This window comes from Uliginosibacterium aquaticum, assembly GCF_012972705.2.
Taxonomy (GTDB): Bacteria; Pseudomonadota; Gammaproteobacteria; order Burkholderiales; family Rhodocyclaceae; genus Uliginosibacterium; species Uliginosibacterium aquaticum.
Genome location: NZ_JABCSC020000004.1, coordinates 1 through 227,574, shown reverse-complemented (window position 1 = coordinate 227,574; position 227,574 = coordinate 1). Strand labels below are relative to the sequence as shown.

Genomic DNA, 227,574 nt, shown 5'->3' with positions numbered 1-227,574 from the left:
GGGTTTTGACCGCGGTGCCGAACTGCGCGGCGACACGCTTGAGCACGGCAGGGCTGCGATCCACTACGGTCACGTCCGCGCCCATGCCGGCGGCCACCAGCGCGGCATTGCTGCCGACCACGCCGCCACCCAGAATCACCACCTTGCCCGGCAACACGCCCGGCACGCCCGGCAACAGCACGCCGCGCCCGCCCTGAGCCTTTTCGAGGCAGTGCGCGCCGGCCTGCACACTCATGCGCCCGGCCACTTCAGACATTGGCGCCAGCAGCGGCAGGCTGCCATCCGCAGCGGTCACAGTTTCGTAAGCCACACAGATTGCGCCGCTGGCCAGCAGCGCCTTGGCTTGCTCGGGATCCGGCGCGAGGTGCAGGTAAGTGAACAGGATCTGGCCCGGTCGCAACATGGCGCACTCGGCCGGCTGAGGCTCCTTCACCTTGACGATCATGTCCGCCGTGGCAAACAGCTCGGCAGCGGTGGAAACAATTCGTGCGCCGGCCGCCTGATAGTCCGCATCGGCGGCTCCGATACCGAGGCCAGCAGATTGCTCCACCAGCAGTTCATGTCCTTGCGCGACCAACTCGCGCACCGAGGCCGGCGTGAGGCCGACCCGGTATTCATGGTTTTTGATTTCCCTCGCTACGCCTACCCGCATGATTTCTCTCCCAGTTGCTCACGATGACTGCCTATCAGATCAGTCTCTTTCGGCCGCGCAGAATTGCTTCAGTCGATAGGTGAATCTTAGGAACACCATTCAAGTGAATATCGCTTTAATATTGGTGATTCGCAGTGAATACAGAGCACAATTTGCCCTGACAACCAGGTAAGCAGTGAATGATCGAACTCGACAAGGCTGACCGCAAAATTCTCGCCGTCCTGCAACGCGAAGGGCGCCTGCCGATCACTGAGCTGGCCCAGCGCGTGGGCCTCTCGGCCACTCCGGTGAGCGAGCGGGTGAAGCGTATGGAACGCAGCCGGGTCATCACCGGCTACCACGCCCGGATCGACCCCGAGGCGCTCGGGCTGCGTGTGCTGGTTTTCGTGGAATTGCGTCTGGCGCAAAAATCCGCCGAGATCTTCGACTCAGTCAAGCAAGCCCTGAGTTTCGTGCCAGAAGTGCTTGAATGCCATCTTGTCGCTGGGGAGTTCGATTACCTGATCAAGGCTCGCATTCCGGACATGCGCGACTATCGCGACCTGCTCGGGCGCATCCTCCTCAAATTGCCGAAGGCTGTGGAATCCCGCAGCTATGTGGTGATGGAAGAAATCAAGGAATCAGCCGAACTGCCGGTTTGAAGCAGCACACATAAAAAAGGCGCTCCCGCAGGAGCGCCTTTTCAGCTAGCTTGCCGGCTCACTCTTCGAGCAGGGTGCGCAGCATCCAGGCCGTCTTTTCGTGCAGATCCAGGCGCTGGGTCAAGAGATCCATGGTCGGCTGGTCATTGGCCTTGTCAGCCAGATCCAGCAAACCACGCGCGGTACGGGCGGTAGCTTCCTGCGCAGCGACCAGCAGGGCCACCATTTCCATGGCCTTGGGCTCGCCCTTCACAGCGGGAATGGTGGTCAGCTTCTCGTAATCGGCATAGCTGCCCGGGGCTTTCACGCCCAGGGCCCGGATACGCTCGGCGATGATATCCAGCGCATTCCACTGCTCGGTGTACTGGCCCATGAACATCACATGCAGGCTGTTGAACATCGGCCCAGTCACGTTCCAGTGGAAGTTGTGGGTCATCAGATAGAGAGTGAAGCTGTCGGCAAGCAGCTTGGAGAGGCCGCCTGCAATCGCAACGCGGTCCTTCTCGGAAATGCCGATATCGATCTTGCTCACGGGCGTGCTTTTCTTGGCTTTCATGACGTGACTCCTGAGTGATGAATTGAAACAGGGGATGTGCGACCAGTAGAACTGTCAGCACCCATACGATGACACTATCGCAAAAAAGGTTTTTGATCTAATTACAAAATCACAGCATCAGCATAGCTGCCCGCAATCCGCCAATGTAGCCGGATGTCGCCCTTCCCTGGCGAGCCTCCTGACCGTACACTTGCGGCATGACCGACACCGCCTTGCCCACCCCTTTGCGCGGCGATCTGCTGCTGCGCAAGTCCCGCCGCTGGGGCCTTTTCGCCCTGCTGGCTCTGCTGCTGACCCTGCCCTGCGTACTCTTCATGAAGCCCTTGTGGTCTTTTCTGATCACCCTCGGCTCCGGAAGTTTCATGCTGATGGCCGGCCTCTGGGGGCTGATCCTCGCTGCCGGCCCGCTGGCCTTTCTGGCCTGTGGCCTGGCCGCCCTGTTCCTGCGCGTCGAAGCGCGCTTCGCCCCGCGCAGCCGCCAACAGCCCTTCAGCGATACGCTGGCGATCAGCTTCGCCCTGTTGTTGAGCTTCCTTCCAACGCTGGCCGCACTTTACCCACCCGTCAAAGCCATCCTTACCGGCTACATCGGCTTTCGCGGTCTGGGCCAGCAATACCCACTGGCCTCTGACCCCTATGGTTTCTGGCAGGCGGTCGCCTTCTGGTTCATGGGTGCCGCGACCCTCGCCTTTCTGGCGGGCCTCTACTGGCGCGGCAAGTGGCGCGCCCACCGCACAGCAACAACAACGGCTGCGGCATGAGCCGCAGTAACTCGTTGTATCGGGCGATCCTCGCCCATGCCGGACCGATCCTGATCGCCCAGCTCGCCTCGATGAGCACCACGCTGGTCGACACCCTGATCAGTGCCCGCGTGAACACGGTGGATCTGGCCGCCGTGGGCATCGGCTCAGGTCTCTACATCTCGGTGATGCTGGCCGCCGCCGGCGTGGTGCAAGGGCTCACCCCGATCGCCGCGCATCAGGTCGGCGCAAAAGAGTTTCAGCGCCTGCCCGCCACCTTCCAGCACGGCCTGATGCTGTGCGCACTGCTGGCGCTGGGCTGCTTCGCGATTCTCGCCACGCCCAACTGGTTGCTGCGCATGAACGCGGTGAGCCCGGAAGTGGCCGAGCGCACCCGCGCCTATCTCTTCATCCTCGCCCTGAGCCTACCCGGCACCCTGATCTACCGCGCCTGCGGCGGCATGCTCAATGCACTCGGGCGGCCGCGCGCGCTGATGTTCCTGGGTCTGGCGAACGCCATCAGTCACGCCCTGCTGGCCCCGGCCCTGGCCTTCGGCTGGCTCGGACTCCCAGCTTTAGGAGCCGTCGGCTGCGCCGCCTCGGTTGCGATCAACACCAGCCTGCTGGCCATCGCCGGGCTGCTCTATCTGGCCCGCTCGAAGGTAAGTCGCGACTTGCATCTCTTGCGTGGCTGGCAGCGTCCGCAATTCAAACAGCTCGCCGAGCACCTGAAGCTGGGCCTACCGATCGGCATGTCGATGTTCGTGGAGATGAGCAGCTTCGCGCTGATCGGCCTGCTGGTTGCCTCGCTCGGTGCCGAAGCCATCGGCGCCAACCGCCTGCTCGGCAACTTTGCCGGCACCTGCTACATGCTGCCGCTCTCGATCTCGATTGCCACCCTGGCGCTGGTGGGTCAGGCCGCGGGCGCGCAGGACTGGCCGCGCGTGCGCCGCACCGCGCTGACCGGGCTTTTCCTGGGCTGCAGCATCTCCAGCGTGATTGGCCTGCTGCTGTGGCTCTTCGCCGGACCGCTGGTACGCGGCTTCGTGCCGGACCCGGCCGTGCAGGCCATGGCGCTGGGCCTGGTGGTGCTGATCGCGCTGTATCAATTCTGCGACGCCGCCCAAACCATCGCCGCCCAGGCCCTGCGCGGTCTGAAGATCACCACCCTGCCGATGCTCGGCCACATCCTGAGCTTCTGGGGCGTAGGCCTCGCCGGCGGCTGGTGGCTTTGCTATCAAGGCTGGAGTGAGCCGCTGGGCCTGGCCGGGTTCTGGATCGCCGCCGTCGCCTCGTCGGGGCTGGCCAGCGTATTGTTCGGAGCCATGCTCGCCCTTGCCCTGAAAAGGAAGACAGGATGAATCCGCTTCACGACAGCCTCGATCTGCCGGATCTGAATACGGTGGTCACCCGTCTGCTGGCCGCCAAACGCGTGCTGGTGATCACCGGCGCCGGCATCTCGGCAGACTCGGGCCTGCCGACCTACCGCGGCATCGGCGGGCTCTACAACGACCAGCACACCGACGACGGCCTGCCGATCGAAGTCGCGCTCTCCGGTGAAGTCATGGAAGCCGAGCCTTCAATTACCTGGAAGCATCTGGCCGCCATCGAGGCCAACTGCCGCGGCGCGCAACCCAATGCTGCGCACAAGGTGATCGCGGCGATGCAGGAACTGGTACCGACCACGGTGCTGACGCAGAACATCGACGGTTTTCACCGCCAGGCCGGCAGCCGCGACCTGATCGAGATTCACGGCGATCTGTTCGAGCTCGAATGCGTGCATTGCAGCCACCACGAAACGGTGGCTGACTACAGCCGTTTCAAGCAGTTGCCGCCGCCCTGTCCGCATTGCCTGGGGCACCTGCGCCCGGCCGTGGTGCTGTTCGGCGAAGCCCTGCCGCGCCCGGCCATCCAGCGGCTCGAAAAGGTCCTGCAGGACGGCTTCGATCTGGTCTTCTCGATCGGCACCACCAGCGTCTTCCCCTATATCGCCCAGCCCTTCACGGCGGCCCGCCACTTCGGCGCGCTGGCGGTGGAAATCAATCCAGGCGATACGGAAGTGAGCCGCCACGCCAATGTGCGCTGGCGCTGTGGCGCGGCCGCCGCGCTGGAGCGGCTGTGGCAGGCGGTGTCGGTCGCGCGCCATGCGGCGCACGCCTCGGGTGCAGCACCATTGTCCTGAGCGGAACGCGGCTCAGAGCGGGTCCTGGCGCAGGTTGCGGCGCGCAAACTCAGCGCAGCGCTCGGCGAATTCCTCGGTGCTCTTGGGCATCGACACGCGGGCGCGGGTAATGTCCGAAATCAGGTCGCGAGCCTGGCGAATCAGGCGCACGCCATGCTCGGCCTCCAGCACCACGCGCTCATTGGCATACTCGGGCAGGACCGGGCTGAAATCCCACAAGCGCTCGCCGGCAACCGCGAAACGCGCCCACACATCGAAAATGTCGGCATCGGTGCGTAACACCTCGCTCTTGATGCGAGCCGTTTCCGCGTATGCGGCCGCCAGCTTGTCCACCCCGGCAAACATCGGGCGATCGACAAAACTGGCCGACAGGGCATTGGCGATCGCATCGATATCCCGCATTGCCGCCGCAATCTTGTTGTAGCGACTCTCGTAGAAGGCCTCGACCGGAATCGAGAAAGCCTTGAACGGCTCGCCCCACAGCTCGTCGATGCCTTCGTCACCACTGCGGTGCTGCACCGTGCGGCCCAGTTGCAGCGCATCCTGCAGGCAGCGCCCGCATTCGCGCATCAGGGCGTTATCGGTAGCGATCTCCACGCCCACCGCCTGCAGATCGACCAGCTTGGTAAAGATGTCGGTGGCGCGGTTGAACAGCGCGCCCGCCAGCATGGCGCCCTTCACACGCTTGAGTTCCGGATCGGTCTCGGCCTCGAAAGCCGCACGCGCCTCACCCAGGCGCCGGCCCGGGATGTTGATGCCGTGCTCGACGTGGTTGAACAGTCGCCGCGTGAGGGCCTCGATCAGGCGCTTCTTGGCGTCCAGCGTACTCGCCGGGGCCTCGTAGGTCTTGATCCAGTAACCGTAGTAATAGACCCGCTCGACGCCGTCGATGATCCGCTTCGTGCCGCAGGGAGTGTCTTCGTTCATGGTGCCGCTTCTACCGCCAGATTCATGCGGGCGTAACTCTACTGTGTTTCGCAAGGTGGGCAGCAGGCAGCGTTGTATTGCTGCCAACTTTGCCACACTGAGTCACACGGAGGCGCTGCAGCTATACTCGGCCGATGCTCGCATCCTCCCTGTTCCAGGGCCTCCTCTGTGCGCTGGGTGCCGGCGTTCTATGGGGCCTGGTGTTCATCACTCCGGCGATCCTCGCCGATTATCCGCCCGCCCTGCTCGCCTTCGGCCGCTATCTCGCCTTCGGTCTGGTCTGCCTGCCGCTCGCCTGGCGCGACCGCCGCCGGCTCGCGACCCTCAGCCGGGCGGACTGGCTGGCCGCCTTCGAGCTGGCCCTGATCGGCAACATCCTCTACTACCTGTGTCTGGCTGCCGCCATCCAGCGCAGTGGCGTGCCTCTGCCGACGCTGATCATCGGCACCCTGCCGCTGGTGATTGCGATCGTTGCCAACCTGCGCGAGCGCCTACCCTGGCTGCGTCTGCTGCCTTCCCTGGTGCTGATCGGCAGCGGCCTGTTGCTGGCCCGCCTGCATGAGCTCCCCACCGGCGATAGCGGCCCGCACGGCAGCGGTCTGGTCCTGGCCGTGGCGGCGCTGGCCTGCTGGACCTGGTATCCGCTACGCAACGCGCGCTGGCTCAAGCGTCACCCGGCGCTCGCCTCCAGCACCTGGGCCACGGCCCAGGGCCTTGCCACCCTGCCGCTGGCCTTGCTGGGCATGGCTGGCAGCCTGGGGTGGCAAATTGGTGGAGCCAGCTTTAGCCAGCCTCTGGGCCCGCGCCCGGCACTCTATGTGGGCCTGATGCTGGCCATCGGCCTGCTCGCCTCGTGGCTCGGCACCTTGCTGTGGAATCGCGCCAGCCGCCTCTTGCCGACCACCCTGAGCGGCCAGCTGATCGTTTTCGAAACCCTCGCCGCCCTGCTCTATGCCTATCTGTGGCGCGGCGAAGCGCCGGGCCTGCTGACCGCTACGGGAATCCTGCTGCTGATCAGCGGTGTGCTGGCCGGCGTGCATGCCTGCCAGAATTCCGGACGCACTGGAGACAAGACATGATTGAAAGCCTTATCGCTCTGCTGGCGTTGTGTGCGCTCGGCTGGTACTGGCAGGATTCGGCGCATGCGCGCGAGTTCGGCGTAGCCGCAGCACGGGCTGCCTGCGCCCGCGAGAACCTGCAATTTCTGGACGACAGCGTGGCCCAGCGCGGCCTGCGCTGGGTGCGCAATGCTGCCGGCCGGCTGACCTTGCAGCGCAGCTACGCCTTCGAGTACAGCGTCACCGGCGATGATCGCCAGCCGGGCCTGGTCGTGCTGCAGGATCGTGAAGTGGTGCTCCTGCAGCTCAGCCCGGCGACAAGATCACCGGGACCGATGCTGCACTGATTCAGAGCGGCAACAACAGCTTGTGCAAGACCAGCGCAGCGGCGCCGGCCGGCACCGCCTGGGCACCGAAACGCGCGGGCTGCAGCACCGGCATTTCGAGGCCGGCGGCCTGCGCCAGAGCATCGAAGCTACGCCGCGCCGAGTTCAGGAAGGCCTGCCCCAGTTCGGTGGCCGAGCCGCCCAGCACGATCATGGCTGGGTCCAGAGTGGTCCACAGATTGTGGATCAGCAGGCCCAGGCGCTGGCCTGCGGTCTGCAGCGCCTTGACGGTTTCCGGATCCGCATTGCGGGCTCGCTCGAACAGCTCGGGCACGCTGCAGTGCTGCGCATTGGCCAGCGACTGCAGACCGAAATAGGATTCGGCGCAGCCATGCCGGCCACAGGAACAGAGCGGGCCATCGGCCTGCAGCTGGATGTGCCCGACTTCGCCGGCAAAGCCGCGGCGGCCCAGCAGCAGGCGCTCGCCCACCACCACCCCGGCGCCCACACCGATGCCGAGGCCGATGAAGAGCAGCGGATCGCCCATCTCACCGGCGGCAAACTCCACTTCGCCCAGAGCGGCCACATCACAATCGTTCTGCACCCACAACGGTAGGTCAGCGAGGCCACGGCTGCCCAGCACGCGCAGCAACTCGTCGCGCACCGGCACATTGCGCCAACCGAGGTTCGGCGCCACCACCAGCAGGCCATCCGCTTCCTGCACGGCGCCTGGCAGGGCCACGCCAATACCGAGCAGGCCACGCCCTTCACCACGCAGGCAGCCCACCATGTCGGCCAGCATACCGGCCAGCGTGCCGAGAATTTCGCCCGGCCGCTCGCTGCTGCTGAAGCTCTCCTCCAGGCGGTGCAGGATCTCGCCATCGAGCGACATGCCCAGCACGCACAGCTTGCCCACCGCCAGCTCGGCACCGATCAGGGCCAGACGGCGCCCGTCGATCCGCAGCGGGGTCGGGCGGCGGCCGATGGCGCCGGTGACCAGCACCTCCTCCTCGCGCAGCCAGCCTTCGTCCACCAGTTCCTGCACCAGCAGACTCACGGTGGACTTGGTCAGCCCGGTCTCCACCGCCAGTTCTGCACGCGAGAGCCCGGGGCGCGCGCGCACCAACCGGACCAAGGCCATGCGGTTGATCCTTTTAAGGAGCCGCTGGTCACCTGTTATTGCCATCTTTGATCTGCCTCCAAGCCATGTAATTTTTTTGTTTTCCGGCCGATTGTTTCACACTACCTTGCCCGAAAGGGCGGCAACTTATCATCCGCCACGAAACATGTCACACCCGTTTGCATTCGCTCAGAACTTGTCTTCACGCTGAACTGAAGATACTGATTTTTTTGGCAAAATCGCAAACAATTCGCAGCCTTTCGCACTATTTCCCTCCACTCGCGGTTGCAGCCGCGTTTTTTTACAGGAGCAAGCCCAGCATGCAAGACACCCCCTCCCACAACGGACCGGTCTGGCGCCAAGCCATTTCCGGGGCCCAGATCCTCTTCGTCGCCTTCGGCGCACTGGTCCTGGTGCCCCTGCTGACCGGCCTGAATCCGAGCATGGCCTTGCTCGGCGCCGGGGTGGGCACCCTGCTGTTCCAGCTTGTCACCCGCCGCCAGGTGCCGATTTTCCTCGGCTCTTCCTTTGCCTTCATCGCCCCAATCATCTATGCCACCCAGCACTGGGGCTTGCCCGCCACGATGGGCGCGCTGGCCTGTGTGAGCGTGATGTACTTCCTCTTCGCCGGCCTGATCGCCCGCCACGGTGCCGGCATCGTGCACAAATTTATGCCGCCGGTGGTGATCGGCCCGATCATCATGGTCATCGGCCTCGCCCTGGCCGGTGTAGCGGTGAACATGGCCATGGGCAAGGACAATCCGATCGGCTACGGCCCCTCGCTGCTGCTCGCCGCCGTATCGCTGGGCACCACCATCATCGTATCGATTTTCGCCCATCGCTTCCTCAAACTGATCCCGATCCTGATCGGCGTGGGAGTCGGCTACGCTCTGGCGGCCGTCCTGGGCTATGTGGATTTCGGCAAGATCGCGGCCGCGCCCTGGTTCGCCCTGCCGAATTTCGTGGCCCCTGAATTCAACCTCTCGGCCGTGCTCTTCATGCTGCCGGTCGCGCTGGCGCCGGCCATCGAACACGTTGGCAACGTGATTGCCGTGGGCGGCATCACCGGCAAGGATTACACCGAACAGCCGGGTCTGCATCGCACCCTCGCCGGTGACGGCCTCGGCGTGCTGTTTGCCGGCCTGGTCGGCGGCCCGCCGATTACCACCTATGCCGAAGTGACCGGCGCCCTGACCCTGACCCGCAATTTCAACCCGGTGATCATGACCTGGGCGGCCGGCCTCGCCGTCGCGATGGCCTTCGTCGGCAAGTTCAACGCCATCCTGCAATCCATCCCGGCACCGGTGATGGGCGGCATCATGATCCTGCTCTTCGGCTCGATCGCCGCCATTGGCCTGAAGACCCTGATCAGCGATCGCACCGATCTGGAACAGCCGCGCAATCTGGTGATCGTGTCCACCGTGCTGGTGCTGGGCATCGGCGCCTTCAGTGTGGAAATCGGCAGTTTCGTGCTGCAGGGAGTGAGCCTGTGTGGTGTGGTCGCCATCGCGCTGAACCTCTTGCTGCCCAAGCCGCGCAGTTAAGCCCGGCACAGCCTGTCCCTCAAGCCCCGCCGCGTGCGGGGCTTTTTCTTGTCCTTCGGGCAGCCCCTCGGTGCGCTTCAGGGCAAGGCCGCCAGGGCCGTTAGCAGACCAGACGCCTGCGCATGGCGACGCCCCGCTCCTGTTTCCGCCCCCGGCTGCCGATCATGAATCTGCTCACCCAGACCCTCGCTCTCGCCCGCATCGAGCTGTGCTTCTTCACCCGCTACCCGCGCATGCTGCTGGCCGCAGCCGTGGTGATGGTGATCCCGGCACTGTATCTGGTGATCTACCTTGCCAGCGTCTGGGATCCGGGTGCCCACACCGGCGAGTTGCGCGTAGCGCTGGTCAATCTCGATCGCGGCGCGCGCCAGCAGGGGCACAGCATCAATCTCGGTCAGGAAGTCGTGGCTGCGCTGCGTGCGGAGCGGCGCTTCGGCTATCTCGAAATACCGGATGCCGAGACCGCCCTCGCCCGCGTGCGCAGCGGTCAGCTGGCCTTTGCGCTGATCCTGCCAGCCGATTTCAGTGCCGTCAGCCTGCCAGGCAGCCAGCCCGGCGCCGGGCAACCGCTGATCCACGCCTCTGAAGGCAACAACTATCAGGGCGCGCTGCTCGCCCGCCACTTCGCCGAAACCCTCGGCCACAAGATCAATGAAGAACTCAATGCCCAGCGCTGGCAGCGCGTGATTGCGACAGCGCAGGAGGCGCATCTGCGCTTCGGCGAATTCCGCCAGCACATGGAGAGCCTGCGCGAAGGCGCCCGGCAACTCAGCCAGGGGGCCGGCCAAACAGCCAGCGGAGCACGGGATCTGGCCTTTGGCGGTAGCCGCCTGAACGCTGGCGTGGCGCAGCTCACCTCGGGCGTGAAGCAGCTCGGCAGCGGCCTCAAGACCATGGACGCAGCCCTGCCACCGAGCACCGAGCTGCAGCGCCTTGCCAGTGGCGCCGAACGGCTCGCCAGCAGTCACGAGGAGTTCGGCAACGGACTCTTCGCCCTGCAGCGCGGCGCCAGCCAGCTCAACTCCGGCCTGCTGGCCTTCAAGGATGAATTCGAAGAGAGTCTGTTCATCCCGGCCAGCGTCAGCCAGGGCGTGGCGCAGCTGGCCGGCGGCCTGTCGCGCGTTGATCACGGCCTGACCGCCGCCACCGAAGCAGAGCAGCGCCTGGCCGACGGAGCCCTGCAGCTCAGAAGCGGCGTGGACGCCCTTACCCAGGGCATGCAGCAAGTGGGCAGCGGCATCCAGACCATGGTGCGGGTACTGCCCCAGGATCAGCAGCTCGACGAACTCTCCAGTGGCGCCGGCCAGCTGAGCCACGGCGTGCAGCGGGTTTCCGGTGCCAGTCGCCAGGTAGCCGGTGGTGCGCAGCGCCTGGCCGTCGGCATCGAGCAGCTGGCCAGCGCGCTGCCCGCCAGCCTGCCCTGGCCCGCCGGCAATCCACTCGGGCTAGCGCGCTCGGTAGAGCCGCGGGTGGAGCGCGTAGCCCCCGTCGCCAACAGCGGCAGCAGCTTCGCCCCCAATGTGCTCGCCGCCGCGCTGTGGCTGGGTGCCGGGATCGCCGCCTTCCTGCTCCACGCCCGGGTGCTGCCGCAGGAAGCGCAGGCCTTCAGCCGGCCGGCCCGCCTTGCCGGCAAGCTGGCCCTGCCGGCAGGCGTGGTGCTGGCCCAGGCGCTCGTCGCAGGCATGGCCCTGCACAGCCTGCTGCGGGTCGACATCCAGCAGCCAGCCGCCTTCGCCCTGACCCTGGCACTGGCGGCAATGTGTTTCCTGCTGATCGTGTTCGCCCTGACCCTGGCCTTCGGGGACGCCGGCAAGGCCATCGCCATGCTCTTGCTGGCGGTGCAGCTTTCCTGCTCCGGCGGCGTGTTGCCGGTGGAGCTCAACGGAGGACTGTTTGCGAGCATCAGCCCGTGGCTGCCGGTAACCTGGACCGTACGGGCCCTCAAGGCCAGCCTGTTCGGCGCCTATGCCGGAGCCTGGCAGGCGCCGGTGCTGCAACTGGCGCTCTGCAGCCTGCTGTGCGCCGTGCTGGCCAGCCGCTTTGCGCGCTGGCGCTTCACCTGCCCGAGCGCTGTGCGGCCGGCAGTCGATATTTGACAAGGGACATCGGGCAGACCTTCGGACCCATCATCTCAACTTGCCCCAAACCCAACCGTAAGCCCTCCATGAAGCCGGCGAGCCGGTACGCATCGACGAGGGCATCACCATGAACCAAGCAGCCAGAACCGCCGTATTCGTGCTTGAGCAGGACAGCGCCATGCGCCAGGAAGTGTGCGCCGAACTGGCCCGGATCTGCCCCGACGTGCGCGGCTTCGGTCTCCAGGAGGAGCTCATGCCTGCGCTCGAAATTGCCCCGGCGGTGTGCCTGCTCGACATGGATTCACCGGAAGCCGGCGGCCTCGAGATCTGCCGCCATCTGCGCGCCCAGGGTGACGATCAGGCCCACGTGATCCTCAGTTCGCGCCACGACAATATCCAGCTGCGCCTGAACGCCTACGATGCCGGCTGCAATGACTACATCCAGCGCCCGCTGATTCCGGAAGAGATCGTGCGCAAGGTCGACGGTGTGCTTAAGGCCCACGCCCAGGTTGCCGCCCTCTCCTCACAACTCGACTACGCCATGAGCACCGCCTTCAGCGCCATGAGCACGATGGCCGAGATGGGTACGGTGATGAAGTTCATGCGTGAAGTGTTCGCCTGCGACACTCCCCAGCAGATCATCGACCAGACCATCGCCGCGTGCCGCGACTACGAGCTGAACACCCTGGTCGCCTGCCGCCTCGGCGACAGCTCACTGGCCCACAGCGAGCACGGCCCGGCCAGCCCGCTCGAATGCTCACTGCTCGAACACGCCCGCAACAACGACCGCATCACCCAGTTCTCCGGGCGTCTGTCGATCAGCTATCCGCACCTGACCCTGCTGGTCACCAACTGGCCGAAAACCGACGAGGACCGCGCCGGCCGCTTGCGTGACCATCTGGCCTTCGTGGCCGAGGCGGCGGACATCCGCTGCAAGGTGCTGGAACACGACACGCGGCGCCTGCAGCGCACCGAAACCATCCTCGAAGCGGTCAACGGCCTCATGCGCATGGTCGATTACCTGCGCGAGCGCCAGCAGAGCCAGCGCGAAAGCGTGATGCGCATGGTCGCCGACCAGGGCGACGAGATCGCCCGCTCCTTCTACCGCATGGGCCTCACCGACGCGCAGGAAGGCGTCATCCTGAACCTGGTCAGCAGTCGCGGCGCCGAGATCTGCGAACAGATGGCCGGCTTCGGCCTCGAACAGGAACGCATGCTCGAAGGCATCATCGAGACCATGAAGAGTCTCGCGGAGGACTAGGGTCTGTTGACATTCATCCACCGGTCGCGCTCGTGGCGCTTTGGTCGGGGGGCAAGGCGCTGCGCCGAAGTCAGGGCGGCCCCCTGCCGAGAAGCTGCAACGCAGCTCCACGTCCAAAGCGTCCGAGCCCGGAGGGGTGAAGCGTATGGCTCGCGCTACTGCGTTGCACTCCTTGTGCGGGGGAACCACCCCGCACTGCGTCGCGCGCCTTGTCCCGCAAGCCATACGCTTCACCGCGATCCGGCGAGTGAATGTCAACAGACCCTAGGCCCGCTAAGGCCTCGCCTCCCCTTCACGGACGGCCTGGCGGCGCAGACCGCGCAGTCAAAACGCTTCGCCCGGCGCCACGCCGCTCAGGCCAGTGAATGACCGGAACAGCGCTCACGCGCTCAGTCCCAGCGCCAGGCATCCATGGCCAGGGTGCCACGCTCGAACGCCTCGTGGAAGCACTTACCCTGCGCGCCCTCACCGGCCGCTCCCAGCGCCACGAAGAGCGGCAGAAAGTGCTCCGGCGTGGGATGGGCGCGCTGCGCATGCGGCGCCTTATAGGCCCACTCCAGCAGGCTGCGGCTGTCACCACTGGCCAGACGCGTAGCCACCCAGTCGCGGAATTCGTGTGCATAAGCCCCCGCACCGCCACTGGCGCCATGAAACCAGTCGCGCAGATTGTGCGTCATGTGGCCCGAGCCGACGATCAGCACGCCCTGCTCACGCAGCGGTGCCAGTGCTGCGCCAAGCGCCAGATGGTGAGCCGCATCCAGGCCAGGCTGCACCGAGAGCTGAAGAACCGGCACATCGGCTTGCGGATACATTTTCATCATCGGCACCCAGGCTCCGTGGTCGAGCCCCCGGCAACCTTCGATCCCGGCCGGGAAACCGGCCTCGCGCAGCAAGGCCAGCGCCTGCCGGGCGATTTCCGGGGCCCCCGCGGCGGGGTAGCGCAAACGGTACAGCTCGGCCGGAAAACCGCCGAAATCATGGATCGTTTCGGGCGCTGCGGCGCCGCCCAGCAAGGGCAGATTGCTTTCCCAGTGTGCGGACACCATCAGCACCGCTGCCGGCACCGGCAATTGCGCCGCCTCCACCGCCCAGGCCGTGGCGGCCGCACTAGGCTCCACGGCGTGCATGGGCGAGCCATGGGAAAGGAAAAAAACGGGCAGACGGCTGGCCATGATCAACTCCTGTGCGCGACTGCCGGCCGCGCCTGAAATACGCAGAAACAAACCCTGCAAGAGAAAAACGGCCTCCCCGGCAAGGAAGCTGCAAGCATTGTCTGCCCGAGCAGATCAGGGATAAAGCAGCTAAACTGCGATGAATTCTTGCCTGATTCGCAACAATCACTCCGGAGAGCCCGCATGGATCGCTTCGCCGCCATGAACGTTTTCTGCAAGGTCGTCGAGCTTGGCAGTTTTGCTGCAGCCGCCGAGCATCTTGAAATGTCCACCTCGGCCGTCTCGCGCCAGCTGGCCCAGCTCGAAGCCCTGCTCGACGCCCGCCTGCTCAACCGCAGCACCCGTCGCCTGAGCCTCACCGAGAACGGCCGTGCCTACTATGAGCGCTGCCTGCAGCTGTTGGCCGAGCTTGAAGAAGTCGAGGAGATGGTCGGCAACGCCGATGCCAGCCCACGCGGCACGCTGCGACTGACTGCCCCGATCAGTTTCGGCGCCACCCACCTCGCCCCGGCACTGGGCGAGTTTGCACGCCTGCACCCGGCCATGAAGTTCGACGTTCAGCTCTCCGACCGCCCGGTGGACCTGATCGAGGAAGGGCTTGATCTCGCCATCCGCATCGGCCGCCCGGCCCATCAGAACCTGGTGGCCCGACGCATCGGCAGCACCCGCTTGCTCACCTGCGCCAGCCCGGACTACCTCGCCCGCCATGGCACGCCGCAAAGCCCGCAGGAGCTGGCGCAACATGCCTGCTTCGCCTACGCCTACGCCGAGGACGCCAATGCCTGGCGCTTCCAGCGCGGCGCGGAAACCGAACTGCAGGTGCGCTTCGAGGCCAGCATCGGCGCCAACAACGGCACCGTACTCGCCGAACTCGCGGCCGCCGGCCACGGCATCACCCGTGCCCCGGAATTCATCCTCGGCCCCTACATCGCCAACGGGCGCCTCGAGGCCATCCTCACCGACTGGCCCGGCCCGGCACTACCGATCTCGGCCATGTACCCGAGCCGCAAACACCTTGCCGCACGCGTGCGCAGCTTCGTCAGTTTCATGGAGGCCTGGCTGGCGCGGCAGCCCGCCCAGGCCTGAGCCGGCAGGGCCCGCGGTGACACAGCCGTGCAACACGGCGTCTGCTTTAATGAGTCTGCATACTCCCCGCTCAGGCCTCAGACCATGCCCTTGCTCCGACTCCTCGCCGCCTACGCTGCCCTGCTGCTTGCCGGCTGCGGCAACTTTCTCAACCTGAAGCAGAACCTGGAGGAATACCAGAGCCACTACACGACGGTGCCGATCAGCGTTCGCGCCGAGGACTGTGCGAACTGCCTCCTGTTTGCCGTCATCATGGCGCGCGACGAACCGGGCAAGGTACTCAGCTTTCGTCTGCTCACACAGGATGAGAGCTGGCGTGCACTGCTGCCGAAAAATGCCGGAAGCGTGTTCGCCTTCCGCGATCTCGATCAGGACTTCACTTACAGCGCGGCCGAGCCATACGCGGAATTCCCCTTGCCCGTCAGCGTAAGCGTAAGCGAGGGACAGGCACCGGACGCCATTGTCCTGCACATCCCAGCACGCCCATCCGCCCCGGCCGGCACGCCGCCGGGCAGCAGCCTGCTCGGCGCGCTGGGTGCCATTGCCGACGGCTTTCACCTGCAGAGCGGCAGCCTCACCACCCTCGATGATCCGCGCTTCAGCGCCGAGTTCGCCCGCCAGGGCATGTGGGAAGCACTGGATTTCATCCGTCAGGAGCGGGCCGGCATCTACTTCCTGGAGCCCTATGACGCTACGCGCACGCCGGTGCTCTTCGTGCACGGTATCAACGGCCACCCGGGCGAGTTCAAGGCCTTGCTGGCAAGCCTGGATCGCCGCCGCTTTCAGCCCTGGTTCCTCTACTACCCCTCCGGCCTCGAAATCCCCACCGTCAGCAGCGGCCTGCACAGCCTGCTCAGCAAGCTCCATTACCAGCACCGCTTTACCGATCTGCACATCGTCGCCCACAGCATGGGCGGGGTAGCCGTACGAGCCTTGCTGGCCGATTGCGAACAGGCGCGCAGCTGTCCTTACCTGCGCAGCTTCATCTCCCTGTCCTCTCCTTTCGACGGCGATTGGGCGGCGCAGAGCGGCGTCGATCATTCACCGGTGGTGATGCCGGTCTGGCGCAGCATGGCCCGGCAAGGTCCGTTCATGCGCACGCTGTTCGCGCGCCCGCTGCCCCGGCAGCTTAGCCATCACGCAGGTTTTGGCTTCCTGAACGAAGGCCTGTTCAGCAAAAAGAGCGGAGACGGCGTGATCCCGCTGGAGAGCCAGCTGCGCGCCGAAATGCAGCAGCAGGCCACGAGTATTCGTGGCTTCAATACGACCCACACCGGCATCCTCGAAGACCCTGCTGCAATTGCCTGGGTAATGGCACTGCTGGAGCAGGCCGCGCACTGACGACGCGCCCCCGATCAGCTCAGAAGCCCTTCAGGCTCTGCAGCGGCTGGCGCAAGCGGATCAGCCACAGGGAGGTCGGCTCATGATTCGGCTCGACGCTGAGCTGGCCGCCTGCGGTGAGCTTGCCGTTCTCGACCCGGTAAGCCCCTCCATTGTCACCCTGTGCGCCGCTCAGCCGGGTCTGCAGGCCGAAATCGTTGTCATTGATCACCGCAATACCGTCTTCCAGCAGTGCCAGGCCCTCGGCCTTCTCGGCCTGCCAGCCCAGCTCGCGCAGATCCAGCAAGGGCTTCACCTGCACCATGCGCACGCCCTTCAGCTCGGCCTCGCTGGCAAACTCAAGGGCCTGCCCGCTCTGCGTGCGGCGCTCGCTGATGTCCTCGGCATCACGGATATCGATCAGCTGAATCAGGTTGCGCATGCCGTTCTTGCCAGCGCCCTGATCGATCAGGGCGAAGCGCCCATCGTCAATGGCCACCAGATCGCCAATCTTGGCGTCGCCAGCGCGCCGGTAGTGCTTCAGATCAAGCGGGTAGGCAAACTGGCGGGTCTTGCCGCTGACCGGATCGAGTTCGACGATGCGCGTGAAGCGGGCCTGGTGCTTGCTCTTGCCATCGATATCGAGCGTGGACTGCACGGCCGCATAGACCTTGCCGGAAGGGCTCAGCGCCACGCCCTCGAAACCGCGATTGGGCTGACGCGCAGCGAGGATCTCCGGCAGGCCCTTGCCCGGCGCATAGTGGCGCAGCACCTGGCCGCGCGCATCGAGCTGGGTCAGGAAGGGGCCGTATTCGTCGACGATCCAGAAATTGCCCGCGCGATCGCGCACGATGCCTTCCGGGTCCAGCCCGCGCAGGCTGAAGGGCAAGGGCTGCAGATGATCATCAAGCGCCTGCTCGCCGCTGGCGCCTGTCTGGCCGACCGGAATCGGCAAGCCAGAGGCTGGCTCGGCGCCGAAATGAATCGGCAGCGTGCGCAGCACGCGCGCGCCCTCGCCCGGCCTTACCCGGATCTCGGCCAGGCGCGGCACGAAGGCCGGCACCAGGAAAATCTTGCTGGCCTGCTCGCGGCCCGCCTTGCGAACCGAGGGCGAATCCGCGTTGGGGCCGCGATCACCGATGCCCCAGAACACCAGCTCGCCCTCCGCGGAGCGGCCTGCATAGCTCAGGCCGGAGCCCGGCGCATAGGGCAGGCTGCCATCGAAGGCCGCCGCAAAAGCGCCGGCGTAAGGCAGGCGCTCGCGCTGCGGCAGGCGCACTTCGTAGCGCTCAACGCTGCGCACCGCCGGATGATTCGCCGCTACCTGTTCGAAGGCTTTGCCCTGCAAGGGCGACAGCGCATCGGGGCTATGCGCACAGGCGGCCAGCAGCAACACGAGCAGAAGGGCAAGGCTTGAACGCATGGTGTTCTCCGGACAAAAGGCGAGAGTCTCTGCCTGACAGCTTACAGGCGGATGACAGGCCCTTACCCGTGCGGCCGGCCCCTGCCCACACCAAACTGCCGCATGAGACGGGTAACAATTCCACAGATAGCAACTTTCGATGCTCAGGCATGCAGTCTATGCTGAGGACTCACCCTGTTCGCGAGCCTTCTCCATGCTCCGCTGCCGACCTTGCTGCCTTCTGCTGCTCCTGCTCAGTCCATTCCTGCACGCGGCCGAGCCAGCTGCGGAAGTGACCTGGTACTACCCGGACTTCCCGCCGACCTACATCGTGACCGGCCCGCACAAGGGTGAAGGCCTGGCAGACAAACGCGAGGCCTTCATTCTCCGGTCCCTGGGTGAATTTCGTCACAGTCGTGTGATGGCCAACACGGCACGCGTGATGCAGGACATGAGGCAACGCGAGATCTGTCAGAGTGCCATGCTCAAGACACCCGAGCGCGAGACTTTCATGGTGTTTTCCGAGCCCGTCGCCGAACTGCTGCCCACCGGGTTGATCGTCAGCGCCGAACGCAAGGCCGAGATTGCGCCACACCTGAATCCGCGCGGTGAAGTCCGCCTGCCCGAGCTGCTGAAAGCCGGCAAACTGAAAGTACTGATGGCGGCAGAACGCAGCTATGGCGAGCATGTCGATGCCGCCCTGAAACTTGGCCGCAGCAAGCGCAGCGTGGAAGCCTTCTATGCGCCGGATCTGTTTGTGAGCGGCCTGCTCAAGATCGTGCGGCAGAAGAAGGCTGACGCCGTGGTTGGCTATCCGATCGAACTCATCTGGGCCCAGCAGCAGTTCGAGCTCCCGCCGGACGCCCTGCTATTCCTGCCCATAGAAGGTGAAACCCAGCTCCTGCAATCACGCGTGGGTTGCTCACGTGGCCCCACTGGTGAAGCCGTGGTGGCCCGCGTCAACGAGTTGCTGCGCAACGGCCAGCTCGCCGAGGTGGCCGAGCGGGCCTACCTGGAGTGGGTGCCGGAAGCCAATCACGCCTACTATCGTCAGTTGCGCCAGGCCAGCAAGCGTGAGAGCGCCCCCACCCGCTAGACGCGAAAAGGGCGCAGCACGCTGCGCCCTGCTGGGTGGCCCGAAGCCGGATCAGCCCAGATGCCGCTTGAGGAAATCCAGCGTGCGCTGCCAGGCCAGCTTGGCCGCAGCTTCGTTGTAGCGCGCGGCGCCGGTGTCATTGTTGAAGGCGTGATTCACCCCCTCATACAGGAACAGTTCATACGGCTTGCCAGCGGCCTTGAGCGCCGCCTCGTAGCCCGGAATGCCCGCATTGATGCCCTGATCGAGGCCGGCATAGTGCAGTTGCAGCGGCGCCTTGATCTTCGGCACATCCTCGGCCTTGGCCTGGCGGCCATAAAAGGCCACGCCGGCGTCCAGATCCGGCGCCAGTACCGCCAACTGGTTGACCGCTGCGCCACCCCAGCAGAAACCGACCACGCCGACCTTGCCAGTGGACTGGGCGTGGCCCTTGAGGTACTTCAGCGCGGCCAGCGAAATTGCGCCAATGGTGGCGGCATCGAGCTTGCCGATCAGGTCGCGGGCATTGTCTTCATCGGCCGGGGTGCCGCCTACTGCGCTGAGGTAATCCACACCAAGCGCCAGATAACCCGCCAGCGCGAGGCGACGGGTGATGTCCTGGATATGAGGGTTGAGGCCACGATTCTCGTGGATCACGATCACCGCTGGCAGTTTGCCGCTCACGCCTTTAGGTGCCGCCAGGTAGGCATTGAAGTTGCCGCCGGGGCCGGCAAAGCTGACAGTCTGGGCGCTGATACGTGCATCGTCCGGCGGCAGGATGGCGGCCTGGGCGTAATTGTTTTCAAGAATGGGCAACAGCGCACTGGCGGCCACCGTGCTGCCGGTGATCGCGCTGAGGCGCTTCATGAACACCCGGCGTGGCAAGGGCGCATGGGTGTATTCGTCGTAGAGCGCGATGATTTCCTGATTGATGGCCGGTTCCTGGCCCTGCGGCTTGCTCATGCGGCTTCCTCTCGTATCGTGGGTTGGCGGGTGGGCTGGCAGCTGAAGCTGCTCTGCTGGCCGGGCGTAGGCCAGCCTCCGCTATGGATACAGGGGAGAGGAATAAGTTTCAAGCACCAAGGGGCATAGCGCAAAGCTATTACCCGACTGCAGCAGACCGCTCAGTTCTCGTACCCCGCGTCCAGCGCCGCCCAGTCCACGTCCCCGCAGAGCACGAAGCGCTGCGCGCCCTGCTCGATGCAGATCGACACCGTGGCACACAAACGACCGCTGGCCACCGACAGATAGGGGCGGGTGGCCTGAGCTTCGCCCGGTGCCCGCATGGCCTTGACGAAATACTCGCGCCGCGACCAGCGTGCGCCCGGCTGATGGCCGAGACGGAAGCTCAGTTGTGAATCCAGCGCGCGGCCGGCTTCGATGCTCACACCCAGCTGGCAGCCTTCCTGATCCAGCAGATAGAGGCTGTTCGCGTAAGGCAGATGCTGCCAACAGGCCGCCGCAGATTCGAGCGCCTCGCCCCGCGCCAGACGCCAGGCCGCGTCACGGATACAGCGCAGGTAATCACTCAAGGGATCGAGTCGTGCCTCCGGTTGCGGTAACAGCTCGCTGCTCTGGTGCTGCCAGATCGCACCGATGCGTGCATCGAGCAAGGCATCCTTGCTCACCGGCTGGCTGATCGGGTGGGCGAAATACCAGCCCTGGCCGAAATCGATATTGGCATCCATGGCGATCCAGGCCTGATCCAGGGTCTCGATCCCCTCGAGCAGCACCAGGGTGCCGGCCTCGTGCAACAAGCTCACGATCTGCGGCAGCAGACGACGCACCGAGCGATCCTCCGCCGCGCGTGCGGCGAAGGATCGATCGAGTTTGACGACCTCGGGGCGGATCTTCCACACCCGGTCGAAATTCGAATGCCCAGCGCCGAAATCATCCAGCGCTATTCCCAGCCCCACATCCCGCAAGGCCGCCACGCCCTCCTCGAAATGGGCCTGGTCGGTGATTTCCTCTTCCACGATCTCGATCACGAAGCGCGACTCGGACCCCTCAACGAATTCGCCGATGGCGCGTGCGGCCTCCAGCGAATCGCCGTGGCGCAGGCTGTCGAAAAGCTGCGGATGCAGGTTCAGAAAGAAGCGGCCGGGCAGGCGGCGCGAATTGATGATATGCATCAGGCGCGTGGCGCGGTCCAAATGCAGCAGATCGTCCTGACCGAACAGCGGACTGAACAGGGCGGAGGGAGACATGCTGCGCCCGCCGGGGCCGACGACCCGCAACAAGGCCTCGTGCGCCACGATGCTGGCGTGGCTGAAACTGACGATGGGCTGGAACACGCTGGCGAGGCGATAACCGCCCCAGTTCAGCTTGAGCTGACCATGCTGCCACTCGCTGCCCGCCAGATAGGGATGCAAACGCTCGGGAACGCCGGCCAGCTCCGGGCGGCGCGGCGGGACGGGTGCTGCCGGCCCGAGGCTGCTGATTCCTTCGCTGTTGATGAACATGTGACGGCGGCCCTTCCGTGAAGCTGGCGGGCCGGGGCGCACACAGGCGCACCGGCAGATTTTTATGGTCAGCGCAGATGATCCGGACAGGGCCCCGGGTCGTCTAGCACTTTAGTTATAAATTCGTGAAAAGTTACAAAGCGCCCGCACCAACTCCCGACAGACGGCGGATCCACCCGCCTGACCGGAGCCCACCTCACTCGGGCAGCCCCAGCGCGGCCCGCGCATTGGCACTGGTAACACGCACCACACTGGCCACATCAAGGCCGCGCAGGGCTGCCAGCTCGGTCGCAAACCGCGCCACGGCAGCCGGCTCGTTGCGCGCCTGCGCGGCCCAGGCTGGCGGGATGTCTGGCGCGTCAGACTCCAGCACCAGCGCTTCGAGCGGCAGGCTGGCCGCCAGCTGGCGGATGCGTGTCGAGCCGGCGTAGGTCATCGCCCCCCCGAAACCGAGCCGGAAGCCCAGCTCGATGAAGGTCTGCGCCTGCTGCAGGCTGCCGTTGAAGGCATGGGCAATGCCGCCACGCACGCGATGGCGGCGCAGGTACTTGAGCACCCGGTCCTGGGCGCGGCGGATGTGCAGGATCACCGGCAGATCGAACTCCCGCGCGAGCTTCAGCTGCTCGGCGAAAAACCATTCGCGACGCGCCGGGTCCGGCTCTGCCTCAAAGCCATCCAGGCCGATCTCGCCAACGGCCACGGCGCCGCCTTCAGCCAGCTGGGCCCCCAGGCGGGCGATATCGCTCTCAAGCGCGCGATCCACGTAGAGTGGATGAATCCCGCAGGCAAAGGCACTGCCTGGCAAGCTGGCAGCCAGGGCACGCACCGTGGGGCCATTAGCGATTTCGACTGCCGGCAGCACGAAGCGCGTCACACCCGCAGCACAAGCCCGCGCCACGACCGCAGCACGATCGGGATCGAACTCGGGAGCATCCAGATGCAGGTGGGTGTCGATCAACATCCGGCGCTCACCCGTTGAAGGGCCTCAGGGCTGCAAGCAGAACTGCTCGATATCGCCGCTGATCCAGGCACTGGTGATCTCCGCGAGCTGGATCACTGCCTGGCGCTCACCGATGGCCAGCGCGGAGGGCTCCACCTTCTCCAGCGGCACCCGCACATCGACGATGCGCCGATACACCGAAGTGCGTCCATCGAGCGAGATACGCAGCGTGCCGGCGAGCAAGGCCGTGGCTTTGTCGGCCTCATCGATTTCGAGGATAAAGTCGGACAGCAACAGGTTCAGCCGGCAGCGCCCGGCCGGATCCATCGGCAGCAGGCGCGACAAGGCCTGATCCACCAGGGTGGCAGGCGGTGCAGCCCAGCGGTTGAAGGCATACGCACCACGCGTGGTGGAGCGTTCGGCATCGCGGTAATGCATGTTGAGCCCCGCCACCACCGGCGTCGCGCTCACGGTCAGCGAGCGCAAGGGCAGCTGCTTGCGGGCCTGGGTGCGGAAGCCGCCCCCCAGATCATGCTGGATCAGCGCCGGGGTGGCCTTGGGCGCAATGCCGCAACCGGCCAGCAACGTCGTTAGCACGACAAGGAGAGAAAAAATCTTCATGGTCACGGTGCGTGCTCGCCTGGGCCGGCCTCCTGCTGGCGCTTGCCGAGCAGGAGTAATTGCGGGTTGCGCTCGATATCGTCCAGCACCCGGGAGAGCTGCTGGGTGTTGGTCTGCAGTTCGAGCATCAGCTGGTTCATACGCGGCAGGGTCTCGGCGGTCAGGCTGGCCTGCACATCGCCGCCGAGCTTGTCGATACGCGTGCCGGCAGCGGCAACCTTGCCGGCCGCATTCCGGAAATCTTCCACCGCCGGGCCCAGCTTGGTGGACAGACCCCGCAGCTGGTCCAGCGTGTCGGCCAGTCGCTCGGCGTTTTCGGGGGCCGAAAAGCGGCGCAGGTCGGCGGCGAGGCCAGCCGTCTGGCTCAGCGCCTTTTCCAGATTGGCCGAGCTGGCGGCAAGGTTCTGCAAGGTCTGGTCGATGCGCGCCACATTCTCTTCCGAGAGCAGCTTCTCGACGCGCTCGCTGCTCCTCCTGAGGCGGGCCATGACTTCCTGGGCGCCCTCAGTGGCGTTCTCCATCAGGGAGCCACCCGTGCTCATGGCAATCAGCGGCAGGCCGCTGCCGGGCATGGCCTTGGGCGGAACCGGGTCCGAGCCATCATCATCGAGCTGGATGAAGCCCTGTCCGGTCAGACCCTGGGTGCCGATGCGGGCGCGGGTGCCACGGGTGATCGGAATATCCGAATCCACGCGCACAAGGATGTTCACCTCGCGGGTATCGGTGAGGTCGACATCGATCACCTTGCCCACCCGCACGCCGCGATAGCGCACGGCGGCTTGGGGATTGAGGCCAGTGACGCTCTTCGGCGACACGATCAGGTAGCGTGTCGTATCCTGCGCACCGCCCGAAAACCACCAGAACCCGGCCAGCGCGGCAGCACCCAGCACCAGGGTAAAGAGGCCGACCATCAGGGCGTAAGCGCGGTTTTCCATCTTCAGTCGGAATCCGGTTCGGGCGGAGCTTCGTCCACCGTCGCGTGGTAGCGGAAAAATTTCTGGATGAAGGGATGCTCGACAGCATGAATCTCGTCGAGCGTGCCTGCGGCGAGTATACGGTGTTCGGCCAGCACCGCAACGCGGTTGGCCAGCGCCGAGAGCGTGTCCAGGTCATGCGTCACGAAAACCACGGTGAGCCCCAGTTCGCCGTGCAGCTGACGGATCAGGCGCACGAAGCCGGCACTGCGCTCCGGATCCAGCCCGGCAGTGGGCTCATCGAGCAGCAGCAGCTCGGGCTCCAGCGCCAGGGAACGGGCCAGTGCTGCACGCTTGACCATGCCACCGGAAAGCTCGGCCGGCATCAGGCCGGCATGGCGCGGCTCCAGCTCCACCAGCGCCATCTTCGAGAGCACCAGCGGACGGATCTCGTCTTCATGCAGACCGCCGAATTCACGCAGCGGAAAAGCGATATTGTCGAACACCGAAAAAGCCGAAAACAGCGCGCCATGCTGGAACAGCACCCCCATCCGGCGCAGGCGCGCAAAGCGCTCGGCGCGGTGGCCGGCCTGGTGCCGCTCGCCGAACAGCAGGACCTCGCCCAGGGTCGGCCGGCTCAGGCCGATCATCTGACGCAATAAGGTCGTCTTGCCGGCGCCCGAGCCGCCCACCAGGGCCAGCAGATCGCCCCGCTCGACCTTCAAGTCCAGATTGCGATGGATCCAGTGCCCGCCCAGGCGGGTACACACATCGCGCAGCTCGATCACCGGCACGCTCGTCGTGCCCGTCGTACTCATCGCAGCGGCACTCCGATGCCCCGCGTGAGCATGGCAAACACGGCATCGATCAGGATCACGGCGGTGATCGCGGTCACCACGGACGCCGTGGTGTTGCGCGACAGGCTTTCGGTATTGGGGCGGATACGCAGGCCGAAATGACAGGCGATCAGCGCGATGGCTACGCCGAACACGGCCCCTTTGGAGAGGCCGATGTAGAGGTTCTGCACCGGCACCACATGCGGCAGCGACATCAGGAAGAAGCGCCAGTCGATCTCAAGCTGCAGGTCCGCCGCCAGCATGCCGCCGCCCAGCGCAGCTGCCGAGGTCCACAGCACCAGCAAGGGCATCGCAATCGCCATCGCCAGCACCTTGGGCCAGATCAGGCGCTGATAGGGCGAAACGCCGATCGCCGACAGCGCATCGAGTTCCTCGGTGACGCGCATCACGCCGAGCTGGGCCGTGATCGCCGAACCGGAGCGCCCTGCTACCAGGATCGACACCAGCACCGGCCCGAGCTCGCGGATGATGCCGATTCCGAGGATGTTGATGATCAGCGCGTCAGCCCCGAAGTTGCGCAGCTGCAAGGCCGACAGGTAGCTCAGCACGATGCCGATCAGGAAACCCACCAGGGCCGAGATCGGCATGGCCTGCACGCCGGCCTTATAGAGCGCTGCCGAAAACTCCTTGAACGGGATGCTGCGCGGCTCGATCAGCAGACGCACCACTTCGCTTACCACCATGCCCAGCATGTGGGTGAAGTCGCGCAACTGGTCGAACAAATCCAGCACCGTGCGCCCCACCCGCAACACAGGGAGCCACGGGTCGCGATGCGGCGACGGCGGGCGCAGGCCTGCCAGCGGCTTGATACGATCAAAGGCACTGTGCAGCCCCGGCGGCATGACCAGGGTTTCCGGCTCACGCATGCCCCAGGCACGCCACAGCAGCAGCGCACCGAAGCTGTCGATGCGACTGATCTGCGACAGATCCCACACCGGCACCGCGCGCACCACCAGCAGACGCGCACGCAGCCACACCAGACGCGGGCGCAGCGCGGCGAGGGTCCAGTCTCCCGAGAGGCGGCAGTGCGCGCCTTCGTGTTCCAGATGCGGTTGCGGACGCGCCTGCATCGTCAGACGCCTAGCGCATCCGCAGGACGCCGGGCACGCACCCGCAGGCTGCGGCCAAGACGCGCCCACTGCGCTTCTTCATCGTGCAGGGCTGCGGCACTCAGCGGAGAGGCCTGCAGCCAGTCCTGGGCAGCGTGCACGATGAAGCCGCCGCGCTTGTCGAGCTCGACCTGAACCGGCACCGCTTCGCGCGGCTGACGTGAGCGATGCAGCATCGTAGCCAGACGCAGGCACAGGATCAGTCTCCAGTCCGGGCTCTGCGGGCCGAGCGCCTGAACCCGTTCAAGCTTGCCGCGATGGGCCAGCGCCAGCCTTGCCAGGCGCCCCTGCTCCATGCGCGAAAAGCCCGGCATGTCGGCGTTGGCCACAATGTAGGCGCTGTGTTTGTGGTAGCTCGAGTGCGCCACCGACAGGCCGATTTCGTGCAGCTGGGCGGCCCACTCGAGGAAGCGCCGCTCATCCCGTGCCAGCTCTTCGTTCTCTCCCGCCAGCAGCGGCGCCAGCAATTGCAGCGCGGTATCGGCCACCCGGCGGGCCTGGGCGGCATCCACCTGATAACGGCGCACAAAGTTTTCCACCGTCGCATCGCGCAAGTCATGGCGGTGATAGCGCCCGAGCAGGTCGTAGAGCACGCCGAGGCGCAGGGCGCCATCGGAGAACTCCATGCGCTCGAGGCCAAACGCCGTAAAGATCGCCGACATGATTGCGAAGCCACCGGCAAACACCGGCAGACGGTCGTTCTTAAGGCCTTCGAGCTGCAGCTTGTCGATATGGCCGGCGCGCAGCATCAGCTCGCGCAGCTTGTCGATGCCATCGCGGGTGATGCCGCCGCTAGACAGCCCATTGAGTTCCAGCACGTCGCACAAGGCCTTGGCGCTGCCGGAAGAGCCCACCGCCAGCTCCCAGCCGGTGCTGCGGTAAGTCTGGGCGATCGACTCCAGCTCGGTTGCTGCCGCCAGTTCCGCTTCGCGCAGCGCTGCCCGCGTGAGGCGCCCCTCCGGGAAGAAGCGCAGGGTATAGCTGACGCAGCCCATGTACAGCGACTCGAGATGCAGGGGCTCGAAATCACGGCCGATGATGAATTCGGTGGAGCCGCCGCCAATATCGACCACCAGTTGCTGACGCTGCGGATCCGGCAGGGTATGCGCCACGCCGACGTAGATCAGGCGTGCTTCCTCGCGCCCGGCGATCACTTCGATCGGGAAGCCCAGCGCCTCTTCGGCGCGCAGCAGGAACTCCGGGGCATTCTTGGCCACCCGCAAGGTATTGGTTGCTACCGCACGCACTGCATCCGGGCGAAACCCGCGCAGGCGCTCGTTGAAGCGGCGCAGGGCCTCGAGTCCGCGCTGCTGGGCTGCCTCGTCGAGCAGCTTGTCCGGCCCCAGACCGGCGGCTAGGCGCACCGCCTCCTTGAGGCCATCGAGCGGATAGATCTGATCCCCCTGCACCCGCCCGACCATCAGGCGAAAGCTGTTGGAACCCAGATCAACGGCACAGACGAGACTTTGCGGCATGAGCAGAATGTGCGCTTGGCAATCGAAGCCCCGATTCTAGCCCGGAAAACCGGGCTCCACGGCAGCAGTCAGCGCTGCCCGCATGGCGCCTGACGCTGTCATCATGCTGTAACTAGAATGTCACACACTCACGCGCCGATCCTGTTGCGCGCCGATCCCACTCCCATGCCCGCCATGCCACATTCGCTGACCTACCCCACGCCCGCACCGGAGAACCTGCTCAATCGCGAGCTTTCCATCCTGGCCTTCCAGCGCCGGGTGCTGGCCCAGGCCGCCGACGACAACGTGCCCCTGCTTGAGCGCCTGAAATACCTGTGCATTGTGTCGAGCAACATGGACGAGTTCTTCGAGATCCGCGTCGCCGGCATCAAGGAGCAGATCAAGCAGGGCAGTGCCAACTACGCTGGCCTCTCGCCCAAGAACCACTATCGCCAGATCAGCCAGGAAGTGCACGAGATCATCGCCGAGCAGTACGCCCTGCTCAACGACGCGATCCTGCCCGGCCTCGCCAAAGAAAGCATCGTGTTCCTGCGCCGCTCGCTGTGGACTGCCGAGCAGAGCGCCTGGGTACGCGAATACTTTGAAAATCAGGTCATGCCCATCCTCACGCCGGTGGGGCTGGACCCGGCCCATCCCTTCCCACGCCTCCTGAACAAGAGCCTTAATTTCGTGGTGGAACTCGAAGGCCGCGACGCCTTCGGGCGCAGCTCGAACATCGCCATCGTGCAGGCTCCACGTGCCCTGCCGCGGGTGATCCGCCTGCCGCGCGAGCTCACCGGCCTCGAGCACGGATTCGTGTTCCTCTCCTCGGTGCTGCACGCCTTTGTCGGCGAGCTGTTCCCGGGCATGAACGTACTGGGCTGCTACCAGTTCCGCGTCACCCGCAACAGCGACCTGTTTGTAGACGAAGAAGAGGTCAAGGATCTGCGCAAGACCCTGCAGGGAGAATTGCAGCAACGCAATTACGGCGATGCAGTGCGCATGGAAGTAGCCGACAACGCCTCGCCGCAGATGGTCGAGTTCCTCCAGCAGCAGTTCGGCCTGTCCCGTGACGAGGTCTACCGCGTACCGGGCATCGTCAATCTGGTGCGCCTGATGCAGGTGCCGGACTGGGTCGATCGCCCTGATCTCAAGTTCAAGCCATTCGTGCCCTCGCTGCCGAAGAGCCTGGACAAGCGCGCCGATCTCTTCGCCGAGATCCAGGCCCGTGATGTGCTATTGCACCACCCCTTCCAGAGCTTCGAACCGGTCATTGAACTGCTCCGCGATGCGGCCGACGACCCCAACGTCGTCGCCATCCGCATGACGGTTTACCGTACCGGCACCGACTCCGTGCTCATGGAGCAATTGCTGCGTGCAGCGCGCAAGGGCAAGGAAGTGAACGTGGTGGTCGAACTGATGGCGCGCTTCGATGAAGAGGCCAACATCAACTGGGCGGCCAAGCTTGAAGACGCAGGCGCCCACGTGGTGTATGGCGTGTTCGGCTACAAGACCCACGCCAAGATGCTGCTGATCGTACGCCGCGAGGAAGACCGCAACGGCCATCAGTTCCTGCGCCGCTACGTGCACCTGGGCACCGGCAACTACCACCCGCGCACCGCCCGCTTCTATACCGACTTCGGCCTGCTGACGGCCAACGAAGAAATCTGTGCCGATGTGCATGAGATCTTCAAGCAGCTCACCGGTCTCGGCCACGCCGAAGAGCTGCGTCACCTGTGGCAATCGCCATTCTCGATGCAGCGCAACGTGATCGCCGCCATCGACGCCGAAGCCGAAGCCGCACGCCAGGGGCGCAAGGGCCGCATCATTGCCAAGATGAACGCCCTGATGGAGCCGCAGACCATTCAGGCCCTGTACATGGCCTCCCAGTCCGGTGTCGAGATCGATCTGATCGTGCGCGGCGCCTGCGCCCTGCGCCCCGGCGTGCCCGGCCTGTCGGAAAACATCAAGGTGCGCTCGGTTGTCGGTCGCTTCCTCGAACACACCCGGGTCTTCTACTTCCATGCCGACGGCGAAGAGCAGGTCTATCTGTCGAGCGCCGACTGGATGGATCGCAACTTCTTCCGTCGCATCGAATCCTGCTTCCCCATTCTGGATGCCAAGCTCAAGCGCCGCGTGATCCGCGAAGGCCTCAAGCCCTATCTGGCCGACAACAGCCAGGCCTGGGAGATGGATGGCAACGGCCACTACCGCCGCCGTAGCCCGCGCGCCAATGCCGCCACCCACAATGCGCAGACTCTGCTGATGCTCGAGTTCGGCGGCTGAACGTTCCGGGGCGCTGCGCAAGCTATCCTGGATCAAGGCGACGGTACTCGCCTGCCGCCGAGAATCATGGCCTTCATCACCCCACGGAGGCCAGCATGGATTGCTGCAGCGAAAACCATCTCGACACCCACATCTTTGACGCGCGCGGCATCAGCAAGCGCTTCCGTCATTCAGCCATCTTCGGCGCTATCGAATCCCTCGAAGACGGCGAAGTCATGCGCTTCATCAACGATCACGACCCACTGCCGCTGCTCGCCCAGATGGGCCAACGCTACGGCGGCCAGATCCGCGTCGAGTACGTGGACCGCAGCGGCCCGGTGGTGATCGACTTCCACATCCAGGCCCACCAGCACGCCAGTGAAGGCGAAGGCGCCGGCTCCTGCGGCGGCTCGGGCGGTTGCGGCTGCAGCGGCGGGCGCTGATTCCGCCACGCGGGCTGTTATGATCCGGGCATCCCGCTGCCCGGTTTTCTTGTCGCATGCTGCGTCTGCCAGCCTTCTGTCTTGCGCTCTTCCTGCTTCTGCTCACCGGCCTGACTGCCCAGGCCCAGCCCAGCGCCACGGCCTCGGCACCGAACTGCGAACTCTGTCGCGAACGCCTGCTCACCCTGAACATCCTGCGTCAGCGCGTACCTGCTGACTGGCAACTCTACCGCGAGCGCGAACCGGTCTGGAACAGCCAGACTCTGGTCATCGAAGCCGGCCTGGAACACAGCCAGACCATCCTGCTGGTGCATGGCCTGGGCCAGAACGGCTTCACCGACTGGGCCAGCGTCATTCCGGAACTGGCCCGCCAGTATCATGTGCTGGCGCTGGATCTGCCCGGCTTCGGCTACTCCGACGCCCCCGCCGGGAAATACTCGCCGACCCACTACGCCCGCGTGCTGAGCGCACTGCTGACACGCCACGCCAAGGGCCGCGCCATCGTCATCGGTCACTCCATGGGTGGCGCAGTGGCGCTGCGCCTGGCCGCCAGCCGACCCGAGCTGCTCTCCCGGCTGATTCTTGTCGACGCCGCTGGCATCCTGCACCGCACCGCCTTCACCAAACACTCGATCACCGGCCGCCTCGGCTCCGGGCAAACCAGCGGCACTCTGCGCGGCCTGCTCGAACGCGTACGTGATTTCTCCGACAGCACCATTGAGCGCATCTTCGGCCTGCCGGATCCGGGCAGGCTACTAGGCATCTCCGAAGAACTGTGGGCCGGCGCCTTCAGTGGCCAGGCCAACGCCAACGCCGCAGCGGCCTTGGTGGAAGAGGATTTCAGCAATGCCGCCACTGGCATGCCGCTACCCACCTGGCTAATCTGGGGCGAGGCGGACCCGGTCGCCCCGCTGCGCACCGGCCAGATGCTCGCCCGACGCCTGCCCCAGGCCCAGTTGCTGAGCCTGCCCGGCGTCGGCCACACGCCAATGGAGGCGGCCAGCTTCAATGCGTTCATGAACCGTCTGGACCGCGCCCTGAGCGAAGCACCGCAAGGCTTCAACCCGTCCGCCACGCCACCGGTCAGCCACCGTGACTACCTGTGCCAGGGCGAGAACGGCGGACGCCTCAGCGGCCAGTTCCGCGAAGTGCGCATCGAAAACTGTGCCGGCCTGCTGCTGCAGGATCTCGTCGCCGAACGCCTTATCATCCGCGATTCGATCGTCCAGATGCTCAACACCCGCATTCATGGCGACGAAACCGGCATCACCCTCATCAACTCTGAACTCGTCGCCACCGCCAGCGAAATCAATGCTCCCACCTCGATCCACGCCGAACGCGCCCGCCTCGATCTGGCCGGCGTAATTCTGGAGGGCAGCGACACCGCCATCAGCACAGGCAGCACCTCGCGCTTCATCGCCTCCGCCTGCCCGGTGCGCAGCCCGGACTTCATGGGCTTGTGGCACACCAGTGAAACGCGTTCCAATACCCGTCAGTGGCCCTGAGGAGAATCCCAAATGCGCATGGATGGTGACGAGAGCAGCAACATCGAAGATCGCCGTGGCAGCCGGATGATTCCGGGTGGGCGTGGCGGCCTGGGGCTGGGCGGCATCGTGATCGCACTGGCTGCCTCCTACTTCCTCGGCATCGACCCGAGCGTGGTGCTCAACGGTCTCAGCATGCTCGAAGGCCGCCAGCCGGCGCGCACCGAGGCCGGCCCGGTGCAGGCCAGCCCGGCCGAAGAAGCCCAGAAACGCTTCGTGGCCCAGGTCCTGCGCGACACCGAAGTGACCTGGCAGGCCGTCTTCCGCCAGGCCGGGCGCGAATACGCCGAGCCGCGCCTGGTGTTGTTCCGCGATGCCACCCAGACCGCCTGCGGCCAGGGTCAGGCCGCCATGGGCCCCTTCTACTGCCCGGCCGACCAGCGCGTCTACCTCGATTTGGACTTCTTCGATGAACTCGAGCGCCGCTTCAAGGCACCGGGCAATGCCGCCCAGGCCTATGTGATCGCCCACGAAGTCGGTCATCACGTACAGAACCTGCTGGGCATCTCGGAAAAAGTGCAGCGTGCGCGTCAGAGCGCCGGCGAGAAAGAAGGCAATGCCCTCTCGGTGCGCCTCGAACTGCAGGCTGACTGCCTCGCCGGCGTGTGGGTGCATCACGCCAACCAGCAGCGCAAGGTGCTGGAAGCGGGCGATATCGAACGCGTGCTGGGCGCAGCCAGTGCCATCGGCGACGACACCTTGCAGAAAAACGCGCGCGGTTATGCCACGCCGGACAGCTTCACCCACGGCAGTTCGGCCCAGCGCCAGAAATGGTTCCGCACCGGTTTCGACGCCGGCGACATTCGCCAGTGCGACAGCTTCAAGCGTGGTGTTTAATCAGAAGAGATTCACGGAGACCCTCATGCTGCCCATCCGCCACCTGCTTGCCTGCCTTGCCTTGCTGAGCCTGCTCGGCGGCTGTGCCACCACCCAGTTCTATCCGCACGAAGCGCGTGAAAACGTTCATGAAGGCAAGGGCGGCAGCCGCTTCACGGTAGAAGGTATCGATGTCTGGTTCAATGGCGAGCCACCACGCAAGTACGCCATCCTCGGCTACATCGACGATCCGCGCGGCCTCCTGGCTGACGACAACCACCGCAGCATCGACTCTGCCGTGCTAGCCAAGGCCCGCGAGATCGGCGCCAATGCGCTGATCGAAGTGCCGATCCCGACGCGTGCCGCCCCCTCCTCCAGCATCATGGTCGGCGGCGGCTCGGGCTACTATGGCGGCGGCTTCTACGGCATGGGGATGGGAGTCGGCGTTCCGCTCAGCGACAGGCAAAGCGTCAAATACACCGCTCTGAAGTATCTTGACTGAATCCCGCGGCGCAGCAATTTCCACTTCAGGAAGCCGCAAGGCTGCCGTAGAAACTTCCGGACCCGCCATTTCTCCCCCAACCGGAGGCCCGGATGTTTTCCCCCGTTTCCCTGCTTGCCCGCAGCAGCTTGCTGTTCGCCTCCCTTATTGCCCTGAGCCTGCCACCGGCACGGGCCAGCGGAGGGGGGGGCGAAGGCGCCAGCGGCCCCGCTCCGATGAATTTCATCGTGAATGTGGGCAAGACCGGACGCGGTGGCGTGATCCTCCAGCTCCAGCTGGTCATGGTGCCCGCCAAACCTGAAAGCGCCAAGCTGATCGACGACTTCAAGCCGATGCTGCAACACCGGGTGCTGATCGTGGTGGCCGGCATGTCACCGGAAGCGCTGCGCACCCAGGAAGGGCGTCAGGAACTGGCAGAAGCCCTGGTCGAGGAACTCAATACCGATCTCGAAACGGACGAGAAGAGCGGGATCAAGGAAGTGTTCTTTACCTCCTTCATCTTCCAGCAGATGTAAGGAGCCCTGGCCGCGTCCCGTCATTCAGCCAGGGCTGCCTAGGCCTGTTCCCTCAGAAGCTGTTCCCGATCTGTAGCGAGAGGCCGTCAGCAGGGGCGAGGCAGGGTTTGGCAGAGCATGCTCTGCGCTGCCGCAGCCGGTTTGCTGTGCAAAGCAAACCGTGGGGAAGCGCAGCACAGGAACCGGAGTTTATGCTGATCAATGAGGATTCCGAGCAGCCCATGAGCCCGCACAGTGATCAATGAGCGGCCTCACAGTCAGATCGGGAACAGCTTCTCAGGCCCACAGCACAGCGCCACCGGACTCGCGCCAGCACAGCCATGCCCGCACATCGAACTCGAGCTGGTGATAGTCCCGTTCCATGTGGCAGCACAGCTGATAGAAGGCCTTGTCATGGTCGCGTTCCTTGAGGTGCGCCAGCTCGTGCACCACGATCATGCGCAGAAAAGCCTCAGGCACCTCACGGAACACGCTGGCCACGCGGATCTCACGCTTGGCCTTGAGCTTCCCTCCCTGCACACGCGAAATCGTGGTGTGCGTGCCGAGCGCATTGCGCAAGGTCTGCAAGCGTGCATCGAAGGCCACCTTGCTGAGCGGCGCGGCATTGCGCAGGCTGCCCGCCTTGAGGCTCTGTACATAGTCGTACAAGGCCGCATCGGAACGAATCTCATGCGCCTGCGGGTAGCGCTGCCGCAAGGCATCGCCCAGCCGCCCCTGCTCGATGGCGAGCGCCACCTGGCCGCGCAGCGACTCGGGATATCCACTCAGATAGCTCAGCACGACTCCGTCCACGGGAACACTCGCAACACAGGGAGCCGCATTGTGCCCGCAGCCCTGCGCAGCGAAAAGCGCGGCGGGCGGATCAGGGCTGCGCCGGCAGGTCGACGATCAGCTCGGCACCGCCGAGGGCCGCATTGCGCGCCTGGATGCGTCCGCCATGGGCTAGCACGATATGCCGGCAGATCGCCAGGCCCAGGCCAGTACCCCCCGCGCCGGTACGCGTCTGGCTACTCTGCACGAATTCATCGAAGACACTTTCCAGCTCATCCTCGGGAATGCCCGGGCCGTGATCCACGATCGCCAAGCGCAACCAGGGCAGCTCTTGGCGTGTGGCCGCAACCAGACCGAGATGCACATTGATGCGCCCACCCGGCGGCGAGAACTTGATCGCATTGGAAAGCAGATTGCGCAGCACCTGACCGATGCGCAAGGCATCCAGCGCCGCAACAGGCAGGCAGGGTTCTTCCTGCACCTCCACCTCCAGCGAAGCCGCCTGCAGCAGAGGCGCCAGCTCCACCAGGGTGGCATCCACCAAGGGACGCAGGCTCTGGGGCTGGAAGCTCATGTCCATGTGCCCTGCTTCCAGCTTGGAAAGATCCAGCAGCCCATTGATCAGCCCCAACAGACGACTGCCGCTCTGGTGCACCCGCTCAAAGTAATCGATGATCTTGCGCTCCCCCGCCCGCTCCATGCCGAGCTGGGAAAAGCTCAGGATCGCGTGCATCGGCGTGCGCAACTCGTGCGACATGTTGGCGAGGAACATGCTTTTCGCCTGACTCGCCTGCTCAGCTCGCGCGCAGGCCGCTTCGGCGGACTCCACGGCCGCCGCCAGCTCTAGTCGCAGGGCATCGGCCCGGCTGAGACTGCCCGCCGCATGGCGACCATTGACGAAAGAAGTCAGAGTGAACACCAGCATGATGAAGCCGGTCCAGCGCTCGGCCCCGCTCTCCTGCAGGAGCAGAAAGATGCTGCCCGGCCCGAGCATGCCCAGGAAAAAAGCGTAAAAGGCCGGCATGTTGGTTGACAAGGACATCACCGCCCCCGCCGCAACGCCCATCAGGCAGAGTGGGGCGACTGCACGCAAACCACTCTCGGCCTCGGGATAAAGCAAGTGACACAGCGCCCCCCAGATCAGGCCGGAGGCCCCCGCCATCAGCGCAAAACGGCGCTCCCACAGCGGCCCGCGCTGAAGTCGCTGCGGGTCGTTACGCCAGCGGTGGGCAAGATAGAGTCGCACGCCACTCACCGCATTGAGTAACAAGGCCCAGGCATACAGCGCCCAGGCCGGAAGCATGGCGCCATGAAACACCACCAGAACCAGCAGGCTGGCCAGTCCGGAAACAGCCAGGGCCCGGCGACTGTAGTCCAGATGCAGGCGCAACAAGGACTCGCGTGCGCGCGCCTGCATCACGGGATCGGGGCTATCAGAGGAACAGGCGCTATCAGCCACGGAAGACTCCTTGTCTTCCTGCTTTCACGACCGGCGAAGACGTCAACTTGAATCAGTCCTGCTTCAGATAACGGATTTCGAGCACATCCAGCTCACGCAGCCCACCCGGACTGGCAAAGCGCACCGTGTCGCCCTCGCGTGCTTTCATCAGCGCCTTGGCCAGGGGCGAGATCCAGCTCACCAGCCCCTCGCTGGCGTTGGCCTCATCCACGCCCACGATCTGATAGACGAACTCCTCGCCCTCCTGATCGCAAACCGTCACCGTCGCCCCGAAAAAGACCTGCTCCAGATTCTCCTGGGCATCCGGGTCGACCACCGTTGCCGACTCCAGCCGCTTGATCAGGAAACGGATGCGTCGGTCGATCTCGCGCAGGCGCCGCTTGCCATAGATGTAGTCACCGTTCTCGGAACGATCCCCATTGGACGCCGCCCACGACACGATGGACACCACTTCCGGCCGCTCCACGCGCACCAGCTGGTCGAGTTCGGCCTTCAGCCGGTTGAAGCCGCGCCGAGTGATGTAGTACTTGCTGCCCGCAGGCAAAGAGGGCTCAGCAGCGAGTTCGTCATCGTCGTCCTCGCTGCCTTCCTTGACGAAAGCCTTGTTCATGCGGCCAAGGATGCCACAGCCGTGCCGATGCGGAAAACTTCCGTCGCGCAGGCGCTACTGGTAGATCGCCGGCTGGGTCAGCAAGGCGTCGAAGCCATCAAGATAGGGATCGAAATCAAGCTCCTCTCCCTCCTCGTTCTGCTCCATCGCATCCTTCAGCTCGCGCTTGAAACGCTGGGCTGCATCACCCTCGAGCAAAACCCCGCGGGCCTTGCGTTTGTCGATCACTTCAATCGCCCCGACCGAGGGGTAGTCCACCACGTACAACACCGGATTGTTCAATACGATATTCATGATGAACCTCCTGTTACGTCGGGTTGGCGGCAAGGCAGGAGAACGCTTTCACCGGGGCCTGATTTTGATATCGGTCCGCGAAGGGATTTCTCAAGTCCCCGATGGTTACGAGTTGTGTCGATGGATTTAGGTTCCCCTGTGCAAACGCTATCGTGCACAGGAAAGCATCACAATAAGAAAAATTTCAGGAGCACACCGATGAGCGACATGTTCCAGGCCGCGATGAGCCTCAGTCATCGTCTCGACACCCTGCGCGCCGAACACCGCGAGCTGGATGAAGCAATCTCCCGCCTGTGCAACGGCGAATCGGAAGACGAGGTCATGGTGCGGCGCCTCAAAAAACGTAAATTGCTGGTCAAAGACCGCATCAACATCATCGAACACACCCTCGGCCCCGAAACTCAGGCCTGACAACCCCATCCCTTGCGGGGATAATGCGCCGATTCATCCGCAGGGGAGTGCCATGCATCTAGCTCAGGAACTCGTTGCCAGCCAGGACCACCTGGCCAGCCTGCCTGACCTGTACTACAAGATCCGCCAGGCGCTGGCGCGCCCCGAGCTGAGCATTGGCGAACTGGCCGAGCTGATTGCCAACGATCCCGCCCTCTCCGGCACCCTGCTGCACATCGCCAACAGCGCCTTCTACGGCTTCCCGCGACGCATCGAAACGCTCTCTCGCGCCATCAGCCTGATCGGCATGGAACAAGTGGGCGATATCGTGCTGGCCGGCACCCTGGCCGCCGCCTTTCACGGCATCCGCCCGCAGCGCATGGACATGCAACGCTTCTGGCGCGGCAGCATCCGCCGTGCATTGCTCTGCCGTCAGTTCGCGCGCAGCCTCGAGAACCGAGACTCCGAACGCAGTTTCATCATCGGCCTGCTCTCGGACATGGGCCACCTCGTGATGTACCACGCGGTAGCGGACCTGATGGGCATCGTGCTCGAAATGTCCGGCCCGGATCTGCGCGAGCTGGCCCAAAAGGAGCGCGAAATCATCGGCTGTGACTTCAGTGAGGTCGGCGCAGCCCTCTGCGCATCCTGGATGCTGCCAGCCAGCATCGGCACCGTCATCGGCTCACAGCTCCAGCCCGCACTGGCCGGCGAATTTTCCGCCGAGGCCGCACGCCTGAACCTGGCCATCTCGATGGCCGAAGCCAGCGAACGCGGCGAGACCATCAGCGCCGCCTGCCCGCTGCTGGACCCGGACACTCCAGAGCTTTCTGGCGTCGACCTCGCTCTGCTGCCCGTTTTTGCCGAAAACTGCGATGCCCAGCTCGAATCGGTGATGCAGTCCCTCGGTCTGGCCTGAAAACCCACGCTTCAGAAAAGGTTTTTCACCCACGGCGGAGTCCGCTACGGGTTTTCCCGCCATCAGCTTTTTTCATGCGCTGAAAAGCCTTGCCAAAAGGCCGTTTCCGACGCACCTGCCCTTCAAGGCACAACCCTACATCTAGTGCAAGACTGCAAATCCAAAACTAGATGTAGTACCGTTCGCCTGTTCCAACGCTGCCGCCAGCCCCTCGTACCAAACGAGGCTTCTCAGGCGCCGCACGCCACAAAAATCACTTATGGGAGTCACCACGATGGATGCACAGATCCGCGACGAAGCCGTTTCCACCCTCGCAGAGCAAGAAATCTCCGGTGAGATCCTGCTCGAGAAATATGCGAAGGGTGACGAAGCCTCGGTCACCGATGTGCGCCGTCGTGTTGCCCGCGCCCTCGCGGCCGTCGAAACCGAAGACAAGCGCGCCAAGTGGGAAGAGCGCTTCTTCGAAGCCCAGGTCGCCGGCTTCATCCCGGGCGGCCGTATCAACTCAGCCGCCGGCACTTCGCTGGCCGCCACCCTGATCAATTGCTTCGTGCAACCGGTGGGCGACTCCATCACTGAAGAAGTCGACGGCCGCCCCGGCATCTACACCGCCCTCTCGCACGCCGCTGAAACCATGCGTCGCGGTGGCGGCGTGGGTTACGACTTCTCCTCGATCCGCCCGGTCGGCGCTGCGGTGCGTGGCACTCAAAGCCGTGCTTCCGGCCCGGTCAGCTACATGCGCGTGTTCGACCGCTCCTGCGAAACGGTGGAATCCGCCGGTGCCCGCCGTGGTGCACAGATGGGCGTATTGAGATGCGACCACCCGGATATCGAAGCCTTCATCCATGCCAAGGATTCCGGCGACCTCTCCAACTTCAACATCTCCATCGGTGTGAGCGACGCGTTCATGAGCGCCGTTGAAACCAATGGCGACATTGAGCTAGTGCACAAGGCCGAACCGGCCAGTGACATCAAGGCCGCCGGCGCCTACCAGCGCGAAGACGGCCTGTGGGTGTACCGCAAGGTGCCGGCCCGCGATCTGTGGGAGCAAGTCATGCGCTCCACCTACGATCACGCCGAGCCGGGCATCCTGTTCCTGGATCGCATGAACAAGGACAACAACCTTAACTACTGCGAAACCATCGAAGCCACCAACCCCTGCGCCGAGCAGCCCCTGCCGCCGTATGGCTGCTGCTGCCTGGGCTCGATCAACCTGACCCGCTTCATCAAGAGCGCCTTCACCAAGAAGGCAAAGTTCGATGAAGTCGCCTTCGGCAAGTGCGTTGCCACCTCGATCCGCATGCTGGATAACGTGCTCGACGTCACCCACTGGCCGCTCGACCTGCAAGCGCAGGAAGCCGCCAACAAGCGCCGCGTCGGCCTCGGCTTCACCGGTCTGGGCGACGCCCTGATCATGCTCGGCCTGCGCTACGACACCCAGGCCGCCCGCGACATGGCGACCCAGATCAGCAAGGTGATGCGCGATTCCGCCTACCTTGCCTCGGTAGAGCTGGCCAAAGAACGCGGCGCCTTCCCGCTGTTCAACGCCGACATGTATCTGTCTGGCGGCAACTTCGCGTCGCGTCTGCCGAACGAAGTCAAAGAGCAAGTTCGCAAGCACGGCATCCGCAACTCCCATCTACTCTCGATCGCGCCCACCGGCACGATCTCACTGGCCTTTGCAGACAACGCCTCGAACGGCATCGAGCCGCCCTTCTCCTGGACCTACACCCGCAAAAAACGCATGGTGGATGGCACTCACAAGGAATACGCGGTCGAAGACTACGCATGGCGTCTGTACAAGCACCTGGGCGGCAACACCGCCAAGCTGCCCGAATACTTCGTCACCGCGCTGGAACTCTCCGCCGCCGCGCACAAGGACATGGTTGCCGCCGTCGCCCCGTATGTCGACACCGCCATTTCCAAGACTGTGAACGTGCCGGAAGACTATCCCTACGCCGATTTCGAAGACCTCTACATGAGCGCCTGGAAGTCCGGCCTCAAGGGTCTGGCCACCTACCGCCCGAACAGCGTACTCGGCTCTGTCCTCTCCGTGGGCCCGAGCACCCCGGCCGCTGGCGACGACAAGAAGGCCCCGCACGATGTGCAGATGAGTGATGCCAACCGCCGCCTCACCATCCCCAACCTGCCCGCTCCGGTGCTCTCCAGCCTGCGCTGGCCGGGCCGCCCGGAGATGCCCGACGGCAACCTCTCCTGGACCTACATGCTGAGCAGCCCGCAAGGCAGCTTCGCGATCTTCGTCGGCCAGGCCGAAAACGGCCGCCCCGGCCACAGCAAGCCCTTCGAAGTGTGGGTGAATGGTGCCGACCAGCCGCGCGGCCTCGGCGCCGTCGCCAAGACCCTGTCGATGGACATGCGCGCCAACGACCGCGCCTGGCTCAAGCTCAAGCTCGACACCCTGGCCCATACCGTCGGTGAAGCCTCCTTCGAGCTGCCCTTCCCGCCGCATGGCGAGCACAAGCGCGTGCCCGGCGTCGTCTCGGCCTTCGCCCAGATCATCCGCCACCGCTGCGAAGCCCTCGGCGCCTTTGAAGGCGAAGGCGAAACCCCGGTGCGCGACGCCGTGTTCTCGGTGGCCGAACCCAAGACCGGCGCCGACGGCACCCTCTCCTGGACGGTAGACATCCAGAACCCGGCGACCAATGAAGACTTCGTACTGGGCCTGAAAGAAATCACCCTGCCGGACGGCCCCGGAGGTCAGCCCCAGACCCGCCCCTACTCCATGTGGCTCTCGGGCAACTACCCGCGCGCCCTGGATGGCCTCGCCCGCCTGCTCTCGCTCGACATGCGCGTGGTCGACCCGGCCTGGATCGGCATGAAGCTCCGCAAGCTGCTGAACTACCCGGAACCCCTGGGTGACTTCATGGCCTTCGTACCCGGCACCCGCCGCCAGCAAAACTGGCCCAGCACCGTCGCCTACCTGGCCCGCCTGGTCATCCACCGCTACGCCATGCTGGGCGTGCTGGACGAAAACGGCTACCCGATGCGCGAAATGGGCATCCTCGAAACCCCGCGCGAGAAAGACGAACCCAAAGTCATGCAAGGCGCCGCCTGCCCCGAATGCGGCAACCACACCATGATCCGCAAGGATGGGTGTGATTTCTGCACCGCGTGTGGGGCGGTGGGGACTTGCGGGTAACTTGAAGTTAATTGAATGAAACGAGGCTCCGGAAGGGGCCTTGTTTTATTGGTCACAACAATATTCAAGAAACATTAGCCATCCGAAAACCATGCTTCGCAGCCGCTACTTCTACTTTGGCACTATTGCCATCTTCTTAGCCTCTGCAATCGCATATGCGTTGTTGCCTCACGGCGACTTCATACAACGGCTAGTCAGCATCCCGCTCGTCGGGTCACTAGTCGCGGCACTCACACAAGTTCTCCGCGATCAAGCAGCTCACGAGAGAGAAATTGTTCGACAAGAGCAACAGAATCGATTTGCACTCGGAGCCAGTTCACACATGGCGAATGTTGCCTTTGATAAGCGCGTTCAATTCTCAGAGGAGTACGTAGCTGAAGTTCACCAAGTGCTGCGAACTCTCGTCCGAGAAGGCCCCACTGAAGAGGCTTTAAAACACACATCGAAGCTCTATGAAATCCAGCAAAAATACTCAGTCTGGCTCACTCCTCGAATCGAAGATGAGCTCGAACTCTTCGAGCGCGCCTTGCGAGAAGTTGGTGCTACAGCCAACTTACTAAAGAGCGCGAGGCATCTTGAGAATCACGAACAGCACATTGCCAAGCTTTACAAAACGTTCGCGGATGTGATGGGTACAACGTGGTTTCCGAGTGGCTGGCACGGAGAAAAGTTGAATGAAGAAGTGGCAATCACTATGGTGATCCAGCGTCTTCGCTCTGTACTCGGCATCCAAGAACTCACAGACATGCGCACTAGCTTGCTCTCCCGGGCAAATAAGCTGGGCGCATTGAATGACTAATCTTTCCATCGAGACCACGTACGGCGCAGCCTAGTAGGGTGCGCACCACGCACGCGGAACCAAGCCCGAGCGATAGATACATTCCCACCGCGTACGGCGCAGTCGTTGTAGGGTGGAGTGAAACTCCACCGCATGCCGTGATCAAGCTGGCGCAGTTTCACTGCGCCCTACGCCTCCCCACCGCAATCGCAGAAAGAAGCGCACATGAACACCTTCACCAATCAGCGCGTGTTGCCCGCCGAAGCGGCCGCCATCTTCGCGGCGATCCGTAATCCGGAGCGCCTCGCGCGCTGGTGGGGGCCGGCGGGGTTCTCGAACCGTTTCGAAATTTTCGAGTTCGTGCCGGGCGGGCGCTGGGTTTTCGACATGATCGGGCCGGACGGCACGGTGTATCCGAACGAGTCCACGTTCGAGCGCATCGTGGCAGACGGGGAAGTAGTGATCCGCCACAGCTGCGCGCCCCTCTTCACCCTGAGCATCACGCTCACCCCAGCCCCGGGCGGCACCCTGCTGCGCTGGGAACAACGCTTTGATGACCCGGCATTGGCCGAAGCCCTGCGCCCCATTATCGAGCCCGCCAACGAAGAGAATCTCGACCGCCTGACGCACGAACTGGCGAGCACGCTCCACTCCTGACGTTCACCACCGGCGTCCCCGGAAAATGAAGGTTCACTGCTTTGATTACCTGCCTTGAGAGCCTTGTAGGGTGCGCACCGCGCACGCGGAACCAAGCCCGAGCGATAGATACATTCCCAGGACGGTGCGCAATGCGCACCCTACATTCAATGATTACGTCCACGCGCGGCGACGTAAAAGCTGGGGCCAAGTCCTGAATTTAAGCATTTGTTGTTTTGGAATCCCCGCCCGGTGGGCCATGAGCAAGTAGCCCGGATGACGGTTTCGCCGGAATCCAGCGCCTCAGCCCTGTACACTGCCCCGCCCCCTCCGCACGAAAGCCCCCGATGAAGAAGAAAGGCCCGTCGAAAGACGACACCGCTTTGCTACCGCCCTTCCCGGCGCTGACGCTGGCGCAGATCCAGGTGCCAAACACGCCCGATGCGTTCTCTGCCGCCGCCGCCGAAATCATGGCGGCAGGCAGCGCGGGGTTCGATACGGAAGCTCGCCCCACCTTTCATGTCGGCCAGGTTAGTGACGGCCCGCATATCGTGCAATTTGCGCTCGCCGACAAGGCCTTCATCTTCCAGACGCATTACGCCGCAGGCTGCGCTGCACTGGTCGATCTGCTGCAATCGGTACATCTGCTCAAGGCGGGGTTCGGCCTCAAGTCGGACTGCAGCCAGATCCGCCACAAGCTGGGGGCCCAGCTCGCTGGAGTACTCGATCTCGATCATCTGTTCCGCAAGGATGGCTACAGCGGCGACATGGGCGTACGCGCCGCTGTCGGGCTGATGCTCGGCCAGCGCTTTCACAAATCGAAGAAACTCACGACTTCAAACTGGTCACTCCCCGAACTCTCGGCCCCGCAATTGCTCTACGCGGCTAACGATGCCTATGCAGCCTTCAAGGTGCTGGAAGCCATGCGCCTGCAGCGGCCGGAGTTGCTGACCGTCTGAGCCGGCATTGGCGGGGCTCTGACCCACAATAGCCCCCGCAAGCCCGCGCTTTCCTGCGCACAGCTTTCGCCCACCCTGCGGCAGAATGGCGCCATGCCTGTTCGTCCACCGGAGCTTCGCAATGGATACGCTACTCGTGTCATGGGATCGATTCTGGATCGCCGCCGGTGCGCGGCAGCCCGCCCCGGGCTTGCTGGCTGAACTGCTGCTGGCCTGGACTGAGCCGCATCGCCACTACCACACCCTGCAACATCTGGCTGAATGCCTCAGCCTGCTCGAGGCCCATGCCCACCTGGCAAAGAACCCGGCTGCGATCGGCCTGGCCCTGTTCTTCCACGACGCCATCTACGATCCACGCGCCCAGGACAACGAGGCCCGCAGCGCCGACTGGGCGCGTCAGGCCCTCGGCGCTGCGGGCTTCGAGGAGCGCTTCATCGAGCAGGTGGCCGACATGATCCTCGCCACCCGCCACGCCACTCAGGAGGCAGAAGGAGACACAGCGCTGCTGCTGGACATCGATCTGGCCATCCTCGGCGCCAACCCGCATCGTTTTGCCGAGTACGAAGCACAGGTGCGGGCCGAGTACGCCTGGGTCGCCGAGCCGGCCTTCCGCACGGCTCGAGCGCAACTGCTGCGTAGCTTTCTCGCGCGCCCACACCTCTACCGCACAGCGGCCTTTGCTGAGCTGGAGAGCCGCGCCCGCGGCAATCTGGATACGGCCTTGCGGACCCTCGAGAACACGAGCGACACCGCAGAACACGAAGCAGCCTGAGCATTGGAGACAGACGCTGGCGCATTCCAATGCTGCATCGCATCAACACCTCCTATCACTCGATAGAACAATCAAATCCTTGATTTTGATAACTTTTCTGGATGCAAAGATTTAAAACTTGAGTTGGATACTCGGGTTTACCCGGTGGATACTTCAGCCATCAAGCACCGCATCCGGTGCCCTAACAGCGAGAGGTAGTCATCATGTCCAAGCAAGTTCAAAGCGCCATCGAATCTTCCGGCAAATATCTGGGCGCCATCGCCTTCGCCTCGGTGGCTCTGCTGCCGACGGTCTATCAGGTTGTGCTGCTGAGTCACTGATCTGGCATGTTCCGCGACACGCCCGAGGGGCCGGCAAACGCCGGCCCCTCGGCATTTGTGCCGCCACAGGCGCACGCAAGAAAGCATTCCGGCTTCGCCTTGCAACGCGGAATCAGCTACGCTCGGCCCGTCTCCCGCCAACCGGCCGCCGCCATGCACTGTCGCCCATATCTGTCTTGCCTCGCTGCTCTGCTGGCGCTCTTTCTCGGCGCGTGCGCTGGGCCGGCCGGTATGAACCGCGAAGAGCCGCGTGACATCATCGTGCGCAATCTCAGTGAGCGGGATTTCGCCAGCGTTACGCTGCAGAACGTGCGCACCAGCAATGCGCCAGGGGCCTCTTTCGGCCAGATCGCACCACTGCCGCGAGGTGTGTCTCAGATCTATGGCCGCCCATCCAATCCAGCCCCCTTGCCGGATCAGCTGATGCTGGTGCTGACCGAGCCCTCCGGCTATCAGCACACGCGCGATTGCGAGCTCTCGACGGTACTGGGCCAGCGCGACAACCCGGCGCTGGAGATGGCGCTGGTATTCGAGATCAGTCGCACACTGGCCGTGCGCATCTTTCTCGAACCCGTCCAGCGCTGAGCCCATGCCTGGACTTCCTGATGCCGGCTTTCTCGACGAGCGCGGCCTGAATCGCCAGCACGTCTTCAACCTCGCGGCACTCCCGGCAGACCTGCTCGCGCCGCTGGCTCCCACCGCACACGAACGCCAGCTGATCCTTTTCGGCCACGCCGGACGGCGTCTGTGGGAATGCGTGCAGGCTGAGGGGCTGACCAGCGCTCATCCGATCGACGAGTACAGCCTGCGCACGGTGGAACATTGGCTGCGACGGAACCTGCCGGAGACGCAGGCGCGTTTCGTGTTCCCGAATACACCCGGCCATCAGCGCATAGGCCTGCAACGCCTCGGTCAGCTCGCTGGCTGGCATCACCCCGCGCCCTTCATGCTTGGTGTAGATGCCAAGTGGGGCAGCTGGTTCGCCTATCGCGCGGCCATCCTCACCGACACAAACCTGCCCGCATCCGCCATCGAAGACCTTGGTCATCCCTGCCCAGCCTGTACAGACAAGCCCTGTATCAGCGCTTGCCCAGGCAAGGCGCTGGAGGGCGGGCGCTTCGACATGGCTGCCTGCCATCAACACCGCCTGGCTGATCAATCCCCTTGCGCGCTGGGCTGCCTTGCCCGCCAGGCTTGCCCGGTAGGTGCGAAACATCGCTATGAGGACAGCCAGATCCAGCACAGCGCCGCTGGTTCGCTGGCCTGGATCCGGGCTCACGCCAGAACCTGAAGTCTTGCTCACCGCCGCCTCGCCCACTAAGCTCGCGCCATCTCGCATCTGAAAGTCCCTCGCCCCATGCTATCCCTCTGCGTTTTCTGCGGTGCCTCCAGTGGTCACGACCACGCCTATGCCGATGCTGCCCGCGCTTTTGGCCAGAGCCTCGCGGAGCACCGCATCGAACTGGTGTGGGGCGGCGGCCATGTCGGCCTGATGGGGGTGGTGGCGGATGCCGTGCACGCCCATCGTGGCAAGAGCTACGGTGTGATCCCGGAATTCATGGCCGAACGTGAGCTGGCTCACCCCTTCGCCACCGAGATGGTGGTGGTCGATTCGATGCACACCCGCAAGGCCGCGATGGCTGAACGCGCACAGGGTTTCGTGGCGCTGCCCGGCGGCTACGGCACCATGGATGAACTCTTCGAGATCCTCACCTGGGCACAGCTGCACATCCACCACAAACCGGTGGGTCTGCTCAATGTGAAGGGCTTTTTCGATCCGCTGCTGGCCTTCATGCGTCACATGGTCAGCGCCGGCTTCGTCAAGCAGACGCAGCTCGATCAACTGCATGTGGCCGAGTCGCCTGAAGCCCTGATTGCAGCCATGCGCCTGCACCGCGCTCCGGAGGGCGACTGGCTCGCCAAGGTCTCCAGCGCGCGCGGCTGAACTATCGACACCATAGGGCTGTCAATCTTCCCAGCCCAGGGCAATCTGGATAAGATTCAGCACTTGTAAGGCCGACAGAGAACTGCGGCCGTTTTTCTTTGCGAGGAATCATGAGCGACCAAATCGTCTACATCTCCGACAGCAGCTTCGAGAAGGATGTGCTGCAATCCCAACTGCCCGTGCTGGTCGACTACTGGGCCGAATGGTGCGGCCCCTGCAAGATGATCGCCCCGATCCTCGAAGAAGTGGCCAAGGACTACGCCGGCAAGATCGTGGTCGCCAAGATGAACGTGGATGAAAACTCCGCCGTGCCGGCCCAGTTCGGCATCCGTGGCATCCCGACCCTGATGCTGTTCAAGGGCGGTAATGTGGAAGCCACCAAGGTAGGCGCCCTGTCCAAATCGCAACTGACCGCCTTCCTCGACGCCAATCTCTGAGCGTTCGTGTTTGACAGGCCGGAACCTAGCGTCTAAAGTTCCGGCCAGTTACAGCCGCCGTGCGCTGTTCATTCCGGGTTACCGCCCGCAGCGCGCCGTAAAGCGGCCAGCCACCCCGACCGGGGTTGGCAAGATAAAACTCCCCTTCTTTGCTGTTCCAGCCGGGTTGCCACAAGGCCCCAATCCATCTCTGCATCTATCGTTCAGGGTCAGTCCATGCATCTGTCCGAGCTCAAGGCTCTTCACGTCAGCCAGCTCCTCGAAATGGCACACGCCAACAACATCGAGGCTGCCAACCGTCTGCGCAAGCAGGAACTCGTCTTTGCCCTGCTGAAGAACCACGCCAAGAAGGGCGAAACCATCTTCGGTGATGGTGCTCTGGAAATCCTGCCTGACGGCTTCGGCTTCCTGCGCTCGCCGGACATCTCCTATCTTGCCGGCACTGACGACATCTACGTGTCGCCCTCGCAGATCCGCCGCTTCAACCTGCACACCGGCGACACCATCGAAGGCGAGATCCGCACCCCCAAGGATGGCGAGCGCTACTTCGCGCTGGTGAAGCTCGACAAGATCAACGGCGAGCCGCCTGAAAACGCCAAGCACAAAATCCTGTTCGAAAACCTCACGCCGCTACACCCGAACAAGGTGTTCAAGCTCGAACGCGAGATGCGTGGCGAAGAAAACATCACTTCGCGTGTGATCGACATGGTTGCCCCGATCGGGCGTGGCCAGCGCGGCCTGCTCGTCGCGCCGCCGAAGTCCGGCAAAACCGTGATGCTGCAGAACATCGCTCATGCCATCACCGCCAACCATCCTGAAGCCACGCTGATCGTGCTGCTGATCGATGAGCGCCCGGAAGAGGTGACCGAAATGCAACGCTCGGTGAAGGGCGAAGTCATCGCCTCCACCTTTGACGAGCCTGCCACCCGCCACGTACAAGTCGCCGAAATGGTGATCGAGAAGGCCAAGCGCCTCGTTGAACACAAGCGCGACGTGATCATCCTGCTCGACTCCCTTACTCGCCTTGCCCGCGCCTACAACACCGTGGTGCCGGCCTCCGGCAAGGTGCTGACCGGTGGTGTGGATGCCAACGCCCTGCAAAAGCCCAAGCGCTTCTTTGGCGCCGCACGTAACGTCGAAGAAGGTGGCTCGCTGACCATCATTGCGACGGCACTGATCGACACCGGCAGCCGCATGGACGAAGTGATCTACGAAGAATTCAAGGGCACCGGCAACATGGAAGTGCACCTCGACCGCCGCATGGCCGAGAAGCGCATCTACCCGGCGATCAACGTCAATCGCTCCGGCACCCGCCGCGAAGAGCTGCTCATCGAGCCAGCCCAGCTGCAAAAAATCTGGGTCCTGCGCAAGCTGCTCTACGGCATGGACGATCTGGATGCGATGGACTTCCTGCTCGACAAGATCCGCCAGACCAAGGGCAATGCGGAGTTTTTTGACGCAATGCGGCGCTGAGGAAAGCGCTTCGCTTGCAGCGAAGCGAGTCTCCTGCCATAATCCCGAGTCTTATTTTCTGGGTGGTCACATTCGCCATCCGCGCAACAAGGAACCCGATATGAAGACCGAAGGCCATCCGAATTACGCCGACGTGCAGGTTACCTGCTCCTGCGGCAGCAAGTTCACCACCCGCTCCACCATGGGCAAGCCGACCTACCACGTTGAAGTGTGTGCTGAGTGCCACCCGTTCTGGACCGGCAAGCAGAAGATCATCGACACCGCAGGTCGTGTCGAGCGCTTCAAGCAAAAGTACAAGCGCTGATCCTGCGGGATCCAGCAAGGAAAGGCAGCCTACGGGCTGCCTTTTGTTTTTCCTGTCCTTACGCTGACAGGGCAGGATTTGAAGAGCGGACGTCTTACAATCCTGTGCAATTCCCCCGCATTAATTCATGGCGCACATGCAGAACTCCTCGTTCACCGAGTTTCCGAGCCGCAAACCCGCGATCCACGTGCCCAACTGGGCCCTGATCCTAGTCTTCATCGCCTACGCCCTGCCCGGCAACATTGGTCACGTTCCCTGGCGCGGCGACGACGCCCTGCACATCGGGGTGGTGTTCAGCATGCTCAGCGAAGGCCACTGGCTCACTCCGCAGATCGCCGGCCACCCTTTTTACGATTGGCCGCCGCTCACCTACTGGCTTGGCGCCTTGACCGGCAAGCTGCTCGGCTGGCTACTGCCACTGCATGACGCCATCCGACTGGGTAATGTCGCCGCCCTAACCGTGCTGATTTACTGCCTGCGCTACGCCGCCCGCGAACTCTACGGACGGGAGGCCGCCTCAGCTGCCGCCATGCTGATGCTGGGCTCACTGGGGCTGCTGATCCACGCTCATGAAATGCAGCCACAGATCGTGCTCACCGCCACTCTGGCGGCCTGCCTGCAAGGCCTGACGCTGATGCGCAGCGCCCCCACACGAGGCGCCCTGCTCACAGGCGCGGCAAGTGGCGCAGCCTTCCTTGCCGGTGGCCTGCCGGGACTTTTCCTGTGCCTGCCCTTGTGGCTGCTGACCCCGGCCTGTTCGAGCGAGTACCGCACCCGCAGCTTCCTGCTGGCCTACCGCCATGCGCTGTGGCCACTAGTTCTCTTGGTCTCGCTGTGGCCACTGGCCCTGGCCGTCTGGCAACCCGACTTCCTGCACGCCTGGTGGGCGCATGAGCTGGCGGCGATCCTGCCGCACGCGGGACACCTGCAGCGCGGCAAGGATTTCGCCAATCTGATCGGCTGGTTCACCTGGCCGTTGTGGCCGGTGGTGCTGTGGTCACTCTGGCATCGGCGCGGCAAGCTGCGCGACTTCGGCCACTCCCTGCCGCTGGCATCCGCCCTGCTGGCCCTTGCGCTGGTTGCCAGCACCGGTGGCATGCGTCCAGCCAACCTGCTGCCCTTGATGCCCGCCCTGATCCTGATGGCGTCGGGCGAGCTGTGCCGCCTGCGGCGCGGAGCGGCAAACGCCTTTGACTGGTTTGGTGTAATGACTTTCACCCTGCTCGGCCTGAGCCTGTGGCTGGCCTGGTCGGCAATGAACTTTGGCTGGCCAGCACCGCTAGCCCGCAACCTCCTGCGCCTGGTACCCGGCTTCGAGCCGCAATGGAACGGCCTGCAGCTCTTGGTGGCGATCACACTATCGGTCGCCTGGCTGATTGCAAACCTGCGCCTGCCCTTCTTCCAGTTGCGCGGCGCGGTGCACTGGGCTCTCGGGGTAACCCTTGCCTGGGGGCTCGCCGCCACTCTGCTGATGTCCTGGATTGATCACGACAAAAGCTATCGCAGCACTGCGGCCGAGATTGCCGCCGTGATTGCCAGCCAGCCCGAAGCTGCTTGTGTGGCGGGCATCGACCTTGGCGACTCGCAACGGGCTGCCCTGCACTACTTTGCCCACATCAAGATCGCCGCTCGCGGCGCCAACTGCCCGCTACGCCTCGCTTACGCCACGGGGCGCAACGCCCTGCCGGAACCCGGCAAGGGCTGGGAATCGGTATGGGATCTGCGCCGCGGACGCGGCCGCCTGGCCGAGCAGTTCGCGCTTTACCGGCGCGTGGACTGACCCCAGGTCATCGCAAAGCTTTGCAGGTGTAGCGCAGGCTGCACCTGCAGCCACTCGCGCAGCCTAGCCTCATCAGCCTCGCGCTCAGCCTGGCTGATCAGGCCGCTCAGGCTCTGCTGACGACGCTGCAGCAGCCAGGCCACCAGCGCACGCAATTCAATCTGTCCCTGCAATGCCAGCCAGTCGCCCGCCAGCACACGCTGCCACTGCCATTCCTCATCTGCCGCACGCATCAGCGGCAAGCCTGCCAGACGGGCCACTTCAGCCAGAGCAGGCGGCGCTTCCGCATGACACAACTCGACTGCCAATGGCATACAAGCATTCAGTCGCGGCCATGCACCATCACGCCCAACCCCAGCCTGCAGCGCGCGCAGACGTAGCGCGTCCAGCCTCGCCTCGACTTCACTCCAGCACGCCAGAGCCGGCGCCGCCGCACAGGCATCCAGGAATGCACCGAGCAAGCCCGCCTCATCCATGGAAGCCTTTGAAGACAACCGGAACTGCCCATCCTGCACACCGAACAAGGCAAACCCGCTCAGGCGTAGCAAATGCGGCGGCAGGCTGTCGCTGCCACGGGCCGCACGGCGACGCTGGAAGGCGTACTCGGCCACTTCCACATCCGAAAGCTCGGCCGGCAGGCGATTGAGTAGACGCAACCCGGCCACGTCTGGCAGGAAATCAAGGGCAATGGCCAACATGTCGGTCGGAGCCATCAGGCCGGGAAGACGCCGGTGGAGAGGTAGCGATCACCGCGGTCGCACACGATCGAAACGATCACTGCATTGCTGAGCTCCTGCGCCAGATTGCGCGCCACACTCATTGCTCCACCCGAGGAGATGCCTGCAAAAATACCTTCTTCGCAAGCCAGGCGGCGGGTCATGTCTTCAGCAGCGGCTTGGGCCACGTATTCGATACGATCGACACGGCTGGATTCGTAGATTTTCGGCAGATAAGCCTCGGGCCATTTGCGGATTCCAGGAATCTGCGAACCTTCCTCAGGCTGGCAACCAATGATCTGAATAGCCGGGTTCTTTTCCTTCAGAAAGCGCGCCACGCCCATAATGGTGCCGGTCGTACCCATGCTGCTGACGAAGTGGGTGATGCGTCCCGCTGTCTGCTCCCAGATTTCGGGGCCGGTGCCTTCATAGTGGGCAAGCGGATTGTCCGAATTGGCGAATTGGTCGAGCACCACGCCACGCCCTTCGTCGCGCATGCGATTGGCCATGTCACGCGCCAGTTCCATCCCGCCTTCGCGGGGCGTGAGCACCAGTTCGGCGCCGAAGGCCTTCATGGTCTGACGACGTTCCACGCTCTGGTTCTCGGGCATCACCAGAATCATGCGATAGCCACGCATCGCAGCCGCCATGGCCAGCGCAATGCCGGTGTTGCCACTGGTCGCCTCAATCAGGGTGTCACCGGGACGAATGTCGCCGCGCTGCTCGGCATGCAGGATCATCGACAGGGCAGGCCTGTCCTTCACCGACCCAGCTGGGTTATTCCCCTCCAGCTTGGCCAGCACGATATTTCCGAGGCGTTCGGCCTCGGCACCGGGCAGGCGCTTGAGGCGCACCAGCGGGGTGCGTCCGACGTAATCTTCGAGACTGGGATAATTCATGGCGCGATAGGAGCGAACGGAAGCGATCAAGCCCGAATGATACCGGACTCGCGCCCGGCACCTTGCAACAGGCCTAGTCGCGCTCGGGGATAAGGGCCGCAAGCTGGTCTGATTGATCGCGCAGTTGTCGCATATGTCCGGCCAATGCCCCTAAATGATCGCCCAGCATCCCCATCAGACGCCCCACTGCGATATCCGGCGTACCCGCCTCGGCTCGCGACAGGTCCACCATCTCCTGCAGACTGCGCAAATCCGCATCCATACGGCTCGGAGCGGACTGGATGAAGCGCTCCAGCAAGGCCTTGCGTGCAGCAAAGAATGCAGCCGGATCCTTTTCAGCAAGCTCCCGCCAATGGTCAAAATCGAAATCAAAAACGAAGCCTGCCACGTACCACCCCACTCCGGAAAACAACACCTTGTCTCCCGATGCTATGCAAGAAGCAGACCCGCCGCAAGACAGCGACACCATGCATGGCGGTATTACTTTAGGATTAGAGAACGACTCTACAAAAAGACACAAGTCATCCCATATCCCGCCCTCTTGCTCCCACCAGGAAAGGAGGGGAACTTGCTGACTGCTTGCGCAGTCAACCTACTGACGCCACAATCCGCGTCACCCCGACCATCCTGGAGAGCGTAAATAATGGATCGCACCCTCAACACCGGCTCGCTGGATCTGGCCCAAAGCCGTAACAAGGTCCTGCGCAACACCTATAACCTGCTCGCCCTGAGCATGCTGCCCACGGCAGCCGGCGCCTGGCTGGGCATGCAATTCCACTTCTCGTCCCTGTTCGCCGGCAGCCCGATCATGGGCCCATTGCTGATGCTGGGCGTGATGATCGGTCTGATGTTCGCCATCCAGCGCACGCGCAACAGCAGCGCTGGCGTCGGCCTGCTGCTGGCCTTCACCTTCGTGATGGGCCTGATGCTGTCAGTCACCCTCGAACGCACCCTGCGCTTCTCGAACGGCGGCACCCTGATCGCCCTCGCCGCAGGCGGCACCTCGGTAATTTTCTTCGGCATGTCGGCGCTGGCCTCTTCGATCAAACGCGATCTCTCAGGCATGGGCCAGTTCCTGTTCATTGGCACCCTGCTCCTGCTAGTAGCGGGCATCGCCAACCTGTTCTTCCAACTGCCGGCTCTGCATCTGGCACTGACGGTGATCACCTGCGGTCTGTTCTCGGCCTGGCTGCTCTTCGATCTGAACCGCATCATCCGCGGCGGCGAGACCAACTACATCAGCGCCACCTTGTCGGTGTATCTGGACCTCTACAATATTTTCGTCAGCCTGCTGCAGATTCTCGGCATCTTCGGTGGCGATCGCGACTGATCACCACCCCGAGTACATGAAAAAGGCCCGCGTTGCGGGCCTTTTTCATGTCTGCTTGCGAACATCAACTCCGCTCGAAAAGCGCAATCGATTCGACGTGCGAGGTCTGCGGAAACATGTTGGCCACACCCGCCGAAATGAGGCGATAACCTTTCTCGCCCACCAACAAGGCGGCGTCGCGCGCAAGGGTTGCCGGATTACAGGACACATAGACGATGCGGCGCGGCGCCTGCTCGCCCAACGCTTGGCAGACGGCAATGGCGCCTTCACGCGGCGGATCGATCAGCAACTTATCCAGCTTGCCAAGCGCCGCAATGCTCTTGGGCGTGGCCTCGAAGAGATTGGCGGCGCGAAAATCACAACGCTCTGCCAAGCCATTCAGCTCGGCATTTTCAGTCGCCCTGCGCACCATCGCTACGCTGCCTTCGACCCCGACCACAGAAGCGCCGCGCGCTGCGATCGGCAAGCTGAAGTTGCCCAGGCCACAGAACAAATCCGCGATCCGCTCGCCCGGCTGCGGATCCAGCAAAGCCATCGCCTTGCGCATCAAGATGCGGTTGATGTCCACATTCACCTGGGTAAAGTCGTTCGGCTGAAAGCGCAGGCTTACGCCGAACTCCGGCAGCGAGTAGCTCAGCCAGGACTGAGCCCCCGCCTGCAACGGCCTGGCCGTATCCGGGCCACCCGGCTGCTGCCACATGGCCACGCCATGCTGCGCTCCGAAAGCCACAATGCGGGCTTCGTCTGCAGCCGTGAACGGCAGCAGATTGCGCAGTAGCAGCACAGTCTGCTCCTCACCTACCGCTACTTCGATCTGCGGAATACGATCAGCCACCGACAAAGCACCAATCAGCTCCCGCAGCGGCATCAACAAGGCCGAGAGCGCAGGCGGCAACACCTCGCAACTGTGCATGTCGGCAATGAAGCTGCTTTTCTTCTCATGGAAGCCAACCAGCACGCGCCCATCACTGGGGCGCTTGAAAACACTCAGGCGCGCACGATACCGGTAGCCCCAGGCCGGGCCCTGAATAGCGGGCAGAAGCAAATCCGGACGAATTCGGCCCAAGTGCCAGAAAGCATTCTCAAGCACCCGCTGTTTCACTGCGACCTGGGCAGAAGCCTCCAGGTGCTGCATGCTGCAACCACCGCAGGTGCCATAAAACTCGCACTTGGGTGTCACGCGCAAAGCGCTGGCCTTGTGCAAGACGAGCATGGTGGCCTGCTCGAACTTTGGCTTGACGCGATAGCTTGAGAACTCGACGCGCTCTCCGGGCAAAGCGCCCTCAATAAAGATTGCCTTGCCGTCACAGCGCGCGATACCCCGTCCTTCGTGGTCGAGTGATTCGATGATGGCTGACGGCATGGGCGACCCCGGCTGCGGAAAAGGGGGCGATTGTACCCAGCCCGCTCCGGCTTGTGCCACAAACGCAGCGCAAAGCATTGCGGAACAAAGCCTTACGCTTCCAGGCCTAAACACCAAAGGTCTAGGGGCAAAGCCTGACTTGCGCCGGATCAAGCTGCATGGGATAAACCGGGATTGGTGTAAAGCTATTCCCCTTTTGTTCGGCCCGTTGCTATAATTCGCGCGTCGGCCGCCAGGTCGATCCTAGATTTGGCTTGTCGCCCACCTCATTTCGCAAGGGAACCGAATAATGAAACAGTCTCTCCTCGTCGCTGCTCTGCTCGCTCTGGCCCTGTCCGCCTGTGGCAAGAAGGAAGAAGCCGCTCCCGTCGTTGAAGCCTCCGCTCCGGCTGTTGAAGCTTCCGCTCCGGTTGTTGAAGCTTCCGCTCCGGCAGCTGACGCTTCCGCTCCGGCTGCTGACGCTTCCGCTCCGGCTGCTGCCGCTTCGGCCGCTCAGTAATTCCGGTGCAGGAACAAAAAAGCCGACCATATGGTCGGCTTTTTTGTTGGCGGTTTTGCGGTGTGCTGCCAGTCCCTTCTGATCACCTGGTTTCACGCATCAATCCCGGATCAACCGGCGGCAACATGAGCGTGAACACCGTCCCCACCCCAAGCGTTGAGTCCAGGCTGATAAAGCCTCCCATCTGCTCAGCCAGCTCCCGCGAGATCGCCAAACCAAGGCCGGTGCCCTCAGCATTGCGATTGCCCTCGCCGCTACCGGCCTGACAGAAACGCTCGAACACCCGCTCGCGAGCTTCCGGCTGAATGCCCGGCCCGGTATCGACCACAGCAAAGGCGATCAGACCGTCGCTGGGCATCACATGCATCTCGACCTTGCCACGCTGGGTGAATTTCAGCGCATTGGCCAACAAGTTGTTGATCACCTGCCGAAGGCGCACCGGGTCCACCACTATCCGGACCGGCAGCTTCTGATCCAGAAACAAACCACTAAGCAAGCCCTTGCGCTGCGCCGCAATCGAGTGCGGCGTCCACACTTCAGCGCACAGCTGCGCCAGATCGACATCTTCCGGATGCAGCACCAACCGGCGCGCATCGAGTTTGGCCAGATCCAGCAGGTCGTTGAACATGGCATGCAGGTGACGGCCAGCGGCATGAATGCTGGCTGCGTAGTCGGCCGTTTCACCGTCACGCAGCTCAAGCTGCAGCAGTTCGGAAAAACCAAGGATACTGTTGAGGGGAGTGCGCATTTCGTGGCTGATCGCGGCAAGGAATTCGCTCTTGCTGCGCCAGGCCGATTCGGCCCGCTCACGGGCGGCGTCGAGCTCACGGTTCTGCAAGCGAGTCAGTTCCAGCAAGGCACGGCTGCGCCGGTGGTCCATGCATGCCTGGCAAGCCAACGCGAGGCGCGGCATCAGGGTTTCGAGCACCGCCAGGGCGGCCGGGTTGAGCTCGATCTCGCTCTGCTCCAGATACAGCGCTGCCGCGGCCCCAATCCGCAAGGCCTGGATCTGACCCGGACCGGCAAGGCCCAGCACCGCGCGATGGCGATCCACATCCCGCAGGAAGCCTTCCAGCTGCGCAGTACGTAGCGCATCCTGCGCCCACTGAACGACGCTGCAAGCCGGGTAGGCATGCTGTTCCAGCTCCCCCTGCTCCGCACGCCACCATATCTGAGCGGTGCGCAATTGCAGGCGCTGGGTTGTGGCCACCAGAAAGCTGCGCAGCATCTCGCCCATGTCGAGCGAGGTTCCGATGTGCATCGACAGCTCGCCTTGCAGGGAGAGCAGCCAGACTGTCGATTGCGGCGCTTCAGGCACAGGCATCGGGGAGCAGCCCCAGAATGAAGGTCTTGTTGTGAAACTCCAGGCAGCCACCGCCAGGGTTGGCGATCTCGCCGAGAGACAGCACCCCGAACACCGGAATGCCGGCACTTCCGCCCTCCTCGAGTACCTTTTCGAGCAAGCGCAGCTGCGCGGCGTGGGCATGGTCAAGATAAAGTGCGCGACTGATGCAGTCCACCAGCAACACCCCCGCCGGCGTTTTTCCCGACCGGCGCATGGCCTCACGGCAGGCCTGGCCCGAAGCCTGCACCAGCGCCTCCTCGACGCCATGCAGGATATGCAGGGTCGAGCGCTCCGGTACGTCACCGATACAGATCAGGCGCTCGCCTTCCAGACGCACCGGCTCACGAACCAGAAAGGAGCCATCCATGCGTTCGACTCCCAGCGGAAAACTGCGCGCAACAGCCGGGAAGTTGTCACGGTCGAGCTGTAGGCCACTGAGACGGGCGATCTCGTCACGATAGACATGCAGCGCTGGGCGGAAATCCAGATTGCGGATTTCATTGCCACGCACGGTGGAGACCAAAAAGGGGCCGGCGACCGACTCCCAGCCATGCTTCACGCCTACCGCAATCCGCGCATCCAGTCCGACGATCAGCGCGGCGCCCTGCAACAGGCCACGATTGGAGAACAGACAAGGCTGCGGGCGCAGGCTCAGAGAGCCAGCACCGCCACCGATGAAGGCCGGTCCGGCCCCCACCATGTCGTAAGCGGCCTCGATCAACACATCGATGTGACGCGCCAGAGCATCCACCCACAGCATCACGCTACCGGCTTCGCGCAAACCTGCGCAATGCGCGTGGTAACGGGCAAAGCCTGGATGCTCGTCATTCAAGCCTTCCACGATGCACACCTCAGCTGCACAACGCAGACCCACGATCAGCACACCACGCGCATGATCGCGCCCGCCAAACACGATGCGCGGGAAGATGCCCCCGAATACCGGCACCACCTGTCGTTGCAGCAGTTCATCCCAGGCAGCTTGCTCAAGCCCACTGGCCTCACCGGCAAGAATCAACAGCGAGCGGGCGCCAGCGGCCAGCAGATCGCTGATTTGCGCCTGTACCAGGGCCACATCTGCGTCTTCGAGCAACTCCAGTGGTTCAACGAACATCCTGTCAAAACTCCACATTGACTCCGTTCAAGCATACACAGCCGCCTGCCGCCCGATTCCTGGCGCGCCCCCAAGGGGCAGGGTAGCCCGGCCGCCCTTTGGCAGCGCAAAAATCCAGGCGACAAGGACTCCGTCCCTCCCCCGCTCGCCAGCGGCCCCGGCGCCGGCGCCGGGCAAGCCCGCATTGTGGCCAGCACCTGTCGCACCCAGGAAAACCCTGCCTACAAAATACGCACGGCCGCCGGACGCGTTATCCTTGCGCCCTTCCGTTTCACCTGCCGTACCGAAGCCATGCTCCAGCCCAGTCACGACCCCGCCGCTTACGAAGCCCAGCTTGCGCCCAAGCTCGCGCAATTCAAGAGCGATTTCGCGCCTTTCGCGCTCCCTGAGCCGGCCGTGTTCCGCTCCGCACCGCTGCACTACCGCCAGCGCGCCGAGTTCCGCATGTGGCATGAAGGCGAGGATCTGCACTACGCGATGTTCGACCCGGCGGCACCGAAGACTCCGGTACTAATGGAAACCTTCCCGGTCGCGGCCGAATCGATCTGCACGCTGATGCCGCGCCTGAAGACTGCCTTGCTGGCACGCCCCGAATTGCGCCGGAAAATCTTCCAGGTGAACTTCCTGGCCACGCTCTCGGGTGAAATGCTGGTCACCCTGCTCTACCACCGCGCACTGGATGCAGCCTGGGAAGAGGCCGCACGCGCGCTGGCCAGCGAACTGGGCATTCTCGTGATCGGCCGTAGCCTCAAGCAGAAGATCGTGCTGGAGCGCGACTGGCTGCTCGAAGAACTCCAGGTACAAGGCCGCCACCTGCGCTACCAGCAGGTCGAAGGCTCCTTCTCTCAACCGAATGCCGGTATCAACCAGCAGATGCTGGGCTGGGCCTGCGAGCAGGCCGCCACACTCGGCGGCGATCTGCTGGAGCTCTACTGTGGCAACGGTAATTTCACCGTAGCCCTGGCGCCGCACTTCGGCCGCGTGCTGGCCACCGAGATGAGCAAATCCTCGGTACGCGCCGCGCACTACAACCTCGAAGCCAACGGCATCGACACGGTGAGCATGGTGCGTATGGCCAGCGAAGAAATCAGTGACGCGCTGGCCCGGGTACGCCCCTTCACGCGCCTGAAGGACGTTGATCTGGACAGCTACCGCTTCTCGACCCTGTTTCTCGACCCGCCGCGTGCCGGCCTCGACCCGGCCACCGTGGCACTGGCTCGCGGTTTCGAACACATCCTCTATATCAGCTGCAATCCGCAGACCTTACGCGACAACGTGGCCGAACTCGCGGCCACGCATCGCATCGCAGCGGCCGCCGTGTTCGACCAGTTCCCGTGGACCCACCATCTGGAGTGTGGCCTGCTACTGACGCGACGCTGAGCGTCAAGCGGCTCTGGTGCAGGGTTAGCCGCGCCGCCTGTTGCCCAGAGCAAGCCTCCCCAGCGTAAGCCGGCCCGAAGGCAAACACACTTGGACAGCCTTCGCGCTGCCGCTTACGGCGTCAGCGCAAACTGACGCGGCTGCACCATGCTGCACTCGTTCTGGATCGCGTATTGCGCCTCAAGAGCATGGCGCTCGATGATTTCAACCTTGCCGATTTCCAGTGTCACCGCATTGTTGATCTGGATGTAGTAATTGCGCCCGCCCTGCAGATTCAGCTCAAGCTTTGCTACGGAAGTACCCGTTACCTCCAGCAGGTGAAACCCAGGCGGCAATTCCATCGGCATGAATGAAGAGCCACCCATGGTGCCAAGATCCAGGCTGTCCATGCGCATGCTCATCAGCGCATCAGCGCCGTAGCGTGTGTTGCGATAGAGATAGACGCGCGCGCCGCCCGGCTTGCTGCGAAACAGCTTGGCCGCCTGATCGGCCTCTGGCGTTGCCCGCAATGGCGGCGGCAGCGGTGGTGCCGAAGCACATCCCAGCAACATCGCCAGCAGCAGGCCGGCAATCACTCCACGCATGATCTTCTCCCTCGAATCCGTTCTATGACGGAGCGCGAACATCTTCGGCCAAGTCGACACGCAGGGCAAGCACCGACAGTCTGACCCTGCAATGCAAAAGGCCTTCCGCCAGATGGCGGAAGGCCTTGCTGGAGCGCGCAGGCTCAGTAGCCCAGATTGAGCTGGTAGATCGCAGTCGTGCCACTCACTTCATTGCCCACAACCAGCAGCGGCTTGGCATTGGGCGAGTCAGACGCCTTGATGAAGGCCAGGCCTTCCGGACCGTTATCGCCGCCGGTGCCACTGCGCGTATTCAGATAGGTCACGAACACCGGCGCAGCCGGGCTGCTGATGTCATACACCATCACGCCACCGATACGCTCCAGGCCGATGAAGGCAAAGGTCTTGCTGCCGATGGCGGCCAGCACCACGCCTTCCGGTTCCGGACCCTTGGCGGGGCTGCGCGAATCCTGGGTGTTGTTGTCGTGACTGGCGTTGAAGTTGGCTTCGCTCAGGGCAGTTGTCTTCTGCTCGAAGGCATCGCCGGAGTCATAGACCTGAGTCGCATCCGTCCGCCAGATCGAGAAGGAACGGCCACCGAACGCATACAGCGCAGTACACACGCCGGTCGTGGCGTTCTTGCCGGTATCGCTGCTGCCACCGTTGTAGTTGGCAGTAACTTTGAGGCGACCGAGGTTGCTGTCCTTCACATCATTGGCAGAATCGGCCGACAGGCTGGCATCCAGCCCACCAGTGCAATGCGCACGCACCCGTGCCTCTTCCGCAAAGCCGGTGTATTCGCGGGCGTCGCCCTCATTGGCCGTCACCAGATAAGTCGTGCCGCCCACCACATAGCTGGCGATCGCATCCGGCATGTACATGCCTTTCACCGGCACGGTGCGGATCTTGATGGCCGGCGTGCCGGAGTTGGTGTTGGTGCCGCCGTCTTCATCACTGACGTCCATGCCGTAGCCGGCGATGCTGTGATCCTTCAGGCCCAACGAGCGGATCGCGGTGATGCTTTTGCTGGCCAGATCCAGCTCGGCAATCGCGTTGTTCTCCTGCAGCGTGATCCAGGCCTTGCTGCTGTCCGCCGCCACCGTGATGTACTCCGGCTCCAGATCCTGAGCCACCGTGGCGCCCGGCCCAAAGATACGCACGCCGGCAGTGCGCAGGCTGTCGACCTGGCTGTTAAAGCCCGCGAAGCCGGCACTCGTCACACTCATGCTGACGCTGCTGACCATGGGGCCCAGCGCGCCAAGCGTGATCACGCTGACCGAGCCTTCCGGATCCACCGAATCGGCCTGACCGTAGCTGTTCGGCTCACCTTCATTGGCCACCAGAAGATACTTGCCATCCGGCGAAAAGGTGAGCATGTCCGGCAAGGCCCCCACCGTGGCAGTGCCGAGGGTGACGAGATCAAAGGCACGCACCAGGGCCACGATGCCGTTACCGGTCTTGGGCGAAGCTTCGATGGCAAGGGCCACGACACCGTCGCGCACAGCCACGCTGTTGGCGCCACCGAGGCCGCTGCCGAAGGTGGCTGTGCTGATCGAGCTGATCAGCACCGGGTTGGCCGGATCGGCCAGATTCAGCACATCCACTGTGCCGAGTGCGCCATTGATCACGAAGAGGCGCTTGCTCGCCGGATCAAAGGCGGTGATTTCTGCCGACGACGCACCGCCACTATGGGTATAGCCACCAATCTTGACGAGACTCAGGCTGACCGGTGTGGCCTCCACGCTGCTGCTTGAGGACGACCGGCTTGAAGAGCTGGCCGCTGAACTGCTGAGGCTGGACGACGCCCCAACACTGGCTGCAGAACTGCTAGCCAGCGAGGCAGCACTCGCGCTGACGCTTACGCTGCTGCTCGAGGCGGCACCGATGACTGCGTCACTCCCGGAACTGCCGCCGCCGCACGCGGCCAGCAGCACAAAAACGCCTAGCAGGCCACTTGCTCCCACTCCCCCCGCAAGACTTCTTTTCATTGTTATGCACTCCGTGCGTGTTCAAGACAAGCTCGCGATTGTCACAAGCAAAAATGACCTTGCCGTGACAAATGCATGACACCCCTGCGACATGTCGTGCCCACCAGGCCCCAGCTCGCAGTGCCTGCCCATGAAGCCGGCGATCGTCACCTCACTGCAACACAAAACATACGCAACCGTATTCTTCCCGTAACAAAGCATCCTGATCATTGCCGGCTTTCCTGCCCCGCCGGGCAGACAACATCAGGGAGCAACAAACATGCAATCAGCATTTGAATTCCGGCGTAGTGCCGCCACCCTCGCGGTGCTCACCGCGCTGGGTCTGGTCGCCTGCGGTGGTGGCAGCAACAGCAGTGAGTCCACTGTCGCCGCGTCGAGCAGCAGCTCCGCCACCAGCACGTCGAGCAGTGCTGCTGCACTCGTCATTCCGGCTGAACCGGTCGGCCTCGGTGTCGTTGAGACCGCCGACGCCCCCAGTGGCGTACAGGCTTATATCGACACCGGCGCCAGCAACCAGCGCAACAATCCCTGCCAGGTCACGCTCGACACCAATGCCGGCGTGCGTGTGCTCAAAGGCTTCCTCGACCTGTGGACGCCCAGCAGCCTGAAAGTTGATGCCGGCGTAAGCCTCGCCGCCGCCAACGGCTGCGCTGCTGTGACTGCCTCCACTTGGAGCGGCATCCCCGGTGACGCGACCGATGGCAGCGTCGTCAATGCCGCGCTGCACGCCGCCAATATCGACTACGTGAAAGCCGCCACCAAGAACCGCACAAGCGATCAGGCGCTTGCCGCCTACATGGATGACCGCCGCAGCAAGGGCTTTTCCGTGTCCGACGGTATGGGCCCGCTCACCAGCCTCTGGCGCACAGGCACCGGCCAGACCAGCAGCATCGTTGCCGTCGATCCGAACACCGCCGTCACCGCCGTATCCGACAGCGGGAACAACCTCGGCTCGACCACCTCGACTCTCGGCAGTGCTGTCAGCTTCATCGACAGCGGCAACATCACCGATGGCTCGGGCGAACCCGCCAAGCGTTTCTACAAATACGCCCGCCCCTGGCGCTGGAGCACGGACGTCAGCGTCGTACCGGCCCTTGAATCGGCCAAGAGCACCACGCCGGCCACCGATGGCGGCTTCCCCTCGGGCCACACCGCCGAAGCCTGGCGCGATGTGCTGCCGATGGCCTACCTCTTCCCGCAGCGTTACCAGGAACTCATCACCCGCGCCATGGAAATGGGCGAGAGCCGCATCCTCGCCGGCATGCACTCGCCGCTGGACGTGATGGGCGGCCGCGTGCAGGCCACCGCCGTGGTGGCCTACGGTCTGACCAAGACCAGTATGGACAAGGCCGCCACCTACAAGCTGGTGCAGGACTACCTGATGGCCCAGACCGGCACCAGCGATTTCAACACGCTGCTTGAAAAGGCCCGCACCCCGGTCACCACCGACAAGAGCAGCGTCAACTACGACCGTTTCTCCGACTACGCCACGAACAAGAGCTTCTTCACCCAGAAGCTCACCTATGGTCTGCCCAAGATTGCCGCCAACGATGGCAAGGCCGCCACCGTGCCGAAGGGCGCCGAGATCCTGCTCGAAACCCGTCTGCCCTACCTCAGCGCCGCCCAGCGCCGCGTGGTGCTGAAGACCACCGAAATCGACTCGGGCTATCCGCTGGCCAACGATGAAGAAGGCTGGGGCCGCCTCAACCTCTTCGCCGCAGCGGATGGTTACGGCGCCTTCAACGGCGACGTGGCCGTGACGATGGATGCCAGCCTCGGCGGTTTCAATGCCAAGGACTCCTGGCGCAACAACATCGCCGGCGCCGGCAAGCTCAGCAAGCTCGGCACGGGCACCCTGCGCCTGGCTGGCAGCAACAGCTACAGCGGCGGCACGGTGATCAGCGCCGGCACCCTGGCGGCGGATTCGGCCAGCGCCTTCGGCAAGGGCGAGGTGTTCATGAAGGGCGGCAAACTCGAATGCGCCGCTCCGGCCGCACTCGCCATCACCGGCGCCTACACCCAGACCGCCGGCGAGCTGGCGCTGGTCATGAGTGGTGCCGCCAAAGGCGTGCTGAACATCAGTGGCACCGCCACCCTGGCCGGCGGCAGCCTCGTCGTGAGCTTCTCAGGCTATACCCCGAAGGCAGGCGACACCCTCAGCGTGATCAGCGCCGGCAAGCTCGCCGGCACGTTCAGCAGCGTCACGGTAGCTGGCTTCAGCAAGATCACCACCACCTACACGGCCACCGGCGTGCAGATCCGTCTCGACGGCGTGTAATCGGCAGCCCTCAAGCCAGAAAGACAAAAGCCCGTCCGGCGCAAGCCGGACGGGCTTTTTCACAGGGCAAGATTTGCGACTTCAGCCGCCCGCACGCTTCACCGTAAAACCTTCGGCCTTCAGACGTGCCATCACCAGCTCGCAGTGATCGCCCTGAATCTCTATCACCCCATCCTTGGTCGTGCCACCCGTGCCGCAGGCCGCCTTCAGCTTCTTGCCCAGCGCGGCGAGTGCCGCAGCCTCCAGCAACACGCCCTTGATCACCGTCACGCACTTGCCGCCCCGGCTCTTGGTGTCGCGCGACACCCGCACGATGCCATCGCCCGCCGGCACCACCGCCTGCTTGCAGGCGCAGGCCGCCACCGGCTGACGACAATCGGGACAGGTACGACCATGCTCGGTCGAATACACCAGCCCGCCGTTGCCACTTTTCGATTTCATGCCTGCTCCTTCTGCCAGCGGGCAAACCATTCGGTCAGCGCGCGTACTTCGCCCAGCGCGGCCAACTCACGATCAATCACATCGTGATTGCCCCACACCACATCCGCCAGCTTGCCTTCCGCCACCTGCGCCTCGATCTCGCCGCAATACAGGCCCAGCTCACGCTGCACATAAAAGCCATAAGTGCGACACGCCACCGGGCGCTGCGCGTACACCGGGCAGGCATTGCTCACCTGATCCAGCATCGGGCACACCACCGGCCGCATGGGCTGGCTCACCAAGCGGGCCATCGCCTCGCTGACCTGCGCGAGACGCTCCGCCGGCAAAGCGGCCAGCCCCTCCTGCAGCAAGCGCCATTCGGCAGCCGTCAGCAAAGGCACGTCCGACAGCTTGCGACAGCAGTTCGCACAGCCCTTTCCGCAGAGCCAATCGGGGGTTTCAGCGCGAATGAAGTCGACGCGGCGGTCGATGTCGAGATGGAGATCGGTCAGAGGCATGAGGAGGTATCCAATCGATGGCTGCGTGAACCTGACTTGAAATCCATCAGCGCCCCGCCACCCAGTTCTCCACCTGCAGCCCCGGCACCCGCACGAACTCGCGTTCATTGTTGGTGACCAGAATCCAGCCTTCCGCGCGCGCGTGAGCTGCCAGCCACAGATCGTTGTTGCCGATGATCTGGCCGCTCGCCTGCAGTGCCGCACGGATCTGGCCGTAGTGTTCGCCAGCCGCTTCCGGCAGCGGCGCCACGGTGATCAGGCTTATCAGGGTCTGGATGCTGCTCAGCGCCCGCTCGCGGCTCTGACTCTTCTCCGCGCCGAAGCGCAGCTCGCCCAGCGTCACCACCGACATCGCCAGCTCGCGCGCTGCATGGCGCGCAAAGCGTTCGCGCACCTCGGGCGGGTTGTGCTTGGCAATGTAGATGCAGATGTTGGTGTCGAGCAGGTAGCGGGCGCTCATCAGAGCGCCTCCCGTTCCTGCGGCGGCGTGTCGTCACGGCCATCGGCCATGAAGTCGGCCGGCAGCGCGGCCAGCGCATCGAAGATCACCGCCGCATTGCTCGCCACCGGACGCAGCACCACCTCGTCGCCGCGCCGGAAAATCTCGACCTGATCGACATCGAAGCGGAACTCCTTCGGCAAGCGCACGGCCTGGCTGTTGCCGGACTGGAAGATACGGGCGTGGGTCATGGATGGCTCCCAGGAATGTTTATACGCAAAGTATATACATCCATCAGCCGTGAGCCAAGGCGTGGAGGTGTCACGATTTGTAGGGCGGAGTGCCAACTCCGCCACTTCGATCACCTCATGCGGTGCGGTTTGCACCGCACCCTACGACTGCGCCGTACGTGGTGCCGCATTGCTCGCCACCGGACGCAGCACCACCTCGTCGCCACGCCGGAATATCTCGACCTGATCGACCTCGAAGCGGAACTCCTTCGGCAAACGTACGGCCTGGCTGTTGCCAGACTGGAAGATGCGTGCGTGGGTCATATGGGACTCCCCGGGGTGTTTATACGCGGAGTATATACATCCGTCAGCTATGAGCCAAGCCGCGGAAGCGGAGCAAAGGGCGCGCCGACGTAGGTCGGAAAAGCCGCAGGCGCCTTCCGACGATTTGCGGCTCAAGCATCAAGGGGGCTTGTACAACGATTCCAGAAGTCGGAAGACGCTCCGCTTTTCCGACCTACTCCGGGTTACGGCCTTTGCTTGCTAAGCCTTAGGCTTGCTTTTATCACCGAAGAGTTTTATCCACAAAGCAAACCCTCTCTGCTGAAGCCTGTACTCGCCAATTTTAGATGGATTTCTTAAAATTATTTTCCGCCCAACCAAGGCACTTAATGCATTAGAAAGAGTCGACTCATCGCCGCTAAATTTCGCTCTAATCTCAGCCTTGGTAATCCACTCGTTCATTTTCTCAGCCATGATCGATAAAACTTCTCTGTATTCGTCAGATTTTATCCTATCGTAAAAATCTGACGCATAATATCTACTACCAATAGCATCAATAGCCCCTCCTTGCTTGAACGCCGAGTTCAAGACATCATCGCCAGAAATCTCATTATCAGAGTCTTCTTCAAAAGCTGAAAATGAAAATTGCTGAATAAAGTTTGGATATCCTTCAGACAAAACAGAAATCTGTATTTTTGCGTCTGGCGAGATTTTTGTTTGTATTTTGTTTACTTTATTAGCCTCTTCCAACCCTCTATCAACCACATACCGCCTATCCGATGGACTAAGCTCACCTAATGGAACCTGAGTAAAAACTCTAATAGAAGAGGGGTGAGACTCAGAAAGCTTTTCCACAACAGTTGGCAACCCTGCAATGATAAACATCACGTTGTAACAACCATGATGCAGCAAAGATTCCGTAACGTTTTTAAAAAAATAACCAAGACGAAGATCCGGCGACGCGCTATCACACTCATCTATCACAAAAACAATACCGTCTCTTTTTTCTTCCGCCGAAGCATTTTCGGTTATTCTTTTACTAGTCTCAGCCAGAGAGTATGAAAAATCATCTAGCAAAATCTCAATCTCAGAGTTCTTTTCTTCCGGCCCAATCCCTGAATCCATTATTCTTATTCTTTTAACAAACTCCCATGTGGTGTGCAAAAAAGAACGGATAGCCTCCGTCTTCGACAACTCTCTTGAAATTTTTCGCTCAGCCAACTTCACAAGCGTTGATATATCAGTTTTCTCTGAAACCAAGAGATCAACAGTAACAAAGTTAAACCTTTCGTAATCCGGGCTTTTTATCCCACCTGAAGCCAAACCCTTTACGTAAAAAAGAAGAGATGACTTCCCAATCCCTCTATCACCAGTAACCATCAAATTAGAAGGTTGCCCATTTTGAGTTTGAAACAATGATTTCTCAATGCTCTCAATTTCAGAAATTCTACCCGCAAACATCGCAGGAGGAACTGGACTATTTGGCTTAAAAGGATTTAGTTTTTTCATTTCTAATATCAAAATAATTATTTATTATCTAAAACCAGAAACTGGGCTCCGCAAACGAACGTATTCAAGCCCGCTCTCTGCGTGTTGTCACCGAACACCAAACCTTACTTTATCTCAATCTCATACCACAACGTCCGCCACTCCTCGCCAATTCCCAGCGTGGCGCGCGCACTCCCTGTCACCCTGATTTCCTCCCGCCGTGAGCCGCGCTCGTCCAGCGCCCAGGCGCGCACGCGATTTGCAGCGACAGGCAGGCTGATGCGGGCGGCGACGCCTTCGATCACGGTCGGGGCGCTGCCGAAATTGCGGCCGACGCTGCTTTTCTTGTCGTCCAGCCAGCGCTGACCGCTGTTCTCGACCTGACCGAGGGCGGTAAGGAGAATGCGGGCGGGGCCATTGAAGCTTTCGCCTTCAAGCACGGTGGCATACAGCGCGGCCCAGTCATTGCGCGCGGCGAGCAGTTCCAGCTCCACGCCCCCCAGACTCAACGCTTTGCCGAGGCGGCTGCCGATGAGCGCTTTGCTGCGCGGGCTGTCGAGCGACACGGCGCGGCCCGCCGGGCCTTCTATCCCCCACACCAGCTCGCCGGTGTCGCTCTTCACCGGTAGCGGCAGCGCCGCGCCGGCCGGGGTGTGAATGCCCACTGCGCCACGCAACACCGCGTTGCGCGGCGCACCGAAGCTCTCGGCGCCAGGCATGCGGTAGTGGCTGCGCAGGGCGTCAAGCCAGGCCTGTTGTGGTGCAGGCGTCTCTACACCGGGAGCGGCGGCACGCACATCGCCCCGGCGCAGCAGGGCCGCACTGGCAATCAGGCTGGCCATCTTGACCGGGTTGGCGTGGCTGTCGAAGAAGCGATCGATCATGCTGCTGTCCCACTTGCCATCGTGCGCGCCATAGCTGTAGAGGAAGAGGCCGTCCCAATCCTGCAGCGCGCCGTAGGCAGCAACCAGCGGCAGGGCTTCGCCCTGGTAGTGGCTGGGATTCGAGTGGTTGTATTCGGTAACGATGAAGGGCTTGCCGGGGTAGCGGCGCAGCGCGAGATCGGCCAGGGTGCCGGCGCCGTCGAGGCCGGCCATGGGGGTGTTGGCGATCTTCCAGTTGTCGATGTCCCAGGGCTTGCCGGGGAAGTTCGGGTGCTGCCAGTAGGCGTGGCCATCGACCACGTCGAGCTGGCCTTGGATCGGCGCCGGGCTGTAGCTGACCTGGGTGCCGAGGATGAGCGGGCGGGCGCCCAGATCCGTTTTGAGGAAACGCTGGAAGCCAGTCCAGTAGGCGCTTTCGGCATCCCACAGGAACTGCACCCAGTCGCGCTGCTGCTCGCGGGTGCGGCTCATCAATTCATCGCTGCCGAGAATGGCGACCGTGCCAGCCTCCAGCGATTCATCCGCCTGCAGGCCCAGCACGCCGCCGGGGCGCAGGCTGACGGACTGGATCCGCAGCTGGCCGGTGCCGAGCCCCAAACCGCCGAAGGTGAGGCGCGCCACCTCGTCGCCCTGCGACGGGGCGAAGCTGAATCGGTAGTCCTGCCAGCCAGTGCCAATTTCGATGCTCTGCGCCCACAGGTGCTGCCAGGGTGCATGGGCCTGCATGGCTTGCAGGGCAAGTTTCAGCGGTCTGTCGGCCCTGGCGCGGAAGCTCAGGGTATAGGGCTGGTCCGCCTTGAAAGCGAGGCGACTCTGGTGCAACTGGGTGTGCCAGTTCTCCTTGCCAGGCACCGGCATGGCGAGCGTGAGACTGCCATCAGCAGCCTGTGCCAATGCAGCCTGGGCGCCGCCAACAAGTTGCAGGTTCCAGCCGGCCTCGCCCCCCTTCACGTTCGCAGCGCCCGCAAGCATCTCGGCGCCCAGCGGCTCCTCGCGCAAGCCCCAGGCTGCGCGCAGGGCGGCCGAATCCTTGTATCTGGCGCGCAGCCAACGCTGCCACTGCTGCTGCAACTCGCCGCGATAGGGCTCGCTCATGTCGTTGAGCCCGCCCACACGCCATTCGCGCAAAAGGCCGTTCTCGTTATTGATTTCGATGAGTGCCACCGCCGGCTCGTCGACATAGCGGGTGCCGGTGTAGGGGTTGCGATGCAGCAGCAGATCGCGGGCAAACGCCTGCTGCATGGCGATCATGGGCGGGTAGAAGTTATCGACGCCCTTCCAGTATTTGGGCGTGGCCTCGCCCCAGTCCTTGAAGCCCGGATACTTGCGGCCCACGTGCAGGTTGAGGTTGCTGTAGATGCCCTCGCGCTTGAGCGCGGCGATGAAGTAGTCGAGCCGCTCCAGCATGTCGGCGTCCAGCGTACGCATGTCTTTCTGCAGGAGGCCCCGGGGTAGCGGACTGGAATCCATGTGATGGAAACGCACGATGTTGATGCCGAAGCGGGCCATGCGCGCGGCGAGCTTGTCGGCCGTCGCGTGATCCGGCGCCACCGAGCCGAAGACGATGTTCACGCCGAGGAAACGGATACGCTCGCTGCCCACGCACAGATGGCTGCCGCAGCGTGTGACGAAACCGTTCTTTCCCGCCGGCTTGGTGTTCCAGGCGGCGAGGTTGGTCAGGTTGGCACTGGCGTCATCCCAGGGCAGCACGAAGGGAAAAAGCTCGGCACCACGCGCCGGTGCCATGCACAGCAGCGCGCTCAGCAACAGAGCCTGCAGAAGGGTTTTCACGGGCGCACCTCCGGTGCATCAGGATGGCAGCAGTTTACGCCTGCATCGCGCCAGGCTGACAGCCAGCTGACACCCGTCCACCCGCTTGCGGGCGGCGCGTTAATGGAAGCAGAGGCATCCGCCCCACCAAGGAGAATTTCGATGAAAACCCCGCGCCAGATCTTCCTCGCCCTGCTCGCTGCGGCCAGCCTGGCCGCCCCGGCCATCAGCCACGCCGAAACCGTGTTCGAGCGCTTCGCCCCGCCCCTGCCACCGGTCATCGTGCCGCGCATCGTGATCGGTGGCGAATCGGCTCACGGCGGCTATCATCGCCCTCCCCCGCCGCCGCGTTACGAGTACCGCCCGGCCCGGGAATATCACCACCATCACTACTATCACGACGAATACCGCTACCGTGACGCACGCCGGGACCACCACGGTTATCCGCGTGGCCCGCACCGGTATTAATAACAGGACCCCCCGATGAACAAGACACTTGCAGCACTGCTGCTCACCACCGGCCTCCTTTGCCCGCTGGCCAGCCAGGCTGGCGTATCGGTGGGCATCGACATCCACCTGCCCGGCGTGAGCATCGACATCTACGGCCCGCCGCCGCCGCCGCGCCATGAAGTCTGGCCCAAGCCGCGTCACGGTCATGTATGGCGCCCCGGTTACTGGCGCTGGGATGGTCGTGCGTATGCCTGGGTTGGCGGCATCTGGCTGCGCGAACGCCCGGGGTATGTATGGATCCCCGAACGCTGGGACCACGACCGCGACGACTGGTATTTCCGCGCCGGGCGCTGGGAGCGCCATTCGGACTGGCGCGAGGCTCAGCGCAACGAGCATGAGCGCTGGCAGCGCTGGTACGAGGACGATCGCCGCCGCGAGGATGACTGGCGCCGCGACCATGACCGACGCGAACGCGACCGGAGCTTTCAGCGCGAGCGCGAAAAGCAGAACGAGCGCCGCGACGAGATCCGCCGCGACATGGAGCCAGTGCGCCGCGACTATGAGCGCCGCGAAGCCCCCAGGCAGGAACAGCGGCAGGACTCACGCGGCCCGGATCACAATGACCGCGGCGGTCGGCCGGACAATTCTGGCGGCAAGGGCGGCGGTCACGGCCACGGCCGTGACTAGGGCCTAGCCATACCGGCGCGCGGCCTCCACAGCGAGGCCCGCGCCGATACTGCCGAAGAGATCGCCCTCGCAGGCACGCGCGCCCGGCAGCAGCTGGCTGATGGCGTCGCGCAGCTGCGGCACACCGCTGCCGCCGCCGGTGAAGAACAGGGTATCGATATCGGTGCTGTGCAGATTGGCCTGCTGCAGCAATTCCTGCACGGTCTGCGCCACCCGACTGACCAGCTCGGCGCTGGCGGCAGTGAAATCGGCGCGTGTAACCGGCGCGACAAGGCCCGGCCACAGCTCGGCCAGATCCAGCTGGCTGAGCTCCTCGGCGGAAAGATTGATCTTCACCTGCTCCACCTGCAGCGCCAGCCAATGGCCGGCACGGCGATCAATCAGGCGCGAGAGGCGATCGAGTTTTTCGCGCTCGCTGCTCATGCGGTAGAGCTGCTGGAAATCGTTCCAGGCGGTGCGGGTGTAGGCAAACGGAATGGTGTGCCAGGTGGCGAGCTGATAGAAGAGCTGCGAGGGTAGTTCGCCGCCGTTCTGGGTGCGGCTGCCCAGGCCCAGCAAGGGCATGGCGCTGGCGAGGTTGAGGGCACGGTCGAAATCGGTGCCGCCGACGTGCACGCCGCCGTTGGCAAGCAGATCCTCACGGCGCTCATCACGCTTCGCCCGCTCAGGCGAGAGGCGCACCAAGGAGAAGTCCGCCGTGCCGCCGCCGATATCGGCAATCAGCACCAGTTCTTCGCGGTCCAGCGTGCGCTCGTAGTGGAAGGCCGCACCGATCGGCTCGAACTGGAAGCTCAGCTCGCGAAAACCCGCAGCCCGCGCAATCTGCGCCAGGGTGTCCTCGGCAAGCTTGTCGGCCTCGGGCTTGCCATCCACGAAGAACACCGGGCGGCCAAATACCGCGCAATCGAAGGGCCGGCCAGCCGCTTCCTCGGCGCGCCGCTTGAGTTCGCGGATGAAAGTGGCGAGCAGCTCACGGAAAGGCAAGGCACGCCCGGCCACTTCGGTGGTGGCATCGATCAGCTGGCTACCGAGCAGGCTCTTGAGCGAGCGCACCAGACGGCCTTCGTAACCGTCGAGGTATTGCGCCATTGCGTCGCGGCCGAAGTGGGTGCTGTCTTCATCGGCATTGAAGAATACGGCCGAGGGCAAGGTGAGCTTGCCGTCTTCGAGCGACAGTAGGGTTTCGGCGCCGGGCCGGATCTGGCCGACGGTGGAGTTGGAGGTGCCGAAATCGACGCCACAGGCGCGGGCGGGAGTCTGAAACATGAAGCGTGCAGGTAAGGCGTGGCGGCCGCGCATCATAACGCAGGCCCAGCCCGCCTTTGCACGAAAAAATGGCCGCCGGGCAGGCTTGCCGGGCGGCCATTCTCAAGCGGCAACACCCCGCCTATTTGAAGAACCACTGCTGCGGCAGTGAGCCGGCCGGGGTGGCGTAAGGCCAGGCCCAGGGCATCTTCTCGTTCACGTTCACCAGACGCTTGCTGAGCACGCCGAGCACCCGGGGCGTAGCCGTGGTACCAATCACCTCAAACTCGTCGGCAGCCAGCTGGAGGATCTGGCGCAGATAGCCGTCGGCTTCGGCCTGGGTCTTGGCCACTTTCCATTTCTCGTCCAGCTCGATGCGCTTTTTCATCGAAGCGCTCGGCTCTTCACCCTGCTTGCCCCCGCTCTGCGCCCACTTCGCCCACAGCAGGCTCTGGCGGGATTCGGTGGGGCTCCAGGCGAGCACGCCGGTCTTGTCAAACTGCGGATCAAGCCCGCCGCCCACCACGAAAATAGCCATTTCGTAATCATTGGTGTTGGAGCGGTCGTAGAACAGCGAGCGCTCCACCGGCTGGATCACCAGTTCAATCCCAACCTTGGACCAGTGCTTGCGCACCAGATCGAGGGTATCAATGCCTCCCGTGCTGGCCGCCGGCACGATGGCACCGATGGACACGCGCCCGCCCGAGGGGTACTGGCGATAGCCCTCCGCATCGCGCTTGCCGAGGCCAGCCTTGTCGAGCAACTCGTTGGCAGTTTTCAGATCGGTCTTGGTGTATTGCGTCGCCAGTTGCTCGTTATAGAAGCGGTTGGACTTCTTCGGGCCGAGCTGCCAAGGCATGCTCTGGCCGAGGTTGATGATCTCGTTGATCTCCTTGCGATCCATCGCCAGCGACAGGGCGACGCGGAAATCCTTGTTGCGGATCAGCGAACGCAGTTTTTCATTGCGCGTCGTGAAGTTCAGGAACAGGCCGGCCGAATTGGAGCTGGCGTCTTCCATCTGCAGTACGCGGTAATTGCCCTTGGCAGCGTTCTCGGAGAGCACCGGCAGGTTGGGCGTGCCGCCGATGTGGCGCGACTGGAAGTCTAGCTGACCATTGATGGCCGCCAGCACGATGGTCTCCACTTCCGAGATCACGGCGAGGTTCAGCTCATCGATGTAGGGCAGTTGCTGGCCCTTGCTGTCGACCTGCCAGAAGTAGGGATTGCGCTTGAGGCGTACCTTGGCCGCGCTGCCGCCGTAGGGCTCGACGATCAACCACGGATCCAGCGTGGGGCGTTCCGGATTGGCCCAGCGTGTGGGCGTTTCCTGATCGCCACATTTCTGGCGGATCAGCATGCCCCAATCCTTGGCATTGTTCTGCTTGAGCAGCTCATCGACCTTGCTGTTGTACTTGGGGTGGAACTGGCTGCAGTACTTCTTCGAGTACAGCGTGGGGTATTGCAGGGTCGGGTGGGCCAGGATCTCGATGAAGGACACGTAGGGCGCGGCAAACTTGAAGCGCACCGTGAAGTCATCGACCTTCTCGGTGACCACCGGCTTATCCTGCACCTTGAAGAAACTCGGTGGGTTGGCCACGAAGCCCTTGTTGCCGAGCAGATCATTCATGGTGAACAGCACGTCGTCCGCTGTGAAGGGGCTGCCGTCGGACCACTTCATGCCGCGCCGCAGCTTGAAGGTGTATTCGGAGGAATCGGCATTGGTCGTCCAGCTCTCGGCCACATTCGGCACGACCTTGCTCATGTCGATGTTCCAGCGCACCAGACCCTGGTTGCCGACGATGCGCAGGATCGCATTGCCATCGCCATTGCCACGCAAAGCAGAACGCAAGGTGCCACCGTATTTGCCGGGCTTATCGATCGGAGTAATGACATCCGGATTTTCAGGCAGGCGCTTGTCCACGCTGGGCAGTGCGCCATCCTTCTCGAGTTTAGCCAGCGCCGGAGCACTGGTATAAGCCTGCGCCGCCAACGGCAGGGTGAGGCTGGCCAGAACGGCCAGGAATCTGATCGACATGCTTGTCTCCTCTTATATGCAGCCGGCATCTCCCGGCCAGACTTGCTTACTCCGCTGCGAGCGCCTCGTAGCGGAAATTCCTGAAACGCACCTCGCCTTCACCCGCCGCATAGAGGCCGGGACGCAGGCTCAGAAAATCGAAGGCCACGTTGTGGTGGTAGCCACTCACTTCCATCTGGGTCTGGAACTTGTGCCAGGTGACGCCATCGGCGCTGGTGTGGAAGGTGACGATGTGATCGCGGTTGGTCACGCGCATGAAGAGGCGCTTGCCATCCACATGCTCGGGAATCTTCATCTCGCGCTCGGTGCCGTAACGGTGCATCAACAGCTGGCCCTGGTTGAATCCCAGCCCGACATACAAACGGCGGCTGTAGAAGAGCAGCACACCGCCGGTGGCGCCCTCACCCACCTCAAGCTCCACCTCGAAACGGTAGGCGCGGTCCCCATTCACGCAGGTCAGTGGCGAGCAATCAGCCGGCGTCGTGCCACGGCCCTCAATCACCAGCGCGCCATTGTCATAACGATGGCGAATGCCATGCGAGGGAAGCGGATCGTAGAAACCCCACTGCACACCGAATTTGTCGCGCGAGAAATCGTCTGACAGCGCCTGCCCGTGTGGGAGCGCGCGGCCTGCGACAGGCATGCAAATCGGCTGCGCCACATCCACGCCGGTGACACGGAACCAGCCATCCTCGGTCCACTCGATCGGTTCGAGCAGACACTGGCGACCAAGGTTGTAGTAACCGTTCTCGTAGCCGTGATAGACCATGTACCAAGCGCCTGTGGGCCCCTCGACCAGCGTGGCATGGCCGCGCGACCACCAGGCTTCCTTCGGCGATTGCGTGCGCACGATGGGGTTGTTCGGCGCGTTCTCCCAAGGACCGTGGATGGACTTCGAACGCGCCACAACCACCATGTGGCCGGTGGCCGGGCCGGCAGTGCCGCCCTCGGCGAGGATCATGTAGAAGTAGTCGCCATGGCGCGTGATCTTCGGCCCCTCCTGGGCGAAGTTCTCCACGTCCCACTCTTCCGGATACTGCCAGCCGTCATACACATGCTCCATCTCACCGACGATGGAGAGGCCATCGTCGGCGAGCTGCACGCGATCGCCGCCGGAAAGGAACAGGTAGCGCTTGCCATCCTCGCCCACCGCGTGACCGGGGTCGATGCGCGGGTTGCCCAGATCGATCGGCTCGCTCCACGGCCCGCAGATGTCGTCGGCCCAGATCACGTAGATCGAGCCACGCCCCTGCAGGCCCTGATTCTTGAGCCGGGTCGGGATGTAGAGGTAGTAACGCTCCGCGTGCTTGATGAGCTCCGGCGCCCACACCGAACCGATCGGTTTCTTCAGCGCGGCGCCCAGTGGTTGCCAGTTCACCAGATCCTTCGAATGCCAGATCACCAGACCGGGATAGGCATCGAAGGTGGAGAAGGTCATGTAGTAATCCTCGCCATCCTTGAGAATGGAAGGATCGGGGTGATCGCCCGGCATGATCGGGTTCAGGTAGTAACCATTGCCCAGATCTGCCTTGCGCTGGCCCTCAGGGCCTTGGCCCCAATGCGGTGTGCTGTTGCTCATTTCTTCTCCGTAGGGCGGACTTCAGGCCGCCATGCTGCATCGCGGCGGGCTGAAGCCCGCCCTACACATTTTCAACAAAAACGGTTCAACAGATTTTCGTACCATTCCTGTCGACCTGACACCGGCGCCACATCACGATTGCCTTCCAGCACGCGATCGGCCAGATCCGCGAGGCTCAGTTTTCCACCCAGGATCCCCTGGCCCAGATCGCCATTCCAGCCGGCATAGCGCTGATCGACCGCGGCTTGCAGACCGCCGTCCTTGATCATCTGCTCGGCGATCAGGAGTGCGCGGGCACACACATCCATGCCGCCGATGTGAGCCAGGAAGAGATCCTCGGCGTCGATAGACTGGCGCCGCACCTTGGCATCGAAGTTCAAACCACCGCTGGTGAAGCCGCCGTGCTTGTAGATGTGGTACAGCGCCAGCGCAGTTTCCGGAATATTGTTCGGGAACTGGTCGGTATCCCATCCGAGTTGCGCATCACCGCGGTTCATGTCGATGCTTCCGAAGATGCCCAGCGCCTGCGCAGTGGCGATCTCGTGCTCGAAGCTGTGGCCGGAGAGGGTAGCGTGGTTGGCCTCGATATTCACGGCGACTTCCTTTTCCAGCCCGTAGCGCTTGAGGAAGCCGTACACAGTGGCGGTATCGAAATCGTATTGATGCTTGGAAGGCTCACGCGGCTTCGGCTCGATCAGGATCAGGCCCTTGAAGCCGATGCGGTGCTTGTGCTCCACCACCAGCGTGAGGAAACGGCCCAGCTGATCCATCTCGCGGGCAAGATCCGTATTCAGCAGGCTCTCATAGCCTTCACGGCCGCCCCAAAGCACGTAGTTCTCGCCGCCGAGCTCCAGCGTGGCGTCCAGCGCGTCGCGCACCTGCGCGGCCGCCATCGCAAACAGCTCCGGATCCGGATTGCTGGCTGCACCGGACATGAAACGGCGATGGCTGAAGAGATTGGCCGTGCCCCACAAGAGCTTCACCCCGGTACGCGCCTGATGCGCAGCGAGCTTCTCGACCATGTGGCGGAAATTGGCGTGCGACTCGCGCGGGCTGGCTCCTTCAGGCGCTACATCGCGATCGTGAAAACAGTAGTAAGGCACGCCCAGCTTGCTCAGAAAATCGAAGGCGGAAGCAGCCTTCTGCTCAGCCAGCTGCAGGGGCGATGCACCCTGGAACCAGGGGCGCTCGAAAGTGTTGCCACCGAAGGGGTCACCGCCACCCCAACAAAAGTTATGCCAGTAGCACACTGCAAAACGCAGCTGGTCTTCCATGCGGCGGCCAAGCACGACGCGGTCCTTGTCGTACCAGCGGAAGGCGAGTGGGTTGCGGCTCTCCGGGCCCTCATAGGCGATGGCAGGAATGTTGGCGAAATAGGAAGTCATGAAGCAGAGTCCTTCAGGTTTGAATTCAGGAAAGAGTTAGCGCTGAAATTCGCTCTTCAGCGCGGCATACAGCGCGCGGAAGCGCTGGTAGCGGGATTCGAGAGATGCGTTCGGCGGCGCGGGGATGAAGCGTTCAGCGACAGGCGGCGCCACGCACACGCTGGCCTCCTCGCCCCCATCGGCGAGCCAGGCCAAGCGTGCTGCGCCCAGCGCGCCGCCTGCCTCGCCCCCCGCGTGAGTCACGATCTCGGTCTGCAGCACATCGGCCAGCAGTTGTGCCCACAGGGCACTGCGCGCACCACCGCCCACCAGCGACAGCTGCGCCACGCGGGTGCCGGCGCTTTGCAGGGCTGCGAGGCCGTCGCGGAAAGCGAAAGCCACGCCTTCAAGCACGCTCCAGCCAAGATCGGCGCCGGCGTGTGTGAAGCCCAGGCCAAAGAACACGCCCTGCGCATGCGGATCGTTATGTGGGGTGCGCTCCCCCGAGAGATAGGGCAGGAACAGCGGAGCGGCCTCACGCGCGGCCACATCGAGCTGCGCCACTTCGGCCAGCAGCGCGGCCTCATCGACACGCCCCGTGAGTTGGGTCACCCATTTGAGGCAACTCGCCGCCGAGAGCATCACGCTCATCTGGTGCCAACGCCCCGGCAAGGCATGGCAGAAGGCGTGCACGGCAGATTGCGGATTCGGCCGGAAAGCCTCGTTCACCACAAACAACACGCCCGAAGTGCCCAGCGAGAGAAAGCCGGCGCCGGGCTGCACTGCGCCGATGCCCACCGCGCTGGCGGCGTTGTCGCCCCCGCCTCCCGCAATCAACACATCGGCCGGCAGCCCCCAGCTCGCCGCCAGCGCCGGTAACAGGCGCGCCGACACTTCACTGCCTTCCACCAGGCGCGGCATCTGCGCCCGACTAAGACCACACAGGGCCAGCAACTCGTCCGACCAGTCGCGCCGCGCCACATCCAGCCACAGCGTGCCGGCGGCGTCCGACATCTCGGAGACCTTCTCGCCGGAAAGCTGCAGGCGCAGCCAGTCTTTCGGCAGCAGCACGCAACGCGTCGCCGCAAATACCTCCGACTCATGCTTCGCCAGCCAGCGCAGCTTGGGCGCGGTGAAACCAGGCATCGCCAGGTTGCCGGCAATCTGCGCCAGTGCCGGGCACTCATCCATCATCTCCTGGCATTCGGTAGCCGAGCGCCCGTCATTCCACAGAATGGCGGCGCGCAATACAACATCCCCCTCATCCAGCAATACCGCGCCGTGCATCTGGCCCGAGAGACCAATGCCACACACCCGCACCATATATTGCGGATAGGAGCTGGCTAGCTCATCAAGGGCCGCACAGCAGGCCTGCCACCAGTCAGCCGGATTCTGCTCAGCCCAGAGCGGGGCAGGCCGCGACAGTCCCAGCGGACGGGCCGCTGTCGCGAGGAGCTGATGCTGATCATCCAGCAGGAGCACTTTGACTTCGGAAGTTCCCAGATCGATGCCCAGATAGCAGCTCAAACGACACCTCTTGTGGATCAGATTTTCGCCGCAGCATGCGGGTTCGAAAGCATTTTCTGATTATCGTTGATCAAAAGATGCCTGCGATCACACTGGTGAAATTCATAAAGCCACAAGGCAGGTTTCAGAACAAAGCTGAATCCATGTTTGAGGTGGCAGACCGGCAGTCAGGGAAGATTGTCCTTGAGGAACACTTCGATGCGGATCCGCTCCTGGGTACGCACGATTTCACCGCCTTCGCACAAGGCCTGCAATACCCGCACCGCACTACGCACTTCATGTGCCGGATCCTGACAGATGATTGCGTCATAGACTCCGTCAAGCAGCGCCTGGCGCACATGCGGGGTGAGTTCATGGGCTACGCTGACCACTTCGCCGGGGCGGCGCAGTTCGCGCAAGGCCTCGATCAGGCCGCGATTGCCGGCGCCAATATTGTAGAGACCCACGATATCCGGATGCGCGGCCAGCAGCCGCCGTGCAACCTCTGCCGTAGTCTCCGCCTCGTCACGCCCCTCCACCACCGGCAAGCTCAACAAGCCCGGAAACTCGGCACGCAGCACCTGCTCGCATCCCAGGTGACGCTCCATATGGTCACGCAGGGTCATGGAACCTGCGATCAGGGCAATTCGCCCACTGCGTCCGGCATTGAAGCGCCCCAGCAAGCGACCCGCAACACGGCCGGCAGCAATGTTGTCGACCCCCACAAAGTGCTGCCGGGCCGAGGAAGGCAAATCCGACACCAGGGTCACCAGACGCAGGCCGCGCGCCACGCAAGCATCGATGGCCTCGCGCACGCCCGGTGCATCCGGCGCCACGACGGCCACACCATCCCAGTCCGCGGCATCGAGTGCATTGAGGGTGCCGGCAACAGCCGGACCATCAAAGGCCTCCACATGCCGCAGCTCGATCAGGCAGCGCTCAAAGGCCAGGCGCTCGGCCGTGGAACGCACCTCGTCAGCAAGCAAGCTCATGAAAGTGTTGTGGCCACGCGGCAACAGAAACACCAGGCGCAAGTCGCGCCCCCGCGACAGACGCGCGGCGTGCACATCCGGCTTGTAGTTAAGCTGACGCAGCACCGTCTCGACCTTTGCCACGGTCTGCTGACGCACGCCCGGGCGCTTGTTGAGCACCCGATCCACCGTGGCCACGCTCACGCCAGCAGCCTGGGCCACGTCATGGATCTTGGTTCGAAGCTTGCTCACGGGGCTCATGTTTTTTGGGTTCGCGGGTTTAGGTTTGGACCGAGATTGATGTACGTACATCAAAAATTGACTGATTTGATTATACTGCCGCCGCATGAGCGTGCCTCAGCGCCCGCCGCAAGAAAATCGATCAGGAGACTCACCATGCCCGCCCGCCTCCGCCACCCGCTCGCCCTCAGCGCCCTTGCCCTGCTCTGCGCTGCCTGTGCAGTCCAGCATGAACGCCCGCCTGCAGCCGCCAGTACAAGCGTGCCCGGGGCAGCCCAGAGCCAATTGGTCAGCATCGCCCTGATCATGGGTGAGCCGAATTTCTCCATGGATGGCGGCTACCAGGAGCTCGAAGAAGGGCAGTACACCCAGCCCGAACTGAAGCCGGGCAAGAAAATGTTCGCGCCGATCCAGGACATCATCGGACTGCTCGGTGGCGAGGCACAGCTAGACGCCGCCAGCCACAGCGGCCGCTACAGTCTGGCTGGCATCAGCCTGAGCGCGCATGCGGGGGAGAGCCGTGCCGAACGCAATGGCAGCCCGGTCGATCTGGGCATCGCGCCGGAGTGGCGCAATGGCAGTCTGTGGCTGCCACTCGAAACTACTTTCAGCCTGTTTGGCGCCTTCCCGAAATGGGATGAAGCGCGCCAGCGTTTCTCGGCCACCTTCATCCTGCCGGCCTCCGGCAAGATCAGTCAGCAAGCCAGCGGCGGCAAGATCACCGAGGCCAGCATGACCGAGCAGAGCGCGGCCTTTTACAGCAGCGCCGAAGGTCGCCAGCTCGCCGATGTCGTGCTCGGCTATCAGAATGCCGACGGCGGCTGGCCCAAGCTTGAGCGTACGGTGAATATGCTGGTGCCGGTGAATACGGCGGCACTGACAGGCTGGCGCGGCAAATCCACGATCGACAACGATTCCACGATGAAGCAGATCAAGGTGCTGGCCCGCGCCTTCAGCGCCTTCGGCGACGAGAAGTACCGCGCCGGTTTCAATCATGGCCTCGACTACATTTTCGCTGCCCAGCTTGCCAATGGCGGCTGGCAACAGTTCTGGCCCGATCCGGTCGGCTACAAGAAGCGCATCACCTTCAATGATGATGCGATTGCCAACGTGCTCGAAGTGATGCGCGATATCGCTCAGCCCACGGCAGAATTCCGCTTCGTAGACAGCGCCCGCCGCGCTCGCGCACAGGATGCCCTGCGCCGTGGCATCGATCTGATCCTCAAGACCCAGCTCGTGGTAGGCGGCAAGAAAGCCGGCTGGTGCGCCCAGTACGACGAGAACACACTGGCGCCAGCCATGGGGCGCTCCTACGAGCTTCCCTCGATCAGCGGCGGCGAGAGCGTGAATGTGTTGCGCTTCCTGATGAGTCTGGAACAGCCTTCGCCTGCCGTGGTGCGTGCCGTGCAGGATGGGGCGAACTGGCTCAAGGCAGCCCGCCTGCCTGGCCAGAAACGCATCAAGCGCGAGGACCGCACACTGGAGATGGGCTTCGACTATGTGCTGGTCAAGGACCCCGCCGCTCCCGGCACCTGGGCACGCTTCTACGATCTGGACAGCGGCAAGCCCCTGTTCAGCTCGCGCGACAGCGTCAAGCGTAGTGATTTCGCCGAAATTTCCTACGAGCGACGCGTCAAATACAACTGGTTCACCGAACTGCCACGCGAGCTGCTCGAGCAAGAATACCCGGCCTGGCAGAAACGCCGCACCGCGCAAGGCAGGGGGCGGCAATGAGCAGCCTTGGCTTTTCTTCCGGCCCGGCCAGCAGCGGCCTGCAGTCTCATCGCATCGCCCTGCTCTTCAATGCCAACAAGGTCTATGACCGCGAGATTGTTGCCGGCATCGGCGCCTACCTCGGTTCAACCCGGGCCGCCTGGGAACTCTTCATGGAAGAAGACTTTCGCTGCCGCCCTGAAAACATGGCCGGCTGGCAGGGCGACGGCATCATCGCCGACTTCGACGACCCGGACATCGCTACCGCACTGACCGGCATCCAGTGTCCGGTGGTGGCCGTCGGCAGCTCCTACGCCGATCCGGCCCACTACCCGGCAGGCATCCCCTATGTGGCAACGGATAACCGCCAGCTGGTGCGATGCGCCTTTGAACACCTGATGGGTGCTGGCCTGCCACGTTTCGCGATGTACAGCACGCCCCCCACGCCACGCAACCGCTGGGCCCAGGAGCGCGAGCAGGCCTTCAACGAGCTGCTCGCTGAAACCGGCGCCGAAGGCTCGCTCTTTCGTGGCAGTACCACCGAAGCCCAGAGCTGGCAAGGGGCCCAGCAGCAGCTGATCGACTGGCTGCAGCAATTACCGAAACCCATCGGCATCATCGCCGTGAATGACGCGCGCGCGCGTCACATCCTGCAGGCCTGCCTCAGCGCCGAGATCCCGGTGCCGGAAGCGGTGGCCATCATCGGTATCGACAACGATCCACTCACCCGCACGCTTTCGCGCATCCCGCTCAGCTCGGTGATCCAGGGCACCGACCAAATGGGGCGCACCGCCGCCCACCTGCTCCACCGCCTGCTACGCGGGGGCCGCGAGCACGCCGCACCAGTGCTGGTAGCGCCGAGCGGCATTCATGTTGCGGCCTCCAGCCAGCATCGGCCGCTGAGCAACCCATATGTGATGCGCGCCCGTCATTACATCCGCCAGTACGCCGCCCAGGGCATCAAGGCCGAACAGGTCGTGGATCATCTCGGGATCGCCCGCTCGACGCTGGACGCCTATTTCCGCAAGGAGCTGGGCTACACAGTGCATGACGAAATCATGCACACCAAGCTCGGCCGGGCCCAGGACCTGCTGCGCGACGGTCAGCTCTCATGCAGCCGGATTGCCGTGCAGTGTGGCTTCACCTCGCTGCAGTACATGCATGCGGTGTTCCGCCGCGAACTGGGCTGCACCCCGCGCGAGTACCAGCAGAACCTGCGCGAGGAGCGGGTTGCGAGCAACTGAGCGAGCGACTCAAGCCTTCAGGCGCAGGCCCAGTTCATACAGCGCATTCTTGGCCGCTCCGGTGATCTCGGCGGCCAGCCTGGCCGCTGTCTTGAGCGGCAACTCGGCCAGCAGCAGCTTCAGCACCCGCTCGGCCTCGGGCGGCAGGCCCTCGCTTTGCGGTGCCGGCCCCACCAGCAGCACGAACTCGCCGCGCTGGCGATTCGGATCCGCGCGCAACCATTCCAGTGCGGCCCCCAGCGGCATGCGCGCGATCTGCTCGAAGAGCTTGGTCAGCTCGCGCGCAAACACCAGCTCGCGCTCAGGCTCCAGCACGGCAGCCAGATCTTCGACCGTCTCCAGCACGCGGTGCGGCGCCTCGTAGAACACCAGTGCCGCATCGATGCCGCGCAGGCCTTCAAGCGTCGTGCGGCGCGCTGTCGGCTTGGGTGGCAGGAAGCCGTGAAAATGAAAATGCGCCGCCGCCAGACCCGAAGCCGAGAGTGCCGCAATCGCCGCACAGGCCCCAGGCACCGGCACCACCGGAAAGCCAGCCTCCTGCACACGTGCCACCAGCCGCGCACCGGGATCGGATACGGCCGGCGTACCGGCATCGGTAATCAGGGCCACATGCTGGCCGGCTTCGAGCAGGGCGATGATCCGCGTCGCGCCCTCCTGCTCGTTGTGCTCGTGCAGCGCGAGCATCTTCGCATTAATGCCATGCGCATCGAGAAGACGCAGGCTGTGGCGGGTGTCTTCCGCTGCGATCGTGCCCACCACCCGCAGCACGGCCAGCGCGCGCAGACTGATGTCCAGCCGGTTACCGAGCGGGGTGGCCACCACATACAATGCCGGCGAGGCGTGGAGCGGATTTTCTTCGTTGAGCAGGATGGCCATGGACGCTTTGATCGCGGGATTCCGGAAAGTGCTCGATTGTCTGCTGCGCCGCCACGCGCTGCAAGGCTCGGGTGTGCAGGCCGAGCGGCTGGCCGAGGCCCATCTGGTTGCACGCGGCGCACGGATCCTGGCCCGCAACGTGCGTTGCAAGGGCGGCGAGATTGATCTGATCGCCGAGCATGCCGGTCACATTGCCTTCGTCGAAGTCCGTCTGCGCCACCACCGCGACTTCGGCGGCGCCGCCGCCAGCATCACCCCAACCAAGCAACGTCGCATCGTGCTGGCCGCCAGATACTGGCTGCAAGGCGCCGGGCGCGTTTACCGCCAACGCCCCTGCCGCTTTGATGCAGTCCTTCTGAACGAGCTGGATGCCCATGCTCCGGAATGGATCCAGGCCGCCTTCAGCATGGAGCGCACCTGATATGCGCGGTCTGCTGCTTGCCGCCCTGCTCCTTGGCGTCTCCCCCGCCCTCGCCCAGCATCCGCGCCTCGTCCTGCAACGTAGCGCCCTCGCCGGCTTCAGTCATCACAGCGCCGAGCAGCTCTGGCCGCACTTGCGTGAGGGTGATGCACTAAGCCTCAGCCGCGAAGCCGCCAACCCCTACGATGCCCTGGCGGTGCGTGTCGACTGGCAAGGACAGGCGCTAGGCTACCTGCCGCGCTCGGACAACGGCGCAGTTGCCCAGGCACTGGATCAGGGCCGAGCACTGGACGCCCGCATCAGCCGCCTGCGCGAGCATGCGGATCCACGCAGACGGATCGAGATCGAGGTGGCTGCACCGCTCACGCCGCGGCCTTGATCCTGCGCAAATCCAACCCGCTCAAGCAAAAGCCTGTGGCTATCGCAAGTGCCACACCTTATGGATTCGGGTAAACTCGGAGGGCTTTTGTGTCGCCCGGTCTGGTTCCTGTAAACCGGCTGGCTTACACTCCCGCCTTCGGTTTCAGACCGTAGGCGGCAGCCAGGGCGTCACGGTGCCTCAGCCCCTTCCCCTTACGAGCGGGCTTTTTCAATATCGGGAGAGTTACAGAATGAGCAATCCGTTTGATCTGAAGGGCAAGGTCGCCCTCGTTACCGGTGGTGCCCAAGGCATTGGCGCTGCTATCGCTGCCAAGCTGGCTGAAGCTGGCGCTAACGTCATCTGTGCTGACTTCGCACCGATGGCCGCCGAATCGACCGCCGCCATGGAAGCCGCTGTCGCCAAGACCGGTGGCAAGTACTGGTATCTGCAAGCCAACCTGACCGCCAAGGGCGCGCCCCAAAGCGTGATCGATCAAGCCGTTGCACTGGCTGGTCAAGTGGACATCCTGGCAAACGTGGCTGGCACCATCCGCCGCGCTCCCTTCCTCGAGCACACCGAAGAAGACTTCGACTTCGTCATGCAGATCAACCTGTATGCACCGATGTACCTGTCGCAAGCTTTCTGCCGCCACGTGGTTGGCCGCAACGGCAAGGGCAAGATCATCAACATCTGCTCGATGCTGTCCTATCAAGGTGGCATCCTGGTGCCGGGTTACACCGCTTCCAAGCACGGCATCGCTGGTATCACCAAGCTGATCGCCAACGAAATGGGCGCCAAGGGCATCAACTGTAACGGTATCGCCCCGGGCTATATCGCTACCGCCAACACCGCTCCGATCCGCGCTGACGAAGCCCGCAACAAGGCCATCCTGGATCGCATCCCGGTCGGTCGTTGGGGCGAGCCGGAAGACCTGGCCGGCACCGCAGTGTTCCTGGCTTCCGAAGCTTCTGACTACGTGAACGGCGCCATCGTGAACGTCGACGGCGGCTGGCAAGCTCGCTAAATCTCTGCTGACGCCGATCCGGTCACGAATCGGCAGCATTGATCGCGTACAAAACCCCCTCCGGGCAACCGGCGGGGGTTTTGTTTTGTTGCGACGCACACCCGGCGGCAGCTCTGATCGCCCAAGGGCCGGGTTCTTTTTGAACCTCTCGTTTACAATCCGCTCTGAAGAAGCAGACATCCCCAGAGGCATCCATGACTTACAAGGTTTTCATCGACGGCCGTCACGGCACCACCGGACTCAAGATCGACGAGCGGCTGGCTGGCCGCGCAGACGTCGAAGTCCTCACGATCCCCGAAGACAAGCGCAAGGATCCCGCCGTCAAGGCCGAGTACATCAACGCCGCCGACGTAGTCTTCCTGTGCCTGCCTGATGCGGCCTCAAAGGAATCCGTCGCCCTGCTGGCAGCAGGCAACACCCGCACCCGTTTCCTGGATGCCAGCACCGCCCATCGCACGAATCCGGACTGGGTCTATGGTTTGCCCGAACTACATGGTCAGCGCGAACGCCTGCGCAGCTCCCAGCGCATTGCCGTACCGGGCTGCCACGCCACCGGTTTCATTCTGACGATCGCTCCACTGGTCGCGGCAGGTCTGGTGCCGACAGACTACCCGCTCACTTGCACTTCGCTCACCGGCTACAGCGGCGGCGGCAAGGAAATGATTGCCGACTACGAAGGCCAGGGCGCCCTGCCCGATCACATGCTCTCGCCACGTATCTATGCGCTGGGCCTTGGCCACAAGCACCTGCCGGAAATGCAGGCGCTGACCGGCATCGCCCACGCTCCGGTATTCAGCCCGGTGGTCGGCCCGTTTGCGCAAGGCATGCTGGTTTCGGTGCCGCTGCTGCCACGTCTGCTGAGCGGCCTCACGCCAGAGGCCGTGCATGCCGAACTGAACCGTTACTACGCCGACGAAGCCTGCGTGAAGGTTATGCCGCTGGGCGGTGGCGATGTGGTGGAAGCCGGCTTTCTGCCCGCCACGCGCTGCAACGATACCAACCGTGCCGAGCTCTTCGTGTTCGGCCATGCCGGGCAGATCCTGCTCGTCGCCCGTTTTGACAACCTCGGCAAGGGCGCCTCCGGCGCGGCCATCCAGTGCATGAACATTGCCCTGGGTTGTGATGAGCTGACTGGTCTGGCGGTGTAAGCACGATGGATCTCGCTTCCCGCATCGCCCTGCACTTCGAAGACAGCGCCCAGACTAAGCTGGCGGCCGCAGAGCAGCTCTCGCTGCCGCTGGCAGATGCTGCTGAACTGATGGTGCAAACCCTGCTCTCCAACGGCAAGATCCTCGCCTGCGGCAACGGCGGCTCGGCAGCAGATGCCCAACACTTCGCATCCGAGCTGATCGGTCGCTACGAACGCGAGCGCCCGGAGCTGGCAGCCATTGCCTTGTCGGTCGATAGCTCGACCATGAGCGCAATCGCCAACGACTACTCCTGGGAACAGGTCTACGCCAAGCAGGTTCGTGCTCTGGGCCAGCCGCATGATGTATTGCTGGCGATTTCTACCAGCGGTGATTCACCCAACATCCTCGCCGCCGTCGAAGCGGCCCATGAACGTGACCTGCGCGTGGTGGCGCTCACCGGAAAAGGCGGCGGCATGCTTGCCGGCATGCTGCGCGAAGGCGATGTACACATCTGCGTGCCACATGAGCGCACCGCCCGGATCCAGGAAATCCACCTGCTCGCCATCCACTGCATCTGTGATGGCATCGACTGTCTGCTGATGGGAGAGGAATGAAATGAAACTGCGAACCCTGAGCTGCATCCTCGTTGCTGGCGGATTACTGCAAGCTTGCGTCCCGCTGGTAGTTGCCGGTGTAGGCACCGGAGTAGCCTCCACGATGGACCGCCGTGCCTACAGCGAACAACTGATGGATACGGAAATCGAACACAAGTTCAACCGTGGCTTCCCGGCAGCGCTTGAAGCCAAGACCAATGTCTCGGCCACGGCTTACCACCGCTGGGTCCTGCTCACCGGACAGGCTATTGACGAAGCCAGTCGCGCCGAAGTCGAAGCCCATGCCCGCAGCGTGCCGAATGTGCTGGAGGTTTATAACGAGGTGAGCATCGGCTATCCGGCCTCCTTCACTGCGCGTAGCAATGACGCCTGGCTGACCTCCTCGGTGAAGACCCGCCTGGTCAATGCCAAGGAGCTGTCGGCCAACAATGTGAAAGTCGTCAGCGAGTCCGGCACGGTCTATCTCATGGGCCTGCTGACCGAAACCGAAGCCAATGTTGCGGCACAGGTCGCCCGCTCGACCTCAGGGGTCCGCAAGGTCGTCAACGTGATCGAAGTCATTTCGCCAGAGAAAGCCCGGCAACTCAGCGTCCAGTCAAGCCAGCCAGCAGCGCCGGCACAATAAGCCAGACGTAAAAAGGGCCGCGCAATGCGGCCCTTTGCTTTTGCAGCGGTAGGCGACTCAGGCAGCCGGAAGCGCCAGGCGCAACAGACAGCCCCGCCCGGCACGCGAAGCCAGTGTCAGCTGACCGCCCTGCAGGACTGCAAGGCGGCGCGCAAGCACCAGCCCTAGACCACGATCCTTGAGGTTCTGGCCGTAGCTGGACCCCGGGATGAAAACCTGTGGCAACAGCTCAACCGCAATCCCCTCGCTGCTGTCCCATACCTCGATCAGCACCATGGAGCCGCGCTGGCGAGCGCCAAGCACTACCCCACCACCTTCACCAGTAATCGCCACGGCATGCGCCACCATGCGATCAATGGCTTTAAGCAGCATCGCTTCGTCCCCCAGTACCCGGCGCGCGGTAGGCACGTGGCGCAAGTGCAACTGGCGCTCGTGCGCTTCATCCAGATGGCTGTTGATTGCTTGCGAGAACAAGCCGTCAAGTGACAGCGGTCTTGTGCTGCATTCGACCCGGCCGGCCTCCAGCTTGGCAATCGCAAACACCGCTTCGAGCTGCTCGGAGAGTTGCTCCACCGCTGACTCGATTCCGCTGACCAGCTTGCGCGAGGAGTCGGGCAAGGGGTGGGCCGACAAGGTCGCCGCAAAGAGCGCGATGGCCTGGGCTGGCTGGCGCAGATCGTGGCCCATCGCAGAGAGGAATTCTCCCTCCTGCTGCTGCGGCGTAGCGAGCACCTCAACCCTGGCGGGCAGACGCTGCAAACGCTCGAGCAAATACCACAGGGCAGCAAAGATGCCCGCAGCAAAAACGCTCCACAACACACCCAGGATCGTCAGGCCATCATGGCCAAGCAATACGCCTAGACAGGCAACACAGCCTGCCACCATCAGCAGGCGCATGTATAGCAGCAAACGGGCGGCGGGGCTGCCGGTTACCGCTTCACGCATCTTCCGGCGGCATCGACAGATTCAGGGTCTGGCCCACGAGAATGGCCTGTGAGCGGGTATTCACGCCCAGCACGTGGTACACCGAGGTCAGGTGCATCTTCACGGTGCGCTCGGAAAGATCCAGGCGCTGGGCTATCTCCTTGTTGGAGAGCCCTTCCATCAGACAGCACAGCACGCGCTCCTGCTTGGGGCTCAGCTTGGGGCGCGGACGCGACTCGCCGTTGCTGCCATTGCCCCGGTTGCGCTCAAGCTGATCGTCATAGAAGCGACGGCCGGCCAGCAGGGTGCGCACGCCATCGACGAGCGCGCTCGGGTCCATGGACTTGGACAGGAAGCCATCGGCTTCGGCCTCACGCGCAAGCTGGCGATAGATCGGAGCATCCTGACCAGAGAAGATCGCTACCGGCACGCCCGGAACTTCGCGGCGCAGCAGGGTCATCAGGCGCAGGCCGTCGCTGTCAGGCAGTTTCAGATCCAGCAACACGAGGTGAAAGGTCTTGCCCGCCCGCAGCGCGGCAACGGCTTCCTGAGCTGATGCAGCACAGATGATTTCACCCCCCGCCAGAATCGGTTCGAGCATGGCCTTCAAGGCATGCTGCAAAAGGGCATGGTCATCGACCAGAAGGATATTGCGCGCAAATACGTTCATCACTCCACCCGCCTGTCTCTGGGGCCGCAAGGGCCTGTTGATGTTGTGCCGGAAGAGTACTCCAAAAAACGTGACGCAATACGCAAGCCCTCAGGTGGCGGAAAGGCCTTTGTAAAGTTTTCGCAACACCCAGCCAAGCAGCGGAACCCGCATGAACAGGGCTTCTGCGGGGTCCCAGTAATCTACGTGGGATGAAACCTGCCCATTCGGGTCAAATTCCAGCCGAGTGCTGCCTTGTAGCCGATATGCAACGCCACGGGCCGAAAAAGCGAAGTCCCAGCACAACATGGCGCTGCCCTCCCCACGGCACACGTCACGCACCACAAAACGCGGGGACTCCAGCTGCGCGAACATATGAAGGAAGATCCGTTCGATGGCCGGCACACCGCGCACATCATTGAAGGGATCCTTGAAGTGCGCCTGCGGCGCGTAAAACTCACCCGCCCGGACGACGCTGTCAGGGCTGAGGGTCTGGTACCACTCGACGAGTCCTTGCAGGGTGTTTTCCATCAGCGAGCCGTCCGTGACACAAGCGCGAAGTAGAGCCGCGCCGGCAAGAGACGCAGCAGTTTGAGAAAGCGTGAGAAGCGTTTCGGAAAGTGGATTTCGAATTCACCCCGCGCCAGCCCGGCAAGGATCTGCGTGGCCGCCTCATGCGCGCTGATCAGCGCCGGCATGCGGAAATCATTCTGCGCAGTCAGCGGTGTCGCCACGAAACCGGGGTTGACGAGACTCACGGCAACGCCGCGCGGCGCAAGATCCAGCCAGATCGATTCGGCAAAGTTGATCAGCGCGGCTTTCGAGGGGCCGTATACCGCCGCCTTGGGCAAACCACGATAGCCCGCCACGCTACCCACGATCACCAGATGCCCCTGCCCGGCCGCCAGCATGGCCGGCAGCACGGCGGCCACTCCGTCCATCACGCCCAGCAGGTTCACCTCCAACGTGGCACGGATATTCTGCGGCGTGAGCTCCCAGGCCCGCAAAGGCTGATAGGTGCCCGCATTGAAAACCACCACATCCAGCCTGCCGAGCAGACGTTCGACCTCTTGCGCCGAAGGCTGCAACGCCTCGCTCCGGCTGATGTCCAGCGGCAGGATGAGCGCACCGGGCAGTTCCCGCGCGAGCTGGCTCAAGCGATCAGCATTGCGGGCGCTCAGCATGAGCCGCGCGCCCAGCGCGGAGAGTTCGCGCGCCAGAGCCTCGCCAATGCCGGTCGAGGCGCCGATAAGCCATACGCTGCGGCCACGCCAATCGGTGATCTTCGGATTTAAGGGCTTCATCACAATCCTCTGCTGACCAGCCCCGTGAGCGCGCCACCCGGCACTCCGGCGCAGGCTGCTGAACTCAGTCCTGTTTCGTAAATGACAAGGTCACCTGCCCCAGCTCGAAGCCGAATTTGCTCATGAAGGAGCGGTTGAGCATCACCTTGTCATCGATGAGGTACATCCAGTCATCGAAATTCACGTTGTACACCTTGCCATCCACCGGCAGGGCCAGCACATAGCGCCAGCGCAGCGCATTGCCGGCCAGCTCGCCACGCGCCTCGCCCACTACGTCGTCCGCGCGGCCAATGTAGCTGCCGTCAGGCTGGCGCGTGAGGGTCCAGATGCGCTTCTGCTTGGTGCCGTCCGAATAGGTGAAATCCTCGTCCAGCGTGCCGACCTCGCCCTGCCAACTGGCCCGCATTGCCACATGAAAGCGTTTGATCACCTTGCCGGAGCGGTCCTGGAACATGCCCCAGGCATCCAGACGACCGTTGAAGTACTGTCGCAGATCAAGCGCGGGTTTCTCGGCACGGTAGTCCCCTACCTCGACGCTGGCGCAGCCCGCCAGCAGTAACAGGCCTGCGATCAGCCCGAGCAGTATGCGTTTCATGATGCGATCTCCTTGCGCTGCCGAATGAGCAGCAGCAGTGACATGAGTTTGAGAAACGCCGGAACCCCGGCATAGATCCAGGCCAGTGCCAGCAAGCCGGTTTCATCCCGCCCGCCCGGCACATAACCCAGCCAGCCCAGCAGGGGCAGCGACACGCCGGCTGCCAGCGCGAGATTCAGTTTGGCGACGAAGTTCCACCAGCCAAAGTAACTGCCCGCCCCGCCCCCTTCGCGCGTAATCAGGTCCGCGAGAATCGAGGGCGGCAAAGCCAGATCCGCCCCCAGCGCAATCCCCGACAGCGCACAGATCAGGCCAAAAGCCAGCACTTCGCCTGCGCCCAGCGTGGCAGCCCAGCCAAAGACGCCCACCGCCAGCAGCATGCCGCAGCCCCAGGCGAAGATCTTGCCGCGCCGCCGTGCCAGCCACACCCACAGCGGCAGGCCCGCCGCCCCGGCAACGAAGTAAATGGCAAGGAAGGCGCCAGACTGCGCCTCGGCCTGCAACACATCGGCCACGAAAAAAAGCAGCAGCGAGGCCGGAATTGCCGCCGCAATGCCACTGAGTGCGAAAACCGCCAGGAGGCGCCGAAAGCGCAGACTGCGCAAAGCCGCATGCAGACTCATGCGGGCAGCCTGTGCGCGCGCCGCAAGCGGCGCCAGCCGACGCAGCGCCAGCACAGCCAGCACCAGAACCCCGGCAAACAACCAAGCCAGCCGTGCCAGGCCTTCGGCCAGCGTCGCCCCGAGCAGGCCTGGCAGCACAGCGGCCAGCACCACGCCGAACAAGGCCAGCCCCTCGCGTGTGGCGGTAATACGGGTGCGCTCCTGTGGATCCGGCGAAAGCTCGGCCCCCAGCGCATGGTGATTGACCGAAGCCAGCGAATAGCCCAGATAGACCAGCAGCAGCATGCCCAGCAACCAGGCCGCGCCCGCCTCGACCGGGGGCTGCACCAGACCGAGAAAACCGGCAACAAGCAGTGGCACGGCCGCGAAAATGGCCAGGCGCCGATCCCGAGCACGATCGCCCCAGCAGCCGATCAGCGGGTCGATGACGGCATCCCACAAACGCGCCGCCAGCAGCACTGCGCCGATCGTGGCAAGCGACAAACCGAAGTCGGCGTAGAGCTTGGGCAGATGGACATAGATCGGCAGGGCCACGAAGGCCAGCGGCAACCCCAGCAAACCGTAAGCCAGCAAGCTCGCGGCGGAGAGCTTGGGTACCGTGGCGAAAGACGCGCGCGCACCGGCCGCGTCGCTGCTCATCCGCGCAAACCCAGCAAGCGTTCGCGCAATGCCGGCTCCCGGGTACGCGGATCTAGCCAGATATCAAAGAAGGCGCGCGCGAACTCCAGATCCGTCACTTCCGCGCGCAGCTGCTCACCGAACCAGAACTGCACACCGCGCCCGGGCAAAAACACGCCAGTGATGCTGTCCCCGGCCCGCACATCCGGAAAGGCGCGGGTCATGTGCTCACGCCAGCGCACGAGCTGCACTTCATCGCGGTAGCCCAGGCGGCGCAACTCGTCCACGCTGGCATCCACGATCCGCCCCCCGGGAATGTCACGGGCATAGGTCAGCTTGAGCGCAAAGGGCCCCTCGCGTGACCATCCGGCGCCGCGCACCCACAGCTCGGCGCCATACAGGCGCAGGCCGAACCAGCGCATCTCGCCCTGGCCCAGCGCGCGCCAGTCCGGCGCGTTCTGACGTGCTGCCTCGGGCAGCGCAAAGACGCTGCCGGCGAACAGGCTGATGAGCAGGAGGCACAGAACGCGGAGCATGGCGTTCAAGCCCCGTGATGGCTTAGCACGTACTGCCACACATCGGTATTACGGGCGCGGAAGCCGGCTTCGCAGTAGCCAAGGTAGAACTGCCACATGCGCACGAAGCGTGCGTCAAAGCCTTGCGCATGCACCGCATCAAGCTGTGCATTGAAGCGCTGCAGCCACTCGTTCAGGGTGCGCGCGTAATCCAGTCCGAAGGCACGCTCGGCCACAGACTGCAGGCCGGCCTTGGCGGACTGGGCATGAAATACCTCCGGCGAAGGCAGCATGCCGCCCGGGAAGATGTAGCGCTGGATGAAGTCCACATCCTTGCGGTAGTGGGCAAACAGGTGGTTGTCGATGGTGATCGCCTGGACCACGGCGCGCCCGCCCGGCTTGAGCAAGGCGCGCAGTTGTGCGAAGTAGGAAGGCCAAAAGGCCTCGCCCACCGCCTCGATCATCTCGATGGAGACGATGTGGTCGTACTGCCCGGTGAGATCACGGTAATCGCAGAGCTTGAACTCAGCGCGCTCTGCGAAGCCTTCGCGCTCGGCGCGCTCGCGCGCCCAGGCCAGTTGCTCGTGTGAGAGCGTCACCCCACTCACGCGGGCGCCGAACTCCTTGCATGCCACTTCAGCCAACCCACCCCAGCCGCAGCCGATCTCAAGAATATGCTGGCCTGGTTGCACCCCGATGCTGCGCAGGGCGTGGCGATACTTTTCAAGCTGGGCCTCCTCAAAGCTGGCGTCCGGGGTCGGCCACAGGGCGCTGGAGTAGCTCATCGTGCGATCGAGCCACAGGCGATAGAAATCGTTGCCAAGGTCGTAATGCGCCTCGATGTTCTTCTTAGAGCCACGCCGGGTATTGGCGCGCAGGCGATGCCACAGCCAGTGCCCGGCCAGGCGCAGGGCGTTGCCATGAATGGCCCGCTCCAGCACAGCGCGGTTCTGGGCCAGCAGGGTCAGCAGCGCCGGCAGATGGTCCGTCTCCCAGGCGCCGTCCATGAAGGCTTCAGCGAAACCAATGGAACCGGCGGCGAGGATGCGGCCGAAAACGGCTTCATCATGCAGGGTGAGCGTAGCCGCCTGTGGCCCGCTGCCCAGGAGATGGCTGCTGCCATCGGGCAGGCGCAGCAGCAGGCTACCGCCTTCGATCCTGGCCAGCATGTCCAGCAACAGGCGCATGGCGCGGGAGGGCTTGCGGCGCAGTGCCGGCAAAGTGGGGCTGAGTTCGGCGGCGTTGATCACGCTGCCATCGCTTCGGGCGTTCATGTGGTCTCCTCGAGCGGAGCTGCGGGTTTGCGGAAAAAAGTGACGCGCCGGGCCAGCAGGCGCAGCGCCTGAAGATTGATGCGGGCCACCACACCAAGCGTGAGCAGCGGGCAACGCAGCCAGGCCTTGAATAGGTTCGCGGCGCTCAGGGGCTGCAGGCGGCCGGAGACGCGGGTCGCGAGCTGCAGCAAGCCGCCGTCGAAATAATCGATCACCACCGCCAGATGCAGGCCGGCGGTATGGAAACGGAAGCGGTATTCGCCGCGCACCGGATAGAAAGGCGAAACATGGAAGACCTTGCGCGCGCGCAGCTCATCGCCAGCCCGGATTTCGCGCTGGTCTTCATGCGCAATCAGGTAGTTGTGGCGCTCGCCAAAGGTGTTGCTTACCTCGGCCAGCACCGCCCGCACGCGGCCCTCCCGATCCAGGCAATACCAAAAGCTGACCGGGTTGAAGACAAAGCCAAAGAGGCGCGGCATGGTCTGCAGCATCACTTCGCCATCGCAGACCTCCGCCAGCCCCTTGCGCTGCAGGATGGCCCGCAACCAGGGTAGCAAGGGCGAGCCATCACGCGCGCCGTGATCCCTGCGGTAGAAGGAAAACAGACGCAGGCGTTCGATCCCCAGCAGCGGCGAAGCGGCGTCTTCGAGACGCGAGAGTGGCAGGCAGACGGTGAACATGGCGTAGCTGAAGCGGTTCGTGACCGGCGCGAAGCGCTCATGCATCACCGCGCCAAACGCCAGGCCAGGGGCGGTGTTCATGCCGTCGCTCCGGCGAAATCGAACTGACGCGCCTTCCAGGGCGCCACCACGCCGAGCATGGCGGCCACGTCGACTGCGGACTTGATGCCATCCTCATGAAAACCATAGCCCGTCCAGGCGCCTGCAAACCAGGTGTGTTGCTGGCCCTGCAGCATCGGCAGATGCGCCTGGGCATCGATGGCGCGCTGATCGAAGACCGGATGGTCATATTCGAAGGCCGCGATCAGATGCTCTGGTGCGGGCTCCCGGAAGGGGTTCAGTGACACCACCACCGGTGATTTGAAAGGCAGCGGCTGGAGCTGGTTGAGCAGATAGGACACACTCACCGGACGCTGATCGGCCTGACCTGCGCCGGTCAGGTAGTTCCACGCTGACCAGACTTTCTGCCGCGCCGGCAGCAGCGCCGGATCAGTGTGCAGCAGTGCGCGATTGGGCTGATAGCGCACCGCCCCGAGCACCGAGCGCTCCCCCGCGCTGGCCTGGTCCCCCAGGATGCGCAGAGCGGTGTCGCTATGACAAGCAAACACCACGGCATCGAAATGCTCGGCGCCGGCCGCCGTCAGCACGCTCACGCCCGCAGCATCGCGACGCACGCCGGCCACCGGTGAATTCAGACGCAAATCGGGAATCCCCGGCAACATCCGCTTCACGTATTCGCGCGAGCCTCCCCGCACCGTCATCCATTGCGGGCGATCGAGCACCTGGAGCAAGCCATGGTTGTGGCAGAAGCGCAGGAAGGTGGCGAGCGGATAAGCCAGCATCTGCTCGGTAGGGCAAGACCAGATCGCCGCTCCCATCGGCAGCAGATACCAGTAGCGAAAGGCCTCGCCATAGCCGTTGGCGTCAAGGTATTCACCGAGCGAAACATCCGGCGCCGCATGTTCGCGCGCCAGCCGAGTGGTCTCGGCATTGAAGCGGCGCAGATCGCGCAGCATGCCCCAGAACGCGGGCCGCACCAGATTCGAATGCTGGGCAAAGAGGGTCGTCAGGTCGGTACCGGCCCACTCGATGCCCTCCTGCTGCAGGCTCACGCCGAAGGACATGTCGCTTGCAGCGATCGGCACATCCAGCGCGCGGAACAGGCCACACAGATTTGGATAGGTGCGGCGATTGAAAACCAGAAAACCGGTATCGACCGGATGCGTCACGCCATCAACCGTGATGTCCACCGTATTGGCGTGGCCACCGGCGTAGTGGCCGGCCTCGAACAGCGTCACCGCATGCCGGCGCCCAAGCAGCCAGGCCGTACCGAGACCAGCAATCCCGCCGCCGATCACCGCAATCCGGGGTGAGGCACCTGAATCGCGGTGTGATAAGGCCTCTCCCCCTGCGGGGATATCGTTCAATTTCATTGCAGGCTCCGGTCGGGTGGGCTTCAGCCCTTGGAATGCGGCTCGTTCAGGGGCGTAACGGTCATGCTTTGCGGGGGATCCGAATCCAGATTTGTCCTAGACAAACAAGATGCGTGACTCTACGATAGACAGCAGATTGATACAGGTCAACTATTGAATGCCTTCCTCCAGACTATCGCCGCGCAGGGAACTGGCCACCGCCACAGGCGATCAGCGTTCGTCCGCAGAAACACGGCCGGACGCGCCGGGCCTGCTCTCAATCGCCGCCGTGGAGCGGGATACCGGCCTGCTCAAGGACACCCTGAGGGTCTGGGAGAAGCGCTATGGCTTCCCGCAACCCTTGCGTGATGCCAATGGCGAGCGCATCTATCCTCGCGAACAGGTCGAGCGCCTGCGCCAGATCCGTCGCCTGATGGACCAGGGCCATCGCCCGGGCAAACTCTTTGCCGCCTCGCCGACTGATTTCGCTGCGCTGCTGGTGCAGAGCGATGCGCCTGCCGCTCTACCTGCCGAGGCCCAGAGGATGCTCGGCTTGCTACAAGCCAGTGCAGCAGACGCTCTTCGTTCAGCACTCCAGGAACGCCTGCAGACGCTAGGGCTGGAAGACTTTGTACTCCACTTCGCCATTCCGCTGTCAATAGCCATCGGAGCGGCCTGGGCACGCGGCGAAATGGAGGTAGCGCACGAACATTTGTATACAGAGCAAATGCAGAACCTGTTGCGGGCGACAATCAACGCCCTGCCCATCCGCGCCGGCAGCCCGCGCGTGCTGCTGACCACCTTTCCGAACGAATTGCACAGCCTCGGCCTGCTCTTTGCCCAGGCCCTGCTCGCCAGCCATGGTGCGGCCTGCACCTCACTGGGCGCCCAGACACCGCTGGAAGACATCCGCAAGACGGCGCAGAACGGCGGCTTCGACGTAATCCTGCTGTCCTTCAGCGGCGCCTTTCCAGCCCGCGCGGCCTTCAGCGGCCTGCGCATCCTGGCCGCCGATCTTGCCCCTGGCACACAGATCTGGGCCGGAGGACGCCACCTTGCCGACAAACCCGCCGTCATTGACGGTGTGCGCTATCTGGCTGGCATGGCAGACACCCTGCTCGCGCTGCAGGACTGGCACGCCACGCCCCCGTCCTGAAGGACAGTCAAGCCATTCCCTGCTCTTGCCGTTGACAGGCTTCTGGATCCGTCCATAAGGGAACATGACCATGAAGCTGAGTACCCGACTGATCGTGATGATCGCCATGGGCGCCGTGGGCTTGCTGCTGGTAGGCAGCTTCGGCCTCTACAGCCTGCGTGCCAGCATGCAGGCTGAGCGCCATGCTCAGATCGAAAATCTTCTGAAGATGTCGATCGGCCTCTTCGAGCACCTGCACGCCCAGGAAACCTCCGGCAAACTCAGCCGCCAGGAAGCCCAGGCACGCGCGGCTGAAGCGCTCGCCGGCCTGCGCAACGAAAACAACTACCTGTTCGCGCGCAACGCGGAGGACGTCTTCGTTGCCCACGTCAATCCGGCCCGCCTCGGCAAGATGGACAAAGGCGCCAAGATGGCCGATGGCCGCCATGTCGTCGAGGTCTATCGCGAAGCGCTGGCCAAGCAGGGCAAGATCGCCTTTGCCGACATCCCCACTGCCAAACCCGGCGCCAAGCCCGAAGATCTCCTGAACAAGCTCAACGGCGTGACCGTGTTCGAGCCCTGGGGCTGGACGGTCGGCACCGGCTTCTTCACCGACGATATCGATGCCACCTTCCTCTCCTACGCCCTGCGCATGCTGCTGGTCAGCACTCTGATCCTCGCGGCCTCGATCGGCTTTGCCATCTACTCCTCGCGACGCATCTACGCCCAGCTCGGCGGCGATCCGGCTTATGCCGCCGAAATGGTCAACCACATGGCCGCCGGCGAGCTGAACCTGAGCCTCGGCAGCCCCCCGCCGGGCAGCCTGATCGCTTCACTAGCGAGCATGTGCGAAAGCCTCAAGGCCATGATCAGCCAGATTCAGGCTCAATCATCAGCGCTGGCTCGCACGGCCGGCGAGATCGACCGCACCATGAGCGAGATCAGCGAGGCGGCGACCGACTCTGCCGAAGCCACGGCGTCCACCGCCGCCTCGGTAGAGGAGATGACGGTCAGCGTAGGCATGATTGCCGACAGTGCTCACGAAACCGAAGGCCATTCCAGTCACACGGCGGAACTGGCCAGCAGCGGGGAAGGCCAGATAGCCGGCGCCGCCAGCGAATTCCAGAAGGTCGCCCAGCAAATCGACTCGGCCACTCACCAGATCGGCAAACTGGACGAACAATCACGCCAGATTGGCGGCATCGCCAACGAGATTCAGGAGATTGCCGAGCAGACCAATCTGCTGGCGCTGAATGCCGCCATCGAAGCGGCGCGGGCAGGCGAACAGGGACGCGGCTTCGCCGTGGTGGCAGACGAAGTTCGCAAGCTGGCCGAGCGTACCGCGCGCGCCACCCAGGAAATCAACCGCACCATCATCGCCATTCAGGCCGAAATCAGCGCCGTGGTCAGCAGCATGCAGGCGGCCGGGCCACAGGTGACGCAAAGCGTTTCACGCGCTGAAGAGGCTGCCTGCTCGCTGCGCGAGATCAGCAGCAGCACCCGCTCCACGCTCGACAAGATCCATGATGTGGCGCACGCCACCGCCGAACAGAACGCGGCCAGCACCAATATCGCCACCCAGGTCGAGCGCATCGCCACCATGCTCGAAGAGGCCGAGCGCTCGGTGCGCGGTGCCAGTGAATCGGTGTCCTCGCTGAGCGTGATGGCCCGCGATATCAATGTCGCGCTGGAGCGTTTCCGGGTCTGAGCAAGCGGTGCTTCAGGCAAGCCGCGCCAGGCCCGGCGCGGCTGCTAAACTGGCGGCTTCCACCCTTTGCATACCTGCCGCCATGAGCTACGCCCGCCCCGAATTCGAGTCCCGCATCGTCGCCCCGGAAGATCTCGCCCGCCGCATCGCCGAATTGCCGCGCCCGCTGGTATTCACCAACGGCTGCTTCGACATCATCCACCGCGGCCATGTGACCTATCTGGCCCAAGCACGGGCACTCGGCGCCTCGATGATCGTGGCGCTGAACACCGACGCTTCCGTAAAACGTCAGGGCAAGGGCGATGACCGCCCGATCAACACCCAGGAAGATCGCGCCGCCGTAATGGCCGCCCTGCGCTGCGCCGACATGGTGACCTGGTTCGACGAGGACACGCCCATCGCACGCATCCTCGAATGCCACCCCGATATCCTGGTCAAGGGAGGCGACTGGCCGGTCGAGAAGATCGTCGGCTACACCGAAGTACTCGGCTGGGGCGGCAGCGTACACTCCATCCCCTTCGAAGTGGATCGCTCCACCACCGCCCTGCTCGGCAAGATCCGTTCGCTCTGAGCGCCACCAACGCCCGTCACACGGCTTTTCGCGCCTCCCCCTTTTCGTCATTTTCAATTCGCTGACCGACACCTTCCGCTTGTTTTGCGGTGGGGTCGGCATTCGCTCGTTGTTCCCGGCCAACATGCAAAAGAAATGCACTTGGCAGAGGCTGGGCCAGCGGCGTAGATTCCTGTTTCCGGTTCCACGAGCGGGTACCTGCCCGCTCCATTCCAAGGAGGATTTGCGTGAAGACTTATCAGAAGACTCTGAGCCTTGCCGTGTTGTCTGCCCTGCTGCTGGGCGCCTGCGCCACGTCGCTGGAAGGCCCGCTGGCCACCAGCACCGCCAAGCGTCCGCAACTGGCTGTCGACAAGGCGGCCGGCCAGACCATGGCGGCCTATTTCGCCAAGGGCGGCCTGATCGAAGAGCCGAGCAATGATCCGTGGGACCCGCTCACCAATGGCATCGGCGATGTCGCCAAGCTCAAGCCCACCTACATCGTCGCGGCCGATGGCAGCGGCACGCACAAGACCATCCAGTCGGTTGTCGACACCCTCACCGCCAAGGGCGGCAGCGAGCGCGTGTATGTCCTGGTCAAGCCCGGCACCTACCGTGAACAGATCTGCCTGAAGGAAACCGCCCCGGTCACCTTCTATGGCCTGGACGGCGACGCCAGCAAGGTGCTGATCGTGAGCAACCTCGCCAGCGGCAGCAAGAAGGACAAGGAGGCCACCGCCAATGCCTGCGAAGGCCGCAAAGGCGCTGACACCTACGGCACCTCCGGCAGCAGCACCTTCCTGGCCTACTCGGATGGCTTCCAGGCCAAGAACCTGACCATCTCTAACGACTACGATGAGCGCCCCAATCCCAAGAGCGGCACCCAAGCGGTGGCTCTGAACACGCGTGGCGACAAGGTGATCCTCGACAATGTGCGCCTCCTCGGCAATCAGGACACGCTGATGGTGAAATCGAAGGATCGCGCCACGATCAATCGCGTCTTCATCACCAACAGCTACATCGAGGGTGATGTGGACTTCATCTTCGGCCACGCCGTGACCGTGTTCGACAAGGTGGAATTCAAGTCCCTGACCGATCGTGAAGGCGCCGAAGGTGGCTTCGTGTTCGCCCCCAGCCATCCCGACATCTACCCCTTCGGCTATCTGGTGACCAACTCCAAGTTCACCTCGGATGCCAACAAGGAAGGCAAGAAGATCAGCCTGGGCCGTGCCTGGGATGACAGCAGCGGCACCTACAAGGCCAAGGACGGCAAGGTACACATGCCCAATGGCATGCTGGTGATCCGCAGCTCCTGGATCGGCGCTCACATCGACGCCGAGTCGCCCTGGAACAAGGCCGCCACCACCAGCCGTCCCTTCGATTCCGAGAAGGCGCAGACCGTGCAGTTCGGCAACCCGAAGGTCAACACGGCCTTCCCGGCCAACCGCCTGTTCGAGTTCCGCAACTCCGGCCCGGGCGCGGCCAAGTAAGCATGCACTGAATCCACAAGGGGCCTGCGGGCCCCTTTCTCATTCCCCTTGCCGGGCTCCTCATTCCAGCGGGCCCGGCATAGAATCGCCCGGTATTCCACTCAAGGAGAGACTGCATGAAGATCGCCGCCAATGTCACCGAGCTGATCGGCAACACCCCGCTGGTGCAACTCAATCGCCTCGCCGCCGGCATCAACGGCCGCGTGCTGGCCAAGCTCGAGTTCTTCAACCCGGCCCACAGCGTGAAGGACCGGATCGCCGCAGCCATGATCGAAGCGGCTGAGAAGGCCGGCAAGATCGGCCCGGACACCATCGTGCTGGAGCCCACCTCCGGCAACACCGGCATCGGTCTGGCCATGGTCTGTGCGGCCAAGGGCTACAAGTGCGCCTTCGTAATGCCCGAAACCATGAGCCGTGAGCGCCGCCTGCTACTCAAGGCCTACGGTGCCGAGCTGATCCTCACCCCGGGACCGGAAGGCATGCCGGGCGCGATCAAGCGCGCGCAGGACCTTGCCGCTGCGGACTCACGCTACTTCATCCCGCAGCAGTTCGAGAACCCGGCCAACCCCGAGATTCACCGCCACACCACGGCCGAAGAAATCTGGCGTGACACCGACGGCACGGTCGACCTCTTCGTAGCCGGCGTCGGCACCGGTGGCACGGTCACCGGCGTGGGCGAAGTGCTCAAGGCCAAGAAGCCCTCGGTGCAGGTCTTTGCCGTGGAACCCGACGCCAGCCCGGTGCTCTCCGGCGGCGCGCGCGGTCCGCACCCGATCCAGGGGATCGGTGCCGGTTTCGTGCCGGGCATCCTCAACACCGGCGTGTATGACGAAGTACTGCGCGTGAGCAACGCTGACACCTTCGACATCGCCCGCCGGATGGCCACCGAAGAAGGCCTGCTGGTCGGCATTTCCAGCGGCGCCGCCGTATGGGCCGCACTCCAGGTGGCCCGCCGCCCGGAGAATGCCGGCAAGACCACCGTGGTGATCATCCCGAGCTTCGGCGAGCGTTATCTCTCCACCCCGCTGTTTGAGCATCTGGCAGTCTGAGCCAGCTCAAACCTGCTTCAAGGAGGGCGCTGCGGCGCCCTCTTCTTTTCTTCGCGCCCGCCCTACAATCCCTGATCACTTCAGGAGTTCCGCACCATGGCTTTTGACTTTGATACCCCGCCCGACCGCCGTCACTCAGACAGCATCAAGTGGCAACGCTATGCCCATCGCGACGTGCTGCCAATGTGGGTGGCCGACATGGATTTCGCCGCTCCCCCCGCCGTGCGTGAAGCCCTTCAGGCCCGTCTCGATCACGGCGTATTCGGCTATGCCCATGTCTCCACAGCCCTGCGCGAAGCCATCGTGGAAGGCATCGCGCGCGATCACGACTGGCAGATCGAGCCAGACTGGCTGGTTTTCCTGCCCGGCGTGGTGCAGGGCTTCAACCTCGCCTGCCGCCTCGCTGGAGAGCCCGGCGACGGCGTGCTCACCTTCCCGCCGATCTACCCGCCGATGCTGCTGGCGCCAGACAACCACCAACGCCGCCTGGTGCGCAGCGAGCTGGTGCTCAAGGGCGGGCGCTGGGAATATGACTGGGACGGCCTCGACGCCCTGCTCGCCACCCAGAGCGCGCGCCTCTTGATGCTGTGCAATCCGCACAACCCGGTCGGCCGGGTGTGGACCCGCGAAGAGCTCACACGCCTCGCCTGGCACGCTGAAAAGCATGACTGGCTGATCTGCTCGGATGACATCCACTGCGGCCTGGTGATCGATTCGGCCCAGCCCTATCTGCCGATCGCCGCGCTGGATGAAGCCATCGCCCAGCGCAGCATCACCCTGATGGCGCCCTCAAAAACCTGGAACATCCCGGCCCTCGGCTGCGCCTTCGCAGTGATCCCGAATGCCCATCTGCGCAAACAATACCTGGCCAGCGCGCGTGGCCTGATCCCGGACGTTAACGTGCTAGGCCTTGTCGCCTGCGAAGCGGCCTACCGTGACGGCGGCCCCTGGCGTGAAGCCCTGCTGGCCTACCTGCAGAGCAATGCGCGCGCCCTGCTGGCCGGCGTGAATGCCCTGCCCGGCCTCTCCATGACGCAAGTCGAGGCCACCTATCTGGCCTGGCTGGACTGCCGCGGGCTGGGCCTCACCGACCCGCAGCGCCACTTCGAACGACACGGTCTGGGACTCTCGGACGGCCGCGACTTCGGCCTGAACGGTTTCCTGCGCCTGAACTTCGGCTGCAGCCGGGCATTGCTGGACGAGGCCTTACAAAGACTGGCCACCGCGGTGCGAGCGGTCTAACTCTGGCGCGCAGACTGGAGCCGGTGCAGGGTGATCTTGCGCACCTCGGCGCGGCTCTCGGCGATATGGCTGTTGAGCAGCAGCACGGCCTGATCGGCGCGCCGGCGCAGAATGGCCTGAAGGATCTGAGCGTGCTCCTCGTAAGTGCGCTCCACGCGGTAGCCCTGAGTGAAATCCAGCCGGCGGATGATGCGGATGCGCTCGATCACATCGTTATGCACGCGGGCCAGCTCAGGGTTGTCTGCCGCATCCACCAGGGTAGTGTGAAAGATTTCATCCAGCTCGGCCGCCGCGCGAGCATCGCGCACGCGCGCCTCCTCCGGCACCAGCCAGACGGGCTTGAGCACCTCCACATGGCTCAGATCGGTCTGGTCGCAGAGTTTTCGCACCGCCGCACTCTCAAGGATCATGCGCAGCTCGTAGAGATTCTCGAACATCACGAAATCAAAGGGACGCACGCTCCAGCCATTCCTGAAGTGCACGAACAGATACCCCTCCCGCTCCAGCCGGTAGAGCGCCTCGCGCACCGGCGTGCGGCTCACCCCAAGGCGCTCAGCCACCTGGCTCTCGGTGAAGCGATCGCCGGGCAGCAAACGGAATTCAAAAATGTCGTCCTTGACACGGGCATACACGTGATCGACACGCGAGCCGGCCAGGCCTGGGGAAGCGGAGGAGAGATCGTCTGGGCTCATGCGCACTTCAAGGCAGTGGAGGGCCAGCCATCGGGCATCATTCGCGATAGCTGATATGAGCGAAGACGATACGCCAGTCTGTCCCGAAACGCACCCAGGTCTGGCTCTGGCGGCCGATGCGGCCATCCACGCTACGCCGGAAAACGATGTTCACAGTGGCGCTGTGGGTGCCGAAACACACGATGCGCCGAGCCAGCCGTTCGCGCGCCAGGCCACGCAACGGGCGCGCCGCGCGGAAAGCCCGAATCGTATCTATACCGACCTGCTCATCCGAAGCATTGACCCGTTCGACCCGACCATCCTTCCAGAACAGCTCGTCGAGCACGGCCAGATCGTTCACCAGCAAGGCCGCCTCGTAGCGATCCGAAGCCTTGCTCACCTCGGCACACATGCGTTCATCATTGATCGGCATTACCCCTCCCTGATCCACGGTTGACGAAAACACAGGCCCTGCGCCTCCAGAACCGCCGCCGCAGCCAGCGCCACATCCTCCCGGCCCGGCGCAGCAATCAGCTGGACACCGATCGGCAAGGCAGTGTCTGTGGGCAGCGGCACAGCCACCACTGGCAGGCCGATAAAAGAAATCGGCTGGGTCAGCAGGCCGATCGAGGGGCGCGTCGGCACCCGCCCGCCCGGCAAGTCCAGCTCGGGCTGGGCAATCGTGGTCGCCACTACCGGCGTAGCGGGCGCAATCAGCAGATCGAAACGCTCGAAATAATCCTGCAGGCGCTGCAGAAAAACCTGCCGGAAGCGCTGGGCCTGCACATACCAGCTGGCTGGAATGAGGCTGCCAGCGAGCATGCGGTCGCGATTATTCGGCTCCATGTCCTCATACCAGGCCTGCAAGGCCGGGCGGTAGAGCTGGCCCGATTCGCTGGCAGTGATCACGAAGGCTCCGGCGCGAGCCGCCGCCACATCGGCAATATCCAGCTCGTCGCTGGCGGCCAGCGCCTGCGCCACACGCTCGCTGGCTCGGCGCGCCTCCGGGCCGGACCATTGATCAAAGTAGCCACTCAGCCGTGCCACCCGCAGCGCTCCCGGGCCCTGCAGCTGCGCCTGCAGTACTGCGGCCTCGGTCGCCGCACCGGCTACGCGCCGACAGGCCTGGTCCCGCGGATCAAGCCCGCTCAGCACATCGAAGATCCGCGCCAGATCACGTGGCGAACGCGCAAAGGGACCGACGTGATCGATGCTGTGCACAAAAGGCATGCTGCCGCCCCGTGAGAGCCCGCCGTAGGTAGGCTTGAGGCCGTAGATGCCACAGAAGGAAGCCGGCACGCGGATTGAGCCATTGGTATCCGAGCCCAGCGAGAAGGCGCACAGCCCAGCCGCGACCGCGGCGCCGCTGCCACCTGAGGAGCCGCCGGCCACGCGGGTCGGATCGAGCGGATTCCGGGTCACGCCATGAAAGCTGTTTTCGGTGGTGAAGCCATAGGCATACGCATCCATGTTCAGCCCACCCAGCAGACAGGCACCGGCCACGGCCGAACGCGCGACCAGGGTGGCGTCCGCGGCCGCCGGGCCCGCAGTACGCGCGCGGTGCCCGCCGGCCAGGGTCGGCAGACCGACGATGTCGAACAGATTCTTCACGGCATAGGGCACACCAGCCAGCGGCGCCAGGGCTTCGCCCCGTGCCCGCTGCGCATCCACTGCGGCAGCCTCGCGCAGGGCGCGCTCGCGGGTCTGGTCGGTATAGGCAAGGAGCGCTCCATCCCGTTCATCCATGCGGGCAAAACTGGCTTCTGCCAGCTCACGTGCACTCACCTCTCCGCCTGCCACCCCCTCCGCCATCTGCCAGGCATTGCGTCCCAGCCACGCCTCTGCCGCGCTCATGGGCGAAAGATCGGCGCCGGTTCCACGGCGGCCGCCAGTGGCAGTGCCAGCAGCGGCGCTGCCACACGCGCCACCAATGCCATCTGCTCCGCCACCCGCGCGAGCTGCGGCGCATCCAGCGCATACCCCTGCAGCACCGCCACCTGCTCTACATAGGCCAGCCAGGGGTTCTCCTTCATCACCACTTCGCTTTGCATGGGCTCCTCCTTTATGGGGTTCGGAAACAATCTTGCATACAAGATCAAATGCAATTTCTGTTCCCCTGCCTGCGCCTCTGCTGAACAGCCCTCCCGCTGCGCCCTCCCAAACCTTGTAGCAGCAAGCGCCTCTGCCTTCTCAGGCTGATCCGCGCCACTCCGGCAGGGCGCTGGGGGAGCGGTTGGCGCCCCGCACCAGAAGCGGGCGGAGCGCCACGCCATCCCCCGCAGCGGTGCGCAGCCCTGCTCCGGCGACAGCCCCCGGAGCTCAAGAGCGCCCAACAAGTCGATAAAAATCAAACCCTTGAATGAAGCCGTGAGCACCCGGCCAAGTTGGCACGCCGATTGCACACTTACTTGTATACAAGCACTCCCCTGCCTATCTGGACGCCCCCATGACCGACTCGACGCTCTCTTCTGGCCGCGATCTCTCCATCACCGCCCTGCAAAGGGACTATGCGAGTGGCGCACTCACGCCACTACAGTTGCTCAACGCATTGCAGCCCTTGCTGGCCGCCTCGAATCCGGCAGCCTGGATCTATCGCCTGGATGCGCCCGCCTTGCAGCAACGCGCGCAGGAGCTGGAGGCACTTGGCCCTGGCCCGCAGCGCCCGCTCTACGGCATCCCGTTTGCCGTGAAGGACAACATCGATGTCGCCGGCCTACCCACCACTGCCGCCTGCCCGGCCTTCAGCTATATCGCCGAAGCTCATGCCACAGTGGTGCAGCGCCTGCTCGATGCCGGCGCGATCCTCATCGGCAAGACCAACCTCGACCAGTTCGCCACGGGCCTGGTCGGCACCCGCTCGCCCTACGGCACCCCTAGCTCCACCTTCAGTGCCGAACATATATCCGGCGGCTCCAGCTCCGGCTCGGCCGTGGTCGTCTCGGAAGGCTGCGTGAGCTTCGCACTGGGGACCGACACGGCAGGCTCCGGGCGTGTGCCGGCCGCCTTCAACAACATCGTCGGCGCCAAACCCACGCGCGGCTGGCTCCCTACCACCGGTGTAGTACCTGCTTGCCGCTCACTCGATTGCGTGTCGGTATTCGCCATCAGCGCCGGTGAAGCCTGGCAGGTGCTCTGTGTCGCCGGCGGGGCAGACCCTGCCGATCCATGGTCACGCCATGCGCAAGCGGCCGGTTTGCCGGCCCGGCCCCGGATCGGCGTGCTGCGCGCCGAGGAGCGCGAATTCTTTGGCGACGCGCAAGCCGCGGCGCATTACGCCGACATGCTGGAAAAACTCGCCACGCTGGGCGAGCTGGTCGAGTTTGATTTCGCACCTTTCGCTGCAACGGCGGCGCTGCTCTACGATGGCCCCTGGGTGGCCGAACGCCTCGAAGCCACGAAGGGCCTGCTACAGAACCGGCCCGAATCGCTGGACCCGACCGTCCTCACAGTCATTGCGCGCGGTCTCGAGTTCGACGCCGCACAGGCCATGCAGGCGCAGACCCGCCTGCAGGCCTTGCGCCAGCAGATCGCCCCCGTATGGAGGAGCCTGGACCTCTTGGCCCTGCCAAGCGCGCCAACCCAGCACCGGATTGCCGCCGTCCAGGCCGATCCGGTGCGCCTCAACAGCCAGCTCGGGCACTACACCAACTTCACGAACCTGCTGGATTTATGCGCCGTGGCAGTGCCCGGGCCACTGCGCCCGGACGGCCTGCCCGCCGGAGTCACCCTGCTGGCACCGGCCTGGCATGACGCCGCGCTTGCACGCCTCGCCGACACCCTGCACCGCAGCAGCGACTGTCGCGTCGGCCACACCCGCCACGCGCTGCCGCCGCCTGGCGCACGAATGGAATGGCCGGCCACCCCGGAGGCCCCATGGATACGCCTGGCGGTGATCGGCGCCCACCTCTCAGGCATGCCGCTGAATCACGAACTGACCGAGCGCGCCGCCCGCTTCGTACGGGCCTGTCACACCGCGCCAGCCTACCGGCTCTACGCTCTGCCCGGCAGCGTGCCGCCCAAGCCCGGCCTGCAAGCGGTCAGCTCAGGTGGCGTAGCCATCGTCGTCGAGGTCTGGGAGCTCACCCCGGCCGCCTTTGGTGATTTCGTCGCCCGCATCCCGGCCCCGCTGGGCATCGGCAGCCTGATCCTGGACAACGGCGAAACGCTCAAGGGTTTCCTGTGCGAACACACGGCCCTCACGGAGGCTGAAGACATCAGCCCGTTTGGCGGCTGGCGCGCCTACATCGCCCACCGCAGCGCGGTCTGAGCACAAAGAGCGGGCCAGCGAAAACAAAAACGGCAGCCAAGGCTGCCGTTCGATCTCTGCTTCCGGGAAGGCTCAGGGGCGCGCAGCCCGGCGCTGCATCTGCATCAGGCGCGCCTGGATGTAACCCTTGAGCTCGCGGAAGGGTATCGGCTTGCCATAAATCAGCACATCTTCAGGGAGGCCGCCCTGCTCTTCGATGTCCTCGGCGGTCAGACCGGTCACCACGATGATGTCCATACCCGCCAGTTGCGGATCGTCACGCAGCTTGCGGATCATCGCAAAGCCATCCAGATCCGGCATAACCAGATCGGCCACCAGCAGATCCGGCGGGTTGCGGCCGATTTCCATCAGGCCCTCGAAGCCCGAAGCCACGATCTTGACCTTGATCGGCATGTCCCAGGTCGCCACTGTTTTCTCGTAGAGCGCCTGCATCAGGCGGTCATCCTCGGCGATCAGCACGCGCAACTCGGTCGACGGTGTCGGAGTCGTCACCGGACCGGCCTGACGCTTGCGCAGGAAGGCTTCAACCGAGGTCACGCGAATACGCCGATGGCCACCGGCCGTTTTCCACGCATCGAGAAGGCCGTTTTCCACCATCTGCTGCACCGTGCCCAGCGACACGCCCAGCATCTGGGCCGCATCACTGGTGCTGCAGAATTCGCGATCCGGTTTGCCACCGGGCTGTACGGCGTCAGACATGCATGAACCCCTGATATCAAGACTGGGTAAGCCGGGCCGTCATATTTCGGCCTCGGTAAAACCGCCGGATTGTAACGTACTGCAACAAACCGTCGCAGCAAAAAGCGCCGTGCGGCAAGCTCCGGAAGGTAAAAGTCTGATAATCGGAGGAAATGCCTGAACAAGCCGGCGGCATGAAGTCAGTACCCGGCGCCCTGCACGTAATTCTCGAAACGGGTGTACTCGCCGATGAAGGTCATCGGCACCATGCCGGTCGGGCCGTTACGATGCTTGGCGATGATCAGCTCGGCCTTGCCCTTGTCCTGAGTATCCGGGTTATAGATCTCGTCGCGGTACACGAACATGATGATGTCCGCATCCTGCTCAAGTGCGCCGGACTCACGCAAATCGGAAGCCATCGGGCGCTTGTCGGCGCGTTGCTCAAGGCTGCGGTTGAGCTGTGAGAGCGCCATGATCGGCACGTTGAGTTCCTTGGCCAGTGACTTTACCGAACGCGAGATTTCCGAAATCTCGGCCGTGCGGTTGTCGCTCTGCTTGTGGGAGGACATCAGCTGCAGATAGTCGATGACGATCAGACCCAGTTTGCCCCCACACTGACGATGCAGGCGGCGCGCGCGCGCGCGCAAGTCGATCGGATTGAGGCCGGCCGTCTCGTCAATGAAGATCGGGGCTTCGTGCAGTTTGCCCAACGAGTAGGACAGGCGCTGCCATTCGTCATCATTGAGTTTGCCGGTGCGCAAGCGGTGCTGATCCAGCCGCCCCACCGAGGAGATGAAGCGCATCACCAGTTGGGTGGCCGGCATTTCCATCGAGAAGATCGCCACCGGCAACTGGGCATCCAGCGCCACCGATTCGGCGATATTCAGTGCGAACGAGGTCTTTCCCATACCCGGACGGCCGGCGACAATGATCATGTCGGTGCCATGCAAGCCAGAGGTCATCTTGTCGAGATCGGCCAGGCCGGTCGGCACGCCGGTCACCGACGCGGGGTTATCGCGGTCGTAGAGTTCCTGGATACGCTCCACCACTTGTCCCAACACCGGCTGGATCGGCACAAAGCCGGTGTTCTGGCGTGCGCCTTCGTCACGAATCGACAGAATCTTGGATTCCGCCTCGTCGAGGATCAGGTTGGCGTCGCGCCCGGCCGGGGCCAGCGCGCCAGAGGCGATCTCGTCACCCACCGTGACCAGTTTGCGCAGGATCGCCCGCTCGCGCACGATCTCGGCGTAACGACGCACGTTCGAAGCCGACGGCGTGTTGTTGGCCACCTCGCCCAGATAGGCAAGCCCCCCCACATGCTGCGCATCGCCCGATTTGTCGAGCGACTCGAACACGGTCACCACGTCGGCCGGCTTGCCCTGCTCGATCAGCTTGGCAATGTGGTGGAAGATGCGGCGGTGTTCGTCGCGATAGAAATCGACCTCGCTGACCAGATCCGCAACCCGGTCCCAGGCCGAGTTATCCAGCAGAAGGCCGCCCACCAGGGATTGCTCTGCCTCGACAGAGTGCGGCGGTAGCTTCAGAGCATTGAGCTGGGAGTCGAACACGGGCGGACTGGAATAGTCACCCTCACGATTACGGGCCATGGGGTTCTGCGCGGCAAAAGTGGCAAGTTTAATCCAGAAGCCGGAGGCCCCCCTCTTCCACGAGAGATATCCGGGCTAGAATTGGCCTTCCTGTTCCTCGCCGTGCATGGCATGTCCATCGACCCTGACCTCTCCGCCGACCCGACCGGCCCGATCCTAGACTGGCTCAGTGGCCAGCCTGCGGCCGACCTTGCCGCCGAGGCCCTGGCACTCGGTCAGCAGCTCGACGCCCTGCACAGCCCGACCATCAGCAGCCAGCAGTTCCATCACTGCATCGAACTCTTCTACGGCCGCGCGCTGCGCCTGTGCCTGGAACACCGTCAGGCCCTGCGCCGCGAAGCCCTGCCCCTGCCGGCCGCCTTGCTCAACAGGGCGCGCCAGATCGCCGAGGTCCTCAAGCGCGTCGCCCAGGGCTTCGAACGTGTCCTGACCGATGCCGATGCCCGTGCCGGCACGCCGCAGAAGCGTCTGAACGAAACCGCGTCAGCACGCGCCTTGCGCCTGCTCGGCGAAAACTACCTCACCCTGGGCCAGGCCGGGCTCGATCCTGAGCCGGAGGCCTGGCGGATTGCCTGGCGCCTCTACGCCATGTCGCGCAGCGAAGCCGGTGCGCTGGAGCAGGCCGCCAGCCCGGTCGAAACGGCGCTCTACGCCTACAAGCGCCTGCTCGCGATGGCCTCGCTGGAGCCGCAGAGCCTGTCCCCGGCCGAGCTGGACTGGGCCGCCGAATACCTCGCCCGTATCAGCGGTCAGGTGCATGTGCAGGAAATTCGCCCACCAGCGCTGGATGGCGCCTGGTACTGGCTGGACCCCTATGGCAGCGCAGAGCCCCAGGCTTGTGTACGGCGCGATGCGCCGGAAGGCCGCAGCCTGCTGTATTTCTCAACCACCGGCCTGGCGCGCCGCGCCGGCGAACAGCTGGCCCGCCACGAGAGCGGTCGCACAGGCGGTGATCTGGATCTGCATCCGGACTTTCCGGATGTACATCCGGCCACCCTGCTGGAACGGCTGCGCAGCCGCTGGGCCACGCCGCCACGCCGCGAACAGCCGCGCCGGCGGCAGGAATACACGGTACAGGCCTGCGTGGGTCTGACTGCTATCTGGACAGTACTGCGTCATGGTGATGATCCGGCGCTGGTCAGCGAATGGGGCGTCGTCAACGAAAGCCCCGGCGGCTATGCCATCATGACCCTGCAGGGCCGCAGCAGCGGTTTGCTGGCCGGCATGGCGATTGCCTTGCGGCGCGATGTCAGCGACATCTGGAGCCTGTGCGTGGTGCGCTGGATCCGCAGCGATGCGGTCAATCAGATCGAGATCGGCCTGCAGATGCTGTCGCGCGGCGCGATTCCGATCCAGGTCGGTTTCAAGGGCAGCGAACGTGAGGCTGGCATGGTTCGCGCACTCGTCCTGCCCGTTTTGCCCGCCCTGCGCCAGCATCAGGCTGTGCTGGCACCGGCCGGCACCTATATCTCGCGCCGCTTCTCACTGGTCTCCGACATCGACCGGCTTTATGTGGCGCAATGCCGCCTGCTGAGTCTGGACTTGCAGACCTCGAATGTGGAGCTGTTTCAGTTCGAGGTTGACCCCTACCCGATCTAACCCGCATCCGGGGCAGAAAGTCGCCCCACCGGCCGCGCCAGGGTTGTGCGCAGCTCGCCCAGGCTGCAGTCCAGCAAGGCCCGGTCAGCCGCCGAGAAGCGCGCATCGAGCACCTCGCTGCGCTGCACGCCGATCACCAGGCAGGCAATCAGCTCCCCCAGTTGCAAGGCCTCGCCGGCCACGCACAGCATCCACGCGCCGTCTTCGGTGCGCACCGCCCATCCAGCCATACGCATGTCCTCCAGCATCTGCTCGGTCTGCCCAGGCGTCATGCGACAGGCCGCGGCAAGCTGGTCAACTTCGGCAGCCTGGCCGATGTCCTGCGCCGCCACCAAGGCTTGGGCCAGGCGCATCACCGACACTACACGACCGGCCGGACTCAGGGGCAAGAGGCGGCTACGCATGCCGAAAGCGGGCAGCACCGCAGCCACGGTGGCTCCCAACAGGATGACCAGCCAGCTCAGATAGACCCAGATCAGGAAGATCGGCAGTACCGAGAAGGTGCCGTAAATCAGGGTGAAATTGGGCAATTTGGCCAGGTAGAAACCGAACAGGCGCTGCACCAGCACTACCCCGACACCTGCCACCAGCCCGCCGGCGAGGCCATGCCAGAACTTCAGGCGCCGATTCGGCACGACGTGGAAAAGAAATACAAAGAGTGCCGACAGCAGCAAGGCGGTGGCGGCCCGGTCGGCAAACTTGCGCAGCCAGCCGGCGGGGTTGTCCATCATCCCGAGCGAGGCATGCATCAGATCCCCCGTTGCCGCCACGCCCACCGCAAAGATCACCGGCCCAAGCGTCAGCGCCAACCAGTAGATCGGGATGCGCACATACCAGGGGCGCGGACGGCGGATCAGCCAGATGCTGCTGATGGTGCGGTCGATGGTCGCAAACAGCATGATCGCGGTGACCACCAGAAAGACGGTGCCGACAATGGTCAGGCTGGAGGCCTTCTCGGAGAACTGCAGGGCATAGGTCGCCACCACCTTGCCGGCCTTTTCCGGCAGCAGGTTCTGCAACAGGAAGCCGCGCATCCCCTCGCCGAGCTTCATGAAGGGCGAGAACTGGCGCATCACGAGAAGCACTACGGTGAGCATCGGCACCAGCGACAGCAGGGTCGTGTAGGTCAGCGCACCTGCGGTCTGCATCACCCGCACTTCACCGAACTTGTACTGTACAAGCCGGACAAACTGGAACAGGGGATGGTCTGCGAATCGTGCTTTCATGGGGCGGGGGGCAACATCAGAACCGTATAATGCGGGCATTCTAACGACTCAGACGGCCACGCCCAACGCCGTCCGCCCCAATGCCCAGCCTGTCCGTCACCCGCACTGCTGCCACTGTCTGCCTGCTGGCCCTGATCGCTCTGTGCCTGGCCGCCGAACTGTGGCTGGCGCCGCTACGTCCTGGCGGCTCCTGGCTGGTGTTGAAAGTGCTTCCACTCTTAGCCGCCCTGCCCGGTTTCCTGAAGGGCCGGCGCTACACCTTCCAGTGGATGAGCCTGGCCATCTGGATCTATTTCACCTTCGGCGTGGTGAGCGCCAGCACCGTCAAGGGCATCGGCGCAGTGCTGGGTGGCTGCGAAGCCCTACTGGCGCTGACCATTTTCTGCCTGTGCGCACTCTTCGCCCGCCAATCCGCCCCTTCACGCCAGAAGGCATGACAGTGAACGAAAAAGGCGTGCCGCAGCACGCCTTTGTGACGCCTGCCAGCGCCTGATCAAACACCCTCGCCTTGCGGATCGACGCGTAGGCCACTCGACTCCAGCCGGTTCAGCGCATTGATGTAGGCCTTGGCTGAAGCGATGATGATGTCGGTATCCGCGCCCTGGCCATTCACTACCCGGTCTCCCTTGGTCAGGCGAACCGTGACCTCGCCTTGTGCATCGGTGCCACCGGTGATCGCATTCACCGAGTAAAGCAGCAGCGCAGCGCCGCTCTGCGCGATCGATTCGATGGCCTTGAAGGCGCCATCGACTGGCCCGGAACCATTGGCCTCAGCCTTGTGTTCAGCCCCACCTACCGACAGCGTAATTCCCGCAGACGGCACTTCGCCGGTCTCCGAGCACACCCGCAAGGACAGCAATTTGTAATGCTCCTGCTCGGGCGTGACGACCTCGTCGGACATCAGCGCCTGCAGATCCTCGTCGAAGATCTCCTGCTTCTTGTCTGCCAGCTCTTTGAAACGCGCAAAGGCTGCGTTCAGCTGCTCTTCGGATTCAAACACGACGCCCAGATCCTGCATCCGCGCTCGGAAGGCATTGCGGCCGGAGAGCTTGCCAAGGGTGAGGCGGTTGGTGGTCCAGCCCACATCTTCGGCACGCATGATCTCGTAGGTTTCGCGATGCTTGAGCACGCCATCCTGGTGAATGCCGGATTCATGCGCGAAGGCATTCGCCCCCACGATGGCCTTGTTCGGCTGTACCGGATAACCCGTGATCTGCGACACCAGTTTGGAAGCCGGCACGATCTGCGTGGTGTCAATGCGAGTTGTGACCGGAAAGACATCGCTGCGCGTGCGGATCGCCATTACCAGCTCTTCCATCGCGGCATTGCCGGCACGCTCGCCAAGGCCATTCACCGTACATTCAACCTGACGCGCACCGGCGCGCACCGCGGCCAGCGAATTGGCCACCGCGAGGCCGAGGTCGTTATGGCAGTGCACAGACCACACCACCTTGTCCGCATTCGGTACACGCTCGATCAGGCTGCGGATCAGACCCGCGTACTGGTCCGGCATGCTGTAGCCGACCGTATCCGGCACGTTGATGGTCTTCGCACCAGCCTTGATGACCTCATCGAATACCCGGCACAGAAAGTCCAGCTCGCTGCGCCCGGCATCCTCGGCCGAGAACTCCACATCGTCCGTGAATTGACGGGCCCAGCCGATAGCGCGCACCGCCTGCTCGACGACCTGATCCGGCGTCATGCGCAGCTTCTTCTCCATGTGGATCGGACTGGTCGCGATGAAGGTGTGGATGCGCCCAGCATTAGCCGGCCTGATGGCTTCGCCAGCGCGCGCGATGTCCTTCTCGTTGGCACGTGCCAGCGAGCACACGGTGGAATCCTTGACGGTCTCAGCCACGGCACGCACAGATTCGAAATCACCGTTCGAGGCGGCAGCAAAACCGGCCTCGATCACGTCCACGCGCATCTTCTCGAGCTGGCGCGCAATGCGCACCTTCTCATCACGGGTCATGGCTGCGCCCGGGCTCTGTTCGCCGTCACGCAGGGTGGTGTCGAAAATGACCAGACGATCCGTCATTACAATTTCTCCGGAAAACTTGTTACTTGATTCGGGGGGCTGCAGCACGGGCCTTGCGCAGGCGACGCCACAGACTCATCACATAGCCCGACAGGCCGTAGCACACGAAGAGGCCGAAAAGCACGCTGGGCGGATCGGAATGCACCGCAAGCAGCGCGCCAATGAACACCAGCGCTACCGAGAACGGGACGGCACGACGCAAGTTGATGCTTTTGCCGCTCCAGAACAGCACATTGGTCACCATCGACAGACCGGCAAAGATCGCGAAGCCTGCAGCCAGCCAAGGCACGGGGATCCAGCCCAGATGAGCAGTCCCGGCGATACCATTGTCATTGACCACCCAGATAAAACCCGTCAGCAGCGCAGCCGCCGCCGGACTGGGCAAACCCTGGAAGTAACGCTTATCGACCACCGCGATATTGGTATTGAAACGCGCCAGACGCAGGGCGGCACTCACGCAGTAAATGAAAGCGGCCACCCAGCCAAACTTGCCCAGATCCTTCATGGCCCACTCGTATGCCACCAACGCAGGCGCCGCACCGAAGGCGACCATGTCAGACAACGAGTCGTATTCGGCACCAAACTGGCTCTGGGTGTTGGTCAAGCGCGCCACACGGCCATCCAACCCATCCAACACCATGGCGATGAAGATTGCCACGGCCGCCAGTTCAAAGCGGTCATTCATGGCTTGCACGATGGAATAGAAACCAGCGAACAGCGCCGCGCTGGTAAACAGATTAGGCAGGATGTAGATCGCACGCGAACGCTTGCGCACATCGGCCTCAGGCGTGTCTTCATCCATCTGGATCGGATCGCTCATGGTGTTCCCTTGTTGCCATCGGCAGCCTTGCAGACCATCTGCATGTGCTCCGGTTCACTGCAGCAGAATACAACGAGGGGGCAGAGGCAGGGGCCAAAGCCACTCCCTCTGCCCCCTCAAGGCAAAACTACATCAGTTCTTGCTTTGATCAACCAGCTTGTTCTTGGAGATCCACGGCATCATCGAGCGCAGCTGACCGCCGACGGTTTCGATCGGGTGCACTGCGTTCAGACGACGGCGAGCCGTCATCGACGGGTAGTTGGTACGGCCTTCGAGGATGAACATCTTGGCGTACTCACCGGTCTGAATGCGCTTCAGAGCGTTGCGCATGGCTTCGCGGGACTGCTCGTTGATGACTTCCGGACCAGTCACATACTCGCCGTACTCGGCGTTGTTGGAGATCGAGTAGTTCATGTTGGCGATGCCGCCTTCATACATGAGATCAACGATCAGCTTCAGTTCGTGCAGGCACTCGAAGTAAGCCATTTCCGGAGCATAGCCAGCTTCGGTCAGGGTTTCGAAGCCCATCTTCACCAGCTCGACAGCGCCGCCACAGAGCACAGCCTGTTCGCCGAACAGATCGGTTTCAGTTTCTTCGCGGAAATCGGTCTCGATCACGCCACCCTTGGTGCCGCCATTGGCTGCCGCGTAGGACAGAGCGATGTCCTTGGCCTTGCCGGAACGATCCTGATACACAGCGATCAGGGACGGCACGCCGCCACCCTTCAGGTACTCGGAGCGCACGGTGTGGCCCGGGCCCTTCGGAGCAACCATGATCACGTCCAGATCCGCGCGCGGCACGACCTGGTTGTAATGCACGTTGAAGCCGTGAGCAAAAGCCAGCACGCCGCCTTGCTTGATATTCGGCTCGACGTTGTTCTTGTACACCTCGGGGATGTTCTCGTCCGGCAGCAGGATCATGACCACGTCGGCCATCTTCACCGCGTCATTCACTTCTGCAACCTTGATGCCGGCGGCTTCAACCTTGGACCACGAAGCACCACCCTTGCGCAGACCAACGACCACATTCACGCCGGAGTCACGCAGGTTCTGCGCGTGGGCATGGCCTTGCGAGCCGTAACCGATGATGGCGACCTGCTTGCCCTTGATGAGGGAGAGATCAGCGTCCTTGTCGTAATAAACCTTCATTGTTTTCTCCATGTGATGGGTGAGACGTGATACGTGATAAGTGGCCAAGCCACGTACCACATGTCGCTTGTCACTGAACTTTCAGAACCCGGTCGCCACGGCCTAGACCGCACACCCCGGAACGAACGGTTTCGAGAATCAGCGCGGAGTCGATCGCGCCGAGGAAAGAATCAAGCTTGTCCTGCGTGCCCGTCAGCTCAATGACGTAGCTCGATTCGGTCACATCAATGATGCGGCCACGGAAAATCTCCGACATGCGCTTCATCTCTTCACGTGCAGCGCCCACCGCATGTACCTTCACGAGCATCAGCTCGCGTTCGATATGAGCAGCCTCGGAGACATCCATCACCTTGACCACATCCACCAGCTTGTTGAGCTGCTTGGTGATCTGCTCTATGACTTCGTCCGAACCACTGGTCACGATGGTCATGCGCGACAAGGAGGCATCCTCTGTCGGTGCCACGGTCAGGGATTCAATGTTGTAGCCACGTGAGGAGAACAGGCCCGAAACGCGCGACAGTGCTCCGGATTCGTTCTCAAGCAGCAGGGAAAGTACGTGACGCATCTGCAGGCCTCTTACAGGTCTTCGGACGACAGGATCATCTCGTTGAGACCCTTGCCACCCTGAATCATCGGGTAGACGTTTTCAGTCTGATCAATCTGGAAGTCCATGAACACCAGATCGTTCTTGCGCGCAAAGGCTTCGCGCAGTGCGCCTTCCACGTCGCCTGGCTTGGTGATCTGCAAGCCAACATGGCCATAGGCCTCGGCGAGCTTAGCGAAATCAGGCAGCGAATCCATGTAGGACTCAGAGTAGCGGTTGCCGTGGAAGATTTCCTGCCACTGCCGCACCATGCCCAGATAGCGGTTGTTCAGGGAAATGATCTTGATCGGCAGGCGATACTGCTTGCAGGTGGAAAGCTCCTGAATGCACATCTGGATCGAGCCTTCGCCCGTGATGCAGGCCACCGGCTTATCCGGATGCGCCAGCTGCGCGCCCATGGCGGCAGGCAGACCGAACCCCATGGTGCCAAGACCGCCCGAAGTCACCCAGCGGCGCGGCTCATCAAAGCCGTAATACTGCGCCGCCCACATCTGATGCTGACCAACGTCCGTGGCCACGAAGGCCTCACCGCCGGTTACTTCCCACAGTTTCTGAACCACGAACTGAGGTTTGATGATCTCGTCGGAATTCTTGAAGACCATGCTGTTACGGCTGCGCCACTCATCCACCTGGCGCCACCAGGCACTGGTCAGCTCAGGATTCGGGCGCCCGCCGGACTCCAGCCCGGCGATCATGGCATCCAGCACATCACCCACGTCTCCGACGATGGGTACATCAACCTTTACGCGCTTGGAAATCGACGAGGGATCGATGTCGATATGAATGATCTTGCGCGGCTCCTGCGCAAAGTGCGCGGTATTGCCGATCACGCGATCATCGAAACGGGCCCCCACGGCCAGCAGCACGTCGCAGTAGTGCATGCCCATGTTGGCTTCATAAGTCCCGTGCATGCCCAGCATGCCGACAAACTGTTTGTCAGATGCGGGATAGCCGCCCAGCCCCATCAGGGTGTTGGTCACAGGGAAGCCCAGCAAACGTGCCAGCCGGGTCAATTTCTCTGCGGCATTCGACAGCACCACACCGCCGCCGGTGTAGATCATCGGGCGCTTGGCAGCGAGCAGCAGTTGCAGCGCCTTGCGGATCTGTTCCGGCTCAGCCTGTGGGGTCGGGCTGTAGGAGCGAATGCTGATCTGCTCGGGGTAAGCGAATTCGCAGCGCTGGGCGGTCACATCCTTCGGGATATCGACCAGCACCGGCCCGGGCCGGCCGCTACGGGCAATGTGGAATGCCTTCTTGAGGGTTACGGCGATGTCACGCACATCCCGCACCAGGAAATTGTGCTTCACGCAGGGGCGCGTGATGCCCACGGTATCGACTTCCTGAAAGGCATCCAGGCCGATAGCGGCAGTCGGCACCTGGCCGCTGATGATCACCAGCGGGATCGAGTCCATGTAGGCCGTGGCAATGCCGGTCACGGCATTGGTTGCGCCGGGGCCGGAGGTCACCAACGCCACACCGACGTTCTGTGTGGTACGGGCGTAACCATCGGCCGCGTGCACAGCAGCCTGCTCATGGCGCACCAGTACGTGACGGAACTTGTCCTGCTTGAAAATTTCGTCGTACAGGAAAAGCACAGCCCCGCCAGGATAGCCGAATACGTATTCGACCTTTTCTTCCTGCAGGCACCTCACTACAATTTCCGCACCGGTCAAGACCATTCCCGCACCCACGCACCCCAACAAAAGAACCCATTACCTTACCGGCGCCATCAGGATTGGTCAAGGCGCCGGCCGGTTCGCACCCACAGGCAACAGGTCAGACTCTGGCTTCACGCATCGAACTCTCAGATTTCCTAGCCGGCGTCGAAAGGCGCGCCTTCCGGCAGGCCCAGTTCGCCCTGCGCGATGAGGAGGCCGCCCTGGATGTGGTGCAGGAAGCCATGCTCAAGCTCGCCGAGAAGTACGCGGCACGCCCGGCGGAAGAGCTGCCCCTGCTGTTTCAGCGCATTCTGCAGAACGCCATCCGCGACCACATGCGCCGCTCCCGCGTGCGCAACCTGTGGGTCAGCCTGCTTTCTGCCTTCGGCAGCGGCGAGGAAGGGGAACCAGATCCGCTGGAGAGCATCGAAACCACAGACACCGGCATGCTGCCTGCCGGACCACAAGGGCGCCTAGAACAGTCACAAACCCTGTCCATCATAGAAAGTGAAATATCCAAACTGCCCGCGCGTCAACGCGAAGCCTTCCTCATGCGTTACTGGGAGGAAATGGACATTGCCGAGACAGCCGCCGCCATGGGCTGCTCCGAGGGTAGCGTAAAGACGCACTGCTCCCGGGCCAGTCACACGTTGGCGGCTGCGCTGCGTGCGAAAGGAATTGAACTATGACCCCCCAACAATCCCCCTACTCCCTGGACTTCGCCGCAGAACGCGAGCTGGGCCTGTTTGTACGCAATCAGCTCAATGCGGGCACCGCTCAGCTGGACGTACCGGTGACCGAACGCCTCTTCGCTGCCCGCCAGGCTGCGCTGGCCGGCTTGCCGACACAAGCCGGCGAACTCTCGCTGGCCAGCGTTGGCCGCTCCGGCTGGAGCTGGCTCGAAGAGCGTCTGCGCCCACTGGCCATGGCCTTCGGCCTGGTTCTGGTGCTGCTGGCCGGCAACCAGACCCTGTCACTGCAACACATCGAGAGCCAGGAAGACATCGACTCTGCCCTGCTCAGCGATGAACTGCCGATCGACGCGTATCTCGACCGGGGCTTCCAGTCGTGGCTGGCCGACTCCTCGCGACAATAATCCTTATCCTCGGGCTAATGGTCAGCGCTCACGCGCAGACCAGCGGCCTGCTGCCTGGCGGCGCCCAACCGCGCTGGAGCCAGCTCAATGCCCAGCAACGCACGGCCCTGGCCCCGCTCGCCCGCGAGTGGGACAAACTGCCAGACTCGCGCCGCCAGAGCTGGCTGGGCATCGCACGCCGCTTCGCCGCCCTGAGCGATGTCGAACAGGCACGCATGCAGGACCGGATGCGGGAATGGCTGGGCCTGACCCCTGCGCAGCGCGAACTCGCGCGTATCCAGTACCGTCAGCTGCAAGCCAACGCGCCCGAACAACGCCGGGCACTAGAGCGCAAATGGCAGGAGTACCAGGCGCTGCCCGAAGAAGAAAAGGCCCGCCTGCGCGCCCAGAGTCCGGCATTGGCGCGCTCACCCGCGCCGACACCGCTCCCTGATGCTTCGGCACCGACTCAATCGCGCACCACTGAATTGCGTCCGCCCAAGGCGCTTACCCTGAAAAACCCTTCCACCCGCGTTCGCGTGGCCACCGCCAGTGCGCCAGCAGTAGTGCCTGTCGTCGTGCCGGTCGAAGTGCCGCCACCGCCCCCGGAAGAAGAAATCGAGCGCGAATAAGCGCTACACGCCAATGCCCAACCGCCCGCAAGTAGAACTCGCCAGCCTGCGCCGCCGCCTGGCCGCCATGCTTTATGAATCCCTGCTTCTGCTGGGCGTGCTTGCCCTCGGCTTTCTGGCCCCCCTGCTCACGCTGGGCGTAGCTTTCGGCATCACCCCGCCCGGCTGGCTTGAGTGGCTGCATCTGCTGGCTTTGCTGGGGGCGTACTTCATCTGGCTCTGGCACCGGCGCGGCCAGACGCTGGCCATGCAGACCTGGCAGCTGCAACTGGTGGACGCAAACAGCGGCTTACCGCCCTCGCTGGGGCGCAGCCTGCTGCGCTACGCACTGGCCTGGCCTTCCATGCTGCTGCTTTTGAGCGGAGTCGGCCTGATCTGGACCGCTTTCGTCGATCGCGAACGCCAATTCCCGCACGACCGGCTGGCCGGCACCCGCATCGTTTTCAACCCGGCCTTGCGCCAGGACGCCGACTGAGCACTGAACCCGCGCTCAGCGCCGGTCAACTTTCCACATCAGGCCAACTGCCAGCAGAAAGAACAACAGGCTGGGCAGCGCGGCGCTCATCAAGGCCGGCCAGGCATTCAGCACACCCAGATTCGAGAACAGGGCATTGAGCAGATAGAAACCGATCCCCAGCATCACGCCAGTCAGTACGCGCGCACCCACATTCACCGACCGCTGGTTGCCCAGGCAGAAGGGGAGCGCCAAGACCATCATTACCAGCGTCACCAGCGGGTAGACCAGCTTTTTCCAGAACGCCACGGCATAGCGCCCAGTACGCTGTGAGTTGGCTTCCAGATGGCGCTTGTACTGATACAGACTAGCCAGGGCCATGCGCTCCGGCGTCACCATCACGACACTGATCAACTCCGGCGTAAGTTCAGAAGCCCAACGCAAGGAGGGGATATTCAAGAGCTCGGTACGGTCGCCATGAAAGCGGGTCTGCACCACTTCACTGAGCAACCAACCCTGCTCTACGGAATACACCCCGCGCTTGGCAACGTTGAGTGTCGCCAGGCGATGCTCAGAATCGAACTCGTAGATCTTCACCGTCTCGAGCGAGGCATCTGGCAGGACGCGCTGCACGTTCACGAACAAGCGACCATCGCGCATCCACATCCCTGTGCGCAACTCCTGCGGCACAGTGGCATTGGTCGTGCGCAAACGCCACTTCTGGCCAATCCGCTCGAGCGGCGGTGCCACGTATTCACCCAGCACAAAGGTCAGTACCACGAAAAACAGACCGATGCGCATCAAGGCGATCAGCAACTGCCGCGTGGACACGCCGGCCGCACGCAGGACGGTGAGTTCAGAATTGCGGGCAAACTGGGTCAGCGCGTAAAGCGTGCCGATCAGCACCGCGATCGGCATGACCTCATAGGCCCGGCTCGGGATCGACAGCGCCACAAAGATCACCGCGTGCTTGAGGCGGTAGCCCTCCTTGCCTAGATCCTCGAGCTCAGCCAGAAAATCGAAGAACGCAAACAGGCACAGAAAGGCCCCCAGCACCAGCAGGGTGGAATAAATGATTTCCCGGCGCAAATAGCCGCGAGCAGTCTTCATCGCTTGAAACGCCTCAGGTCAGGCAACATCCGCCAGCCAAACAGCAGCACCAATAACAGGAACATGCCGCCATGCACGCTGACCATGCCGGCCAGAACATCCAGCTTGCCCTTGGCAATCCAGGCCTGACTGACCCCGAGCAGGTTGAAATAGACTGCAAACGCCAGCACGGCAAAGATCAGGCTATTGGCCCGCCCGGCACGCGGGTTTACGAAAGACAGCGGAATCGCCAGCAAAGCCAGCAATAAGGTCGCCAGTGGAATCCCGAAACGCCAGGCCAGTTCGGCCTTGTTGGCATTACTGGGGAGCAGGAAAAGATTGAGCGTGGTCAGCGTACGCGGAGTAAATTCGATCACCCCGATTTCTTTCGGCTCGATCCGCACCGCATAACGTTCAAACGCCATCACGCGGTACTCGGCCGAACCAGGCTCGCCTTCGTAACGATGACCGTTGAAAAGCACCACAAAACGATCGCCATTGGAGGCCGACTCGACCAGCCCTTCAGCCGCCACCGTCAGATCCTGGCGACCATCCTTGGACGAATTGATGAACACATTGCGAACCTTGCCAGCCTCGCGATCCACCGATTCCACAAAGAACACTCGCTGCGCCGAAACGGATTCACGGAACACGCCGGGCGCCACCCGCGAGACTTCATCCCGCGTCTCGAGTCGCTTGCGATACTCAAGCGCCTTGCCCTGCGCCCACGGCGACAGAAATAACGAAAGCGCCGCGATCACCGCCACGATCGGCATAACGAAGGCCAGCACCGGCCGCAACCAGGCGGTCAACGAGAGCCCGGAGGAAAACCACACCACCATTTCCGAATCGCGATAGCTGCGCGAGAGCGACAACAGCACCGCCACAAACACCGACAGCGCCAGTGTGACCGGCAGGTGATTGAGGGTCGAGAAACCGATCAGCGCCAGCACCGCATCGGCCGGCAGACGACCGCCCGCCGCCTGCGACAGCAGGCGTACAAGGATCACCGTAACCAGAATGAAGAACAGCGCAACAAAGATCGCTGCCGCCGTACTTGCAAATTCGCGCATCGCTGCGCGGCGGAAAATCATGATGGAATGAGTACTCGCTTTGACGGCATCAAGCTGCAGCGGGGATAATCAGGCGTCCGGACAATTGGCGCACGCCGCCGCTACATCAGGAAAAGGCCATGGAATTTAGCATAAAAGCAGCAAGCCCCGAGAAACTCAAAACCGACTGCCTGATCCTTGCCCGCAGCAGCGATGGCGAAGCCGGCCCACAGTTCGCCGCCACGGACGCCGCCAGCCAGGGCCTGCTCGGCAAGCTTTGCCTGCGCGACCTGGACGATAAGGCAGGCAGCCTGCTGGCCCTGCCCACACTGCCCGGCGTCACGGCCGAACGCGTACTGGTGGTAAGCCTCGGCAAACGTGCCGAACTGAACGCCAAGACCCTGCGCAACGCGTTGCTTGCCGTCGGCAAGTGGCTCTCAACCAGCAAGGCCAAATCCGCGGCTTTTGCGGCCACCGATCTGGTTGCCGCCGGTCTCGAATTGCCCGCCAGCCTGCGTAGCGCTACGACCCTACTGGCCGACACCGCCTACCGTTTTGAAGCCATCAAGGCCAAGGCAGAAGACAAGCCTGCCGGCCCCGCCAAGCTTGATTTCATCCTGCAGGGCAAGAGCGACGCGGCCGCCAAGCGCGCCGTCGAACAAGGCGCAGCGATTGCTGCGGGTCAGGCCCTGGCCCGCGATCTGGGCAACCTGCCCGCCAATTACTGCACCCCGAGCACGCTAGCCGACACTGCCAAGAGCCTCGCCCGCGAATACAAGCTCAAGCTCAAGGTCTTCGACCGCGAGGGCATTGAAGAGCTGGGCATGGGCAGTTTCCTGTCCGTGGCGCAGGGTACGCGCGAAGAGCCGCGCTTCATCGTGCTCGAATACAAGGGCGGCAAGGCCAAGGAGGCTCCGGTCGTACTGGTCGGCAAGGGCGTCACCTTCGACTCCGGCGGCATCTCACTGAAGCCCGGCGAAGGCATGGACGAAATGAAGTTCGACATGTGCGGAGCCGCCTCCGTGCTGGGGATCTTCCGCACCGTCGCCAAGCTGGGCCTGCCGATCAACCTGGTCGGCCTGATCCCGGCCACCGAAAACCTGCCCAGCGGCACCGCCGTCAAGCCGGGCGATGTAGTCACCTCGCTGTCTGGCCAGACCATCGAGATCCTCAACACGGACGCAGAAGGCCGCCTGATCCTGTGCGACGCACTCACCTACGCCGAGCAGTTCAAGCCTGCCTGCGTGGTGGATATCGCCACCCTGACCGGCGCCTGCATCATCGCCCTGGGCCACCATACCTCCGGCCTCTTGGCCAATGACGACGCGCTCGCCGCTGAACTACTTGCCGCCGGCCAAAATGCCGGAGACCGTGCCTGGCAACTGCCGCTCTTCGACGAATATCAGGAGCAACTCAAGAGCAACTTCGCCGACATCGCCAACATCGGTGGGCGACCGGCCGGCAGCATCACAGCCGCCTGCTTCCTGTCGCGTTTCACCAAGGCCTACAAGTGGGCGCACCTCGACATCGCCGGCACCGCCTGGAAGAGCGGCGCGGACAAGGGAGCGACCGGCCGACCGGTGCCACTGCTGGCCGAGTTCCTGCTGCAACGGGCCGGGCAGTGACCGAGGTCCGCTTCTATCACAATGCGCAGGACCGCCTCGAGGCGGCCTGCGCCATCACCACCAAGGCCGTACGCGCCGGGCACAAGGTGGTGGTCTTCGCACCGGACGCCAGCACCGCCCAGCGCTACGACAACCTGCTGTGGACACGGCAGCCGCTATCCTTCGTTCCACACGTAGCAGCCAGCTCCCCGCTCGCGGCCCGCACCCCGGTCCTCATCGCACGGAGGGCAGAAGAACTAGTCCATGACGATCTGCTGCTGAACCTTGCCGACGATCTGCCGGAGGGCTATACCCGCTACGCCCAGCTTGTCGAGATCGTCGGCACCGACGAAGCCAGTCGCGTCACCGCTCGCGAGCGCTGGCGCTTCTACAAACAGCAGGCCCATCCGGTGCAGGCCTTCGATCTGTCCAAGGGAAATTCATGAACAGCTCCAGTGCCGATGACCTCCCCCTTGATCGCGCCCTGCTCGGCAAGGCCGATGCCCTGATCCGCCGCAACCGCACCAGCGGCGTAAGCCCGGACGCAGAAGAACTCCCTATGCTCACCGAGGTTGTCGAGGAAGAGCTGCCTGAACTCACCGACGCACTAGCCCTACCCGTCAGCGAAACCGCGCCTGCGGTACCGCCACGCGTGCAGGAAGCCTTTTCGCTGAATCTGGATCTCGACGACTACACACCCAGCGGCCAGTTCCAGCCCATGAGCCCGCTGCCACCGGATGAGGTCATCGAGCGCGCGGTGGATGAAGCCGTCGAACGCGTCCGCGAAGAAATGCGCGTCGAACAGCAACACGCCATTCAGGAGGCCGTCGCCAAGGCGCGCGCCGAGACCCTCCACGAAGCGCGCCAGATGCAGCAGCATGCCGTGCAGGCCGCCATCCGCCAGGGCCGCGAAGAGGCTGAGATCAATCAATGGCCGGCCCTGCAGGCCGCCCGGCAAGAGGCCGTACAAGGCGCTGCCGCAGCCATGAGCGAGCGCCTCATCGAGCTCGATGCGCAGATCTCGCAGAGCCTGAACCAGTGGCTCGCCAAGGAGTTGCCCCCCATCATCGCCAGCGAACTGCTGGGTCTCTCCGAGCGCCTGCGCGTGCAGACCACGGCGCACATGCGCGCCACCCTGCTGCCGGAGCTCTCCGAACAAGTCTCCAAAGTGCTCGAAAGTGCGCTGAGGGGCGATTCCGAGCAATAACGAGTTTGCTTTGCCCTGCGCGCCGAACGCGCTAGAATGAAACCGCTTTACCGATGCGCGTTGGCATCGGCTACGGAACCGGGGGCGACCTGGCTTCGACGTGGGTCAAGAAGCGATGTGGTGCATACCGAGGCCCAGTTACCTCGTAAATCCATCTGGAAATCTATACTCGCCAACGACGAGCAATTCGCTCTGGCCGCTTAAGGCCTAAGCCGCTGCACTGATTGGTCTCTGGGTCAGGTGGGGTAAAACCTACAGCAGCGTCATTCACAGGGACTCGTGCTGCATCGGGTTACTTGGTGCGGAGCTAAAACATAGGTGACTCGCCTTGCGTCGGCCTGCCGGTCGGCTAAGCGCAGGGTTAAACAAAAATAGAGCGGCTAAGTATGTAGATCCAGTTGTGGAAGTCTTGCGGACGGGGGTTCGATTCCCCCCGCCTCCACCATCAAGCATTGCAGACAAGCCGGCGCATGCCGGCTTTTTTGTGTCTGCCTCCTGCCCGGAACCACCCTCATGATCACAGTCCATCACCTTGAGATGTCCCGCTCCCAACGCATACTGTGGCTGCTGGAAGAGCTCGGATTGCCTTACGAACTCGTCATTCATGCGCGCGACCCGGCCACTCGACTCGCTCCGCCGGAACTTCGCAAGATTCATCCACTGGGTAAATCGCCGGTCATCCAGGACGGTGACCTGGTCATAGCCGAGTCTGGGGCTATCCTCGAGTACCTGGCCGAAGTCCATGGAGTGCAGGCAAAGGCCGAACTTGCCGGGCTAGAGCCAAAACGCGGTAGCGCAGCGGGTCGGGAATGCCGCTTCTGGATGCATTACGCCGAAGGCTCGTTGATGAACTGGCTGGTCATGAAACTGGTGTTCACCACCATCCCACGCCAGCCCATGCCCTTCTTCGTTCGCCCGATCGCGCGTGGCCTATGCAACAAGGTGATTGAAAAACTGATCGAACCGAACCTTGAGCGTGCGACCGCCTTTATTGATGAGCACCTAGCCAGCCACACCTGGTTCGCGGGTCAAGCCATCAGTCTCGCAGACTTCCAGATGTGTTTTGCGCTCGAAGCCCTGAGCTCGCGCAGCACGACAGCCCGCCATGCGCCGCACATCAAGGCCTGGCTAGAGCGTGTGCGTGCCCGCCCGGCCTACCAGCGAGCCATCGAGAAAGGCGGCCCGGTGCTGCCGCAAGCCTGAACCGGAAGATCCGGAAAGAAGTCCGCTCGCCAGGAGCGCAGAAAGCAAAGACCACAGCCGGCTTCTGCATGAATGGCTCTGCGCTTCAACAGGGCTCACGCATGGCCCCAAAGTTCAAAGCGTGAGCCGGTATAATCGCGGGCTTCCCCCGAATTTCCCCCAGGTATTCCTCGATGGAACTCGCCAAGAGCTTTGAACCCGCCGACATCGAATCGCGCTGGTACCCGCAATGGGAGCAGTCCGGCTATTTCGCCGCCGGCACCGACACCAGCAAGCCCGCCGACCAGTCTTTCTGCATCCTGCTGCCGCCGCCGAACGTGACTGGCACGCTGCACATGGGCCATGGTTTCAACCAGACCATCATGGATGCGCTGACCCGCTACCACCGCATGAGCGGCGCCAACACACTGTGGCAGCCGGGTACCGACCACGCCGGCATCGCCACGCAGATCGTGGTAGAGCGCCAGCTCGACGCGCAAGGTATCAGCCGCCACGATCTGGGCCGCGAGAAGTTCCTCGAGAAGGTGTGGGAGTGGAAGGAATATTCGGGCAACACCATCACGCGCCAGATGCGGCGGCTGGGCACCTCGCCGGACTGGTCGCGCGAGCGCTTCACGATGGATGCGGGCCTGTCGAAAACCGTCACCCAAAGCTTCGTGCGCCTCTACAACGAAGGCCTGATCTACCGCGGCAAGCGTCTGGTGAACTGGGACCCGGTGCTGGGCACGGCGGTGTCCGACCTCGAAGTGGTTTCCGAGGAGGAAGATGGCTTCCTGTGGCACCTGAATTACCCGCTGGCCGACGGCTCGGGTCATCTGACAGTGGCGACGACCCGCCCGGAAACCATGCTCGGCGACACCGCCGTGATGGTTCACCCGGAAGACGAACGCTACAAGCACCTGATCGGCCAGATGATCCGCCTGCCGCTCTCCTCGATGAGCGGCGATGTGATGGACGCCAAGCAGTGGCGCGAGATCCCGATCATTGCCGATGACTACGTCGACAAGGAATTCGGCACCGGCTGCGTGAAGGTCACCCCAGCGCATGACTTCAACGACTACGCCGTCGGCCAGCGTCATCACCTACCGATGATCTCGGTGCTCTCGCTGGACGCCAAGATCAACGACAACGCGCCCGCCAAGTACCACGGGCTGGACCGCTTCGAGGCGCGCAAGCAGATCGTCGCCGACTTCGAGACGCTGGGCCTGCTCGGCGAGATCAAGCCGCACAAGCTGCAGGTGCCGCGTGGCGACCGCACCAACGTGGTCATCGAGCCGATGCTCACCGACCAGTGGTTCGTCGCCGTGAACAAGCCCGGCCCCGATGGCAAGAGCATCGGGCAGAAGGCGCTGGAAGTGGTCGAGTCCGGCGAAGTGAAGTTCGTGCCCGAAAACTGGGTGAATACCTACTACTCGTGGATGCGCAACCTGCAGGACTGGTGCATCTCGCGCCAGTTGTGGTGGGGTCACCAGATTCCCGCCTGGCATGGCGCCGACGGCCGCGTGTGGGTTGCCCACGACGAAGCTGAAGCCAAGGCGCTGGCCGCCAAGGATGGCTACAGCGGCGAGCTCACGCGTGACAACGACGTGCTCGACACCTGGTACTCCTCCGCCCTGTGGCCTTTCAGCACCCTGGACTGGACGCCGGACTATCCGGGCCAATCCAACCCGGCGCTGGATCTGTACCTGCCGTCTTCAGTGCTGGTCACCGGCTTCGACATCATCTTCTTCTGGGTCGCCCGGATGATCATGATGACCAAGCACCTGACCAACAAGATTCCGTTCAAGCACGTCTATGTGCACGGCCTGATCCGCGATGCGGAAGGCCAGAAGATGAGCAAGTCGAAGGGCAATGTGCTGGACCCGATCGACCTCATCGACGGTATCGGTCTGGAAGCGCTGGTTGCCAAGCGCACCACGGGCCTCATGAACCCGAAGCAGGCCGCGCAGATCGAGAAGAAGACGCGCAAGGAATATCCGGAAGGCATTCCCGCCTTCGGCACCGACGCGCTGCGCTTCACCTTCGCCTCGCTCGCCTCGCTGGGCCGCGACATCAAGTTCGACATGCAGCGCTGCGAAGGCTATCGCAACTTCTGCAACAAGCTGTGGAACGCCACCCGCTTCGTGCTGATGAACTGCGAAGGCAAGGACTGCGGGCTGGACAACCACAAAGTCGACTCCTGTGATGGCCAATACCTGCGCTTCTCGTTCGCCGACCGCTGGATGACCAGCCGCCTGCAGCGTGCCGAAGCCGAGCTGGCGCAGAATTTCGCCGACTACCGCCTCGACATGGCCGCGCGCGCGATCTACGAGCTGGTGTGGGACGAGTACTGCGACTGGTATCTGGAACTCGCCAAGGTACAGCTGCAGACCGGCGACGAAGCCACCCAGCGCGGCACCCGCCGCACCCTGGTGCGCGTGCTGGAAACCATCCTGCGCCTGGCTCACCCGCTGATCCCCTTCATCACCGAAGAGCTGTGGCAAACCGTCAGCGTCATTTCAGGCCGCAAGACCAGCGACTTCATCGGCGCGGCGAGCTACCCGACCTGCGCACCGGAGCGCATCGACGAAGCGTCTGAGGCCAAGGTCGCCGAGCTGAAGGCCCTGATCAACGCCTGCCGCAGCCTGCGCGCCGAGATGAACCTCTCGGGCCAGCGTGTGCCCCTGCTGGTGGCCGGCGACGAAGCCACAGTGAAGGCCTACGCACCCTATCTGGCTGCGATTGCCAAGCTGTCGGAGGTCACTGCCGTCGGCGCCGAGCTGCCGCAATCCCCGGCCCCGGTGCAGGTGGTCGGCGATTTCCGCCTGATGCTCAAGATCGAGATCGATGTGGACGCCGAGCGCGCGCGCATCGGCAAGGAAGTCGCCAAGATCGAGATTGAGGTCGGCAAGCTGGAAGTGAAGCTCGGCAACGAAGGCTTCGTCGCCCGTGCGCCGGCCGCCGTGGTTGAGCAGGAGAAGAAGCGCCTCGCTGACATGAGCGCCACGCTGGCGAAACTCAAGGAGCAACTCGCCCGCCTGGGTTAAGATATGCCCGAAAGGACAAAGGCCCTGCCGCGCAAGCGGCGGGGCCTTTTTTCTGCGCCACCGTCCGCCCACAGCCGATCAAGAAGCCGTCGCACCCGCCGTTAAGCCTTGCATTGCCGCCATCCGCGGCCCTTTGCACGCCCCCCGCCATGCCCAAGCTGCCTCCCGCGCGACTGCTGATCCCGCTTGCAAGCTTTGTGGTCGCCGCCGCCCTCAGCATCTGGGCCTGGCAAGGTCTGCGCGCGATGGAATCAGCGCGCCAGGAAGCCGACTTCCAACGCCTGGCCGAGCAATACGTGGCAGCCCTGCAACACAGCGTCGATGCTGTGCTGAGCAGGGTGCAGGCCTTGCAGCAGTTTCACGCAGCAGCAGGCAGCTTCAGTCCGGAGAGCTTTAAGCGCTTCGTTGAGCGTGGCCCTCTTGATCACCGCATCGCCGCATTTCAGTGGGCGCCCCGGATCAGTGGCGCCAGCCGCACCGCCTTCGAAGCCAGCGCGCGCAGCGCAGGCCTCAAGGGCTATGCCATCCGCGAGTTCCAGGGCAGTTCGATTGGCGACGCTGGCCCGCGCGCCGAATATTTCCCAACCTTCCTGATCGTGCCCATGGCAGGCAACAGCGCCGCGCTAGGACTGGACCTGGCCTCCGAGCTCAATCGCCGGGCCACCCTGGAACGTGCCCGCGACGAAGGGGAGATCGTGGTTTCAGCTCCGATCGAGCTGGTGCAGGGCGGCAAGGGGCTGCTGCTGATGGCCCCTTGCTTCGAACCCGGTTTCTCGACCCAGAGTATCGCATCGCGCCAGCTGCACTTCCAGGGCATCGTGCAGGCGGTGATCCGGGTCGAAGATCTGGTCAGTGGCACTCTGGCAACCCTTCCGCCTGGGGCCGACGTGCTGCTCTCTGACAGCCTGCTCGCTGGCGAGGCCGGGCTGCTCTATCAGCACCATGCCCACACCAAAGGACAGGACTCAAATCATGACTCGCAATGGATTCAGCAGAGCCCGCTGCGTGCGCAGCGTCTGCTGACCCTGGCCGGCCATGAGTTCGAATTGCTGATGGAGCCCACCCCGGAGTATCTGGACACCACGCCACGGTCTTTCTCTGCATCCGTGCTGCTTGGCGGACTACTCCTGAGCCTGCTTGGCAGCGCACTGGTCAGCAGCCTGCTGCAACGCAAACACAAGGTTGAACTGGAGGTACAGCTACGCACCCAAGCGCTGCAGGACGCCCTGCATCATCTCGGGCGCAGTGAGGAGTTGCACCGCGCGGTGTTCGAGCAATTGCGCATTCCCATGCTGGTGACCGATCTGGAGTCCGGCCGGGTCGTGGATGCCAATCTGCAGGCGGCCAGCTTCTATGGTTGCAGCCGGGAGGCCCTGCGCCGCATGCATATCGCAGACATCAACGCCCTGCCCGCGCAAGAGGTTCAGCGTGCCATGCAGGAGGTAGCCGAGGGCAAGCGCAACCTGTTCCAGATTCCGCACCGTCTGGCCAGCGGAGAGATCCGCCAGGTCGAAGTGCACAGCACGCCGGTCATGGTGGATGGGCATTGCATGCTCTATTCGGTGATCGCCGACATCACCGAGCGCAAGCGCAACGAAGCCCTGATCCGCCTGCAAAGCATGGCCGTGGATTCAGCCGCGAATGCCATTGTGATCACCAATCGCGAAGGCATCATCGAGCGGGTCAACCGGGCTTTCACCCGCATCACCGGCTACGCCCCGGAAGAAGCGATCGGCCGCAAACCAGGCTACCTGATCGGCTCCAGCGAGCACCCGCCGGAGTTTTTCACGGCGATGTGGGAGACCTTGCTTGCCGGCAAGATATGGAGCGGAGAGCTGATCAACCGGCGCAAGGACGGCTCGCTGTACACCGAAGAGCAGACCATTGCCCCGGTCTGGGACGAAGATGGCCAGATCAGCCATTTCGTGGCCATCAAGCAGGACGTGACAGCCGCCCACAACCAGGCCCGCGAACTCGCGCGCGAACGCCGACGCCTGGCCGACATCATCCGTGGCACCCATGCCGGCACCTGGGAATGGTCGGTGCAGACCGGCGAAGCCCTTTTCAACGAGCGTTGGGCCGAGATCGCGGGCTATACACTGGACGAACTCGCACCCGTCGATATCAACACCTGGCGGCGCCTCGTCCATCCGGACGATCTGCTGCTGGCCAGCCAGCAACTTGAACGCCATTTCAGGCACGAGGCCGATTATTACGAAGCGGAAATCCGCATGCTGCACAAGGCCGGACACTGGATCTGGGTGCTGGCATGCGGCAGCGTCAGCCAGTGGCGGGAAGACGGCCAGCCATTGCTCATATCCGGTACGCATCAGGACATTACCGAGCGCAAGCTCGCCGAGGCAGCGCTGCTTGACGCCAAGCGCAGCGCCGAAGCCGCCAGCCTGGCCAAGAGCCGTTTTCTCGCCACCATGAGCCACGAAATCCGCACCCCGCTCAATGGCATTCTCGGCATGGCCCAGATGCTGCTGCAGCCGGGTCTGGCGGAGACCGAACAGCGCAATTTCGCCCGCACGCTCTACAACTCCGGCCAGACCCTGCTGGCGCTGCTCAATGACATCCTGGACCTCTCCAAGGTCGAAGCCGGCAAGCTTGAACTCGCCAGCAGCGGCTTTTCAGCCGCCCAAGTGCTCGACGAAATCCGCGCCCTGTTCGCCGAATCCGCCTCCCAGCAAGGCCTGCAACTGATTGCCGAATGGCGGGGTGACAGCGGGCAACGCTACCGAGGAGACCCGATCCGGCTCCGCCAGATGCTCTCCAACCTGCTCGGCAACGCGCTCAAATTCACCGCCCACGGTCAGATCAAGGTGTACGCCGAAGAACTCAGCCGCGACGAAGGTTCCGCCATGCTGCGTTTCTCCGTCAGCGACAGCGGCATCGGCATCCCGCAGGAGAAGCTTGCCCTGCTCTTCAAACCCTTCTCGCAGGTGGATGACTCCGACACACGCAAGTACGGCGGCACCGGCCTCGGCCTCTCCATCGTACGCAGTCTGGCCGAATTGATGCATGGCGAAGTCGGGGTTGAAAGCACGGAGGGACAAGGCTCTACTTTCTGGTTCCGAGTCCAGGTCAGCCTGCAGAGCGAGGCTGATGAAAAGCGCCGGGCAGCGCGCGAAACGCCTCCGGGCCAAATCGGCCCGAAGGCCCCCGAGCCACGTCTGGATTCCCGCCGCGTACTTGTGGTGGAAGACAACTCGACCAACCTGAAGGTCGTCACCGCCATGCTGGCCACCCTGGGTGTAGTGCCCGAGCACGCCGGCAACGGTCGCGAAGCCTGCGACATGGCCTGCGGCGGCCAAGCTTTCGACCTCGTCCTGATGGACTGCCAGATGCCAGTCATGGACGGCTTCGAAGCCGCGCGTCAGATCCGGGCCTATGAGCAGAACCAAGGCCTCGCCCCGGTTCCCATCATCGCCACCACCGCCGGCGCGTTTTCGGAAGACCAGCTGCAATGCATAGAAGCGGGAATGTCCGACTTCATCGCCAAACCGCTTGATTACGCAAAGCTGGTCGACATGCTCAAGAAATGGCTGCCCACAGAAACGCCCGCAACGACTGCCGACGCCCCCCATGGCCCTCCAGCCCCTGAGGCCACGCCGACGCCGGCCTGCTTCGACGCCACCGATCTGCTGCGCCGCCTTGGCAACGACCGCACGATTGCCAGCATTGCCGCCCAGGCCTTCATCGAGGATTACGCCAGCCTGATCGAGGCCTTCAAGCGCGCCCTGGCCGAAGGGCAACTCAATGACGCTCGCCGCCACGCCCACTCCCTCAAGGGCGCAGCAGCCAACACCTCCGGCCTCGCCCTGACAGCCCTCGCCCGGGAGCTCGAACTGGCGTGCAAGGAAGAGCGCGCAACGGATGCACTCGCAGCCCTGCCCGCCCTCGAGGCCGAGGCCACACGCTTCAGTGCAGCCTTGCAGGCCTTTCTCGCGCAGGCCTGAGCAGCTCCGGCATCGGGCCGCTCAGCCACGCGGACTCAGGCAGAAGCGCACACAGCCGGCCCGGTTTTCCTCCAGACGCAGCACATAACCAGCCGACTCGGCCAGACGCCCGGCCTGATACAAACCGATACCGAGCCCGGTATCCGACGCCAGCGGGCGTAGCAGCAGGCTAGCAGCCCGCTCCGCCTCAATTGCCGCCCCGGCATCCTCCACACTCAGGGAGCAGCCCTGCTCGCCCACCACCAGCCGCACCTGTACCGCAGGCGCTCCCGGCTTCTCCAGGGCATTACGCAGCAGGTTATCGGCCACACAATCGAAGAGCGCGGCCGGCAAGGCGGCAGCCGCCAACGGACCCGCCTGCTGATAGCGCAGCACGGCCTCCGCATGGCGTGCCTGCAGGGCCTGCCACCAACCCAGCGCGGGGCTGGGCTGCAGGTCCTCCTCACGCGGTCGGCGAATGCGCTGCAAGGTTTCGTCCAGACGCCGGCGAATCTCCGGCAGCTGCCCCTGCAGCAAGGCCTGCACCCCTGCCGGGTTGCGCCCGCCATCGTCCAGCACCGCAAAACACAGCGCATCAAGCGACTGCAGCAGATTCTTCAGCTCATGCGTGCTACGCGCACCAGTTTCATGCACCGCACGCAGAAAGGACAGCGCCTGCAGCCGCTGCGCCTGCAAGCGCGCGGCATGAAACTCGGCCAGGATGCGCAGCATCAGATCCAGATGCCAGGTGGGAGTCGGCGCAAACGCCTGCTGCCCATGCACCGCCACCTCCAGAGTCCCGTGACGCAACTGCAGCACATGCCGGCTCGGCTGCCCAAGATGCGTCATCGCCTCCGTTTCAGCACAGCGCCAGAACACCCCCTGCACGCCAGGCCACCCTGCCAAGCGCTCCATCGCCGCCCGCACCAGCGCCTCGGGTGAAGCCTCGTGCAAGGCCAGCTCCGCGACCTCATCGAGCCAGTGCGCAAATGGCTGCCCACCCGACAACACTCGCCGCGAAATCGCCAGCCCCAGCCCCGCGAAGCCCTTGCGCGGCGACCACACCAGCGCCATCAACAGCAAAGCCCCCGCAACCGAACCCAGCGCCTGCAGCAAGGCCCACACATAATCGCTACGCGCCACGAACATGAAGGCCAGAGCCCCTAATGCCACGCCCCCCAGCACCAGGGCAAAAATCAAAGTCCCCACCACATCCAGCGCGTCCGCCGCCTGCGCCCCGCCGCGCGGCAAACCCAGCACAGCCACCCCCAGCAAGACCGGCAGCGCAAACCAGTTCGCAAACAAGGGCAGCACCGCCGGCACCTCGGCCAAGCCCTCCAACAACTCTGGCATCACCCGTCCATTCAGAGCGACCACCAGATACACCACCAGCAACCAATAGAAGCCACGCTCGCGTGGTGCCGGATGGCAGAACACCTTGCCCCCGATCACCCCTGCCAGCATCAAGCCCCATAAAAGGAGCAGCCCCCAGGAGAGCCACAGCCCGATCCCGGCCAGTGCCAGCCCAAACAGCAGCAGGCCCGCCCAGGACAGCTGGCGCCCGCCGCTCACCAGCGGCTGCCACAGCAGCACCAGACCGAAGTGCCCCAGCAGCAAGGCCTTTCCCGCCGGCGACAGCGCGCCCTGCAACAAGGCCACATGCAACAAGGCCAGGGCCAGCAGTAACACCAGCGGCCCGGCATACATCAGCCAGCGCTCCGTGCGACGCCCCAGATCCGGCATGCGGTATCCCCTTTCGTAAATGAATGAACAACAGATTGCCGAGATCCCGCCAACACCGTCAGGATCCTGACGTAAGCGTCGAAAAACAATCACTACAGCGCCCACAACACCCCGAAAATGATCCCGGACAGCAGGCACCATTATTGCTCAAGGGCGGGCAGGAACATCACTCCCAGTGGGGACACACCATGAAACGCCAACAGTCCGGCTTCACCCTCGTCGAAATCGCCATCGTGCTGGTCATCATCGGCCTGCTGCTGGGCGGCGTGCTAAAGGGCCAGGAACTCATCACGCAAGCCAAGATCAAGAACGTCAGCAACGACCTCACGGGCATTACGGCTGCGGTCTATAGCTACCAGGATCGCTTCAAGTCACTGCCCGGCGACGACCCCAACGGATCCACCCGTTGGAGTGACACAGATGCTGTCAGCGCGACCAACAAGGGAAATGGCAAGATTGACTCCAACGAGCAAAGCCTGTTCTGGCAACATCTGCGCAAAGCGGGCTTCGTTGCAGGAGAAATCAAGTCCGGATCCCCGCTTAATGCAGTAGGCGGGCAGATCGAGCCGGTTCAAACGGCGCTGGCAATCGGCGGACTAAGTATTTGTACGCACAACCTCCCAGCCAAAATAGCTGAAGCACTGGATGTGCAGATTGATGACGGCAAACCCAATACGGGAACGGTGCGTGCTGCAGTCGAAACCAGCGCGTCTGTCGTCACGACAGCACCAACAATTACGGGCTACACGGACGACGGCAGCACACTCTACGTGCTGTGCAAGCAGCTGTAAGCAGCTTCATAACGCTTAGAGCCCCGCCTTGCGCGGGGGTTTTCATTTCCGGCGACAGCAACGCACTCCGTCGCCACAAAAGCAGGCAAGCGCTAACGGACTAGCTCCCCTTCAGCAATTTTTCCTCTGCCGCCGCCAGTCCCCCCGGCAAGCCAAGCAAGACCACCACGTCCCCCGCCTCCAGCAGCATGTCGGCCGCCGGATCGAGGCTGCGCACACCACGCCGGCGCACCGCAGCAACCTTTGCCGGGCAAACGTCCAGCACGAGATCGCCTAGGCGCCGACTCACGCCATACGCGCCCGGCGGCAGGGATACTGAATGCAGGCGGGCCTCCTGTGCATCATTACCCTCGTCCATATCCGAAGCGCCCAGAAAGAACCCTTTCATGAGGCTGTAGCGCTGAGTACGGATCTGGCGCATACGCCGGATCACGCGCGCGATCGGCGTGCCGATCAGGGTCAGGGTGTGGGTGGCCAGCATGATGCTGGTTTCCAGCATTTCCGGCACCACTTCGGCGGCACCGCGCTGGATCAGGCGCTCCATGTCGCGTTCATCCTGCGAGCGGGCTATCACTGGCAGACCAGGGCGTGCAGCCAGTACGTGGTGCAAGACCTTGGTCGTCGCATGCTCATCGTTGTAGGCAATCACCACAGCACTGGCCCGCATCAGGCCGGCCGCAACCAGGGTTTCGTGGCGCGAGGAATCACCGAACACCACCGGATCCCCTGCCGCCGCCGCTTCCTGGATGCGATCCGGATCCAGGTCCAGGGCGACATAACCAATCCCCTCCTGCTCCAGCAGGCGCGCCAGATACTGCCCGGTGCGGCCGTAGCCGCAGATGATCACGTGTTTGTCCGTCGCGATCGACTTCGCCGCTACACGGGTCAGCTCCATCGAACGCAGCATCCACTCCGAAGCCACGAAACGCAGCACGATCTTGTCGCTGTACTGCACGATGATCGGCGCGATCAGCAGCGACAGCACCAGCGCCGCCATTACCAGTTGCAGCACATCATGCGGCACAGCCTCCACGTCCGCCGCCAGTGTCAGCAACACAAAGCCGAATTCGCCGCCCGCACACAACCACAGACCAGCCCGCACCGCCGTACCGTCCAGCCCTTCGAGCCAGCGCGAGGCCCCCGCCACCACCGCAAACTTCAATAGCAGCAGGCCGAACAGGATCAGCACCAGCCACTGCAGGTTGCTGATGATCACGTGCACATCGAGGAACATGCCCACGGTGATCATGAAGAGCCCCAGCAGCATGTCGCGGAACGGCTTGATGTCCTCTTCCACCTGGATGCGAAACTCGGTTTCTGAGATCAGCATGCCCGCCAGGAAGGCCCCCAGAGCCAGTGAGAGTCCGGCCATCTCGGTCACCCAGGAAAGCCCCAGGGTGATAAACAGCACATTGAGCATGAACAGCTCGGAAGACTTACGCCGCGCGACGATGGTGAACCAGCGTTTCATCAGGCGCTGACCGAAATACAGGATCAAGGCCAGTACCGCCACCGCCTTCAGCGCGGCCATGAACAAGGTGTAGCCAAGTGCCTCGCCCGGCTGCGCCAGCGCCGGAATCAGGATCAGCAGGGGCACCACCGCCAGATCCTGAAACAGCAGCACGCCGATCACTTGGCGGCCGTGCGGCGTTTCAAGCTCCATGCGATCAACCAGCAGCTTGGAGAGCATTGCGGTGGACGACATGGTGATCACGCTGGCCACCGCGAAGCTGGCGGTCAGGCTCTGCCCCAGCAGCCAGCACAACAGGCCGAAAAGCAGCATGCTGCCCAGCACTTGCAAACCGCCCAGCCCGAGCACGATGCGCTTCATGGCAAACAGGCGCGGCAAGGAAAACTCGAGGCCGATCGAGAACATCAGGAAGACCACGCCGAACTCGGCAAGGTAGCGAGCTTGGGCGTTATCCGGCACCAGCCCGGCGGCATGTGGTCCAAGCGCCGCTCCTACCGCAAGGTAGGCCAGCACGGCAGGCAGGTTGAAGGCACGAAAAACCGCCACCGCACACACGGTGACGGCCAGCAAGGTCAAAACAAGAGTGAGGGCACCGTGCATGTCTGGAAAAAAGAGGCTATGCCGGCACCCGGCCGGGCAAGCGGGGCGATGAGCGGCTTTGTTATACTCGCCGCTCAGTTTAACCGCAGCCCCGCCATGACCCCAACTGCCCCGACGAACAACGCCGCCGACCCGGTGAAAGCACTTGCCACTGCGCGTCGCGTGCTCGCCATCGAGGCTGCTGCCGTCAGCGCACTCGAAACACGTCTCGGCGACGATTTCGTGCGCGCCACCAATCTGATCCTGACCTCGCGCGGACGCGTGGTGGTGAGCGGCATGGGCAAATCCGGGCACATCGGCCGCAAGATCGCTGCCACGCTGGCCAGTACCGGCACGCCATCCTTCTTCGTGCATCCAGGCGAAGCCTCGCATGGCGACCTGGGCATGATCCAACCGCATGACGTGCTGATCGCCATCTCCAATTCCGGCACGGCTGAAGAACTGCTGGTCATCGTGCCCTTGGTCAAGCGCATGGGCGCCGGCCTGATCGCCATGACCGGAAAACCGGATTCTCCGCTCGCCCGCCTCGCCGATGCCCATCTGGATACCGGCGTGGCCGAAGAAGCCTGCCCGTTGAACCTCGCACCCACCGCCAGCACCACCGCCACCCTCGCCATGGGCGATGCGCTGGCCGTGGCGCTCCTCGAAGCGCGCGGCTTCGGCCCCGAAGACTTCGCCCGCTCACACCCGGGTGGCGCGTTGGGCCGCCGCCTGCTGACCCATGTACGCGACATCATGCGCAGCGGCGACGCCATCCCGCAGGTTCCGGAATCAGCCAGCTTTGCCGAAGCACTGCTGGAAATGTCGCGCAAAGGCCTGGGCATGACTGCAATCGTTGACGCTACCGGCCGCGCCATAGGCATCTTTACCGATGGCGACCTGCGCCGTCTGCTCGAACGCGGAACGGACATCAAAGGCCTGAAGATCGCCGAAGTCATGCATCGCAATCCGCGTGGCATCGGGCCCGACGCACTGGCCGTGGAAGCCGCCGAAATGATGGATCGCCACCGCATCAGCCAGGTGCTGGTCGTCGATGCCAAGCAACAACTCGTCGGCGCCTTCAACACGCTCGACCTCATGAACGCCAAGGTCATCTGATGAGCCAGCCCGCCAATTTCTCTGCCGAACATGCCAGCCGCCTGCGCTTGATGGCCTTCGATGTTGACGGCGTCCTGACCAATGGAGACCTCTACTTCACCCCGAACGGTGACGAGATCAAGGTCTTCTCCAGTCTCGACGGCCATGGCCTGAAGATGCTGCAGGAAGCCGGTGTCATCGTTGCCATCATCACCGGACGCAAGTCCGCGATGGTTGAACGCCGTGCCGAGAACCTCGGCATCCGTCACCTGTACCAGGGTGTGCACGACAAGCGTGCTGTCATGCGCGAGCTGCGCACCTCGCTTGATCTGGCCTCCGAGCACACCGGCTACATGGGCGACGACGTGGTTGACCTGCCAATCCTGAGGGCTTGCGGCTTTTCTGCCACGGTGGCTGACGGCCACGAATTCGTGCGCGAACATGTCGACTACATCGCCACCAAGGGCGGAGGACGCGGCGCCGTACGCGAGGTATGCGATTTCATCCTGTCGGCCCAGGGCAAGCTCGAGCCCATGCTGCGCCAGTACCTGCAAACATGAAACGCATCTCATCGCTATTCCCGCTGATCATTGTCGCCTTGCTGGCCGCTGCCAGCTTCTGGCTCGAATACGTCGTGCGCAACGAGAGTCAGAGCGGTCTCGGCAAGGGCCGGCACGACCCTGATGCGATCGTGAACAACTTCCAGGTTGATCGCTTCGACATCAGTGGCAAGCTGAGTTCTCGCCTGACGGCTAAGAAGCTCACCCACTACCCGGACGATGACACCGCCGACATCGAAACCCCGCACATCACCTTCCTGCACGAATCCCGCAACATGGAATTCCGCAGTGAACAGGCGCATGCCGACAATCGCCAACGCACCGTGCTCCTGTTCGGCAAGGTGCGAGGCGAACGCCCTGCCACGGCAGATTCGGCCGCACAAACCCTCGACACTGACGAACTCACGGTGTGGGTCGATGATGAAATTGCCCGCACGCCGCAACCCGTGCTCTTCACCCACGGCAAAAATCGTATAGAAGCCGTGGGCGCTGACTGGAACAACCTGACCGGGATGCTCAACCTGCACTCCAGCGTTCAGGCCACCCTCCCGCCGAAATCCACTACTCACTGAAGCCTGCGAGCGCCCCATGCCCATCAGCCTCCGCATCACCGCTCTTGCCCTCTGCCTCGCCACGCTGCCGGGCATCGCCCTTGCCGAAAAGGCCGACCGCGAAAAACCGGTCACCATCAAGGCCAGCAAAGCCAGTGCGGACGACCGCAACAAGGTGCAGATCTTTGAGGAGAACGTTCGCCTCGTCCAAGGCACTCTGGAAATCACAACCGACAAACTTGTTGTGAGTCAGGACGCTGAAGGCTTTCAGAAAGGCGTCGCCACCGGCGGCAAGGATGGCCTCGCTCGCTTTCGCCAGAAGCGAGAAGGACGCGACGAATATATTGAGGGCGAAGCAGAGCGCATCGAATACGATGGCCGTACTGACACAGCCCGCCTCTTCGTCCGGGCTCAGGTTCGCAGCGGCCCCAATGAAAGCCGCGGCCCCTACATCGAATACAACGGCTACACCGAGCTCTACACCCTAAGCGCCCAGCCCAGCAGCAGCGTCAGCAAGAGCAGTGACGGAGTCACTGTCATCATCGCCCCGCGCAGCGCCCAGCCCGCGCGTAAGCCCTGAAGCAAGCCCTCTCGCGCGGCGCGCCTGCGCGCCAGCGCCTGCCCTTCTGGACACAGCCTCAAAGGCTGCGGCAGCACAGCAAATTCCGACTCTATCCCTCCCAAGGGACACGCCGCAACCCCTGCTCTGACAAGGAATATGGTTTAAAAAAACATCTCCGACTACGATTGTTGCGGTGCAGCAAAAACTTCTTGACTGTCGGTTTCTCCTCCATATAATTCGGGTTGTGCGGCGCAACAACAGTTTGATCCGGCAGCACATGCGTAGCGCCCGTAGCAGTTCTGCTCAACCGAATTGAACCCGACTCAGGAGATCACCATGTCCCTTCCCGATCAAATCAGCATCGCCAACAAAGCCTCCATCGAAGCCGCCCTGACGCTTGCCAATACCGCCTTTGCAAGCGCCGAAAAACTGGCCACCCTCAACCTCAACACCGCACGCACCTTGCTGGAAGAAAGCGTTTCCAACGCCAAGACCTTGCTCGGCGCCAAGGATGCTCAGGAGTTGGTCTCACTGCAGAGTGCACTGGCTCAGCCGACCATCGAAAAGATCGTCTCCTACGGCCGTAGCGTTTACGAAATCAGCGCAGCGGCTCAGGAAGACATCGGCAAAATCCTCGAGTCGCAACTGTCGGAAGTAAACAAGAACGTCTCAGCGGCGCTGGACAAGGCCGCCAAGTCGGCGCCGGCAGGCTCTGACGTTGCCGTAGCCGCCGTCAAATCCGCTATCGCCGCCGCCAATTCGGCTTACGACAGCATCAACAAGGCCGCCAAGCAGGTTGCCGAGATCGCTGAAGCCAATGTTGCCGCCGCCACCACCGCCACGGTAAAGGCTGTCGGCAGTGCCGCTCCGAAGGCCAAGAAGGTCGCCTGAGCCACACCCGTCATCGGGCCCCGGCTGCAACCGCCGGGCTTTCAGACCCGCAGTCGCAATGACTGCGGGTTTTTTACGTTTGTAATACTCTCGCCCACTAGGCTTGGCTTGGATTGTGATCGCAGCTACCGGCTCAACCCACCGCAACAAGCCCCTGCATCCAGCCTCCTGAACCACGCAAAACATGGCGGCCACCTGTGCGCTGGACGTACCGTTTGCTCGGAAAGATGCATTTCCTGAGCTCCGCTCACAACCCAATAGCACAGCACCGGAGAACCTCCTCAAGGGAGCGAATTGATCCCTTGCGACACAGGTTGCCATTCACCCGCGCCAAAGGGCGGGGAAAAGACAAAGCCCCGCATCCAGACAGAGAGCGGCTCACACCGAGCCGCATCTGCTGAGAGTCTTAAACGCCCGCGCTTGCTCCAGAGGTTGTCCCTAATAGAACGGGCGCCTATAAAGCCAGCCCCACCCCTACAACAAGCAACACAAAATCAGGCACAAAAAAAGGCAGCCCGAAGGCTGCCTTTTCAAGTCGTTTGACGCTTCCAGAGGAAGGATCAGAACTCCTTCACGAAGCCCACGCGGGTGTAACGCTCGTCGCGCTTGGTAGCGGAACGGGTTGCACCGAAAGCATCGGCGGTACCATCGTAGCCACCCACGCTGTTTTCGTTGCGTTCCCAGTCGCTCTTCTGCACAGCGCCGTAGACATACACGCTCTTGGTCAGGAAGTAAGCACCGCCCATCATCCAGCCGTGGCCGCTATTACGGTTGCTGCCGACGTCACGCACGATCGAGTACTCGACACCGACGGAAGCCTTGTCGTTGAAGTTGTACGACACGACGGCGTTGGTGATCTTGTCCTGGAAGGCGGTGTTGACAGCGCGAGCGCGGCCATTCTGGGTGGAGTAGGTACCCGCCAGCTTCAGGCCGCCGATCGGGAACACCGACACGAAGGCACGCTGGTAGCGCAGGCCATCTTCGGTTGCATCGGTCACGCCAGTGCTGGCACGGCTCAGGTAGTCATAGCCACCGTTCACCACCTTGCCGAAGGCGAACTGGAAGCCGCCGCCCAGAACGTCGCCGCTGCCGGTTGCATCAACGTTGTTGTTGCCGCCCTTGCGGTTGTCGCCAATCGCGTACACAGCTTGGCCACCGATCTTGAAGGAGCCGAGGCTCAGGGTCGGGGTCAGGTACTGGGTGGTGCGGTTGCTCAGCGCGGTCATGCGATAGGAGGACACGCCATACTTGACGAATTCCAGATCCTTCGGCTCAACCATGTAAGGCTTGCTGGCGACGTAGAAGTCGTCACCGAAGTTCTGCACGCCCCATTGCACGCGACCGAGCATCTTGCTGCTCAGGTACACAGCCTTCTTATCGTTGGAGGTCAGACCGCCCACACCGGCAACGGTGGAGGTGGTGCTGTTATTGGTGGCCTTGCCATCGAAGAAATCGGAGAAGCGCAGATCGATGCTGACACCGGCTTCCAGATCGCTGTTGATGGTTTCCTTGGCGCCGACGGTGATGCGCGAGGTGGAAGCGCTGCCATCCGACAGGGTTTCGGTGGTCTTGCCGCCGGTGGAGCCACCGCTGGCATCAGCGTTGGCGGTCTTCTTGAATTGATAACCGGCATCAACCTTACCGCCGATGGTCACGGAAGTTTGAGCGAAAGCGGCGCCAGACATCAGGCCGGCGACTGCCAGAGCAATGAGTTTCTTCTGCATGAGTTTCTCCTCACAGTTGAAGTACGGGGGCATGGCAGTTGCTACCTTGCTCTCCCATCCCACCTCTCGCGATTCGAGAAGTTGGGCTGATTCTGGCAAGTGGCGATGACTCACGGCAACACAAAGTCTCCTGCAAGCGAGATTTGGCGCCGCCCCTGTTGCAGGAGTGCAACAGAAACATAATTCCACTCAGTCAAAAACACATCGCCTGCGCATATCCCGAGCCACAAAAAAACACCGGGGCACAAGCCCCGGTGTCATGAATGCAGCGTGCAGCAAGCGATCAGGCAGGCAGATCTGCCAGATAGAGCGCGGGCTCGCCTTCAAAATCAGAAGTAAACAAAACGCGCTTGTCATCCGGCGTAAAGGAAGGGTGCGGGTGCGTGACCTGACGGTCTTCCTTGTACACTTTCCACGACGAGCTGTGCTTGCAGATCTTCTTGGTGGTCTTGGCCTTGAGGTCAAACATGTACAGGAAGGGGTCGTTCTCATGCTCATGAGCGGAGGTGTCAGACACATCCGGCGGCGTATCGCAGCCATCGCCTACGGCAAGCGTGCCGTCGTAGTTCGAATACAGGTGCGAGCAGGCCGGCATCGTGAGCAGGGCTTCGTTCTTGAGCGTGATCGGGTCTGCGGCACAAATCCAGCGCTCGGTGCTGCCCTTCTTGTAAGACACGTAGATCATCTTCGAGCCGTCCGGCGTGAAGAACTCATGCGTGCAGCTCTCGCCTTCTTCGTGCTCCTTGACCTTGCGAACGTTCGTGCCATCTTCATTGACGAACCACATGCGCGCATCGACCAGATCATGCGGACCCTCATGGCAGTAGGCCACGGTGCTGTCGTCAAAGGGGCGATACAGCGGGTGGCCCATCCACTTGGCCTGCTCGAAGATCACGCTGCTGGTGCCGGTGGCGATATCGATCTTCACAAGGCGGCAGCGCGGCTTGTTGTGGTACTGCACGGCAAACTCTTCCCAGGTCTTGAGCGGCAGCAGGTCGCCTTCGACCACTTCGATACCGACCAGCTTGGTACATTCGGTATTGGCCACCCAGGTGCCGTAGCCCTTGTAACCTGCCGGCACGGTGTAGAGCACCTCTTCGACCAGCGAGTCGAGATTGACGCGACGCAGCTCGCGGCCGCCCTTCACGTAATAGAGATACTTATCGTCAGGCGAGAGGAAATTGCCGAAGGTGTTGTCGACCTTGCCGACACCGTCGGTGAGCTGGCGTGCGGTCTGTGTCTTGAGGTCGAGCAGGTAGGCATTCCAGCTACCGTTGTCAAAGAGGCCACCAAACAGCAGCTTCGAGCCATCGTTGGTAAAACACTTCTGATAGAAGTAGTTACGGTGGCAGGTCACGTCAACCGGGGTCAGACGCGTCACGCGCGCGCCCGTATCGGAATCGGTGAAGTCTTCGAATTTCAGCTGGATGATATCGCCCTTGGCCATGGTGTTCCCCAAGAAAAATCTGCAGAACCGGCTCCGCAGAAAGTCTGGCATTTTACGGCAAGGGCGCCCGAAATCTTTAACCACGCCAGCAAGAATGTAAGCTCCGACGGGATCGCTTGACCCAAGGCAAGGCCATTGCACAGGGGGCTCCACTAAGCTTGGCGCCTGTTTTTAGGGGATCGAACGCAATGCGCAAACCCGAGCTGGTGTGCCCGGCCGGCGGCCTGCCGGCACTCAAGGCCGCCGTGGATAACGGGGCCGATACGGTCTACATGGGACTCAAGGATGCGGCCACCAACGCCCGCAACTTCAGCGGTCTGAATTTCGATCTTTCCACCGCCCGCGACGGCATCCGCTACGCCCACGGCAAGGGCCGCAAGGTGCTGATGGCCATCAACACCTTTGCCCAGGCCGGCGAAGAGCCTCGCTGGCACAAGGCCATCGATACCGCCGCGGAACTTGGCGTGGATGCCGTGATCCTCGCCGACATGGGCCTGCTGGATTACGCCACCCGCACCCATCCGCAGTTGCGGCGTCACCTCTCGGTGCAAGGCTCGGCGACCAATTATGAGGCCATCAACCTATGCCGCGACCTGTTCGGAATCCAGCGCGCCGTGCTGCCGCGCGTGCTGACCCTGCCACAGGTGGAGCATGTGATCGCCCATACCGATGTGGAGATCGAGGTCTTCGGCTTCGGCAGCCTGTGCGTGATGGTGGAGGGCCGCTGCCTGCTTTCCAGCTACGCCACGGGCGAGTCGCCCAACACAGCCGGGGTCTGCTCACCGGCCAAGGCGGTGCGCTGGGTGGAAACGCCCTCCGGTACGGAGGCACGCCTCTCAGGCATCCTGATTGACCAGTACAAGGCCGATGAGCCGGCCGGCTACCCGACCCTGTGCAAGGGCCGCTTCGAGGTCAATCACGAAACCTATTACGCGCTGGAAGAGCCGACCAGCCTGAACATCGTCAGCGCGCTGCCGGATCTGCTCCGCATCGGTGTGGCGGCGATCAAGGTTGAAGGCCGCCAGCGCAGCCCGGCCTATGTGGCCGAGGTCACCCGCACATTGAGAGCGGCCCTCGACGCAGCCTGTGCCGACCCGGCGCGCTTTGCCCCGAAACCGGCCTGGGATGCGGCGCTGGGTAAGGTGTCCGAAGGCCAGCACGTCACCCTGGGCGCCTATCTGCGCCCCTGGAAATGAAATCTTGGCCCGGATGCAGCGCCGCGAAATCCGGGGCCACGCCCATCACGACACACGCCCGGAATGCGGCCTGCAGCCTCCATCCGGGCTACGGATAACAGCATGAAACTGACCCTCGGCCCCCTGCTCTACTTCTGGCCCCGCGAGGACGTCCTCGCCTTTTATCGCGAAGCGGCGGACTGGGCCATCGACACCATCCACCTCGGCGAAGTGGTGTGCAGCCGCCGTCAGCAGGTGCGGCTGGATGACTGGCTCGGCCTGGCCCGCGAACTGGCACAGGCCGGCAAGGAAATCGTACTGTCCTGTCAGGCCCTGCTTGAATCCGAAAGCGAACTCAAGACCCTGCGCCGCCTCTGCGGCAATGCTGAATTCCTCGTCGAAGCCAACGATCTCGGCGCTGTGCAGTTGTTGCGCGGCGGTCGCTGGATGGCCGGCCCGCATCTCAACATCTACAACGCCAGCACACTGAAGCTCATGGCGGATATGGGTGCGCAGCGCTGGGTGCCGCCGGTGGAGATGAGCGGCGAACGTCTGCAGCAGTTGTTGCAAGATGCGGGCGCCATCGAGACCGAATTGTTTGCCTGGGGGCGCCTGCCGCTAGCCTTCTCAGCGCGCTGCTTCACCGCCCGCCACTTCAACCTGAAGAAGGACGATTGCCAGTTCCGCTGCCTGGAGTTTCCGGACGGCCTCGCGCTGGATACCCGCGAGGGCCAGCACTTCCTCGCCATCAACGGCATCCAGACCCAGTCCGGCGCCGTGCAGGCGCTGCTGCCGCACCTGGCCGGTTTCGCGTCGGCAGGCGTCACGAGTCTGCGCATCAGTCCACAAGCCCGCCACACCGCCGAAATCGTACGTCTGCATCGCGCCGCGCTCGACGGCGCTGCGCTAGACTCCACGCAACTGGCCGGACTTGCTCCGGCTGAACTCTGTGATGGCTACTGGCTGGGCCGCGAAGGAATCCAGCTTGGAGACGAACATGCTGCCCACTGATTTCCGCCTGCCGAAGTTCCTGTCCGAGATCGGCCCGAAGCTCCCCCAGCGTCCCTGGAGCGATGCGCTCTGTGCCAGCCTGGAACTCGCCCGCTTCACGAAGCAACTGGAGGCCGACTTCAGCTTCCTCGAAGGCCGTACGCTGCGCATCGTGATCGAGGATCTGGGAGCTCGCGCCACCCTGCGCTACGTGAACGGCCATTTCCGCCCGGCAGCCGGAGACGCCGATGCAGACGTGAGCTTCCGCGCGGCAACGGCCGATTACCTCAAGCTGCTGCGCCGCACCGAAGACCCGGACACCCTGTTCTTCCAGCGCAAGCTGCGTATCGAGGGCGACACCGAACTGGGCCTGACCCTCAAGAACCTGCTCGACTCGATCGAGCCGCCCGCCTGGTTCAGCAAGCTGGTCGCCTGAGCATGGCGGAAGAGCCCTACGCCCGCTTCCGGCAGAGTGAGCTGATCCTGCGTGACGAGCTGGCCATCGACCGCACCCTGCTGGCCAACGAGAACACCCTGCTGGCCTACCTGCGCAGCGCCGTGACGCTCGCAGTTGGCGGCGCCACCCTGCTGCACTTTTTTCCTGCGGGTCACCTGTACTGGCTGGGCATTGCCTCCATTGCAGCGGGCATCGGGCTGGGTGTGTTCGGCGCCTGGCGCTTTCTCCGCATCCAGCGCAGCATCAAGCAGGTGCGCCGGAAGACCGAAGCCTGATGCTGGACATCCTCTATCGCGACGAACACCTCATTGCGATCAACAAGCCTGCCAAGCTGCTGGTACACCGCTCGGAGATCGATCGCCACGAAACGCGCTTCGCCATCCAGCTGCTGCGCGACCAGATCGGGCGCATGGTGTGGCCGGTGCATCGGCTTGATCGCGGCACCTCGGGGGTGCTGCTGTTCGCACTGGATCGCGACACGCTGGCGCTCGCCGGCCAGGCCTTCGAACGCAACGAGGTAGAGAAGGAATATCTGGCCGTGGTGCGTGGCTGGCCCGAAGCGCAAGGCGTGATCGACCATCCGCTCACGCGCCAGTACGACCCCTACGAATCCCGCCCCGAGGAGGAGCCCGCGCCACAGGAGGCCTGCACCCGCTTCGAGCGCTTGGCCACGGTGGAGCTTCCCTTTGCGGTGGATCGCTATCCGGCGAGCCGCTACGCCCTGCTGCGCCTGTTCCCGGAGACCGGGCGCCGCCACCAGATCCGCCGCCATCTCAAGCACATCGCCCATCCGATCATCGGCGATGCCACCCACGGCAAGGGCGTGCACAACCGTTTCTTCACCACCCAGTTCGGCAGCGAGCGAATGCTGCTGGCCTGTACCCACCTGCGTCTTCCGCATCCGCTTACCCAGCACACGCTGGACCTGGAGGCGCCGCTGGATCCCGCTTTTTCAGCAGTCCTTGCGCAAACCGGCTTGGCTTAGGGTCTGAAGTCCGCCAAGGCCGCGACCAACTGAGCGACGACTCCGCTCCAGTCACCCGCCTGCGTCTGACGGAACAGGCGCGCACTGGGATACCAGGGGCTATCACTGCGCTCCTGCAGCCAGCGCCAGTCCGCCGTCGTGCACAGCGCTATCCAGACGGGCTTGCCAAGCGCGCCTGCCAGGTGCGCTGCAGCGGAATCCACCGAGATCACCAGATCCAGCTGCTCGACCAGTGCAGCGGTATCGAGAAAATCATGCCGGTCAGCGGCAAAGTCCCGTCCGCCGAAAGCCTCCAGGCGCTCACGGTCATCCTCGGTCAAGGCCTTCTGCAACGACACGATTGTGCTCCCGCTCGCCTGGCAAGCCCGGAGCAGTGGTTCGAGCGCAGCCAAAGGCATCGAGCGCTTGGCATCCTCGACATTGGCCGGATTGCCGGCCCAGGCCAGACCGATCCGCAAACCGGCAGGCAAATCTTGCAGACGCGCCTGCCAGGCAGTACGGCGCGGCGGCGTCACGGCCAGATAGGAAGCGCGGGCAGGAATAGTATCCAGCTCCGTCCTGAAAGCTCGCGGCAATGACATCAAGGGGCAATGCAGATCGAAGGCCGGCAAGGTCTCTTTGTCGTTCAGTACGGCAGCAGCCCCCTCCACCGATTCAAACAAGGGAATCAATTCCGGATGGGCCGCGAGGATGACCCGGGCACCGCGCTCAGCCACCAACGGGGCATAGCGCACAAACTGAATGGCATCACCAAATCCCTGCTCGGCGTGCAGCAGGATGGTCTTGCCGGCCAGATCCGCCTCCCCCGCCCACAGTGGCTGCGGGAACTGGCGGGGCGGTGGGAAACGACGCGAAAGCCAGCGTGATTCATAGAGACGCCAGCCCTCGGCGTAATCGCCCTTGAGCAGACGACACAGGGCTTCATTCCAGGTCGCCTCGGCAAAACCGGCAGGATCATTGCGCGCTTCGGCATAAGCGGCCAGCGCTTCATCGACCTTACCCATGGCATGCAGCGAGCAGGCCAGATTGAAACTGGCCTCGGAAAAGGCTGGCCGCAGGCGCCGGGCTTCGGCAAAGGCTGCCAGCGCCTCGTCAATCCGCCCCAGATCCTTGAGCGAACTCCCTTTGTTCAACCAGGCCTCGGCATTGCCCGGCTCTAGCGCCAGGGCCCGTTCGAAGAACGGCAGAGAGTCCTCGAAGCGCTTGTTTTTCCAGAGCAGTGCCCCGCAATTGTTGTAAGCAGCCACATCGCCCGGCTCCAGTTCGATGGCGCGCAGATAGGCAGCCTCTGCCTCCTCAAGGCGCTGCATCTGCTCCAGCAGGTTGGCGCGATTGAAATGCACCGAAGCCAGGCTGGCATGCAGGCGAATAGCATTGTCATAGCAGGCGAGCGCCTCCTCCAGCCGGCTCTTGCGCCGCAAGAGCATGCCGAGATTGATCCACGGCCCCGGATGCTCCGGATCTGCCCGCTGCGCATCGCGAAAAAACCGCTCTGCGGCTTCGTCCTGTCCACGGTCACCCGCGATCAAGCCCAGCAGGTTGAGCGCATCCGCTGCTGCGGGCGCCATCTGCAACACGGACTTGCAACGTGCCTCGCTGACCGCCAGCTCGCCTTGCGCGTAACTCTGTACGGCTTGCTCAAGCAGGCCCTGAATAATGTTCATCAGATACGTCATGAAATCTCTCTTTAAAACCCGAGGCAAGCTGTTGGCAGATCAGGCGGGCAGTGCCTGCCGCATCTGTGCAACCAGGCCCTGCCAGTCCCCCGGCGAGCGCTGACGGAACAAGCGGGCGGTGGGATACCAGGGGCTGTCCGCACGATCCAGCAGCCAGCGCCACTCGCCCACGAAAGGCAAAGCCAGCCACAGCGGCTTGCCCAGCGCGCCAGCCAGATGCGCAGCAGCCGAATCGACAGAGATGACCAGATCAAGTTGCTCGATCAGTGCAGCCGTATCGAGAAAATCATTGATCTCGGCACTGAAGTCCGCCACGCCGAACTTCACCAGCAGCCCACGCTCAGCCTCCGTAAGCACCTTCTGCAGCGAAACGAAACTAGCGCCCGAACGCAGCAGGGGCTCAAGGCTTGCCAACGGCATCGAGCGGTTGAAATCGTTGCGGTGTGCGGGATTTCCTGCCCAGGCGACCCCGATCTTCAAACCCTGCGGCAAGTGGGCCAGGTGCTCACGCCAGCACAGGCTACGCTCGGCCGATACGCCAAGATAAGGCACTTCCGCCGGAATGCTTTCGAGGCAGGTGTCAAAGGCCAGCGGCAAGGTCATCAAGGGGCAATGACAATCAAAAGCCGGCAGCGGATCGCCCGCATCGATCACCTCGGCAACGCCGGCCACCGATTCAAGCAGCGAGCGCAGGCCCTTACGCACTTCGAGCAGCACCCGCGCACCTCGCGCAGCCACCAGCGGAACGTAACGGGCGAACTGCAGCGAATCACCAAAACCCTGCTCGCCATGCAACAGGATGGTCTTGCCAGCAAGGTCCGTGTCGCCCAGCCACAGTGGTTGCGAAAAATTGCGCGCGGCAGCGAAACCATCGACCTGCCAGCGCGCCTCGTGCAGGCGCCAGCCCTCCAGAAAATCCCCCATCAGCAGTCGGCAGCGGGCTTCGTTCCAGCGGGCTTCGGCAAACTCCGGCGCAAGGCGCCGGGCTTCTCCATAAGCCGCCAGGGCTTCGTCGAAGCGACGCATGTCCTGCAGCACCAGCGCCCGGTTGTTATGCAGCAAGGCCAGCGCCGGCTGCTGGCGGATGGCAAGGTCAAGCGCAGCCAGAGCTTCTTCAAAACGGTGCAGATCGCTCAACAGGTTGGCACGATTGACCAGCGCCTCGAAATAATCAGGCGCGAGGCGCAAGGCCTGTTCGAACGCAGCGAGGGCGGCCCGCCGCTCACCTTCAGCCAGCAGGATCAACGCATGGGTGTTGTGCGCGGAAGGGGAATCCGGCCGGATCGCCAGTGCGCCGCGAATCATGGCCAGCGCTTCGCTCAGCCGGCCCAAGCCCTGCAGCACGGAAGCCAGGGCTTCGAACACGACGGGGTTGCCGGGAGCCACGGCCAGCACCCGGCGCAGCAATTGCTCTGCCTGAGCCAGGCGGCCGCTCTCCGCATGCTCAAGCGCCAGCCGAAATACCTGCTCCGGCGTGTACTGCCCCTGTGGGGGTGACGCAAAGATGTTCATGCTCACTCAACCCTGTTCATTCAGCACGCTGGTCAGTGCAGCAACAACCCCCTGCCAATCACCAGGAGAGTTTTGCCGGAACAATCGCGCAGACGGATACCAGGGGCTGTCGTAGCGTCCCTCGAGCCAGCGCCAGTCTGCAGCGAACGGCAGCAGGATCCAGACCTCTCGGCCCAAGCCCCCGGCCAGGTGCGCGACCGAGGTATCAATCGATATCACGCGGTCCATCTGTGAAAGCAACGCGGCGGTGTCTTCAAAATCACCGAGCGCATCATCATGGAGGGATACATTCGGAAAAGCCGCCAGATAGCGGCGCTCCTCATCGGAGACCACCTTCTGCGCGACATGGAACTCCATCCCCGTCGCCAGGAGCGGCGCGAGCTGATCGACCGACAAGGACTTGATCCGGTCGCCAGGTGTGGTCGTCCGCCAGACCAGGGCAATCCTCGGCGCGGTAGCCGGGCCCAGGCGACGAGCCCAGACATCAAGCCGGGCCTGACGAACATCGAGATAAGGTCCGGATACAGGCAGCGTGTCCAGCGTCACATCCAGCAACAAGGGCAGGCTGATCAGCTCGCAATGCAGATCAAACTCCGGCAGTGCTTCGCCCTGGGCCACAACCCTGCCCATCCCGGGGCGCCCTTCCAGCAGCGGCAACAACGCGGCCTGCAATTCGAAGACGATATTCGTACCCTGGCGGGCCAACTGGGGCAGAAAGCGGCAGAACTGCAGCGTATCGCCCAAACCTTGCTCGGCGTGGACGAGCAGGCTTCTGCCGGCGAGCGGCTCGCCTTGCCAGCGGGGCTCGGCCAGCTGGCGTAAAGCTACCTCCCGAGGTTCGCGCAAGCGCCATTCGTACAGCGGCCAGCCTTCCCGGTAGCGCCCGAGCTTGAGCAGGCACAGCGCCGCATTCCAGTGCGCAGCATAGTGCGCCGGATCACGCTGGGCGGCACGCGTGAAGCACTCCAGCGCGGCCTCGGTCTGCGCCGCAGCTTCCAGCACCAGTCCTCGCCCCACGGTCGCTTCTACATGCTCGGGCCGGAACGCCAGAACGCGCTCGAAAATTGCGCCGGCCTCCTCTCGCCGTCCAAGCTGTTCGAGCGAAGCGGCCTTGCCGACATGCAGATCGAGATTGTCCGGCGCAATGCGCAAAGCCCTGTCAAACCAGGCAACAGCCTCCTCATGCCGACGTGCTTTTTGCAGCAAGGTGGCGCAGTTGTTGTAGGCATCGGGATCCTGAGGATCGCAGCGCACGGCCTGCACAAAGGCCTCGACGGCCTCCTGCGGGCGGCCTAGTTCGCGCAGGAGATTGCCTCGGTTGAAATGCGCAGCGGCCATGTCCGGCCAGCCGCGCAAAGCCCTGTCATAGGCTTCCAGTGCTTCAGTGAAACGGCCCGAGGCCTTGAGCAGCATGCCCAGGTTGAGCCAGATCTCGACGGTCTCAGGCTGGTGCCGCAGCGCCTCACGGAAGCAGGCTTCGGCGGAGGCTTCCTGGCCCGTCTCGCTCAGAATCAGGCCCAACAGATTGAGTGCATCGACCGAACGAGCATCCATCTGCAGGACGGAGCGACAGCGCTGCGCAGCCTCGGGCAATTTACCTTGCTGATACAAGGAGAATGCAGTGGCCAACAGATTGTCGATAACGAATGACAACGGATTTACGGCCATGAACGGCATGCCATCCTGAAAAACGGTGGGCCATTATAAGGCAGCCGTATTCACCTGCCCGATCTCGATCCTGACCCTCAGACCACGCTCATCCGCGCCAGCTCCCAGGATCAGGCGGCCTTGATGCCCCTCGACGATCTCGCGCACGATGGCCAGGCCAAGGCCGCTGCCACCACCCGGGGAGCCCGGCAAGCGGGCGAAACGCTCCAGCACCCGGCTGCGCTGCTCAGGCGGAATGCCCGGGCCATCATCCTCGACCTCCAGCCAGACCTGCATGGCATCGGCTCCGGTGCGCAAGGTCACGCAACCGCCACGCGGAACATATTCGAGCGCGTTGTGAAGCAGATTGGCCATAGCCTCACGCAACAGCAAAGGGGATCCATTCAAAGGGGCGGCCCCAAGCTCGAAGCCCAGATCAATGCCGCCCTCGATCGCCCGGGGGACCCATTCATTGACCAGCTCACCGGCCAGTTTGGCCAGATCGGTCGGCACATGAGCGTCCGTACTGCTGGCCCCGGGTTCGGCGCGCGCCAGCGACAGCAATTGCACCGCCAGACGCGCCGAGCGCACTGCGGATTCGTGGATTTCACCCAGGCGGGCACGACTCTCGGGATCCCGCGTTTCCAGCTGCGCCAACTCGATGCGGGATTGCAAACCGGCCAGCGGCGTGCGCAACTGATGGGCCGCGGTGGCCAGAAAAGCCTGCTGGGCCTGATTGGCCTCGCCCAGTTGCTGCATCAGGCGATTCACCGCCGTCACCAGGGGTTGCACCTCATCCGGAGCGTCACGTAACTTCACTGGCGAAAGCTCGCGTGGCGAGCGCCGCTCGATCTCGCGCGAGAGGCGCACCAGCGGCCGCAAACCACTGCCCAGCCCGAACCACACCAGAGCGAAGGCCACGCTGCCCACCAGCGCCACCGGCACGAGGGCAGAGAGCTGCATGTCGCGGATCAGGCGGCCTCGCTTGCGCAGGGTGGCCGCCAGCACCACGCCGCAGTCGAGTGCACCGCACGCCTTGAGAATGGCCACGGCGCGCACCGGGCGCTCGTTGACCTGCGCGTCAAAGTAATACGGCTCGCCACGTTTGACGACATTCCCCGGCCACTGCAGGCCGCTCTCGCCCGCGATGCGCTCGAAACGCTCGTTGAAGGCGGCGTACCAGTTGTAGTCCAGGGCATCCGCATCCAGCAGTGCGGCAGCCTCGTCAGAAAGCTGGAAGCCGGTGTCACCCGTATCGTCCACCACGAAGTGCTCGGCCAGCGCCACAGCCACATCATTCATGGCGCGATCAAATTCGCGCTGCATCGGGCGCACCGCCAGCAGGTATTGCACGGCAGCGCTGGCCAGCAGCAGCGCCAGCAGGATCGGCAGCAGGATCAGCGCCAGACGCCGACGCAGGCTGCCGCTAAGCTTGCGCAGCATCGACCGGCTCTTCTTCGAGCATGTAACCGAAACCGCGCACAGTACGGATGCGCAAGCCGGAATCGGTCAGCTTGGTGCGCAAACGGGAAACGTAGACTTCCACGGCGTTCTCGCTCACGTCCCCCTCCCAGCCCGATAGCGAGCTGACCAGATGCTCCTTGCTGACCACCTTGCCGAGATGGCGCAGGAAGTATTCGAGCAGCTGCCATTCGCGCGCCGGAAGCTCAATCTCCAGCCCAGCAACCCAGGCCCGTCGCGCGGCCGCATCCAGAACCAGCTTGCCAACGGTGGTCTGCGCCCCGGCAGACTGGCCGCGCGCACGCCGCACCAGCGCCTTGGCGCGCGCCACCATTTCGGGCAGGGCGAAGGGCTTGACCATGTAGTCGTCCGCACCCAGTTCAAGGCCATGCACGCGATCATCAATGGCTTCGCGCCCGGTCAGCACCAGCACCGGCAGGCGCAAGCCTGCGGCGCGCACCCGGCGCAACACTTCGAAACCGTCGATGCCGGGCAGGCCGATATCCAGCACCAGCAGGTCGTAGTCATCCGCCTGCAGGGAGTTGGCCACTGGCTCGCCCTTGGCAGTCCAGTCCACCTGCGCATCGGCCTGACTCTGCAGGGCCCGCGAGATCGTATCGGCCAGCGCCGGATCGTCTTCCACCAGCATGACGCGCATGTTCAGGGCTTTCAAATTAAGGGTTCATATGGTGCCAGAAAAGCACAAACGCCCGTGGAGGTGGCGGGCGCTTGTGTTGGCTTGAGCCGCTCGCGCGACCCCTCAGACATTTACTTCTTGGCCGGCGCTACAGGTGCGGAAGCCGCCGGTGCCGGAGCGGCAGGCGTCGAAGTACTGGCCGAAGACTTCGCCTCAGTCTTCTTCTCGGTGCTTGCCACCTTGTGCAGCGCGGGAGCGGTGGTCTTCCCGGTGCTCACGGTGGAGGTTGCCTTTTCGGTCTTGGCCACCGCCTTGACCGGAGCAGCCGGCGTTTCGGCGGCAAAAGCGGTGGAGGCTGCGAAAGCCAGGGCAACAACGCTCAGGGTGATCTTGGTCATTTGGCAATTCCTCGTATCTGGTTGAGTGGCGGACTTGCTTGAGCGCGTGTCCGACCACTGCAGATTAAGGATTGAAGCTGACCACAGCCTGAGGCCAGACTGACAGCGAGCTGACACCATCAGCCCTTGCAGCTCAGCCCTCTGCTTAACCCCGACTAGCCGAGATCACGCCCTGCACTTCGCCGATCTGCTGGATCACCCGCGCCACCGGCTCGGAGCCGGAAACCTCGATGGTGAAACGCATGTGCGCCCGGCCGGACTTCGAGACCGTATTCACGCCAATGACATTGAGCTTGTCACGGGTAAACACTTCCGACACGTCACGCAGCAAGCCGGGGCGGTCATGCGCCTCAAGCACCACATCGACCGGGAAGACCTCGTTGAAAGCCTTGGCCTTGACGGCATGCGACCCCCACTCCGCAGGCACGATGCGCTCCGGGTGCTGCTTGGCAATATTCTGGAAGCTCGTGCAATCCGTGCGGTGAATAGACACCCCGCGCCCGCGCGTCACGAAACCCTGGATTTCGTCCGGTGGCACCGGCTTGCAGCAGCGTGCGAGCTGGGTCAGCAGGCGACCGACGCCGACCACCAGCACGCGGTCGTCCGATGAGGGCTTGTGCTCTTCACGAATCACCAGCTCCGGCTCAGGCGCGGCAGGCAACTCGGGAAGCACCGCGTTGTGAATCTGACGTCCGCTGATGTCACCACGCCCCACCGCGAGGAAGAAAGCGTGCAGATCCTTGAAGCCCAGCTTGCCAGCCAGTTGCTCCTGATTCGCCTGGGTCATGCCGCCACGTTGCAACTCCTTGGTCACGATCGCACGGCCATGCGCAGCAGTTTCTTCTTCCTCCTGCTGCACGAACCAGCGCCGCACCTTGGCGCGCGCGTTCGAGGTGACGAGATAACCCAGCTGCGGGTTGAGCCAGTCACGCGAGGGGCCGCCCTGCTTGGCGGCAATGATCTCCACCTTCTGCCCACTCGCGAGCGGTGTATCCAGCGGCACCATCTGGCCATCAAGCTTGGCGCCGCGGCAGCGATGGCCCAGGTCGGTGTGCAGGCGGTAAGCAAAATCAATCGGCGTCGCACCCGCCGCAAGATCGATCACGCGCCCTTGTGGCGTCACCACATAAACGGTGTCATCCAGCGCGGCCGCCTTGGTGTGCTCCTCCCACATGGCGCCATCAGTGACTTCATCACGCCAGGACAAAAGGTTGCGCAGCAGGGCGATCTTCTCGTCATATTCCGAGCCACCCGGCTCCTTCGCACCTTCCTTGTAGCGCCAGTGTGCGGCCACACCCAACTCGGCATGGCGGTGCATGTCGTAGGTGCGGATCTGCACTTCCATCGCCCGGCCGTCCGCCGCGCGCACAGCCGTATGCAGCGACTGGTAATTGTTGCCCTTGGGCTTGAGGATGTAGTCGTCGAACTCCTTGGAGATCGGCTCCCACAACTCGTGCACCAGACTCAGCACCGCATAGCAGTCACGCACTTCCTCGACCAGCACCCGCAAGGCGCGAACGTCATAAACCTGATCAAAGCCAACGTTCTTGCTGCGCATCTTGTTCCAGATGCTGTAGATGTGCTTGGGTCGGCCATAGACCTCAGCCTTCACACCGATGGCGGCCAGATCATGCTTGAGGCGCGCAATCGAGTCTGCGATGAAGGCCTCGCGCTCCACGCGGCGCTCGTCGAGCTGCTTGGCGATTTTCTTGTAGGTGTCCGGCTCAAGAAAACGGAAGGACAGATCCTCCAGCTCCCATTTGAGCTGCCACACCCCGAGGCGGTTGGCCAGGGGTGCGTAAAGATCCATGCTCTCGCGGGCGATATCGAGGTTGGTGCACTCCTTGTGCAGCGCGAAGTGACGCAAAGTTTGCACCCGCGACGCCAGGCGCAGCAGCACCACGCGGATGTCTTCAGCCAGCGCCAGCACCATCTTGCGCAGCACTTCGGTCTGCGCACGCAAGTCCGCGGGCGTCCCGCTTTCGGTACGCGAACTCATCTGCAGGCGGTTCAGGCGCCGCAAGCCTTCGGCAAGCTTGGAGGTAAGCCCACCGAATTTCTCCTCGATATGCTCGGTGGCCTTCGGATCAAACTCATGCACGGCAAACAGCAATGCTGCAACGCGCGCATCCAGATCAAGGCGCAGTGACACGGCCACCAGCGCCATGCCAAGCGCATGCTCAAAGATACCTTCACCACTGGTGAGCTTGCGATCACCATAGCAAGCCTGTGCCCACTCCACCGCCTGGGCAAGCACGGGCCGCGCCTCAGCGGACAGGCCGTTGGCAAGGACTTCATCAAAGGGGATTGCGCCGTCGGTATTGGCGACTGAGTGCTGAACTGAGACCATGCCGGATTATCCCACAGGCCACCGGCCTGCCTTGCTACCCTCTCGGGGAAACCCCGACACGGATACACATCATGTTTGCTGCGCTGCGTCGTCTTTTTGCTGCAAGAAACGCGCCGCCCGATGTGCCGGAAGCATTGTGGTCGGCCGTTGAGGCCAGCCTCTCCTGCCTGGCTCACCTATCCCCGGAGGAGCGCCTGCGTCTGCGCCAGATGGCACTGGCCTTCCTTGACGACAAGGTCTTCGCTGGCGCCCAGGGCTTCGAACCGGACAATTTCGCCCGCCTGTCGATTGCCCTGCAGGCCTGCCTGCCGGTACTGAACCTGGGCCTCGACGCCTATGCAGGCTGGCGCGGCATCATTGTCTATCCCGGCGACTTCGTGATCCCGCGCAGACTCATCGACGAAGACGGCCTGCTCCACGAGTACGAAGAAGATGCGCTGGGCGAATCCTGGGATGGTGGCCCGATCGTGCTGAGCTGGTTCGACAATCCGGCGGACTATGAAGGCGCCAATGTGGTGATCCACGAGTTCGCTCATAAGCTCGACATGCTCGGCGGCGAGGCGGATGGGCGCCCCCCGCTGCATGCGGGCATGAACACGGACGCCTGGTGCGCGGCATTCGATAACGCCTACGAAGACTTCTGCGCGCGTATCGATGCCGAAGAAGAGACCGAACTAGATCCCTATGCCGCCGAACACCCCGCCGAATTCTTTGCCGTCTGCTCGGAGGCCTTCTTCACCGCACCAGCCGGACTTGTCCGCGACTACCCTGGCGTATACGCCCAGCTGGCGGCCTTCTACAGGCAGGATCCGCTGCAAAGCAAGGCCTGATGCGGCTCGCCGCGACATTTCTTTTTTCTATTGGCGCTCCCGGCTGGCTCTCCTAGCCTGAGAAGGCTGGTCTGCGCCAGCCCCCTCTCTCAATCCCACAGGAGTCCGCCATGTCCATGACCTGGATCGTCGTCGCCAACGCCCGTCACGCCCGCATCTTTGCCCACCGCGGCCCGAATAAGGCCCTCGAACTGGTCAAGGAAACCGAGCTGAATGAAGACGAGTTCAGTGTGGCCGAATCCAGCGGACGCGCCTCGCCCAAACGCAAACAGCCCGGACGACATACCGCCCAGGGCTTCGCCCACCGCTTGGCCTTGGACCTGTGCAGCGGGCGAAGTCGAGGCTCCTTCCAGCGTGCCATCCTGGTCGCCCCCCCTGCATTCATGGGACTCCTCAACGCCGAGCTGGATGGCCCCACCGCCTCGCTGGTGAGCGGACGACTGGACAAGGATTACACCCGCAGTGAAGCCACGGCCCTTTCCAGCCACCTCGGTGATTGCCTGTGCGTATGATGCCCCCTGCAGGTTGATGTAACCCAGCGCTTGCGGCAGCACAGGCAGTCGCAAGCGCTTCCGGTAGAATCACGGTTCCCGTTCTTCGCGGTGCTCACCGATGCTTCGCTGGCTTCCTGCCCCTCTCAAACTCGTGTTCGCCAGTCTGGCCGGTGCGCTCAATACCGTGCTGGTCTTTCTCGCCTTTATCCCCTTCGCACTGCTCAAGCTCTGCATCCCGCTGACGCCGGTGCGCAAGTTCGCCGACCATTGCTTGGTCGCACTGGCCAATGCCTGGGTCAAAGTGAATGATCTGTGGATGGGCGCCATCGAGGCACGTCGCTGGCAAATCAGCGGAACCGACGATCTGCGCCCGCGCGGCTGGTATCTGGTCAGCGCCAACCACCAGAGCTGGGTCGACATCCTCGTGCTGCAAAGCATCTTTCGTGGGCGTATCCCCTTCCTGAAGTTCTTCCTCAAGAAAGAGCTCATCTACATCCCGGTGCTCGGGCTAGCCTGGTGGGCACTGGACTTCCCCTTCATGCGCCGCGGTGGCAAGACACTCTCAGCAGCGGCTGCGGATATGGCTACCGCGCGCAAGTCCTGCGAAAAATTCCGCCACATCCCTACTTCGGTGATCAACTTCCTTGAAGGAACACGCTTCACGGCAGCCAAACATGCCCAGCAGAAGTCGCCCTACAAGCATCTGCTTAAACCCAAGAGTGGCGGAGCCTCGATTGCCCTGGGCACCATGGGCGAACTCTTTGATGCCCTGCTGGATGTAACCATCGTCTATCCGGATGGCGTGCCGCGCTTCGTCGATCTGCTGCGAGGTCATATGGGTCGGGTGATCGTCGAAGTTAACAAGCTTACGATCCCAGCAGAGTTTCTCGGCGAAACCGCCTCGGCTGATCCTCAATACCGCGGGAAGATCCAGTTGTGGCTCAACGAGCAATGGGCAGCCAAGGATCAGCGCATCGAGTCCCTGCTGAAAAACTGAGTAGGGATGGGCGAGGAGCAGCTTCTAAGCAACCGCCCACTCGGCAAGGCGCCGATAGCGCAATCCATCAGACTTGGCTGATGCCGCCAGAGACCAACCTTCAAGCGGCCACTCAACGGGCTCCACGACCTCGAGCGATAAATCCGCACTCGCCTTGCGCAGCAAGGTGACATGCGGCACGAAGTCGCGGACGTCCAGCTTGAAGCCCGCATTGGTCAGTGCTGCGCGCAAGTCGGTCACGAAGTCGGCCAGCTCAGGCGGCCAGATCTCCGGAGCGGCCCACAGGATCTGGTTGTGCGGCCAGTAGTTCAGGCTTCGGATGCTCAAACTGGCGCGCGGCAGAGAGAGGCTTGCAGCAATCTGCCGCAAGCACTCAAACTCCTCTGCATCCACATCCCCCATAAACGCGAGTGTCAGGTGCAGGTCGCCGGCCAGCAGCGGCAGCCCCTCTTTGTTTTTGCCCAAAGCATGCAGTCTGGCTGCCACCTCTGGCGGTGGCCACAGAGCGAAGAAGGCTCGCCTAAACTCAGCTCGCACGGCGCGCCAGCAACGCCACCGCCTGCGTGGCAATACCCTCGCCACGACCAAGATGACCAAGCTTCTCGTTGGTCTTGCCCTTCACGTTAACGCAGGCGGGCTCAACGCCAAGATCTGCAGCAATATTGGCCACCATTTGCGCCGCATGAGGTGCGATTTTCGGGGCCTGCGCAATGATCGTGGCATCCATATTCACCACTTCCCAGCCGGCTTCGCGCACCCGGCGCATGGCTTCACGCAGGAGTACCCGGCTGTCGGCGCCAGCATGCGCGGGGTCGGTATCCGGAAAAAGCCGGCCGATATCTCCCAAGCCAACAGCGCCCAACACCGCATCTGTAATCGCGTGCAGCAGGGCATCCGCATCCGAATGCCCAAGCAGCCCCTTCTCGTAGGGGATCTCGACGCCCCCGAGAATCAGCTTGCGGCCCTCTACCAGACGATGCACGTCCAGCCCCTGGCCGATCCGGAAACCCACGCTCATGCTTCACTCCTTGCGCGCAGGATCAGTTCGGCGAGCGCCAGATCCTGCGGATATGTCAGTTTGAAATTGGTCGCATCTGCAGCAATCAGGCGCGGGCACAGACCCAGCGCCTCGACCGCACCGGCTTCATCCGTTACGCCTGGCTTGGCCTGCAAGGCCTCGCGCAACAAGCCGAGGCGGAACATCTGCGGTGTCTGTGCCTGCCACATCGCCTCCCGCGAAACAGTTGCCGCTACGCGCCCGTCTGCGCCGCTGCGCTTGAGCGTATCGGCCACCGGCTGAGCCAGCAGCCCTCCAACCGGATCATCCGCCAGCGCCTCGATCAGGCCATCGACCTGCGCCTCAGTGAGACAGGCGCGTGCCGCATCATGTACCAGCACCCAATCTTCGGCCGCCAGATCGGCCGCGAGAACCCGCAGCGCGTTCGCAACGCTCCCCGCGCGTGTCGAGCCACCCACTCGCAGCACCTGCAGGCGCTCTGCCAGCGGCTGCCAGTCAAACTCTTCCCACCACTCATCTTCCGGCGACAAGACCACGCACACCCGCTCGATGCGCGACACCCGCGTCAGGGTGGCAAGGGCATGCCAGAGCATAGGCCGGCCGGCCAGCTCAAGATATTGCTTGGGACGCTTGGCCCCCATGCGACTGCCACTCCCGGCAGCCGGTACGATGGCGAAGAAGCGGCTCATGCCAAAGGCTCCGATAGATACGAAAAAGCCGGGCAGCTACGCCCGGCTTTTCTATTAATGACCACGAAGATCAATCCGCTTGCTTCCTGAGGAAGGCCGGGATGTCGTAAGTGCCAAAACCGTTATCACTCATCGCCTGCACCGTGTTGCGGGTGCTGCGGCGAATGACGGCAGGCATGGCCAGGTCTTCGTAATTGACTTCCATCGGCACATTGTCGGTGCCGGTCTTGACCATCTGGATCACAGGCTGACGAGCTGCAACGCGGCGCGCACCCAAGCCTGTCGCCAACACGGTCACGCGGATGCGGTCTTCCATGGCATCGTCAAATACCGTACCGTAGAACACGGTAGCATCTTCAGTCGCAAAGGCTCGCACGGTCTGCACGGCTTCGCGCACTTCGCTCATTTTCAGCGAACGGCTGGCGGTAATATTGATCAGCACGCCACGCGCGCCGGAGAGCTCCACGCCTTCCAGCAGCGGGCTAGCAGCAGCCTGCTCGGCCGCGATGCGGGCACGATCCATGCCGGCCGCTTCAGCCGAGCCCATCATCGCACGGCCCATTTCGGCCATCAGCGTGCGTACATCCTGGAAGTCGACGTTCACCAGACCCGGCACATTGATGATTTCGGCGATACCGCCAACGGCCTTGCGCAGCACGTCGTCGGCATTACGGAAACATTCTTCCATGCTGGCATCATCGCCATAGACTTCCATCAGCTTGTCGTTGAGCACAACGATCAGGGAGTCGACATGCTTGGCCAATTCTTCCACGCCACTGTCAGCAGTACGGAAGCGGTTTTCGAAATCGAAAGGTTTGGTGACCACCGCCACCGTCAGGATGCCCAGTTCCTTGGCTATTTCAGCCACCACCGGAGCGGCGCCTGTACCGGTACCGCCGCCCATGCCTGCGGTGATGAAGGCCATGTGTGCACCTTGCAGGGAGGCCACGATAGCATCGCGGGCTTCAAGGGCTTCAGCACGGCCTGCTTCAGGCTTGGCGCCAGCACCGAGGCCGGACTTGCCGAGCTGGATCTTGCGCGAAGCGAGCGAGCGCTTGAGCGCCTGGGCATCGGTGTTGGCGCAGATGAACTCAACGCCTTGAACACCTTCGCGAATCATGTGATCAACTGCATTGCCACCTGCACCGCCGACACCAATAACCTTGATGACGGTACCACTCGGTTCCTTGTCGACAACCTCGATCAGATCCATATGCTCCCCTTTTCTGCCAGCGCTGCGCCCTGCGTGAAGATGTTTTGCGGCAAATCAAAACACCCTAAATGTAGTATCACGGCGCGGAGTGTACTACTAAATAAGCGAAAGAAATACAAGAGCTTCCCCTAGGTCCAGATAGCTGTTGCAACTACATGACAAATCAGAAGTTTTTCTCAAACCAGGCCTTCATGCGCTCGAAAGAGTGGCGCAGGCTACGCGTTTCGCGCGCCTGCAAACCACGCCTGCGCTGGGCCGCGCCTTCCAGCACCAGGCCCATCACATTGGCGTATTGCGGCTGGCACACGACATCGGCCAGCGGCCCTTGATACACCGGCACGCCAATGCGCACCGGCACATGAAACACTTCGTCCCCCAGCTCGCACATCCCGCCGAGCAGGCCAGTGCCTCCTGTCAAGACGAGGCCAGATGAAAGCAGCTCTTCATAGCCACTGCGCCGCAATTCAGCCTGCACCAGCTCGAAAAGCTCCTGCACGCGTGGCTGGATAACCGCCGCCAGGCTTTCGCGTGACAGTCGGCGCGAAGCGCGGTCACCCACGCTCGGAACGTCAATGGTCTCTTCCGGATCCACCAGGCTCTGCATGGCCATGCCGTAATCGAGCTTGATGCCCTCAGCCTCACTGGTCGGCGTGCGTAAGGCCATAGCGATATCGTTGGTGATCTGGTCGCCGGCAATCGGAATGACTGCCGTGTGACGGATCGCGCCCTGTGTGAATACGGCCAAGTCAGTCGTGCCGCCGCCGATATCCACCAGACACACGCCGAGCTCTTTCTCATCTTCAGACAAGGTGGCAAAACTGGAGGCCAGCGGCTGCAGCACCAGATCGATGACTTCCAGCCCGCAGCGACGCACGCATTTGACGAGATTCTGCGCAGCAGACACTGCGCCGGTGATGATGTGCACCTTAACCTCTAGCTTCACACCACTCATACCGATCGGCTCGCGCACACCGTCCTGGCCGTCAATGATGAATTCCTGAGTCAGGATGTGAAGAATTTGCTGATCCGCCGGGATCGGCATGGCACGCGCCACTTCGATCACCCGCTCGACGTCCAACGGGGTGACTTCCTTATCCTTGATGGCCACCATGCCATTGCTGTTGAAGCTGCGGATGTGGCTGCCAGCGATGCCGGTATAGACATCGCGGATCTTACAGTCAGCCATCAGCTCGACTTCCTGCACCACGCGCGAAATCGCATCCACCGTGGCCTCGATGTTGACCACCACCCCTTTCTTCAGGCCCGAGGAAGGCTGGGTGGCCACGCCGATGATTTCTAGACGCCCATCCGGCCGCAATTCGGCCACCATGGCGGTCACCTTGGAAGTGCCCACGTCGAGACCGACGATCAGATCCTTGCTGTCCTTGCTCATTGCTTGCCTTTTCCTTGTTCGCTGCCTGCCATTCGCACCGCGAAACCACTCGGGTAGCGCAGATCCGCCACCGTGACGGCGCGCGGCAGCCTCTTCGTGAGTTGCGGCCACATACTTACAAAACGCTTGAGTCGCTCATCGATCGGCGCCTTTGCCTGGTCCTTGCCCACTTCGAGCACCATGCCATCGTCAAGCTTGAGCTGCCAGGCATGACGACCGGAAAGTGACAAGGCCACCACATTCCTGTTGATCGGCTGCAACAATTCATTGAAGCGGCGCATTTGCGCCAGGATATGCACGCTCGCCTCGGGCGGGCCGCTGAACACCGGCATGCTGTCATTGGCTGCCGCATCGAACAGTTCGCCAAAGCCATTGACCAGACGTGTATCGCCGGAATCGGCACTGCGCCAGTAGGCTACCGCCACATGCTCTTCCAGCGAGACCTCGATGGCCCCCGGCCATTGCCGGCGTAACTGGGCGCTACGCACCCAGGGCAGATTCTCGAAAGCCGTACGGCCCTTCTCAAGATTCACGGTAAAGAAATTGCCACCCAGCGCGGAAGCCGCCACGTACTCCAACTGTGCATGGGTGACATGCGACAAGGGCGACACGATCACCACCTCACGCAAACCAAACAGCGGCAAACGCACCGCCGCCTTGACGACCGCCATGCCCAGCAACACCGACGCCACCAGGATCAACACATCGGAGACCAGATTCATCCAGTCCGGCCGATGCCAAAAGCCCGCCGCAGCACGTCGCACGCCGGCCTCACGGCCGCGCGTAGCTGACGTCTTGCCGAAGGCGGGCTGGTGCTCAGTCACGCTTCGTCTGCTCCAGAATGGCAAGGCACAAAGTCTCGAAACTGTAGCCGGCTGCACGAGCAGCCATCGGCACCAGGGAGTGACTGGTCATGCCCGGCGCCGTATTGGCCTCGAGCAGATAAGGCAGGCCGGCTTCATCCATTAGGAAATCGACACGCCCCCAGCCCTTGCCGCCAAGCACTTCGAAGCCACGTAGCGCGTACGCGCCAACTTGCGCCTCCATCTCGGCGGAGAGACCCGAGGGGCAGCGATAAACCGTGTCGTCGCGGAAATACTTGGCTTCGTAATCGTAGAAATCGCTCGCAGGTTCGATCTTGACCGAGGGCAGTGCGCGACCACCAAGAATCGCGCATGTGTATTCGCCACCACCGATGAAGCGTTCCGCCATCACCAGCTTATCGAGCTTGCGCGCGGCTTCGAAGGCCGGGCGAAACTCCGCCAGGCTACGCACCTTGGTCACCCCCAGGCTCGAGCCTTCGCAAGCGGGCTTGACGAATAGCGGAAAACCCAGCCGTTGGGCGATCTGTTCGAAATCACTGTGCTCGTCGAGCATGCAGAAGTCGGGCACCGGCAGGCCAGCCGCCTGCCACAGCAGCTTGGTCCGCCACTTGTCCATGCCGATGGCGGAGGCAAGTACACCACATCCCGTGTAGGGGATTCCAAGCGCCTCCAGCGCGCCCTGCACCGTGCCGTCTTCACCGAAGCGACCATGTAGCGTGATGAACGCGCGGGTAAAACCCTCTTGCCTGAGTTCCCACACCGGCCGTTCGGCCGGATCAAAAGCATACGCATCCACGCCAGCCGCGCGCAGAGCCGCCAACACGGCGTTACCGGAGAGCAGCGAAATTTCGCGCTCGGCCGAAGGCCCTCCCATCAGGACAGCGACCTTGCCGAAGAGCTTCACATCTGTTGTCACGAGTGCTTCCTTGTTACGCATCCGTGGCCACCAGCTTCGCCGGCACGGCGCCGATCGAGCCTGCGCCCATGGTGATCACTACATCGCCATCCCGCGCCACTTCAAGAATGCGGGCGGGCATGTCGGCAATATCTTCCACGAAGACCGGCTCAGTCTTGCCGGCAACGCGCAGAGCGCGCGCCAGCGAGCGACCATCGGCGGCCACGATAGGTGCTTCGCCAGCGGCATAGACTTCGGCCAGGACCAGTGCATCAACCGTGCCGAGCACCTTGACGAAATCCTCGAAGCAATCACGGGTACGGGTGTAGCGATGCGGCTGAAAAGCCAGCAGCAGGCGCTTGTCCGGAAATGCGCCGCGCGCGGCTGCGATGGTTGCCGCCATCTCGACCGGGTGATGGCCGTAATCGTCAATCACCGTGCAGACACCACCGTCCGGCAACGCGGCTTCACCGTAACGCTCGAAACGCCGCCCAACGCCGCGAAATTCGGCCAGGCCTTTCTGAATGGCTTCGTCTGACACGCCCAGTTCGGTAGCCACGGCAATCGTCGCCAGCGCATTGAGCACGTTGTGCATGCCAGGCAGGTTCAGCACCACCGGGATGCGGGTGGTCTCGCCATTTTGGCGCACGCAGTCGAAATGCATCTGGCTGCCCACCGCACGCACATTCTCCGCACGGACATGTGCCGAAGGATCCAGACCATAGCGCACGATCTGCTTGGACACGAACGGCATGATCTCGCGCACATGCGGATCATCCACGCAGAGTACGGCTACGCCGTAGAAAGGCAGGCGATTCAGGAAGTCGACGAAGGCCTGGCGCAGCTGAGAGAAGTCATGGCCGTATGTGTCCATGTGGTCGGCATCGATGTTCGTGATCACCGAAATCACCGGGCTCAGGAACAGGAATGACTTGTCCGACTCATCCGCCTCGGCCACCAGCACATCACCGGTGCCGAGCTTGGCATTGGCGCTCGCAGCATTGAGCCGGCCACCGATCACGAAGGTCGGGTCCAGCTGACCTTCAGCCAGCACGCTTGCGACCAGGCTGGTGGTTGTCGTCTTGCCGTGAGTCCCGGCAATCGCGACCCCCTGCTTGATGCGCATCAGCTCGGCCAGCATCTGGGCGCGTGGCACCACCGGGATCTGCCGGCTGCGCGCGCAGATCACCTCGGGATTGTCGCTCTTCACTGCCGTAGATACGACGATCGCATGGGCGTCCGCCACATTTTCGGCGGCATGGCCAATGCTGACCTTGACACCGCAGGACTGCAGACGTCGTGTCGCGGCGCTCGGCGCGAGATCCGAACCGCTGACCTGATAGCCGAGATTGGCCAGCACCTCGGCAATGCCGCTCATGCCGGCACCGCCGATACCTACAAAATGAATGCGTTTGATCTTGTGTTTCATGCGCGCACTCCGGTGCGGGCACGGGAAATCCGGGTCATGGAGCTGCCTGTGGGAATAGCGAGGGAAGGGACGCGCTCGCGCGCGTGTTGAGGGGCGCAGTGTCGCAAATTTCGAGCCTCAAGACACCTCTTGACGCAGCCGCCGACTGGCTCTCTCCCTCGGCCAGTCTGGCTTTGCAGCGAAAACACGATTTCCACCCTGCCAGAGAGGTGCGCGTCCCGCGGGCTCAATGCTGATACAGATGCGCACACAGCTCTGCTACCTCGGCCGCAGCTTGCGGGCGCGCACAAGAACGCGCAGCCCGGGCCATTTCAAGCAAGCGCTCACGGCTGACCCGCGCCAGCCAGCCGGCCAACCCTTGCGCCGTCAGTTCGGACTGCGGCATCAGGATCGCGGCATCCCGCTCGGAAAGAAATCGGGCGTTGCCGGTCTGATGGTCGTCCACCGCATGCGGGAATGGCACCAGCACGCTGGCCACCCCTGCGGCTGCAAGTTCCGCTACGGTCAGCGCGCCGGAGCGGCAAATCACCAGATCGGCCTCGGCATAACGCTGGGCCATGTTGTCGATGAAAGGCAGCAATTCCCCCTCGACGCCAGCCTCAGCATACGCAGCGCGCAAGGCCTCGATCTGATTTGCGCCGGACTGGTGCGTAATCAGCGGACGCTCACCCGGCGGCAACAAGGCCAACGCTCGCGGCACAACCGTGTTGAGCGCCTGGGCGCCCAGCGACCCGCCGACCACCAGGATCCGCAGCGGCCCGGTGCGCCCGGAAAAACGCAAAGTGGGCTCAGCGATTGCAGCGATCTCAGCACGCACCGGATTGCCAAGCCAGTGTCCCCCCCGGATCACATCAGGAAAACCACTCGCCACTCGATCGGCAACACTAGCCAGCACACGATTAGCCAGCCCCGCCACCGAATTCTGCTCATGTACGACCAAGGGTTTGCCCAGCAAGGCCGCCATCATTCCGCCAGGGAAACTCACATAGCCGCCCATGCCCAGCACCACATCCGGCTTCACCCGTCGAATGGCCTGCAGGGCTTGCCAAAAACCACGCAGCAGATTCAGGGGGAGCAGCAGCTTCGCCAGCAGCCCCTTGCCGCGCAAGGCACCGAACCGAATCCAGGCCAGTTCGTATCCGCGCTGCGGCACGAGTTTGCCTTCCATGCGGTCTTCATTCCCCATCCAGGCAATCTGCCAGCCGCGCGCGCGCAGCGCTTCGGCTACCGCGATGCCTGGATAGATATGGCCGCCAGTCCCCCCAGCCATCACCAGCAATTTCGGCATGCGACTCATGGCGCCATCCCTTCACGTGAGGGGCTTGCTACACGGTGCGCAGCGGCCATGTCGAAACTGCCAAGACCGCTGGCGCGAGGCGGCTGACGATTTTCCCAATCAATACGCAAGAGGATGGCCAGCGCCAGGCAGTTAGCAAGGATGCCGGAACCGCCAAAGCTCATCAGCGGCAGAGTGAGGCCCTTGGTCGGCAGCACCCCCATGTTTACGCCCATGTTGATAAAGGATTGCACGCCGATCCACAAACCAATGCCTTGCGCGACCAGGCCCGCAAAATGATGCTCAAGCTGATGGGCGCGGCGGGCAATTGCAAAGGCGCGCTGCACGAGGATCGCGAACAGGGTGATGACCACCAGCACACCCGCGAAGCCAAGCTCCTCGGCAATCACTGCGAGCAGGAAATCGGTATGCGCCTCGGGCAGATAGAAGAGCTTTTCGACGCTGCCGCCCAGGCCCACGCCCAGCCACTCGCCACGTCCGAAAGCAATCAGTGCATGAGAGAGCTGATAACCGCTGCCGAGGGCATCCTTCCAGGGGTCGGAGAAGCCAAACAGGCGCTCTCGCCGATAGGGTGAGAGCCAGATCAGCAAAACAAAACTGATCAGCGCCAGCACCAGCAGCAAGGCAAAGATGCGTGCGTTCAGTCCACCGAGAAACAGGATACCGAAGGCGATGCAGCTAATCACCACGAAGGCGCCGAAGTCTGGCTCACGCAGCAGCAAAGCCCCCACCATCACGATCATGCCGAACATCGGCAGGAAGGCGCGCTTGAAACTCTTCATGTCCGGCAGCTTGCGCGCCGTGTAATCCGCCGCATACAGCGCGACCGCAAGCTTCATCAGCTCGGACGGCTGGATATTGGCAAAGCCCATCGGAATCCAGCGCCGCGCACCATTCACCTCGCGGCCGATGTGCGGAATCAGCACCAGAATCAACCCCAGCAACCCTAAGCCGGCCAGCCAGGGCGCCAGTTTCTGCAGGCTACGCACCGGCACCTGAAAGGCAATGGCGCCCGCTACCAGACCCATGACCAGAAAGATCGTATGGCGCAGCAAGAAGAAGTGCGCCTGGTGCCCGGACAGGCGACTGCCCTCGGCAAACGCAATCGACGAGGAATACACCATCACCAGGCCGAACAGCAGCAACAAGGCCGAGGACCAGAACAGCAGCGGATCGAGCTCGCCCGCCGGACGCACAACGCCACCGAGCCGGTTCTCGCCCAAGCCGCGCTCGCCAAAGAGACCGAAGCCGGCACGCAGGCTCATGCTCCTCATGGCTTCACCCCCGGCAAAGCCAGTGTCGCCGTGATGAAAACCTCGGCACGATGCGCATAGTTGCGGAACATGTCGAGGCTGGCGCAAGCTGGCGAGAGCAGCACGGCATCGCCGGCCGCCGCTTTGGCATTTGCCACCCGCACCGCCTCCTCCATGCTTGCCGCATGCACATAGTCAGCACCGCTGGCGCGCGTCTCCTCCTCCAGGCGGGTCGCGTCGCGACCGATCAGGACCACCGCGCGCGCGTGCTGGCGCAAGGCCTCGGTGAGCGGCGAGAAATCCTGGCCCTTCCCGTCTCCGCCGGCAATCAGCACCACCTTACGCCCCAAACCCTGAAGGGCCGCCAGGGTGGCGCCTACATTGGTTCCCTTGGAGTCGTCGTAGAACACCACACCATCTTCACGCCCGGCCACCCGCTCAACCCGGTGCGGCAAGCCCTTGAAGCTCTGCACGGCCAGCAGCAATGGTGCCAAGGGCAGATCGATGGCCACGCACAGCGCCAGCGCGGCCAGCACATTGGCAAGATTGTGGTCCCCCGCCAGAGGAACGTCGGCCGCCGGCATCAGTGGCTCTTGCCCGCGCGCCAGCCAGCGCTCGCCAGCATGCTTGATGACGCCAAAGTCCTCGCCTGCCGGAGGCTGGCCCAGTCCGAAACTGATCTGACGATGGCCATCGCGCAACATGCGACTGGCCCAGTGATCCTCGCGATTCACCACTTGCACCGCATGGCCGTTGAAGATGCCGGCCTTGCTTGCGGCATAAGCAGCCATGGCACCATGGCGATCGAGGTGATCGTCCGTCACATTCAGCACCGCCGCAGCATCGGCATGCAGCGCAACGGTGGTTTCCAGCTGGAAGCTTGAGAGCTCCAGAACCCACACCTCGGGCAACTTGCCGGCGTCGAGGCGGCGCATGAGTTCGTCCAGCGCGGCGGGCGAAATATTGCCGGCCACCGCGGTCTCGCGCCCTGCGGCCCGCGCGAGCTCACCCACCAGCGTGGTGGTGGTGGTCTTGCCATTGGTGCCGGTGATGGCGACCAGCTTGCAGCGCTGCCGCTCCCCCATGGCTGCAAGTGCAGCGATGAAGAGCTCGATCTCGCCCGTAATCAGGATGCCGCGCGCGCGCGCGGCCAGCACCAGCGGCTCATTGACCGACAGGCCCGGGCTCAACGCGAGGCAATCGATGCCTTCGAGCAGGCTTTCCACAAACGGCGCACAGAGGATTTCAGCTTGCGGACAATCGCGGCGCAGCGCATCGACGCCAGGCGGTGTAGCGCGCGAATCAGCTACCCGCACACGGGCACCACAGCGCACGAGCCAGCGTGCCATCGCCAGCCCGGATTCGCCCAGCCCCAGTACGAGATAGTTGCCCTGCAGTTTCATTTCAGCGCAGTTTCAGGGTTGAAAGGCCAAACAACACCAGCATCAGGGTGATGATCCAGAAGCGCACCACAACCTGGGTTTCCTTCCAGCCACTCAGCTCGTAGTGGTGATGCAGCGGAGCCATGCGGAAGATGCGCTTGCCACCGCTCCACTTGAAGTAGGCCACCTGCAGCATCACTGAAAGCGTCTCGGCGACGAACAGGCCGCCCATGATGAAGAGCACGATTTCCTGACGCACGATTACGGCCACCGTGCCCAGCGCAGCGCCGAGCGCCAGCGCGCCGACGTCGCCCATGAAAACATCGGCCGGGTAGGCGTTGAACCACAGGAAGCCCAGGCCAGCGCCGGCCATCGCGCCACAGAACACGGCCAGCTCCCCCGCGCCCTGGATATAGGGCACGCCGAGATAGGCAGAGAACCCCTTGTGGCCCGCCACATAAGCGAATATCGCCAGCGCGGCGGCCACCATCACGGTCGGCATGATGGCCAGGCCATCAAGACCGTCGGTGAGATTCACCGCGTGGCTGGTGCCATTGATCACGAAATAGGTCAGCGCGATGAAACCGAAAATGCCCAGCGGATAGGCCACCGACTTGAAGAAGGGCACGATCAGCTCGGTATGGGCTGGCGTTTCGGCGTTGTAAGCGAGAAACACGGCAGCCCCCAGTGCGATCGCTGAGGTCCAGAAATACTTCCAACGGCTCGCCAGCCCTTTCGGATCGCGATGCACTACCTTGCGCCAGTCATCTACCCAGCCCACCGCGCCAAAGCCCAGCGTCACCACCAGCACGACCCAGATGTACTTGTTCGAAAGATCCCCCCACAACAAGGTGGTGATGCCGATCGCAATCAGGATCAGGGCGCCACCCATGGTGGGCGTACCCGCCTTGGTCAGATGGCTCTTGGGGCCATCATCACGCACGGCCTGGCCGATTTTCTTGGCCGCCAGCCAGCGGATCAGCGGCGGGCCGAAAATGAAGGAAATCAGCAGCGCCGTCAGTGCCGCCAGCATCGTGCGCAGCGTGATGTAGCCGAACACATTGAAAGCACGGATATCCTGCCCGAGCCAGAGCGCAAGTTTGAGTAGCATCCCTTGTCAGTCCTTTTCTCGAGGCGAGCACAGCGCCTCGACCACACGTTCCATGCGCATGAAGCGCGAGCCCTTCACCAGCACCACCACGTCGGGCGCCAGCAGCGGTCGCAAGGCCGCAGCCAGTTCATCGACGCTCGTGAAATGCTCTGCGCCCGGGCCGAAATTATTGGCCGCCAGCGCGCTCTGCTCGCCCAGGGCGAACAGGCGATCCACGCCGGCACTCTTGGCATAGCCGCCGATCTCGTCGTGATACTGGGCACTCATCTCGCCGATTTCACCCATATCGCCGAGCACCAGGAATTTGCCCCCGGGCGTAGCAGCCAATACGTCGATGCCGGCACGCACCGAGTCCGGATTGGCGTTGTAGGTGTCGTCCAGCAAGATCGCGCCAGCCGGCCCATCCTTGCGCTGCAGACGGCCTTTGGCTCCAGTGAAGCCGGAGAGGCCACGCACGCAGGCATCCAGTGGTGCGCCAGCAGCAAGGCAAGCCGCGATCGCGCCCAGCGCGTTTCTCACGTTATGCACGCCGGGCACCGGCAATTCGAAACTCGCCTCCCCCTGCGGGGTTTGCAGCTTCAACAGGCTGCCGAAGGCACGCGCTTCGAGACTGGCGGTCACGTCGCAGGGCTGCGTCAGCCCAAAACCAAGCACCTTCGCTGCGCCGTGCTGCTCAAGCCAGTAAGCGGCGTGCTCATCATCGGCATTGATGATAGCCACCCCTTCCGGGCTCAGTGCCTCAAAGATCTGCCCTTTCTCTTCGGCCACCGCGAGCAGCCCCCGCATACCCGCCAGATGTGCGCGCTGGGCGTTGGTCACGATCGCCACGCTCGGCTTCGCCAGCCCGGCCAGATAGGCGATCTCGCCCGGGTGGTTCATGCCCATTTCGATCACGGCCGCCCGATGATTGGCCGAAAGGCGCAACAACATCTGCGGCAAGCCGATGTCATTATTCAGGTTGCCTTCGGTCGCCAGCACGGTGTCCCCGCCAAGCCAGGCACGCAGAATCGCGGCGCACATTTCCTTGACCGTGGTCTTGCCGTTGCTGCCGGTCACGCCGATCAGCGGAAGCACAAACTTGTTACGCCAGTGCGCCGCCAAGGCGCCTAACGCAAGGCGGGTATCAGCCACCCGCAGCAGCGGCAGCCCCGCCGGTGCCACCAGATCGCTACGCTCATCAACGAGTGCTGCCACCGCCCCCTGCGCGGCGGCCTGGGCGAGAAAATCGTGGGCATCGAAACGCTCGCCACGCAACGCGATGAAGAGTTTCCCCCCCAGATCTGCGCGGGTATCCGTGCTGACAGCCGAGAACAGCGGATCGCCACCGTTGCAACGGCCACCGGTGGCAAGAGCTGCTTCCTGCAGATGCATCATGCGCGTGCCTCCCGTGACCAGGCAGTCAGGGCTGCACTGGCATGCTCCGCGTCGCTGAAATGGTGTTTTTTGCCGGCCACCTCCTGATAATCCTCATGCCCCTTGCCGGCAACCAAGATTACGTCATTGGCATGCGCCGCCATCACCGCGCTGCGGATAGCTTCAGCACGATCCGTGATGCATTGCGCCTGTGGCGCGCCCTCGGCAACCTGGCGGATGATGGTGTGCGGATCTTCGCTGCGCGGGTTGTCGCTGGTAATGACGACCTTCATGGCAAGGCGGGCAGCCACCTCGCCCATCAGGGCGCGCTTGCCAGGGTCACGATCACCGCCACATCCGAACACACAGCACAGTTGGCCCTGCCGTGAATCCACAGTGTGGGCCAGCGCATGGAGCGCCTGCTCCAGCGCATCAGGCGTATGGGCGTAATCCACCACCACCAGCGGTTCGCCAATGCCGCCCAGGGTCTGCATGCGGCCCTCCGGGGGTGTGAGCTCACGGCTGGCCGCAATGGCCTGCTCGAAACTGTAACCGGAGTGCAGCAGAACTCCGATCACCGCCAGCAGATTGGAGACATTGAATTGGCCGACCAAGCCCACGCTCATCTCGGCGCGCTGTCCATCGTAGCTCACGGTAAAACGCATTCCCGTCTGCGTCGTGCGCAGTTTTTCTGCTACCAGCATGTGCTGTGCGGGCGCGGCACTGGTGTTGTCCGGAATCACGCTGTAGCCAGTCACCTGAACAACGCCGGCGGCGGCCAGCCGGCGCGCCAGCATCACCCCCATCAGATCATCAAAGTTCAGGATCGCGGCCTTGAGGCCAGGCATGTCGAAAAGCTTGGCCTTGGCGGCCGCATAGGCCTCCATGGTGTGGTGGTAGTCGAGATGATCACGGGTCAGGTTCGTGAAGACCGCCACATCCATGCGACAGCCTGCCACCCGCCCCTGATCAAGACCGATCGACGAGACCTCCATGGCAATCGCCTCAGCCCCTTCGGAACGGAAACGAGCCAGGTCTTCCTGCAGCACGATGGCATCCGGGGTGGTGTTGCCGGTCTGCACCAGACGCCCGGGGAAACCCGAGCCCAGTGTTCCGATCACCGCACACTTGCGCCCCAGCCCGCACATTGCGCGGGCAATCCACTGCGAGATCGAAGTCTTGCCGTTGGTGCCACTCACGCCCACCATCCACAAGGCTTCGGAGGGTCTTCCGAAAACCTCGTCGGCAATGTCGCTAGCCATGTGGCGCAGACGATCAACGGGCAGATTGGGGACGGCAATGGCCGGATCCCATTCGAAATTTTCACGCTCCCACAGCACCGCTGCGGCGCCACGCTCAACAGCAGCGGCGATGTATTGGCGACCATCGCTGGCATGCCCGGGATACGCCAGGAACACATCACCAGGCTGGATCTTGCGCGAGTCGGCACTCACCCGCTTCGGCTGGCAACCGCTGGCTGCAAGCAGGGCCATGATGGCGCCGGCCAGAGGACTGGTCACATGGCCTCCCGGCTCTTGCCGAGTTGCTGCTGCGCCACCTGCTGCGGCGTGATCGGCGCATCCGGACGCACCCCGAGCGTACGCAAGGCGCCAGCGGAAATCTGTGAGAACACAGGTGCTGCCACATCGCCACCGTAGTGTCCCCCCACACTCGGCTCGTCAATCGCCACCGCCACGATCAGACGCGGCTCGGAAGCCGGCACCAGACCGACGAAGGACGCCAAGTATTTCTTGGTATAGCGGCCGTTTTCAAGTTTGTACGCAGTACCGGTCTTGCCCGCAGCGCGGTAGCCCGGCACAGCCGCAAGTGGAGCAGTGCCGCCAGGTTGGGTGACGCTTTCCATCATGGCCCGCACCTGTCTTGCCACCTCCGGGCTGAATACTCGCTGTCCATGCAGTGGCGGAGCATCCACCCGGGTCAGGGAGAGCGGGATCAGCTCGCCATCGCGCGCGAAAGCCATGTAACCGTGCGCCAACTGCATCAGCGTTACCGATACGCCATGACCATAGGCCATGGTGGCCTGCTCGATCGGGCGCCAGCTTTTCCAGGGCCGCAAGCGGCCACCCACCTCACCGGGAAAACCCAGCTTGAGCGGCTTGCCAAAGCCCAGATCGTCGTACAGCTCCCACATGTGCTGCGCCGGGAAGGCCAAGGCCATGCGCGCCGAGCCGATATTCGAGGACTTCTGGATGACCTGGGCCACACTCAGCATGCCATGCGAATGTGAATCGCTGATCGTGGCGCCATCAATGGTCATCTTGCCGCCGAGCGTATCGATCATGGTATCGGCGCGGAAGCGATTGGATTCGAGTGCCATTGCAGCCACAAAAGGCTTCATCGTCGAACCCGGCTCGAAGCTGTCCGTCATCACCCGATTGCGCAGCTGCTCGCCCGAGAGTTTCACCCGATTGTTCGGGTTGTAGGTCGGGTTGTTCACCAGCGCCAGCACTTCGCCGGTCCTGGCATCCAGCACCACGGCGGAGCCGGCTTTGGCCTTGTGTTGCTGCACAGCCTGCTTGAGCGCGCTATAGGCCAGATACTGGATCTTGGCGTCGATGGCCAGCTGCAGGTTGCCACCATCCTGAGGACGACGGATGGTTTCCACGTCTTCCACGATCTGGCCGCGACGATCCTTGATCACCCGGCGCGAGCCCGGCTTGCCGGTCAGCATGTCATTGAAGGCCAGCTCCACGCCTTCCTGCCCACGGTCATCCACGTTGGTGAAGCCCACCAGATGTGCGGCCATCTCGCCAGTCGGGTAGTAGCGGCGGTACTCGTCCTGCGCCTGCACGCCGGGCAACTTGAGCGCCATCACCCGGTCTGCTACGTCTGGTGCCACAGCGCGCGACAGGAACACGTAGTCCTTGCCGCTGGCGAGCTTGCGATTGATGTCCGTCAGGTTCAGATCAAGGATCTTGCCGAGCTGAGCCACCTCGCCCGCGCCCAGCTGCGCCATGTCAGGAATAACTGCAATGGATTTGACCGGAGTACTGGTGGCCAGGGTATCGCCATTGCGATCCACCACCTTGCCGCGGTTGGCGGAGAGCTCCAGCGTACGGGCGTAACGCGACTCACCCTTGCGCTGCAGGAATTCCTTGTTCACCCCTTGCAGATACATGGCACGTGCGCCGAGCACCACCGAGCCGCTGAGCAGGGCGATCAGCACCAAACGGGCGCGCCACTCTGGCAGGCGCTTCGACAGCAGGGGATTGTGATTGAAACTGTGTGTGTGCTTCATCCGCGCCCGCCTCCTGCCGGGTCCAGCGTGATCTCGGCATCCCTGACGGGAGCCTGCATGCGCAAGGTGCTACGAGCGAAGCGCTCGACGGTAGGCAATGCGGCTACAGCCTGCTGCTCGATATCGAGCTGGGTCCATTCCACTTCAAGATTGTGGGTGCGCACCTGCTCGCGCTCGATTGCGGTGACCAGCTTGCGCGAGCTGTGCTGCGAGGCCACTACACCGAGCGAACTGGCCACGACAGCAATCATCAGGAAAGCGGTGAAACGGATCATCCCGCATACTCCCAGGCCGAAGCACTGCGCGCAGCCACCCGCATGATGGCGCTGCGCGAACGTGGGTTGGCGGCCACTTCCGCCTTCGAAGGTTTGATCGCATCGCCAACCAGCAGCAAGGGCGGCTGCGGACGTTCGGCTTCCCGAATCGGCAAGCCTTTCGGCAGCGCAGGCGGCTTCGCGTGATCACGCATGAAGCGCTTCACGATGCGGTCTTCCAGCGAATGGAAGGCAATCACCACCAGTCTCCCCTCAGTTTTCAAGCGTGACACAGCCTGCGGCAGGATCAGCGACAGCTCTTCAAGCTCGCGGTTGACGCAAATCCGTAGAGCCTGGAAGGTGCGCGTCGCCGGGTGCTGCCCCGGCTCGCGCGTGCGGACGGTCGCCGCAACGATCTCGGCAAGCTGTCCTGTGGTAGCAACATTGCCCCCCTGCCTAGCAGCGTCAATCGCCTTTGCAATCGCGTAAGCAAACCGCTCATCTCCGTACTCCCTCAATACATTGGAGATCTCGGCCACGCTCGCGCGGGCCAGCCACTCCGCTGCGGTTTCACCCCGCGTCGGATCCATGCGCATATCCAGCGGCGCATCAAACCTGAAACTCATGCCCCGGCTCGCGTCATCCAACTGCGGTGACGACACCCCCAAATCCATCAACACCCCATCCACCGCCCCGACCCCGAGCGCATCCAGCTCCCCGGCAAAGGCCGAGAAAGGCTCATGCACCAGCGTCAGACGCGGATCGTTCAGCGCCCTGCCCGCCTCGATGGCGCGCGGATCGCGATCAAACGCAATCAGCCGCCCAACCGGCCCCAGCGCAGCCAGAATTCGCCCGCTGTGCCCGCCGCGTCCGAAGGTCGCATCCACGTACACCCCGTCCGGGCGGATCGCCAATGCCTCAACCGCCTCATTCAGAAGGACGGTGATGTGACTGAACTCGCCGCTCACAGCACGAGGTTTTCAAATCCGGGCGGCAACTCGCCGCTCGCGAACTGCGCAGCCGCCTCGGCCTGCTTCTGCTGCCAGACGGCTTCCGACCACAACTCAAAATGGGTACCCAGCCCCATTAGGCGAACCTGCTTGTCCAGCTGGGCCCAGGCCCGCAACTCGGGTGCCACCAGCACCCGGCCGCTGGCATCCATGGATTCATCCAGCGCATTGCCAACCAGCAGGCGGCGCAGGTTGGCTGCAGCCACATTCATGCTCGGAATGGCCAGGATCTGGTCGCGAATCGGCTCCCACTCCGGCGCCGGATAAACCAGCAGACAACCATGCGGATGCGTGGTGAGGACCAAGTTGCCGCCACAGCGCGCCATCAGCGCGTCACGATGCCGCGCCGGAACGCTTAAGCGACCCTTCGCATCGAGACTGAGCACTGAAGCACCCTGGAAAGACATCCATCCCCCTCATTGACCCCGGAACAGGGAGCAGGCCAGCGCACAAGCCAAGCGCCACACCAACCCACTTTTATCCCTTTTATCCCACTTCGCTCCACTCTAGTTGGAAAGAAAAGCGCGGTCAAGCTCGCTCGCCGGGGAAAAGCGGCGCGCGAACAAGGACTTGCGGACAGGAGGCTGGTGCGGCGGCCAGCGGCGCCAAACAGAGGACAACAAGCCTCACGGCAGCAAACAAGCCAAAGCCTTGGCAGACAAGAACAAAAGGAGAGGGGCTGCGCAAAGGGTGCGTTGCGCGAGGAGAAACGGAGGGGGAAGTTCGTCGATAAGCCGGGTTCTGTCGCGCCGGCTTGCACCGACGGGGCAGTCATTCCTCTGGGCGACACGTTACCGTGCCGCTCTAGCAGCCTACCCGGGGGCTCTGCGGGCCACATCAACGCCCCCCTATTTGGCCTTGCCCCGGATGGGGTTTACCTAGCCAGCCCTGTCACCAGGAGCTGCGGTGGGCTCTTACCCCGCACTGCTTGCGCAATGCGCCAAACCTTGCTGACGCTCGGCTTGACACCATTTCAACCTTACCTGATCTCCTTGCGGAGCCATCGGCGGTATGTTTTCTGTTGCACTTTCCGTCGCCTCACGGCGCCCGGCCGTTAGCCGGCATCCTGCCCTGCGGGGCCCGGACTTTCCTCCATGCGCCGAAGCACACAGCGACTGCCTGACGAACTTCCCGCCGTGATTATACGGGGCGGGGCGGCAAACGCTGGGTTTTCCGGGACTTCATTTCCGCACCGCTGAGCCGTTAGTACGAGAAGCACAGAAAATTCCGCACAAGGTCAGTCGGCATGATCAAGAAAATTCCAAGCCAGGAACTCCGAGTCGGCATGTTCATCCACGAACTGGATTGCGACTGGCTGAGCCATCCATTCCTGAAGAACCAATTCAAGCTCGCCAGCGACGCTCAGATCGAGAAGGTGCTCGACTCTGGCATCCACTATGTCTATATCGACACCGACAAGGGCCTTGATGTACCAGATGCGCCAACCGAGGACGAGGTTCGGGACAGCCTGCAGGAAGAGTTGATCGCGCTGGTAACGGCCGAGCAGCCCGTGATCATCCACGCCACGCGCGACGAGGAAATCCAGCGCGCCTACGCCATCAAGGGTCGCGCCCAGGCGCTGGTGCGCAACGTGATGGCAGATGCCCGCCTAGGCCGCGCAGTAGAGGTCGAGCAGGTCGATCACGTGGTGGAGAACATCACCGAGTCCATCCTGCGCAATAGCGGCGCCATCCTCGGCCTGCTCACTATCAAGAACAAGGACGACTACACCTTCCTGCACTGCGTGAGCGTGTGCGCCCTGCTCGTAGCCTTCTGCCGCACCATGAACCTGGACGCCGAAACCACCCGCCTCGCCGGCATGGGCGGCCTGCTGCACGACACCGGCAAGGCACTGGTGCCCGACGAGGTGCTGAACAAGCCAGGCAAACTCACGGACGAGGAGTTCGAACTCATCAAGCGCCACCCGCGCGACGGCTACGAAATCCTGCTCAAGTCCCCCGAAATCGGCCCGATCCCGCTGGATATTACCCTTCACCACCATGAACGCATGGATGGCAATGGCTATCCGGACAAGCTCAAGCCCGAGCAGATCCCACAACTGGTCCGCATGTCTTCGATCGTGGACGTGTATGACGCGATCACGGCTGACCGCTGTTACCACCGCGGCATCCCGGCCACCGACGCACTGCGCAAGCTGCACGAATGGAGCGCCTTCCACTTCGATCCGAAGCTGGTCCAGGCCTTCATCCGCTGTGTCGGTATCTATCCGGTCGGCGCCTTGGTCAAGCTGGAATCAGGCCGTCTCGGTGTGGTGCTAGAGCAGAACGACACCAACCTGCTGCAACCCCGCCTGAAGGTCATTTTCAACGCCAAGACTGGCCACCGCGTCGAACCTTACGATCTGGATCTGTCGCGCCCGATGGGCAGTGGCGGCGCTGACCGCATCGTCGGTCACGAAGACCCGGCCAAGTGGAAGCTCGACACCCAGCCTTTCATCTCGTCCTGAATCTCAGGCAGGTGGCTGCTCGCGGCGCAGGCGCCAGATCGTCGAACAGCTGATCGCGGTAATCATGAGCTCCATCGCCGTGCCGCCGATCGAGCCCATCAGGATGTTATTGACCAGCCACAGCAGGGTCGCGCCGAGCATGCCGTAGCGCAGTTGCAGCCCGCTGAAGCGGAACATCGAAATGGTGGCCACCGCAGCAGCCAGCAGCGGGAATACATTCCAGGCGCTCTTCACCACGAAGAAGGCCAGCACGAAGTTGGCTGCCAACAGCACGCCCGCCACCCACAGGGAGCGGGTGCGCATCGACAATAGATTGCGCGCAATCGACAGTAGCATACCTGCCGTGGCGGCCACGTTACCCATGAGGATGAAGTGCACGGCGTACACAAAGTTCTGCAGGGTCAGCCACTTGCGGAACTGATGATCTTGCTTGCGGGAGAAACTAACCATGCCCAGCACAAAAGTGGCATAGCCGAAGAGCTGCGGCAGGGAGAAAACGTCGGCGGGCAAAGCGTGAAACCCGGTTGGAGTAAGCCGGAAGTTTCCGCTGCTCACCTGCAAGAGGCAATCCGCGTCACCACGTAGGCCAGAGCGGAAGATGCGAAACCGGCTGACCGCCTCCGCACACTACGAAAGGAATGTTGGGCCGGGCCTTGCAGAAACCCGCTGCACAAAAATGATCGGCAGCGAGCTCCTGTCGGCCTCAAGCCGAATGGATCACAGAGACGGCGCCGGGAGCCGCCCCTCAGGGCACGGCCGGCTCGAAGACCAGAGCCCCTTCTTTCTTGACGAAACTGCCGACCAGCCGGCCGGGTGGGCTGGTCGGCCGGTCCTCCGGCTTGAAGGTCTGGACCACGCACTGCTCGGTTCCCAGTGCATACCAAGCCTTGCCCTGCTGAGCGGCATACAGGCGTGGAGCAACTTCGTATAGATCAAGCTTGGCCATCCCAGTACCGGTCGCTGCAATGTCGTAACGACGTTGACACTCGGGAAAACGCGCAATGACAAAGCGCTGATGCACCTCACCGAACCAGGGCAGGTTCTGCTCGCGCACCAGGCTGATCGAATGGTTCTTGCTCTCGTCGATTGAATAAGAGGCCGCATTGTTCTCGCAGCCCGTCAGCAACATCGCGGCAGGCAACAACAGGAAGGACAGCCTCTTCATTCTGATTTCCTCACACCAGACGCCAGGCCACCGTCTCGCCCGCACGCAGCGGCACCAGCGGATCGCCCGGCAAATAATCCATCGTCGCCGGCACACTCCAAGCTTCTCTGGCCAGCGTGATCGTGTCGGCATTTCTCGGCAGGCCATACCAGTCCGGCCCGTTAAAACTCGCAAACGCCTCCAACCTGTCCAGCGCCCCGGCGGACTCGAAAGCTTCGGCATACAACTCGATGCCAGCATGCTCGGTGTAGCAACCGGCACAGCCACAAGCGGCTTCCTTGGTGCTCTTGGCGTGCGGTGCAGAATCCGTGCCGAGGAAGAATCGCGGGTTGTCCGAAATCGCCGCCTCGAGCAGCGCCTGACGATGCACTTCGCGCTTGAGCACCGGCAGGCAATAGTGATGCGGGCGGATCCCGCCGGCAAAGATTGCGTTGCGGTTCATCAGCAGGTGGTGTGCCGTGATCGTGGCAGCCACATGCTCACCGGCGCCACTCACATACTGCGCCGCCTCGCGCGTCGTGATGTGTTCGAACACCGTGCGCAGACGCGGGAAGCGTTGCGCCAGCGGCGCCAGCACGCGGTCAATAAAGACAGACTCGCGATCAAAAACATCCACGTCACCATGGGTCACCTCGCCATGAACACAGAGAGCCAGACCGAGTTCTTCCATGCGCTCGAGCACGCCGGTGACTTTCTCGATCGACGTCACCCCGGCATCCGAATTGGTCGTGGCGCCGGCCGGGTACAGCTTCACCGCATGGATGAAGCCGGAGGCTTTGGCACGAGCGATCTCATCGGGTGAGGTGTTGTCTGTCAGGTACAACGTCATCAGAGGCTCGAACTTGAGCCCGGCCGGTACGGCGGCGAGGATGCGTGCGCGGTAGGCAGCCGCCTGCTCCACGGTGGTGACCGGCGGGCGCAGGTTGGGCATGATGATGGCGCGGCCGAAGCGCTGCGCGGCGTCCGCCACGGTGACGTGCAAGGAAGCTCCATCGCGCAGGTGCAGGTGCCAATCGTCAGGGCGGGTAAGGGTGATTTTTTGCATGCTGTTCTTTCCGGGGCGAGAAACGTTCCGGCGCATTTTAGCCGGCCATGGCTAGCCTCCAAAGAAAAACGGCCGGGTTGCCCCGGCCGTTCGGTTTCACGCTTCTCAGCTTACTTCGATGTCGTACAGGCAGACGTTGTGCAGCTTGCCGCCGTCGGCGCCCAGCCGGCATTGCTGTTCCACTGGGCAAAGACCTTGGCTGTCGCGTTCAGGCCGGAGAGGTCCTGCGTCGTGCTGGCATAGGTCAGGCTGCGGCCACTCACGTCCAGCGTTGCACCACTCAGGTTCATGCTGCCGCTTTCACGATAGCCGGTGGTCGTGGTCGCCGATGTGATCGGAGGGACGTAGGTGTAGTCCCAGCCAGCCGTATTGATATGGGTGCCCATCTTGGTATTGATGAAGGCCACATTGTTGCACCCGTAGTTGGCATTCCCGAGCGAACCCGAGGTCATCATGGTGTTGCAATAGGTGGCTACCGCAAAGGTTCCCGCCTGCCGTGCCAGCATCGTCGTGTTGTCCGGCACACCAGCTTCCTTTGTCAGGCTGCTGTTGAGCACCACGAAACCGGGGTAACCGTAGGCAGCACGCGCCTCGATCACATAGCCGCCCTTCGTCGGATCACTGGTGTCGACAACCGTGCGCAACTCACTGTCCTCAATCAGGGTTGCAAAGGTGGCACCCCAGATGTAGTCCACGTCGCCCTTGACCAGGGACTTGTAGATCCAGGTCCAGCCCTTGGCTTGAATCGTGTCCTGAGTGCTGAAGAAATTCATGTAGCTGGCTGTCAGGCGCGAGCCGTTCAGCGTCGAACTGTTGTAGTAGATCGTCTCGGCCTGGTTGTTGTAGCTGGCGTCCTTCACGTGCGTGTTCTGCAGCGTGAACTGGGTCAGGTTGAGCAGATCGGAACCTTCGACCAGGAAGACCGGACGACCACCACCCAGATAAGCGCGATACAGACCATCCTTGGCTTTCTGGGCCTTGCCGGCGGCCAGATTGGTGCCCGTAACCGTGGCCAGCGTGGCACTGCCACCGGTGCCCGGATTGAAATCGTTGTACATGTCGTACTGAACGATTGCCCCGTCGCGCGTTTCACCCTTGATGGTCAGGTTGTTGAGATTGCGGGCGTACAGCATCTCGGTATAGGTGCCGTTCTTGATCGTGATCGTCTTGGCACTTGTGCCACAAGTCGTGCTGGCATTCGTGCCACCACAGTTCTTGAGCAGCCAGTTGAGCGCGCCCTGCACGGTCCGATAATCCGCGGAGCCATCGTCATCGACCACGATATCAGTCGTTGATACGGGGTCAGCCTTGGTCGTAAAGCCCCACACGGAAGACGAGGAGATGCCGTTGTAGGCCGAGCCATTGATGTTGCCGTTCAGCACACCACTATCCATCAGCACGTAGTAGCCGGTGGACGGCGCCAGCTTGTTGTCGTGAAGCTTGATGGTGGCGGTCTTGCCCGAGATGGTGACCGGGCGATACAGCACCCAGCGGTATTGCGTCAGGGTACTGACGTTGCCGATCTTGTCGACCTCAGTGTTGGCCGTGGCAAGCAGCGGCAGGGTGGTGGTGTTGTAGGTGCTCAGCGCGCTAGCCGTCAGGGCGGGCGTGCTAGCCGTTGCATCATCGGCCCAGGAGCCGGTCGAGAAGACATTCAGGCTGATCTTGTCGACCAGGGTGTTGTCGCTCGATTTGTACACATAGATGTAACCACTGCTGCCGAGCGTCGGGGCGGAGTCAAAGGTGATCTGCAGCGTGGTGTCGACATAGGCGCCGGTCGCACCGTTGGCCGGCACCAGAACAGAACTGGTGCTCGACGCTGCGGCACTAGACGTCGCAGCGCTACTGGCAGCAGCGGAGCTGGCTGCAACCGAACTGGTGGCCGTGGAACTAGCGGCACTGGCGGCTGCAGAACTGGTGGCGCTCGTAGCGCTGGCAGCTGCCGAGCTTCTGGCGCTGCTGGTGGTCGCCGAGCTGGCGCTGCTGCTTGCTGCAGTGCTGCTGGAAGAATCGCTGCTGCCACCACCGCCGCACGCGGCCAAGCCTGCGGCCATCAGCACAGCCAGCAGGCTGCTGATATTCCTTGTTACTGCCATCTTGTATCTCCTTCACTTCCATTTTTATGGTGCGGCTGCCGCTCGTTGTCGACAAACCTGTCAGGCATGTTCTGACATGCCCACGCGGCATTTATGTGACCGCGACCATGGAAGTGTTACCGATATCAGAATTCCTTTGCAACCGGTAACAACACCAAAGACACAAAATTCTCCAAGACCTGTGACGAAATAGTCACGCCGCCGCAACAAAGCCAAAAACGCTGCGTCGCAGCAGGTTCAGCCCCCGGCTTACTCAGCCCTGGCCGCCAAAACACAGATACTTGAGCTCAAGGTACTCATCGAGGCCATAGCGCGAGCCTTCCCTGCCAAGGCCGGACTGCTTGACGCCCCCGAAGGGCACCGCCTCATTGGTAATCAGCCCGGTATTGATGCCCACCATGCCGCACTCAAGCGCCTCGGCCACCCGCCAGCAGCGCGCCTGATCGCGACTGTAAAAGTAGGCCGCCAGACCATACTCGGTGGCGTTGGCCATCTCCAGCAAGGCACGCTCGCTCTGGAAGCGGAACAATGCCGCCACCGGACCAAAGGTTTCTTCTTGCGCGATGCGCATGGCCTGGGTGACCTCGACCAGCACCGTCGGCTCGAAAAAGCCGTGCCCAAGCGCGTGACGCGTACCGCCCTGAACCAGTTGAGCCCCCTGCGCCAGCGCATCAGCCACATGCGCCTCAACTTTATGCACGGCGCGCTGATCGATCAGCGGCCCCAAGCTCACGCCCTCCTCCAGTCCGTTGCCCACGCGCAACTTGCGCACGGCATCGGCCAGCTTGCGAGCGAAGGCTTCATAGACGCCGTCCTGCACGTAAATGCGGTTGGCGCACACGCAGGTCTGACCATTGTTACGAAACTTGGACGCGATGCAGCCCTCCACTGCGGCGTCCAGATCGGCATCCTCGAACACGATGAACGGTGCATTACCGCCCAGCTCCAGCGATACGCGCTTGACCGTATTCGCACACAGGGCGAGCAGCTTGCGCCCGACAGCGGTCGAGCCGGTAAAACTCAGCTTGGCCACTTGCGGGCTGGCGGTGAGGGCTTCGCCAATGGCCGCAGCATCGCCGGTAACGACATTCAGCACTCCGGCCGGCACGCCGGCCTCAGCGGCCAGCGCGGCTAGTGCCAGGGCCGAGAAAGGGGTCTGCGGCGCAGGCTTGAGGACCACAGCACAGCCCGCCGCGAGCGCCGGTGCCGCCTTGCGCGTGATCATCGCATTCGGGAAGTTCCAGGGCGTGATTGCCGCCACCACGCCCACAGGCTGACGGATCACCACCAGACGCTTGTCCGCCTGCGGTGAGGGAATCACATCGCCATAGCTGCGCTTGGCCTCTTCGGCAAACCACTCGATGAAACTTGCACCATAGGCAATCTCACCCCGGGCCTCGGCTAGCGGACGGCCTTGCTCAAGGGTAAGCAGGCGAGCCAGGTCCTCCTGGTGCTGCAGGACCAGTTCGAACCAGCGCCGCAGCACGCGCGCTCGCTCGTGGCCCGTTCGCCTGGCCCAGGCCTTCTGGGCTTCGACGGCTGCCGTGATGGCACGCCGCGCTTCCTCGGCGCCCATGTGCGGCACGTGTCCCAGCAAATCGCCGCTGGCCGGGTTGTAAATCGGCTGCAGCATGCCCGAATCCGCCTGACACCAAAGGCCACCAATCAGGGCTTGCTGGCGGAACAGAAAAGGCTTTGACAGCGACAAGGGCATGGAGACTCCCGAAGAGTGCGGAACAGGCTAAGTTCTGGGCTACAACCGGCTGCGAGGCAGCTGACCGAAGTGTAGCCGCGCAAGGCGCAACGCAAACAAACGACAACCCGGTGTGACAGACTGCCAGGCGCATTTTTAACAGTTTTGTTATTTTCTCAATTCAAGACCAGGCTCGATATCTGTGCAGGCCGCCGCCGGCATTCAGGGCTTAATCCACACGAGACACGCCATGCTCCATTTCCGCAGCTTTGCCCTGCCTGCAGTTGCCAGTCTGCTCACTCTGGTATTCACCGGCTTTGCCTGGCATCAGCTGCACGGCGACTATCTGTCCCGCCGCGAAGCCACGTTCAGCCATCTTGCCAATGAAACGCAAAACCTGCTCCAGCAACAGCTTGATCGGAGCGCCCGCCTGCTGCGCAGCGCCCAGGCCCACTACGCCAGCGGCAACGGCAACACCCTGGCAAGCTTTCTCGCCCCGCAACTGCCAACAGCCGGCCTCAACGGGCTCGAGAGCCTCAGCATCAGCCCGCTGGTGACCCTTGAGCAGCGCGACAATTTTCTCGCCAGCCAGCGCCAGAAAACCGGCAGCGGTTTCGATATCAGCCCCGCCGGCGAGCGCCCGCTCTACGCCCCGGTCAGCCTCGCCCTGAACGCTCAGGGTGCCCGTCTCACACAGCTCGGCCAAGATCTGTTTGCCGACCCTGAACAGCAACGCATCCTGACCCTAGCCCGCGATGCCGGCAGCCCCAGCCTCTCGGGGAGCCTCACCCTCCGGGCGGACGGCAGCGAGTTCAAGCCCGGCTTCATCATCGCCAGCCCCCTATTTACTCCGGGCGAGCCTGCGCTCAGCGTTGCGGAGCGCCGCACCCATCTGCAGGCCTGGCTGGTCGCAGCCTTCTCGATGCGCGAATGGCTACATGAAACACTCGGCCAGAAGGCCGACGATCTCGAACTGCTGATCACCGACGGAGCTCAGAACAGTGCCGAAACCCGCCTCTCCCCAGCCTCGGGCAGCAGCGCCCCGGTGGCTGTCGCCACGGATCTGAGCTACAGCGGCGAGCTGCGCCTTGGCGAGCGTATCTGGCCGCTGCAGATCAACGCCCTGCCCACCTTCAACAGCCGTATCGGGGGGGATCCAGCCAAACCGGTTGCCTTGCTCGGCGCCGTGCTGGCGGCCCTGCTGTTCTATCTCTGCATGCATTTGTCGGCGGGCAGGCGTCGCAGCAGCAATGAGGTCGAGCGCCTTCAAGACGCGTTGCAGGAAGCCGAAGAGCGCTGGCGCTTCGCCCTCGAAGGCTCCGGCGACGGGGTTTGGGACTGGGATCTGAAGAGCGGCCAGATCAGCTTCTCGCCGCGCTGCGACGAAATACTCGGCGTATCCGCCGGGCAAGCCGCCAAAGCCATCATCCACCCCGAGGACGAGAGTCAGGAACGCGCTGCCATGCAGGCCTGCCTGGATGGCAAGAGCAGTCAGTATCTCAGCGAGCACCGCATGCAGGGCGAAGACGGCCAGTGGCACTGGGTGGCCGCGCGCGGCATGGTCGTGGCGCGCACTTTTACCGGTGCGGCCGCACGCATGATCGGCACCATGAGCGACATCACCGAACGCAAGACGGCCAGCGAACGCCTGCAAGGCATGGCCCAGGTCGACGCGCAGACCGGCCTGCCCAACCGCACCCTGTTCTTCGATCGCCTTCAGCAGGCCCTGCGCATGGCCAAGCGCAAACGCGAAACCCTCGCCCTGCTGTGCGTGGATGTGGACAACTTCAGGAGCGTGAATGAGAACTTTGGTCAGGCCGTGGGCAACAAGCTGCTGCGCGAGATTGCCGAGCGCCTCAGCTGCACCATACGCGACTCGGACACCGTCTCCCACTTCGGCTCGGACGATTTCACCCTGCTGCTGTCCACCCTCGCCAGCGATGAGGATGCCCACCTCGTCACCCACAAGTTGCACGCAGCCCTGAGCCAGGACTTCGTGATCAACAATCGCCACATCAGCATCACCGTGAGCATCGGCGCCGCCCTCTTCCCGCAGCATGCACGCAGTGCCGAAACCCTCCTCAACAGCGCCCAGCGCGCCATGCAACAGGCCCGCAAGGCGGGCGGCAATACGGTGTGCTTCAGCCTCACCGGAAAATCCTGAGCGCCGCCCAAATGCCGGAGCCGACACGCTCGCTGACCCTGCAGCGCATCAATACGCGGCCGTTTGTTGAACAGAAATATTAATGAGTCCATTAAATTAGCTTCTAGCTGGTTTGATTGCCATCAAACTGCTGCCCACCCGCCTGGATGAGACTTTGCTCGCTGCATTTGCAGAATTCATTTCAGAGGTATCCCATGAAGAACCGGTGGCTCATCGCACTGGCCGCAGTCGGCATCCATATTTGCATCGGCTCGGCCTACTCCTGGAGCGTGTTCTCCAAACCCCTGCAAGCGGCCTTCGGCTGGAGCCTGAAGGAAGCCAACCTGACCTTTGGCATTGCGATCTTCTTCCTCGGCATGTCGGCCGCGGTAATGGGCCACTTCGTCGAGAAGCGCGGCCCGCGCGTGTCCGGCACAGTCTCCGCGATCCTCTGGGGCGTAGGCCTGCTCGGCGCCGGGGTGGCCACCAAGATCGGCAACCTGTGGCTGCTCTACCTCTGCTACGGCGTGATCGGCGGCATGGGCCTGGGCACCGGTTATGTCACACCTGTTTCGACGCTGGTGAAGTGGTTCCCGGACCGTCGCGGTCTGGCCACCGGTATGGCCATCATGGGCTTCGGTTTCGCCTCGATGATCGCCGCACCGATCATGGCCAAGCTGATCGAGAACGTGGGCGTCTCCACCACCTTCTTCATCATGGGCTCGGTGTACCTGGTCGTGATGATCGCCTCAGCCCGCTACCTTGAGCCGCCGCCCAAGGACTGGAAGCCTGCTGGCTGGAGCGGCGCAGTGGCCGGCAAGAAGATCAAGGAAGATCTTTCCAACATCACCGCCAACGAAGCGGTGCGCACCAAGCCCTTCTACGGCCTGTGGATCATGATGTTCATCAACATCACCTGCGGCATCGCAGTGATCTCGGTGGCGTCGCCCCTGGCGCAGGAGGTGACCGGCATGAGCGCCATCGCTGCAGGCGCAATCGTCGGCCTGATCGGCGTGTTCAACGGTCTGGGCCGTATTGGCTGGGCCTCGGCCTCCGACTATCTGGGCCGCCCGAACACCTACATCGCCTTTTTCGCCTTCCAGATCCTGGCCTTCTGGCTGCTGCCAACCCTGTCCGCCGTGCTGATCTTCCAGGTGGTGCTGTACGCGATCATGAGCTGCTACGGCGGGGGGTTCTCCACCCTGCCGGCCTACATCGGCGATCTCTTCGGCACCAAGCAAATCTCGGCCATCCACGGCTACGTGCTGACAGCCTGGGCCATGGCCGGCATGATCGGCTCGAGCTTCGCGTCCTTCCTGCGCGAGCAGACGGGCAGCTACGCCGCGATGATGCAGGTATTTGCGGGTGTCTTTGCCTTCGCCCTAATCGTGTCGATCGCGATGAAGGTCTACGTCAATCGCGCCCACGCCAGGAAAGCCGCCAGCTCCGGAGCGCTGGCTCCACAGAAAGCCTGACACCGTTCAGTGCCACGGAAAGCCCGCTGCGCGCGGGCTTTCTGCTTTTCAAGCCTCCTTCCCGACACCCCATCAGCGCGCCATCGCGCCAAAGCGCGCCAGCACGTGCTCAGCAACCTTGCCCAGATCCAGCACCGCATCAGCGGCGCCGAGCTGGATGGCTTCGCGCGGCATGCCGAACACCACACAACTGGCTTCATCCTGCGCCACCGTATAGACGCCCTTCTGCTTCAGGGCCAGCATGCCCTGCGCACCGTCCTTGCCCATGCCGGTGAGCAGCACCGCTACCGCGTTGGCGCCCACATTAGGCACAGCGGAATGGAACAGCTTGTCCACCGAAGGTCGGTGCAGACTCATCGGTTCATCGTCGTTCAGTTCGGTGAGGTAGAACGCACCGCTGCGCTTGAGTACCAGATGGCGCCCACCGGGCGCGATGTAGGCGTGGCCGGGCACGATGCGCTCACCGCTCTGTGCTTCCTTCACGGAGATTCGGCACAGACCATCCAGGCGTTTGGCAAAAGAGGCTGTGAAGCCGGCAGGCATGTGCTGCACGATCACGATCGGCGGGCAGCTGGGTGGCATGTCGAGGAGCACATCCTTGATCGCCTCGGTGCCACCAGTTGAAGCCCCAAGCAGGATCAGCTTCTCGCTGGCGCCCTTGATGCTGGAAGGCACCACCAACGGCACATGCGGCCCGGCCGAGCGTTTGCGCACCTGGCTACGCGCCGCTGCGCGGATCTTGGCAACAATCTCCTGTGCATACTCCTCAAGACCTTCAGCCACGCCGAGTTTGGGCTTGGTCACGAAATCAACCGCCCCCAGTTCCAGCGCACGCAGCGTAACGTCGGCCCCGCGCTCGGTCAGGCTGGAGACCATCACCACCGGCATGGGGCGCAGACGCATGAGCTTTTCGAGGAACTCCAGCCCATCCATGCGCGGCATTTCCACATCCAGCGTGAGTACGTCCGGGTTCAGCTCCTTGATCCTGTCGCGCGCGATCAATGGATCAGCAGCCTGGCCGACCACCACGATATCGGCTTCGCGACCGAGAATGGCCGTCAGAATCTGCCGCACCAGGGCAGAGTCATCGACGATGAGTACCTTGATCATGCTGTCGTATCTCCGTCGCTTCAGAACAGATCCACGCTGCCCTCAACCTTGACCTTCTCAAGCATGGATTCGTACTCGAGCTCGCGCCGGGCAATGGTGTCGTTGTGCAGGGTCTTGAGTTTCTTGACCAGCACCCGCCCCTCCGCCGGAAAGAAGTAGACCTTGCGCGGATGGATGCCGAGCAGATCATTGGCTTTCACATGAATGCCTTCATCCTCAAGATAGTGCATGGCAAACGAGGCGTTACGAGCGCCGACATCGGTATGGGTCAGGCCATTGAGCACCCTGCCGGCACCAAAGACCTTGGCTTCCAGGCGATTACGCGCAGCACCGGCCTTGATCAGATTGTTGATGAGAATTTCCATGGCATAGGCGCCATAACGAGCGGACTCGCTGAGCACGCCGCCTTCATGATGATCGGGCAGCATGAAATGGTTCATGCCGCCAATGTGGGTAAGGCGATCGTAGAGACAGACCGACACACAAGACCCAAGCACGGTAACGATCACCACCGGGCGGCCGGTCACGTAGTACTCACCAGGCAGGATCTTGATCGCTTCGATGTTGAAGCGGCGATCGTGATAACGGTTGGGCGCCGAACCGTAGTCAGCCATGACGGGAACCTCCGAGCACCCGGTAGGCTGTGCGGCCGATCGACTCGAAGACCCGTCGGTCGACATGCGGACTCTCGGAGTGACCGATGAAGAGCAGGCCGCCGGGCTTGATGTACCGGGAAAGATGCTCGATCAGGGCGGCCTGGGTCGGCTTGTCGAAGTAGATCAGCACGTTGCGCAGGAACACCACATCGAACTTGTGACGCATTGGCCAGGATTCGGCGAGCAGATTCAGGCGTTTGAAGGCAATCATGCTGCGCAGGCGCTCCACTACCCTCACCTGCCCTGCATGCGCCCCCTGGCCCCGCTGGAAATAGCGCGCGCACAGCTCGGCGGGCAGGCTGTCGATGCGCTCGGCCGGGTAAATGCCGGCGCGCCCCTTGTCGAGCACGCTGGTATCAATGTCAGTGGCCAGGATCTTCACCTCGTCGCTCGCCCGGTGAAGGTTCTGCGCGACGGTGATGGCGATCGAGTAGGCCTCCTCCCCTGTAGAAGCAGCTGCACTCCACACGCGCAGTGGACCGTGCCCGGCATGTTGGCGAAGGTGCTCGGCGAGCATCTCGAAGTGGTGTTTCTCGCGGAAGAAGGCGGTGAGGTTGGTGGTGAGCGCATTGGTGAAATGCTCCCATTCCGGCGCCTGCGGCTCATCCAGCTGATCCAGATAGTGGGTGAAGGAGCGCATGCCCAGCGCGCGCAGGCGGCGCGCCAGGCGACCGTAGACCAGATCCTGTTTGCTGGCCGACAGTGAGATACCGGCGCGCGTGTAGATCAGCGCGCAGACGCGCTGGAAATCCGGCTCGGTGAACGTGAATTCGCGCTCGTCGAGAAGAGGGGCGACTGCTTTTTCGGCGGTCTTCACGCTCATCATGCCGGCCCGCATGCCGGCCCTCCCGGTTGCATTTCAAGACGGCGCACACGCTGCGAGCACGCCGTGGCTTGGATCAGAACTCGCTCCAGTCGTCGTCACCATCCGCTGCCACCGGTTTGCCGGCCGCAACCGGTGCGGCCTTACGCACAACCGGCACACGCAGCGGCTTCTTGGGCTTGGGCAAAGCCGGGGCCGGACGGGATGCTGCAGAGGCGGCTTCGGCAGCATCTGCGGCGAGGGCCACATCATCCAGGCGGAAGCGCCGCACGATCTCCAGCATGGTGGCAGCCTGACCGGAGAGGGCTTCGGCCGAGGCCGCCGCTTCCTCGACGAGCGCCGCGTTCTGCTGGGTGGTTTCGTCCATCTGGGTCACGGCAGTGCTGACCTGCTCGATGCCGTTGCTCTGCTCCAGGGACGCTGCCGAGATCTCGTTCATGATGTCGGTGACGCGCTTGATCGAAGTCACAACCTCCTCCATGGTCTTGCCCGCGGTTTCGACCAGACGGTTGCCGTCCTCCACCTTCTCGACCGAGTTGCTGATCAGGCCCTTGATCTCCTTGGCAGCGGCGGCCGAACGCTGCGCCAGATTCCGCACCTCGCCCGCCACCACGGCAAAACCCCGCCCCTGTTCGCCGGCCCGTGCCGCTTCAACCGCCGCGTTGAGCGCAAGAATATTGGTCTGAAAGGCGATGCCGTCGATCACACCGATGATGTCCACGATCTTTCGCGCGCTCTCGTTGATCTCGCCCATGGTGGTCACCACACGGCCCACCACATCACCGCCCCGGCTGGCGACTTCGGATGCGCCCTCGGCCAGCTTGTTGGCCTGGCGGGCGTTCTGCGCATTCTGCTTCACGGTGGAGGTGAGTTCCTCCATGCTCGAAGCGGTTTCCTCCAGCGAGGCGGCCTGCTCTTCGGTGCGCGAGGAGAGGTCCGTATTGCCGCTGGCGATCTCGCCTGCAGCGGTATGGATGGTTTCCGAGGCCTCGCGGATATGCCGCAGCATCTGCTCGAGGCTGCGCACGGTTTCGTTGGTGTAGTTCTTCAGGTCCGCAAAAGTACCCTGATAGTCGGCACTGATCTTCTCGGTGAGATCACCTTTGGCCAGCGCACCGAGCACGCGGGCGATATCCCGGAGGCCGGCATCCGAAGTGGCCACAACCTTGTTGATCCCCTCAGCCAGCACCTTGAAGAAGCCCTGCTTGTTGCCCTCATCGATCCGCCGCGAGAAGTCACCGGCAGCGGCGGCAGAAACGATGTCGCTGACCTCCTGCTCCACCGCCACTTCAACCGTGCGATCCACCCATTCCACCACGCTGCCCAGACGCTCACCGCGCTCGTTGATGACCGGGTTGGCCGTGAGCAGGAAGGTGCGCCCGCCAATCTTGGCCGTGGCCTGGTAAGTGCTGGTGAAGGTAGCCAGGAGGCGCGCTTGGTGCTCAGGGTTCTTGTGGAAAACGTCAATCTTCTGGCCCTGCAGGCGATCCACGTCGAAGTGTGGCAGATCCCGGCGGATGTCATTCTGGGCCGCACGCATCATCGTCTGCACCGACGGATTCATGTAGATGATGTTGCGATCGTTGTCGGCGATCATCACATTGGTCGCCACGCTGTCGAGGCCGATTTTCAGGCGCAAGGATTCCTCGGCGCGCTCGCGGGCATCATTCAGATCAAAACCCAGCTTGGTCTGCATGGACTTGAGTCCATGCATGAGCTGGCCGATCTCGTCCTGGGTGCCGGCCTGAACCTGGCCTTTAAAGTTGCCGCCAGAAATCTCACGAAAACGTTCGATCGCAAGCTGAAGCGCGCTGCAAGTGTTGCGTACAAACCAGAAGGAGATAACCACGCCCACCAGAAAAATGCCCAGCGTGAGGCCTATCAACCTCAAGGCATCGCGTTGCAGGCGCGCCGAGCGCGCCACCAGCAATTCGTCCAGCGTCGCCGTAGCCTTGTCGTAGAAACCAAACGCAGCATCCACGGCTTGTGTGCCCGCGGCAAAGAAATCCGGTCCGTTAATCTCTGGCTTGGCGGGTCCGATCAGTTTCTGCTCGGAAAGGGTCAAGAAGCGCGCCGAGCTCTCACTGATTGCGGCAACCAGCTGCCCGAAACCCGAATGAAGTGAGGGCGTATCACGTACAGCCTGGGCCATGGCGCGCTCAAGTTCTTCTATATGCTGCTCGGCCGAGCTCAGCTGGCGGATCAAGGTGTTCCGGGTATCCGAATCCAGCGCTCCGCGCGCCAGTGCCTGAGCCCCCAGCCCCCTGGTAAACGCAAAATGCTCGGCCGCATCCATGGCATTGAGTACAGCCGCATTCATGACATGGAAAGTGGTGGCATCCGAGTCCAGCTCCAAATTGGAGTCATTGGCAACCTTGCTCATCAGCGCGAGCAATTTCTCGATCAGTGCCGTGTGGCGCGTGAAGCTCTGCTCGGCGCTCAACTTGCTGCTATCCGCAAGCAAGCTCGTCCAGTCCGCACGCAAGGCAGGCCAGGCTTCACTGGCGCCCAACTGTGGCCGCTCTCGAACCTGTTCATCAAGGGCTTTGATCTGCGCCGCAAGTCGTGTTTCCACGGCTGTCAGTTGGCGCCGGGCATCGGCATTGCCGGCAATCGCCAGGCCATTCAGGCCACGATGCTTCTGCAACTCGGGCAGCACCTGACGCAACTCACCATGCAGCGCAAGGCCCGCCCGCTCAAGATGAATGACATCAACCCCCTCCTTTAGATTCATGCCCAGCAAGCCAAGCGCCATCAGCAGCGGAACGAAGAGCAGCAGGCCGATCAGGGCAAACTTGGTCCGCAACTGCACGCCTTCATGCAGCCTGCGCACGAAGTTCAAGCGCTGCCACAGCCCGGTTTTGACGACCCGGCCTTCGCGGATCGCCACATTCCTGGCCCGCCCCTCGCGCATCGCGCGATACAGCACATCAGCCTCTTCCACACGCTGGCGCGAGGGTTTGACGCGCACCGAGAGATAGCCCACCACTTGCCCGCTCTCAAAAACCGGCGTGGCATTGGCCTCGACCCAATAGAAGTCACCATTCTTGCAACGGTTCTTGACCAGCCCCACCCAGGGCTTGCCGGCCTTGAGCGTTTTCCAGAAGTCTTCGAAGGCTGCCGGCGGCATGTCCGGGTGACGCACCATGTTGTGCGGTTTGCCGATCAGCTCCTCTTCGGTGAAGCCGGAGATCTTGATGAAATCCCGGTTAACGAAGGTGATATGGCCCTTGAGGTCCGTTTTCGAAACGATGAGCGTGTCATCTTCAAACTGGACTTCGTGATCGGTGACTGGCAGGTTCACTTTCATGGTGCGGCCCTCGGGTCTGTCTCTGGGTGCGGGAAAAAGGCGTCGGGTGTAGCGTCAGGCAACAACAGCTTCGACCAGGCCCATCTCGGGGCTGGCCATGAGCGTTTCGATATCCAGCAGGATGATCATGCGTTCGCCAACCGAGGCCAGCCCGGTGAGGTATTCGGTGGCCACGACGGAGGCCATTGGCGGTACCGGCCGGATATCGGCGGCGGGCAGATTCATCACCTCGGACACGCCATCCACCACCATGCCCACCACCCGCCCGCCGGCAAGATTGAGCACGATGACCACGGTGAACTCGTTGTAGCTGGGTTCTCCGAGCTCGAACTTGATGCGCATGTCCACCACCGGCACGATGGTGCCGCGCAGATTGATTACGCCCTTGATGAAGGGTGGCGCATTCACGATCGAGGTGACGGCGTCGTAACCCCGGATCTCCTGGACCTTGAGGATGTCGACCGCGTACTCCTCCGCGCCCAGCGAGAAGCTGAGGTATTCGACGGCGCTACTGACAGGTGCATTCATGCCGGCTCCTTGCTGCGTTTCAGGCGGCCTGCGCCGTATGGCTGGCGTGGACGATATCGGCCACGTCGAGGATCAGGGCCACGCGCCCATCGCCCATCACGGTGGCTCCGGAAACTCCCGGCACGCGCCGGTAATTCGACTCGAGGCTCTTGATCACCACCTGATGCTGGCCCAGTAGATCGTCCACCTGCAGGGCAGCCTTATGCTCACCGGCCTGCACCAGCAGCAGGATGCGGGTAGCGGGGTCATGCACACCGCGTAGCCCCAGCACATCGAAGAGCGGGATCAGGGGCAGGTAATCGCCACGCACATGCACCACCTCGCCCTTGCCGGCCACGCGGCGAATATCGCCAGGCCCCGGCTGAAGGGATTCGAGGATGTAAGTGAGCGGGATGATGAACACTTCCTGCCCCACGGCCACCGACATGCCATCGAGGATGGCCAGGGTGAGGGGCAGGCGGATGATGAAGCTGGCGCCCTGGCCGGCCACCGAGCTGATCTCGATGCGCCCCCCGAGATCGGCGATGTTGCGCTTGACCACGTCCATCCCGACGCCACGCCCGGAAACGTCCGTGACCTCAGCTGCGGTGGAGAAGCCGGGGGCGAAAATCATCTGCCAGACATCTGCATCGGCCATCGCCTCATTCACAGGCAGACCGTTTTCCAGCGCCTTGGCGAGGATGCGCTCACGGTTGAGGCCAGCGCCATCATCGCTGACCTCGACCACGATATTGCCGCCCTGTTGCGAGGCGCGCAGCACTACCGTGCCGCGCTCCGGCTTGCCGGCCGCGCGGCGCTTTTCGGGAGACTCGATGCCGTGATCGATGCTGTTGCGCACCAGATGGGTGAGCGGATCAACGAGCTTCTCGATCAGACCGCGATCAAGTTCAGTGCCTTCGCCCTGGATCACGAGTTCGACCCCCTTGCCCAGCTTGTGCGAAAGATCGCGCACCACGCGCGGAAAACGGTTGAACACGAAGCTGATCGGCAGCATGCGGATCGACATGACAGCCTCCTGCAGATCGCGCGTGTTGCGCTCAAGCAGGTTCAGCGAATTCTGCAGACGCTCAGCGACCGGGCCTTCAACATGCTGGCCGGTTTCGGCCAGCATGGCCTGGGTGATCACCAGCTCGCCAACCAGATTGATGAGTTGATCGACGCGTTCCACACTGACCCGGATCGACGCAGCATCAGGTGCCGGCGCCGGCTTGCCAGCCTCGCGCGCGGGTGCAGCCGCCCTGACCGCTTCGGCAGGTGCTACGACCGCCGTCAGCGGCTTTCCCGGCATGGGTTCAAAGAAGCCAAAGCCTTCATCCACAGCAGTTGGAGGAGCTGCGTCTAGCGGGGCAAACAGGCCGAAGCCCTCAATGGCTTCCTCTACCTGCGCTGGAGCCGGCGGGGAAGCAAAGAAACCGAAGCCCTCATCGGCCTCGGTGAGCGGTGCAGCAAACAGCCCGAAAGAGCCATCCTCGCTCTCCAGTGCAGTGGCTGGGGGAGTGCTCGTCGCCCAAGCCCCGGAGCCGAGCTGCTCGAAGCGCTGCAACATTCCCTGGTATTCGGCCTCGTCCGGCTCGCAACTGTCGCGGCAGCACTGCAGCAGCAGGCGCAGGTAGTCCACGGCTTGAAGCAACTCGTCAGCAATGGCCTCGGTCATCCTTGCCTTGCCGGAGCGGATCAGGTCCAGGTGGGATTCAAGAACGTGCGTCAGGCCGGAGAGGCGGGTAAAGCCGAAAATGCCGGCGCCGCCCTTAATGGAATGAGCGGCGCGGAAAACGCTGTCAAGCTCATCCGCGGTGGGGGCCGCCGTATCCATGTGCAGGAGCAGGCGCTCCATGTCCGCCAGATGGTCGGTGGCCTCCTCGAAGAAGGTCTGGAAAAACTGGGCAAGATCGATGGACATGGGCGGGGCCTCGCCGCAGCGCTCAGACCAGCACCTTGGAGACGACCTGGAGCAGCTTCTGGGGATCAAACGGCTTCACGAGCCAGCCCGTAGCCCCCGCCTCACGGCCCTTGTTTTTCATGTCGTCGCCGGCCTCGGTGGTCAGCATCAGGATCGGCGTGCTCTTGTAGCTGGGCAGGCCGCGCAGACTACGGATCAGGGTCAGACCATCCATGACCGGCATGTTCTGATCGGTAAACACCAGATCGAAGCTCTTACCCTTGGCCTTTTCCAACGCGGCCTTGCCATCGCCGGCCTCATCCGTTTCGAAGCCCGCACTCTTGAGCGTGAAGCTCACCATCTGACGGATCGACACCGAGTCATCCACGATCAGGATTTTCTTGCCCATCGAAGCCTCCCTGGCTGCATGTATTACGGCTCGTCAGGGCTTTAACGGTGGCAGTGCGCACTCTTGAAATGGCATAAAGGGCAGCCTGCGAACGACAGGTTCAGAGCACATACTCAGCCTCTGCACAATTTCCCATGCCCATGTAGCGCACTTTCCGGCACAAAGAACGCAGCAGTTTCATGCCCCTTCCACAATGCTCCAGGCTCAGCGAAGGGGGCTCCGCAATGCTCTGATTGGCCTCGCGCAAGATTTGGGGAACATCGCAACGCTCACACTCTCCATGACAGAAGCCGCGTCCCGAGTCTTCGACCCACACCCGGATCACCCCTCGCCCATCTTCCTTGCGGTAATCCAGCCGCAACTCGACAAAGCCCTCCGCCAGCTCATCCAGTCTTTGTTGGCGCAACAGGTAGTACTCCATGAAGCCTTCGGCACTGCACTTCAGTGCAGCATTGAGGGCAAGCACACCATGTTCGATTGCATTGCTGAACAGCTCTGAGACCACTACATAAAGTTGCTGCCGGTGATGTGATGAGATCCCGAAGGCACTAAGCTGCCCCATGACCAGTGGCACCGGATCGATCCGAGCCAGATTGGCCCCTTCCAAGCGCAAGCTCCAGTTCCACGCACTGGCAGGCAAGTCCTCAGCTAACCGACCATCATCATCAATCCTTGCCCCGGCAAACAACGTCGGTTCGCACGGAATGGCCACCAGACTAATGTCATCCTGCTGTTCGGTCCCGGCCACAAAATCGGTCAGCGTCGCACGTACGCAACTGAAGGTATCTGCGGCTGCGCAAGCATCCAGAATGCCCTCCAGACGCTCCTCACCAAATGGCTTGCCCTCGGCATTGCAGGCTTCGGTCACACCGTCGCTGCATAACAGGAAGACGTCGCCGGGCGCCAGCAGCACCAGTTCCGGCTCGCACCCCGGAATGAAACTAGAGAGTGCCGCCAGCGGCGGGTGCTGTGAGGAAATCTTGCGGCGGCTAGCGCCTGAGCGGCACAGATGGATGTCCGGCAAGCCACTGTTCCACACCATTGCCGTCTGCAGATCCGCTTCGATGCGTAGCGCTGCCGCAGCGAGAAACATGCCTGTCGGCAAAATGCGGTGCAGGCTCAGGTTGATTTCGGCGAGCACCTCAGTCAGCGAGCAGCCCTTGGCAGTCATGGTGCGGAAGGTCTCCGCTGCGGGCAAAGCGCCCAGCGCGGCGGCCAGGCCATGCCCGGTGAAATCCCCCATCAGCACGGAGAGCCCGCCAGCAGGCGTGTACGCGCTGATGAAAAGGTCACCGTTGAAGGTGCTGGCAGACTGAAGCCAGCACTGAATTGGCGGACTCGCCACATTGCGCGCCATCACCGCGCCGCTGAGGATGCGCTCGGCAATCTGTTGCTCATACTGCATGCGCGCATGCAGATCCGCCAGCTCCGTGCGCTGCTGGCGCGCACGCTCGTAAAGATCGCGGATCCGTTCGATGGCCGCGATCTTGGACTTGAGGATGGAGAAATTGATCGGCTTGGAGAGGAAGTCGTCGCCACCGGCGGCCACACATTCGGCCAGCGCCTCCTCCTCAGACAAACCAGTGAGGAAGAAAATCGGCACGAAACGCTCGCCAGCGCGGAGTTTCATCGCACGCGCCACTTCGTAACCGTAGAAGTCCGGCAGGATCACATCGAGAAATACGATATCCGGCTCTTCACGCTCGAACTGCTCAAGCGCCTCTGCCCCGTTGGCGGCACTCACCACACGATATTGCTCGCGCTCCAGTTGGGCCTTGAGGATCAAACGTCCGGTCGACTCGTCATCGACCACCAGTGCTGTGTTGCGAACGAACGCAGCGGCTTCGGACATCGCTCAGCTCTTGATGGCGAACAGCTGTTCGAAACTGGCGATCTCCAGCACCCGGCGGATGGCTGAAGACGGGCTGACAAGCACGACGCGGCTGCCGTACTGATTCGCATGCTCCTTAAGCAGCAGCAACATGCCCAGCGCAGAGCTATCCATGTAGTCGGTAGCAGCAAGATTGACATCAAACTCGCAGCCAGGCTGGGTCACCCCCAGATAGGCATCGCGAAACTCCCGATGCAGGGCGAACTGGAATTGACCCTGGATGGCAAGGGTGATGATCTTGCCGTCAGGGCTGCGGGTTACGGTGAGTCCCATGATGTTTACCCTTTTTTGTGGGGGTGGTCAGAAAAGCTGCACGCTGCCGGCATCCATCGAAGTCTGGCTGACGATGCCACGCCCAACCTTTTCACCGTGCGTGTCACGAAAACGCTGCATCAGCACCAGCAACTCCTCCGGGCTGGCAGATAGCGCAGCCGCCCGCTGCAATTCGCTGGCCAGCTGGCGCAGCAATTCGCCTCTCAGGCGAGCATCGTCGAGGGCCTGGCGGACGATGTCCTCGAACTGCAGGGAGCGGATCGAATCACCCACCGCCTGCTCAATGTGCTGGGCCACGCCCCCCATTTCGGCGGCATGGTCAGTGAACTCGCTGTTAATTTTCTCTACGCTGGTGAGCAAGTCCTGCACCTGCGCCTTGGCTCCGATGCACTCGTTCATGTCACGCGAAGCCATGCCGGCAACGGTTTCGCGCACCCGGTCGATGGACTCCTTGGCGCCGACCATGCGCTCACGGATACGATCATTGATGGTCTCGGAGATCTGAGCCAGCTTGCGCACTTCGTCGGCCACCACACCGAAGCCCTTGCCGGCTTCGCCCGCACGAGCCGCTTCGATGCTGGCGTTCAGCGCCAGCAGATTGGTCTTCTTGGCCAGGCCCTGCACTTCATCCACGGCGGCGAAGATAGCCTCGGTCTGCTCGACCATGTCATCGATGTTGTGCACCGTGGTAAGGCTCTGCACGCTCACCTGGATCAGCAGATCCACAAAGTCGCTCATCATCCGGCCAACATCCTGAGCAAAGTTGCGCACATTCACGCCTTTAACCTGATCCGTGCTTTCCGCACGGTTCAGTACGGCGCGCACGATGCCCTGCTGCACGCCGGACTGCATGGCAATCGCCTGCAATCCACCGGTCAGCAAAGCCACCGAATCGCGCAGCAAGGCCTGGGTACGAGCGATCTCCTCGTCGATGGCCCGCAACTCCTCACCAACAGTCTGATCCAGCCCGCGACAGAAATCCGCTAGCCCCGGTGCCGCCCTGGCAGCGAAATGCGCCTCATGCGCCTCGGTTGCACGTGCGCTGCAGTGCACCGCCAGCCAGCCCAGCACCACTGCCGCAAGTAACAACAGCATGGGCCACAGCCAGCCCGTACCAAGGAAAAGCAATGCCAGCCCGTAGCCCACGCTGGCGCCGGTCAGCAGCGTCAGTCCGGCACGCCAGCGCACGGCATTCTTTACATGAAAATCTGCGGCCATGAAGCCTCCGGCAGCCCTGAGTCCAGTGTTCCGCAGGCTTAACGACGCAGGGGGAGGTGAACTTTAAGGCCCTGCCCTTGGGGGCGTCGGGGCGACCGCCAGGATCCGTGGTCAACGCAAGAGAGGCGCCGCAGCGCCTCTCCTTGAACCCAAGAAACAGCAGGGCTTACTTCTTCACACGGGCTTCGGCTTCGCTGATCTGGCGATCCAGATCGGCCAGCTGCACGTAGCCGCCGATGCGGCTGCCATCGGCCAGGAACATGGTCGGAGTGCCGGTAATACGGTACTTGCGCGCCATTTCGGCGTTCTTCTGCACCGGGGTGTCGCACTTGGCCTCAGCGGCCATCTTGCCGTCCACCATCCAGTCGTTCCAGGCCTTGTCTCGATCCGCCGCACACCAGATGTTGCGGGCCTTGTCGCCAGAGTCCGGCGACAGAATCGGAATCATGAACACGTAGATGGTGGTGTCTTTCAGCTCACGCAGATCCTTGGCGAGCTTCTTGCAGTAGCCGCAGTTCGGGTCTTCGAAGGTGATTAGGGTACGCTTGCCAGTCCCGCGCACCTGCTTTACCGCCTGCTTGAGCGGCAGCTCGGCAACGTTCACGCGCGACAACTCGGCCTCGCGCTCGGCGGTGATGTTCTTCTTGTTCTTCAGGTCGATCAGCTGACCGCTCACCAAAAAGGCGCCCTTGCCGTCGACATAGACCAGATCACCATTACTCAGCACCACTTCGTACAGATCGCCATAAGGCACTTTCTGCAGGCTGGTCACCGAGCCTTCCTGACGCAGGATGCCGCCCACCGCTTTGCGGACTTCAGCCTCGCCAGCCAGTACAGGCAGGCTCACGGCCAGGGTGCAGGCGGCCAGCAGGGCGCGCCGGAGGGTGTGCTTCATGTCTTCTCCAATCATTCGACTACAGTAATCCCGCTGCGTAGCGCGCCAGCGCGCTGCGCAAGGGTGGAATGGCTCCGGCCAGATTCATGCCGGCATTACGCAACAGGGCCAGCGGTGCAAACGCTGGCTTGAACAGGCGCTGCAGGCCATCGGTCATCTCGCGCACCAGCAGGGTCTCCTCTGCGCGCGCGCGCTGATAGCGACGCAACACCGCAAGCTCCCCGCAATCACGAAAAGCCGGCAAGGCCAGCAACTGATCAGCCAACTCACGCGCATCCTGGAACCCCAGGTTGATGCCATGCCCGGACAAGGGATGCACAGCGTGCGCGGCATCACCGATCAGGGCAAGGCGCGGCGCAACAATCGCATCCAGCTTCATCAGACGCAAGGGAAAACCGGCGGGCGGTGCCAGCAACTCGAGTCGCCCGAGGCGGCTTGCGCCCGCCTGCGCCACCCGGCTGGCAAAAGCTTCCGGACTCAGGGCCAGCAACTCCTGCGCATGGGCTTCGGGAGTGGACCAGACAATCGAGATGCGGTTCCCGGGCAGCGGCAGATACGCCAGCACCCCGTCACGCCGGAACCACTGGAAGGCGGTGCCGAAATGAGGCTCTGCGCAGGTGAAGTTCGCCACCACCCCCAGCTCACCATAGGGCCGCAGCTCGGCCGGAATAGCGGCCTGGTCACGCACCCAGGAATTCACGCCATCGGCGCCCACCACCAGACCAGCGCTGATCTCGCGTCCATCGGCAAGACGCAGGCGGGCCGCGTCGTCGTCAAAGACCAGGGAATCAGGCTGGGCCGGGCAGATCAATTCGATGTTCGGCTGGCGGCGGGCGGTTTCCCACAACTCGCGCGCCATTGCGCTGCTCTCGACGATCCAGGCCAGCGCCTGCAACCCGCACTCGTAGGCCGAGAACACCAGCTGGCCGCCTGCATCCCCCGCCACGGCCATACGCTCGACCGGCGCAATGCGCTGTGCATCCAGATGAGCCCAGGCTCCACAGCGCTGCAGGAACTCCACATTGGCCGGGCTGATCGCGTAGATACGCGCATCCCAGTCGGCCGGCCACTCCGGGCGCTGCCGCTCGAGCAAGCCGATGCGGTAACGGCTGCCGCGCAGCGCACAGGCGAGGCTGGCGCCAGACAGGCCGGCGCCGACGATGAGGATGTCGAAATGGGTGGAAGCACTCATGCTGGAAACCGGCAGCCGGCCACAAGGAGCAGGGATTCTGCCACGGATCGGAGATGGCGAGACTCAGGCCAACCGCTGGAGGTGCATGACCCTCGGGCTGCTGCCCACAAAACCGCGCTCGACCATGTCGATGAACACATCGCCGGTCACCGGCGGGCAGAAGTAGTAGCCCTGCGCCTCACGGCAGCCTTCCTGCATCAGGAACTCGACCTGCGGGCGCGATTCGGCGCCTTCCGCAATCACATCGAGCTTGAGACTGCGGCCAAGCTGGATGATCGCGCGCACGATGGCCGCATCGTCCGGGTCCTCAACCATGTCGCGCACAAAGCCCTGATCGATCTTGAGACGATCAACCTCAAAACGCTTGAGGTAGGACAACGAGGAGTAGCCGGTGCCAAAATCGTCAATCGACAGGCGCACGCCGAGGCCCTTGAGGCGCTGCACGGTTTCCAGCACATCCTCGGCATGCTCCATGAGCAGGGACTCGGTCAGCTCCAGCTCGAGACATTCGGCAGGCAGGCCCGTCTCCGCCAGCGCATCACGCACATTGGCCACGATGTCGTCACGACGGAACTGCAGCGCCGAGATGTTCACCCCCACCACCACGCCACGAATGCCGCGCGAGTACCAGCCTCGCGCCAGGCTACAGGCCTCGCGCAGCACCCAGCGCCCGATCGGTACGATCAGGCCGGACTCCTCGGCGATCGGAATAAAGCGCCCCGGCGGCACAAAGCCCAGCACGGCAGACTCCCAGCGTAGCAAGGCCTCGGCACCAACAATGGCACCACTGACCAGATCCACCTGGGGCTGGAAGTGCAGTACCAGTTCGCGCCGCTCCAGCGCGCCACGCAACTGGTTCTCCACCTGCAGGCGCTCCAGCGCATTGGCATTCATCGTCTCAGTGAAGAAGCGGTAAGTGTTCCGTCCGCTTTCCTTGGCGTGATACATGGCCGTATCGGCGTTCTTCATCAGCACATCGGCCTGGCGCCCATCATCCGGAAACACTGCGATGCCGATCGAGAAGGATGTCCCCAGAACATGCCCATCGACCTCGAAAGGCTCCGACAGACGACGCAGGATCTTCTCCGCGATCCGCGCCGGCACCTCGGCATCAGCCACCTCGGGCAGCACGATGATGAACTCGTCGCCGCCCTGACGGCAGATCGTGTCGGTGTCCCGCACGCAATGCTGCAGCCGCTCGGCCACCGCCTGCAATAAGCGATCGCCGGCCAGGTGGCCGAGCGAGTCATTGATGGTCTTGAAGCGATCCAGATCCAGGAAGAGCAGCGCAGCCACACTACCCAGGCGCTCAGCACGCACCAGCGCCTGCTCGAGGCGATCCTGGAACAGGGTCCGGTTGGGCAAGGCCGTGAGCGGATCATGGTGGGCCAGGAAGGCGATCCGCGCTTCGTTGGCCTTCCGCTCAGTGATATCGGAAAACACCGCCACGAAGTTGCTGATGGCATTGCTACGATCACGCACAGCGCTGATCGACAGCCACTCCGGAAACTCGCTGCCATCGCGCCGACGCTGCCAGATCTCTCCTTGCCAGCTGCCCTTGCTGGCAGCCTCACGCCAGATCGAATCGTATTGCACCAGGCCCTGCTTGGATGACGAAAGCATTGCCGGGGTCTGCCCGGTCACCACGCTGGAGGGAAAACCGGTCAGATCAGTGAAGGCCTTGTTGACCGACAGGATGCGGCGCTGCGCATCGGTGATCATGATCGCCTCGACGCTGTTGTCGAACACGGTGGCCGCCAGGCGCAATTCCTCTTCCGCGCGGCGCTGCGCGGTCACATCGTTAATCGTCAGCACCACCGGATGCAGACCGGTGTGTACATCGCGCGCCAGCGGCTCGGCCTTGGCCAGCATCCAGCCGCGCGTACCATCGCGGCGATCGATGCCCACCACCGCAGAAGCCGGCCTGCCAAGGTGCATGGCACGTGCGCCCGGTAACTCCTCCACCGGGCAGGGGCTGCCATCCTCGCGCACGAAGCTGTAGCCCTCGGGCTCGAGCAAGGGCGGAAAACTTTCCTCCGGCATCAGGCCGTACAGGCGCCGTGCGGCCGCGTTGGCGATGATCACGCCACCACGCGCGTCACGCAGGATCACGCCTTCGCGCATCGCCACCAGAATGCTACGCAGCCGACCTTCACTCTCGCGCAACTCGCGCTCAGCGATCTTGCGCGCCGTGATGTCCTCGATCACCTCCATGAACTGACCGCTCCCGCGCCGCGAGCGCACCAAGGACATGGTGAGATTCACCCACACCATGTCACCGCTGCGCCGCAGCATGCGTTTCTCGATCGAGAATTTTTCCGCAGTGTCCAGCACCAGCGCGTCGAGCAGGCGATCATTGGCCTCCACATCATCCGGATGCGTCAGCTCACGGAAATCGCGTAGCAACAACTCGCTCCCGGAGTAGCCGGTGATCTCGCAATAACGTTGATTAACGCGCATGTAGCGGCCGGACACCGCGCACAGCCCAACCCCCACCGCAGCCTGCTCGAAAGTGCTGCGAAAGCGCGCTTCGCTATCCTCCAGCTCAGCTTCCGACGCCTTGTGCGCGGTAATGTCGACAAAAATCCCGCGCATGCCCGTCACATGGCCCTTGTGGGCCTCGATCGGAGTCCGCAGGTCACGCACGAAGACTTCGCGTCCGTCAGCACGGATCAGGCGGTACTCGCACTCACGCTGATCCGAGCGCAGCAGCATGTCGCGCAGAAAGGAGAGTGCCTGCTGGCTGTCTTCTGGGTGCAGGCGGGCACGCCAGAAACCGGACTTTTTCCAGTCGTCCAGCGGAAAGCCGAGCAGACGCGCGCCCGGCGCGGAGACATAGGTGAACGCATCCGAACCCGCGTCATACTCCCAGGCGACCACACTGGTGCCTTCGATGATCAGGCGGAAGCGCTCTTCGGAGAGCTGCAGCTCACGCGTGCGGCGCGACAGGGCCCGAAGCTGGCGTCGATAGAGCAGTGCTGCGGCGAGCAGAAAGAGGGCTGCAAAACCAGCGGCCCAGACCAGCACCTTGCCTTCCGGCAAATGGAGGCCGCTCTGCGCCAGCGCCTGAGGCGTGCACAGCAGCAAGCCAAGCACCAGCAGCGCCTGCTTTCGCCTCTGCGTTGTCTGGCTCCTGTGCCGCAAGGCCCGCTCCCCGTGTGATGTTCTTGTCGGCAGCGCCCGGAGCTGCCCCCTTGCCCTCCGCAAAACTCCCTTCAAGACAAGGAATTAGCGCGGGGCAAAGCAGCCCGGATTGTCGCATCAAGCGCCGGACAAGCAAGAAGGAAAGGCAAGGAAAGTGGCGCGCTTACCACAGCCCGCCCGCAGGCTGGCTACTTGATACGACGCAGATGGCTGCCCTTGCTGGCGGGCGGAGGCACCGGCGGCTCATCGTCCGGCTCGGGCGCGCTTTCAGCAGTGGCCGGCAGGTGCTCGACTGACTCTTCCTCCGGCGCCTCCACCACACCACCCAACTCCATGCCGGAACCACTGATGGCCCCGGGCTGGAAAGCCATGCCTTGACCGTTTTCACGGGCATAGATGGCCAGCACCTGGGAGATCGGTACGTAAATGGTTTCAACCTTGCCCGAGAAGCGAGCCTGGCAGCTCACCGCCTCAGCATCGATGAGCAGCTTGTTGGTCGCGTAAGGCGCAATGTTGAGCACGATCTGACCGTCGCGCACGTGTTGCAGCGGCACCAGCGTCCGCTCATCCACCAGCACCACGACGTAGGGCGTCAGACTGTTGTCGACGCACCAGTCAAAGATGGCGCGGATCAGGTAGGACTTGGTTGAGGAAGACTGGGATGTACTCATGATGCAGGCCTTGAAAACGATTCGGGCGCAAAACGCGCCCGAATCGGAATAGTGCCGTCAGAGAAGCATGCAGCAAGCGTAGCGAGCTGGAGTGAGTTTGGGGCGAGAAGCACAGCCGTATGTGAATACGGCGAGCATCACAGCCTCAAAATCGCCCCGCGCAGTAGCTTGATGTGTGCTTATCTGCGCATGGCGCGTTCGGAGGGGGTAAGCGCGTCGATGAAGCCCTGACGGGTAAAGATCCGTTCAGCGTACTTCATCAGGGGCGCCGCCGTTTTCGGCAGCTCGATGCCATAGTGCTCAAGGCGCCACAGCAGCGGTGCCACCGCCACATCCAGCATCGAGAACTCGTCACCGAGCATGTACTTCTGCTTGGCGAACAGTGGCACCAGTTGCATCAGCTGATCACGCACATGGCCACGGGCCTTGTCGGCAGCCGCCTTCTGATTCTTCTCCAGCGCCTCGATATGCGAGAAGAGCTCGTTCTCAAGCGTATGCAGGATCTGACGCGCCTTGGCACGCATGATCGGATCCGGCGGCATCAGCTGCGGGTGCGGGAAGCGCTCGTCAATGTACTCATTGATGATGTTCGACTCATACAGGATGAGGTCGCGGTCCACCAGCACCGGCACGCGGTTATAGGGATTGATTGCGGCGATGTCTTCAGGCTTGTTGAAGAGATCAACATCCACCACCTGGAAATCCATGCCCTTTTCGTACAGCACGATCCGGCAACGGTGGCTGAAGGGGTCCGTTGTACCGGAATACAAATTCATCATTGCGGAATTACTCCAGGAATATTCAGTGTCACGAACCACACGACGCGCCTGCTGCGCTTCGCTGTCGCGACCAGCCAACACCATCATTTCGGTTGCACACCTGTTAATGCACGTCTTTCCAGAATGCCTTCTTGAGCATCCAGGAAAGGACGGCCAGAACACCCAGTACGGCGAGCACGGCCCAGCCGAGCTGGCGACGCGTCTCCTGTGCCGGCTCACCCATCCAGGTGAGGAAGGACACGAGATTCGCCACCTCTTCGTCGTACTCCTCCTTCGTCAAGAGGCCGGGCTGAACCAGTTCCAGCCCTTCCAGATGCTTGACCTTGTTGCCATGGCCATCATCTTTCTCGACGAAGCGCGCTTCCTGCACTCCCTGCAGATTCCAAAGGGCGTGCGGCATCCCCACTCCGGGGAAGATCACGTTGTTCCAGCCGGTCGGACGCGAGTCGTCGCGGTAGAACTGACGCAGATAGGTATACAGCCAGTCGGCCCCACTGCCATCACCCGAGGCGCGAGCACGGGCGATCACCGAGAGATCGGGCGGCGCGGCGCCAAACCAGCGCTTGGCGTCGTCACTGCGGATGGCGACCTTCATCTGCTCACCGATCTTGTCGGCGGTGAACATCAGATTATCCTTGATCTGCTGCTCGGTCAGGCCGATCTGGGTCAAACGGTTGTAGCGCAGCGCGCTCGCACCGTGACAGTTCAGGCAGTAGTTGACGAAGGTCTTTGCGCCACTTTGCAGCGAGGCATTGTCGAAGCGCAGCGGCGCACGGTCCAGTTGCACACCACCTGAGGCCTGGGCCAGCGCGGCCGTGAGGGCCAGCGCGGCAATGGCCAGAGTCTTGTTGAACAGGCTCATTTCGAGGTCACCCTTTCCGGTTCAGCTTTGGTCTTGTCGAGGCGTGAGTACCAGGGCATGAAGGCGAAGAACGCCAGGTACAGCCAGGAGCAGATCTGCGAGACGAGGTTGCCGATCGGCGACGGCGGCTGCACGCCGAGATACCCGAGGATCACAAAGCAGACTACCCAGACTGCAAGGATGCTCTTGTAAAGCCCACCCTTGTAGCGGATCGACTTGACCGGGCTCTGGTCCAGCCAGGGCAGCAGGCCGATCACCATCACCGAGCCGCCCATCAGCACAACACCCCATACCTTAGCCTCGATCAGCACGAAAGCACCGAGCGCGCCAAGCGTCACTACCGCCGCGACAGCCTTCACGGGCTTGCACTTCGAGGTCAGGATGGCCAAGCCACCGGTAATCGCCACCAAGGCGCCAAGAGCCCACATGAAATCCGAAGTGGTGGCACGCAGGATCGAGTAGAAGGGCGTGAAATACCACACCGGCGCAATATGCGGCGGCGTCTTGAGCGGATCTGCCGGGAAGAAGTTGTTGTACTCGAGGAAGTAACCACCGCCCTCGGGAGCAAAGAAAATGATGGTCGCAAAGACAATCAGGAACACGCACACCCCGAAGATATCCTTCACCGTGTAGTACGGATGGAAGGGGATGCCATCAAGAGGAATGCCGTTGGCGTCCTTGTGCTTCTTGATCTCGACTCCGTCCGGATTGTTCGAGCCGACTTCATGCAGCGCCACCAGGTGAGCCGCCACCAGCCCCAGCAGAACCAGCGGAATAGCGATCACGTGGAAAGCAAAGAAGCGGTTCAGCGTGGCGTCAGACACCACGAAGTCGCCACGGATGAAGATTGACAAGTCCGGCCCGATCACAGGAATCGCCGCGAACAGGTTCACGATCACCTGCGCGCCCCAGAAGGACATCTGGCCCCAGGGCAGCAGATAGCCGAAGAAGGCCTCAGCCATCAGGCACAGGAAAATCGCGATCCCGAACAGCCAGATCAGCTCGCGCGGCTTGCGGTAGGAGCCGTAGAGCAAACCGCGGAACATATGCAGATACACCACCACGAAGAACATCGAAGCGCCCGTGGAGTGCATGTAGCGGATGATCCAGCCGCCCGGCACGTCGCGCATGATGTACTCGACGCTGGCAAACGCCACCGGAATGCCGGCGCTGTTCAGCGAAGCGTCCGGCTTGTAATGCATGACCAGGAAAATGCCGGTCACGATCTGCAGCACCAGCACCAGCAGCGCCAGAGAGCCGAAGAAGTACCAGAAGTTGAAGTTTTTGGGCGCGTAGTACTCGGACAGATGCGCCTTATAAGTGGAGGTCAGCGGAAAGCGATCATCCACCCAGCCCAGCAGTTGTTGGCCCTTTTCGGCCAGCATCTTGGAATCAATCATCCTCAGGCTCCCTTGGAGTCTTCGCCGATCAGCAGGCGTGTTTCACTCAGATAGGTGTGCGGCGGGATCACCAGATTCGTCGGCGCCGGCATGGCCTTGAACACACGCCCGGCCAGATCAAACTGCGAACCATGGCAGGGGCACAAGAAGCCGCCCTTCCACTCCGCTCCCATACCGCTCTCGGCACCTGCCTTGAGCTTGTCAGAGGGCGAACAGCCCAGGTGGGTACAAATACCGATACAGACAAAATACTCGGGATTGATCGCGCGCTCGATGCCCTTGACATAGGCAGGCTGCTGCGCAGCCTGCGACTCGGGATCAACCAGCTTGTCCGCCCCCTCCTTCAGCACAGCCAACATTTCGGGCGTGCGGCGAAGCACCCACACCGGCTTGCCCTGCCACTCGACGGTCATCTTTTCACCGGGCTGCAGCTTAGAGAGATCGACTTCAACCGGCGCTCCGGCCGCTTTGGCACGCTCGGACGGCGTAAAGCTCGCCACGAAAGGTACGGCCACTCCGGCTGCCGCCACCGCACCGACACCAGCCGTAGCGGCCAGCAGGGTGCGTCGGGACGAATCCAGACTGCACGCACAGAACGATGCTCCGCCAGCGGATGCATCTAGTTTGTGATCGCTCATTGCAAACCCCGAGTGATTGTGATTCAGAAAACTGGGCGATTATAGCCAAGACGGCAGGAGGGATTAAAGCCCGCGCTCCAATCTATTCTTAAAAACACATAATAATCATAAACCTGCAAAGCAAATAAACCCTAATGTCATTCAACCCAAAAGGCGCAAAAAGCTCAATTCGGGCAATCCTTGATCTGCTTTGCGCATGCGCAGCCCGCTCTCTATGCATCTGCGGCATACTTCCGGCATGTGTTTTTGACCTCCCCTGTAACAGGAAAACAAATATGGCCAAGTGCATCATCTCGGACATGGATGGCGTGATCTACCGTGGCAAACAATTGATCCCCGGCGCCAAGGATTTCGTCACCCGCCTGCTTGAGAGCAAGACCCCCTTTCTGTTTCTGACCAACAACGCCGAACAGACTCCGCTGGATCTCAAGCTGAAGCTGGCCAGCCTCGGTATCGACGGACTCACCGAAGCCAATTTCATCACTGCGGCCATGGCCACAGCGATGTTCCTGAAGAACCAGAATCAGAAACAGCACGCCACGGCCTATGTTCTCGGTGGTGGCGGCCTGATCAACGAGCTCTACAACGTTGGTTTCTCGATCTCGGAATCGAATCCGGACTATGTGGTGGTCGCCAAGTCCTCCACGCTCAGTTACGAGCAACTCAAGAAGGCGGTGCGCCTGATCGACCAGGGCGCCAAGTTCATCGGCACCAACCCGGATATGATCGACCCGGTCGAGGGTGGCCTGGAGCCAGCCGCTGGCACCATCCTGGCCGCCATTTCGGCAGCCACGGGCAAGAAACCGTACATCGTCGGCAAGCCCAACTCCTTGATGATGATGCTGGCCGCCCGCAAGCTCGGCGCCCATCCGGAAGACTGCGTGATGGTGGGAGACCGCATGGATACCGACATCGTCGGCGGTATGGAAGCCGGCATGAGCACGGTACTGGTCCTCTCAGGCGTGACCACGCCGACGCTGATGGCTGAGTTCCCGTACAAGCCCGACTACGTTCTCAACAACGTCGGCGAAATCGATCTGGCAGCCCTCTGATCGCCGCGCCCGGCCTGCACTGGCCGGGCCGCCTGCCCCGACAGCCACTCCGTAGCCGCTCAGTCCCGGCCTAAAATTGCTGCGCCGCACACATCGAGCGGCCTAGCCAACCAGCACAACGGACAGCGGCAATCTTCTTGAAGGAACGGGGGCAAAGCATGAGCGACGCGATCGAAAACCGCACCTACGACGAAATCTCCATCGGTGATTCAGCCAGCCTCACACGGTCCATCACCGAGGCAGACATCCAGCTCTTCGCCGCCCTCTCCGGAGACATCAATCCGGCCCACTTGGACCACGAATACGCTCAGGGAAGCATGTTCGGCGGCGTGATCGCGCACGGCATATTCAGCGGCGCCCTGGTCTCCACGGTGTTGGGAGTGCAGCTGCCGGGACCCGGCACCATCTACCTAAGCCAGACGCTGCGCTTTGCCCGACCGGTCAAGCCGGGCGACCGACTCACCGTCACGGTCACCGCGCGCGAAAAATTCGATGACAAAAAACGCGTGGTTTTCGACTGCGTCTGCATCAACCAGGATGGCAAGGCAGTCGTGAAGGGCGAAGCCGAGGTGCTGGCACCAACAGAAAAAGTCCGCCGCCCGGCTATGCCGGTCCCGCCGGTGACGCTCGACGGCGCGCGCTTCAGCCCCACTCCCTGATACGCGTCAGCGCCCGGTTTTAGGGTTCACGCCCTCAAAGGCAGGAGCGGCCGGGCGAGAACTGGCGGGCGGCTGTGTTTTGACTGGTACGGGGGTGCGCATGGCCAAAGCCGCCTGCTCATATTCCTGATTGAAGTCCTGCCCGATGCGCTGAAACTCCGGCAGCGTGTTCTGGATCTGCGAGCGCAGCAACTGCCCGACAGCATCCGCAATCCTGCCCCCTTGCCGGAGCGCTTTCTGCCCGCTCGCGCTGCGATAGAAACCGAGCAGGTCCCGCACTTCTCCCTCGCTGTAATTCTCGAGATAAATCTGGGCGATGGGATCCTTGAACCGGCTCCAGTCCAGCGCGGCGTCCAGCGCTGCATTGGCTCGCTGCGAGAAACGCTCGACAGCGGCACGCTGGGCTTCGTTCAGCTGATCCTCTTTCTTGCCCGCCAAAGCCTTGTCAATCACCTCGATGGCCTGTGCATCCAGTTGCTTGCGCCAGGTCGTCACCGCCCCGTCAGCCCGCAGAACCAGCATCAGTTCATCCACGGCCTTGCGATGGCTTGCAGCATCCGCCCATACGCACACCGGCCAAAACAGCAACAACATCAAGCCACGCTTCATTCGATCATTCCTTTTACCAGCCTCGCCGTTCGACGAAGGCCTGCGCCACCGTCCCCAGGTCGGTATGCTCGAGTTCCCCCCCAACCGGCACGCCACGTGCAATGCGGCTCACCCGCAGCCCCCTCGCACGCAGCATCTCGCCGAGATAATGGGCCGTCGCCTCACCCTCGTTGGTGAAATTGGTGGCCAGGATCACTTCCTGAACCATCCCATCCGTCGCACGTTCGACCAGTTTGTCGAACTTCAGCTCACGCGGACCAATGCCATCCAGCGGCGAGAGTTTGCCCATCAAAACGTAGTACAAGCCCCGATAGGCCAGCGTGGACTCCATCACCATCAAATCCGACGGCATCTCCACCACGCATAGCTGGCTCGCGTCCCGCTGCTGGCTAAGGCAACGTTCGCACACCTCGGCCTCGGTGAAGTTATTGCAGCGCGCGCAATGGCGCACTTCGGCCAAGGCTGCAGCGAGCGTTCCTGCCAGGCGTGCAGCGCCCTCGCGATCGCGTTGCAGCAGATGATAGGCCATGCGCTGGGCCGACTTGGGCCCAACGCCGGGCAAGACCCGCAAAGCTTCGGTAAGGGAGTCCAGAAGAGGCATGGGAGAGAGTGGGGCGCAAGCACGCGCCCCCGCTTGTGTTTCAGAACGGCAGCTTGAAGCCCGGCGGCATGCCCATGCCAGAGGTGAAACCCGCCATTTTTTCGCTGCTGACGGCCTCGGCCTTGGCTGCAGCGTCATTCAGCGCAGTCACGATCAAGTCTTCAAGCATTTCGCGATCATCCATCACAGCTTCATTGATCTGCACCCGCTTGACCTTGTTCTGGCAGTTCATCACCACTTTTACGGCACCGGCACCCGCAGAGCCTTCGACATCGATCTGGCCCAGCGCTTCCTGAGCCTTCTTCATGTTTTCCTGCATCTGCTGGGCCTGTTTCATCAGACCAGCAAGGCCGCCTTTCATCATTCTGCTTCTCCTAAAGGTTTGACGGAGGACTCCACCAGCGTCGCATCGCAACGCTCAATGAGCTCCTGCACAAAGGGATCGGATTCCAGCGCAGCCACGGCATCGGCCTGGCGCGCCTGACGGATTTCTTGCTTGCGCTGAGCCGGCGTCTGGCTGCCCGGTTCAGCAACTTCTATGTTCACACGCAAGGGCCTGCCCTGCGTGGCGGACAGGGCTTCCTGTAATTTGGCCAGGTTTGACGGCATCGCCATCAGATGCCGATGCGCCGGCGCCAAACGTAGACTCAGCACACTCCCCTCCAGACCGAGGAACTCACAGTTCTGCGCCAGCTCACGCACCATGCCACCCACGCCGCTCGCCTGGATCTGGGCCAGCCAGTCGGCGGCCCCCGCCAGCGCCACCGGCGCCGCAACAGCGGCCGGAACAGGCGGCGGAGGCGGAGCGGCAACCTGCGTCGCCGGAGCGGGTTCGTCTTCCCATGGCGGTGGCGGCTCCTGTACAGACTGCGGCGCAGCAGCCACCGGACGGGCAGGTACAACAGGCGTAGCCGCTGCCGCAACGGGGCGCAGAGGAGCCTGAGTAGCCACCGGAGCGGTCAGTGCGCGCGCTGCACTGCCAGGTGTTTCGGGCCGGAACGCGTGCAGGCGCAGCAGGCTCATCGTGAAACCGGTGTACTCATCCGGCGCCAGAGCCAGTTCTTCCCGGCCATGGATCGTGATCTGGTAAGCCAGCTGCAAAAATTCGGCATCAAAGGCCGCTGCATAGGGCGCCAGACGCTCACGCTCGAAGTTATCCGCAATCGCCTGTGGGGCAAATTGAACCAGAGCGACGCGATGCAACAGGGTCGCGAACTCCTGCAAGGCCGATTCAAAACTCAGGCTGCGCGCCTCCATGGCATCTGCCACAGCGATCAAGGCCCCGATATCCTGCGCCTGCAAGGCGTCGAGCAATTCGAAGAGATGGTCTTCGCCGACCGTGCCGAGCATGTCGCGCACCCCCTCCTCTTCAACCTTGCCCGCACCATGCGCGATGGCCTGATCAAGCAGCGATAGCGCGTCACGCATCGAACCATTAGCGCCCTTGGCGATATGGCGCAACGCCCCAGACTCGAAAGGCACAGCCTCCTGCCCAAGGATGTTCGACAGATGCTCGACGATGTGCGTCTGCGGCATCTGCTTGAGATTGAACTGCAAACAACGTGACAGGACCGTGACCGGAATTTTCTGCGGATCCGTCGTCGCAAGAATGAACTTCATATGCGCCGGCGGCTCTTCCAGCGTTTTCAGCATGGCGTTGAAGGCATGCCCGGTCAGCATATGCACTTCATCGATCATGTAGACCTTGTAGCGACCGCGCGAGGGGGCATACGCCGCCTTTTCCAGCAAGGCCGCCATGTCATCCACCCCTCGGTTGGAGGCGGCATCCATCTCGACGTAATCAACGAAGCGCCCACTGTCGATTTCGGTGCAGGCGGCACACACGCCACAAGGGGTGGCCGTCACGCCCTGCTCGCAGTTAAGGCTCTTGGCCAGAATGCGCGAAATGGTGGTTTTGCCGACCCCACGTGTTCCGGTAAAGAGATAGGCGTGATGCAGGCGCCCCGTGGTGAGCGCGTGTGTCAGGGCGCGCACCACATGCTCCTGCCCGACAAGGGTCTCGAAACTCCGGGGGCGCCACTTACGGGCAAGGACCTGATAACTCATGGGCGCGATTGTAGCCCGGATGCCCTCGCCGCTTCGCACCGATTTGTCCGCCCCAAGCCTTTGCATTAATGACGCAAAGCGCTCGTAACAGTCAAACCACAGGAAGAGCCCCCCCAGTTGCAGCGCTCCGCACAGGGGGAAGTTCATTTTGACTATTACCCTCTTTCGATTAATAAATTGGATTGAATAACAGCAATTCAATATCTTTAGGCAATCAAAAGGAGCCTGCCATGTCCCAACACAAACAGTTCGCCAACCACCTGCTGGATCTCTGCATCAACTTGTTTGCAGGTCAGGCGGAGCACTATCAGCACTTAGTCCGCCTTTGAAGCCATATCTGGAGCACATGGGTGCTGAAGCGATACCACAGCCATGCTCTGCCCCTATCAGTTGCTTGCACAGATTCAATTGGCGGGCCCACACCACATAAATCAAGCTGAAATCAGCTGCACACCAGGAGTACATCATGCGCAACACATTACCAGCCAAGTTTGCACACTGCCTGCGCGAAGGCCTCGGTCTGGCCATCTTTGCCTTTGGCGCAGCGCTTCTCATCATCTGATCGCAGACGCGGCATACGCCTTCAAAGGCAGGTCGTCAGCACCTCATGTGAGCAACAACCAAATTGATACCCAAGCCCGGTACAGAGAGAGTAACCACCCCTTGTTCCAATTGATAGCAACGGTTTTACTGGCTATCTGCGCCATGTTGCTGCTTAACGCATGGCTCGGGGAAGCCACAACACCAGCCCCGGCAAGTCATTGGCATGAGCGACGTAATACCGTACAGCCCGCCACAACGCCAGCGCCGCCCCCAGTCGTGCAAAGAGAGGCCTGACGCTTCTCTGCTCCGGCCTGCAAAAGCAAACGGGCTGTGTCGCAAGACACAGCCCGTTCATATATTCGAGGCGGCGAGCCTGACCCCCGGCACTTGCAGGGAATGGTTATGGCTGCTTCCTTCCGGACCTGACCAGGTTCCCACGCTGCAATGCGGGGAGACCCGCCGCGCGGCATTGTACCCCAGTTTTTCCATGTGCCCGCGTTGCCTCCAAGGGACCTGCCGCTCACAGCGCAGCAGAGACTGCTGCTTCACCCTGAACACAAGCTCGTGCCCCCACAAGACGCTGCCCGCCCGGCCACTCAAGTTGCTAGGCGCTGCGCCGATAACCGGGAACACGTCGGCGGCTGACAATCTGTGCATCGCGCCTTAATGCATCAGCGCCCTCCTATATCCAGCGCTACGTGCAGCCTTGCAACGACCGTCACCGCAACAAGAGAGTAGGGGCCACACATGATCAAGCTACTGCAGCGCATGATGGCAATCGGCCTGCTGACATGCAGCCTGAGCGCTACGGCTACTGATCTGACCGTCATCTACAACAAGAACGAGCCGAAGAACTTCATCTCTTTGCTCGAAGCTGCGCTTGAACGCACCAAAAGCGAGGGCGGCTTCAGCATCAAAGCCAGTGACACGACCTTCGGCACCGCCCGGGCAATTGACGAAATCGCCGACAACACAGGCAAGCTGCACATTCTGACCCGCGGCTCCAATATTGATGAGGAGAAGAAGCTTCTTCCGGTCAGGGTGCCGCTGGACAAGGGCTTGCTCGGCTATCGCATCATGCTGGTGCGCAAGCCGGACCTGCCGAAATTCGCTGCAATCCAGAGCGTAGATGAACTCAAGCGACTAAGCGTCGGCCAAGGCTCCCGCTGGCCGGACACAAAAATCCTGGAGGCCGCGGGCTTCAAGGTGACCAAAGCCTATTACTCGGCCGGGCTGCTGCGCATGCTCACCGAAGAGCGCTTTGACATGTTTGCCCGCGCCACCTGGGAAGCGCCGGGAGGGCTTGCTGACGCCACCAAGCAAGGCATCACCGATCTGGCGATCGAGCCCACTCTGGCCGTCTATTACCCAATGCCACGCATCTTCATGGTGAGCCGCAAAGGAGAGGGCCCGACACTCGCCGCGCGGCTCGAGCGCGGCCTGCGCGCCATGATCAAGGATGGCAGCTTCGACCGGATCTTCACCGAATCCTTCGGCCCCGCCTTGGAGGCAGCCCGCCTGCACGAGCGCAAGATTTTCCGGGTAGACAACAAGTTTCTCTCACCGGACACCCCATTTGAGGACAAGTCCCTGTGGCTGGACGTGAGCGTGCCCTACTCCGCCGGCGCCAAGAAACCCTGACCTTCCAGAAGGGAGCTCACCATGCCCAGTTTCGACCTGAACAGTGTCAGCAGCCGCCTGGTCCTGCTGTTCCTTGTCATCATCACCACGCTGCTCGCTATCTCCGGTGGCATCAGCTATATCTCGACCAAACACAGTCTAGAGGCCGCACTCGAAGAGGATGCCAGCGATGCCATCGAGCGCATCCAGACCAACCTCTCGATGCCGCTATGGAATTTCGACAAACCTGTCATGGTCGCGACCCTCAAGGCCGAGCTGGGCGCCGAATTTCTGCAGTCGGTTAGCCTCAATACACCGAAAAACTGGAGCCTGCTCATCGGGCGCGACAAGGATGGCAAGCCGGACGAGCTCACAGAGCTTGTCGACAAACCGGAGTTGATGAGTAAGGAAGCGGAAGTCACCTATACCGAAGGCGACAAGACCCAGAGCATCGGCAAGTTTTCTCTGCGCTATTCACGTGCCGGTGTTGATCAGGCATTGCGCGACGAACTCTTTGGCGTCTTGTTGCAAATCGTGCTGCTCGATATCGCCTTGTTGATGGCCCTGACCGTAGCCTTGCGCACCACGGTAATTGGTCCGCTGCAAAGAATTCGTGACGCCTTGCGCAGCATCGCCGAGGGTGAGGCCGACCTCACCCGCCGCCTCGACGCCAGCGGCAATAAGGAGTTCGCTGAAGTGGCACACTGGTTCAATACCTTCGTTGCGCGCATTCAGACCGTGATCAGGGATGTGGCAGGTAGCGTGGGCGAACAAGGTTCGGCCGCACGCGAGCTGACCGCAGCAGCACAAAAAGTCAGTGCCGCCTCGGGCCATCAGTCCGAAGCGGTTCAGTCCACCGCAGCCGCTATTGAGGAAATGTCGGTTAGCGTAAGCCATATCGCAGAGAACACGCACAACGTTGAATCCGAAACCCGCAGCGCCGCCAGTACGGCCAGCAGCGGCGCGCACACTGCGCGCCAGGCCGCTGGAGAGATCCGCCAGATCGCCCAGGCCATCACTCAGGTTAGCGAAACCATGAGCGCGCTAGCCCGTCGCTCCGATGAAATCGGCAGCATCGTCAATGTCATCAAGGAGATTGCCGATCAGACCAACCTCCTTGCGCTGAACGCCGCCATTGAAGCGGCCCGCGCCGGCGAGCAAGGGCGCGGTTTCGCAGTGGTAGCCGATGAGGTGCGCAAGCTGGCGGAGCGCACGACTGTCGCTACCCAGGAAATCAATGCCAAGATCGAAGCCGTGCAGCGCGACACTTCGGACGCAGTGGTCGGCATCAACGATGCCAACCGCAAGGTCGAAGCAGGCGTACGTAGTGCCAGTGATGTAGCCGAAGCCCTGCAGCGCATTGAAGAGCAGTCCACGGAAACCGTTGGCCATATCTCGACAATCTCCACCTCGGTGCAAGAGCAAAGCAGTGCCAGCCAGGACATTGCCCGTCACATCGAACGCATCGCGCATTCCAGCGAAGAAAATCAGGAGGTGGCGGAAACCGCCAATCGGCTTGCGGCCCGTCTGTCAGATATCGCCGGCCGGCTGGATGCCACGGTTCGCCGCTTTACCGTTTGAGCCCCTTGCCGAAGACATGCCTTCGGCAAGGAAAAACGCTGTCGTAACAATTAATTGCGTGCAATCTGCGTTTTCTTGCTGTAGAGTGCGCAGCCTTCCACTGCATCGTTTGTGCAGTGCGAAATCGTTTCATCGTCCCTGACCCCCTCTTCACGCATTTCCGCATTCTTCGGAAATATTGCGCGTTTGTTGTACTGGTTGGCGCCGATGTGTTCGCGCAGCTTGATCTGCGCCTGTTTGCGCCCAACCCCGTGCTGCTCTGGCAGCCACGGCTCTTCGCGCTTTTTCCGATAGGCAAGAAATGTCATTTGATTCCCTGGGTCTGAACCCCATTCTCGTTTCCGCTGTGTCCCGCGCGGGCTACACCACGCCCACGTCCGTTCAGGCCGCCGCCATTCCGGCCGCACTTAGCGGAAGCGATCTGATGGTCTCCGCCGCCACCGGCAGCGGCAAAACCGCTGCCTTCATGCTTCCCGCCCTGCAGCGCTTGGCCGAACCGGCTGCCGTGCGCAGCATCGGGCCGCGCGCAGTCATCCTCTGCCCGACGCGTGAGCTTGCTCAGCAAGTGGCCAAGGCTGCTGTCACCTACAGCCGCACCATGAAACGGATCGCCGTCGTAACGGTTGTTGGCGGTATGCCCTACCCGGCCCAACTGAAGCTGCTGCGCCAGCCGGTGGACGTTCTCGTGGCTACCCCGGGGCGCCTGCTTGATTACATCAGCAGCGGTCGCATCGATTTTTCACGAACCGAAATGCTGGTTCTCGACGAAGCCGACCGAATGCTCGACATGGGCTTCATGGAAGATATCGAGAAAATCATTGCGGCACTGCCCGAGAACCGTCAGACCCTGATGTTCTCCGCCACTTTTGGCGGCGAAGTCGGTCGTCTCGCCCAGTCCATGCTCCGCGCTCCGCAACGCATCGAGCTCGCCAACCAGACCGATCGCCATGCCGATATCGAACAGCGCGTGCATTGGGCCGATGACACCGCCCACAAGAATCGTCTGCTCGATCATTTGCTCAAGGGCCATGACGTTACTCAGGCCATCGTTTTTGCCGCAACCAAGCGCGACGCCGAATGGCTCTCCGAAACGCTGGCCGACAAGGGCTTCGCCGCCGCATCCCTGCATGGCGATATGCCGCAGGCCAAGCGCAATCGCACCCTCACCGGGTTGCGCCGTGGCGACATCAAGATCCTCGTGGCAACCGACGTAGCAGCCCGCGGCATCGACGTCCCCAACATCAGCCATGTGATCAACTACGGCATGCCGATGAAGCCGGAAGATTATGTGCACCGCATCGGCCGTACCGGTCGTGCCGGCCGTGCGGGCTTGGCCATTACCCTGGCTATTCCAGCCGAGCGCTTCAAAATCCGCGCCATCGAACGCTTTACCACCCAGCTGATCCCAGCAAGCGTCATCGAGGGGCTGGAACCGCGCTTCAAGCCCGAACAACGTAGCAGCAATCGCCCGCATGGCGATCGCCCCCAACGCAACGGTAGTGATCGTCCGCGCAGCTTCGGGGATCGCAATCGCTCCAAGGATGCACCACGCAGCCGTGAAGAAGGCTCCAGCCCTGCGCGTAACTTCATCGACCCGGGTCGCTTTGAAGAGAGTGCTCGTCGCTTCAGCGAGCGCCCGGCAGCGGCCACTGCACCAGCAGTAAACCGTAAACCGGCTGGAGCAACGGCCGGAGCAAAGAACCGTCCGCTATTCAATGGCGAACGTCACTTCGATGCTCGCCCTCGCAGCGAAAGTGGAAACTTCACTGATCGCCCTGCACGTGGCGAATCACGCACAAGCACGCCTGCTCGCAGCAGACCGCGCTAAGTAAAGCATCAGGGCATTGACTCTTCACTAAGGTGAAGAATCAATGCCCCGATCTGGCTTTAGGAAAATGCGGGGCAGACAACACCCTGCTGTTATCGGCGCTCTCTCTTTCTCAGGCCGGCTTGAGGGTCACTTCACAGCCCAGCTTGGCTATGATCTTCTGCAGTCCGCGCATCGTAGCGCCATTGATCACCAATGGAGCCATCAGGTTCGCTTTGACGTGAGCATCGCCGGCACGACGCATCTGCTCCGGCTCTCCCTTTCGCAGGATAACCAGTACAGCCACATCCTCTGCACGCGTCGCGCCAAGCAAGTTCTGCTCTTCTTCACTCAGCTCAAACTCATAGTGAAGGCCAAGCAAGTCCGGGGTTGTCACTGCAAACGCAATTGCCGGATCATCCACCCCTTGCAACACGGCAAAAGCCTCGCTGCTCTGCTCTACTTCAATGAATGTGTAGCGCTTGCAGGCCTCGAAGCCAGGCAGGCCGAGTGGAAACTCGACCACCTTGTTGCTGGCGACCTCCAGGCTACCGAACTGCGGACTATCGATCTTCATGAGCCCCTCCTGACAAGAACTGCGATGACTGGCTCAATCCGGACTTGGCGGACAAAGTCAGCAAAAAAGCTTGAGCCTGCAAGACAGGCATCCCATCTTGCATACTCTAGTCGCCCTGTTCTACCCCAAAGCCCTGAAAAGAAATTGAAAATCAGCCCATCAAGGCCGTTTTGTACTGGTCGGCAGCAACATACCGCCACCTATGCCCAGCTTTTTCAAGCGATCCTGAGCCTTCACCGCCTCTTCCTTGCTTGAAAACGGCCCCACTTGCACCCGGGTCTCGAGCTGAGTAGGAATGCCTGCCTGTCGGAGTTTGTTGCGTAACTCTTCGGCATTCCCTGGATTACTGAACACCCCAACCTGCAAGATGAAGGGGCCAGCATCCCGCGCTTCGCTCAGTGCAGGGCTGGCTGCGGATGACGCGCGTACGGGCTCTGTACGGCCAGCACTGGTCGCAAGCGTTGGCGCTTGGGGATGTGAATCCCGCCCTGCGCGTAAGGGCGAATGCACTGGAGTCGCGGGAGTTGCCAAAGGCTTGGTCGGCACATCTGAGCTTCCCTCTGGCACTACAGGGGTCTGGGAGGGGGCGGAGCTTGCCGCCGGAGCAGACATGCTTGCAAGAGTGGCCTGCGCAGCGTCAGGGGCCTCCCTTATCGCCCGCTTAAGCTCTTCCGGCATACTTTCCGGCACAGCAGCCGGAGTGGTCGGCGCAGCAGAGACAGAAACACCAATCCGCGGCGCATTGAGTGCCGCGGCAACAGGGGCTGCCTCGCTGACCTCAGGTCGGTCTGACTTGCCTTCGAAGATCATCAAGCCAGCCAGCAAAGCAACAATCAGCGCAACCACCAGCACAGCACGGGAAACCAGTTTGTTGCGTCCTCGCGTCGCCACGCCGTCATTGTCGAATTGCTCATGCTCTGTCATTGCCTTGCTCCCCCTTGGCATCCGAACTCAATGAGCGCACCAGTTGCGCTTCAGCGATTGAAATCCCGCAGCGCTCAGCTATGGCATCAACATCATAGCCGCGTTGCGCAAGGGCTACGGCTTCGCTGTACATAGGGGAAACCTGACAGGCTGCGCGCAGCGCATGCAACTCATCCTGCAAGGTTTTAACCTGAGCTTGCAACTGGTCATGAGTCAGGCGTAACTCATCCACTAGGTGACGAGTCTGGCGCATCTCGAGCAAGGCATCAAAACCAAATTCAGTCGCATCAGGCTCTCCGAGGCGATTCAAACGTGGTTCGGTGCGTGCGCTACTGACATCCGTCTCACGAGTGTTCGCAGGGCGCGAACCATCGAAATGAACGCTGGAAAATGAACGCTCCGGATCCCCGCCGAGGATCTGGGAGTGAATCGTTTCCGGAGGGGTCGCCTCCTCTGAAAACGCAGGGGCTGAAGTACGTGGCTTACGCAATCGCAATAGTCGGACGCACAGCCACATGAGATAGGCCGCCAAGCCCCCTACCAACCAGAGAACGATTTCGCGAAACGTCAAATGCAGCCTCCGTTCAGCCGATAAACGAGCTGTTTGATAAAGTCCAGAGAAGATTCAAGTCGCGGTGCGCTGCAGACTGCGCCTGATGATACTGAGAATGCGAGCGTGTTGCCAAAGAGTTGGCATAGCCTTTTGTTTTCCCCCAAAGCAAAGCCCCCCTGCCTCGTGAGAGACAGGGGGGCTTTGGGTATGGGGTAGTCTGACGATGACCTACTTTCGCATGGGCGGACCACACTATCATCGGCGCGGT

Annotated in this window: 211 protein-coding genes and 3 other RNA genes (1 of these 214 only partly in view); 88 read left to right on the top strand and 126 right to left on the bottom strand. The window is 62.9% G+C overall.

Going from position 1 to position 227,574, the window contains the following annotated elements:
* A protein-coding gene (gene ald, locus HJ583_RS16270) for an alanine dehydrogenase (protein ID WP_170022901.1) crosses the window boundary here: on the bottom strand, positions 1-652 show its 5' portion. Its footprint begins 464 nt before the window's first position; only the first 652 of its 1,116 coding nucleotides appear in the window; the start codon lies at positions 650-652; its stop codon lies beyond the left edge, outside the window.
* A gap of 179 nt (positions 653-831) precedes the next feature.
* On the opposite strand from ald, the gene HJ583_RS16265 reads away from it, so the two are divergent.
* Complete coding sequence (locus HJ583_RS16265; protein ID WP_170022900.1) at positions 832-1,293, top strand: Lrp/AsnC ligand binding domain-containing protein; 462 nt, start codon at positions 832-834, stop codon at positions 1,291-1,293.
* Between the two features lie 58 nt (positions 1,294-1,351).
* Here HJ583_RS16265 and HJ583_RS16260 read toward each other — a convergent pair whose 3' ends face one another.
* Positions 1,352-1,849 (bottom strand): Dps family protein, encoded by a 498-nt coding sequence (locus HJ583_RS16260; RefSeq protein WP_170022899.1) that lies wholly within the window; start codon positions 1,847-1,849, stop codon positions 1,352-1,354.
* A 197-nt stretch (positions 1,850-2,046) separates the two neighbouring features.
* Here HJ583_RS16260 and HJ583_RS16255 point away from each other — a divergent pair, with 197 nt between their 5' ends.
* The 3 genes from HJ583_RS16255 to HJ583_RS16245 are packed head-to-tail and all read left to right on the top strand — an operon-like array spanning position 2,047 to position 4,771.
* Positions 2,047-2,610 (top strand): hypothetical protein, encoded by a 564-nt coding sequence (locus HJ583_RS16255; RefSeq protein WP_170022898.1) that lies wholly within the window; start codon positions 2,047-2,049, stop codon positions 2,608-2,610.
* A complete protein-coding gene (locus HJ583_RS16250) occupies positions 2,607-3,950 on the top strand; it encodes an MATE family efflux transporter (protein WP_170022897.1) in 1,344 nt (447 codons plus the stop codon). Before HJ583_RS16255 ends, HJ583_RS16250 begins: the two co-directional genes overlap by 4 nt.
* Positions 3,947-4,771 carry an NAD-dependent protein deacylase gene (locus HJ583_RS16245; RefSeq protein ID WP_170022896.1) on the top strand — a complete coding sequence of 275 codons (825 nt, stop codon included), beginning with the start codon at positions 3,947-3,949 and terminating at the stop codon, positions 4,769-4,771. Before HJ583_RS16250 ends, HJ583_RS16245 begins: the two co-directional genes overlap by 4 nt.
* A 12-nt stretch (positions 4,772-4,783) precedes the next feature.
* Here the strand turns inward: HJ583_RS16245 and HJ583_RS16240 are convergent, their stop codons facing one another.
* Positions 4,784-5,698 (bottom strand): hypothetical protein, encoded by a 915-nt coding sequence (locus HJ583_RS16240; RefSeq protein ID WP_101944163.1) that lies wholly within the window; start codon positions 5,696-5,698, stop codon positions 4,784-4,786.
* Between the two features lie 134 nt (positions 5,699-5,832).
* Here HJ583_RS16240 and HJ583_RS16235 point away from each other — a divergent pair, with 134 nt between their 5' ends.
* Positions 5,833-6,777 (top strand): DMT family transporter, encoded by a 945-nt coding sequence (locus HJ583_RS16235; RefSeq protein WP_170022895.1) that lies wholly within the window; start codon positions 5,833-5,835, stop codon positions 6,775-6,777.
* The gene (locus tag HJ583_RS16230; protein WP_170022894.1) at positions 6,774-7,103 is read left to right on the top strand and encodes a DUF3301 domain-containing protein; all 330 of its coding nucleotides are present in this window, start codon (positions 6,774-6,776) and stop codon (positions 7,101-7,103) included. The genes HJ583_RS16235 and HJ583_RS16230 overlap by 4 nt, the downstream gene beginning before the upstream one ends.
* A 1-nt stretch (position 7,104) precedes the next feature.
* On the opposite strand, the gene HJ583_RS16225 is transcribed toward HJ583_RS16230, so the two are convergent.
* Entirely contained in the window at positions 7,105-8,223 is a 1,119-nt protein-coding gene (locus tag HJ583_RS16225; RefSeq protein ID WP_170022893.1) for an ROK family transcriptional regulator, read from the bottom strand.
* A gap of 299 nt (positions 8,224-8,522) precedes the next feature.
* Between HJ583_RS16225 and HJ583_RS16220 the strand changes: the two genes are divergently transcribed.
* From HJ583_RS16220 to HJ583_RS16210, 3 genes are all read left to right on the top strand, one after another.
* Positions 8,523-9,746 (top strand): uracil-xanthine permease family protein, encoded by a 1,224-nt coding sequence (locus HJ583_RS16220; protein ID WP_170022892.1) that lies wholly within the window; start codon positions 8,523-8,525, stop codon positions 9,744-9,746.
* A gap of 164 nt (positions 9,747-9,910) precedes the next feature.
* A complete protein-coding gene (locus HJ583_RS16215; RefSeq protein ID WP_170022891.1) occupies positions 9,911-11,842 on the top strand; it encodes a YhgE/Pip domain-containing protein in 1,932 nt (643 codons plus the stop codon).
* 109 nt (positions 11,843-11,951) lie between these two features.
* Positions 11,952-13,085 (top strand): response regulator, encoded by a 1,134-nt coding sequence (locus HJ583_RS16210; protein ID WP_170022890.1) that lies wholly within the window; start codon positions 11,952-11,954, stop codon positions 13,083-13,085.
* 389 nt (positions 13,086-13,474) lie between these two features.
* On the opposite strand, the gene HJ583_RS16205 is transcribed toward HJ583_RS16210, so the two are convergent.
* Positions 13,475-14,257: a DODA-type extradiol aromatic ring-opening family dioxygenase gene (locus HJ583_RS16205; RefSeq protein WP_170022889.1), complete on the bottom strand. Its 783-nt coding sequence runs from the start codon at positions 14,255-14,257 to the stop codon at positions 13,475-13,477.
* A 183-nt stretch (positions 14,258-14,440) separates the two neighbouring features.
* Between HJ583_RS16205 and HJ583_RS16200 the strand changes: the two genes are divergently transcribed.
* Positions 14,441-15,343 carry a LysR family transcriptional regulator gene (locus HJ583_RS16200; protein WP_170022888.1) on the top strand — a complete coding sequence of 301 codons (903 nt, stop codon included), beginning with the start codon at positions 14,441-14,443 and terminating at the stop codon, positions 15,341-15,343.
* A gap of 84 nt (positions 15,344-15,427) precedes the next feature.
* Positions 15,428-16,684 carry an alpha/beta hydrolase gene (locus HJ583_RS16195; protein WP_170022887.1) on the top strand — a complete coding sequence of 419 codons (1,257 nt, stop codon included), beginning with the start codon at positions 15,428-15,430 and terminating at the stop codon, positions 16,682-16,684.
* Positions 16,685-16,703: 19 nt separating this feature from the next.
* Here HJ583_RS16195 and HJ583_RS16190 read toward each other — a convergent pair whose 3' ends face one another.
* The gene (locus HJ583_RS16190) at positions 16,704-18,086 is read right to left on the bottom strand and encodes an esterase-like activity of phytase family protein (RefSeq protein WP_170022886.1); all 1,383 of its coding nucleotides are present in this window, start codon (positions 18,084-18,086) and stop codon (positions 16,704-16,706) included.
* 193 nt (positions 18,087-18,279) lie between these two features.
* Between HJ583_RS16190 and HJ583_RS16185 the strand changes: the two genes are divergently transcribed.
* Positions 18,280-19,161 (top strand): TIGR02285 family protein, encoded by an 882-nt coding sequence (locus HJ583_RS16185; RefSeq protein ID WP_170022885.1) that lies wholly within the window; start codon positions 18,280-18,282, stop codon positions 19,159-19,161.
* 51 nt (positions 19,162-19,212) lie between these two features.
* On the opposite strand, the gene HJ583_RS16180 is transcribed toward HJ583_RS16185, so the two are convergent.
* The 8 genes from HJ583_RS16180 to ppx all read right to left on the bottom strand — a co-directional run bounded on the left by HJ583_RS16180 (position 19,213) and on the right by ppx (position 27,518).
* Positions 19,213-20,103: a dienelactone hydrolase family protein gene (locus tag HJ583_RS16180; protein WP_170022884.1), complete on the bottom strand. Its 891-nt coding sequence runs from the start codon at positions 20,101-20,103 to the stop codon at positions 19,213-19,215.
* A gap of 161 nt (positions 20,104-20,264) precedes the next feature.
* A complete protein-coding gene (locus HJ583_RS16175) occupies positions 20,265-21,602 on the bottom strand; it encodes a sensor domain-containing phosphodiesterase (protein WP_170022883.1) in 1,338 nt (445 codons plus the stop codon).
* A 196-nt stretch (positions 21,603-21,798) separates the two neighbouring features.
* Positions 21,799-22,563 (bottom strand): TatD family hydrolase, encoded by a 765-nt coding sequence (locus HJ583_RS16170; protein WP_170022882.1) that lies wholly within the window; start codon positions 22,561-22,563, stop codon positions 21,799-21,801.
* Positions 22,564-22,587: 24 nt separating this feature from the next.
* On the bottom strand, positions 22,588-23,163 hold the full coding sequence (locus HJ583_RS16165; RefSeq protein WP_101944177.1) for a hypothetical protein: 576 nt from the start codon (positions 23,161-23,163) through the stop codon (positions 22,588-22,590).
* 2 nt (positions 23,164-23,165) lie between these two features.
* A complete protein-coding gene (locus HJ583_RS16160) occupies positions 23,166-24,098 on the bottom strand; it encodes an MlaD family protein (RefSeq protein ID WP_170022881.1) in 933 nt (310 codons plus the stop codon).
* Between the two features lie 2 nt (positions 24,099-24,100).
* Positions 24,101-24,895, bottom strand: coding sequence for an ABC transporter ATP-binding protein (locus HJ583_RS16155; protein WP_101944179.1), 795 nt, complete (start codon positions 24,893-24,895; stop codon positions 24,101-24,103).
* Positions 24,892-26,004, bottom strand: coding sequence for an ABC transporter permease (locus HJ583_RS16150; RefSeq protein ID WP_170022880.1), 1,113 nt, complete (start codon positions 26,002-26,004; stop codon positions 24,892-24,894). The genes HJ583_RS16155 and HJ583_RS16150 overlap by 4 nt, the downstream gene beginning before the upstream one ends.
* Before the next feature lie 2 nt (positions 26,005-26,006).
* Positions 26,007-27,518 (bottom strand): exopolyphosphatase, encoded by a 1,512-nt coding sequence (gene ppx / locus HJ583_RS16145; RefSeq protein ID WP_170022879.1) that lies wholly within the window; start codon positions 27,516-27,518, stop codon positions 26,007-26,009.
* A gap of 165 nt (positions 27,519-27,683) precedes the next feature.
* Here ppx and ppk1 point away from each other — a divergent pair, with 165 nt between their 5' ends.
* The 6 genes from ppk1 (at position 27,684) to HJ583_RS16115 (ending at position 33,582) form a co-directional block, all read left to right on the top strand.
* Positions 27,684-29,783, top strand: a complete 2,100-nt coding sequence (gene ppk1 / locus HJ583_RS16140) for a polyphosphate kinase 1 (protein ID WP_408058212.1) — start codon at positions 27,684-27,686, stop codon at positions 29,781-29,783.
* 95 nt (positions 29,784-29,878) lie between these two features.
* The gene (locus HJ583_RS16135; RefSeq protein ID WP_170022878.1) at positions 29,879-30,205 is read left to right on the top strand and encodes a DUF2249 domain-containing protein; all 327 of its coding nucleotides are present in this window, start codon (positions 29,879-29,881) and stop codon (positions 30,203-30,205) included.
* A gap of 56 nt (positions 30,206-30,261) precedes the next feature.
* Complete coding sequence (locus tag HJ583_RS16130) at positions 30,262-31,710, top strand: alpha/beta fold hydrolase (RefSeq protein ID WP_170022877.1); 1,449 nt, start codon at positions 30,262-30,264, stop codon at positions 31,708-31,710.
* 12 nt (positions 31,711-31,722) lie between these two features.
* Positions 31,723-32,586: a KPN_02809 family neutral zinc metallopeptidase gene (gene ypfJ, locus HJ583_RS16125; RefSeq protein ID WP_170022876.1), complete on the top strand. Its 864-nt coding sequence runs from the start codon at positions 31,723-31,725 to the stop codon at positions 32,584-32,586.
* Between the two features lie 25 nt (positions 32,587-32,611).
* A complete protein-coding gene (locus tag HJ583_RS16120) occupies positions 32,612-33,067 on the top strand; it encodes a hypothetical protein (RefSeq protein ID WP_170022875.1) in 456 nt (151 codons plus the stop codon).
* A gap of 92 nt (positions 33,068-33,159) precedes the next feature.
* The gene (locus HJ583_RS16115) at positions 33,160-33,582 is read left to right on the top strand and encodes a flagellar basal body-associated FliL family protein (RefSeq protein WP_170022874.1); all 423 of its coding nucleotides are present in this window, start codon (positions 33,160-33,162) and stop codon (positions 33,580-33,582) included.
* Between the two features lie 276 nt (positions 33,583-33,858).
* Here HJ583_RS16115 and HJ583_RS16110 read toward each other — a convergent pair whose 3' ends face one another.
* From HJ583_RS16110 to HJ583_RS16095, 4 genes are all read right to left on the bottom strand, one after another.
* The gene (locus HJ583_RS16110; protein ID WP_328824923.1) at positions 33,859-34,374 is read right to left on the bottom strand and encodes a M48 family metallopeptidase; all 516 of its coding nucleotides are present in this window, start codon (positions 34,372-34,374) and stop codon (positions 33,859-33,861) included.
* A gap of 70 nt (positions 34,375-34,444) precedes the next feature.
* A complete protein-coding gene (locus tag HJ583_RS19360; RefSeq protein ID WP_170022873.1) occupies positions 34,445-35,812 on the bottom strand; it encodes a sensor histidine kinase in 1,368 nt (455 codons plus the stop codon).
* A 52-nt stretch (positions 35,813-35,864) separates the two neighbouring features.
* The gene (greB, locus tag HJ583_RS16100; protein ID WP_101944189.1) at positions 35,865-36,422 is read right to left on the bottom strand and encodes a transcription elongation factor GreB; all 558 of its coding nucleotides are present in this window, start codon (positions 36,420-36,422) and stop codon (positions 35,865-35,867) included.
* Between the two features lie 54 nt (positions 36,423-36,476).
* Entirely contained in the window at positions 36,477-36,716 is a 240-nt protein-coding gene (locus HJ583_RS16095; RefSeq protein ID WP_101944190.1) for a DUF3567 family protein, read from the bottom strand.
* A gap of 198 nt (positions 36,717-36,914) precedes the next feature.
* Between HJ583_RS16095 and HJ583_RS16090 the strand changes: the two genes are divergently transcribed.
* The 14 genes from HJ583_RS16090 (at position 36,915) to HJ583_RS16025 (ending at position 50,589) form a co-directional block, all read left to right on the top strand.
* Positions 36,915-37,127, top strand: a complete 213-nt coding sequence (locus HJ583_RS16090) for a YdcH family protein (protein ID WP_101944191.1) — start codon at positions 36,915-36,917, stop codon at positions 37,125-37,127.
* 52 nt (positions 37,128-37,179) lie between these two features.
* A complete protein-coding gene (locus HJ583_RS16085) occupies positions 37,180-38,025 on the top strand; it encodes an HDOD domain-containing protein (RefSeq protein ID WP_170022872.1) in 846 nt (281 codons plus the stop codon).
* Positions 38,026-38,299: 274 nt separating this feature from the next.
* Positions 38,300-41,185, top strand: coding sequence for an adenosylcobalamin-dependent ribonucleoside-diphosphate reductase (locus tag HJ583_RS16080; protein WP_170022871.1), 2,886 nt, complete (start codon positions 38,300-38,302; stop codon positions 41,183-41,185).
* 40 nt (positions 41,186-41,225) lie between these two features.
* Positions 41,226-41,984 carry a hypothetical protein gene (locus tag HJ583_RS16075; RefSeq protein WP_173863647.1) on the top strand — a complete coding sequence of 253 codons (759 nt, stop codon included), beginning with the start codon at positions 41,226-41,228 and terminating at the stop codon, positions 41,982-41,984.
* A gap of 204 nt (positions 41,985-42,188) precedes the next feature.
* Positions 42,189-42,620 carry an SRPBCC domain-containing protein gene (locus HJ583_RS16070; RefSeq protein ID WP_170022869.1) on the top strand — a complete coding sequence of 144 codons (432 nt, stop codon included), beginning with the start codon at positions 42,189-42,191 and terminating at the stop codon, positions 42,618-42,620.
* Between the two features lie 326 nt (positions 42,621-42,946).
* Complete coding sequence (locus HJ583_RS16065) at positions 42,947-43,558, top strand: 3'-5' exonuclease (RefSeq protein ID WP_170022868.1); 612 nt, start codon at positions 42,947-42,949, stop codon at positions 43,556-43,558.
* 121 nt (positions 43,559-43,679) lie between these two features.
* The gene (locus HJ583_RS16060) at positions 43,680-44,330 is read left to right on the top strand and encodes an HD domain-containing protein (RefSeq protein WP_170022867.1); all 651 of its coding nucleotides are present in this window, start codon (positions 43,680-43,682) and stop codon (positions 44,328-44,330) included.
* Positions 44,331-44,881: 551 nt separating this feature from the next.
* A complete protein-coding gene (locus HJ583_RS16055; RefSeq protein ID WP_170022866.1) occupies positions 44,882-45,235 on the top strand; it encodes a hypothetical protein in 354 nt (117 codons plus the stop codon).
* Positions 45,236-45,239: 4 nt separating this feature from the next.
* The gene (locus tag HJ583_RS16050; protein WP_170022865.1) at positions 45,240-45,941 is read left to right on the top strand and encodes a 4Fe-4S dicluster domain-containing protein; all 702 of its coding nucleotides are present in this window, start codon (positions 45,240-45,242) and stop codon (positions 45,939-45,941) included.
* A gap of 66 nt (positions 45,942-46,007) precedes the next feature.
* Entirely contained in the window at positions 46,008-46,595 is a 588-nt protein-coding gene (locus HJ583_RS16045) for an LOG family protein (RefSeq protein ID WP_170022864.1), read from the top strand.
* A 110-nt stretch (positions 46,596-46,705) separates the two neighbouring features.
* The gene (gene trxA, locus HJ583_RS16040) at positions 46,706-47,032 is read left to right on the top strand and encodes a thioredoxin TrxA (protein WP_101944459.1); all 327 of its coding nucleotides are present in this window, start codon (positions 46,706-46,708) and stop codon (positions 47,030-47,032) included.
* 216 nt (positions 47,033-47,248) lie between these two features.
* On the top strand, positions 47,249-48,505 hold the full coding sequence (gene rho / locus HJ583_RS16035) for a transcription termination factor Rho (RefSeq protein WP_170022863.1): 1,257 nt from the start codon (positions 47,249-47,251) through the stop codon (positions 48,503-48,505).
* A gap of 100 nt (positions 48,506-48,605) precedes the next feature.
* Complete coding sequence (rpmE, locus tag HJ583_RS16030) at positions 48,606-48,809, top strand: 50S ribosomal protein L31 (RefSeq protein WP_101944457.1); 204 nt, start codon at positions 48,606-48,608, stop codon at positions 48,807-48,809.
* A gap of 127 nt (positions 48,810-48,936) precedes the next feature.
* The gene (locus tag HJ583_RS16025; protein ID WP_170022862.1) at positions 48,937-50,589 is read left to right on the top strand and encodes an ArnT family glycosyltransferase; all 1,653 of its coding nucleotides are present in this window, start codon (positions 48,937-48,939) and stop codon (positions 50,587-50,589) included.
* Here the strand turns inward: HJ583_RS16025 and HJ583_RS16020 are convergent.
* From HJ583_RS16020 to HJ583_RS16010, 3 genes are all read right to left on the bottom strand, one after another.
* Positions 50,571-51,287, bottom strand: a complete 717-nt coding sequence (locus tag HJ583_RS16020; RefSeq protein ID WP_173863646.1) for a hypothetical protein — start codon at positions 51,285-51,287, stop codon at positions 50,571-50,573. The genes HJ583_RS16025 and HJ583_RS16020 overlap by 19 nt on opposite strands.
* Before the next feature lie 14 nt (positions 51,288-51,301).
* Positions 51,302-52,204, bottom strand: a complete 903-nt coding sequence (gene cysM, locus HJ583_RS16015) for a cysteine synthase CysM (protein WP_170022985.1) — start codon at positions 52,202-52,204, stop codon at positions 51,302-51,304.
* Positions 52,205-52,277: 73 nt separating this feature from the next.
* Positions 52,278-52,592 (bottom strand): DUF3135 domain-containing protein, encoded by a 315-nt coding sequence (locus HJ583_RS16010; protein ID WP_158239295.1) that lies wholly within the window; start codon positions 52,590-52,592, stop codon positions 52,278-52,280.
* A gap of 255 nt (positions 52,593-52,847) precedes the next feature.
* Here HJ583_RS16010 and HJ583_RS16005 point away from each other — a divergent pair, with 255 nt between their 5' ends.
* Positions 52,848-53,534, top strand: coding sequence for a Bax inhibitor-1/YccA family protein (locus tag HJ583_RS16005; RefSeq protein WP_170022860.1), 687 nt, complete (start codon positions 52,848-52,850; stop codon positions 53,532-53,534).
* Positions 53,535-53,598: 64 nt separating this feature from the next.
* Here the strand turns inward: HJ583_RS16005 and rlmD are convergent, their stop codons facing one another.
* Positions 53,599-54,897: a 23S rRNA (uracil(1939)-C(5))-methyltransferase RlmD gene (gene rlmD / locus HJ583_RS16000; RefSeq protein WP_170022859.1), complete on the bottom strand. Its 1,299-nt coding sequence runs from the start codon at positions 54,895-54,897 to the stop codon at positions 53,599-53,601.
* Positions 54,898-55,186: 289 nt separating this feature from the next.
* Between rlmD and HJ583_RS15995 the strand changes: the two genes are divergently transcribed.
* Entirely contained in the window at positions 55,187-55,396 is a 210-nt protein-coding gene (locus tag HJ583_RS15995) for a hypothetical protein (protein ID WP_101944450.1), read from the top strand.
* Between the two features lie 82 nt (positions 55,397-55,478).
* Here HJ583_RS15995 and HJ583_RS15990 read toward each other — a convergent pair whose 3' ends face one another.
* On the bottom strand, positions 55,479-56,720 hold the full coding sequence (locus tag HJ583_RS15990; protein WP_170022858.1) for a sensor histidine kinase: 1,242 nt from the start codon (positions 56,718-56,720) through the stop codon (positions 55,479-55,481).
* On the bottom strand, positions 56,707-57,852 hold the full coding sequence (locus tag HJ583_RS15985) for an FIST signal transduction protein (RefSeq protein WP_170022857.1): 1,146 nt from the start codon (positions 57,850-57,852) through the stop codon (positions 56,707-56,709). The genes HJ583_RS15990 and HJ583_RS15985 overlap by 14 nt, the downstream gene beginning before the upstream one ends.
* A 291-nt stretch (positions 57,853-58,143) precedes the next feature.
* On the opposite strand from HJ583_RS15985, the gene trmA reads away from it, so the two are divergent.
* On the top strand, positions 58,144-59,232 hold the full coding sequence (trmA, locus tag HJ583_RS15980) for a tRNA (uridine(54)-C5)-methyltransferase TrmA (RefSeq protein ID WP_170022856.1): 1,089 nt from the start codon (positions 58,144-58,146) through the stop codon (positions 59,230-59,232).
* Between the two features lie 113 nt (positions 59,233-59,345).
* Here trmA and HJ583_RS15975 read toward each other — a convergent pair whose 3' ends face one another.
* Together HJ583_RS15975 and HJ583_RS15970 are read right to left on the bottom strand one after the other, a co-directional pair.
* Positions 59,346-59,816 (bottom strand): hypothetical protein, encoded by a 471-nt coding sequence (locus tag HJ583_RS15975; protein WP_170022855.1) that lies wholly within the window; start codon positions 59,814-59,816, stop codon positions 59,346-59,348.
* A gap of 143 nt (positions 59,817-59,959) precedes the next feature.
* On the bottom strand, positions 59,960-61,783 hold the full coding sequence (locus HJ583_RS15970; RefSeq protein ID WP_217423468.1) for a choice-of-anchor I family protein: 1,824 nt from the start codon (positions 61,781-61,783) through the stop codon (positions 59,960-59,962).
* A 259-nt stretch (positions 61,784-62,042) separates the two neighbouring features.
* Between HJ583_RS15970 and HJ583_RS15965 the strand changes: the two genes are divergently transcribed.
* Entirely contained in the window at positions 62,043-64,061 is a 2,019-nt protein-coding gene (locus HJ583_RS15965; RefSeq protein ID WP_170022854.1) for an acid phosphatase, read from the top strand.
* Between the two features lie 81 nt (positions 64,062-64,142).
* Here HJ583_RS15965 and HJ583_RS15960 read toward each other — a convergent pair whose 3' ends face one another.
* From HJ583_RS15960 to HJ583_RS19165, 7 genes are all read right to left on the bottom strand, one after another.
* Positions 64,143-64,502, bottom strand: coding sequence for a translation initiation factor Sui1 (locus tag HJ583_RS15960; RefSeq protein WP_101944444.1), 360 nt, complete (start codon positions 64,500-64,502; stop codon positions 64,143-64,145).
* Positions 64,499-64,999, bottom strand: coding sequence for a YkgJ family cysteine cluster protein (locus HJ583_RS15955; protein ID WP_170022853.1), 501 nt, complete (start codon positions 64,997-64,999; stop codon positions 64,499-64,501). The genes HJ583_RS15960 and HJ583_RS15955 overlap by 4 nt, the downstream gene beginning before the upstream one ends.
* Positions 65,000-65,045: 46 nt before the next feature.
* On the bottom strand, positions 65,046-65,459 hold the full coding sequence (gene vapC, locus HJ583_RS15950) for a type II toxin-antitoxin system tRNA(fMet)-specific endonuclease VapC (RefSeq protein ID WP_170022852.1): 414 nt from the start codon (positions 65,457-65,459) through the stop codon (positions 65,046-65,048).
* A complete protein-coding gene (locus HJ583_RS15945) occupies positions 65,459-65,689 on the bottom strand; it encodes an antitoxin (protein ID WP_170022851.1) in 231 nt (76 codons plus the stop codon). The genes vapC and HJ583_RS15945 overlap by 1 nt, the downstream gene beginning before the upstream one ends.
* A gap of 141 nt (positions 65,690-65,830) precedes the next feature.
* Positions 65,831-65,992 (bottom strand): antitoxin, encoded by a 162-nt coding sequence (locus HJ583_RS15940; RefSeq protein ID WP_170022850.1) that lies wholly within the window; start codon positions 65,990-65,992, stop codon positions 65,831-65,833.
* Positions 65,993-66,211: 219 nt separating this feature from the next.
* Positions 66,212-67,459 (bottom strand): ATP-binding protein, encoded by a 1,248-nt coding sequence (locus tag HJ583_RS15935; protein WP_170022849.1) that lies wholly within the window; start codon positions 67,457-67,459, stop codon positions 66,212-66,214.
* A 104-nt stretch (positions 67,460-67,563) separates the two neighbouring features.
* Complete coding sequence (locus HJ583_RS19165; protein ID WP_170022848.1) at positions 67,564-70,113, bottom strand: carbohydrate binding domain-containing protein; 2,550 nt, start codon at positions 70,111-70,113, stop codon at positions 67,564-67,566.
* 141 nt (positions 70,114-70,254) lie between these two features.
* Here HJ583_RS19165 and HJ583_RS15925 point away from each other — a divergent pair, with 141 nt between their 5' ends.
* A complete protein-coding gene (locus HJ583_RS15925) occupies positions 70,255-70,560 on the top strand; it encodes a hypothetical protein (protein ID WP_170022847.1) in 306 nt (101 codons plus the stop codon).
* 15 nt (positions 70,561-70,575) lie between these two features.
* Positions 70,576-71,229 carry a YXWGXW repeat-containing protein gene (locus HJ583_RS15920; protein WP_170022846.1) on the top strand — a complete coding sequence of 218 codons (654 nt, stop codon included), beginning with the start codon at positions 70,576-70,578 and terminating at the stop codon, positions 71,227-71,229.
* A 3-nt stretch (positions 71,230-71,232) separates the two neighbouring features.
* Here the strand turns inward: HJ583_RS15920 and HJ583_RS15915 are convergent, their stop codons facing one another.
* The 6 genes from HJ583_RS15915 to HJ583_RS15890 form a co-directional block, all read right to left on the bottom strand.
* Positions 71,233-72,495: an Hsp70 family protein gene (locus HJ583_RS15915; RefSeq protein ID WP_170022845.1), complete on the bottom strand. Its 1,263-nt coding sequence runs from the start codon at positions 72,493-72,495 to the stop codon at positions 71,233-71,235.
* 121 nt (positions 72,496-72,616) lie between these two features.
* Positions 72,617-74,509 (bottom strand): ABC transporter substrate-binding protein, encoded by a 1,893-nt coding sequence (locus HJ583_RS15910; protein ID WP_170022844.1) that lies wholly within the window; start codon positions 74,507-74,509, stop codon positions 72,617-72,619.
* 46 nt (positions 74,510-74,555) lie between these two features.
* Positions 74,556-76,088 carry a family 43 glycosylhydrolase gene (locus HJ583_RS15905; RefSeq protein WP_170022843.1) on the bottom strand — a complete coding sequence of 511 codons (1,533 nt, stop codon included), beginning with the start codon at positions 76,086-76,088 and terminating at the stop codon, positions 74,556-74,558.
* A gap of 71 nt (positions 76,089-76,159) precedes the next feature.
* On the bottom strand, positions 76,160-77,473 hold the full coding sequence (gene xylA / locus HJ583_RS15900; protein ID WP_170022842.1) for a xylose isomerase: 1,314 nt from the start codon (positions 77,471-77,473) through the stop codon (positions 76,160-76,162).
* 36 nt (positions 77,474-77,509) lie between these two features.
* Positions 77,510-78,979 carry a xylulokinase gene (gene xylB / locus HJ583_RS15895; protein WP_170022841.1) on the bottom strand — a complete coding sequence of 490 codons (1,470 nt, stop codon included), beginning with the start codon at positions 78,977-78,979 and terminating at the stop codon, positions 77,510-77,512.
* A 167-nt stretch (positions 78,980-79,146) separates the two neighbouring features.
* Positions 79,147-80,181 carry a LacI family DNA-binding transcriptional regulator gene (locus HJ583_RS15890; protein ID WP_217423466.1) on the bottom strand — a complete coding sequence of 345 codons (1,035 nt, stop codon included), beginning with the start codon at positions 80,179-80,181 and terminating at the stop codon, positions 79,147-79,149.
* Between the two features lie 144 nt (positions 80,182-80,325).
* Here HJ583_RS15890 and pelA point away from each other — a divergent pair, with 144 nt between their 5' ends.
* Both pelA and HJ583_RS15880 read left to right on the top strand, forming a co-directional pair.
* Positions 80,326-81,903 (top strand): pectate lyase, encoded by a 1,578-nt coding sequence (gene pelA / locus HJ583_RS15885; RefSeq protein ID WP_170022839.1) that lies wholly within the window; start codon positions 80,326-80,328, stop codon positions 81,901-81,903.
* Entirely contained in the window at positions 81,900-83,126 is a 1,227-nt protein-coding gene (locus HJ583_RS15880; RefSeq protein WP_170022838.1) for a XylR family transcriptional regulator, read from the top strand. Before pelA ends, HJ583_RS15880 begins: the two co-directional genes overlap by 4 nt.
* Positions 83,127-83,135: 9 nt before the next feature.
* Here the strand turns inward: HJ583_RS15880 and rsmI are convergent, their stop codons facing one another.
* Complete coding sequence (rsmI, locus tag HJ583_RS15875) at positions 83,136-84,002, bottom strand: 16S rRNA (cytidine(1402)-2'-O)-methyltransferase (protein ID WP_170022837.1); 867 nt, start codon at positions 84,000-84,002, stop codon at positions 83,136-83,138.
* Here rsmI and HJ583_RS15870 point away from each other — a divergent pair.
* The 6 genes from HJ583_RS15870 to HJ583_RS15845 all read left to right on the top strand — a co-directional run bounded on the left by HJ583_RS15870 (position 84,001) and on the right by HJ583_RS15845 (position 88,177).
* Complete coding sequence (locus tag HJ583_RS15870; RefSeq protein WP_170022836.1) at positions 84,001-84,423, top strand: YraN family protein; 423 nt, start codon at positions 84,001-84,003, stop codon at positions 84,421-84,423. The genes rsmI and HJ583_RS15870 overlap by 2 nt on opposite strands.
* 1 nt (position 84,424) lies before the next feature.
* On the top strand, positions 84,425-84,802 hold the full coding sequence (locus tag HJ583_RS15865; RefSeq protein ID WP_170022835.1) for an HIRAN domain-containing protein: 378 nt from the start codon (positions 84,425-84,427) through the stop codon (positions 84,800-84,802).
* A 232-nt stretch (positions 84,803-85,034) separates the two neighbouring features.
* Positions 85,035-85,808: an SDR family oxidoreductase gene (locus tag HJ583_RS15860; protein WP_170022834.1), complete on the top strand. Its 774-nt coding sequence runs from the start codon at positions 85,035-85,037 to the stop codon at positions 85,806-85,808.
* A gap of 194 nt (positions 85,809-86,002) precedes the next feature.
* The gene (gene argC, locus HJ583_RS15855) at positions 86,003-86,956 is read left to right on the top strand and encodes an N-acetyl-gamma-glutamyl-phosphate reductase (protein WP_170022833.1); all 954 of its coding nucleotides are present in this window, start codon (positions 86,003-86,005) and stop codon (positions 86,954-86,956) included.
* A 5-nt stretch (positions 86,957-86,961) separates the two neighbouring features.
* Entirely contained in the window at positions 86,962-87,552 is a 591-nt protein-coding gene (locus tag HJ583_RS15850) for a phosphoheptose isomerase (protein ID WP_170022832.1), read from the top strand.
* A 1-nt stretch (position 87,553) separates the two neighbouring features.
* On the top strand, positions 87,554-88,177 hold the full coding sequence (locus tag HJ583_RS15845) for a BON domain-containing protein (RefSeq protein ID WP_170022831.1): 624 nt from the start codon (positions 87,554-87,556) through the stop codon (positions 88,175-88,177).
* A 57-nt stretch (positions 88,178-88,234) separates the two neighbouring features.
* Here HJ583_RS15845 and HJ583_RS15840 read toward each other — a convergent pair whose 3' ends face one another.
* From HJ583_RS15840 to HJ583_RS15795, 10 genes are all read right to left on the bottom strand, one after another.
* On the bottom strand, positions 88,235-89,122 hold the full coding sequence (locus HJ583_RS15840; RefSeq protein ID WP_170022830.1) for a sensor histidine kinase: 888 nt from the start codon (positions 89,120-89,122) through the stop codon (positions 88,235-88,237).
* Positions 89,115-89,771, bottom strand: coding sequence for a response regulator transcription factor (locus tag HJ583_RS15835; RefSeq protein ID WP_170022829.1), 657 nt, complete (start codon positions 89,769-89,771; stop codon positions 89,115-89,117). The genes HJ583_RS15840 and HJ583_RS15835 overlap by 8 nt, the downstream gene beginning before the upstream one ends.
* A gap of 90 nt (positions 89,772-89,861) precedes the next feature.
* Positions 89,862-90,281, bottom strand: coding sequence for a nuclear transport factor 2 family protein (locus tag HJ583_RS15830; protein WP_170022828.1), 420 nt, complete (start codon positions 90,279-90,281; stop codon positions 89,862-89,864).
* Positions 90,281-91,054: an SDR family NAD(P)-dependent oxidoreductase gene (locus HJ583_RS15825; RefSeq protein WP_170022827.1), complete on the bottom strand. Its 774-nt coding sequence runs from the start codon at positions 91,052-91,054 to the stop codon at positions 90,281-90,283. The genes HJ583_RS15830 and HJ583_RS15825 overlap by 1 nt, the downstream gene beginning before the upstream one ends.
* Before the next feature lie 64 nt (positions 91,055-91,118).
* Positions 91,119-91,649, bottom strand: a complete 531-nt coding sequence (locus HJ583_RS15820; RefSeq protein WP_170022826.1) for a DUF3833 domain-containing protein — start codon at positions 91,647-91,649, stop codon at positions 91,119-91,121.
* Positions 91,646-92,911 carry an MFS transporter gene (locus tag HJ583_RS15815; protein ID WP_170022825.1) on the bottom strand — a complete coding sequence of 422 codons (1,266 nt, stop codon included), beginning with the start codon at positions 92,909-92,911 and terminating at the stop codon, positions 91,646-91,648. The genes HJ583_RS15820 and HJ583_RS15815 overlap by 4 nt, the downstream gene beginning before the upstream one ends.
* Positions 92,908-93,426, bottom strand: a complete 519-nt coding sequence (locus HJ583_RS15810; RefSeq protein ID WP_170022824.1) for a chalcone isomerase family protein — start codon at positions 93,424-93,426, stop codon at positions 92,908-92,910. The genes HJ583_RS15815 and HJ583_RS15810 overlap by 4 nt, the downstream gene beginning before the upstream one ends.
* A 5-nt stretch (positions 93,427-93,431) precedes the next feature.
* Complete coding sequence (locus tag HJ583_RS15805) at positions 93,432-94,679, bottom strand: class I SAM-dependent methyltransferase (protein ID WP_170022823.1); 1,248 nt, start codon at positions 94,677-94,679, stop codon at positions 93,432-93,434.
* On the bottom strand, positions 94,676-95,440 hold the full coding sequence (locus HJ583_RS15800; protein WP_170022822.1) for a DUF1365 domain-containing protein: 765 nt from the start codon (positions 95,438-95,440) through the stop codon (positions 94,676-94,678). The genes HJ583_RS15805 and HJ583_RS15800 overlap by 4 nt, the downstream gene beginning before the upstream one ends.
* A complete protein-coding gene (locus HJ583_RS15795; RefSeq protein ID WP_170022821.1) occupies positions 95,437-96,792 on the bottom strand; it encodes an NAD(P)/FAD-dependent oxidoreductase in 1,356 nt (451 codons plus the stop codon). Before HJ583_RS15795 ends, HJ583_RS15800 begins: the two co-directional genes overlap by 4 nt.
* A gap of 157 nt (positions 96,793-96,949) precedes the next feature.
* Here HJ583_RS15795 and HJ583_RS15790 point away from each other — a divergent pair, with 157 nt between their 5' ends.
* The 6 genes from HJ583_RS15790 to HJ583_RS15765 all read left to right on the top strand — a co-directional run bounded on the left by HJ583_RS15790 (position 96,950) and on the right by HJ583_RS15765 (position 103,945).
* Complete coding sequence (locus HJ583_RS15790; RefSeq protein WP_170022820.1) at positions 96,950-97,927, top strand: MerR family transcriptional regulator; 978 nt, start codon at positions 96,950-96,952, stop codon at positions 97,925-97,927.
* Positions 97,928-97,997: 70 nt separating this feature from the next.
* Entirely contained in the window at positions 97,998-99,614 is a 1,617-nt protein-coding gene (locus HJ583_RS15785; protein WP_170022819.1) for a methyl-accepting chemotaxis protein, read from the top strand.
* A gap of 82 nt (positions 99,615-99,696) precedes the next feature.
* Positions 99,697-100,185, top strand: a complete 489-nt coding sequence (gene rfaE2 / locus HJ583_RS15780; protein WP_170022818.1) for a D-glycero-beta-D-manno-heptose 1-phosphate adenylyltransferase — start codon at positions 99,697-99,699, stop codon at positions 100,183-100,185.
* A 227-nt stretch (positions 100,186-100,412) separates the two neighbouring features.
* Entirely contained in the window at positions 100,413-101,654 is a 1,242-nt protein-coding gene (locus HJ583_RS15775; protein WP_170022817.1) for a pectinesterase family protein, read from the top strand.
* 116 nt (positions 101,655-101,770) lie between these two features.
* Positions 101,771-102,703 (top strand): cysteine synthase A, encoded by a 933-nt coding sequence (gene cysK, locus HJ583_RS15770; RefSeq protein ID WP_170022816.1) that lies wholly within the window; start codon positions 101,771-101,773, stop codon positions 102,701-102,703.
* Positions 102,704-102,799: 96 nt separating this feature from the next.
* Positions 102,800-103,945, top strand: a complete 1,146-nt coding sequence (locus HJ583_RS15765; protein WP_170022815.1) for a MalY/PatB family protein — start codon at positions 102,800-102,802, stop codon at positions 103,943-103,945.
* Here HJ583_RS15765 and HJ583_RS15760 read toward each other — a convergent pair.
* The 4 genes from HJ583_RS15760 to HJ583_RS15745 are packed head-to-tail and all read right to left on the bottom strand — an operon-like array spanning position 103,942 to position 106,667.
* Positions 103,942-104,637, bottom strand: a complete 696-nt coding sequence (locus tag HJ583_RS15760; RefSeq protein ID WP_170022814.1) for a GntR family transcriptional regulator — start codon at positions 104,635-104,637, stop codon at positions 103,942-103,944. The genes HJ583_RS15765 and HJ583_RS15760 overlap by 4 nt on opposite strands.
* A gap of 37 nt (positions 104,638-104,674) precedes the next feature.
* Positions 104,675-105,049, bottom strand: a complete 375-nt coding sequence (locus HJ583_RS15755; RefSeq protein WP_101944408.1) for an AtzH-like domain-containing protein — start codon at positions 105,047-105,049, stop codon at positions 104,675-104,677.
* Complete coding sequence (locus tag HJ583_RS15750; protein WP_217423465.1) at positions 105,049-106,470, bottom strand: AtzE family amidohydrolase; 1,422 nt, start codon at positions 106,468-106,470, stop codon at positions 105,049-105,051. The genes HJ583_RS15755 and HJ583_RS15750 overlap by 1 nt, the downstream gene beginning before the upstream one ends.
* The gene (locus tag HJ583_RS15745; protein WP_158239291.1) at positions 106,467-106,667 is read right to left on the bottom strand and encodes an AtzG-like protein; all 201 of its coding nucleotides are present in this window, start codon (positions 106,665-106,667) and stop codon (positions 106,467-106,469) included. The genes HJ583_RS15750 and HJ583_RS15745 overlap by 4 nt, the downstream gene beginning before the upstream one ends.
* Before the next feature lie 395 nt (positions 106,668-107,062).
* On the opposite strand from HJ583_RS15745, the gene atzF reads away from it, so the two are divergent.
* Positions 107,063-108,883, top strand: a complete 1,821-nt coding sequence (gene atzF, locus HJ583_RS15740; protein ID WP_170022813.1) for an allophanate hydrolase — start codon at positions 107,063-107,065, stop codon at positions 108,881-108,883.
* Between the two features lie 72 nt (positions 108,884-108,955).
* On the opposite strand, the gene HJ583_RS15735 is transcribed toward atzF, so the two are convergent.
* A complete protein-coding gene (locus HJ583_RS15735; protein ID WP_170022812.1) occupies positions 108,956-109,582 on the bottom strand; it encodes a response regulator in 627 nt (208 codons plus the stop codon).
* Positions 109,583-109,761: 179 nt separating this feature from the next.
* Positions 109,762-111,168 carry a replicative DNA helicase gene (gene dnaB / locus HJ583_RS15730; RefSeq protein WP_170022811.1) on the bottom strand — a complete coding sequence of 469 codons (1,407 nt, stop codon included), beginning with the start codon at positions 111,166-111,168 and terminating at the stop codon, positions 109,762-109,764.
* A 111-nt stretch (positions 111,169-111,279) separates the two neighbouring features.
* On the opposite strand from dnaB, the gene HJ583_RS15725 reads away from it, so the two are divergent.
* Positions 111,280-112,767 carry a hypothetical protein gene (locus HJ583_RS15725; RefSeq protein WP_170022810.1) on the top strand — a complete coding sequence of 496 codons (1,488 nt, stop codon included), beginning with the start codon at positions 111,280-111,282 and terminating at the stop codon, positions 112,765-112,767.
* On the opposite strand, the gene HJ583_RS15720 is transcribed toward HJ583_RS15725, so the two are convergent.
* The gene (locus HJ583_RS15720; protein ID WP_170022809.1) at positions 112,764-113,993 is read right to left on the bottom strand and encodes a YihY family inner membrane protein; all 1,230 of its coding nucleotides are present in this window, start codon (positions 113,991-113,993) and stop codon (positions 112,764-112,766) included. The genes HJ583_RS15725 and HJ583_RS15720 overlap by 4 nt on opposite strands.
* A gap of 80 nt (positions 113,994-114,073) precedes the next feature.
* Between HJ583_RS15720 and HJ583_RS15715 the strand changes: the two genes are divergently transcribed.
* Positions 114,074-114,430 (top strand): DUF2069 domain-containing protein, encoded by a 357-nt coding sequence (locus tag HJ583_RS15715; RefSeq protein ID WP_170022808.1) that lies wholly within the window; start codon positions 114,074-114,076, stop codon positions 114,428-114,430.
* Positions 114,431-114,486: 56 nt separating this feature from the next.
* Here HJ583_RS15715 and HJ583_RS15710 read toward each other — a convergent pair whose 3' ends face one another.
* The 5 genes from HJ583_RS15710 to ilvB form a co-directional block, all read right to left on the bottom strand.
* Positions 114,487-116,031, bottom strand: a complete 1,545-nt coding sequence (locus HJ583_RS15710) for a 2-isopropylmalate synthase (protein ID WP_170022807.1) — start codon at positions 116,029-116,031, stop codon at positions 114,487-114,489.
* A gap of 22 nt (positions 116,032-116,053) precedes the next feature.
* A complete protein-coding gene (pssA, locus tag HJ583_RS15705; protein WP_170022806.1) occupies positions 116,054-116,851 on the bottom strand; it encodes a CDP-diacylglycerol--serine O-phosphatidyltransferase in 798 nt (265 codons plus the stop codon).
* Between the two features lie 132 nt (positions 116,852-116,983).
* Entirely contained in the window at positions 116,984-118,012 is a 1,029-nt protein-coding gene (gene ilvC / locus HJ583_RS15700) for a ketol-acid reductoisomerase (RefSeq protein WP_158239289.1), read from the bottom strand.
* A 58-nt stretch (positions 118,013-118,070) separates the two neighbouring features.
* Entirely contained in the window at positions 118,071-118,565 is a 495-nt protein-coding gene (gene ilvN / locus HJ583_RS15695; protein ID WP_101944397.1) for an acetolactate synthase small subunit, read from the bottom strand.
* Positions 118,566-118,576: 11 nt separating this feature from the next.
* On the bottom strand, positions 118,577-120,283 hold the full coding sequence (gene ilvB / locus HJ583_RS15690) for a biosynthetic-type acetolactate synthase large subunit (protein ID WP_170022805.1): 1,707 nt from the start codon (positions 120,281-120,283) through the stop codon (positions 118,577-118,579).
* 56 nt (positions 120,284-120,339) lie between these two features.
* Here ilvB and HJ583_RS15685 point away from each other — a divergent pair, with 56 nt between their 5' ends.
* The 4 genes from HJ583_RS15685 to HJ583_RS15670 are packed head-to-tail and all read left to right on the top strand — an operon-like array spanning position 120,340 to position 122,444.
* A complete protein-coding gene (locus HJ583_RS15685; protein WP_170022804.1) occupies positions 120,340-120,951 on the top strand; it encodes an RNA polymerase sigma factor in 612 nt (203 codons plus the stop codon).
* Positions 120,948-121,358, top strand: coding sequence for a DUF3619 family protein (locus HJ583_RS15680; protein ID WP_170022803.1), 411 nt, complete (start codon positions 120,948-120,950; stop codon positions 121,356-121,358). The genes HJ583_RS15685 and HJ583_RS15680 overlap by 4 nt, the downstream gene beginning before the upstream one ends.
* A 17-nt stretch (positions 121,359-121,375) precedes the next feature.
* Complete coding sequence (locus tag HJ583_RS15675) at positions 121,376-121,969, top strand: DUF3106 domain-containing protein (protein ID WP_170022802.1); 594 nt, start codon at positions 121,376-121,378, stop codon at positions 121,967-121,969.
* Between the two features lie 13 nt (positions 121,970-121,982).
* On the top strand, positions 121,983-122,444 hold the full coding sequence (locus tag HJ583_RS15670) for an RDD family protein (RefSeq protein WP_101944392.1): 462 nt from the start codon (positions 121,983-121,985) through the stop codon (positions 122,442-122,444).
* Positions 122,445-122,459: 15 nt separating this feature from the next.
* On the opposite strand, the gene lptG is transcribed toward HJ583_RS15670, so the two are convergent.
* Both lptG and lptF read right to left on the bottom strand, forming a co-directional pair.
* Positions 122,460-123,533 carry an LPS export ABC transporter permease LptG gene (lptG, locus tag HJ583_RS15665; RefSeq protein WP_170022801.1) on the bottom strand — a complete coding sequence of 358 codons (1,074 nt, stop codon included), beginning with the start codon at positions 123,531-123,533 and terminating at the stop codon, positions 122,460-122,462.
* Entirely contained in the window at positions 123,530-124,606 is a 1,077-nt protein-coding gene (lptF, locus tag HJ583_RS15660; RefSeq protein WP_170022800.1) for an LPS export ABC transporter permease LptF, read from the bottom strand. Before lptF ends, lptG begins: the two co-directional genes overlap by 4 nt.
* Before the next feature lie 98 nt (positions 124,607-124,704).
* Here lptF and HJ583_RS15655 point away from each other — a divergent pair, with 98 nt between their 5' ends.
* The 7 genes from HJ583_RS15655 to HJ583_RS15625 all read left to right on the top strand — a co-directional run bounded on the left by HJ583_RS15655 (position 124,705) and on the right by HJ583_RS15625 (position 135,566).
* Entirely contained in the window at positions 124,705-126,189 is a 1,485-nt protein-coding gene (locus tag HJ583_RS15655) for a leucyl aminopeptidase (RefSeq protein ID WP_170022799.1), read from the top strand.
* The gene (locus HJ583_RS15650) at positions 126,186-126,614 is read left to right on the top strand and encodes a DNA polymerase III subunit chi (RefSeq protein WP_170022798.1); all 429 of its coding nucleotides are present in this window, start codon (positions 126,186-126,188) and stop codon (positions 126,612-126,614) included. Before HJ583_RS15655 ends, HJ583_RS15650 begins: the two co-directional genes overlap by 4 nt.
* Positions 126,611-127,375, top strand: a complete 765-nt coding sequence (locus HJ583_RS15645; RefSeq protein WP_170022797.1) for a hypothetical protein — start codon at positions 126,611-126,613, stop codon at positions 127,373-127,375. The genes HJ583_RS15650 and HJ583_RS15645 overlap by 4 nt, the downstream gene beginning before the upstream one ends.
* An 80-nt stretch (positions 127,376-127,455) precedes the next feature.
* Positions 127,456-127,820, top strand: a transfer-messenger RNA (tmRNA) gene (ssrA, locus tag HJ583_RS15640).
* A 68-nt stretch (positions 127,821-127,888) separates the two neighbouring features.
* Entirely contained in the window at positions 127,889-128,578 is a 690-nt protein-coding gene (locus HJ583_RS15635; RefSeq protein WP_170022796.1) for a glutathione S-transferase family protein, read from the top strand.
* A 173-nt stretch (positions 128,579-128,751) separates the two neighbouring features.
* Entirely contained in the window at positions 128,752-131,604 is a 2,853-nt protein-coding gene (locus HJ583_RS15630) for a valine--tRNA ligase (RefSeq protein ID WP_170022795.1), read from the top strand.
* 149 nt (positions 131,605-131,753) lie between these two features.
* Positions 131,754-135,566 (top strand): PAS domain S-box protein, encoded by a 3,813-nt coding sequence (locus tag HJ583_RS15625; RefSeq protein WP_170022794.1) that lies wholly within the window; start codon positions 131,754-131,756, stop codon positions 135,564-135,566.
* 21 nt (positions 135,567-135,587) lie between these two features.
* Here the strand turns inward: HJ583_RS15625 and HJ583_RS15620 are convergent, their stop codons facing one another.
* Positions 135,588-137,288, bottom strand: a complete 1,701-nt coding sequence (locus HJ583_RS15620; RefSeq protein ID WP_170022793.1) for a sensor histidine kinase — start codon at positions 137,286-137,288, stop codon at positions 135,588-135,590.
* 188 nt (positions 137,289-137,476) lie between these two features.
* On the opposite strand from HJ583_RS15620, the gene HJ583_RS15615 reads away from it, so the two are divergent.
* Positions 137,477-138,079 carry a prepilin-type N-terminal cleavage/methylation domain-containing protein gene (locus tag HJ583_RS15615; RefSeq protein WP_170022792.1) on the top strand — a complete coding sequence of 201 codons (603 nt, stop codon included), beginning with the start codon at positions 137,477-137,479 and terminating at the stop codon, positions 138,077-138,079.
* Positions 138,080-138,179: 100 nt separating this feature from the next.
* On the opposite strand, the gene HJ583_RS15610 is transcribed toward HJ583_RS15615, so the two are convergent.
* Positions 138,180-140,150: a monovalent cation:proton antiporter family protein gene (locus tag HJ583_RS15610; protein WP_170022791.1), complete on the bottom strand. Its 1,971-nt coding sequence runs from the start codon at positions 140,148-140,150 to the stop codon at positions 138,180-138,182.
* Positions 140,151-140,246: 96 nt separating this feature from the next.
* On the opposite strand from HJ583_RS15610, the gene HJ583_RS15605 reads away from it, so the two are divergent.
* The 5 genes from HJ583_RS15605 to HJ583_RS15585 all read left to right on the top strand — a co-directional run bounded on the left by HJ583_RS15605 (position 140,247) and on the right by HJ583_RS15585 (position 143,791).
* Entirely contained in the window at positions 140,247-141,248 is a 1,002-nt protein-coding gene (locus tag HJ583_RS15605; protein WP_217423464.1) for a KpsF/GutQ family sugar-phosphate isomerase, read from the top strand.
* Complete coding sequence (locus HJ583_RS15600; RefSeq protein ID WP_170022789.1) at positions 141,248-141,787, top strand: KdsC family phosphatase; 540 nt, start codon at positions 141,248-141,250, stop codon at positions 141,785-141,787. Before HJ583_RS15605 ends, HJ583_RS15600 begins: the two co-directional genes overlap by 1 nt.
* A complete protein-coding gene (lptC, locus tag HJ583_RS15595) occupies positions 141,784-142,359 on the top strand; it encodes an LPS export ABC transporter periplasmic protein LptC (protein WP_170022788.1) in 576 nt (191 codons plus the stop codon). The genes HJ583_RS15600 and lptC overlap by 4 nt, the downstream gene beginning before the upstream one ends.
* A gap of 16 nt (positions 142,360-142,375) precedes the next feature.
* Positions 142,376-142,918, top strand: a complete 543-nt coding sequence (gene lptA / locus HJ583_RS15590) for a lipopolysaccharide transport periplasmic protein LptA (RefSeq protein WP_170022787.1) — start codon at positions 142,376-142,378, stop codon at positions 142,916-142,918.
* Positions 142,919-143,236: 318 nt separating this feature from the next.
* Positions 143,237-143,791 (top strand): phasin family protein, encoded by a 555-nt coding sequence (locus HJ583_RS15585; protein ID WP_170022786.1) that lies wholly within the window; start codon positions 143,237-143,239, stop codon positions 143,789-143,791.
* A 560-nt stretch (positions 143,792-144,351) separates the two neighbouring features.
* Here the strand turns inward: HJ583_RS15585 and HJ583_RS15580 are convergent.
* Together HJ583_RS15580 and HJ583_RS15575 are read right to left on the bottom strand one after the other, a co-directional pair.
* On the bottom strand, positions 144,352-145,515 hold the full coding sequence (locus tag HJ583_RS15580) for a porin (RefSeq protein ID WP_170022785.1): 1,164 nt from the start codon (positions 145,513-145,515) through the stop codon (positions 144,352-144,354).
* Between the two features lie 283 nt (positions 145,516-145,798).
* Complete coding sequence (locus HJ583_RS15575) at positions 145,799-146,962, bottom strand: oligogalacturonate lyase family protein (RefSeq protein WP_170022784.1); 1,164 nt, start codon at positions 146,960-146,962, stop codon at positions 145,799-145,801.
* Between the two features lie 188 nt (positions 146,963-147,150).
* Between HJ583_RS15575 and ubiU the strand changes: the two genes are divergently transcribed.
* From ubiU to HJ583_RS15550, 5 genes are all read left to right on the top strand, one after another.
* Positions 147,151-148,158 (top strand): ubiquinone anaerobic biosynthesis protein UbiU, encoded by a 1,008-nt coding sequence (gene ubiU / locus HJ583_RS15570; RefSeq protein ID WP_170022783.1) that lies wholly within the window; start codon positions 147,151-147,153, stop codon positions 148,156-148,158.
* 102 nt (positions 148,159-148,260) lie between these two features.
* Positions 148,261-149,148, top strand: coding sequence for a ubiquinone anaerobic biosynthesis protein UbiV (ubiV, locus tag HJ583_RS15565; RefSeq protein WP_170022782.1), 888 nt, complete (start codon positions 148,261-148,263; stop codon positions 149,146-149,148).
* Entirely contained in the window at positions 149,135-149,563 is a 429-nt protein-coding gene (gene ubiT, locus HJ583_RS15560; protein ID WP_170022781.1) for a ubiquinone anaerobic biosynthesis accessory factor UbiT, read from the top strand. Before ubiV ends, ubiT begins: the two co-directional genes overlap by 14 nt.
* Before the next feature lie 2 nt (positions 149,564-149,565).
* Positions 149,566-149,859, top strand: coding sequence for a DUF202 domain-containing protein (locus tag HJ583_RS15555; RefSeq protein ID WP_170022780.1), 294 nt, complete (start codon positions 149,566-149,568; stop codon positions 149,857-149,859).
* Positions 149,859-150,569, top strand: a complete 711-nt coding sequence (locus tag HJ583_RS15550) for a pseudouridine synthase (protein ID WP_170022779.1) — start codon at positions 149,859-149,861, stop codon at positions 150,567-150,569. Before HJ583_RS15555 ends, HJ583_RS15550 begins: the two co-directional genes overlap by 1 nt.
* On the opposite strand, the gene HJ583_RS15545 is transcribed toward HJ583_RS15550, so the two are convergent.
* From HJ583_RS15545 to HJ583_RS15515, 7 genes are all read right to left on the bottom strand, one after another.
* A complete protein-coding gene (locus HJ583_RS15545; RefSeq protein ID WP_170022778.1) occupies positions 150,566-152,245 on the bottom strand; it encodes a tetratricopeptide repeat protein in 1,680 nt (559 codons plus the stop codon). The genes HJ583_RS15550 and HJ583_RS15545 overlap by 4 nt on opposite strands.
* A 39-nt stretch (positions 152,246-152,284) precedes the next feature.
* Complete coding sequence (locus tag HJ583_RS15540; RefSeq protein ID WP_170022777.1) at positions 152,285-153,757, bottom strand: tetratricopeptide repeat protein; 1,473 nt, start codon at positions 153,755-153,757, stop codon at positions 152,285-152,287.
* Between the two features lie 6 nt (positions 153,758-153,763).
* Positions 153,764-155,434, bottom strand: coding sequence for a tetratricopeptide repeat protein (locus tag HJ583_RS15535; protein ID WP_170022776.1), 1,671 nt, complete (start codon positions 155,432-155,434; stop codon positions 153,764-153,766).
* A 24-nt stretch (positions 155,435-155,458) separates the two neighbouring features.
* On the bottom strand, positions 155,459-156,847 hold the full coding sequence (locus tag HJ583_RS15530) for a sensor histidine kinase (RefSeq protein WP_170022775.1): 1,389 nt from the start codon (positions 156,845-156,847) through the stop codon (positions 155,459-155,461).
* Positions 156,831-157,538 (bottom strand): response regulator transcription factor, encoded by a 708-nt coding sequence (locus tag HJ583_RS15525; protein ID WP_328824915.1) that lies wholly within the window; start codon positions 157,536-157,538, stop codon positions 156,831-156,833. The genes HJ583_RS15530 and HJ583_RS15525 overlap by 17 nt, the downstream gene beginning before the upstream one ends.
* Positions 157,539-157,633: 95 nt before the next feature.
* Positions 157,634-157,900, bottom strand: coding sequence for a hypothetical protein (locus HJ583_RS15520; RefSeq protein WP_101944350.1), 267 nt, complete (start codon positions 157,898-157,900; stop codon positions 157,634-157,636).
* A 145-nt stretch (positions 157,901-158,045) separates the two neighbouring features.
* Positions 158,046-160,250, bottom strand: coding sequence for a RelA/SpoT family protein (locus HJ583_RS15515; RefSeq protein ID WP_170022774.1), 2,205 nt, complete (start codon positions 160,248-160,250; stop codon positions 158,046-158,048).
* A gap of 71 nt (positions 160,251-160,321) precedes the next feature.
* On the opposite strand from HJ583_RS15515, the gene HJ583_RS15510 reads away from it, so the two are divergent.
* The 3 genes from HJ583_RS15510 to HJ583_RS15500 all read left to right on the top strand — a co-directional run bounded on the left by HJ583_RS15510 (position 160,322) and on the right by HJ583_RS15500 (position 162,571).
* Positions 160,322-161,080, top strand: a complete 759-nt coding sequence (locus tag HJ583_RS15510; protein ID WP_170022773.1) for a M90 family metallopeptidase — start codon at positions 160,322-160,324, stop codon at positions 161,078-161,080.
* A gap of 110 nt (positions 161,081-161,190) precedes the next feature.
* The gene (locus HJ583_RS15505; RefSeq protein ID WP_170022772.1) at positions 161,191-161,592 is read left to right on the top strand and encodes a host attachment protein; all 402 of its coding nucleotides are present in this window, start codon (positions 161,191-161,193) and stop codon (positions 161,590-161,592) included.
* Positions 161,593-161,692: 100 nt separating this feature from the next.
* Entirely contained in the window at positions 161,693-162,571 is an 879-nt protein-coding gene (locus tag HJ583_RS15500) for an acyltransferase (protein ID WP_170022771.1), read from the top strand.
* A gap of 24 nt (positions 162,572-162,595) precedes the next feature.
* Here the strand turns inward: HJ583_RS15500 and thpR are convergent, their stop codons facing one another.
* The 19 genes from thpR to rnpB form a co-directional block, all read right to left on the bottom strand.
* Positions 162,596-163,108 carry an RNA 2',3'-cyclic phosphodiesterase gene (gene thpR / locus HJ583_RS15495; RefSeq protein ID WP_328824935.1) on the bottom strand — a complete coding sequence of 171 codons (513 nt, stop codon included), beginning with the start codon at positions 163,106-163,108 and terminating at the stop codon, positions 162,596-162,598.
* Positions 163,098-163,589 carry a 2-C-methyl-D-erythritol 2,4-cyclodiphosphate synthase gene (ispF, locus tag HJ583_RS15490; protein WP_170022769.1) on the bottom strand — a complete coding sequence of 164 codons (492 nt, stop codon included), beginning with the start codon at positions 163,587-163,589 and terminating at the stop codon, positions 163,098-163,100. The genes thpR and ispF overlap by 11 nt, the downstream gene beginning before the upstream one ends.
* Entirely contained in the window at positions 163,586-164,278 is a 693-nt protein-coding gene (gene ispD, locus HJ583_RS15485) for a 2-C-methyl-D-erythritol 4-phosphate cytidylyltransferase (protein WP_170022768.1), read from the bottom strand. The genes ispF and ispD overlap by 4 nt, the downstream gene beginning before the upstream one ends.
* A gap of 70 nt (positions 164,279-164,348) precedes the next feature.
* Positions 164,349-165,485 carry a cell division protein FtsZ gene (gene ftsZ, locus HJ583_RS15480; protein WP_170022981.1) on the bottom strand — a complete coding sequence of 379 codons (1,137 nt, stop codon included), beginning with the start codon at positions 165,483-165,485 and terminating at the stop codon, positions 164,349-164,351.
* 169 nt (positions 165,486-165,654) lie between these two features.
* Positions 165,655-166,884 carry a cell division protein FtsA gene (gene ftsA, locus HJ583_RS15475; RefSeq protein ID WP_170022767.1) on the bottom strand — a complete coding sequence of 410 codons (1,230 nt, stop codon included), beginning with the start codon at positions 166,882-166,884 and terminating at the stop codon, positions 165,655-165,657.
* Entirely contained in the window at positions 166,881-167,708 is an 828-nt protein-coding gene (locus tag HJ583_RS15470; RefSeq protein ID WP_170022766.1) for a cell division protein FtsQ/DivIB, read from the bottom strand. The genes ftsA and HJ583_RS15470 overlap by 4 nt, the downstream gene beginning before the upstream one ends.
* Positions 167,701-168,624 (bottom strand): D-alanine--D-alanine ligase, encoded by a 924-nt coding sequence (locus tag HJ583_RS15465; protein WP_408058209.1) that lies wholly within the window; start codon positions 168,622-168,624, stop codon positions 167,701-167,703. Before HJ583_RS15465 ends, HJ583_RS15470 begins: the two co-directional genes overlap by 8 nt.
* Positions 168,625-168,637: 13 nt before the next feature.
* The gene (gene murC / locus HJ583_RS15460; protein WP_170022764.1) at positions 168,638-170,032 is read right to left on the bottom strand and encodes a UDP-N-acetylmuramate--L-alanine ligase; all 1,395 of its coding nucleotides are present in this window, start codon (positions 170,030-170,032) and stop codon (positions 168,638-168,640) included.
* A gap of 226 nt (positions 170,033-170,258) precedes the next feature.
* Complete coding sequence (gene murG / locus HJ583_RS15455; RefSeq protein WP_170022980.1) at positions 170,259-171,320, bottom strand: undecaprenyldiphospho-muramoylpentapeptide beta-N-acetylglucosaminyltransferase; 1,062 nt, start codon at positions 171,318-171,320, stop codon at positions 170,259-170,261.
* Between the two features lie 5 nt (positions 171,321-171,325).
* Positions 171,326-172,594, bottom strand: coding sequence for a putative lipid II flippase FtsW (ftsW, locus tag HJ583_RS15450; protein ID WP_217423462.1), 1,269 nt, complete (start codon positions 172,592-172,594; stop codon positions 171,326-171,328).
* 5 nt (positions 172,595-172,599) lie between these two features.
* Positions 172,600-173,985, bottom strand: a complete 1,386-nt coding sequence (gene murD / locus HJ583_RS15445) for a UDP-N-acetylmuramoyl-L-alanine--D-glutamate ligase (protein ID WP_170022762.1) — start codon at positions 173,983-173,985, stop codon at positions 172,600-172,602.
* Position 173,986: 1 nt separating this feature from the next.
* On the bottom strand, positions 173,987-175,075 hold the full coding sequence (gene mraY, locus HJ583_RS15440; RefSeq protein WP_101944336.1) for a phospho-N-acetylmuramoyl-pentapeptide-transferase: 1,089 nt from the start codon (positions 175,073-175,075) through the stop codon (positions 173,987-173,989).
* 6 nt (positions 175,076-175,081) lie between these two features.
* Positions 175,082-176,449 carry a UDP-N-acetylmuramoyl-tripeptide--D-alanyl-D-alanine ligase gene (locus HJ583_RS15435; RefSeq protein WP_170022761.1) on the bottom strand — a complete coding sequence of 456 codons (1,368 nt, stop codon included), beginning with the start codon at positions 176,447-176,449 and terminating at the stop codon, positions 175,082-175,084.
* Positions 176,446-177,948: a UDP-N-acetylmuramoyl-L-alanyl-D-glutamate--2,6-diaminopimelate ligase gene (locus HJ583_RS15430; protein WP_170022760.1), complete on the bottom strand. Its 1,503-nt coding sequence runs from the start codon at positions 177,946-177,948 to the stop codon at positions 176,446-176,448. The genes HJ583_RS15435 and HJ583_RS15430 overlap by 4 nt, the downstream gene beginning before the upstream one ends.
* Positions 177,945-179,687 carry a peptidoglycan D,D-transpeptidase FtsI family protein gene (locus HJ583_RS15425; RefSeq protein WP_170022759.1) on the bottom strand — a complete coding sequence of 581 codons (1,743 nt, stop codon included), beginning with the start codon at positions 179,685-179,687 and terminating at the stop codon, positions 177,945-177,947. Before HJ583_RS15425 ends, HJ583_RS15430 begins: the two co-directional genes overlap by 4 nt.
* Positions 179,684-179,962 (bottom strand): cell division protein FtsL, encoded by a 279-nt coding sequence (gene ftsL, locus HJ583_RS15420; protein WP_170022758.1) that lies wholly within the window; start codon positions 179,960-179,962, stop codon positions 179,684-179,686. Before ftsL ends, HJ583_RS15425 begins: the two co-directional genes overlap by 4 nt.
* A complete protein-coding gene (rsmH, locus tag HJ583_RS15415; RefSeq protein WP_170022757.1) occupies positions 179,959-180,909 on the bottom strand; it encodes a 16S rRNA (cytosine(1402)-N(4))-methyltransferase RsmH in 951 nt (316 codons plus the stop codon). The genes ftsL and rsmH overlap by 4 nt, the downstream gene beginning before the upstream one ends.
* Positions 180,906-181,358: a division/cell wall cluster transcriptional repressor MraZ gene (mraZ, locus tag HJ583_RS15410; protein WP_170022756.1), complete on the bottom strand. Its 453-nt coding sequence runs from the start codon at positions 181,356-181,358 to the stop codon at positions 180,906-180,908. Before mraZ ends, rsmH begins: the two co-directional genes overlap by 4 nt.
* A 307-nt stretch (positions 181,359-181,665) precedes the next feature.
* An RNA gene (gene rnpB, locus HJ583_RS15405) (RNase P RNA component class A) lies at positions 181,666-182,082 on the bottom strand.
* Between the two features lie 115 nt (positions 182,083-182,197).
* Between rnpB and HJ583_RS15400 the strand changes: the two genes are divergently transcribed.
* Positions 182,198-183,418, top strand: coding sequence for an HD-GYP domain-containing protein (locus HJ583_RS15400; protein WP_170022755.1), 1,221 nt, complete (start codon positions 182,198-182,200; stop codon positions 183,416-183,418).
* Positions 183,419-183,421: 3 nt separating this feature from the next.
* Here the strand turns inward: HJ583_RS15400 and HJ583_RS15395 are convergent, their stop codons facing one another.
* From HJ583_RS15395 to HJ583_RS15375, 5 genes are all read right to left on the bottom strand, one after another.
* Positions 183,422-183,928, bottom strand: coding sequence for a YgjV family protein (locus HJ583_RS15395; protein ID WP_170022754.1), 507 nt, complete (start codon positions 183,926-183,928; stop codon positions 183,422-183,424).
* A gap of 235 nt (positions 183,929-184,163) precedes the next feature.
* On the bottom strand, positions 184,164-184,583 hold the full coding sequence (locus HJ583_RS15390; RefSeq protein WP_101944327.1) for a hypothetical protein: 420 nt from the start codon (positions 184,581-184,583) through the stop codon (positions 184,164-184,166).
* 10 nt (positions 184,584-184,593) lie between these two features.
* Positions 184,594-185,628 (bottom strand): dihydroorotase, encoded by a 1,035-nt coding sequence (gene pyrC, locus HJ583_RS15385; protein ID WP_170022753.1) that lies wholly within the window; start codon positions 185,626-185,628, stop codon positions 184,594-184,596.
* Between the two features lie 110 nt (positions 185,629-185,738).
* Positions 185,739-187,724, bottom strand: a complete 1,986-nt coding sequence (locus HJ583_RS15380) for a PemB family protein (protein ID WP_235943886.1) — start codon at positions 187,722-187,724, stop codon at positions 185,739-185,741.
* 253 nt (positions 187,725-187,977) lie between these two features.
* On the bottom strand, positions 187,978-189,438 hold the full coding sequence (locus HJ583_RS15375) for an NAD-dependent succinate-semialdehyde dehydrogenase (protein ID WP_217423461.1): 1,461 nt from the start codon (positions 189,436-189,438) through the stop codon (positions 187,978-187,980).
* A 229-nt stretch (positions 189,439-189,667) separates the two neighbouring features.
* On the opposite strand from HJ583_RS15375, the gene HJ583_RS15370 reads away from it, so the two are divergent.
* Together HJ583_RS15370 and HJ583_RS15365 are read left to right on the top strand one after the other, a co-directional pair.
* Positions 189,668-191,581: a sensor domain-containing diguanylate cyclase gene (locus HJ583_RS15370; protein ID WP_170022752.1), complete on the top strand. Its 1,914-nt coding sequence runs from the start codon at positions 189,668-189,670 to the stop codon at positions 191,579-191,581.
* Between the two features lie 194 nt (positions 191,582-191,775).
* Entirely contained in the window at positions 191,776-193,035 is a 1,260-nt protein-coding gene (locus tag HJ583_RS15365; RefSeq protein WP_101944323.1) for an L-lactate MFS transporter, read from the top strand.
* A gap of 72 nt (positions 193,036-193,107) precedes the next feature.
* On the opposite strand, the gene HJ583_RS15360 is transcribed toward HJ583_RS15365, so the two are convergent.
* The 18 genes from HJ583_RS15360 to petA form a co-directional block, all read right to left on the bottom strand.
* Positions 193,108-194,145 carry a protein-glutamate methylesterase/protein-glutamine glutaminase gene (locus tag HJ583_RS15360; protein WP_170022751.1) on the bottom strand — a complete coding sequence of 346 codons (1,038 nt, stop codon included), beginning with the start codon at positions 194,143-194,145 and terminating at the stop codon, positions 193,108-193,110.
* 20 nt (positions 194,146-194,165) lie between these two features.
* Positions 194,166-194,759, bottom strand: a complete 594-nt coding sequence (cheD, locus tag HJ583_RS15355; RefSeq protein ID WP_170022750.1) for a chemoreceptor glutamine deamidase CheD — start codon at positions 194,757-194,759, stop codon at positions 194,166-194,168.
* The gene (locus tag HJ583_RS15350; protein WP_170022749.1) at positions 194,752-195,639 is read right to left on the bottom strand and encodes a CheR family methyltransferase; all 888 of its coding nucleotides are present in this window, start codon (positions 195,637-195,639) and stop codon (positions 194,752-194,754) included. The genes cheD and HJ583_RS15350 overlap by 8 nt, the downstream gene beginning before the upstream one ends.
* Before the next feature lie 61 nt (positions 195,640-195,700).
* Positions 195,701-198,934, bottom strand: coding sequence for a methyl-accepting chemotaxis protein (locus HJ583_RS19150; protein WP_235943885.1), 3,234 nt, complete (start codon positions 198,932-198,934; stop codon positions 195,701-195,703).
* A 54-nt stretch (positions 198,935-198,988) separates the two neighbouring features.
* Entirely contained in the window at positions 198,989-199,462 is a 474-nt protein-coding gene (locus HJ583_RS15330; protein ID WP_170022748.1) for a chemotaxis protein CheW, read from the bottom strand.
* A 19-nt stretch (positions 199,463-199,481) separates the two neighbouring features.
* Positions 199,482-201,362, bottom strand: a complete 1,881-nt coding sequence (locus HJ583_RS15325) for a chemotaxis protein CheA (protein ID WP_170022747.1) — start codon at positions 201,360-201,362, stop codon at positions 199,482-199,484.
* Positions 201,363-201,384: 22 nt separating this feature from the next.
* Positions 201,385-201,750 (bottom strand): response regulator, encoded by a 366-nt coding sequence (locus HJ583_RS15320; RefSeq protein WP_170022746.1) that lies wholly within the window; start codon positions 201,748-201,750, stop codon positions 201,385-201,387.
* Between the two features lie 100 nt (positions 201,751-201,850).
* Positions 201,851-203,602 (bottom strand): fused response regulator/phosphatase, encoded by a 1,752-nt coding sequence (locus HJ583_RS15315; protein ID WP_170022745.1) that lies wholly within the window; start codon positions 203,600-203,602, stop codon positions 201,851-201,853.
* Positions 203,603-203,605: 3 nt separating this feature from the next.
* Positions 203,606-203,914, bottom strand: coding sequence for an STAS domain-containing protein (locus tag HJ583_RS15310; protein WP_170022744.1), 309 nt, complete (start codon positions 203,912-203,914; stop codon positions 203,606-203,608).
* A 27-nt stretch (positions 203,915-203,941) separates the two neighbouring features.
* Positions 203,942-205,132 (bottom strand): methyl-accepting chemotaxis protein, encoded by a 1,191-nt coding sequence (locus HJ583_RS15305; protein WP_170022743.1) that lies wholly within the window; start codon positions 205,130-205,132, stop codon positions 203,942-203,944.
* Between the two features lie 166 nt (positions 205,133-205,298).
* A complete protein-coding gene (locus tag HJ583_RS15300) occupies positions 205,299-206,027 on the bottom strand; it encodes a DsbC family protein (protein ID WP_170022742.1) in 729 nt (242 codons plus the stop codon).
* A 19-nt stretch (positions 206,028-206,046) separates the two neighbouring features.
* Positions 206,047-207,219, bottom strand: coding sequence for a UbiH/UbiF family hydroxylase (locus HJ583_RS15295; protein WP_170022741.1), 1,173 nt, complete (start codon positions 207,217-207,219; stop codon positions 206,047-206,049).
* 63 nt (positions 207,220-207,282) lie between these two features.
* Entirely contained in the window at positions 207,283-210,315 is a 3,033-nt protein-coding gene (locus tag HJ583_RS15290; protein WP_170022740.1) for a sensor domain-containing protein, read from the bottom strand.
* Positions 210,316-210,551: 236 nt separating this feature from the next.
* The gene (locus HJ583_RS15285) at positions 210,552-211,034 is read right to left on the bottom strand and encodes a ClpXP protease specificity-enhancing factor (protein WP_170022739.1); all 483 of its coding nucleotides are present in this window, start codon (positions 211,032-211,034) and stop codon (positions 210,552-210,554) included.
* Between the two features lie 179 nt (positions 211,035-211,213).
* Positions 211,214-211,813 (bottom strand): glutathione S-transferase N-terminal domain-containing protein, encoded by a 600-nt coding sequence (locus tag HJ583_RS15280; RefSeq protein WP_101944375.1) that lies wholly within the window; start codon positions 211,811-211,813, stop codon positions 211,214-211,216.
* A 103-nt stretch (positions 211,814-211,916) separates the two neighbouring features.
* A complete protein-coding gene (locus tag HJ583_RS15275; protein WP_101944311.1) occupies positions 211,917-212,675 on the bottom strand; it encodes a cytochrome c1 in 759 nt (252 codons plus the stop codon).
* Entirely contained in the window at positions 212,672-214,075 is a 1,404-nt protein-coding gene (locus HJ583_RS15270; RefSeq protein WP_235943884.1) for a cytochrome b, read from the bottom strand. Before HJ583_RS15270 ends, HJ583_RS15275 begins: the two co-directional genes overlap by 4 nt.
* A gap of 2 nt (positions 214,076-214,077) precedes the next feature.
* The gene (petA, locus tag HJ583_RS15265; protein WP_170022738.1) at positions 214,078-214,713 is read right to left on the bottom strand and encodes a ubiquinol-cytochrome c reductase iron-sulfur subunit; all 636 of its coding nucleotides are present in this window, start codon (positions 214,711-214,713) and stop codon (positions 214,078-214,080) included.
* A 275-nt stretch (positions 214,714-214,988) separates the two neighbouring features.
* Here petA and HJ583_RS15260 point away from each other — a divergent pair, with 275 nt between their 5' ends.
* Positions 214,989-215,765, top strand: coding sequence for an HAD-IIA family hydrolase (locus HJ583_RS15260; protein ID WP_101944309.1), 777 nt, complete (start codon positions 214,989-214,991; stop codon positions 215,763-215,765).
* A 158-nt stretch (positions 215,766-215,923) separates the two neighbouring features.
* Positions 215,924-216,424, top strand: a complete 501-nt coding sequence (locus tag HJ583_RS15255) for a MaoC/PaaZ C-terminal domain-containing protein (RefSeq protein WP_170022737.1) — start codon at positions 215,924-215,926, stop codon at positions 216,422-216,424.
* 6 nt (positions 216,425-216,430) lie between these two features.
* Here HJ583_RS15255 and HJ583_RS15250 read toward each other — a convergent pair whose 3' ends face one another.
* The 5 genes from HJ583_RS15250 to ffs all read right to left on the bottom strand — a co-directional run bounded on the left by HJ583_RS15250 (position 216,431) and on the right by ffs (position 220,705).
* Positions 216,431-217,033 (bottom strand): DUF2059 domain-containing protein, encoded by a 603-nt coding sequence (locus HJ583_RS15250; protein WP_170022736.1) that lies wholly within the window; start codon positions 217,031-217,033, stop codon positions 216,431-216,433.
* 13 nt (positions 217,034-217,046) lie between these two features.
* Positions 217,047-217,634 (bottom strand): recombination mediator RecR, encoded by a 588-nt coding sequence (gene recR, locus HJ583_RS15245; RefSeq protein ID WP_170022735.1) that lies wholly within the window; start codon positions 217,632-217,634, stop codon positions 217,047-217,049.
* 40 nt (positions 217,635-217,674) lie between these two features.
* Positions 217,675-217,998, bottom strand: coding sequence for a YbaB/EbfC family nucleoid-associated protein (locus HJ583_RS15240; protein WP_101944305.1), 324 nt, complete (start codon positions 217,996-217,998; stop codon positions 217,675-217,677).
* Positions 217,995-219,701, bottom strand: coding sequence for a DNA polymerase III subunit gamma/tau (gene dnaX, locus HJ583_RS15235; RefSeq protein ID WP_170022734.1), 1,707 nt, complete (start codon positions 219,699-219,701; stop codon positions 217,995-217,997). Before dnaX ends, HJ583_RS15240 begins: the two co-directional genes overlap by 4 nt.
* A gap of 906 nt (positions 219,702-220,607) precedes the next feature.
* An RNA gene (gene ffs / locus HJ583_RS15230) (signal recognition particle sRNA small type) lies at positions 220,608-220,705 on the bottom strand.
* A 286-nt stretch (positions 220,706-220,991) separates the two neighbouring features.
* Here ffs and HJ583_RS15225 point away from each other — a divergent pair.
* Positions 220,992-221,885, top strand: coding sequence for an ABC transporter substrate-binding protein (locus HJ583_RS15225; RefSeq protein WP_170022733.1), 894 nt, complete (start codon positions 220,992-220,994; stop codon positions 221,883-221,885).
* Between the two features lie 21 nt (positions 221,886-221,906).
* Positions 221,907-223,445: a methyl-accepting chemotaxis protein gene (locus HJ583_RS15220; protein WP_170022732.1), complete on the top strand. Its 1,539-nt coding sequence runs from the start codon at positions 221,907-221,909 to the stop codon at positions 223,443-223,445.
* Between the two features lie 50 nt (positions 223,446-223,495).
* Here the strand turns inward: HJ583_RS15220 and HJ583_RS15215 are convergent, their stop codons facing one another.
* Positions 223,496-223,753: a hypothetical protein gene (locus tag HJ583_RS15215; RefSeq protein WP_170022731.1), complete on the bottom strand. Its 258-nt coding sequence runs from the start codon at positions 223,751-223,753 to the stop codon at positions 223,496-223,498.
* Here HJ583_RS15215 and HJ583_RS15210 point away from each other — a divergent pair.
* Complete coding sequence (locus tag HJ583_RS15210) at positions 223,747-225,273, top strand: DEAD/DEAH box helicase (protein WP_170022730.1); 1,527 nt, start codon at positions 223,747-223,749, stop codon at positions 225,271-225,273. The two genes, HJ583_RS15215 and HJ583_RS15210, sit on opposite strands and share 7 nt — an antisense overlap.
* 112 nt (positions 225,274-225,385) lie before the next feature.
* Here HJ583_RS15210 and fliW read toward each other — a convergent pair whose 3' ends face one another.
* From fliW to HJ583_RS15195, 3 genes are all read right to left on the bottom strand, one after another.
* On the bottom strand, positions 225,386-225,829 hold the full coding sequence (gene fliW / locus HJ583_RS15205; protein WP_101944300.1) for a flagellar assembly protein FliW: 444 nt from the start codon (positions 225,827-225,829) through the stop codon (positions 225,386-225,388).
* Positions 225,830-225,988: 159 nt separating this feature from the next.
* On the bottom strand, positions 225,989-226,753 hold the full coding sequence (locus HJ583_RS15200; protein WP_170022729.1) for an SPOR domain-containing protein: 765 nt from the start codon (positions 226,751-226,753) through the stop codon (positions 225,989-225,991).
* Complete coding sequence (locus tag HJ583_RS15195; protein WP_235943883.1) at positions 226,740-227,324, bottom strand: DUF2802 domain-containing protein; 585 nt, start codon at positions 227,322-227,324, stop codon at positions 226,740-226,742. The genes HJ583_RS15200 and HJ583_RS15195 overlap by 14 nt, the downstream gene beginning before the upstream one ends.
* Between the last annotated feature and the right edge of the window lie 250 nt (positions 227,325-227,574).

Bases quoted from the DNA above. Each gene is read 5' to 3' on its own strand.
- HJ583_RS15635 (WP_170022796.1), top strand. From the start codon at position 127,889: ATGATCACAGTCCATCACCTTGAGATGTCCCGCTCCCAACGCATACTG.
- HJ583_RS15625 (WP_170022794.1), top strand. From the start codon at position 131,754: ATGCCCAAGCTGCCTCCCGCGCGACTGCTGATCCCGCTTGCAAGCTTT.
- HJ583_RS15835 (WP_170022829.1), bottom strand. From the start codon at position 89,771: ATGAACGTATTTGCGCGCAATATCCTTCTGGTCGATGACCATGCCCTT.
- HJ583_RS15360 (WP_170022751.1), bottom strand. From the start codon at position 194,145: ATGATCAAGGTACTCATCGTCGATGACTCTGCCCTGGTGCGGCAGATT.
- HJ583_RS16080 (WP_170022871.1), top strand. From the start codon at position 38,300: ATGGATGCACAGATCCGCGACGAAGCCGTTTCCACCCTCGCAGAGCAA.
- lptA (WP_170022787.1), top strand. From the start codon at position 142,376: ATGCCCATCAGCCTCCGCATCACCGCTCTTGCCCTCTGCCTCGCCACG.
- HJ583_RS16240 (WP_101944163.1), bottom strand. From the start codon at position 5,698: ATGAACGAAGACACTCCCTGCGGCACGAAGCGGATCATCGACGGCGTC.
- HJ583_RS15545 (WP_170022778.1), bottom strand. From the start codon at position 152,245: ATGACGTATCTGATGAACATTATTCAGGGCCTGCTTGAGCAAGCCGTA.
- HJ583_RS15915 (WP_170022845.1), bottom strand. From the start codon at position 72,495: ATGTTTCAGACTCCCGCCCGCGCCTGTGGCGTCGATTTCGGCACCTCC.
- HJ583_RS16130 (WP_170022877.1), top strand. From the start codon at position 30,262: ATGCTGCGTCTGCCAGCCTTCTGTCTTGCGCTCTTCCTGCTTCTGCTC.
- HJ583_RS15670 (WP_101944392.1), top strand. From the start codon at position 121,983: ATGCCCAACCGCCCGCAAGTAGAACTCGCCAGCCTGCGCCGCCGCCTG.
- dnaB (WP_170022811.1), bottom strand. From the start codon at position 111,168: ATGGCCCGTAATCGTGAGGGTGACTATTCCAGTCCGCCCGTGTTCGAC.
- cysM (WP_170022985.1), bottom strand. From the start codon at position 52,204: ATGAATTATCCCAGTCTCGAAGATTACGTCGGACGCACCCCGCTGGTG.
- greB (WP_101944189.1), bottom strand. From the start codon at position 36,422: ATGAACAAGGCTTTCGTCAAGGAAGGCAGCGAGGACGACGATGACGAA.
- HJ583_RS15765 (WP_170022815.1), top strand. From the start codon at position 102,800: ATGGCTTTTGACTTTGATACCCCGCCCGACCGCCGTCACTCAGACAGC.
- HJ583_RS16220 (WP_170022892.1), top strand. From the start codon at position 8,523: ATGCAAGACACCCCCTCCCACAACGGACCGGTCTGGCGCCAAGCCATT.
- HJ583_RS15210 (WP_170022730.1), top strand. From the start codon at position 223,747: ATGTCATTTGATTCCCTGGGTCTGAACCCCATTCTCGTTTCCGCTGTG.
- HJ583_RS16245 (WP_170022896.1), top strand. From the start codon at position 3,947: ATGAATCCGCTTCACGACAGCCTCGATCTGCCGGATCTGAATACGGTG.
- HJ583_RS15535 (WP_170022776.1), bottom strand. From the start codon at position 155,434: ATGCCGTTCATGGCCGTAAATCCGTTGTCATTCGTTATCGACAATCTG.
- HJ583_RS15880 (WP_170022838.1), top strand. From the start codon at position 81,900: ATGAGCAGCCTTGGCTTTTCTTCCGGCCCGGCCAGCAGCGGCCTGCAG.
- HJ583_RS16115 (WP_170022874.1), top strand. From the start codon at position 33,160: ATGTTTTCCCCCGTTTCCCTGCTTGCCCGCAGCAGCTTGCTGTTCGCC.
- HJ583_RS16060 (WP_170022867.1), top strand. From the start codon at position 43,680: ATGGATACGCTACTCGTGTCATGGGATCGATTCTGGATCGCCGCCGGT.
- HJ583_RS16225 (WP_170022893.1), bottom strand. From the start codon at position 8,223: ATGGCCTTGGTCCGGTTGGTGCGCGCGCGCCCCGGGCTCTCGCGTGCA.
- HJ583_RS15320 (WP_170022746.1), bottom strand. From the start codon at position 201,750: ATGGGCAAGAAAATCCTGATCGTGGATGACTCGGTGTCGATCCGTCAG.
- HJ583_RS15435 (WP_170022761.1), bottom strand. From the start codon at position 176,449: ATGATGCATCTGCAGGAAGCAGCTCTTGCCACCGGTGGCCGTTGCAAC.
- HJ583_RS16185 (WP_170022885.1), top strand. From the start codon at position 18,280: ATGCTCCGCTGCCGACCTTGCTGCCTTCTGCTGCTCCTGCTCAGTCCA.
- trmA (WP_170022856.1), top strand. From the start codon at position 58,144: ATGCTCCAGCCCAGTCACGACCCCGCCGCTTACGAAGCCCAGCTTGCG.
- HJ583_RS15810 (WP_170022824.1), bottom strand. From the start codon at position 93,426: ATGCTCCGCGTTCTGTGCCTCCTGCTCATCAGCCTGTTCGCCGGCAGC.
- mraZ (WP_170022756.1), bottom strand. From the start codon at position 181,358: ATGTCTTTCCAGGGTGCTTCAGTGCTCAGTCTCGATGCGAAGGGTCGC.
- HJ583_RS15940 (WP_170022850.1), bottom strand. From the start codon at position 65,992: ATGACCCACGCACGCATCTTCCAGTCTGGCAACAGCCAGGCCGTACGT.
- HJ583_RS16165 (WP_101944177.1), bottom strand. From the start codon at position 23,163: ATGAAGATTTTTTCTCTCCTTGTCGTGCTAACGACGTTGCTGGCCGGT.
- murC (WP_170022764.1), bottom strand. From the start codon at position 170,032: ATGAAACACAAGATCAAACGCATTCATTTTGTAGGTATCGGCGGTGCC.
- HJ583_RS15850 (WP_170022832.1), top strand. From the start codon at position 86,962: ATGGATCTCGCTTCCCGCATCGCCCTGCACTTCGAAGACAGCGCCCAG.
- HJ583_RS15975 (WP_170022855.1), bottom strand. From the start codon at position 59,816: ATGCGTGGAGTGATTGCCGGCCTGCTGCTGGCGATGTTGCTGGGATGT.
- HJ583_RS15970 (WP_217423468.1), bottom strand. From the start codon at position 61,783: ATGAAAAGAAGTCTTGCGGGGGGAGTGGGAGCAAGTGGCCTGCTAGGC.
- HJ583_RS15530 (WP_170022775.1), bottom strand. From the start codon at position 156,847: ATGCTGCGCAAGCTTAGCGGCAGCCTGCGTCGGCGTCTGGCGCTGATC.
- HJ583_RS19150 (WP_235943885.1), bottom strand. From the start codon at position 198,934: ATGAAAGTGAACCTGCCAGTCACCGATCACGAAGTCCAGTTTGAAGAT.
- HJ583_RS15520 (WP_101944350.1), bottom strand. From the start codon at position 157,900: ATGACCAAGATCACCCTGAGCGTTGTTGCCCTGGCTTTCGCAGCCTCC.
- lptG (WP_170022801.1), bottom strand. From the start codon at position 123,533: ATGAAGACTGCTCGCGGCTATTTGCGCCGGGAAATCATTTATTCCACC.
- HJ583_RS16120 (WP_170022875.1), top strand. From the start codon at position 32,612: ATGCTGCCCATCCGCCACCTGCTTGCCTGCCTTGCCTTGCTGAGCCTG.
- HJ583_RS15995 (WP_101944450.1), top strand. From the start codon at position 55,187: ATGAAACAGTCTCTCCTCGTCGCTGCTCTGCTCGCTCTGGCCCTGTCC.
- HJ583_RS16135 (WP_170022878.1), top strand. From the start codon at position 29,879: ATGGATTGCTGCAGCGAAAACCATCTCGACACCCACATCTTTGACGCG.
- mraY (WP_101944336.1), bottom strand. From the start codon at position 175,075: ATGCTACTCAAACTTGCGCTCTGGCTCGGGCAGGATATCCGTGCTTTC.
- HJ583_RS15375 (WP_217423461.1), bottom strand. From the start codon at position 189,438: ATGCCCTTGTCGCTGTCAAAGCCTTTTCTGTTCCGCCAGCAAGCCCTG.
- HJ583_RS16150 (WP_170022880.1), bottom strand. From the start codon at position 26,004: ATGCAGGCGCGTCCGCAACCGCATCTGGAACACGAAGGCGCGCACTGC.
- HJ583_RS16265 (WP_170022900.1), top strand. From the start codon at position 832: ATGATCGAACTCGACAAGGCTGACCGCAAAATTCTCGCCGTCCTGCAA.
- HJ583_RS15270 (WP_235943884.1), bottom strand. From the start codon at position 214,075: ATGATTGATTCCAAGATGCTGGCCGAAAAGGGCCAACAACTGCTGGGC.
- HJ583_RS16210 (WP_170022890.1), top strand. From the start codon at position 11,952: ATGAACCAAGCAGCCAGAACCGCCGTATTCGTGCTTGAGCAGGACAGC.
- vapC (WP_170022852.1), bottom strand. From the start codon at position 65,459: ATGAGCGCCCGCTACCTGCTCGACACCAACATCTGCATCTACATTGCC.
- HJ583_RS15285 (WP_170022739.1), bottom strand. From the start codon at position 211,034: ATGAGTACATCCCAGTCTTCCTCAACCAAGTCCTACCTGATCCGCGCC.
- HJ583_RS15370 (WP_170022752.1), top strand. From the start codon at position 189,668: ATGCTCCATTTCCGCAGCTTTGCCCTGCCTGCAGTTGCCAGTCTGCTC.
- HJ583_RS15935 (WP_170022849.1), bottom strand. From the start codon at position 67,459: ATGAAAAAACTAAATCCTTTTAAGCCAAATAGTCCAGTTCCTCCTGCG.
- HJ583_RS15215 (WP_170022731.1), bottom strand. From the start codon at position 223,753: ATGACATTTCTTGCCTATCGGAAAAAGCGCGAAGAGCCGTGGCTGCCA.
- HJ583_RS15735 (WP_170022812.1), bottom strand. From the start codon at position 109,582: ATGTCTGACGCCGTACAGCCCGGTGGCAAACCGGATCGCGAATTCTGC.
- HJ583_RS15630 (WP_170022795.1), top strand. From the start codon at position 128,752: ATGGAACTCGCCAAGAGCTTTGAACCCGCCGACATCGAATCGCGCTGG.
- HJ583_RS15555 (WP_170022780.1), top strand. From the start codon at position 149,566: ATGGCGGAAGAGCCCTACGCCCGCTTCCGGCAGAGTGAGCTGATCCTG.
- ispF (WP_170022769.1), bottom strand. From the start codon at position 163,589: ATGAGCGTGGGTTTCCGGATCGGCCAGGGGCTGGACGTGCATCGTCTG.
- ypfJ (WP_170022876.1), top strand. From the start codon at position 31,723: ATGCGCATGGATGGTGACGAGAGCAGCAACATCGAAGATCGCCGTGGC.
- dnaX (WP_170022734.1), bottom strand. From the start codon at position 219,701: ATGAGTTATCAGGTCCTTGCCCGTAAGTGGCGCCCCCGGAGTTTCGAG.
- fliW (WP_101944300.1), bottom strand. From the start codon at position 225,829: ATGAAGATCGATAGTCCGCAGTTCGGTAGCCTGGAGGTCGCCAGCAAC.
- HJ583_RS16235 (WP_170022895.1), top strand. From the start codon at position 5,833: ATGCTCGCATCCTCCCTGTTCCAGGGCCTCCTCTGTGCGCTGGGTGCC.
- HJ583_RS15280 (WP_101944375.1), bottom strand. From the start codon at position 211,813: ATGATGAATTTGTATTCCGGTACAACGGACCCCTTCAGCCACCGTTGC.
- HJ583_RS15645 (WP_170022797.1), top strand. From the start codon at position 126,611: ATGAACAGCTCCAGTGCCGATGACCTCCCCCTTGATCGCGCCCTGCTC.
- HJ583_RS16250 (WP_170022897.1), top strand. From the start codon at position 2,607: ATGAGCCGCAGTAACTCGTTGTATCGGGCGATCCTCGCCCATGCCGGA.
- HJ583_RS15960 (WP_101944444.1), bottom strand. From the start codon at position 64,502: ATGAAATCGAAAAGTGGCAACGGCGGGCTGGTGTATTCGACCGAGCAT.
- ubiT (WP_170022781.1), top strand. From the start codon at position 149,135: ATGCTGCCCACTGATTTCCGCCTGCCGAAGTTCCTGTCCGAGATCGGC.
- HJ583_RS16205 (WP_170022889.1), bottom strand. From the start codon at position 14,257: ATGGCCAGCCGTCTGCCCGTTTTTTTCCTTTCCCATGGCTCGCCCATG.
- HJ583_RS16025 (WP_170022862.1), top strand. From the start codon at position 48,937: ATGGCGCACATGCAGAACTCCTCGTTCACCGAGTTTCCGAGCCGCAAA.
- pelA (WP_170022839.1), top strand. From the start codon at position 80,326: ATGCCCGCCCGCCTCCGCCACCCGCTCGCCCTCAGCGCCCTTGCCCTG.
- HJ583_RS15275 (WP_101944311.1), bottom strand. From the start codon at position 212,675: ATGAGCCTGTTCAACAAGACTCTGGCCATTGCCGCGCTGGCCCTCACG.
- HJ583_RS15220 (WP_170022732.1), top strand. From the start codon at position 221,907: ATGCCCAGTTTCGACCTGAACAGTGTCAGCAGCCGCCTGGTCCTGCTG.
- HJ583_RS16170 (WP_170022882.1), bottom strand. From the start codon at position 22,563: ATGTTGATCGACACCCACCTGCATCTGGATGCTCCCGAGTTCGATCCC.
- ilvN (WP_101944397.1), bottom strand. From the start codon at position 118,565: ATGCGTCACGTACTTTCCCTGCTGCTTGAGAACGAATCCGGAGCACTG.
- HJ583_RS16255 (WP_170022898.1), top strand. From the start codon at position 2,047: ATGACCGACACCGCCTTGCCCACCCCTTTGCGCGGCGATCTGCTGCTG.
- HJ583_RS15510 (WP_170022773.1), top strand. From the start codon at position 160,322: ATGTTTGCTGCGCTGCGTCGTCTTTTTGCTGCAAGAAACGCGCCGCCC.
- cheD (WP_170022750.1), bottom strand. From the start codon at position 194,759: ATGGCTGACTACGGTTCGGCGCCCAACCGTTATCACGATCGCCGCTTC.
- ftsW (WP_217423462.1), bottom strand. From the start codon at position 172,594: ATGAGCCTGCGTGCCGGCTTCGGTCTCTTTGGCGAGCGCGGCTTGGGC.
- HJ583_RS15720 (WP_170022809.1), bottom strand. From the start codon at position 113,993: ATGAAAGCACGATTCGCAGACCATCCCCTGTTCCAGTTTGTCCGGCTT.
- HJ583_RS16200 (WP_170022888.1), top strand. From the start codon at position 14,441: ATGGATCGCTTCGCCGCCATGAACGTTTTCTGCAAGGTCGTCGAGCTT.
- HJ583_RS15840 (WP_170022830.1), bottom strand. From the start codon at position 89,122: ATGCGTGAAGCGGTAACCGGCAGCCCCGCCGCCCGTTTGCTGCTATAC.
- pyrC (WP_170022753.1), bottom strand. From the start codon at position 185,628: ATGCAAAAAATCACCCTTACCCGCCCTGACGATTGGCACCTGCACCTG.
- HJ583_RS16160 (WP_170022881.1), bottom strand. From the start codon at position 24,098: ATGGAAAACCGCGCTTACGCCCTGATGGTCGGCCTCTTTACCCTGGTG.
- HJ583_RS15425 (WP_170022759.1), bottom strand. From the start codon at position 179,687: ATGAAGCACACACACAGTTTCAATCACAATCCCCTGCTGTCGAAGCGC.
- cysK (WP_170022816.1), top strand. From the start codon at position 101,771: ATGAAGATCGCCGCCAATGTCACCGAGCTGATCGGCAACACCCCGCTG.
- HJ583_RS15750 (WP_217423465.1), bottom strand. From the start codon at position 106,470: ATGAGCGCGGCAGAGGCGTGGCTGGGACGCAATGCCTGGCAGATGGCG.
- ppx (WP_170022879.1), bottom strand. From the start codon at position 27,518: ATGCCGCAAAGTCTCGTCTGTGCCGTTGATCTGGGTTCCAACAGCTTT.
- pssA (WP_170022806.1), bottom strand. From the start codon at position 116,851: ATGAGCGATCCGATCCAGATGGATGAAGACACGCCTGAGGCCGATGTG.
- ftsL (WP_170022758.1), bottom strand. From the start codon at position 179,962: ATGATCCGTTTCACCGCTTTCCTGATGATTGCTGTCGTGGCCAGTTCG.
- rpmE (WP_101944457.1), top strand. From the start codon at position 48,606: ATGAAGACCGAAGGCCATCCGAATTACGCCGACGTGCAGGTTACCTGC.
- HJ583_RS15605 (WP_217423464.1), top strand. From the start codon at position 140,247: ATGACCCCAACTGCCCCGACGAACAACGCCGCCGACCCGGTGAAAGCA.
- HJ583_RS15380 (WP_235943886.1), bottom strand. From the start codon at position 187,724: ATGGCAGTAACAAGGAATATCAGCAGCCTGCTGGCTGTGCTGATGGCC.
- HJ583_RS15550 (WP_170022779.1), top strand. From the start codon at position 149,859: ATGCTGGACATCCTCTATCGCGACGAACACCTCATTGCGATCAACAAG.
- HJ583_RS15865 (WP_170022835.1), top strand. From the start codon at position 84,425: ATGCGCGGTCTGCTGCTTGCCGCCCTGCTCCTTGGCGTCTCCCCCGCC.
- ubiV (WP_170022782.1), top strand. From the start codon at position 148,261: ATGAAACTGACCCTCGGCCCCCTGCTCTACTTCTGGCCCCGCGAGGAC.
- HJ583_RS15575 (WP_170022784.1), bottom strand. From the start codon at position 146,962: ATGGCCAAGGGCGATATCATCCAGCTGAAATTCGAAGACTTCACCGAT.
- HJ583_RS15830 (WP_170022828.1), bottom strand. From the start codon at position 90,281: ATGGAAAACACCCTGCAAGGACTCGTCGAGTGGTACCAGACCCTCAGC.
- HJ583_RS15710 (WP_170022807.1), bottom strand. From the start codon at position 116,031: ATGACGGATCGTCTGGTCATTTTCGACACCACCCTGCGTGACGGCGAA.
- HJ583_RS15610 (WP_170022791.1), bottom strand. From the start codon at position 140,150: ATGCACGGTGCCCTCACTCTTGTTTTGACCTTGCTGGCCGTCACCGTG.
- HJ583_RS15955 (WP_170022853.1), bottom strand. From the start codon at position 64,999: ATGCCTCTGACCGATCTCCATCTCGACATCGACCGCCGCGTCGACTTC.
- HJ583_RS15200 (WP_170022729.1), bottom strand. From the start codon at position 226,753: ATGACAGAGCATGAGCAATTCGACAATGACGGCGTGGCGACGCGAGGA.
- HJ583_RS16175 (WP_170022883.1), bottom strand. From the start codon at position 21,602: ATGTTCATCAACAGCGAAGGAATCAGCAGCCTCGGGCCGGCAGCACCC.
- HJ583_RS15825 (WP_170022827.1), bottom strand. From the start codon at position 91,054: ATGAAGCCCTTAAATCCGAAGATCACCGATTGGCGTGGCCGCAGCGTA.
- murG (WP_170022980.1), bottom strand. From the start codon at position 171,320: ATGCCGAAATTGCTGGTGATGGCTGGGGGGACTGGCGGCCATATCTAT.
- HJ583_RS15845 (WP_170022831.1), top strand. From the start codon at position 87,554: ATGAAACTGCGAACCCTGAGCTGCATCCTCGTTGCTGGCGGATTACTG.
- recR (WP_170022735.1), bottom strand. From the start codon at position 217,634: ATGCCTCTTCTGGACTCCCTTACCGAAGCTTTGCGGGTCTTGCCCGGC.
- ftsA (WP_170022767.1), bottom strand. From the start codon at position 166,884: ATGAGCAAGGACAGCAAGGATCTGATCGTCGGTCTCGACGTGGGCACT.
- HJ583_RS15295 (WP_170022741.1), bottom strand. From the start codon at position 207,219: ATGAGTGCTTCCACCCATTTCGACATCCTCATCGTCGGCGCCGGCCTG.
- HJ583_RS15620 (WP_170022793.1), bottom strand. From the start codon at position 137,288: ATGCCGGATCTGGGGCGTCGCACGGAGCGCTGGCTGATGTATGCCGGG.
- HJ583_RS15920 (WP_170022846.1), top strand. From the start codon at position 70,576: ATGAACAAGACACTTGCAGCACTGCTGCTCACCACCGGCCTCCTTTGC.
- HJ583_RS15860 (WP_170022834.1), top strand. From the start codon at position 85,035: ATGAGCAATCCGTTTGATCTGAAGGGCAAGGTCGCCCTCGTTACCGGT.
- ilvB (WP_170022805.1), bottom strand. From the start codon at position 120,283: ATGGTCTTGACCGGTGCGGAAATTGTAGTGAGGTGCCTGCAGGAAGAA.
- HJ583_RS15965 (WP_170022854.1), top strand. From the start codon at position 62,043: ATGCAATCAGCATTTGAATTCCGGCGTAGTGCCGCCACCCTCGCGGTG.
- xylA (WP_170022842.1), bottom strand. From the start codon at position 77,473: ATGACTTCCTATTTCGCCAACATTCCTGCCATCGCCTATGAGGGCCCG.
- HJ583_RS15365 (WP_101944323.1), top strand. From the start codon at position 191,776: ATGAAGAACCGGTGGCTCATCGCACTGGCCGCAGTCGGCATCCATATT.
- HJ583_RS16055 (WP_170022866.1), top strand. From the start codon at position 44,882: ATGAACCGCGAAGAGCCGCGTGACATCATCGTGCGCAATCTCAGTGAG.
- HJ583_RS15255 (WP_170022737.1), top strand. From the start codon at position 215,924: ATGAGCGACGCGATCGAAAACCGCACCTACGACGAAATCTCCATCGGT.
- HJ583_RS15515 (WP_170022774.1), bottom strand. From the start codon at position 160,250: ATGGTCTCAGTTCAGCACTCAGTCGCCAATACCGACGGCGCAATCCCC.
- ppk1 (WP_408058212.1), top strand. From the start codon at position 27,684: ATGCCCGCCATGCCACATTCGCTGACCTACCCCACGCCCGCACCGGAG.
- ilvC (WP_158239289.1), bottom strand. From the start codon at position 118,012: ATGGAGAAAACAATGAAGGTTTATTACGACAAGGACGCTGATCTCTCC.
- HJ583_RS15500 (WP_170022771.1), top strand. From the start codon at position 161,693: ATGCTTCGCTGGCTTCCTGCCCCTCTCAAACTCGTGTTCGCCAGTCTG.
- atzF (WP_170022813.1), top strand. From the start codon at position 107,063: ATGACCGACTCGACGCTCTCTTCTGGCCGCGATCTCTCCATCACCGCC.
- murD (WP_170022762.1), bottom strand. From the start codon at position 173,985: ATGAAACTGCAGGGCAACTATCTCGTACTGGGGCTGGGCGAATCCGGG.
- HJ583_RS16215 (WP_170022891.1), top strand. From the start codon at position 9,911: ATGAATCTGCTCACCCAGACCCTCGCTCTCGCCCGCATCGAGCTGTGC.
- rsmI (WP_170022837.1), bottom strand. From the start codon at position 84,002: ATGGCCATCCTGCTCAACGAAGAAAATCCGCTCCACGCCTCGCCGGCA.
- HJ583_RS16045 (WP_170022864.1), top strand. From the start codon at position 46,008: ATGCTATCCCTCTGCGTTTTCTGCGGTGCCTCCAGTGGTCACGACCAC.
- HJ583_RS16005 (WP_170022860.1), top strand. From the start codon at position 52,848: ATGGATCGCACCCTCAACACCGGCTCGCTGGATCTGGCCCAAAGCCGT.
- HJ583_RS15945 (WP_170022851.1), bottom strand. From the start codon at position 65,689: ATGACCCACGCCCGTATCTTCCAGTCCGGCAACAGCCAGGCCGTGCGC.
- HJ583_RS16020 (WP_173863646.1), bottom strand. From the start codon at position 51,287: ATGTTGGCCATTGCCCTTGATTTCCTGCCAGACGTGGCCGGGTTGCGT.
- HJ583_RS15680 (WP_170022803.1), top strand. From the start codon at position 120,948: ATGACCCCCCAACAATCCCCCTACTCCCTGGACTTCGCCGCAGAACGC.
- HJ583_RS15600 (WP_170022789.1), top strand. From the start codon at position 141,248: ATGAGCCAGCCCGCCAATTTCTCTGCCGAACATGCCAGCCGCCTGCGC.
- HJ583_RS15820 (WP_170022826.1), bottom strand. From the start codon at position 91,649: ATGAAACGCATACTGCTCGGGCTGATCGCAGGCCTGTTACTGCTGGCG.
- HJ583_RS16065 (WP_170022868.1), top strand. From the start codon at position 42,947: ATGAAGAAGAAAGGCCCGTCGAAAGACGACACCGCTTTGCTACCGCCC.
- HJ583_RS15250 (WP_170022736.1), bottom strand. From the start codon at position 217,033: ATGAAGCGTGGCTTGATGTTGTTGCTGTTTTGGCCGGTGTGCGTATGG.
- HJ583_RS15400 (WP_170022755.1), top strand. From the start codon at position 182,198: ATGATCAAGAAAATTCCAAGCCAGGAACTCCGAGTCGGCATGTTCATC.
- HJ583_RS15800 (WP_170022822.1), bottom strand. From the start codon at position 95,440: ATGAACACCGCCCCTGGCCTGGCGTTTGGCGCGGTGATGCATGAGCGC.
- HJ583_RS15260 (WP_101944309.1), top strand. From the start codon at position 214,989: ATGGCCAAGTGCATCATCTCGGACATGGATGGCGTGATCTACCGTGGC.
- HJ583_RS15785 (WP_170022819.1), top strand. From the start codon at position 97,998: ATGAAGCTGAGTACCCGACTGATCGTGATGATCGCCATGGGCGCCGTG.
- HJ583_RS15300 (WP_170022742.1), bottom strand. From the start codon at position 206,027: ATGAAGCACACCCTCCGGCGCGCCCTGCTGGCCGCCTGCACCCTGGCC.
- HJ583_RS16190 (WP_170022886.1), bottom strand. From the start codon at position 18,086: ATGCGTTCAAGCCTTGCCCTTCTGCTCGTGTTGCTGCTGGCCGCCTGT.
- HJ583_RS15615 (WP_170022792.1), top strand. From the start codon at position 137,477: ATGAAACGCCAACAGTCCGGCTTCACCCTCGTCGAAATCGCCATCGTG.
- HJ583_RS15745 (WP_158239291.1), bottom strand. From the start codon at position 106,667: ATGCAAAGCGAAGTGGTGATGAAGGAGAACCCCTGGCTGGCCTATGTA.
- petA (WP_170022738.1), bottom strand. From the start codon at position 214,713: ATGAGCGATCACAAACTAGATGCATCCGCTGGCGGAGCATCGTTCTGT.
- HJ583_RS16070 (WP_170022869.1), top strand. From the start codon at position 42,189: ATGAACACCTTCACCAATCAGCGCGTGTTGCCCGCCGAAGCGGCCGCC.
- HJ583_RS15795 (WP_170022821.1), bottom strand. From the start codon at position 96,792: ATGAAATTGAACGATATCCCCGCAGGGGGAGAGGCCTTATCACACCGC.
- HJ583_RS15330 (WP_170022748.1), bottom strand. From the start codon at position 199,462: ATGAATGCACCTGTCAGTAGCGCCGTCGAATACCTCAGCTTCTCGCTG.
- HJ583_RS16050 (WP_170022865.1), top strand. From the start codon at position 45,240: ATGCCTGGACTTCCTGATGCCGGCTTTCTCGACGAGCGCGGCCTGAAT.
- HJ583_RS15905 (WP_170022843.1), bottom strand. From the start codon at position 76,088: ATGAGCAACAGCACACCGCATTGGGGCCAAGGCCCTGAGGGCCAGCGC.
- HJ583_RS16155 (WP_101944179.1), bottom strand. From the start codon at position 24,895: ATGAGTACGACGGGCACGACGAGCGTGCCGGTGATCGAGCTGCGCGAT.
- argC (WP_170022833.1), top strand. From the start codon at position 86,003: ATGACTTACAAGGTTTTCATCGACGGCCGTCACGGCACCACCGGACTC.
- HJ583_RS15755 (WP_101944408.1), bottom strand. From the start codon at position 105,049: ATGCCGATCAATGATGAACGCATGTGTGCCGAGGTGAGCAAGGCTTCG.
- HJ583_RS16230 (WP_170022894.1), top strand. From the start codon at position 6,774: ATGATTGAAAGCCTTATCGCTCTGCTGGCGTTGTGTGCGCTCGGCTGG.
- HJ583_RS15225 (WP_170022733.1), top strand. From the start codon at position 220,992: ATGATCAAGCTACTGCAGCGCATGATGGCAATCGGCCTGCTGACATGC.
- HJ583_RS15870 (WP_170022836.1), top strand. From the start codon at position 84,001: ATGGACGCTTTGATCGCGGGATTCCGGAAAGTGCTCGATTGTCTGCTG.
- HJ583_RS15505 (WP_170022772.1), top strand. From the start codon at position 161,191: ATGTCCATGACCTGGATCGTCGTCGCCAACGCCCGTCACGCCCGCATC.
- rlmD (WP_170022859.1), bottom strand. From the start codon at position 54,897: ATGCCGTCAGCCATCATCGAATCACTCGACCACGAAGGACGGGGTATC.
- rfaE2 (WP_170022818.1), top strand. From the start codon at position 99,697: ATGAGCTACGCCCGCCCCGAATTCGAGTCCCGCATCGTCGCCCCGGAA.
- lptC (WP_170022788.1), top strand. From the start codon at position 141,784: ATGAAACGCATCTCATCGCTATTCCCGCTGATCATTGTCGCCTTGCTG.
- HJ583_RS16260 (WP_170022899.1), bottom strand. From the start codon at position 1,849: ATGAAAGCCAAGAAAAGCACGCCCGTGAGCAAGATCGATATCGGCATT.
- HJ583_RS15675 (WP_170022802.1), top strand. From the start codon at position 121,376: ATGGTCAGCGCTCACGCGCAGACCAGCGGCCTGCTGCCTGGCGGCGCC.
- ispD (WP_170022768.1), bottom strand. From the start codon at position 164,278: ATGAGCCGCTTCTTCGCCATCGTACCGGCTGCCGGGAGTGGCAGTCGC.
- HJ583_RS15990 (WP_170022858.1), bottom strand. From the start codon at position 56,720: ATGCCTGTGCCTGAAGCGCCGCAATCGACAGTCTGGCTGCTCTCCCTG.
- HJ583_RS16195 (WP_170022887.1), top strand. From the start codon at position 15,428: ATGCCCTTGCTCCGACTCCTCGCCGCCTACGCTGCCCTGCTGCTTGCC.
- HJ583_RS15580 (WP_170022785.1), bottom strand. From the start codon at position 145,515: ATGCAGAAGAAACTCATTGCTCTGGCAGTCGCCGGCCTGATGTCTGGC.
- HJ583_RS15925 (WP_170022847.1), top strand. From the start codon at position 70,255: ATGAAAACCCCGCGCCAGATCTTCCTCGCCCTGCTCGCTGCGGCCAGC.
- HJ583_RS15585 (WP_170022786.1), top strand. From the start codon at position 143,237: ATGTCCCTTCCCGATCAAATCAGCATCGCCAACAAAGCCTCCATCGAA.
- ubiU (WP_170022783.1), top strand. From the start codon at position 147,151: ATGCGCAAACCCGAGCTGGTGTGCCCGGCCGGCGGCCTGCCGGCACTC.
- HJ583_RS15715 (WP_170022808.1), top strand. From the start codon at position 114,074: ATGCCCAGCCTGTCCGTCACCCGCACTGCTGCCACTGTCTGCCTGCTG.
- HJ583_RS15315 (WP_170022745.1), bottom strand. From the start codon at position 203,602: ATGTCCGAAGCCGCTGCGTTCGTTCGCAACACAGCACTGGTGGTCGAT.
- HJ583_RS16085 (WP_170022872.1), top strand. From the start codon at position 37,180: ATGCATCTAGCTCAGGAACTCGTTGCCAGCCAGGACCACCTGGCCAGC.
- HJ583_RS15805 (WP_170022823.1), bottom strand. From the start codon at position 94,679: ATGAACGCCCGAAGCGATGGCAGCGTGATCAACGCCGCCGAACTCAGC.
- HJ583_RS15310 (WP_170022744.1), bottom strand. From the start codon at position 203,914: ATGGGACTCACCGTAACCCGCAGCCCTGACGGCAAGATCATCACCCTT.
- rho (WP_170022863.1), top strand. From the start codon at position 47,249: ATGCATCTGTCCGAGCTCAAGGCTCTTCACGTCAGCCAGCTCCTCGAA.
- HJ583_RS15540 (WP_170022777.1), bottom strand. From the start codon at position 153,757: ATGAACATCTTTGCGTCACCCCCACAGGGGCAGTACACGCCGGAGCAG.
- HJ583_RS15240 (WP_101944305.1), bottom strand. From the start codon at position 217,998: ATGATGAAAGGCGGCCTTGCTGGTCTGATGAAACAGGCCCAGCAGATG.
- HJ583_RS15790 (WP_170022820.1), top strand. From the start codon at position 96,950: ATGCCTTCCTCCAGACTATCGCCGCGCAGGGAACTGGCCACCGCCACA.
- lptF (WP_170022800.1), bottom strand. From the start codon at position 124,606: ATGATTTTCCGCCGCGCAGCGATGCGCGAATTTGCAAGTACGGCGGCA.
- HJ583_RS15910 (WP_170022844.1), bottom strand. From the start codon at position 74,509: ATGTCGATCAGATTCCTGGCCGTTCTGGCCAGCCTCACCCTGCCGTTG.
- HJ583_RS15760 (WP_170022814.1), bottom strand. From the start codon at position 104,637: ATGAGCCCAGACGATCTCTCCTCCGCTTCCCCAGGCCTGGCCGGCTCG.
- HJ583_RS16090 (WP_101944191.1), top strand. From the start codon at position 36,915: ATGAGCGACATGTTCCAGGCCGCGATGAGCCTCAGTCATCGTCTCGAC.
- HJ583_RS16180 (WP_170022884.1), bottom strand. From the start codon at position 20,103: ATGAGCAAGCCGCAGGGCCAGGAACCGGCCATCAATCAGGAAATCATC.
- HJ583_RS15305 (WP_170022743.1), bottom strand. From the start codon at position 205,132: ATGGCCGCAGATTTTCATGTAAAGAATGCCGTGCGCTGGCGTGCCGGA.
- HJ583_RS15815 (WP_170022825.1), bottom strand. From the start codon at position 92,911: ATGAGCAGCGACGCGGCCGGTGCGCGCGCGTCTTTCGCCACGGTACCC.
- HJ583_RS15350 (WP_170022749.1), bottom strand. From the start codon at position 195,639: ATGCGGGCCGGCATGATGAGCGTGAAGACCGCCGAAAAAGCAGTCGCC.
- HJ583_RS15655 (WP_170022799.1), top strand. From the start codon at position 124,705: ATGGAATTTAGCATAAAAGCAGCAAGCCCCGAGAAACTCAAAACCGAC.
- trxA (WP_101944459.1), top strand. From the start codon at position 46,706: ATGAGCGACCAAATCGTCTACATCTCCGACAGCAGCTTCGAGAAGGAT.
- HJ583_RS16095 (WP_101944190.1), bottom strand. From the start codon at position 36,716: ATGAATATCGTATTGAACAATCCGGTGTTGTACGTGGTGGACTACCCC.
- HJ583_RS15985 (WP_170022857.1), bottom strand. From the start codon at position 57,852: ATGTTCGTTGAACCACTGGAGTTGCTCGAAGACGCAGATGTGGCCCTG.
- HJ583_RS15325 (WP_170022747.1), bottom strand. From the start codon at position 201,362: ATGTCCATCGATCTTGCCCAGTTTTTCCAGACCTTCTTCGAGGAGGCC.
- HJ583_RS15390 (WP_101944327.1), bottom strand. From the start codon at position 184,583: ATGAAGAGGCTGTCCTTCCTGTTGTTGCCTGCCGCGATGTTGCTGACG.
- HJ583_RS15725 (WP_170022810.1), top strand. From the start codon at position 111,280: ATGTCCATCGACCCTGACCTCTCCGCCGACCCGACCGGCCCGATCCTA.